Consider the following 222,500-nt stretch of genomic DNA (forward strand, 5'->3'; position numbering starts at 1 on the left):
CGGGGGGGGCGTGGCGCGTGAGGGCCTCCCCCCCCCCCCCCCCCCGCCCCCCCCCCCCCCCCCGCGGGGGCCGCCCGCCCCCCCCCCCCCCCCCCCGCGCCCCCCCCCGCTTCTCCGTTCCGGAAGGAGTTCCGGCGGATCTCAGGTGCGCTGTCTGTTGCCCCGCAGCGAGGCCCACAGCATGTCGCCGACGCCGACGACCACCACAGCGCCGATGAGCTGGAGCACATGGCGCGTCCAGTCGATGCCCTTGGTGTCGTTGACCCCGATCCAGGTGGCGACAGCATTTCCGAGGACGCTGCCGATCATGCCGAAGATGACCGTCAGCCAGAGCGGGATCTGCTGCTTGCCCGGCAGGATCGCCTTGGCGATCAGTCCGAGCACCAGGCCCACGATGATTGCCCACAACCAGCCCATGCTGCCTCCTTGAGCGACGCCGTGTCGCGCATGTCCCGCCCAGTCTCGGCGCTGCGGCGGCGCACCGCACCTCGGGCGGGTCCGTGCGGGCGAGAGCCGGTATGTACGCAATTGGCGTGCCCCGGTCTCGTACGCGGTGGAGGCCGGGCGTAGCGTAGGTGCGGCCGGTCCGGGTCCGGGGAAGGTTGGTGGGGACGTGGTGCGCAAACAGGGTGGTGCGGAGGTCTTCCGGATCACGGGGGCCCGGCAGGGGCTCGCCGATGACGTGCGCGGCAGACAGCGCCGCTATGTGATCTCGATGTCCGTGCGCACGGTGTCGGTGGTGGCCGCCGCGGTCCTGTGGAACGTGGAGCGGCACATCGCGTTCGTGGCGCTCGGTCTCGGGGTGCTGCTGCCGTACGTGGCCGTCGTCATCGCCAACGCGGGCCGCGAGACGAGCCCGGCGCTGCCGTCCACGTTCGTCCTGCCGCCCCAGTCGCACCCGGCGCTGGAATCCGGTGCGGCGGTGCCCTCACCGCAGTCCGGACGTGGTTTCCGGTCTTCGGATGGGCCGGAGCACGACTGAGCCCACGGCGGGCCCAAGCTCAAGAAAAGCTCAGATCAATCATGAAGTTCCGGTGCACCGCGGCAGGGTGTGCGTGACATACTTTGTAGGCGCTCCGCATCCCCCGTCGGAGCGACGGACCGACGCCGGGCAGCTCCCCCCGTGGCTGCCCGGCGTCGCCATTCCCGCCTCCGGGCGCGCGTCCGGCACCCTCTAGGGTTGAGTCCGTGAACTCCCCGGAATCCGCCGAGAATCCCGCCCCCGTGTGTTCGGCCAAGGGCTGCCGGGCCGACGCCGTCTGGGTGCTGGCCTGGAACAACCCGAAGCTGCACACGCCGGAGCGCCGCAAGACGTGGCTGGCCTGCGAGGAGCACCGGGAGCACCTGTCCTCGTTCCTCGGGGTGCGGGGCTTCCTCAAGGACGTGGTGACGCTGACCGAGTGGGAGTCGCGCCCGACGTCCCCGTGACCGGGCGGGGTCAGCCGCCGATCGCGGACATCGGGCGGTCGGGCTGGAGGAAGCTCGGGTCGTCAAGACCGGATCCGGCCTTCTTGCCCCACATCGCCTGTTCCCAGAGGCGGGCGATCTCCTCGTCGGGTGCCTCCGAACGCAGCGCCCCGCGCAGGTCGGTCTCCTCGCGGGCGAAGAGGCAGGTGCGGACCTGTCCGTCGGCGGTGAGCCGGGTGCGGTCGCAGGCCCGGCAGAAGGGGCGGGTGACGGAGGCGACGACACCGACCCGGTGCGGTCCGCCGTCGACGGTCCAGCGCTCGGCGGGGGCGGAACCGCGCTCGCCGTCCTCCTCGGCGGTGAGGTCGAAGCGGGTGCGCAGCGAGGCGAGGATGTCGCCCGCGGTGATCATGCCGTCGCGCTTCCAGCCGTGCTGGGCGTCCAGCGGCATCTGCTCGATGAAGCGGAGCTCGTACCCGTGCTCGACGGCCCAGGCGAGCAGGTCGGGGGCCTCGTCGTCGTTGAGCCCCGGCATCAGGACGGTGTTGACCTTGACGGGGGTGAGTCCGGCCTCGTGGGCCGCTTCCAGGCCGGTCAGCACGTCGTGGTGGCGGTCGCGGCGGGTGAGGGTCTTGAACACCTCGGGCCGCAGGGTGTCGAGCGAGACGTTGACCCGGTCGAGGCCGGCGTCCTTGAGGGCGGCGGCGGTCCGCTTGAGCCCGATGCCGTTGGTGGTGAGGGACATCCTCGGGCGGGGGTCCAGCTCGGCGCACCGCTGGACGATGGAGACGAGGCCGGGGCGCAGCAGCGGTTCGCCGCCGGTGAAGCGGACCTCGGTGACGCCGAGCCGGGTGACGGCGATGCGGACGAGCCGGACGATCTCGTCGTCGGTGAGCAGGTCGGGCTTGCCCAGCCACTGCAGGCCCTCCTCGGGCATGCAGTAGGTGCAGCGCAGGTTGCACCGGTCGGTGAGCGAGACGCGCAGGTCGGTGGCGACCCGGTCGTAGGTGTCGATGAGCATGGTGGGCCCCCTCCCCCGGTGACTTCCCGGTCGCGGTATCTGACTCTTTCGAGCCTACGCGAGACCGGTGGCGGCGGAGGGGCCCGTTTGGCACGAGGTGCGGCGAGGCCGCGTCGTAGGACCCTACGACGCGGCCTCGTACGGGCATGGGATCAGTGGGCTCCGATGCCGGTGAGGGACTTGACCTCCAGCTCGGCGTACTTGCCCTTGTCCGGCTCCTCCTTGGACAGGAGCGAGCCGATCCAGCCGAGCAGGAAGCCGAGCGGGATGGAGATGAGGCCGGGGTTCTCCAGCGGGAACCAGGCGAAGTCGACGCCCTTGAACATCGAGGACTTCGCGTTGCCGGAGACGACCGGCGAGAACAGCACCAGGATCACGGAGGAGGCCAGGCCGCCGTAGATCGACCACAGCGCGCCCCGGGTGGTGAAGCGCTTCCAGAAGAGGCTGTAGAGGATCGTCGGCAGGTTGGCGGAGGCGGCGACGGCGAAGGCGAGGGCGACGAGCCCGGCGACGTTCATGTCGCGGGCGAAGACGCCGAGGACGATCGCGGCCGCGCCGATGAAGACGGTGGACCAGCGGGCGGCCTTCATCTCCTCCTGCTCGGTGGCCTGCCCCTTGCGGATGACGTTGGCGTAGATGTCGTGCGCGAAGGAGGACGAGGAGGCGAGGGTCAGTCCGGCGACGACGGCGAGGATGGTGGCGAAGGCGACGGCGGAGATGACGGCGAGCATGATCGCGCCGCCGGTGGTGCCGACGCCGCCGAGGTATTCGGCGAGCTGCGGGGCGGCGGTGTTGCCGGGGGCCGCGATGTTCTTCGGGCCGATCAGCGCGGCGGCGCCGAAGCCCAGGGCGATGGTCATCAGGTAGAAGGCGCCGATGATGCCGATGGCCCAGTTGACGGACTTACGGGCGGCCTTGGCGGTGGGCACCGTGTAGAAGCGGATCAGGATGTGCGGGAGCCCGGCGGTGCCGAGGACGAGGGCGATGCCGAGGGAGAGGAAGTCCAGCTTCGAGGTGCCGGTGGCGCCGTACTTCAGTCCGGGCTCCAGGAACGCGGAGCCGTGGCCGCTCTTCTCGGCGGCGGTGCCCAGCAGGTCGGAGACGTTGAAGTCGAACTTCCACAGCACCATGAGGGTCATCAGGAGGGCGCCGGCGATGAGCAGGACGGCCTTGACCATCTGGACCCAGGTGGTGCCCTTCATGCCGCCGATGGTGACGTAGACGATCATCAGTACGCCGACCAGCGCAACGATGAGGATCTTTCCGCCGTCGCTGCTGATGCCGAGGAGCAGGGTGACCAGTGCCCCGGCGCCCGCCATCTGTGCCAGCAGATAGAAGATCGACACGATGATGGTGGAGACGCCCGCCGCGGTGCGCACCGGGCGCTGGCGCATCCGGTAGGCGAGGACGTCACCCATGGTGTAGCGGCCCGAGTTGCGCAGGGGTTCGGCGACGAGCAGGAGCGCCACCAGCCAGGCGACGAGGAAGCCGATGGAGTAGAGGAAGCCGTCGTAGCCGAAGAGGGCGATGGCGCCGGCGATGCCGAGGAAGGACGCGGCGGACATGTAGTCGCCGGAGACCGCGAGTCCGTTCTGGAAGGCGGTGAACTGCCGCCCGCCCGCGTAGAAGTCGGAGGCGCTGCGGGTCTGGCGGCCGGCCCAGACGGTGATGCCGAGGGTGGCGGCGACGAAGACCGCGAACAGCGTGATGATGAGCGGCCGGTGCTCGCTGGTGGACGAGGCGGCGAGGGTCACGGCGGTGTGGGAGTGGTACGCGGCGCTCATGCGTCGGCCTCCATACGGGACTTGATGGCCTCGGCCTTCGGGTCGAGCTTCGCGTTGGCGTGGCGCGAGTACAACCAGGCGATGAGGAAGGTGGTGACGAACTGGGCGAGGCCGAAGACGAAGGCCACGTTGATGTTGCTGAAGACCTTGGTGCCCATGAAGCCGCCCGCGTAATTGGAGAGCAGCACGTACAGCAGGTACCAGAGGACGAAGGCGACGGTCAGCGGGAAGGCGAACGAGCGGTGGGCGCGGCGCAGTTCGCCGAACTCCGCGCTGCCTTGCTCCGCGAGGAACGCCTCGGTCGTGGGCTGGGCAGGGCTCTTCTCCGTACCGCCCTCGGGCGGCGGTGCATCGGTAGCCACGGATTCTCCTCGCGACGCGGGTGCGGTGGTGGGGACGGTCGGTTGCACTGGGGACCTCGTGTTCGGGGGGTGGTGGTGCGCTTCCCCTGACAACGGCACGCAACGCGCGGCGAAGCGGTTCACTTGGGTTCGCCGCTTCTCTCCGTCACCCCTTCGGGGGGTCCGATGTGCACGTGTTCACGCGAATCGATTGATGTGCCGGGATGATCGGCGCTAGCTTCACTGGTCATGTACGCGACCGGACACGCCTCGTGTCCGGTCGGCTGACACGGATGAAGTGGAGACCCCATGGCTCATCTGGGATCCGGACGGACGCGCGCACTGACGCTGCCCGTCGGATTGGCCCTCACCGCCTCGCTCGGCTTCCTGCCGGCGGGGGTCGCCTCCGCCGCCCCGGCGGGGCACGGTGCCCCCGCCGCGGCGGTACCGGCGGACGGACCCGAACTGTCGTACGTGGTCAACACCCAGGGCGGTCCGGGGACCGTCAAGCAGGTGCGCAAGGCGATAGAACGGGCCGGCGGCACGGTGGTGATCGCCTACGACCGGATCGGCGTCATCGTCGTCCACTCGAAGAACCCGGACTTCGCGAAGACGGTCCGCAAGGTCAGGGGCGTCCAGTCGGCGGGCGCCACCCGCACCAACCCGATCGTCCCCCAGGCCACCAAGGACATCGGGGTCGAGCAGCCCCTGACGGCCGCGCAGGAGAAGGCCGCGGCGGCGAAGGCGACCGCGGACCAGGACCCGATGGAGCCCTTGCAGTGGGACCTGCCGGCCATCAAGGCGGACAAGGCCCACCAGAAGTCGCTGGGCAGCTCCCGGGTGACGGTCGCGGTCATCGACACCGGGGTGGACGACACCCACCCGGACCTCGCGCCCAACTTCGACCGCGCGGCCTCCGCGAACTGCGTGTCGGGCGCCCCGGACACCACGGAGGGCGCCTGGCGTCCGAACCCCGGCGAGAGCGACCACGGCACCCATGTCGCCGGCACCATCGCGGCGGCCAAGAACGGCATCGGTGTGACGGGCGTGGCGCCGGGCGTGAAGGTGTCCGGCATCAAGGTCGCCAACCCGGACGGCTTCTTCTACACCGAGTCCGTCGTCTGCGGCTTCGTCTGGGCCGCCGACCACGGGGTGGACGTCACCAACAACAGCTATTACACCGACCCGTGGATGTACAACTGCAAGAACGACCCGGACCAGGGCGCCCTGGTTGAGGCCGTGTACCGGGCCACCCGGTACGCCGAGCTGAGGGGCGCGGTCAACGTCGCGGCCGCCGGGAACTCCGCCGAGGACCTGGCGGCGGACTCCATCGAGGACACGACCAGCCCGAACGACACCACCCCGGGCGGCCGGACCGTCGACCCGCGCCAGTGCCTGGACATCCCCACGATGCTCCCGGGCGTCGTCACCGTTTCGGCGACGGGTGCGAAGGGCCTGAAGGCGTCGTACTCGAACTACGGGAACGGGGTCATCGACGTGGCCGCGCCCGGCGGGGACTCGACGATCTACCAGACGCCCGAGCCCCCGGCGACGAGCGGCCTCATCCTCTCGACGCTGCCGGGCGGCAAGTACGGCTACAAGGCCGGTACGTCGATGGCGTCCCCGCACGTCGCCGGCGTCGTGGCCCTGATCAAGTCGAAGCACCCGTACGCCCCGCCCGCCGCGGTCAAGGCGCTGCTGACCCTGGAGGCGGACGCGAAGGCGTGCGACGCGCCGTACGACATCGACGGTGACGGCACGGCCGACGCGGTCTGCGAGGGCGGCAAGAACCGCAACGGCTTCTACGGGGCCGGTGTGGTCGACGCGCTGGATGCCGTGCGCTGGTGACACCGGGGTCCGGGGGCCGGTGCGTCACGGCCCCCGGACCGCCGGATCACGGGTGATTCACGGCGTGATCAGGACCTTGAGCGCCGTGCGCCCGTCCATCGCCTTGTAGCCGGCCGGTACGCCGTCGAGCCCGACGGACAGGTCGAAGACGGGCGAGGGGTCGATGGTGCCGTCCAGCACGTCGGGCAGCAGCTCCGGGATGTACGTGCGCACGGGGGCGACCCCGCCGCGCAGCGCGATGTTCCGGTTGAACATGTCGCCGAGGTCGAGCCCGGTGCCGCTGCCGTGCGGGACGCCGACGTAGCCGATCGCCCCGCCGTCCCGGGTGATGCCGACGGCGGTGCGCATCGACTGCTCGGTGCCCACGGCCTCGATCACGGAGTGGGCGCCCTCGCCGCCGAGCAGCTCCCGTACGGCCGCGACCGCCGCGTCGCCGCGCTCGGCGACGACGTCGGTGGCGCCGAAGTCCCGGGCGATGTCCGTGCGCGCCGCGTGCCGGCCGAGCGCGATGATCCGCTCCGCGCCGAGCCGCTTGGCGGCCATCACTCCGCACAGCCCGACGGCCCCGTCCCCGACGACGGCGACGGTCGAGCCGGCCCGTACGCCCGCGCCGACCGCCGCGTGGTGGCCGGTGCCGAGCACGTCGGAGAGGGCCAGCAGGCCGGTGAGCAGCCGGTCGTCGGAGGCCGCGGCGGCGGGCAGCGCGACCAGGGTGCCGTCGGCGAAGGGGACGCGGACGGCCTCGCCCTGCCCGCCGTCGGAGCCCACGGAGCCCCAGAAGCCGCCCTGCGGGCAGGAGGTGGTCAGGCCCTCGGCGCAGTACGCGCAGGTGCCGTCGGACCAGACGAACGGGGCGACGACCAGGTCCCCGGCGGAGAACCCGCGCACCTCGGACCCGGCCTCCTCGACTATCCCGAGGAACTCGTGGCCGATGCGCTGGCCCGGCTGCCGCGCGGACTCACCCCGGTAGGCCCACAGGTCGCTGCCGCAGATACAGGCCCGCAGGACCCTCAGCACCACGTCGGTGGGCTGCTGGATCACGGGGTCGGGCACCTCCTCCACGCGGATGTCGTGGGGGGCGTGGATAACGGTGGCGCGCATGCGTGGGGGTCCTTGCTGATCTCAGATGCTGATACTCCTTTCACGGTACGCCCCCGGGCCGGCTTCCTCCCGGACAGGGCCTAGCGCACCCAGGGTGAGCAGGAGCTGCGCGGCGACATAGGTGAGCATCACCCAGAAGCCGGAGGCCGGGAGCTGCGGCCAGTCCGCGATGCCGGTGGCGATGAGCGCGTCGGAGAGCAGGAAGAGGGCCCCGCCGGTCGCCGCGTACCGGCCGAGGACGCCGGAGCGGTACGCCATGGCGGTCAGCAGCAGGCTGTACCCGGCCATCGGGATCCGCAGCCCGGCCGGCAGCCCGTCCCAGAGCAGGACGAGGAACACGGTGAGCACGACGGCGTACACGAGCGCCGGAAGCAGCGCCCCGCGCGCCCGGCCGAACAGCACCAGGTAGCAGACGTGCCCGGCGGCGAACCCGGCCATCCCGACGAGGAACGCCAGGTCGGAGTCGATCAGCAGGAACACATCGCCGGCCCAGCCGCACAGCAGCGCCGCGATCAGCAGCCTCGGCCCGCGCCGGGCGAGGGCGTACCCGGCGAGCAGCGGCATCAGGAGCGGCTTGGCGCCGAGGTGGAGCCACTCGGGGCCGGTGAGTACGCCGACGAGGTCGGCGGCGCACGCGACGAGGAAGGCGACGAGCAGGGGCCGGGCGTACCGCTCACTCATGCGGTGCCCTCCGGGGCGGGCGCGGCGACGGGGGCGGGGGCGGTGGCTGGGGCGGTACGGGCCTGGGCCGGCTGCCAGCCCGGGCCGCGGAAGACGCGCCCGGCCCGCTCGCCCCAGCCGCTCGCCGCGCGGACGTCGCGGGCGATGGCGGCGTACTCGTGGGTGGCGACGCGCAGCGGGTTGTACGTGTGGATGTTCTTGGTGAGTCCGTAGACCGGCCGCTCCGTCTCCTGGGCGAACGAGCCGAACCAGCGGTCCCACACGATGAGGATGCCGCCGAAGTTGCGGTCGAGGTAGCCGCCCTGCGAGGCGTGGTGCACCCGGTGGTGCGAGGGCGTGTTGAGCGCGTACTCGAAGGGCCGGGGCAGCCTGTCGATCCGCTCGGTGTGCACCCAGAACTGGTAGACGAGGTTGGCCGACGAGCAGAACGCGAGCGCCGCCGGGTGCACCCCGCACGCGATGAGCGGCAGATAGAACGGCCAGGAGGTCAGCGAGGTCCAGGGCTGGCGCAGCGCGGTGGAGAGGTTGAACTTCTCGCTGGAGTGGTGGACGACGTGGCAGGCCCACAGGATGCGGATGACGTGGTGGCCCCGGTGCGACCAGTAGTAGAAGAAGTCCTGCGCGAGCAGCATCAGCGGGACCGTCCACCACAGGACCGGGACGCGCAGCGGCGTCAGCTCGTACACCGCGGTGTAGAGGGCGACGATGGGCACTTTCCACATCAGGTCGAAGACCAGGCTGCCCAGCCCCATGGTGATGCTGGTGGCGGCGTCCTTCGCCTCGTACCCGGCGGCGTCCTCGTCGGGATGGAAGTGGTGCAGCGCCATCTCCAGGACGGTGAGCAGGACGAAGGCCGGTATGGACCAGAGCACTACGTCGGGCAGGTTCGTCGGCATGCCTGCACGGTAGGGCCGGGTCCGGCCGGGGGCCAGATGTTGTTACCAACAAGTATGGGAGACCTGCGGTCAGCGGTCTTTGGTGACTTCCGACAGGGAGTGGTGGGAGGCCGGGGCCCTAAACCCCCGCCGCCCCCAGCAAATGCCCCGCCACGTACGTCACCGCCATGGCCACCGCTCCCCCGCACATATTGCGGAGCACCGCCCGCCCCGGGGCCGCCGCGCCCAGGCGGGCGCTCCACCAGCCCGTCACGGCCAGCACCGCGAGGACGGAGAGCACGGTCACCGGGACGCGGGCGGGGGCCGGGGGCAGCACGATCGCGAGCAACGGCAGCAGGGCGCCGACGGTGAACGCGAGGAAGCTGGCGCCCGCCGCGTGCCAGGGGTTGGTGAGGTCGTCCGGGTCGATGCCGAGCTCCACCTCCGCATGGGCGCGGAGCGCATCGCGCTCGGTGAGCTGGACGGCCGCCTCCCGGGCCACCTCGCGGCTCAGCCCCTTGCCCTGCAACAGGCCCGTCAGCTCCGCGAGTTCCGCCTCCGGGGTCTCCTGGAGCTCCCGCTTCTCCGTGGCCAGCGCGGCCTTCTCCGAATCGCGCTGGGTGGACACCGAGACGTACTCCCCGGCCGCCATCGACAGCGACCCGGCGAGCAGCCCGGCCAGCCCGGCGGTCAGCAGGGCGCCCCGGTCGTCGGTGGCACCGGCGACACCGACGACGAGCCCGGCGGTGGACACCACACCGTCATTCGCCCCGAGCACGGCGGCCCGGAGCCAGTTGAGCCGGGTGCCGAGCCCGGCACCGTGCGGTTCGTCGTGCTCCGGCGCTCGCGTCATCCCGGGATGGTCTCACCTCGCGCCGCCACCGGGCACGCACGCGCACCGAATAGGGGACTGTCCGAGTCGGCCCGTATTCTCTGTGACCATGCTCGACGACCCGCAGACCGCAGCACCGTGGCCGGCCGCCTACCCGCAGGGGTACGCGGTCGTCGACGTGGAGACCACCGGGCTCGCCCGGGACGACCGGATAGTGTCCGCTGCCGTCTACCGCCTGGACGCGCGAGGCGACGTCGAGGACCACTGGTACACGCTGGTCAATCCGGAGCGCGATCCGGGTCCGGTCTGGATCCACGGGCTGACGAGCGACGTGCTGGAGGGGGCGCCGCTGTTCCCGGAGATCGCCGCCGAGCTGTCCGAACGGCTCGCGGACCGGGTGCTCGTGGCGCACAACGCCGCGTTCGACTGGTCGATGCTGGCGCGGGAGTACGCGCGCGCCTCGGTCACCGCCCCGGTGCGGCAGCGGCTGTGCACCATCGCGCTGGCCAAGGAGCTCCGGCTGCCGCTGGCCAACCACAAGCTGGCGTCCCTCGCGGAGCACTTCGGCGTGGTCCAGCAGCACGCGCACCACGCGCTGGACGACGCGCGGGTGCTGGCCGAGGCGTTCCGCCCGAGCCTGCACGCGGCGGCGCGGGACGGGGTGCGGCTGCCGCTGTTGGAATGCCGGCCGCTGACCGAGTGGTCGCAGTCGCCGGTGGCCCCGCGGTCCGGCTCCTCGTCCTCGTACGGGGGACACGGCACCTGGCGCGCCTCGCGGAAGCGTCCGGCGTGCCCGTATCCGAATCCGGGGCGGTACGAGAAGGACAAACCGCTCAAGCAGGGCATGCGGGTGGCGTTCTCCGGGGACACCTCGGTCGACCGCGAACTGCTGGAGGACCGCGCGGTGGAGGCGGGGCTGCACGTGGCGACCAGCGTCTCCCGGCTGACCAGCCTGCTCGTCACCAACGACCCGGACTCGGCGACGTCGAAGACGGTGAAGGCGAAGGCGTACGGCACCCCGGTCCTGGACGAGAGCGCCTTCACGCACCTGCTGCGCGATGTCGCCCCGGCCGTCGCGAAGGTGCCGGCGCCCACGCCGTCATCGGAGTGAACCGGGGGCGACTCGCCGTCCGCCGTCCGCCCGGCGCCGCCCCCGCGTCCCACCCTGTGGCGCATGGCACGTTGTGAGGTCTGCGGAAACGACTACGGGATGTCCTTCGAGGTGCACGCGCAGGGCGCGGTGCACGTCTTCGACTGCTTCGCCTGCGCCATCCACCGCATGGCGCCCATCTGCGAGCACTGCCGGGTCCAGGTCATCGGCCAGGGGGTCGAGGTCGACGGGCACTGGTTCTGCGGCGGGCACTGCGCCCGCGCGGAGGGGAAGGTGGGCATCGTGGACCGCGTCTGAGGACACGGGGCGGCCACCCCTTCGGCCACCCCGTGCGCGAGACACCCCACGGCCGGTTGTACCGTCGTGGGGTGTACCGCTTCCTGATGACCCGGCAGTGGCTGATCCTCGCCCTCCTCTCGCTCGTCCTCATCCCCACGATGATCGAGCTGGGTTTCTGGCAGCTGCACCGGCACGAGCACAAGGTCGCGCAGAACGCCCTGATCTCGCGCAATCTGAAGGCGGACCCGGTCGCCGTGTCCGCGCTGACCTCCCCCGGCCACACCGTTCCGCGCGCGGACTACTGGCGCGCCGTGAAGGCCACCGGGACCTTTGACGAGAAGCACGAGGTCGTCGTCCGCCGCAGGACGGCCACCGACGGCTCCATCGGCGTCCATGTGCTGGTCCCGTTCGACCTCAAGGGCGGCGGCACGGTCCTGATCAACCGGGGCTGGGTCCCCTCCGCCGACGACCAGCACGCCTTCCCCGACGTACCGGCCGCCCCGAAGGGCGAGGTGACCGTCACCGGGCGGCTCAAGGCCGACGAGACGACCGGCGCGAGCGGCATCAAGGACATCTCGGACCTTCCGGACCGTCAGGTGATGCTGATCAACAGCGCCCAGCAGGCCCGGCTGCTCGACCGCCCGGTGCTCGGCGGCTACATCGAGCTGACCTCCCCGGCACCGAAGAACGGCTCGCCCGAACCGATCGAGGCCCCCGACGACAGCTCCATCGGCCCGCACATGGCGTACGCCGTGCAGTGGTGGCTCTTCGCCGCCGGGGTCCCGGTGGGCTTCGTGGTCCTGGCCCGGCGCGAGAAGCGCGACCGCGTCGCCGCCGCCGAGGCGGCCTCCGCTGCCGCCGAGGACGCCGCACCGGAGCCGGAGCCCGAGCCCGCCCAGGGGTGACACCCGCCTCTCCTGGCACACAGTCCGCTTAATGGGCGCCGGGTTCGGGAAGACGCCTGAACGTGACCCCACGCATCGAGGACTACGCCCTCATCGGCGATCTCCAGACCGCGGCCCTGGTCGGCAAAAACGGTTCTGTCGACTGGTTGTGCCTGCCCCGCTTCGACTCGGGCGCCTGCTTCGCCGCCCTGCTCGGCGACGAGGACAACGGTCACTGGCGGATCGCACCCAAGGGCGCGGACACCTGCACCCGGCGCGGCTACGCGGGCGACTCCCTCGTCCTGGAGACGTACTGGGAGACGCGCACCGGCACCGTCAAGGTCATCGACTTCATGCCGCAGCGCGACAAGGAGCCGGACGTGATGCGGATCGTCGAGGGGGTCAGCGGCACCGTCGAGATGGCGTCCGTGATCCGGCTGCGCTTCGACTTCGGGTCCATCGTGCCCTGGATGCGCCGCTCGGACGGTCACCGGGTCGCGGTCGCCGGGCCGGACTCCGCCTGGCTGCGCAGCGAACCGCAGGTCAAGACGTGGGGCCAGCAGTTCTCCACGTGTTCCTCCTTCACCGTGTCCGAGGGCGAGAAGGTGGCCTTCGTGCTGACCTGGCACCCCTCGCACTCGCCCCGTCCCAAGCTCGTCGACCCGTACCAGGCGCTGGAGAACTCCCTGACCGACTGGGCCGAGTGGTCCGCCCGCTGCAAATACGAGGGGCCGTACCGGGACGCCGTGATCCGCTCGCTGATCACCCTCAAGGCGCTCACCTTCGGCCCGACCGGCGGCATCGTGGCGGCCCCGACCACCTCGCTCCCGGAGGAGATCGGCGGCGTACGGAACTGGGACTACCGCTTCTGCTGGCTGCGGGACTCCACGCTCACCCTCGGCGCGCTGATCTCGGCCGGCTATCTGGAGGAGGCCGCCGCCTGGCGCGACTGGCTGCTGCGCGCGGTCGCCGGGGACCCGGCGGACCTCCAGATCATGTACGGGCTGGCCGGCGAGCGCAGACTCCCCGAGTCCGAGCTGCCGTGGCTGCGCGGCTACGAGAACTCCGCCCCGGTCCGGATCGGCAACGCGGCGGTGCGCCAGCGCCAGCTGGACGTGTACGGGGAGGTCATCGATTCGCTCCGGCTGGCCCGGGACGCGGGTCTTGACGACAAGCCGCACGCCTGGAGCCTCCAGCTCAGCCTGCTCGGGTTCCTGGAGTCCACCTGGCGCGAACCGGACGAGGGCCTGTGGGAGATCCGGGGGCAGCGGCGCCACTTCGTGCACTCCAAGGTGATGGCCTGGGTCGCGGCCGACCGGGCGGTGCGAAGCCTGGAGGACGACCCCTCGCTGGCCGGGGACGCCGACCGCTGGCGGGCCATGCGGGACGCCGTGCACCGGGAGGTGTGCGAGAAGGGCTACGACCCGGTGCGCAACACCTTCACCCAGTCATACGGCTCCCGTGAGCTGGACGCGGCGACGCTCCTGATCGCCCGGACCGGCTTCCTGCCCCCGGACGACCCCCGGGTGATCGGCACGGTGGACGCGGTGCGCGAGGAACTGGGCAGCGGCGGCCTGGTGCGCCGCTACAGCACGGACGGCGGCTCGATCGACGGGCTGCCGGGCGGCGAGGGCGCGTTCCTGGCCTGCTCGTTCTGGCTGGCGGACGCGCTGCGGATGACCGGCCGCACCGAGGAGGCCACCAAGCTCTTCGAGCGGCTGCTCGCCCTGCGCAACGACGTGGGCCTGCTGGCCGAGGAGTACGACACGGTGGCCGGGCGCCAGCTCGGCAACTTCCCGCAGGCGTTCAGCCACATCGGCCTGGTCGGCACGGCGGTCGCGCTGGCCGAGGCGCAGCCCGCCGAAGCACGGGCCGCCGAGGACGACGCCGGGGGCGGCACGGCAGGATAGGGCCATGGATCTTGGACTGAAGGACCGTGTGTACATCGTCACCGGAGCGACGCGAGGGCTCGGCTACGCCACCGCGCGGGCCCTGGTGGCGGACGGCGCGAAGGTGATCATCACCGGCCGGGACGAGCAGCGCGCCCAGCAGGCCGCCGCCGACCTGGGCCCGGACGCCGTCGGTCTGGCCGCCGACAACGCCGACCCGGCGGCGGCCGAACGACTGGTGGAGGCCGCCCGGGAGGGCCTGGGCAGGCTCGACGGCATCCTCATCAGCGTCGGCGGTCCGCCGCCGGGCGGCATCGCGGACAACACCGACGAGCAGTGGCAGACGGCCTTCGAGTCCGTCTTCCTGGGGGCGGTACGGCTGGCCAGGGCGGCCGCCGCGGCGCTCGGCGAGGGCGGGGTCGTCGGCTTCGTGCTCTCCGGCTCCGTGCACGAGCCGATCCCCGGGCTGACCATCTCGAACGGGCTGCGCCCCGGCCTGGCCGGCGTCGCCAAGTCGATGGCCGACGAGCTCGGCCCGCGCGGCATCCGGGTCGTGGGCCTGCTGCCGGCCCGGATCGACACGGACCGGGTGCGGGAGCTGGACGCGCTGTCGGGCGACGCGGAGAAGGCGCGTACCGCCAACGAGGCGAACATCCCGCTGCGCCGCTACGGCACCCCGGAGGAGTTCGGCCGCACGGCCGCGTTCCTGCTCTCCCCCGCCGCCTCGTATCTGACGGGCATCATGGTGCCGGTCGACGGCGGCCACCGGCACGGCTTCTGAGCCGCACACGGTGATACGGCGGTGGCGCGGGTCCCGCGCCACCGCACCGCCCGTCAGCTCACCCGCGCGGCCCGGTGCTTGACGGCCTTGAGCCGGACCTCGGCGGGCAGCCGGGCCAGCCCCGCGGAGTCCCGGGCGTGGGCCAGCGCCTCGTCGCTCAGCCTCCCCAGTGCCTCGTCGGGCGCGGCGTGCGGCTCCATCAGCAGCCGGACCCGGGCGGCCGGGGTGGAGCGCTTGCCGGTCAGGGTGACCTGGGCGCGGGCGACCCCGTCCAGGGCGCCCGCCTCCTCGGCGAGCACCCCCTCCAGGGCGCGGCCGCGCAGCAGGGCGCCCTCGCCGTCGCCGCTCTCCACCAGCACCTCGTTGAGGCGGGCGCGGCGGAACTGGGCCAGCAGCCACCACAGGGCCAGGACCACGAGGACGGCGAGGACCGCGATGACCGTCGGCCACCACCAGCCCTCGCCGCGCCAGCGGTCCCGGTCCGCCTCGCTGAGCAGCACGTCGTTCTTGCCGTACCAGGGCCACCAGGAGGGCACGGAGAGGCCCGCCGCCGCGGCGAGCACCCCGCCGCCCACGCAGAGCAGCACCAGTCCGGCCAGGCCAAGCAGTACCCGGTTGACGGTCCTGAGCACGCCGCTCACCCCTTCTTCGCCGGCCGGCGGACGTGGACCGACAGGCTCGGCGGCCTGGCGAGTCCGAGTTCCCGGATGCCTGTGGAGAGCACGGTGTCCAGGTCGGCCCGTACGTCGTCCAGTTCCCGGAAGTGCGAGACGGCCCGCACTCCCACTTTGCGCCGGCCCATGCGGACCCGGACCGACTGGACGCCGGCCACCTCGACGGCCCGGTCGCGCAGCACCATGGCCGCCGCCGTCCGGTCGAGCCCGGCGCGCACATCGGTGTGTTCGCGGCGCATCGGCAGCAGGTCGCGCAGCCCGGGGGTGAGCGCGAGGAGCAGCAGCCAGAGCCCGAGGGCGGCCGCGACGGACGCGCCGGTCAGCACCCAGACGTCGTCCAGCTTCCGCGTCGCGAGTTCGTCCGCCAGGGAGCGGCGCCATTGCATCGCGGGGTGTCCGGCGCGGACCGCCGACACGTCGTAGAGGAGCAGGCCGCTCGCGCCGAGGACCACCGCGGCGACGATGCCTGCGGGGATGCGGCGGGCGGACCAGAAGCGCCCCGCGCGGCCCTCGGGCCGTTCCTTGTCGGGCACGGGGTCGTAGGCCGCGGAGGAGGCCGACTGGTCGAGCGCGAGGACACTGCCGTGTTCCACCGCCCCGGCCTCGGGCGCTCGCCGCGTGCCGTCGTCCGGGTCGTGGGGCTCGGTCATCGAATCCTCCCCTGTGCCGCCAGGCTCGCTCCGGTGGGATGCAGGCGTTCGACCTGGACGGCCACTTCGGGCACCTCCATCCCCGCCAACGCCTTTACCCGCTCGGCGACCCGCCGACGCACGGCACCGCACTGGTGGCCGATGTCCGTGGGATATCCCAGCTCCAGGCTCACCCGTACGCGGGCGGTGTCGCGGTGCACGGTGACCGTGGCACGCGGCGACGCCGCCTCCTTCGGGGCGGCGTCGACCGCTTCCTTGGCCGCCTGCGCGGCGATCTTCGCGACCACCCGGTCGGCGATCCGCGTCTCTCCCCGCTCCCCGGCCGCGACCGGGCCGCTCGCCCCCGACACCGCCGTCACCGCCGTCGGTCGCCGCGCTCGCGACTGCGGAAGAAGTCGCCGGGTTCCAGGTCGCCGTCGACGAAGCGGCCGGCGATGAAGCCGACCGCTCCGAGGGCGGCCACCAGCACAAAGGCTCCGAACCCGCCGAAGTATCCGGCGAAACCGAGCGCCATGCCGGCCAGCAGACCGGCCACAGCCATGCTCATCGTGTGCTCCTCAACCGCTCGGGGACGCCGGGACTACTGGACGCGGGACTCTGACTCGTCGTCATCGTCGTCCTCGTCGGGCAGCTTCACGTCGCTGACCGCGATGTTCACCTCGACCACTTCCAGGCCCGTCATGCGCTCGACGGCCGCGACGACGTTCTCCCGTACATCGCGGGCGACGTCGGAGATGGACACGCCGTAGTCCACGACGATCTCCAGGTCCAGCGCGGTCTGGGTCTCGCCGACCTCAGCCTTGACGCCGCGGGTGACGGACTTGGAGCCGCCGGGGACCCGGTCGCGGACCGCGCCGAACGTGCGGGACAGGCCGCTGCCCATCGCGTGCACCCCGACGACGTCGCGTGCGGCCATTCCGGCGATCTTCTCGACCACGCCGTCCGCGATGGTCGTACGGCCGCGGGTGCCGGGGTCGCCTCCGCCGCGCTTGGTGAGGCTGCTGCCGCCCGAGGCGTTGCTGTCGGAGTTCTCGGGCCGGTTCCGCTGTGGAGTCTCGGTCATCGCCGCTCTTCCCTTCGGGACAGATTTGACTACTTTGCACACATTAAGGGCGCTTGCCCCGACTCGCGCCGTGGATACGGCAGTCTGGTGGCCATGACGACGGCTGACGGCCCGCACAGGGCCCACGCGTGGACGGCTGCGGTACGGCAACGGCTCTCGCTGGGCCGGCTGCTCCCTCTGGGCGGTCCGGCGGACGGTGCCTGGATCGCGGAGCGGGCGGCGGTCGCGGTGCTGCGCCGGGCGGTGGCGGGCCCGGAGCCCGGCGCGGTCCTCGGTGCGCTGCGGATCGCCGTGGCCGACCCGGACGCGGCCCCCGCCGCACAGGTGCCCCCGCCCCCGAGCGCGCTGCCGCCGGGTCCTCTACGAATCGAGGCGACGATGACCGCGACGGCCGACCGGCCCCTGCCCGCAGCCGCCGACGCGTTGCGCGCGGCCCTTCTGTCGGCCGCCGCGCGCCGGCTCGGCCTGGTGGTCTCCGAGGTGGACCTGCGGGTGACGGGGCTGCTCGACGGCTCGCCCGAACGGGTGGAGCCGGAGCCGGAGGAGGTGCGCCCGGTGGAGGCGGAGAACGTGGCGGGCCGGGCCGCCGCCTCGGTGGCCGGCGTTGCGGCGCTGACCGGGGTGCTGGGCCCGCCGGTGCGGACGGGCGAGGACCATGTGCGCGTCGAGCTGGCGACGGAGAGCGGTCACCGCGCGCTGGACGTGGCCCGGGCGGTGCGGGAGGCGGTGACGGAGGCGGCCGAGGGGCGGCCCCCGGTCGCGGTGCTGGTCACGGCGGTCGCGGAGGAAAGGCCCTGACCCCGGTACGGGTGCGGGCCGGAGGACGCGTCGCGGATCCGGCCCGCCCGTACGTCAGCCGAGGGCGCTCGCCAGGTCGCGGAGGCGGCGGCCCTGCGCGGCCCGTTCGGCGGCGCGCTGCTCCTCGTACGTACGCGAGACGGCACCGCTCAGCAGGGCCTTGGTCTCGATGACGGCGTCGCGCGGGGCGGCCAGCAGGGCGCCGGCCAGGTCGCGCGCCGCGCCTTCGAGCTCGGTCGCGGGCACGACGAGGTTGGCCAGGCCGGTGCGCTCCGCCTCCTCGGCGTGGACGTAGCGGCCGGTGGCGCAGATCTCCAGCGCGCGGGCGTACCCGACGAGGTGCACCAGGGGGTGCGTGCCGGTGAGGTCGGGCACCAGGCCGAGGCTGGTCTCGCGCATGGCGAACTGGACGTCCTCGGCGACGATGCGCAGGTCACAGGCGAGGGCGAGCTGGAAGCCCGCACCGATGGCGTGGCCCTGGACGGCCGCGATCGACACGATGTCGTTGCGGCGCCACCAGGTGAACGCCTCCTGGTACTCGGCGATCAGCGCGTCGAGCTCGGCCTCCGGGCCGCGCCCCATGTCGAGGAACGACGGCTCGCCGTCGAAGCCCTCGGGGGTGAACGCCTGGCGGTCGAGCCCGGCGGAGAACGACACGCCGTCGGCGCGCAGCACGACGACCCGCACACTGCCGGGCAGGGCCCGTCCGGCCTCGGTCAACGCCCGCCACAGAGCGGGAGACTGGGCGTTGCGCTTCGCCGGATTGGTGAGGGTCACCGTGGCAACCGCGTCGTCGATGGTAAGTCGTACGCCGTCCTGGTCGAGCACGGAGTCGAGCGAGGTCATACGGGGCCTCCGGTTCGGGTGCAGTCAGCACATGAAGCTAAGTGACTGAACAGTAACCACCGGATCGGCCCTGCGGCCGACCGGGTGGGCGCACCCGGACCAGGGAACTCCCGGGGCCGTCCCTGGACGTGCCCCGATCCGCGACCGGCCGTCAGGCCGTCGCGGCCTTCTTGCCTCGTGTGGCGCCGCCGCGTCCGCGGAGCGTCACGCCGGATTCGCTGAGCATCCGGTGGACGAATCCGTAGGAGCGGCCCGTTTCCTCGGCCAGCGCCCGGATGCTCGCACCGGAGTCGTACTTCTTCTTCAGGTCTGCCGCGAGCTTGTCACGCGCGGCGCCGGTCACCCGGCTGCCCTTCTTCAGAGTCTCGGCCACCCGTGCCTCCTCATGGGAAGTGCGCTCTGGACTCTCATGATCACCCCTCGGACGCTTCCTGGCCACCCATTCGGCAAGGTCTCTGCGACCGGATTCGCGCCCCGGGAGTGCGCCGGTGCGACCGGAATGCCTCATTCCAACAGGTCGCGGGAGGCGTCGGGCGGGCGCCCGGGAAGGAACGTCCAGGTCAGAGCCCGCACGGGCAGGGGGGCGTAAATGGGTGCGCCCGACAGCTATCTGTCGGGCGCCGCGCCGAGGTATGAGACGTACTCACACAGATGACGGATCTCGGGTAGGCCGAATGATCCAGTCCGGGGGGGTCAGGCCAGTGCGACCAGGTCCCGGTAGTCCGCGCCCCACAGGTCCTCGATGCCGTCCGGGAGCAGGATGATCCGCTCCGGCTGAAGGGCCTCGACCGCGCCCTCGTCGTGCGTGACGAGGACGACCGCGCCCTTGTACGTGCGCAGCGCGCCGAGGATCTCCTCGCGGCTGGCCGGGTCCAGGTTGTTGGTGGGCTCGTCGAGCAGGAGCACGTTGGCGGAGGAGACGACCAGGGTCGCCAGGGCCAGACGGGTCTTCTCGCCGCCGGAGAGCACCCCGGCCGGCTTGTCCACGTCGTCCCCGGAGAACAGGAACGAGCCGAGCGTCTTGCGGACGGCGACGAGGTCCAGGTCGGGCGCGGCGGAGCGCATGTTCTCCAGGACCGTGCGGTCCGGGTCCAGGGTCTCGTGCTCCTGCGCGTAGTAGCCCAGCTTGAGGCCGTGGCCCTCCACGACCTGACCGGTGTCGGGCTGCTCGGCGCCGCCGAGAAGCCGCAGCAGCGTGGTCTTGCCGGCGCCGTTGAGGCCGAGGATGACGACGCGGGAGCCCTTGTCGATGGCCAGGTCGACGTCGGTGAAGATCTCCAGCGAGCCGTAGGACTTGGAGAGCCCTTCCGCCATCAGGGGCGTCTTGCCGCAGGGCGAGGGGTCGGGGAAGCGCAGCTTGGCGACCTTGTCGGCGACCCGGACCTCGTCCAGGCCGGACAGCAGCCGGTCGGCGCGCTTGGCCATGTTCTGCGCGGCGACCGTCTTGGTCGCCTTGGCGCGCATCTTGTCCGCCTGCGCGTTGAGGGCGGCGGCCTTCTTCTCGGCGTTCTGGCGCTCGCGCTTGCGGCGCTTCTCGTCGGCCTCGCGCTGCTGCTGGTAGAGCTTCCAGCCCATGTTGTAGACGTCGATCTGGGAGCGGTTGGCGTCCAGGTAGAAGACCTTGTTGACGACGGTCTCGACCAGCTCGACGTCGTGGGAGATCACGACGAAGCCGCCGCGGTAGGTCTTGAGGTAGTCGCGCAGCCAGACGATCGAGTCCGCGTCGAGGTGGTTGGTCGGCTCGTCCAGGAGCAGCGTGTCGGCGTCCGAGAAGAGGATGCGGGCCAGCTCGACGCGGCGGCGCTGACCGCCGGAGAGGGTGTGCAGCGGCTGGCCGAGCACCCGGTCGGGCAGGCTGAGCGCGGCGGCGATGGTGGCGGCCTCGGCCTCGGCGGCGTAACCGCCCTTGGTGAGGAACTCCGTCTCCAGGCGCTCGTACTTCTTCATCGCCTTCTCGCGGGTGGCGCCCTTGCCGTTCGCCATCCGGTCCTCGTTCTCCCGCATCCTGCGCAGGATCTCGTCCAGGCCGCGGGCGGACAGGACCCGGTCCCTGGCCAGGACGTCGAGGTCGCCGGTGCGGGGGTCCTGCGGGAGGTAGCCCACCTCGCCGGAGCGGGTGATGGTCCCGGCGGCGGGGACGCCCTCGCCCGCGAGGCACTTGGTGAGGGTGGTCTTGCCCGCTCCGTTGCGGCCGACGAGGCCGATGCGGTCGCCCTTGGCGATGCGGAAGCTGGCGGATTCGATGAGCAGACGGGCGCCGGCGCGCAGCTCGATGCCGGAGGCGGTGATCACGGGGAGGTACTCCAGGGCGGAAGGAAGGGCGGAGGAACGACGGGTGGTGACGGATCGACGCCGCTACTCACGCACACGCACAAGGAGAACAGCCATGGAAACCAGTCTACTGGCGGTGTCCACCGACTTTTCCGCGTGCTCCCGTGCCGGGGCGCCCGCACGGGCGCAGGGCGTGAACAGGGCATTACGGGGCGTATGACCGGATACTCGGCGGAGGGACCGTGATCCGTGGCGGAGGGTGTGCGATGCAGTTCGACGACGACGCCGGTCTGGACACGTCGGAGGTCAAGGACGTACGCGGCAGCCGCGTCCCGGGCGGCCGGGCCACCGTGGGTGGGGGCATCGCCGGGGTGATCGCGCTGATCCTGGGGCTGCTCTTCGGGGTGGGCCCCGATCAGCTCGGGCTCTCGTCGGGCGACTCACCGACGGCGACCGCGTCCTCGGCGGGGCAGGTGGCGAGCGAGTGCCGGACCGGGCGGGACGCGAACACGAAGGACGACTGCCGGATCGTCGCGGTGGTCAACAGCGTGCAGGACTACTGGGACCAGGAGTTCACCCGGCGCGACGCGCGGTACGCGACGGCGCGGACCGTCCTGTTCACCGACCGGGTCGGCACGGCCTGCGGCTCCGCGACCTCGGCCGTGGGACCGTTCTACTGCCCCGGCGACCGGCAGGTCTACCTCGACCTGGGGTTCTTCGGCGAGCTGCGGACGAAGTTCGGGTCGAGCGGCGGGCCGTTCGCGCAGGCGTACGTCGTCGCCCACGAGTACGGGCACCACGTCCAGAACCAGATGGGGACGCTGGGCCGGGCCCAGGACGGGCGGACCGGCGAGAACAGCAACGCGGTCCGGGTGGAGCTCCAGGCGGACTGCTACGCGGGGGTCTGGGCGCACCACGCGACGACCACGCCGGACGAGTCGACCGGGCGGCCGCTGATCACCGAGGTCACCCGGGCGGACATCCGGGACGGCCTGGACGCGGCGGCGTCGGTCGGGGACGACCGGATCCAGGAGCGGTTCCAGGGGCGGGTCACGCCCGAGTCCTGGACGCACGGGTCCGCGGCGCAGCGGCAGGAGTGGTTCACCACGGGGTTCCGGAGCGGGGACATGGGGGATTGCGACACGTTCCGCTGAGGCGCTGTCCGGTGAGATGTCGTCCGGTGGGACGTTGTCGGCGGGCGGTGCGAGACTGAGACGTAGATCACACAAGTCGTACGAAGGGGCTGAGCGCGATGGCGGAGACGGGTGTGGCGACGGTGTACCCGACGCTCCTCTACGACGACGCGAAGGGCGCGATCCGGTTGCTGACGGAGGGGCTGGGGTTCGTCGCGGAGGCGGTGTACGAGGGGGACGACGGGTCGGTGGTGCATGCGGAGCTGTCGTGCGGGAACGGCAGGGTGATGCTGGGGTCGCGGGGGCGGGAGGGGGTGTTCGCCCGGGCGATGGCGGGGGCGGGGCCTGCGGGGGTGTATGTGGTGGTGGGGGATGTGGATGCGCATTATGCGCGGGCGGTTGAGTACGGGGTGGAGGTTTTGATGCCGCCCACGGATCAGTCGTACGGGTCGCGGGACTACATGGCGCGGGATGGGGAGGGGAACGTGTGGAGCTTCGGCACGTATGCGCCGGGGGCGGCGGGCTGAGGCGGGGGGCCTGCGGCGGGCCTGTTCCCCTACCCGCCCCTTCCCGAAACCGGGGCTCCGCCCCGGACCCCGCGCCTCAAACGCCGGCGAGGCTGAATTGCGCGCTGCGGTGGGTTTCGCGGCAGCGCCCCCGCGTTACGAGCCGCCCGTGTGGACCTGGAAAGCCGCCTTGCGGACTGCCTTGGCCAGGGCCGGGTCCGGGTGGGCCGCGGCCAGGGCCACCAGGACCTGGACCGTGCGGGGGTGGCCGACGGCGCGGACCTCGTCCAGGAGGGCCGGGACCGTGCCCTGGACCGCCGAGTCCAGGTGGCGGACCAGGAGGCCCGTCTCACCGTGGTCGGCGACGGCCGCCGCCGTGTCGACCCAGAGCCACGTGGCCTCCTCGCGGCTGAGGACCTCCTGAGCGTCCTCGGGGTCCCTGCCGTCGTACTCGGCGAGCCACAGCAGCGCGTACGGGCGCAGCGACGGGGCGGTCAGGACGGCCCGGACCTCGGGCTCCGCGGGGGCGCCGACCACGCGCAGGGCCTCGAAGGCCAGGCCGCGCAGCAACGCGTCCTCGCCCCGGGCGACGTCGAGCAGTTCGGCGACGGCGCTGCCGACGGGGCGGGCGGCCAGCCAGGCGCGGTATTCGGCGCGGGCGGGGCCGGGGGTGAGGCGGGCGCAGCCGAGGAGCATGTCGGCGGCGGCCTGCTCGATGTTGCCTGCGGGACTCTGCGCGGCGACGCAGATCTGTTCCAGCTTGACCCAGACCGCCCAGTTGCCGAGCGGCGTCAGCGTGGCCTGGCCCGCGCCGAGGGTGAGCGCCCCGACGTCGGCCAGGCCCTCCAGGGCCCAGTCGAGCAGCCGGGCGACGAGCGCCGGGGGGTGGGCGGTGGGGGCCGGTTCGGCGGGGGCGGGCAGCGGCTCGGGGCCGTACGGCACCTCGCAGCGCTCCTCGTGGAGCTCCGCGACGCGCTGGCCGAGGAGGTCGAGGAGGGCGGGCACGGTGACCGGGCCGGCCGAGAGCTGGAGCAGCGAGAGGACCTGGGGCACGGCCTCGACGGCCTCGGCGACGGCGGTGGACTCGACGCCCCGGGGCGCGGGGTGGACGAGCGACCAGGCGTCGAAGAGGGCGACCCAGCCGCGCAGCACCGCGGAGTCGTCCCGGTCCCAGGCGCGCAGCCGCCAGCCGGGCCGTGCGGTGTCGCCGTGGAGTTCGACCAGTCCGGCGAGCCGGGCCCGGTCCCAGCCGGAGCGCACCTGCTCCGGAGAGATGTCCAGCGCGGCGGCGGCGTGTTCGAGGGCGGCCGGCGGTGTGGTGCCGGGGGCCGCCCCGTCGGCCGCCCAGCGGGCGATGCGTACGGCGTCGGCGAGGGCCGTCCGGGCCTGGCGGGCCAGCTCCGCCCGGGGTGGGGTGCCCTCGGGCGGGCGCGGCGCGGGCCTGGTGCGCCGTGTGGTCACGGCCCTTCGGGCGGTGGTGAGGGGTCGCGGGCGGACAAGACGCAGCCTGGAGTCGCGCGGGGTACGGGACGTCACGGGAGCAGTCTTGCCCCTGACGGCCCGAAAGCCCAAACGGAACCCGGGTCACCGGCGTTGACGGGGCCGCGCACCGCCCGGGACCAATCGGCCGAACCGGCGCATCACCTCACATCAGGGGCGTGAGGAAGCGGCGCACGGTCTCTTCGTAGTGGGCCGGGTCGGCGTTCCACATCGCCGCATGCGGAGCGCGGTCCACGGTGTGCAGCGAGACCGTGTCGGGGCGGGTCGCGGCAAGCCGGCGGGAGTGCACCCAGGGCGCCAGCGTGTCGTCGGGGCCGTGGAAGATCAGCGTCGGGACGTGCAGGGTCGCCGGCAGCGAAGTCTCCAGGAGCCCCGTGCCGTGCAGTCCGGTCTGCCCCTGCGCGGCGCGGACGGCCAGCGGCAGCAGCGCGGCGGGGACCCCGCGTGCGGCGGCCAGGCCGCGCAGGGTGTCGTTCCAGTCCAGGACGGGCGAGTCGAGGACGAGGCCGGAGATCCGGTCGCGGAGCGCGGAGCCCACGCAGGCGTGCAGCGCCATGGACGCGCCGGTGGACCAGCCGTACAGGATGACCTGCTCGGCGCCGTTGCGGACGGCGAAGCGGATCGCGGCGTCCAGGTCGCGCCACTCGGACTCGCCGAGGTGGCCGAGGCCGTCCGGGGAGCGGGGGGCGCCCGGGTCGCCCCGGTAGGCGAGGTCGAGCACGGGGAACTGCTGGTCGTGCAGGAAGGGGACGAGGTTCAGCGGGTGCTCGCGGGTGGCGCCGATGCCGTGGACGGTGATGACCCAGGTGGGGCGGGGCGCCGGGACGTACCAGGCGGGCAGTTCGCCCAGCTCGCCCGGGATCCGCACCTCGCGGAAGGCCAGGCCGAGCGCGCTGCCGGGGTCGCCGCTGTACACCTGGGGCGTGAGGCGGACCTTGTCGCCGGGGGCGAGGATGCCGTGGTCGACGCGTTCCAGCCGGCGCACGACGGTGTCGGCGGCCTGGTGGGCCCGGTCGATCACGGGGCCGACGACGGCGAGGACGTCCTTGCCGGTCAGCCCGTACGTGCCGGGGCGCAGCGAGGTGAGGGACCGGGTCAGGGTGACCTGTCCGGCGGCCGTGGCGTGGACGGTGAGTTCGCGGTCGGCGGGGAGCGGTCGGCCGGGCGGCGTCCTGAGGGCGACGTCGCCGGCGAACCGGCCGGCCGCGACCGCTGCCGCGCCGGCGCCGATGAGTGTGGTGACGGCCGCTGCCGTCGCGGTAACCGGGCGCACACCCTCAGTGTCGGGGTCCGGGCGCCGCGATGCCAGTGGGCAGGGCCGTCCGGTGCGGCGTCAGCGCTGCCCGTATCCCTTCAGCGCCTCCAGGACCTCGCCGAGCTGGTCGCCCGACAGCAGGGCCGGGGTGCGGCCGGGTACGGCGCTCGCGGTGAGCCAGACGTGGCAGAGCCATTCGAGCTGGGCGGTGCGGTCGTACGCCTGGTCGAGGGTGGCGCCGTAGGTGACGGTGCCGTGGTTGGCGAGCAGGCAGCCGGTGCGGTCGCGGAGGGCGGTGAGCATGTTCGCGGCGAGTTCGGGGGTGCCGTAGCGGGCGTAGGGGGCGACCCGGACCGTGCCGCCGAGCATGGCGGCGGCGTAGTGGACCGGGGGGACCTCGGTGACGAGGGTGGAGACGGCCGTGGCGTGGACCGCGTGGGTGTGCACGACGGCCCTCGCGTCGGTGTTCCGGTAGACGGCGAGGTGCAGGGGAAGTTCGCTGGTGGGGGCCAGTGTCCCGTAGGTCTGGTTGCCTTCCGGATCGACGCCGGTCAGGTCCTCGGGGCGCAGCCGGTCGTACGGCACTCCGCTGGGCGTGACCAGCACCGTGTCGCCGACCCGCAGCGAGACGTTTCCGGAGGTTCCGACGACCAGTCCCTCGGCCGCCGTGCGGCGCGCCGCGGCGACGACCGCCTCCCATCCCCGGGCGATCGCGTCGTGCCGTCCGTCACTCATCCGAAGATCCTTTCCGGGCCCCGCCCGGCCACCGTCGCGGGGGTCACCGCAACGCCCTTCTCAGTTCATCTTCCGTTCACTCAAGTTGCCTACGTTCCACGTGCCAATGACGTCGAACGATTGCCTGGGTAAATGGAACACATCACGCTGCTGCTCGCGATAGTGATCGTGACAGCTCTAGTGTTCGATTTCACGAACGGTTTCCACGACACCGCCAACGCGATGGCCACGACCATCTCGACCGGCGCACTCAAACCCAAGACGGCGGTCGCGATGTCCGCCGTTCTCAATCTGGTCGGCGCGTTCCTGTCCGTGGAGGTCGCCAAGACGATCTCCGGCGGGATCGTCAACGAGGACGGCCTCAGAACCGAGGTCATCTTCGCGGCGCTCGTCGGCGCCATCCTGTGGAATCTTCTGACCTGGCTGGTCGGGCTCCCGTCCAGCTCCTCCCACGCACTGTTCGGCGGCCTCATCGGCGCCGCGGTGATGTCCGCCGGCTGGTCGTCGGTCAACGGCGGCACCGTCGTCACCAAGGTGCTGCTGCCCGCCGTCGCCGCCCCGATCGTGGCCGGCGCGGCCGCGCTCCTGGCCACCAGGCTCACGTACCGGATCGGCGGGAAGATCCGTAACGACGCCCAGGAGAAGGCCACCGCCAAGGGCTACCGGGCCGGCCAGATCGCCTCGGCCGGGCTCGTCTCGCTCGCCCACGGCACCAACGACGCGCAGAAGACGATGGGCATCATCACCCTGGCCCTGGTCACCGGTGGGGTCCTCTCCCCCGGCTCCAACCCGCCGGTCTGGGTCATCGTCAGCGCCGGCCTGGCCATCGCGCTCGGCACGTACCTCGGCGGCTGGCGCATCATCCGCACCATGGGCAGCGGCCTGACCGAGCTGAAGCCCCCGCAGGGCTTCGCCGCCCAGACCAGCGCGGCCACCGTCATCCTGGCCTCCTCGCACCTCGGCTTCTCCCTCTCCACCACGCAGTCCTGCTCCGGGGCCGTGATGGGCGCGGGCCTCGGCCGTAAGGGGGGTGTGGTCCGCTGGTCCACCGCCACCCGGATGTTCGTCGCCTGGGGCCTGACCCTGCCGGCGGCCGGTCTGGTCGGTGCGGGCGCCGAGTTCCTGACGAAACAGGGCACCTGGGGCGTCGTGGTCGTCGCGGCCCTCCTGATCGCCGGCTCCGGGGCGATCTGGGTGCTCTCGCGCCGCAAGCCCGTCGGCCACGGCGATGTCGCACCCGGCACCGAGGACACGGCCCCGGCCGAGCCCGCCGGTGTCGTCACCCAGGCCATCGCGGCCGTGAGCCCGCCGCCCACCGTGGCGCACGACCTCGCCGCCACCATCCCGGCGCCCGCCGCACCCGTCGCCGCCGATCCGGCCCGACCCGCCACGGTCTGACAGACCCCGGTACTCCGGTAAGGACACCCCGTATGAACATCGACTGGGCAGCTCTGGGCACCGTCTTCGGCGTCTCCCTCGTCGCCACCGTCGCCCTGGTGGGCCTCTTCACGCTCGGCATCGTCGGCCTCTCCAAGCAGCCGGAAACGGCCGCGCAGGGCGGTCCGGCGGGCTCCTCGCTCCTGTTGGCGCGCGCCGGGGCGTACGTCTGCTTCGGGCTGTGCGCGGCGGCGGTCGCGTACGGCATCTATCTCATCGTCGCCTGACGCGACACCCGCTCCATCGGGCCGGACGCACCTCGTGCGCGTCCGGCCCGATGTGCGTCCGCCCCCACCCTGCCGTCGCAGGTCAACGGCGAGTTGACGGGCGTTCGCGGGGCGTGGTGGACTGCCGGAGCCATTACGGCGACAGCAGAGGAAGCCGGTGCGAATCCGGCGCGGTCCCGCCACTGTCACCGGGGAGCGGTCCCCCACCGCACGTCACGGCCCGCGCGAGCGGGCTGGAAGACCGGGGGAATCCGCCGATCCGGAAGCCAGGAGACTCTTGTCGCCGTCACGTCGAACCAGGGCGCGGACCCTGAGTGAGGACATATCGCCATGCCCGGCTGCCGTGCGCCCCTCTCCCCACAGCCTCTGTCGGCGGACTCCGGTACGGCCGGCTGAACCGTGCGTGCCGATCGCATCTACGCGTACGGCGCCACCGCCGGCCTGATCGGCGACCTGCTGCTCGGTGACCCCCGCAGGGGCCACCCGGTCGCCGCCTTCGGGCGGGCCGCCGCGGCCGTCGAGGACCGGCTCTGGCGCGACCACCGCGGCCGGGGCGCCCTGCACACCCTGATCTGCGCCGGGGGCGCCGCCGCGGGCGCCGCGCTCGCCGCCCGCGCCCTGCGCCGCCACCCCGCCGCTTCCGTGGCCCTGACCGCCGCCGCCACCTGGTCCGTCGTCGGCGGTACGTCGCTGGGGCGCGAGGCCCGGGCCATCGGCGGGGCGCTCGACGCGGGGGACATCGAGCTGGCCCGGGAGCGGCTGCCGCACCTGTGCGGGCGCGACCCGCAGGCGCTGGACGGCCCCGGGATCGCGCGCGCCGTGGTGGAGTCCGTCGCCGAGAACACCTCGGACGCGGTGGTCGGCGCCCTCGTCTGGGGCGCCCTCGCCGGGGTCCCCGGGCTCGTCGGATTCCGCGCCGCCAACACGCTCGACGCGATGGTCGGCCACAAGTCGCCGCGCCATCTGCGGTACGGCTGGGCCTCGGCCCGGTTCGACGACCTCGCGGGCTGGCCCGGCGCCCGGCTCACCGCCCTGCTCGCCGTGGCCTCCGGCGGCCGCCCCCGCGAGGCCGTTCGGGCCTGGCGGGCGGACGCCGCGACCCACCCGAGCCCCAACGCGGGGCCCGTGGAGGCCGCGTTCGCCGGGGCGCTCGGCGTACGGCTGGGCGGGACCCTCGCCTACGGCGGCCGCGTCGAGCACCGGCCCGTGCTCAACGGGGAGGCCGGGCGCGCGGTGGAGACCGGGGACATCGAGCGCGCGGTGCGGCTCTCGCGCCGGGTGGGCGTGCTCGCCCTCGGCGTCAGCGTGGCCGCCCGGCTGGGCGCGGGGGCGGTCGCGCGCCGGGCCCGCAGACCTCGTACACCTGGACGGAGAACGATATGAGCGGCGGACTGCTGGTCGCCGGGACCACATCGGACGCGGGCAAGAGCGTCGTCACGGCGGGCATCTGCCGCTGGCTGGTGCGCCGGGGCGTGAAGGTCGCCCCGTTCAAGGCGCAGAACATGTCGCTGAACTCCTTCGTCACCCGCGAGGGCGCCGAGATCGGCCGGGCCCAGGCGATGCAGGCCCAGGCCGCCCGCGTGGAGCCGACCGCCCTGATGAACCCGGTGCTGCTCAAGCCCGGCGGCGACCGCTCCAGCCAGGTCGTCCTGATGGGGCGGCCGGTCGGCGAGATGAGCGCCCGCGGTTACCACGGCGGGCGGCAGGAACAGCTGCTGTCCACCGTCACGGACTGCCTGGAGCAGCTGCGGAGCACGTACGACGCGGTGATCTGCGAGGGCGCGGGCTCGCCCGCCGAGATCAACCTGCGCCGCACGGACATCGTGAACATGGGCATCGCCCGCGCGGCCCGCTTCCCGGTCGTGGTGGTCGGGGACATCGACCGGGGCGGGGTCTTCGCCTCGTTCTTCGGCACGACGGCGCTGCTCGCTCCGGAGGACCAGGAGCTGATCGCGGGATATCTGGTCAACAAGTTCCGGGGCGACGTCTCGCTGCTTGAGCCGGGGCTCGACATGCTGCGGGACCTGACGGGCCGTCCCACGTACGGAGTGCTGCCCTTCGCGCACGGGCTCGGCATCGACGAGGAGGACGGGCTGCGGGTGTCGCTGCGCGGCACCGTACGCGAGTCGACGGTCGCCCCGCCGCACGGCGAGGACGTCCTGCGCGTCGCCGTGTGCGCGATCCCGCTGATGTCGAACTTCACCGATGTGGACGCGCTGGCCGCCGAACCGGGCGTCGTCGTCCGCTTCGTGGACCGGCCCGAGGAGCTGGCCGACGCCGACCTCGTCATCGTGCCGGGCACCCGGGGCACCGTGAAGGCGCTCGCCTGGCTGCGTGAACGCGGCCTCGCCGAGGCGCTGCGGCGGCGCGCCGCCGAGGGGCGGCCGGTGCTCGGGATCTGCGGCGGCTACCAGATCCTCGGCGAGCACATCGAGGACGACGTCGAGTCGCGCGCCGGGCAGGTCGACGCGCTCGGGCTGCTGCCGGTGCGCGTCCGCTTCGACCGCGAGAAGACCCTCGCCCGGCCGACCGGCGAGGCGCTCGGTGAGCCCGTCGAGGGGTACGAGATCCATCACGGCGTCGCCGATGTGCGCGGCGGTGAACCGTTCCTGACGGACGGCCGCGGCACCCCGCTGGACGGCTGCCGGTCCGGGGCCGTCTGGGGCACGCACTGGCACGGTTCGCTGGAGAGCGACGCCTTCCGCCGCCGGTTCCTGGCCGAGATCGCCCGGCTCACCGGCCGCCGCTTCGTGCCCGCGCCCGACACCTGCTTCGCCGGTCTGCGCGAGGAACAGCTCGACCGCCTCGGCGACCTGATCGAGGAACACGCGGACACCGACGCGCTCTGGCGGCTCATCGAGTCGGGCGCGCCGACCGGTCTGCCGTTCATCCCGCCGGGAGCGCCCGCCATCCCCGTCAAGGAGGCCCTGTGAGTACGCCCTACCCCTTCACCGCCATCGTCGGCCAGGACGACCTGCGGCTCGGGCTGCTGCTCAACGCGGTCAGCCCGGCCGTGGGCGGGGTCCTGGTCCGTGGCGAGAAGGGCACCGCCAAGTCGACCGCCGTACGCGCGCTGGCCGCGCTGATGCCGGAGGTCGCCGTCGTTCCGGGGTGCCGCTTCTCGTGCGACCCCGGCGCGCCCGACCCGGCGTGTCCGGACGGCCCGCACGAGGACGCGGCCGGCGTGTCGCGGGCGGCGCGGACCGTGGAGCTGCCGGTCGGCGCCTCCGAGGACCGGCTCGTCGGGGCGCTCGACATCGAACGGGCCCTCGCGGAGGGCGTGAAGGCCTTCGAACCGGGCCTGCTCGCGGACGCGCACCGCGGAATCCTGTACGTGGACGAGGTCAACCTCCTCCACGACCATCTGGTGGACCTGCTGCTCGACGCGGCGGCCATGGGTGCCTCGTACGTGGAACGCGAGGGCGTCTCCGTACGGCATGCGGCGCGGTTCCTGCTCGTCGGGACGATGAACCCCGAAGAGGGCGAGCTGCGGCCCCAGTTGCTCGACCGGTTCGGGCTGACCGTCGAGGTCGCGGCGTCCCGGGAGACGGACCAGCGGGTGGAGGTCGTGCGGCGGCGGCTCGCTTACGAGGACGATCCGGCGGGCTTCGCGGCGCGCTGGGCCTCCGAGGAAGCGGAGTTGCGGGACCGGATCACGGCCGCCCGTGCGCTGCTGCCCGACGTGGTGCTCGGCGACAAGGCGTTGCGGCAGATCGCGGCGACCTGCGCGGCCTTCGAGGTCGACGGGATGCGCGCGGACATCGTCATGGCCAGGACCGCGACCGCGCTGGCCGCGTGGGCGGGGCGCACCGACGTACTCGCCGAGGACGTCCGGCAGGCGGCGCTGCTCGCGCTCCCCCACCGGAGGCGGCGCAACCCCTTCGACGCGCCGGGGCTCGACGAGGACAAGCTGGACGACACGCTGGAGCAGAACGGCGGCGGGGACGACGAGCCGGAGCCGGACGGGCCCGGTGACGGCGGTGGCGGCGGAGATGGCGGCGGGCTCCCGCCGCAGGGGGACGGGCCCGACACGCCGCCCCGCACCGAGGACGCCGCCGACGACACGCCCGGGGCGCCCGTGCCGGGCCAGGGCGGTGAGCAGCAGCCCGTACGGGCCGGGGAGCCGTTCCGTACGAAGATGCTCAGCGTGCCCGGTCTCGGCGAGGGCGCGGCGGGGCGGCGGTCCCGGGCGCGCACCGAGCACGGGCGGACGACCGGTTCGCGACGGCCCGAGGGCGCGCTGACCAAGCTGCATCTGGCCGCGACGGTCCTGGCCGCCGCCCCGCACCAGCGGGCACGGGGCCGGTCCGGGCGGGGGCTCGTGGTGCGGCGGGACGATCTGCGGCAGGCGACGCGGGAGGGGCGCGAGGGGAATCTCGTGCTGTTCGTCGTGGACGCCTCCGGGTCGATGGCCGCCCGGCAGCGCATGGGCGCCGTGAAGGGCGCGGTGCTGTCCCTGCTGATGGACGCGTATCAGCGGCGCGACAAGGTCGGGCTGGTCACCTTCCGGGGCCGGGACGCGGAGGTGGCGCTGCCGCCGACCTCGTCGGTGGACGCGGCTGCGGCCCGCCTTGAGTCGCTGCCGACGGGCGGGCGGACCCCGGTGGCCGCCGGGCTGCTGAAGGCGCACGACGTGCTGCGGGTGGAGCGGCTGCGCGACCCGTCCCGGCGGCCCCTGCTGGTCGTGGTGACGGACGGACGGGCGACCGGCGGGCCGGACCCGGTGGCGCTGGCCGCGCGCGCGGCCCGGCTGCACGCGGCCGAGGGCATCGCGTCGGTCGTCGTGGACTGCGAGACGGGCCCGGTACGGCTGGGGCTCGCGGCGAACCTCGCCGCCGACCTGGGCGGCACCGCCGTCACTCTGGACGAGCTGCGCGCCGAATCGATCGCCGGGCTGGTCAAGGACGTCCGGGGCGCGGGCCTCGGGCACACCGACAGGAGGGTCGCGTAATGCCGCAGGGACAGCCGGAGAGCGTGCCGGACGACGGACTCACCACCCGGCAGCGGCGCAACCGGCCGCTGCTGATGGTGCACACCGGCATCGGCAAGGGGAAGTCGACGGCGGCCTTCGGGCTCGCGCTGCGCGCCTGGAACCAGGGGTGGCCCATCGGGGTCTTCCAGTTCGTCAAGTCGGCGAAGTGGAAGGTCGGCGAGGAGAACGCGCTGAAGGTCCTCGGCGCGAGCGGCGAGGGCGGGTCCGTCGCCTGGCACAAGATGGGCGAGGGCTGGTCCTGGGTCCAGCGCGACGACCAGACGGACAACGAGGCGAAGGCCCGGGAGGGCTGGGAGCAGGTCAAGCGCGACCTGGCCGCCGAGACGTACCGGCTGTACGTGCTGGACGAGTTCGCCTATCCGCTGCACTGGGGGTGGATCGACACCGACGAGGTCGTCTCCGTCCTGCGCGACCGCCCCGGTACGCAGCACGTGGTGATCACCGGCCGCAACGCGCCCGCCGCGCTGCTGGACGCGGCGGACCTGGTGACGGACATGTCGAAGGTCAAGCACCCGATGGACGCCGGGCAGAAGGGCCAGAGGGGCATCGAGTGGTGAACATCCCCCGCCTGGTCATCGCCGCGCCCTCGTCCGGGAGCGGCAAGACCACCGTCGCGACGGGGCTGATGGCCGCGTTCGCCGCGCGGGGGCTCGCCGTGTCCGGGCACAAGGTGGGCCCCGACTACATCGACCCCGGCTTCCACACGCTGGCGACGGGGCGGCCGGGCCGCAACCTCGACGCGTACATGTGCGGGCCCGAGCTGATCGCGCCGCTGTTCGCGCACGGGGCGCGGGGGTGCGGGCTGGCCGTGGTCGAGGGCGTGATGGGGCTGTACGACGGGGCCTCGGGCCTCGGTGAGCTGGCGTCCACCGCGCATGTGGCGAAGCTGCTGCGGGCGCCGGTGGTGCTCGTCGTGGACGCGTCGTCGCAGTCGCGGTCGGTGGCGGCGCTGGTGCACGGGTTCGCGTCCTGGGACGCGGAGGTGCGGATCGGTGGGGTGATCCTCAACAAGGTGGGGTCCGACCGGCACGAGGCGTTGTTGCGGGAGGCGTTGGAGGAGTCGGGGGTGCCGGTGCTGGGGGTGTTGCGGCGGGTGGAGGGGGTTGCTGTGCCGTCGCGGCATCTGGGGTTGGTGCCGGTGGCTGAGCGGGGGGCCGATGCGGTGGCCGCTGTCGCGGCGATGGCTGGGCAGGTGGCTGCGGGGTGCGATCTGGAGGGGTTGTTGGCGTTGGCGCGGTCTGCGCCTGCGGTGCCGGGTGGGGCGGTGTGGGATGCGGGGGGTGCTGTCGCGGGGGGTGTTCCCCTACCCATCCCCAAGCTCTCAACTTCGTTCGAGCAGGGGAGACCCCACTCTTCCCGTAACCGGGGCTCTGCCCCGGACCCCGCTCCTCAAGCGCCGGAGGGGCTTGGTAGTACGTCGGCGGGGCTGAGTGGAGCAGCGAAGGGGCTGGATTCGCGTAGGCCTCTCGTTGCCGTTGCCGGTGGGGCCGCCTTTACGTTCTCGTATGCCGAGAACACCGAGTTGCTCGCCGCTGCCGGGGCTGATGTCGTTTCCTTTGATCCTCTGCGGGACGAGGCTCTGCCGCTCGGGACTCGGGGCGTCGTCATCGGGGGTGGGTTTCCCGAGGTGTACGCCCCCGAGTTGTCGGCCAACGAAGCGTTGCGGAAGGCCGTCGCGGAGTTGGCGTTCTCCGGGGCGCCGGTGGCTGCCGAGTGTGCCGGGTTGTTGTATCTGGGGCGGTCGTTGGACGGGCTGCCGATGTGTGGGGTGCTCGACGCCGATGCGCGGATGACCAAGCGGCTGACGCTCGGGTACCGGGACGCCGTGGCGCTCACCGACAACGTGCTGGCGCCCGCCGGGGCGCGGATGCGGGGGCACGAGTTCCACCGGACCGTCATCGAGCCGGGGGCGGGCGACGAGCCCGCCTGGGGCATGCACCGGCCCGAGCGGCGCGTCGAGGGGTTCGTCCGGGGCAACGTACACGCGAGTTATCTGCACACCCACTGGGCCGCCTCGCCCGGGACGGCCGCGCGGTTCGTCGAGCGGTGCCGGGGGTGAACGCGGGGCCGGGGTCACTGGGCGAGGCCCACCACCAGCCAGATGAAGCAGACGCCGGCCACCGTGCACAGCAGCGTGGAGCGGGCCGGGTGGTCGTGGTGGGCCTCGGGCAGGATCTCGGCGGCGGCGAGGTAGAGGAGCGCGCCGCCGAAGAAGCCGAGATAGCAGCCGAGCAGTTCCTCCGGCAGGGTGAACAGCAGCGTCGTCGCCGCCCCGACGACGGGCGCCGCCGCGTCCGCGAAGAGCATCGTGAGGGCCTTGCGGCGGGCGTTCCCGTACAGGCTGGTGATCGTGTACGTGTTGAAGCCGTCCGCGAAGTCGTGCGTGATCACGGCGAGCGCGACGGCCGCCCCCATCCCGCCGCCGACCTGGAAGGCCGCGCCGAGCGCGACGCCGTCCATCAGGCTGTGGCCGACCATCGCGGACGCCGCCGTCAGCCCGACCTGCGGGACCCGCTCCTCGGCCGCCCCGTGGGCCGCCTGGCGCACCGCGAGCAGCCGCTCCACGAGGTGGGCGACGAGGAAGCCGCCGACGAACAGCAGCAGCGCCGCCGGGACGCCGAAGACCAGGCCGCCCGCCGCCTCCACCGCCTCGGGCAGCAGGTCCAGGCCGACGACGCCGAGCATCAGCCCGCCGGCCAGGCCGAGGACCAGGTGGCGGCGGTCGCTGACGCGCTGGGCGACCCAGCCGCCCGCCAGGGTCATCAGGAACGCGCCGAGCGCGACGAACACCGCCATGGCCTCTTGCTAGCCGATGCACCCCGCTCCGCGCATCTCGGCGCGCTCGTCGTCGGCGTCGGCGCGTCCCGGGGTGTCTCCGCCGACGAGGTCACCGGGCTGGTCCTGGAGGTGCTGCGGGAGGCGGGGCTCACGGGGATCGCCGAGTTGGTCACCGTCACGGCGAAGGCCCGGGAGCCGGGGCTGCTGGCCGCCGCCGCCCGGCTCGGGGTCCCGCTGCGCGCCTACCCGGCGGCCGTGCTCGCCCTGGTCCCCGTCCCGCACCCCTCCGGGGCGGCGCTCGCCGCCCTCGGCACCCCCTCGGTGGCCGAGGCCGCCGCCCTCGCCGGCGGCGGTCAACTCCTCGTACCCAAAAGGAAGTCGCGGCCGCGCGACGGGCACCCGTCGATGGCCACCTGCGCGGTCGTGCGCCGGCCGGTCGGGACCGTTGCGTGAAACGTCTGGACCGTTGCGTGAAAGAGGGTGCGGGGCGCATAGTCATCCTGCCGGAGTCCACCCAGGCCACGGCGCACTCCCCCACACCACACCCCCACCACGGCGGTCATGCACACTCCCACTGAGAGTCCCGACGCGACAGGCGCGGGCACCCACGATCTGCGTCACCACGGAGACGCGGAAGTACGCGGACGGGGCCGGGATCTGACCGATCTCGCCGTCAACGTACGGGCCGGCACCCCACCGGCCTGGCTGAAGGAGCGCATAGCCGGCTCCCTGGGCATGCTCGCCGCGTACCCGGACGGCCGCGAGGCCCGCGAGGCCGTCGCCGCGCGGCACGAACTGTCCCCTGAGCGCGTCCTGTTGACCGCCGGCGCGGCGGAGGCGTTCGTCCTCATCGCCCGCGCGCTGCCCGCCCGGCGGCCGTATGTGGTGCACCCCCAGTTCACCGAGCCGGAGGCGGCGCTGCGCGCGGCCGGGCACGAGGTGGGGCGGGTGCTGCTGCGGGCCGAGGACGACTTCCGGCTCGACCCGGCGGACGTGCCCGACGACGCGGATCTGGTGGTCGTCGGCAACCCGACCAACCCCACGTCCGTCCTCCATCCCGCCGCCGTCCTCGAACGCCTCGCGCGTCCCGGGCGGACCCTGGTGGTGGACGAGGCGTTCATGGACGCGGTGCCGGGCGAGCGCGAGGCCCTGATCGGGCGTACGGACATCCCCGGGCTCGTCGTCCTGCGCAGCCTCACCAAGACCTGGGGGCTCGCCGGGCTGCGCATCGGTTACGCGGCGGCCGACCCGGAGACGATCCGCACCCTGGAGGAGGCGCAGCCGCTGTGGCCCGTGTCGTCGCCCGCGCTGGCGGCGGCGGAGGCGTGCGTGGAGCCGCGCGCGCTGGCGGAGGCCGCCGGGGCGGCGGACCGGATCGTGGTGGACCGGGCGCATCTGGTGGCCGGGCTGCGGGAGTTCTCCGAGGTCCGGGTGGTGGAGCCGGCCGAGGGGCCGTTCGTGCTGATTCGGCTCGACGGGGCCGCCGAGATAAGGGAGCGGCTGCGGATGCTGGGGTTCGCGGCGCGGCGAGGAGATACGTTTCCTGGGCTCGGGGACGGCTGGCTGCGGCTGGCGGTACGCGACCGGACGACGACCAACCGCTTCCTCCAGGCGCTGGACCTGGCGCTCCAGGCGCTGACGGTGGCGGGGCGGTAGCGAAGGGCGCTCCGGGTGGTGGGCGGTGCTCCAACAGGTGAGCGGTGCTCCCCCCTCGGAGCACCGCTCACCCTCCCCTCCCCCGGGGTTCCTCCCCTCGGGCCGTCAGCCTCGGGCGCGGCGCCGGGTCAGGACCATGGCGCCCGCGCCGGCCGCCAGCAGCAGCGCCGCGCCGCCCGCGATGTACGGGGTGCTGGAGCTGCTGCCCGTCTCGGCCAGGTCCGCGTCGGTGGCGGCCGGGGCCTGGTCCGTACCGGTCTGGGTCTTCACGTCGCCGCCGCCCCCGGTGGAGCCGGCCTTGTCGCCGCCGCCCGTGGAGCCGCCGTTCCCGGAGCCGCCGTTCCCGGAGCCGCCGTCGGTCGAACCGCCCCCGGTCGCGCCGCCGTTGTCGTTGCCCCCGTTGTCGTTGCCGCCGTTCTCGTTCCCGCCGTTCTCGTTGCCCCCGTTGTCGCCGCCGCCGTTGTGGCCACCCCCGTTGTGGCCGCCCCCGTTGTCGCCGCCGCCCGTGTGGCCGCCGTGGCCCTTCGGGGTTTCGCAGGTGGCCTCGGCGAGCGTGACCTCACCCTTGACGTCCGCGACGTTCAGGTGGCCCGGGTTGACCGAGACCTTCAGCTGGAGCGCCACCGCCGCGGCCGTGCGCGAGGTGGTCTCCGTCTTCGACAGGTCGAGCGTCACCTCGCCGACCTGCGGCACCGCCACCCGCGTGGTGCCGCCGGCCGTGAGCGTGACGCGCTTGCCGAGCACCGACACGTGCCCGAGCACATTGGACTCGGCGACCGGCCGGCTGCCCACCTCGCAGACCGCCTTCGAGGTGACCTTCTCCACCTCGATCAGGGGGAACACCGAAAGCCCCGGCAGGCTCACCCGCGCCTTGGCGAGGTTGCTGTAGCCGGCGGCCCTGCGCTTGTCGGCGGTGGCCTTCGCGGTGGCCACGTCCGCCTTGAGGACGCTGAACGGCTTTCCGCGGTCCACCCCGTCGAGCCGCACGCTGAGCGCGGTCTCCTCGGCGGTGCGCGGTGCCCGCACCTCGTTGAGGGTGACCTTCAACGGCACGTCGACCGTCTTGTTGAGGAGGGAGACGTCGAGTGCGGTACGGAGCACGACCGCGCTCGCCTTCCCGCCGCCGGCCGTATCGGTCGTCGCGGGGGCGGCATGGGCCGGGATCGCGACCAGGGCGGCGACGGGCGCGGCGGCGACCGCCAGCGCGGCGAGGCGGAAGGTGTTGCTGTTCAAGATGGTGGAACCCCCACAGGAGACATGGAGCCACCGGCGCGCCGTCCAATGGGGGACATCGCGGGCACCGGTGGCCTCGACTCCGTGAATCTTTACGCACAGAGGGTGAACTGGCGGACAGCTGAGGCCAGTTCACTCCAAAGGGGGGTTTCCGCGCCTGTATTCGAATATTCCGGCACGTGCGTTCCTCGGGTTCACCCGTTTCACTGAGCGCGGGGGCGTTTCGGACACACGAGGGCGGCCCGTAACGTCGGCTCTCCGTATGCGCGGAGAAGGTTCAACGAGCGGGCCGCCCTCCGGTCACTGCTGGTCAACGCGGTGTGTCAGCCGATCACGCGCCCGTTCAGGACGACCCGGCGCGGCCCGGCCAGCACCCGCACGTCCGCCCTCGGGTCCTCGTCGTACACCACGAGGTCGGCCGGCGCCCCCTCCTCCAGGCCGGGCCTGCCGAGCCAGGCCCTCGCCCCCCAGGTCGTCGCGGACAGCGCCTCCAGAGCCGGGATGCCCGCCTTGACGAGCTCCGCGACCTCGTCGGCCACCAGACCGTGCGCGAGGACCCCGCCCGCGTCGGTGCCGACGAAGACCGGCACCCCCGCGTCGTAGGCGGCGCGGACGGTGTCGTAACGGCGTTCGTGGAGCCGGCGCATATGGGCGGACCAGCGCGGGAACTTCGCCTCGCCGCTCTGCGCGAGCGAGGGGAAGGTGGCGATGTTGACCAGCGTGGGGACGATCGCCACACCGCGCTCCGCGAAGAGCGGGATGGTGTCCTCGGTGAGGCCCGTGGCGTGCTCGACGCAGTCGATCCCGGCCTCCACCAGGTCGCGCAGCGAGTCCTCCGCGAAGCAGTGCGCGGTGACGCGGGCGCCCAGCCGGTGCGCCTCCGCGATGGCCGCCCCGACCGCCTCGCGCGGCCAGAGCGCCGTCAGGTCGCCCACCTCGCGGTCGATCCAGTCGCCGACGAGCTTCACCCAGCCGTCGCCCCGGCGCGCCTCCTGGGCCACGTAGGCGACGAGCTCGTCGGGCTCGATCTCCCAGGCGTAGTTACGGGTGTAGCGGCGGGGCCGGGCGATGTGGCGGCCGGCCCGGATGATCTTCGGGAGGTCCTCGCGGTCGTCGATCCACCGGGTGTCGGCGGGCGAACCCGCGTCGCGCAGGAGCAGCGCCCCGGCCTCCCGGTCGTCCAGGGCCTGCTTCTCGCTGGTCGCGGCGTCCACCGCGCCGTGGTGGTCGAGTCCGACGTGGCAGTGGGCGTCGACCAGGCCGGGCAGGGCCCAGCCGGTGACGGTGACGGCGTCGTCCGTGCCGGGCGGCCGCTCGTAGGTGATCCGGCCGCCGACCGCCCAGAGCTCGTCCCTGACCTCCTCGGGTCCGACGAGCACCCGCCCCTTCACATGCAGCACCCGCGATGCCTCGTGATCACTCATGCACAGCACTGTACGAGGGGGCCCACCGCGTGCGACATGCCCTGTCCCGGCCCGTCCGAAGGGTGCTGGGTACTCTCGGAGGCGCCCGGTCAGCAGGCCGGAGCCCGCCGACCGAAACCGAAGAGAGCACCGCCGTGACGCACCCCTTCCTCGACCTCGCTCCGCTGACCGCCGCGCATTTCGCGGCGATCGAGCGGCGGGTGGCCGGTCTGCTGGCCACCGAGCAGGACGTCGTCATCATGCAGGGCGAGGCGCTGCTGCCCCTGGAGGGCTGTATCCGGGGCGGCGCCCGGCCCGGTTCGACGGCACTGAACGTGGTGACCGGCCCCTACGGGCAGACCTTCGGGAACTGGCTGCGCGACTGCGGGGCCGAGGTCGTCGACCTGGCGGTGCCGTTCCACACGGCCGTCACCGCGGACCAGGTCGCCGAGGCGCTGGCCGCGCACCCGGAGATCGACTTCGTCTCGCTGGTCCACGCCGAGGCGGCGACCGGGAACACCAATCCGGTCGCGGAGATCGGCGAGGTGGTGCGGGCGCACGGCGCGCTGTTCATGCTGGACGCGGTCGCCTCGGTGGGCGCCGAGCCGCTGCTGCCGGACGCCTGGGGCGTCGACCTGTGCGTGATCGGGGCGCAGAAGGCGATGGGCGGGCCCGCCGGTGTCTCGGCGGTGTCGGTGAGCGCGCGGGCCTGGGAGCGCATCGCGGCCAACCCGCTGGCGCCGCGCCGGTCCTACCTGTCGCTCCTCGACTGGAAGGAGCGCTGGATCGACGGCGGCCGCAAGGCGCTGCTGCACGCCCCGGCCCAGCTGGAGATGCTGGCCCTGGAAGCGTGTGTGGAGCGGATCGAGGCGGAGGGCCTCGACGCGGTCATGGCCCGGCACGCGGCGGCCGCGGCGGCCACCCGGGCCGGTGCGGTGGCGCTGGGCGGCGGCCTGACCCCGTACGTCCATGAGGCGCGGGACGCGGCGCCGGTGGCGACGACGCTCCGCACGCCCGAGGGCGTGGACGCGTCCGAGCTGGTCGCGCGGGCGCTCGCGGGAGAGCCCTCGCTGCCGCTGATCGCGGGCGGGGGCGCGCTGGCCAAGGAGATGATCCGGGTCAATCACTACGGGGTGGATGCGACGCGGGGCGCGGTGCTCTCCTCGCTCGCGGCTCTGGGGTCGGCGCTGGCCGGGGCCGGCCGGCAGGTCGATCTGGAGGCTGCCCGGAAGGCCGTTGCGGAAACCTGGCCCAGCGCATAAAAGCGCATCCGATAAACAATGCGGGGAGCTGTCTGAGTCAGAACAGCTCCCCGCATTCTTATGCCCGCTTCTCCCAGGGCTAAACACCCCAGTTATCAAGCTGTTTTCGGACCCCGTTTCGGTTGTGTGTGGAGAGAGTTATGGGCTTGTGACCGACTCCACACAGCCGAAGATTTGCCCGATAAATACCGGACAGAACGCCAGAAAATGAAACGGACTCGCGCCGGTGCGCGCACCCGCCTGATAACACAGATGCCTGCCCCACCCAACCCTTTGCGTCGATGCAATTCAACGACTTGCTAGGTAAATTCAAATGCCATGACCGCCGCACCAGCAGATTTTGCAAGTGCCCGAAGCGAATTCCTTACGATCGACACGCCACGAGTGGAGGACGGGGCCGCGATCTGGCGCATCGCCCGCGACTCCGAGGTCCTGGACCTCAACTCCTCGTACAGCTACCTGCTGTGGTGTCGTGACTTCGCGGCGACCTCCGTGGTCGCCCGTGACGAGACCGGCGCCCCGGTCGCCTTCGTGACGGGGTACATCAGGCCTGACCGTCCCGAGACGCTCGTCGTCTGGCAGGTGGCCGTCGACCACGGCCACCGCGGTACGGGCCTGGCGGCCAAGCTGCTGGACTCCCTGACCGCGCGGGTCGCCGCCGAACAGGGCCTGGCCTCGGTCGAGACGACCGTCACCCCGGACAACACCGCGTCGGACCGCCTGTTCACCTCCTACGCGCAGCGCCACGACGTGGCCCTGGAGCGCGAGGTGCTCTTCGACGGCGGACTGTTCCCCGAAGGCACCCATCTGCCGGAAGTGCTGTACCGCATCGGCCCGTTCCACGCCTGAGCGCGCACTCCCACCCACCGCAGCATCCTTCAACGCCGCCCGTCACACCCCCTCACGCAGGAGATCCGCTGTGACCATCACCCCGCCCGCCCTCAGTGTCTTCGAGACCCTGGAATCCGAGGTCCGGAGCTACTGCCGCGGCTGGCCCGCCGTGTTCGACCGCGCCCAGGGCGCCCGGCTGACCGACGAGGACGGCCACTCCTACCTGGACTTCTTCGCCGGCGCCGGCTCGCTCAACTACGGCCACAACAACCCGGTGCTCAAGCGCGCGCTGATCGACTACATCGAACGCGACGGCATCACGCACGGCCTCGACATGGCGACCACCGCCAAACGCGCCTTCCTGGAGACCTTCCAGAACGTCGTGCTGCGCCCTCGCGACCTTCCGTACAAGGTGATGTTCCCCGGTCCGACGGGCACCAACGCCGTCGAGTCGGCGCTGAAGCTCGCCCGTAAGGTCAAGGGCCGCGAGTCCGTCGTCTCGTTCACCAACGCCTTCCACGGCATGTCGCTCGGCTCGCTGGCCGTGACCGGCAACGCGTTCAAGCGGGCCGGTGCCGGCATCCCGCTGGTGCACGGCACGCCGATGCCGTTCGACAACTACTTCGACGGCCAGGTCCCCGACTTCCTCTGGTTCGAACGGCTCCTGGAGGACCAGGGCTCCGGGCTCAACCACCCGGCCGCCGTGATCGTGGAGACCGTCCAGGGCGAGGGCGGCATCAATGTCGCCCGCGCCGAGTGGCTGCGCGCGCTCCAGGACCTGTGCCACCGCCGGGACATGCTGCTGATCGTCGACGACATCCAGATGGGCTGCGGCCGGACCGGCGGCTTCTTCTCCTTCGAGGAGGCCGGCATCACGCCGGACATCGTGACGCTGTCGAAGTCCATCAGCGGCTACGGACTGCCCATGTCGCTCTGCCTGTTCAAGCCGGAGCTGGACGTCTGGGAGCCCGGCGAGCACAACGGCACCTTCCGCGGCAACAACCCCGCGTTCGTCACCGCCGCCGCCGCGCTGGACGCCTACTGGGCCGACGGTCAGATGGAGAAGCAGACGCTGGCCCGGGGCGAGCAGGTCGAGCAGACGATGCTGGCCATCTGCGGCGAGCACGACAGCGCCAGCTTCCGGGGCCGCGGCCTGGTCTGGGGCCTGGAGTTCGAGGACCCGGCGCGCGCCTCCGCGGTCTGCGCCCGCGCGTTCCAGCTGGGGCTGCTCCTGGAGACCTCCGGCCCGCAGAGCGAGGTCGTGAAGCTGCTTCCGCCGCTCACCATCACGCCCGAGGAGCTGGACGAGGGCCTGCGCACGCTGGCCCGTGCCGTCCGGGAGACCGCCTGACGGCCCGGACCGCACACCTCACCTTCGTAGAGAGAAAGGCACCGAACCACCGTGATCGTCCGATCGTTCGCCGATGTCGAGAACACCGACCGGCATATCAAGGCCGCCTCCGGCACCTGGGAGAGCAAGCGCATCGTGCTCGCCGAGGAGAAGGTCGGCTTCTCGCTCCACGAAACCACGATGTACGCGGGTACCGAGACGTCGATGTGGTACGCGAACCACATCGAGGCGGTCCTGTGCGTCGAGGGCGAGGCAGAGCTGACCAACGACGAGACCGGTGAGAAGCACTGGATCACGCCGGGGACGATGTACCTGCTCAACGGCCACGAGCGCCACACGATGCGGCCCAAGACCGACTTCCGCTGCGTCTGCGTCTTCAACCCGCCGGTCACCGGACGGGAGGAGCACGACGAGAACGGTGTCTATCCACTGCTGACCGAGGAGGGCTGAACCCCATGACCACCGACGTACGCACCGATCTGTACCCCTCGCGCGGCGCCGCCGAGATGACCACTCCCCGCCAGGACCCGGTCATCTGGTCCGCGCCGGGCGCACCGGGTCCGATCAGCGCCAAGGAGCTCCAGGGCTACGAGCACGACGGCTTCCTGCCCGTCGAGCAGCTGATCACCCCGGACGAGGTAGCCGGCTACCACGCCGAGCTGGAACGGCTGATCGCCGACCCGGCCGTCCGCGCCGACGAGCGCTCCATCATCGAACCGAAGTCGCAGTCCGTACGGTCGGTCTTCGAGGTCCACCGGATCAGCGAGGTCTTCGCCCGGCTGGTCGCCGACGAGCGGGTGGTGGGCCGGGCCCGCCAGATCCTCGGTTCGGACGTCTACGTCCACCAGTCGCGGATCAACGTCAAGCCCGGTTTCGGGGCTTCGGGGTTCTACTGGCACTCGGACTTCGAGACCTGGCACGCGGAGGACGGTCTGCCGAACATGCGGACGGTGTCCGTGTCGATCGCGCTGACCGAGAACCACGACACCAACGGCGGGCTGATGATCATGCCCGGCTCGCACAAGTCGTTCCTCGGCTGCTCGGGTGAGACGCCGAAGGACAACTACAAGAAGTCGCTCCAGATGCAGGACGCGGGCACCCCGTCCGACGAGGCGCTGACGAAGATGGCCGACCGGCACGGCATCAGGCTCTTCACGGGCAAGCCCGGTTCGGCGACCTGGTTCGACTGCAACGCGATGCACGGCTCGGGCGACAACATCACGCCGTACGCACGCAGCAATGTGTTCATCGTGTTCAACAGCGTGGAGAACGCCGCGCAGGAGCCGTTCGCGGCGCCGATCCGCCGCCCGGAGTTCATCGGGGCGCGCGACTTCACCCCGGTGAAGTAGGTCCCGGCAGGGCCTTGGAGGGGGTGGTACGGATTCCCGTGCCACCCCCTCCGGCATATCTCGGTGGACCGGGGCGGGGCCGGCGGCAACAGTGGGCGCATGACATCCCACGTACAGCACATCACCATCGACTGCGCCGACGCCTACGCGCTGGGCACCTTCTGGTCGGCCGTGCTCGGCGCCCCGCTCTCCGACGACGACCACCCCGGCGACCCCGAGGCCCTGGTCGAAGCGCCGGGCGCCGCCCTCCTGTTCGTCACCGTGCCCGACAAGAAGCAGACCAAGAACCGCGTCCATCTGGATATCAAGCCCGAGGACCGCGGCCGGGACGAGGAGGTCGAACGGCTGCTGGCCCTCGGCGCGACCCTGGTCGCCGACCACCGCAAGCCGAATGGGCGGGGCTGGGCGACCCTGGCCGATCCGGAGGGCAACGAGTTCTGCGTGGAGTGCGGCGCGGCCGAGCGGGCGGCGCTCACCGGTACGCGGCTGCCGGTCACCGCGGACGATGTGACCGAGGCGGTCCGCCTGACGGTCGACACGCTCGCCGCCGCCGCGTCCGCCGACTGGCGCGTCCCGGCCGGGACGCTGACGTGGGAGTGCTGGGAGACCGCGGAGCACCTGAGCGACGACCTCTTCTCGTACGCCGTCCAACTCGGCCCCCGCGCACCCTCGGTGGAGACCCACGCGCCCTACCACTACGCCCCCCGGCACGAGGGCGGCCCGTGGAACGCGATTTTCGCGGACCCGGAGGCGGGTGCGGCGGGGCTGCTCCAGACCGTGGAGGCGAGCGGTGCGCTGCTGGCCGCGATGGTCCGTACGGCGTCCCCGGCCACCCGCTCGTACCACGCGTACGGGGTCTCCGACCCGGAGGGCTTCGCGGCCATGGGCGTCGTGGAGACCCTGGTGCACGCCCATGACATCGCCTCGGGCCTGGGCGTCTCCTGGCAGCCGCCCGCCGCCCTGTGCGACCGGGCGCTGGCCCGGCTCTTCCCCGGGGCGCCGGACGACAAGGACCGGTGGGCCGTGCTGCTCTGGTCCACCGGTCGCGCCGAACTGCCCGGCCGGGAGCGCGTGACGTCCTGGAAGTGGCGGAGCGCCCCGCTGGAGGGCTAGGAGGCCAGCACGTCGAGCGCGCGGTCCACGTCCGCCTCGGTGTTGTAGAGGTGGAAGGACGCGCGCAGGTTGCCGGCCCGGCCGGCGACCAGCACCCCGGCCCGCTGGAGCTCCGGTGCCCGGTCGCCGAGGCCGGGCACCGCGACGACGACGGTGTCCGCCTCCACGGGCTCGTGCCCGAGGGCCGTCACCCCGGCGCGGAAGCGGTCGGCCAGCGCGATGGCGTGGTCGTGCAGCGCCTCGACGCCGATCCCGTGGAGCAGGGCGAGGGAGTGCTCGGCGCCGTGGTACGCGAGGTAGACGGGCGGCTCGTCGTAGCGGTGGGCGTCGGCGGCGAGCTTGGTGACCGGTCCGTACACGCTGCCCCAGGGGTCCTCGGAGGCGGCCATCCCCACGTCGACCGGCTTCACGTCCTCCTGCGCCTCCTCGGTGACGGTGAGGAACGACGTACCACGCGGGCAGAGCAGGTACTTGAAGCCGCCGGTGACCGTGTAGTCGTAGGCCCCCGCGTCGAGCGGCAGCCAGCCCGCGGACTGGGTGGCGTCCAGCAGGGTGCGGGCGCCGTGGGCGGCCGCGGCGGCCCGGACCGCGTCCAGGTCGGCGCGCCGGCCGTCCGCCGACTGCACCGAGGAGAAGGCGACGAGCGCGGTGGACGGGCGCACGGCTCCGGCCAGCCCGTCCAGCGGCACGTACCGCATGTCGAGGTCGCCGCGGATCGCGAAGGGGCTGACGACCGAGCTGAACTCGCCCTCGGGGACGAGCACTTCGGCCCCCGGGGGCAGCGAGGCCGCGATCAGCCCGACGTGGGCGACGACCGAGCTGCCGACGGCGACCCGGTCGGCCCCGACGCCGACGAGCCGCGCGAAGCCGTCCCGGGCGCGGTCCACCGCCGCGAAGTCCCCCGAACCGTTGCGGCGGCCGGAGGCGCCCTCCTCGGCGAGGGCCTTCACCGCGTCGACGGTGCGGCGGGGCAGCAGCCCGCAGGTGGAGGTGTTGAGGTAGGTGGTCTCGGGCGCGAACTCGGCGGCGACGGCACGGCTGAGCGGAGAGATCGTCATGTGGTTCAGCGTGAACCTTCGCCGATCTGGGGTCAATTGACAAAAATTCACGGCCGCCCCCAAGAGATGCTTATGCGTCGGGGCCCGCGCGGGCCGCCGCGCGGGCCGCCGGGAACGGCCCGCGCGAGGGGTCAGGCGTTCCGCGCCGCCGCTCCGGGGACCTCGCAGGCCCCGTCCGCGTCGCAGGCCGCCGCGTCGCCGGCGGCGGTCACCGGGCGGTCCTGCCACGCCTGTTCCAGCGCCTGGGCGAAGACCTCGGCGGGCTGGCCGCCGGAGATGCCGTAGCGCCGGTCGAACACGAAGAACGGCACCGCGTTGGCGCCCAGCTCGGCCGCCTCCCGCTCGTCGGCGCGCACCTCGTCGGCGTACGCCTTCGGGTCGGCAAGCACCGCGCGCGCCTCCTCGGCGTCGAGTCCCGCCTCGACGGCCAGGTCCAGCAGGACGGAGTCGTCGAAGACGGACCGCTCCTCGGCGAAGTTGGCCCGGTAGGCGAGGGCCAGCAGCTCGTCCTGGCGGCCGCGGACCTTGGCCAGGTGCAGCAGGCGGTGGATGTCGAAGGTGCTGCCGTGGTCGCGGCCCTCGGCGCGGTAGCCGAGCCCTTCGGCCTGGGCGTTGGCCGCGACGTTGGCCTCCATCGCGCGGACCTCGTCGGGGCTGCGCCCGTACTTCCGCGCCAGCATGTCGGCGACCAGCTCGATGTCGTCCTTGGCACGGCCGGGGTCGAGCTCGAAGGAGCGGTGCACCACCTCGACGTCGTCGCGGTGGGCGAAGCCCGCGAGACCCTTCTCGAAACGGGCTTTTCCGACATAACACCAGGGGCAGGCGATGTCGCTCCAGATCTCGACGCGCATGACTCTTCTTCTCTCCGGACTGATCGACGGCTGCGGCAGGGCGCGGAGGCACCCTCCGCTCCCCGCCCAACGCGTGGCGGGCCCGTGCCATTCCCGGGCCCGTGCCCGTGTGGTCAGCCTCTCCCGGGCGCTTCCGACACCGCTTCCGGCACCGCTTCCGGCACCGCGAGGCGCAGCACCAGATGGTCGCCGTGCCGGGGCGTCTCCGGGTCGGCGGCCCAGCCACTCGCGGAGTAGAACGCCTGGGCGCGCTGGTTGGGCTCGAAGACCTCCAGCCGGGCCCGCGTCACGCCGCGCCGCTGCCAGTCGGCGATACACGCGAGGTGCAGGGCACTGCCGACGCCCTCGCGCCAGTGGGCCGGGGAGACGTGGAGCTGGGTGAGGTACGTCCAGCCGTCGCGCACGGAGTGGGCGGCGATGCCGACGAGGGCGCCGTCCTGCTCGGCGACGAGCACGGTGGCGTCCTCCCGGTCCACCGCGCGGGCCCAGCCGTCCCGGGCCCGGCCGACCTCGGCCGGGCCCGCGTACTCCTCCTCGGCGAGATGCCCGCTGTAGTAGGTGGCCCTGGCCTCGGAGTGCAGGGCGACTATCGCGTCGAGGTCGTCCTGCGTCGCTGTACGGATCATGGTGGGGAGGACGTACGGGCCGGGGCGCCGGTTCCGCCGCCCCGGCCCGGTCCGGACGAAAGGCGTCAGCTGCCGTCGCGGAGGTCCGCCGGGCTCTCCCCCCGGAAGGCGATCCGGTCGAAGGCCACCTCGCAGCCCTCGCCCGTGGGCGACTGGGCGAGGAAGCCGACGGAGGCGGTGGCCGCCTGCTCCGGGGTGCCGAGGGTGAAGACGCGGACGAAGGTCCACTTCTCGCCGTCGGCCGAGGCGTGGAAGGCGAAGGCGTGTCCCGTACGGCTCAGGCGCAGCCAGTGGGTGTCGCCGTCCACGACGGAGGAGTTGACGTCGTCCGAGTGGCCCCGGGTGACCACCGTGCAGACGGTCGGGCGCTCCGGGGACAGCTCCAGGCAGAGCTTGGCCCATTCCCGGTCGCCGACATGGAGGTAGAGCACGCCCGCGTCGAAGGCGGCGGCGAAGCCCACCTTCACCCGGGCGACGAGCTGGAAGTCGCCCGCCGGGGCGGCGCCGAGCAGCCGGGGCGCGTCGCTCGCCGGTTCCAGGCTGTCGCCGCCCGGCGGCACGAAGCGGTCCTGGCGGGCACCGGCGCGGCCGGTGAGCGCGCCGCTCTCGTACGTCCAGCCGCCCTCGGGGCCGTACGGCCGGAGCGCGAAGGGGAGTTCGGGGAGGTTCATGCGGGTCGTCCGTCCACGCGGCGGGGCAGGCCCAGCGGGTTGTCCTCGCGCAGCTCCGGCGGGAGGAGCGCTTCGGGGGTGGTCTGGTAGCTGACCGGGCGCAGCCAGCGCTCGATGGCGGTGGCGCCGACCGAGGTGGAGGTGGAGGTGGTGGCCGGGTAGGGGCCGCCGTGGTGCTGGGCCGGGGCGACGGCGACGCCGGTCGGCCAGCCGTTGACGAGGACCCGTCCGGCGAGCGGGGTGAGGGCGGCGAGGAGGTCCGCCGCACCGCCCCCGGCCTCCTCGGTGGCGAGGTGGAGGGTGGCGGTGAGGTTGCCGGGGAGGCGGGTGAGGACGGCGGTGATCTCGTCCTCGGAGGCGTAGCGGGCGACGACGGCGACCGGGCCGAAGCACTCCTCCAGGAGCGCGTCGTGCGGGCCCTCGGCGGTGAGCGGGCCGGCCGGGACGGTCAGGAAGCCGGCCGCGACGGTGTGCTCGCCGCCCGCGCCGGGGGTGACGGGCGCCTCGACCCCGGGGAGCGCGGCGCGCTCGGTGACCCCGGAGAGGAAGGCGTCGCGCATGCGGTGGTCGAGGAGGACCCCGGCCTCGGTGTCGCTGACGGCCTCGGTGAGCGCCTTGAGGAGGCGGTCGCCGCCCTCGCCCTCGGGGACCAGGACGAATCCGGGCTTGGTGCAGAACTGGCCCGCGCCCATGGTCATCGAGCCGGCCAGGCCCGCGCCGATCTCCTCGCCGCGCTCGGCGGCCGCGGCCTCCGTGACGACGACGGGGTTGAGGGAGCCCAGCTCGCCGTGGAAGGGGATGGGCGCGGGGCGGGCGGCGGCCGCGTCGAACAGGGCGCGCCCGCCGCGCACCGAGCCGGTGAAGCCGGCGGCGGCGACGAGGGGGTGCCGGACGAGGGCGACGCCCGCGTCGAAGCCGTGGACCAGGGTGACGACGTCCTCGGGCAGCCCGGTACGCGCGGCGGCCCGGCGCAGGACCGAGGCGCAGAGCTCGGAGGTCGCCGGGTGGTCCGGGTGGGCCTTGACGACGACGGGGCAGCCGGCCGCGAGGGCGCTGGCGGTGTCGCCGCCGGGCACGGAGAAGGCGAGCGGGAAGTTGCTGGCCGCGTAGACCGCGACGACGCCCAGCGGGATCTTGTAGCGGCGCAGGTCGGGCCAGGGCGGGGTGCGGGTGGCGTCCGCGTGGTCGATGTGGATGTCGAGGAAGGCGCCCTCGTCGACGACCTCCGCGAAGGCCCGCAGCTGGGCCGCGGTGCGCGCGAGTTCGCCGGTCAGCCGGGCCGGGCCGAGGGCGGTCTCGGCGTCGGCGGCCTCGATGACGTGGTCCCCGGCCTCGGTGAGCAGTTCGGCGGCCGTACGCAGGAACGCGGCGCGCTTCGTGCGGTCGGCGAGGGAGCCGCGTACCGCGTGGGCGGCGCGGACCGCGCGGTCGACCTCCTCCGCTGTGGCCTCCACCGCAACCTGCTCGCGCGGGTTCCCGGTGCGGGGGTCGACGCTCCAGACTGGTGCTGCTGCCACCGTGTTTCCTTCCGCTCCACTGCCGCACATCAGAAGTCGTCCGGTATAAGCTGTTCGGTATTCTGAACAGCGTTCCTGAACGTGAATGTGAAGCGACTCTATTTCCGGGCGTTCGGTGTTGGCAAGAAGTCGCAGGGTTTCGTCGGCGGGGTGAAAGGGGTCAGGGCGATGTCGGTTCCCGAGTCGGGTGGGGCGCAGGTCAAGTCCGCGGTACGGACGGTCGAGCTGCTGGAGTACTTCGCGGGACGGCCCGGCATGCACTCGCTCGCCGCGGTCCAGGAGGCCGTCGGCTACCCGAAGTCCAGCCTCTACATGCTGCTGCGCACCCTGGTGGAGCTGGGCTGGGTGGAGACCGACGCGACCGGCACGCGGTACGGGATCGGCGTACGGGCCCTGCTGGTCGGCACCTCGTACATCGACGGCGACGAGGTCGTCGCCGCGGCCCGCCCCACGCTCGACCGGCTCTCCGACGACACCACGGAGACCATCCACCTGGCCCGGCTCGACGGCACCAACGTGGTCTACCTCGCCACCCGCCAGTCCCAGCACTATCTGCGCCCCTTCACCCGGGTCGGCCGCCGGCTGCCCGCGCACTCCACCTCGCTCGGCAAGGCGCTGCTGGCCACCTACAGCGACGAGCAGGTCCGCAAGATGCTGCCCGAGACGCTTCCCGCGCTCACCGAACACACCCTGACGGACCGGGAGAAGCTCATCGAGGAGCTGCACCAGATCCGCGAGCAGGGGTACGCGGTGGACCGCGAGGAGAACACGCTGGGGCTGCGCTGCTTCGGCGTCGCCGTCCCGTACCGCACCCCGGCCCGGGACGCCATCAGCTGCTCGGTGCCGGTCGCCCGGCTGACGCCCGCGCACGAACAGACCGTCAAGGACGCGCTGTTCGACGCGCGGGACCGGCTGACGCTCGCCACCCGCAGGCTCTGACGCCCCAGGGCTTTCAGAGGCCCCGGTCCGTCTCCCCCGCGCGGCGGAGGCGGATCGTCTCCGGGCAGGAGGTGCGGGGGCGCGCCGCCCGGCAGCGTGGAGGCCATGACCACCGCCTCAGCCCGCACCGCGCTGCGCACCGTCGCCATCGTCTCCTGCCTGCCCTACATGACGCTCAAGACCGCCTGGGTGGCGGGCAGCCGCGTCGGGATCCCGGACGGCAGCGCGCTGCTGGACCACCGCGCCCTGATGGCCGTCGCCAACGGCGGTTCGGTGCTGATGGACGGCGCGGTGGTGGTCCTGGCGCTGCTGCTCACCCGGCCCTGGGGGCTGCGGGTGCCCGCCTGGCTGCTGGTGCTGCCGGTGTGGACGGCGACCGGGCTGCTGCTGCCGATCATGACCGGGTATCCGGCGCAGCTGCTGGTCCGGGCGCTGGGCGGGAGCACCGACGGCGCGGACGCCGCGGGCCGGCCGTTCCTGCGCGAATGGGTCTTCGGTGTCGTCTACGGCGGCTTCATCCTCCAGGGCCTGTCCCTGGGCGCCCTGTTCGTGCTGTACGCCCGTGACCGCTGGGGCCACCTCTGGCGGGGCACGCTGGGCGAGCTGCCCGCGAGCCCGACCGCGCCCGCGCTGCGGGCCGCCACCGTCGCCGCGTCGCTGCTGGCCCTGGCGCCCGGCACCGCGCATCTGCTCTGGGCGGCGGGCTCGACGGCCGGGCTCACCCCGGACCGGGTGGCCGGGCGGGACAGCGGCTTCCATGTGCTGGAGGCGGTGTACGTGCTGTGGATCGCGGTCGCCGTGGCCGGGGTCCTGCTGCTCGCCTTCCGCCGGTCCGCGCTGCCGCTGCCGGTGCCGCTCGCGCTGGCGTGGGGCGGGTCGGGGGCGACGGCCTGCTGGGGCGGCTGGCTCTGCCTGGCCGCGCTGGGCTCGGCCGGGGAGGGCGCGGAAAGCGCCACGCCCGGCATGGTGCTCACCTACGCTGTGCAGATGCTGGTCGGAACGCTGGTGGTGACCCTCGGCGCGTACTTCCTCGCGGAGCGCGCGGCCGGGACGCGGGGCGCCCCGGCATGACCCCGCTGATAGTCCGGCCGGCGGGCCGTCGCGCCCGGCTGCGCTGGCTGCACCTGATCATCGGCGGTGCCCTGCTGATGCCCTACTTCCTGGTCGGCACGGTGGTCGTCGGCCTGTACGCGCCCGGCACCAACGTCTTCACCTCGCTCCCCGCCCAACTCGCCGCCTTCGGTTGCGCCCTGCCGATGGCCGCCGTCACCGCGCTGCTGCCCACCGCCCGGCCGCTCTCGGTGGCCGCCGCCCGCGCCCTCTGCGGCCTTGCCCCGGACCGGCCGCTCGCGGACGGGCCCGCCGCCTCCCGCCAGGCGCGGGTGCGCTCGGCCGCCTGGTTCACGCTGCACGTGGGGCTCGGCGGGATCGTCAGCGGGATGACGCTGGCGCTCGTCCCGTTCGCGGTCTGCGTGATGGCGCTGCCGTTCGTCCCGGCCCTCCACGCATCCGCCGCCCTGGACGCCCGCCCGGCCCTGGACCACACCTGGGTCCTGGCCGTCGCGCCCCCGGCCGGGGCGGCCATGCTCCTGGCACTCGCGGGGTGCGCGGCGGCGGCCGGGGCGCTGCTCGCGGACCGGGCGCCCGTGCTGCTCGGCCCGACCCCGGACGACCGGCTGGCCGCCGCCGAGCGCCGGGCCGCCGAGCTGGCCGTGCGCAACCGGCTCGCCCGGGAGCTGCACGACTCGGTGGGCCACGCGCTGAGCGCCGTCACCCTCCAGGCGGGGGCCGCCCGCCGGGTCCTGGACAGCGACCCCGGGTTCGTCCGGGAGGCGCTCGCCGCGATCGAGGAGACCACGCGGCGCACGGTCGGCGAACTCGACGCGGTCCTCGGCCTGTTGCGGCAGGACGGCGACGGGGCCGGCGGGGCCGACGCGCTCGCGGGCCCCGGGCTCGACGCGCTCGGCGGGCTGCTCGCCCGGTGCGGGGTGCCCGTGCGCTACGAGGCCGAGGGCGACCCGGGCGCGGTGCCCGGCCCCGTCTCGGCCGAGGCGTACCGGATCGTGCAGGAGGGCCTGAGCAACGCGCTGCGGCACGGCGTCCCCGGCTCGCCGGTCCGGCTGCGCATCGGCGTCGGCCCCCGCGAGCTGGCCATCGTCCTGGACAGCGCGCTCTCCCCGCGTCCCCCGGTCGCCCGCCCCGGCGGCGGACGCGGCCTGACCGGTGTCGCGGAGCGCGCCCTGCTGCTCGGCGGCGCCACCGAGGCCGGACCCCGCGACGACGGCGTGTGGCGGCTGGCCGCCCGCCTCCCCCTGCATGCCCCCGCCAAGGAGCCCCGATGAGCACGCCGGTCCGGATCGTCCTCGCCGACGACGAACGCATGGTGCGCACCGCACTGCGGGCCATCCTGGACGCCGAGGACGGCCTGGAGGTCGTCGGCGAGGCGGCCACCGGCGCCGAGGCGGTCTCCGTGGTGCGGGCGCTGCGGCCCGACGTGGTGCTGATGGATGTGCGGATGCCCGAGACGGACGGCATCCGGGCCACCGAGCAGATCCTCGCCACGCTGGACCCGGCCCCGCGCGTCCTGGTCGTCACCACCTTCGAGCACGACGCCTATGTGTACGAGGCGCTGCGCGCCGGGGCGGCGGGTTTCCTGCTGAAGCGGGCGGCGGCCGAGGAGCTGGTGCAGGCGGTCCGGCTGGTGGCGTGCGGCGACTCGCTGCTCTTTCCGGCCGCCGTGCGGCAGCTCGCCGCCGCATACGGGACGCCCGCGCCGGCCCCCGCCCCGCCGTGGGCCGCTCGGCTCACCGAGCGGGAGGCGCAGGTGCTGCGGCTGATCGCGGCGGGGCTGACGAACGCGGAGATCGCGGACCGGCTGGCGGTGGGCGCGGCGACGGCCAAGACGCATGTGGCGGCGGTCCTCGCGAAGACCGGGGCCCGGGACCGTACGCAGGCCGTCATCACGGCGTACGAGTCGGGGTTCATCACGCCGGGCTGAGCCCCGTACAGCCGTGAACGCCGTGGTCACCGTATGAGGAAACGGTGAGAAGCGGCACAACCGGGAACGACCCGCCGGACCCCGCTCGTCCCCCATGCGGGATGAACAAGACGATCAGGCGCGCCTCGGTCTTCTGCCTGCTGCTGGTCCTCGCCCTCCTCGGGCGGGCGACCTGGGTGCAGGCGTACCAGGCCAAGGCGCTCGCAGACGACGACCACAACCGGCGGAAGACCATCGCGCAGTACGCGCAGCCGCTGGGGAACATCATCGTGGCCGGTTCGCCGGTCACGGGCTCGAAGCGGACGGAGGGCAGCGATCTCGCGTACAAGCGCACCTACCGGCAGGGCGACCTCTACTCGTCCGTGACCGGCTACAGCTCGCAGGCGTACGGCTCGACGCAGCTCGAAGGGATCTACAGCCATGTGCTGGACGGCACCGACGACCGGCTGAAGAGCCCGCTGGGCGCGATCACCGGGAAGCGGTCCGCGCCCGGTGACGTGGTGACGACGATCGACCCGGACGTCCAGAAGGCGGCGAGCGACGCGCTCGGCGACGAGAAGGGCGCGGCCGTGGCGATCGACCCGAGGAGCGGGCAGATCCTGGGCATGGTCTCCTCCCCGTCGTACGACCCTTCGGACATCAGCGGCACGAACGACGGCGACACCTGGTCGAAGCTGCTCACCGACAAGGACAAGCCGCTCGTCAACCGGGCGATGCGGCAGCCGCTCGCGCCCGGCTCGACGTTCAAGCTGGTCGTGGCGTCGGCCGCGCTGGAGAACGGGCTGTACGACTCCGTGGACGAGCCGACGAAGAGCCCCGTCCCGTACACCCTGCCGGGCACCAGCACCCCGCTGCGGAACGAGAGCGCGTCCGCCCCCTGCGAGAACGCCTCGCTGCGCGTCGCCCTCCAGTACTCGTGCAACAACGTCTTCGGCAAGGTCGCCGCCGACCTGGGCCAGGACAAGGTGCGGGCGATGGCGGAGAAGTTCGGCTTCAACGACGAGAAGCTGGACGTGCCGGTGCGGGCGTCCGAGAGCGTGTATCCGAAGGACATGGACAAGCCGCAGACCGCGCTGTCGGGCATCGGCCAGTTCGAGGTGACCGCGACCCCGCTCCAGATGGCGATGGTCTCCGCCGCCCTGGCCAACGGCGGTGAGCTGGCCGCCCCGCACATGGTGTCGAAGGTGACCGACGGGGACGGCGGCACGCTGGAGGACTTCGCGGACGGCGACACGAAGCGGATCGTCTCCGAGGACACCGCGAAGCAGCTGCGCAGCGCCATGGTGACCGTGGTGGAGAAGGGCACCGGCACCAACGCCCGGATCGCCGGGGCCGAGGTCGGCGGCAAGACGGGCACCGCCGAGAACGGCGTGGACAACAGCAACACCCCGTACGCCTGGTTCACCTCGTACGCCAAGTCCGGCGGCCAGGAGGTCGCGGTGGCCGTGATCGTGGAGGACTCCGGTTCGACCGCGTCCGAGGTCAGCGGCAACGGGCTGGCGGCGCCGGTCGCCAGGAAGATGATGGAGGCGGCGCTGCGGCGGTAGGGCCTGTCCGACTGTCGAAGCGCTTGCGGTACGCTCACGCCCCGGCGGGGGCGTACCGGGCGGGCCGGGCGTGCGAGCGCAGGGGACGAGGTAGCCGTGGGCACATCAGTCGACGATGCCGCCGCCGAGTTCCATGCGTTCTTCGAGGCGCATTACGCGGAACTGGCCCGCCTCGCCCATCTGCTGACCGGTGAGGCGGACGCCGCCGACGATCTCGCGGCGGACGCCCTGCTCGCGCTCTGGCACCGCTGGGACCGGGTCCGCGAGGCCGGGAACCCCGTGGCGTACGCGCGGGGTGTCGTCGCCAATCTGGCCAGGACGCGCATCCGCAGCGCGGTCCGTGAGCGGCGCAGGATCGCGCTGTTCTGGGCGCCGCGCGGCGGCGGGGAGGACGGGGCGGCCGAGGGGCCCGATGTGCCGGCGGTGGTGGACGTGCGGGAGGCGCTGCGCAGGCTGCCGTTCCGCAAGCGGGCCTGTGTGGTGCTGCGGCACGCCTTCGACCTCTCGGAGCGGGACACCTCGCTGGTGCTGGGGATCTCGGTGGGTACGGTGAAGAGCCAGACCTCGCGCGCCGTCGCCGAACTCCAGCGGCTGCTGGGGCCCGAGACGCCCGCCGCGCGGGTCCGGCTCGCCGTCGCGGCGCAGCGCAGCGGAGGAGACCGGTGAACGACGACGAGCTGTCCGGGCGGCTGCGGGAGGCCGCCGAGGCCCACCGCCCCGACCGGGCCCGGATGCTGGCCCGGATCGAGCGCGGGATGGCCGGCGACCGCCCGGCACCCCGGTCCGTGCGCCCGCCGCGCGCGGTCCGCCCGTGGCTGCGGGTGGCCGGGGCGACGGCGGCGGTCTGCGGGGTGCTGGCGGCCGGAGCGTTCGCGGTCACCTCGGCGGCCGACGACGACCGGGCACGCGGCGGGCAGGTGGCCTCGGCGCCCTCCGCCACCGCGACGGCTCCGCACTCCCCCGCCGCGAAGGCCCCCGGCGGGCTGCGGCCCGAGGACGGACCGCTGTGGACCGGCGGCGTGGTCGACCCGCACAGCAACGCGTACTGGGCGCAGAGCAACGTCACCCTGCGGACCACCGAACCGCTGTCCGCGCTCACCGTGGAGCTGCGGGTCGCCCAGACCGGCGGGGTGAACAGCACCGGCTCCTGGCGCTCCCTGCCCGAGCCGGACTTCACCGTGTCGGTGGACGAGAACGGCGGCTTCCTGGTCTACCGGTGGACGCTGCGCGCGGGCCGGACCGTCCCGGCCGGCACGCACACCTTCGCCGGGCAGTACAACCACGCCGAGGGCGACCGGGACGCCACCGACGACTCCGTGACCGCCCACGCGGTCCGCGCCTCGGGCGGGAAGGCGGCGGTGGGCGACCACTTCGGGCGGTCCCGTTAGGGCTTCCAGTCGCCGAACCAGGCGGCAGGGGTGTGCTCCCGCGCCTCGTCCCTGGTGAGCTGGGGACGGTTGGCCGGGACCGTGACCCGCGCGCCGGGGCCCGTGTTGCGGTACTCCGCGAACCGCTGGTCCTGCCACGGGAAGCCGGCCGACATGGTGCCGTACGGCTCGTCGGTGTCGATGCCCGCGCCGAGGTGGCTGTCGCGGACGGTGAGCATGGGGTGCGCGGTGAGGTCGGAGGAGGGCACCCAGGGGCGGGCCAGCTTGAAGTACCCGTCGGGGGCGGTGCTGGTGACCCGGGAGCGCAGGACCAGGAAGCCGTGCGGGTCGGCGCCCGCGGTGCTCGGCGCGAAGACGAAGCCGTGGGGCGGTCCTGGCAGGTCGGTACGGGCCAGGGTGCGGAAGTGGCAGCGGTCCAGCACCGCCGACGCCCGGCCGAAGACGAAGTCGACGTCCCCCTCCACGTAGCAGTCGCGGTAGTACTGCCGGGCGAAGTCGGTGAGGGACGCGGAGTCCGCGTACAGGGTGTCCTGGTGGCCGAGGAAGCGGCAGCCGTGGAACGCCGAGCGGTCGCCGGTCACCTTGAGGGCGACGGCCTGGGTGCCGGTGTAGTCGGGGTGGTCGGCGCGCAGCCAGTCGTTGGCGAAGGTGAGGTCGCGGGCGGTGAGTCCGGCGGGCCGGGCGGTGACCGTGGCGGACCCGCTCGTGCCGTACGTGCCCGAACCGTCCGGGCGCGGGGTGCCGTTGGCGTTGGCGTACACGATCACCGTGTCGCGCGGGTCGCCGCTCGCGCCGACGAGGGTGAGGCCGGCCCGGTCGGCGGGGATGTCGACGGTCTCCCGGTAGGTGCCGGGTGCGATGACCAGGGTGCGCCCGGTGCCGGTGGCGGCGTCCACGGCGGCCTGGACGGTCGTGTGGTCGCCCCGGCCGCGCGCGTCGACGTACAGGGTCGCGCGGTCGCGGCGGCGGGCGGGCGAGCCGTACGGGCCGAACGGGCGGGCGTGCGCGGCGGCGGGCAAGGCGGTGCCGAGCGCCAGGGCGGAGGAGGCGAGGAGGGTCAGGGCGGTGCGTCGGGTGGGCATGGGTGCTCCTTTGCGGGGGCGGCCTCCGCCGGCGCCGCGCGGGGCGCCGGCGGAGGAAGGGGCGGCTGGTCAGGCGCCGGGCAGTCGGCCCGTGCCCGCGCCGAGGCCCACGACGAGCGGCACCAGAAGCGGGTGGTCGACCCGGTTGCGCAGGGTCGGGGTCCAGCCGGCGCCCGTGGTCAGCTGCTCCTCGGGTACGCCCGCGTTGTGGACGGCGATCAGGTCGGTGCGGCGGCCGTTGACCCAGTTGTCGGCGGCCGTCAGCGAGGACTCCGACCACTTCTTGAGGATCTTCGCCTGGTCGAACTCGCCGCTGAGCGTGAACGCGTTGTGCTCGGCGACGAGATGGGACTCGGCGCCGATCCCGTACGAGTAGCCGTAGACACTGCCCTTCGTGGCGACGAAGTGGTTGTTGTACGAGTCGACCTGGCCGAAGCGGACGCGGGGCGCGCGCTCGTTGACGTCCTTGAACAGGTTGTGGTGCAGGGTGACGCGGAGCTTGCCCCGGTCGGTGGCCCCGGCGCCGTCGCTGTTGCCGAGGAGCATCGTCTTGTCGTGGTCCTTGAGGACGTTCCAGGAGGCGGTGACCAGGTCGGCGCCCTTGACGATGTCGAAGAGCCCGTCGTGCTGCTGGTACAGCTCGTCGAAGTAGCGGGGCTGGTCGGCGTCCGGGCGGTCGCCGTCGCTGAAGGTGTTGTGGTCGACCCAGACGTGGTCGGAGCCGTAGACGACGAGGTTGTCGTACTCGGAGTTCCAGTGGCCGGTGTCGCCGTCGGTCGGGTCCCACTGCGGGAAGCAGTCGTAGGTGTCCTCGAAGGCGATGTTGCGCACGATGACGTTGGAGACGTTCTGGATCTGGATCGAGGCGCCGACGACCGTGGCGTCCCGGCCGACGCCGATCAGCGTGGTGTTGGAGGGGACGTAGACGTTGACGGCGGCCTTCTGGAGCTTGGCGGAGGCGAGCCGGGCGTCCTCCATCGGCCCCGAGGGGACCTCCTCGCGGCCCCAGGTGTCGGGGTCGTAGGCGGCGAGGTACTTGTCCAGGGTGTAGCCGTCCGTCTGGTACGCCTCGCAGCCGATCGGGTTGCCCTCGGCGTCGGCGTTGCCGTGCACGGTCCCGGCGATCCGGACGATCTTCGGGGCGTCGCCCGCGTCCTCGAAGGCGGCGATGAGTTCGGCGCGGTTGTGCACGGTGTAGACGTGGTCGGGCGTGGCGGCGGCGCCGCCGGTGGTGGAGCCCTCGGCGGAGGCCCAGCCGTCGCCCTTCGCGAGGACGGCGCGCTCGACGCCCTTCTTGCCGTGGGGCTGCGGGGCGGCCTGGGCGGGGACGCTCAGGGCGAGGGCCAGCGAGGCGCAGCCCATCGCGACGGCGATGGCGCGGGCACGGTTTCTGCGTGTGGACATGACAAATCCTCGGTTCTGGTGCGGGACCTGTGGAAGGGGTAGGTAGGAAGGGGGGTGGCGCGGGCGTCAGGGGGCCGGCGGCCAGCTGATCCACGTCTCGGGTACAGGTGCGCCGAGCCGGCGCAGTTCACGCGGGGCGAGCACCCGCGCGTCGAGCAGGGCTCGGGCCGTCATGCGGGCGACCTCGACGGCACCGGCGGGCCGGAAGTGGGTGTTGTCCTGTCGCCCGTCGGGGTAGTTGGGGGACTCCCCGGGCGCCAGCCAGTTGAAGTACGCCTCGGTGCCGTCGGGGCCGAGCTCCTGCCAGCGTTCGAGGGTGCGGGCCTGCAGGTCGAGCAGGGGTACCCGCTCCTCGGCGGCCAGGGCGCGCATCGCGGCCGGGTAGTCGCCGTGGGTGGGCTTGGCGGTGCCGTCCTCGGCGAACCTGCGGCGCTCGACCGGGGTGAGCAGCACGGGCCGGGCGCGCCGGGCGCGGGCCTCGGCGATGTACCGGCGCAGGCAGTCCTGGTAGGTCGTGTACGGGTCGGTGCCGCGCGCCGGGTCGTCCGTCTTCTCGTCGTTGTGACCGAACTGGATCAGCAGGAGGTCGCCCGGGCGGACGCCGGGCAGCAGGGCGGCGAGCAGTCCCTCGTCGATGAAGCTCTTGGAACTGCGGCCGTTCATGGCGTGGTTGGCCACGGTCAGCCCGGGCCCGAGGAAGAACGGCAGGGCCATGCCCCAGCCGGTCTCGGGTGCGGCGTCGGCGTACTTCTGCGCGGCCGTCGAGTCGCCCGCGATGTGCACGGTGCGGGTACGGGGACGGGCGCCGTGCGCCGTCGCGGGGGTGGCGGCGAGGGCCACGGGCAGTGCGGCGAGGGCGGCCGCGGTCTGCCGGCGGGTGAGTGACACGGGTGGTACTGCCTCTCTCTCGGGTGGGTACGCAGGAGGGCAGGGGCGGCGGGGCGGGGCGGGCCGTCCGTACGACGGTCCCGCGCCCGGCCCCGCTGCGGGGTCGGATCAGCCCTTGCTCCGCTCCTTCCACTCCTTCTGGGCTGCGTTGAGCTCGTCGGCCATCTTGTCCAGGAACGCCTTGGCCGTGACCTTGCCGAGCAGCAGCTTCTGGAACTCCGGCTCGTTGTCGGCCTTGCTGATGTTGTTCCAGTCGGGCAGGTAGTACGGCAGCTGCACGATCTTGGTGGAGCCGTCGGTGAGGGCCTTCGCGGCCAGCTCGGTCGGCGCGGCCTCGCTGATCCACGGGTCCTTGGCGGCCTCGGTGTTGGCCGGGATGGCGCCGGCGGACTCGTTCCACTTGCTGTTCGACTCGTGCGAGGCGGCGAACTCGATGAACTTCCAGGCGGCCGTCTTGTTCTTGCTCGCCTTGAACAGGCCGAGCCCGTCGACCGGGTTGGAGACCTGGACGCGGGTGCCGCCGTCGCCGACCGGGTTGGGGATGCCGGCGAACTTGTCCTTGCCGAGGGCCTTCAGGTGGTCCTGGTAGGAGCCGAGGTTGTGGCTCAGCATGCCGATGGTGCCGGTGTCGAACTGGGCGACCATCTTGGTGAAGTCGTTGTTGACGTCGGCGGACGGCGTCGTCTTCTTGTAGAGGGCGGCGTACTTCTCCAGCGCCGCCACGTTCTTGGGGTCGTTGAGGGTGGTCTTGTCGCCGTTCCAGAACTCCGTGATGCCCGACTGCCCGTACGCCGCGTCGACGGCCTGGGCGATGGAGCCGGCGCCGCCGCGGATGGTGTAGCCGAACTTGTTGTTCTTGGCGTCGGTCAGCTTCCCGGCGGCCTCGTAGAACGTGGCCCAGGTGGTGGGCGCTTCGAGCCCGGCCGCCTTGAAGAGGTCGGTGCGGTACCAGAGCGCGCCGTTGTTCGCGGAGGTCGGCACGGTGTACATCTCGTCGCCCCGGCCGGCCGCGTCCTTGACGCTCTCGACCATGCCCTCGACGAGCTTGCCGTTGAGCGAGGAGTCCTTGATGCGGTCGCCCAGCGGTTCCAGGGCCTCCTGCGAGACCATGTTGGCCAGGTAGGCGGTGCCGACACCGCCGACGTCCGGCACCCCGCCGCCCGCGATGGCGGTGTCGTACTTGGACTGCACGTCGGCGATCGGGATCGGCACGTACTTGACCTTGATGTCCGGGTACTTCTTCTCGAAGTCCTGGATGATCTCCTTCCAGACGGCGGTGCGCGGACCGCCGTTGTTGTCCCAGAAGGTGATCTCGCCCTTGCCACTGCCCTCGTCGCCGCTGCCGCTGCCGTCGTCGCCGCACGCGGTCGCCGTCAGGGCGAGCACCGCCGCGAGCGAGACGGCGGCCGCGGCGCGCCCCCGCTGCGTCTTCGAGATGTTCATGATCGGCTCTTCTCTCTCGGTTCTCTCGGTTCGTACGCGTGCATGGGGGGTTCCGGTGGCCGGTGACCCGGCCGGCGGTTACGCGGTGACGTGGAAGCCGGTGAAGCGGGCGGTCCCGGTCGGCCCCGTCCCGGGCGGCGCGGTGGCGAACAGGCCGAGCAGCGCGCCGACCCAGCGCCACGGGGTGGCGGCGAAGACCTGTCCGGAGGGCCGGAACCCCGTCCCGTCCCCGGTGTCGGCCAGGAAGCGGCACCGGGCCCCCGCCGCCACCTCGATCCGCAGCCGCGCCGTCCCCGAGGGCGCCGGCCTGGCGTGCCCGGCGTCGCGCTCGGCGGTGGCGGTCGCCTCGGCGAACCGGTGCACCAGCCGCACCCCGCCGTCCGCCCGCCGTTCGAGGCCGATCCAGGAGTAGGCGTCCCCGAGCACGGCGAACCCCGCCCGCGCCCCGGGCGCCCCGCTGTCGAGGGCGAGGCCCACCTCGGCGGTGAACGTCTCGGCGGGCAGCCGCTGGACCAGTACGTGGGGCAGGAGCCGCAGGTCGTGCGCGTGATCCGCCGGTACGCAGCTCAGCCGCAGCCCGTCCCCCGCGTGCTCGACGGTCCAGCCGGGGCGCGGGTTCGCCGTCCACTGCCACTGCCTGCCGTGGCGGCCGCCCGGGAAACGGTCGTCGCAGGCCGGGGCCTCGACGGGCTGGGCGGGCAGGGCGGGCTTGCGGTGCGTGGCGACGGGTTCGCCGGCGTCGCCGATGACCGGCCAGCCGTCACCGTCCCAGCGCATCGGCTGGAGGTGCACCACGCGCCCGTACGCCCCGCGCTCCTGGAAGTGCAGGAACCAGTCCTCACCGGCCGGGGTGTCCACCCAGGCGCCCTGGTGCGGTCCGTTGACGCTCGTCCGGCCCTGAGCGAGGACGACGCGCTCCTCGTAAGGACCGAAGAAGTCGCGGGAGCGGAACGCGCCCTGCCAGCCCGTCGCGACGCCGCCCGCCGGGGCCAGGATCCAGAACTCGCCGTTCCGGCGGTGCAGCTTGGGGCCCTCCAGGGTGAACCAGCCGGGCAGCGTGTCGGCGTCGATCAGGGTCTTGCCCTCGTCCAGGAGTTCCCGCCCGTCGGGGCTCATCCGGTGTCCGGTGAGCCGGTTCCTGATCCCGGAGCGGGACTTGGCCCAGGCGTGCACGAGGTACGCCTCGCCGGTCTCCTCGTCCCACAGCGGGCACGGGTCGATCAGCCCGCGCCCGGCCTTCACCAGGTGCGGCGCGGTCCACGGGCCCCGGACGTCCTCGGCGCTGATCTGCTGGATGCCGTGGTCGGGGTCGCCCCAGAAGATCCAGAACCGTCCGGCGTGGTGCCGCAGCGCGGGCGCCCACACCCCGCAGTCGTGGCGGGGCACCGCGAATTCGGCGGCGGGTTCCAGGCGGTCCAGGGCGTGCCCGGTCAGCGTCCAGTTGACGAGGTCGCGGGAGTGCAGCAGCGGCAGCCCGGGGGCGCGGCCGAAGCTGGAGGCGGTGAGGTAGAAGTCGTCGCCGACGCGGATCACGTCGGGGTCGGACCAGTCGGCGTTGAGGACCGGGTTGCGGTAGGTGCCGTCGCCGACGTCGGCGGTCCAGGGGGGCCGGGGGCTCACGCGGTCACCGCCCGGCGGACGAGGGCGGCGGCGCCGGCCCGGTCGAGGCGGCCGTCCGCGACGACGGTGACCACGCGGCGTACGACCGTGGCCCCCGCGGGCACGGGCAGCCGTTCGGCGGCGGCGAGCGAGGAGCCGACGCCCGGGTACTCGGTGGTGCGCACGAACCACGGGTCGCGGCGGGTCTCCTCGGTCGCCCCGGCGAAGACCAGCGACCAGCCGTCGCCGCAGAGCGCGACCCAGTCGGCGACCCGCCCGTGCACCGCCTCCTCGCCGTCCGCCGCCGGGCCGAACACGGCGGGCGGGGCCGCCTCCTTGGGGGCGCGCCAGAAGAAGCCGCCGTATCCGGCGCCGGGGCGGCCGTTGGTGGCGGGGCTGCCGATCGACAGGCCGGCCGGGCCGGGGTTGGTGAGCGAGAAGGAGAAGTCGAGCGCCCAGGCGGTGTCCGAGAGGGCGACGGCTGCCACCGTGCGGTGCTCGCGCAGCAGTTCGCCGCCCCCGGCCTCCCAGCCGAGCTCCTCCACGAAGCCGTCCGGATCGCACAGCTTCCAGCCGAGGTGGCGCTGCGTGCCGTGGTTGTCGAGCACGGTGGGCCCCTGGCCCCGGACGAAGGTGCGCCCGCCCCAGAAGTTGTGCCCGGACACGTCCGGGACGGCGACGGAGGCGCCCAGGTGGTGGACGTGGTCGGCGGGGTGCTCCTCGGTGACGGGGGTGCCGGCGAGGGTGGTGACGGGGTGGAGGTAGGGGCGGCCCGCGTCGGCGGGAAGGTGGGTGTAGCGGCCGACGGGGCGGCCGGCGCAGCTGAGCAGGGCGGTGGTCGTCATGGGGAGGTCACCTCGCTGAGCGCCCAGGGGGCGCCGAGTTCGGAGAAGAGGGCGAGGGTTTCGGCGCCGGACGCGACCAGGGCGTCGATGCCGCGCACCACCCGGCGGGTGGCCCCGGAGCCGGGCACGGGGGCGGTGTGCCAGGCGTCGGACGGCAGGGGGCGCGGTTCGGGCGCGGTCCGTACGGCCTCCACGACCTCCATGAAGGCGCCGGTGCGCTCCGGCGGTACGAGGAGCGGGGCGCCCTCGGTCAGGTGGGCGACCAGGTTCTCCAGGAGGTCGGTGCGGCCGTGCACGGTTTCCAGGGGGCCGTGTCCGGCCCGCTGGACGAGGACGCGGTCCTGCTTGTACCAGAAGGTGATCCGGCCGCGGTCGCCGTGGACGACGACGTACGGCTCCCCCGCCTGTTCCGCGCAGAGGGTGACGGCGGCGGTGACGGGCGGCCCGGACGCGGTGGTGACGCGTACGCAGGAGGTGTCGTCGGCCTCGATGTCGTGGGCCCGGAAGAGCTCGGTGTCGATGGCGGTGACGTCCTCGGCGGTGGTCCCGGCGAGTTCGAGGGCGGTGGCGACGGCGTGGGCGAGCGGGTTGGTGAGGACGCCGTCGACCACCTCGGTGTCCCCGATCCGGCGCCGCCCGGCCCAGGGCGCCCGCCGGTAGTAGGCGTCGTCGCGGACCCAGGCGCCCGCCGCCGCGTATCCCCGGACGGTGCCGATGGCTCCGGTGGCGACGAGTTCCCGGATGGCGGGGACGGCGTGCGAGCCGAAGGACTGGAAGCCCACCTGGCAGGCGGTGCCCGCGTCGCGCACCCCGGCGAGGATGCGGTCGAAGTCGGCGCGGGTGGCGGCGGGCGGCTTCTCCAGGAGGAGGTGGACGCCACGCCCGGCGGCGGTCAGGGCGAGGGCGGTGTGGGTCTGGATGGGGGTGCAGATCACCGCGGCGCGGGCCCCGGTGGAGTCCAGGAGGGCGCCGAAGTCGGCGGACTGCTCGGGGGGTTCGTCCGCGAAGGCGTCGAGCTCGGTGGCGTCGAGCGGGGTGAGCTCGCAGATGCCGGCGAGGCGGACGAGGCCCTGGTGCTGGAGGCGGCGGATGTTGGCGAGGTGCCATCGGCCGTGGCCCCGGGCGCCCGCGAGGACGATCGGGACGGGGGTGGCGACGGGGAGCAGCGAGGTCATGTGCGTCACCCCTTCACGGCGCCGGCGCTGAAGCCGGTGATCAGCCACTTCTGGATGAAGGCGAAGACGATCACCACGGGCACCGCGGCGATCACCCCGCCCGCGGCGAGCGCGCCCAGGTCGACGCTGTCCGCGCCGATGAGGGTGTTCAGGCCGACCGGGATCGTCTGCTTGTCCTGCTCGCTGAGGAACATCAGGGCGAACAGGAAGTGGTTCCAGCTGTGCACGAAGGCGAAGGAGCCGACGGCGATCAGCCCGGGGCGCAGCAGCGGCAGCACGACCGCGCAGAAGGCCCGGAAGCGCGAGCAGCCGTCCACCCAGGCGGCCTCCTCCAGCGACGGGGGCACGTTCTTGATGAATCCGCTGATCAGGATGATGGAGAGCGGCAGTTGGAAGACCGTCTCGGCGATGACCACGCTCCCCAGGGAGTTGATCATCTGGAGGTTCTTGAAGATCTCGAAGAGCGGGACGAGCATCAGCGCGCCGGGGATGAACTGCGAGCAGAGCAGCGCCAGCATGAAGCCGTTCTTGATTTTGAAGTCGAACCGGGCGAGTGCGTAGCCGCCGGCCAGTGCGACGAGGGTCGTGGCGATCAGGGTGCAGACGCCGACGATCATGCTGTTCTGGAAGAAGACGGCGAAGCTGCGCTCGTTCCAGACCTTGGAGAAGTGCTCCCCGGTCATCGGCCACGGCACCAGCGAGGTGGAGCCCGCGGGCCGTACGGCGAAGAGGAACATCCAGTAGAACGGGACGAGCGTGAAGACCAGGTAGATGCCCAGGGGTACGTAGATCTGCCAGCGCGGTACGTCGTCGAAGGCGCGTTCGCGTCCTGACCTGCGGCGGGGCGCGGCGGGCGGCGGGCCCTCGGGGGCGGTCGGCCGTGCGGCACGGGTGCCGTTCTTCTCGGCGAGTGCGGCAGTCACTTGTGGTCGCCTCCGAACTTGCTCAGGCGCAGATAGACGATCGAGCAGAAGAGGAGGATCACGAAGGCGACGGTGGTGAGCGCGGAGGCGTAGCCGAAGTCGTGGCCCTCGATGCCGGTGTTGGCGACGTAGAGCGGCAGGGTGGTGGTCTCGCCGGCCGGTCCGCCGCCGGTGAGCGTGTAGAGCAGGTCGACGTTGTTGAACTCCCAGACCCCGCGCAGCAGCGTGGACAGGATGATCGCGTCCCGCAGGTGGGGCAGGGTGATGTGGAAGAACTGCCGCAGCCGTCCGGCGCCGTCCACGGCGGCCGCCTCGTACAGCTCCTTGGACACCGACTGGAGGTCGGCGAGGATGAGGATGGCGAAGAAGGGGACCCCGCGCCAGAGTTCGGCGACGGTCGCGGCCCAGAAGACGGTGCCGGTGTCGGAGAGCACCGAGGTGCCGTAGTCGCCGATCCCGGCGTCCGCGAGGTAGCGGCTGAAGCCGGTCGAGGAGTTGTAGAGCAGGATCCAGATGGTGCTGGTCAGCACCCCGGAGACGGCCCACGGCGAGAAGACCATGGCGCGGGAGATGCCCCGGCCGATGAAGGTCTGGTTGACGATCAGGGCCAGCGCGAGCCCCAGCGTGAGCTGGAGCGCGACCTGCACGATCACCCACTGGGCGCTGAAGCCGAGGGTCGTCCAGAACTGGTCGTCCTCGGTGAAGATCCGGGTGAAGTTGTCCAGGCCCGCGAAGCCGTTCCGCCACGGCTTGGTGACGTTGTAGTTCTGCAGGCTGTAGTAGAAGACGCTGACCACCGGATAGGCGATGAAGCCGAGCATCAGCAGCCCCGCGGGGGCGATCAGCAGATACGGCAGCCGGCGGGGGCTCGCGGAGCGGCGCCGGGGCACCTTGGGCGGTGTGGCCGCGGCGGAGGCTTGGGCCATGACACGTCTCCGTTCTCTCTGTACGGGGGTGCGGGTGGTGCGGCGTTCCTTCGTGCGGTGGTACGCGGCGGAGCCGGTGGTGCGTGTAGTACGCAAGCGCTTCCCGCATGCTGTTCGAGATACCGAACAAGGGGGCGCCGGAATTTCCGAGGGGCCGTTCAGCCGGCGTACGGGTCGGGCACTTCTCCCGGCCGGGCCAGGAAGGCGAAGTCGCAGCCGGTGTCGGCCTGGGTGATCTGGTCCTGGTAGAGCGCCTGGTAGCCGCGCTCGTAGCGGACCGGCGGCGGGGTCCACTCGGCGCGGCGGCGCGCCAGTTCCTCGTCGGGCACGTCGAGGTTCAGCAGCCGCGCCCCGACGTCCAGGGTGACGAGGTCCCCGGTGCGGACGAGGGCGAGAGGCCCGCCGACGTACGACTCGGGCGCGATGTGCAGCACGCACGCCCCGTAACTGGTGCCGCTCATCCGGGCGTCGGAGAGCCGGACCATGTCCCGTACACCCTGCTTGAGCAGGTAGTCGGGGATCGGGAGCATGCCGTACTCGGGCATCCCGGGACCGCCCTTGGGGCCCGCGTTGCGCAGCACCAGCACGTGGTCGGGGGTGAGCGCGAGCGCCGGGTCGTTGATGGTGCGCTGCATCTCCCGGTAGTCCTCGAAGACGACCGCGGGTCCGGTGTGGCGCAGCAGGTGCGGTTCGGCGGCGATGTGCTTGATGACGGCGCCGTCCGGGCAGAGGTTGCCGCGCAGCACCGCCACGCCGCCCTCGTCGGCGAGAGGGTTGGAGCGCTCCCGTATGACGTCGTCGTTGTGCACGAGCGCGCCGTCGAGCTGTGCGCGCAGGGTGTCGTGGGCGACCGTGGGGCGGTCCAGGTGCAGGACGTCGGTCAGCCGGGCCAGGAAGCCGGGGAGCCCGCCGGCGAAGTGGAAGTCCTCCATCAGGTACTTCCCGCCGGGGCGCAGATTGGCGAGGACCGGGACGGTGCGGGCGATGCGGTCGAAGTCGTCCAGGGTGAGCTTGATCCCGGAGCGGCCGGCCATCGCGATGAGGTGGATGACGGCGTTGGTGGACCCGCCGAGCGCGAGGACGGTCGCGACGGCGTCCTCGTACGCCTCGGCCGTGAGGATCTGCGACAGCTTCCGCTGCTGCCACACCAGTTCGACGATCCGCAGCCCGGAGGCGGCGGCCATCCGGTCGTGGCCGGAGTCGACGGCGGGGATGGAGGAGGCGCCGGGGACGGTGACGCCGAGGGCTTCGGCGGCGGCGGTGAGGGTGGAGGCGGTGCCCATGGTCATGCAGTGGCCGGGCGAGCGGGCGAGGCCGTTCTCCAGCTCGCCCATCTCGCAGTCGCCGATGAGCCCGGCGCGCTTGTCGTCCCAGTACTTCCACATGTCGGTGCCGGAGCCCAGGACCTCGTTGCGCCAGTGCCCCGGCAGCATCGGCCCGGCCGGTACGAAGACGGCCGGCAGGTCCACGGACGCGGCGCCCATCAGCAGCGCCGGGGTGGACTTGTCGCAGCCGCCGAGCAGCACCGCCCCGTCGACCGGGTAGGAGCGCAGCAGCTCCTCGGTCTCCATCGCCAGCATGTTCCGGTACAGCATCGGGGTCGGCTTCTGGAAGGTCTCCGAGAGCGTGGAGACCGGGAACTCCAGCGGGAAGCCGCCCGCCTGCCAGACCCCGCGCTTCACGGCCTGCGCCCGGTCGCGCAGGTGGACGTGGCAGGGGTTGATGTCCGACCAGGTGTTGAGGATCGCCACGACCGGCTTGTCCAGGTGCTCCTCGGGGAGGTAGCCGAGCTGGCGGGTGCGGGCGCGGTGGCTGAACGAGCGGAGCCCGTCGGTGCCGTACCACTGGTGGCTGCGCAGTTCCTCGGGCGCGATGCGGGCGGTCATATGGACCACCCGGCGATCTGGTCGGCGACCTCGGCGCGCTGCGCCTCGGGCAGCACCCGGCTGGGCGGGCGCACCGCGCGGTCGCACAGCCCGAGGGCGGCCAGGGCCTCCTTGACGACGGTCACGTTGTTGGCGGACTGCCGGTCCGCGCGCAGCTCCTCGAAGCGGCGGATCTGCTCCCAGACCTTCATGGCCCCCGGGTGGTCGCCGGCCCGCAGCGCCTCCAGCATGGCCAGCGAGACGCCGGGCGCCACGTTGACGAGCCCGGAGGTGAAGCCGGTGGCGCCCGCGGAGAAGTAGGCCGGGGCGTACAGCTCGGCGAGCCCGGCGACCCAGACGAAGCGGTCGAGACCGGCGTCGCGGGCGAAGGCGGCGAAGCGGGCCGCGTCCGGCACCGCGTACTTGACGCCGATGACGTTGGGGCAGCTGTCGGCGAGCACGGCCAGGCACTCCCCGTCGAGGTGCGGGTTGCGGATGTAGGGCACGACCCCGAGCCCGGGCACGGCCTCGGCGATGGCCCGGTGGTAGTCGATCCAGCCGTCCTGCGAGACGTACGGGTGGACGGGCTGGTGGACCATCACCATCTCGGCCCCGGCGTCCCGGGCGTGCTCGGCGGCGGCGACGGCGGTCGGCACGTCGTGCCCGACGCCGACCAGGACCGTGGCCCGGCCGCCGGCCTCCTCGACGGTCAGCTCGGTGACGGTGCGCCGCTCCTCGGGGGTGAGCGCGTAGAACTCCCCGGTGTTGCCGTTCGGGGTGACGATGCGCACGCCGCCGTCGAGCAGTCTCCGCAGCAGGGCGCGGTGCGCCGTCGTGTCGATGGACCCGTCCCCGGCGAACGGGGTCACCGGGATCGCCACGACATCTGCGAGGGCCGCCTTCAGCGGGGTGAGGTCCATGCGGACTGGCCTTTCTTCGGTGTTCCGGTTCACGCCGTGCCGCCCCCGTCCTCGTCGTCGGGGAAGGCGCGGCGGACGAACGACGCGATGTGGTCGTGCAGGGCCCCGGCCGCCGCGTCCGCGTCGTCGGCGAGCGCGAGCCGCAGGATCTCCCGGTGCTCGGCCGCCTCCCGCTCCCAGGACGGGATCGCCGACCAGGCGACCGTGGAGACCAGCGCCGCCTGGTCGCGGACCTCGTCCAGCATCCGGGCGAGCAGCGGGTTGCCGCAGGGCAGGTAGAGCGCCCGGTGGAAGTCCCGGTTGGCGAGCGACCTGTCCGCCTTGTCGCCCGCCGAGTCCGCCCGCTCCAGGGCCTCCTGCGCCGCGTCGAGCGACGCCTTGCGGGTGATCGAGCGGCGCAGCGCCTCCGGTTCGAGCAGCAGCCGTACGTCGTAGACCTCGCGGGCCATGGCCGCGTCGACCAGCCGGACGGTGGCGCCCTTGTACTGGCTCATGACGACGAGTCCGGTGCCGGCGAGGGTCTTCAGCGCCTCGCGGACGGGGGTCTTGGAGACCCCGAACTGCGCGGCGAGCTCGGTCTCCACGAGCGCCTGCCCCGGCCTCAGTTGTGCCGTGAGGATCGCGTGCTTGATCGCCTCCAGCACGTACTGGGTGCGGGACGGAATCGGGGTGGGCGCAAAGGTCATGGGTGAAGGGCTCTCACATCTCGCGTATCGCGTCTCATATATGACGTACGGAGTACGACGCGATGAAGCTAGGGCCGCCGCGAATGTTTCGTCAACGCTTCTGACGAAAGAACTTCGCCGGACCGGGACATGTGCCGTACACGGATTCCGGTTCCCCGCAGGGGAGTTCCAGGGGGTAGGGCATCTGCCCGATGCCGCGCCCGGGCCTCAGCCGCCAGCCTGACCGCAGGACGAACGCGCAGGTCGGAAAGGTGCGGTGGGTGTGATGGCGGTGGGTCGGGTGCTGCGGAACCGGACGGCGGGGGTGTTCCTCGCGGCGGTCGTGGTCTCAGGATTCGGCAGTTCGGCGATGCGGCTGGCGGCCGGGATCTGGGTCAAGTCGCTGACGGGCTCGGACGCGCTGGCGGCGCTCGCGCTGTTCGCGGTCTGGCTGCCGGTCCTGTTCGGCCCGCTGCTCGGCGCGGTGGCGGACCGCCTGCCGCGCAAGCCGCTGCTCGTGGGCACGAACGTCGTCCTGGCGGCCATGATGGCCATGCTCGCGGCGGTGGGCGCGGAGGGCCGTGTCCGGCTGCTGTTCGCGGTGTTCGTGCTGTACGGGTGCCTCTCGGTGCTGATGGACTCGGCGGAGTCGGCCGTGGTGGCGGGAGCGGTCCCGGCCGAGCTGCTGGGCGACTTCAACGGCCTGCGGATGATGGCGAACGAGAGCATGAAACTGGTCGCCCCGCTGACCGGCGCCGGGCTCTACGCCCGCTTCGGGGGCGACGCGGTGGCGCTCCTGGACGCGGTCTGCTTCGCCCTGGCGGCCGGTCTCTACGCGCTGCTGCGGATACGGCGGACGGCCCGGGCCGCACCGATGGGACCGGGCGGCTGGTCGGCCGGACTGCGGCAGCTGTGGGGGTCGCCGGTGCTGCGCCCCCTGGTCCTCGCCGCCTCGGCCACGATGCTGTGCGCCGGGCTCAACGGGGCGACGCTGTACGCCGTCGTGGACGACGTCCTCGGCCACTCCCCCGCGTACGCGGGTGTGCTGTCGGTCGCCCAGGGGCTCGGGTCCGTCGCGGTCGGGCTGTGCGCGGGCGCGCTGATGCGCCGGCTGCCGGAGCGGGTGTTCGCGGCGGCCGGGATCGCGGTGTTCGGGGTCGCGGTGGCGCTGCGGGCCGTACCGTCCGACGCGACGGCGCTCGCCGCGTGCGCGCTGATCGGGGTGGGCCTGCCGTGCGTGCTGATCGTCGCGCTGACGGCGGTGCAGCGGGAGACCCCGGACGCGGTCCTGGGCCGGACGGCCGCGACCGCCGACACGCTGATCATGTCGCCGAACGCGGTGGCGCTGGGGATCGGCGCGGGGCTGGTGGCGCGGGTGGACGTCCAGGTGCTGCTGCCGCTGGTGGGCGCGGGGGCGGTCCTGACGGCGGGGCTGCTGTTGGCGGTGGGCCGCCGGGAGCGGGTGGCTCCCGGCGGCCCGGCGGTCTCGGCCTCAGCCGAGGCGTGAGAGCGCCCCCGCGACCGTTGCCAGGTCCGGGTCCGACGCCAGGCCCGCGTGGTACAGGCGGAGTTGGTTCGCGCCGAGCGAGGCGGCGTGCGCGGCGTCCCGTTCCAGCGTGTCCGGGCTGCCGCCCATGCCGCGCACCACGGTGAGGTTGGCGGCGACGACCGCGTCGCCCGCCCGCCCGGCGAACGGCCCGAGCACCGCATCCCGCGCCGCGTCCGCCCCGGTGCACGGCAGCACCACGCCGTCCGCCACGGACAGGATGTGCCCGGGGTCGACGCCCGCGTTGGCCCCGCAGCGGTACGGGGCGGGGTCGGCGTGCAGCAGCACCTGGAACCCGGGCGCGGCCGCGGCCCGCACCGCGCCGGTCACCGCTTCCTGGAGGCTCCGGGCCACCTCGGTGCGCCACCGCAGCGTCGCCTCCGCGAGGTCGGCGCCGAGCAGCTTTCCCACGGCTGCCCAGCCCGCGTCCGGCGATCCGGACCCGGACCAGACCGGTGCCAGCGCGTGGCGCACGGCCGCGCGCAGCTCCTCGGGATCGAGGCCCTGTCCCGCGTAACCGGCCCGGCAGACCGCGCAGAAGCAGAGCGACATCAGGTACTGCGCCGCGTCGCCGAGCCCGACACCCGCCACCTTGTCGTGGGCGTGGAGGTGGGCGAAGCCGTACCAGCCGCACGACTCCAGCTCGGTGCCCCGCGCCCCGCCGCGCACCGCCGCCTCCGCCGCCAGGTCCACCAGGTAGGCGCGGACCTCGGGGCGTGCGATGCAGGGCGCCCACGGATAGCGGTCCCCGTAGGCGTTGACCACCGAGGTGTCCGGATGCTCGGCGCCCAGGCGGGAGCTGTGCGCGAGGACCACCCAGCTGTGCACGTCGAGCCCGGCGCCGGCCAGCGCGTCGGCGGCCTCGGCGAAGGGGTCGTCGGACGCGCTCCACGTCTGCCGGTACGGGCGCAGCGCCCGGCCCGCCCAGCGGCCCTCGTCCGGTGGGTACTGGACCGCCGCGTACTCGGCCGTGACGATGCGGTGGCCGGGGTGGCGGGGGGTCAGCGCCCGGGTCGAGTGGTAGGCGGCGGCGAGCGTCACCTGCTGGACGCCGAGGTCCGCGATGCGGGCGGGGGCGTCCGGGTCGCCGACGACGTCCCAGGGGTAGAGGAAGGCGGACGTCCTCATCCGCGCCCCTCCAGCAGGGCGCGGCCGGCGGCGATGATCTCCGTCAGCTCCTTGATGTGGGCGGCGGGCGGTTCGGTGAGCGGGCTGCGCACCGGACCGACGTCCAGGCCGTGCATCCGTACGCCTGCCTTGACCAGCGAGACGGCGTAACCCCGGCCTTGGGCCCGGAGTTCGACGAGCGGCCGGTAGAAGGAGTCGAGCAGCGCGTTGACCAGGGCGTCGTCGCCGGAGTCCAGGGCGCGGTAGAAGGCGAGCGCGATGTCCGGGGCGAAGGCGAAGACGGCCGAGGAGTAGAGCGTGACGCCGATGCCCCGGTAGGCGAGGCCGGTGAGTTCGGCGGTGGGCAGCCCGTTGAAGTAGAGGAAGTCCCGCCCGGGCAGCCCGGTGCGCACCGCGCTCACGATGCGCTGCATGAGGTCCAGGTCCCCGTAGCCGTCCTTCAGGCCGATGATCCCGGGGGTCTGTGCCAGGGCGAGCACGGTCTCCGGGGTGAAGACGGCGTTGTCGCGCTGGTAGACGATGGTCTCCAGGCCGGTCGCCCCGGCCAGCGCCGTGTAGTGGGCCAGCAGGCCTTCCTGGTCCGCGTGGACCAGGTACGGGGGCATGGCGAGCAGCCCGTCCGCACCGGCATCCTCGGCGAGCCGGGCGAACTGGACGGCCAGCGCCGTGCCGTACCCGGCGCCCGCGACGACCGGCACCTGCCCGGCGGTCTCCTCCACCGCGGCGGCGACGACGCTCCGGAACTCCTCCGGGGTCAGGGCGTGGAACTCCCCGGTGCCGCAGCACGCGAAGACGGCCGCCGCGCCCGCGTCGATGCCCTGGCGGACGTGCGTCCGGAAGACGTCCAGGTCGACGGCGCCGGTCGCGTCGTACGCGGTGACGGGGAAGAAGAGCGGCCCGGCAACGGCGGTGAGCCGGGCGGCAAGCGGGTCTGAGCTCACGGGCGCCTCCTGAGGCGTGCGCATCTCTGATTAGTGTCCATATTTATGAACGATGCCTAAGCTAGGCCCGGCGGGGCTCCGGGGTCAAGGCGACGACGCCCCGGTCCGGGCCCACCCTCCACCGGTTCCCTTGACGCCCACAGACCCCCCGCATACCTTGTCCACGCATGTGAACCTGATCCAAGAGGAGACCCCGCATGCCCGCCGAAAAGCCCCGCACCGTCCTGCTCACCGGCGCCGCCGGCGGCCTCGGCACGCTGATGCGCGAGCTGCTGCCCGCCCACGGCTACACGCTGCGCCTGTTCGACATGGTGCCGATCGAGGGCGAGCCGGACGCGGTCACCGCCGACCTCGGCGACCGGGAGGCGCTGCGCGCGGCCGTGACCGGGGTCGACGCGATCATCCACCTCGCGGGCATCTCCCTGGAAGCCTCCTTCGACAAGATCCTCAGGGCGAACATCGAGGGCACGTACAACCTGTACGAGGCCGCGCGGGAGGCCGGCGTCCGGCGCGTCGTGTTCGCCTCGTCCAACCACGCGGTGGGCTTCACCCCGCGCCCGCTCCCCGGCGATCCGCTGATCCCGGTGGAGACCCCGCGCCGCCCCGACACCTTCTACGGCCTCTCCAAGTCGTTCGGCGAGGACCTCGCCCAGCTGTACTGGGACCTGCACGGCGTCGAGACGGTCTCCGTCCGCATCGGCTCCTGCTTCCCGGAGCCGACGTCCGTACGGATGCTCTCGGTGTGGATGAGCCCGGCGGACGGGGCCCGGCTCTTCGACGCCGCGCTCACCGCCAGGAGCGTCGGGCACACCGTCGTGTACGGGTCCTCGGACAACACCCGGCTGTGGTGGGACCTCACCTCGGCCCGCGCGCTCGGCTACGAGCCGCAGGACGACTCGGAGCCGTACGCCGCGAAGCTCGTCGCGGAACACGGCGAACTGGACCCGGCCAACCCGGACCACGCCCACCTCGGCGGCCACTTCTGCACCAACCCGCCGGTCTGGCCGCACTGAGCGGGGCCCGGAACGGGGCGTTCCACCGTACGGGCGAAGCTGCCGAAAGGTAAGGGAACGGCAAAGCCGGGTCGTTCGTTCATCCGGACATGACCGCTATGACACCCGGCTCGAACCTCCCGCTCACCGCCCTCCGCGTGGCGGTGGACGTCGCCGCGCCCGTGCGGCTCGACGTCTCGGGCCTGCTGCTCACCGCCGACGGCAAGGTGCGCTCCGACGACGACTTCATCTTCTACAACCAGCCCACCGGCTCCGGCGTGAGCTACCGCTCAGGCGGCGGGAGCGCGCCGGACGCCGTCGTCGTGGACACCGCGTCGGTGCCCGCCGCCATCGAGAAGATCGTCGTCACGGCGAGCCCGGACGAGGCCGGCCGGACCTTCCAGGGCGTCGAGCCGACCGCCACCGTGCGCAACGCGGACGACGGCGCCGTGATCGCGTCCTTCACCCCGCCCCGGCTGGGCGCCGAGACCGCGCTCGTGATCATGGAGGTCTACCGGCGCGGCGGCGCCTGGAAGGTCCGCGCGGTCGGCCAGGGCTATGCGAACGGCCTGGCCGGCATCGCCACGGACTTCGGCGTCACGGTCGAGGAGCCCGCCGCCCCCGCCGCCCCGGCGGTCACCACCCCCGCACCCCCGCCGCCGGTCGCCGCCCCGGCACCGGTCGCCGCCCCCGCTCCCCCGACCGCCCCCGCGGCGCCGCCCGCGCCCGGCCGGATCAACCTGGACAAGGGCCGGGTCAGCCTCCGGAAGAACGAGACGGTCTCGCTGGTCAAGGCGGGGCGCCCGCTGCTCTCCCGGGTCAAGATGGGCCTCGGCTGGGAGCCGGCCTTCCGGGGCAAGGACATCGACCTGGACGCCTCGGTCATCGCGTACGGGCCCCAGCGCAACCACCTGGACAGCTGCTACTTCGGCAAGCTGTCCATCCTGAACGGCGCGATCAAGCACTCCGGGGACAACCTCACCGGTGAGGGCGCGGGGGACGACGAGGTGATCGTCGTCGACCTGGGGCAGATCCCCGCCGAGGCGACCGGTCTGGTGTTCACGGTCAACTCGTTCACGGGTCAGAAGTTCACCGAGGTCGCCAAGGCGTACTGCCGACTGGTGGACGCCGCCACCGACGAGGAGCTGGTCCGCTTCGATCTGACCGGGGCCGAGCCGCAGACCGGCGTGATCATGGCCAAGCTGATCAAACAGTTCTCCGGCGAGTGGGAGATGACCGCGGTGGGCGACTTCGTGAAGTCGCGGACCGTCCGGGGCATGGTCAAACCGGCCGCCCAGGCGCTGTAGGCCCTACAGGGCCCCGGGCATGACTGAGGGGCCGTCCGCGCGGCTGGCGGACGGCCCCTGTGCGGCCTCAGAGCTTGGTGAGCTTGGAGTACGGGCTCATGATGCGGCCCTGGCGGCCCGCGAAGTCGATGAGCACCGCGTCGTTGTCGCCCTCGACGGCGAGGACGCGCCCGAGACCGAACTGGTCGTGCGAGACCCGGTCACCCACGTCGAACAACTCGACCGGTGGGGTCGCCTGGGCCGGGCGGTTGAAGGGACTGGACGGCAGGTGGCGGCGGGAGCCGGCTGACTGTTTCATTAAGTCGAGTATGCGCCCCCGAAGGGCCCGACGCCATGCCCCGCTGTTAACGGTTGGGCTGCCGCTTCCACGGACCGGTGATCGCGACCATGATCCCCGGGGTCTGGATGTTGGCGAACAGGGTCCGCCCGTCCGGCGAGAACGTGACCCCGGTGAACTCGCTGTACTCCGGCTCCTCGGCGCTGCCGATGTTCAGTTCGTTGCGCGCGATCGGGTACGTGCGGCCGCTCTCGGTGGCCCCGAAGAGGTGCTGGACACCCTCGCCGTCCTCGGCGATGACCAGGCCGCCGTACGGCGAGACGGTGATGTTGTCCGGTCCGTCGAACGCGCCGTCCTTCGACGGGTCCGGGTTGACGCCGAGGAGGACCTTCAGGGTCAGCGTGCGGCGCTTCGGGTCGTAGAACCAGACCTGGCCGTCGTGCTGGACGGGGCTCTCGTCACGGGCGAAGGAGGACACGATGTACGCGCCGCCATCGGCCCACCACATGCCCTCCAGCTTGCGGGCGCGGGTGACCGTGCCGTCCGCGAACTGCTTGCGCACCGAGACGGACTTGGCGTCGCGGTCCGGCACGTCCACCCAGTCCACGCCGTACACGGTGCCGGTCTTCGTGGCCCGCGAGAGGTCGTCCACGAACTTGCCCGACTTGTCGAAGCACTTGAACGCCTGGAGCACGCCCGCGTCGTCGGCGAGGGTGCGCAGCTTGCCCCGGCCGTGCCGGAAGCCGTGCGGCGGCACCCAGCGGTAGAGCAGGCCGTTGGGGCCCGCAGCGTCCTCGGTGAGGTAGGCGTGGCCCTGCTTGGGGTCGATGACGACCGCCTCGTGCGCGTACCGGCCGAACGCCTTGATCGGGCGCGGCGAGCGGTTGGCGCGCCGGTCGTACGGGTCGACCTCGAAGACGTAGCCGTGGTCCTTCAGGAGACCGTTCTTGCCGGCCTTGTCCTCGGTCTCCTCGCAGGTGAGCCAGGTGCTCCACGGGGTGGCGCCGCCCGCGCAGTTGGTGGAGGTGCCGGCGATGCCGACCCACTCGGCGGTGCGGCCGTCGCGGCGGGTCTCCACGACGGTGCAGCCGCCGGCCGCGACCGGGTCGTAGACCAGGCCGTCGGTGAGGGGGACGGGGTGCTCCCAGCCCTCCCGGGTGCCGGCCAGCTCGTGGTTGTTGACCAGGAGGGTCACCCCGCGCGGGCCCTCGAAGGCGGCCGTGCCGTCGTGGTTGGACGGCGTGTACTCGCCGCTGTCCAGCCTGGTGACGCCGCAGTGCGTGATGATCCGGTACGAGAATCCGGCGGGCAGCGCGAGTATGCCCTTCGGGTCGGAGCGCAGCGGGCCGTACCCGGGACCGTGGTCATGGCCGTGGTCGTGGCCGTGACCGTCGTGCCCGTGTCCGTGGCCGTGGTCGTCGTGGCCGTGACCGTGGGAGTCCCCGGCGGCGAGGGCGCCGGGCGCGGTGGCCAGCGCGGCGACGGTTCCGGTGAGGGCGATGCCCGCGCCGGTGAGGGCGGACTGTCTGCTGAATTCCCTGCGCGTGAAGGCCATCACGTACTCCTGGTGCTGCGGGGGCGTGCTGTTGACGGCCCTCACCGTTCCGCCCGTTCCCCAACACCAGTTGAACCGGCGACGACTTCGGGGCGACCCGTTCGGTGAACTTCGGCCGCCCCTCACACCGTCGCGGTACGCCCGCTCAGTCGGCCGATCCGGCGCGCGAGCGCGCCTTGAACGCGGCCTTGCGGGCGTCCTTGGCCTGCTTCTTGTCGCTGTGCAGCCGCCCCATCGCCTCCAGGACGTCCGCCGTCGCCGGGTGGTCGACGCGCCACGCCTCCTCGAAGAAGCCGCTGTGCTGGCCGGACAGGCCCTCGACCAGGCCCTGGAGCTCTTCGAGGTCGCCGGCGGCCTCCAGCTGGGCCGCGATCGTGTCGATGGCGAGCCAGAAGATCATCTCTTCCGAGGGCGCCGGGACGCCCTCCGCGCCGCGCTCGGCGAGCCAGACCCGGGCCAGGCCGCCGAGTTCCGGATCGCCCAGGACCGCGCGCACGGCGGGCTCCGCCTCGGCGCCGACCAGGGCGAGCGCCTGCTGGCAGTGCAGCCGGCGCAGCGGACCCAGCTCGTCGGTGCCCCGTGCCGCGTCCAGGAGTTCGGCGGCGGCGCCGTCCTGACCCCGGCGGGTGAGCCACAGCTGGATCTCGGCGCGCGCGGCGGCCTCCGGGTAATGGGCGACGCCGCCGAGGAGCGCGTCGGCGCCCTTGTCCGCGAGGTCACCGATCGCCGGGGCGTCCACCCCGGCGTCCAGCATGCGGGCGCGGATGCCGTAGAGGCCGAGCGGGGTCAGCCGGACCATGCCGTAGCGGGTGACGTCCTCCTCGTCGCCCGGGGACAGGGCGTCCTCGCCCTCCTCGACGAGCAGCGCCTCGTCCACCGGCTGGTACTCGACGATGCCGATCGGTTCGAGGACCCGGAACTGGTCGTCCAGCCGCATCATCGCGTCCGAGACCTGCTCCAGCACGTCGTCGGTGGGCTCGCCCATGTCGTCGGGGACGATCATCGAGGCGGCGAGCGCGGGCAGCGGCACGGGCGCCCCGTCCGCCCCTTCGCCGACGGTGAGCAGGTAGAGGTTGCCGAGGACCCCGTCCAGGAACTCCGTCTCGGTCTCCGGGTCCCAGTCGAGCGCGTCGAAGTCGACCGAGCCGTCCTCGCCGATGAGGTCCGCGAAGTCGTCGAAGGCGGGCGCGGTGGCGTCGGCGTACGCGGCCTCCAGGCCGTCGAGCCAGATCGCGAGGACGTCCGCCGGTGAACCGCCGGTCAGCAGCGCCAGGTTCTCGCCGGGCGTGACGGTCCCGGCCGGCTCCTCGTCGCCGGCCCCGGGCTCGTCGTCCTCGCCGAAGCCGTCCTCCCCGCCGAAGCCGTCGTCCGGGTCGCCCGTCTCGTCGGCGGGGTCCTCGATGTCGACGAGACCGGTGTCCACGGCGAGCCGCCACGCCTCGCTGGCCTCGGCCGCGCCGTCCTCGTCCGGGGTGAGGCCGAGGAGTTCGGCGGCGGCGGGCAGCTGCGCGTCGACCAGTTCGCCACCGGCGCCGACCCTGGTGTCCGGGCCGGCCCAGCGGGCGAGCCGGGCGGCACGGGCGAGCAGCGGCGCGGCCAGCGCGTCCCGTGCCAGCTCGGCCTCGGTGTGCAGCCGGACCGGCGGCAGGGTCGGGCGCTCTGCGGACATCAGGGGGTCTCCTCGGAACGTACGGGGGTGTCGGTCGCCGGGCCGGATACGGGCCGGGGCTCAGAACGTGTCCCGCGCCGCCCGGCGTGGGGCCGCGTTTCCGGAACACGCCCCAAGCCTAGACGCATTTCGCCGTGCGCCGACCGGAATGCGGGCAGGGACCCACGTGCCCGGGACCGCCCCGCTCCATGCCGGGGTGCCCGTGCCAGAATCCGGGGCGTGCATCTGCGTATCGCCACCCGCTCCGACCTGCCCGCCGTGCTCGCGCTGCTCGCCGACGAGGACGCGGTGACCGACCCCGCCTCGATCGTCGTGGGCGAGGCGTACGAGAAGGCGTTCGCCGACATCACGGCCGACGCGCGCAACGAGATCCTGGTGCTGGAGGCGGACGGGGCGGTGGTGGGCTGTCTTCAGGCCACGTACATCCCCGGGCTCGGCAAGGGCGGCGCCGAGCGGGCGCTGATCGAGGCGGTGCGGGTCAGGGCGGACCGCCGGGGCGGCGGCCTCGGACGACGGCTGATGGAGCTCGCGGTCGAGCGGGCCCGGCTGCGCGGCTGCGCGCTGGTGCAGCTCACCAGCAACCGGAGCCGGACGGACGCGCACCGCTTCTACACCTCGCTGGGGTTCACCGCGAGCCACGAGGGTTTCAAGCTCTTCCTCTGAGCGCACCCTGAGCCCTCGGGACGCCCGGAAGTCCCGACCCCGGGCGATGCTTGAGCGTTGCTTCACCTTCACCCGCAGCAGATCTAAGTGGACCTTCACGGTCCGGCGGGCCGAGACTGCCGATATGACGCCTTCCGCTTCCGCCCGCCCGCGCCCCTTCGGCCGCGCCCTCTGTGCCATGATCACGCCGTTCACCGCCGACGGCGCCCTCGACCGGGAGGCCGCGGCCGCGCACGCCGCGGCGCTGGTCGCGGGCGGCTGCGACGGGCTGGTGCTGAGCGGCACGACCGGTGAGTCCCCGACCACCTCCGATGCCGAGAAGGCGGAGCTGGTGCGCGCGGTGCGCGAGGCGGTCGGCCCGGGCGTGCCGCTGGTGGCGGGCGTCGGCACCGCGGACACCCGGCACACGATCGAGCTGGCGCACCAGGCGGAACGGGCGGGCGCGGACGGGCTCCTGGTGGTGACCCCGTACTACAGCAGGCCCCCGCAGGCGGCCGTGGAGGCGCACTTCCGGCGGATCGCGGACGCGGTGGGCCTGCCGGTGATGCTGTACGACATCCCCGGTCGCACCGGCACCCGCATCGAGCCGGAGACGATGCTCGGGCTCGCGGAGCACCCGCGCATCGTGGCCGTGAAGGACTGCTCGCAGGACCTGCTGACGGCGACCCGGGTGATCGCGGCCGGCGGCCTCGCGTACTACTCGGGCTGCGAGGAGCTGAATCTGCCGTTGTACGCGGTGGGCGGCGCCGGGTACGTGAGCACGGTCGCCAATGTGGTGCCGGGCCGGATGCGGGCGGTGCTGGACGCGTTCGACGCCGGGGACACCGCCGGGGCCGCCCGGCTCAACGCGCGGCTCGCCCCGCTGACCGCGCTGATGATGGCGTCCGGGCTGCCGGGCACGGTGACCGCGAAGGCGCTGCTGGCGGCGGGCCCGGTGCGCGAACCGCTGCAGCCCGCCGGGCGCGAGGCGTCCGACGGGCTGCGTGCGGCGTACGAGGAACTCCTCGTCCCTGCTTAGTCGTTGCTGTGCAGGACGTCGTTGAGGCCGTCCCAGACCGCGTTGTTCGGGCGGGCCTCGACGGCTCCGGTGACCGAGTTGCGGCGGAAGAGGATGTTCGAGGCGCCGGAGAGCTCGCGGGCCTTGACCACCTGGCCGTCCGGCATGGTGACCCGGGTGCCGGCGGTGACGTACAGACCGGCCTCGACGACGCACTCGTCGCCGAGCGCGATGCCGACCCCGGCCTCCGCGCCGACCAGGCAGCGCTCGCCGATCACGATGCGCTCCTTGCCGCCGCCGGAGAGCGTGCCCATCGTGGAGGCGCCGCCGCCGATGTCCGAGCCGTCACCGATGACGACGCCGGCGGAGATGCGGCCCTCGACCATGGACGTGCCGAGCGTGCCGGCGTTGAAGTTGACGAAGCCCTCGTGCATCACGGTCGTGCCGGAGGCGAGGTGCGCGCCGAGCCGCACCCGGTCGGCGTCGGCGATCCGCACGCCCTTGGGCGCCACGTAGTCCGTCATGCGCGGGAACTTGTCCACGGAGGTGACCTGGAGGTGCAGGCCCTCGGCGCGGGCGTTGAGCCGCACCTTCTCCAGGTCGTCCACGGCGACCGGGCCGAGCGAGGTCCAGGCGACGTTGGCGAGGTGGCCGAAGATGCCGTCCAGGTTCTGCCCGTGCGGCTGGACCAGGCGGTGCGAGAGCAGGTGCAGACGCAGGTAGACGTCGTGCGCGTCGAGCGGCTTGTCGTCCAGCGAGCCGATGACCGTGCGCACGGCGACGACCTCGACCCCGCGGCGGGCGTCCACGCCGATGGCCTTGGCGGCGCCCTCGCCGAGCAGGTTCACGGCCTGGTCCGGGCCGAGCCGCTCGGTTCCGGCAGGGCCGGGCTCGGCGGTGAGCTCGGGGGCGGGGAACCAGGTGTCGAGGACGGAACCGTCGCCGGCGATGGTGGCGAGGCCGGCGGCGACGGCGCCGGTGGTACGGGTGGAAGTCGTGTCGGTCATGACCAGAAACCTAACCGGACCGGGGCCGCGCGGGCGAACCGGTCTCAGCGTCCGGGCGACGCGCCACCGGGACCGGCGCGGGAGACGCGGGCAGCCGCCGGGCCGCGAGCACCGCGCACCCCGCCAGGCAGGCCAGGACCGCGCAGGCCGGCCAGAGCAGCCCGGGCGCGGCGGCGTACAGGGCGCCGCCCAGGGCCGGGGCCAGGACCTGGCCGCTGATCGAGGCGCCCGCGTACAGGCTCTGGAAGCGGCCCTGCGCGTGGGCGGGCGCCTGATCGGCGACGTAGGCCGTGGCGGGGGTTTTGTAGAGGATCTCGCCGAGGGTGAGGGAGACCATCATCAGGACGGCGTATCCGGCCCCGGCGCCCGGGATCAGCAGCGCGTACCCGGCCGCGACCAGCAGCAGTCCGGCGCCGATGATGCCCAGCGGGGCGCGGGCGCGCAGGGCGTGGGCGGCGGGCAGTTCCAGGCAGAGGATCACCCCGCCGTTCACGGCGATGAGCCAGCCGTAGAACGCGGTGCCGTGGCCGTGGTCCGCGAGGAAGACGGGCAGGGTGGAGTACTGCTGGCGGTAGACGACGTCCACGCAGACGATCGCGGCGAGCAGGACCGGCACGGCGGGCCTGGTCAGCAGTTCGCGCCACAGCCCCGGCGCGCCGGGCGGCGGGGGCGCGGGGCGGGAGTGCGCGGTGCCCCGGGCCGGGAGGATGCGGGCCGCGTAGCAGGCGAAGAGCAGGGTGCCCAGGCCGTCGATGAGGAAGAGCCAGTCGTACGAGAAGCGGGCGGCGATCAGCGCTCCGGCGGGCGGTCCGATCGTGAAGCCGCCGTTGGAGGCGAAGCGGGTCAGGGCGAAGCTCTGGCGCCGGCCGCCCTCCGGGACCGAGACGGCCACCAGCGCGGAGTTCGCGGCGCGCACGACGCCGCTCGCGTACTGGGCGAGCGGCAGCGCGGCGTACAGCGCGGCGAGCGGCAGCAGCGGCAGGGCGACGAGCACCGCACCGCTCACGCAGGAGCCGAGGAGCAGCATCCGGCGGTGTCCGTAGTGGTCGCCGAACCAGCCCCCGGTGAAGTTCCCCGCGACCAGACCGATGCCGCCGATGCCGGTGAGCAGCCCGGCCTGGGCGACGGAGAGCCCGCGCGGGCCCGTCAGATAGACGAAGAGGTAGACGAAGGTGAAGCTCACCACCGCGTTGAAGAACGCCCCGACGGCCAGCAGCCGCACCGTGTGCGGCACCCCTCTCAGCATCCCCATCCGAACACCCCTCCCGAACGGAACCCGAGCGAGTTCCTTTTGGGAACTGACTATGGCAGCATGGATTCCGCAGGTCAACGCGGCCCGATGGAGTTGAATGGCAGCCCCGGACCACCGAGGAGGCCCCATGCCCCAGCGCATCAGCCAGGCCGACGCCGACTGCGCCATCGCGCAGGCGCTCGACGTGGTCGGCGACTGGTGGACCCTGCTGATCGTGCGGGACACCGCGCGCGGCGTGCACCGGTTCGACGCCCTCCAGCGCGAACTGGGCGTCTCCCGCAAGGTCCTGACCGAACGGCTGCGGCTCCTGGTCGACGCGGGGGTGCTCTCCCGCGAGCCGTACCAGGAGCGGCCGGTGCGGTACGCGTACCGACTGACCCCGCGCGGCCGCGCCCTGCTGCCGGTACTGATCGCGCTCCAGGACTGGGGCGACGCCTGGGTGATGGGAGACGGGGAGACGATGGCGACCACGGAGGAGTCCTCACGGGAGGCCGCACGCGTGCACGCGCTGCGCGGGACGCGCGTGCCGGAGCTGACCCTGCCCGGGGCGGACGGCGACCGCCGGGACCCGGTGGCAGACACCCCGTACACCGTCCTGTACCTCTTCCCCGGCGCCTACGCCCGCCAGGAGTCCTATCCCCCGGGCTGGTCCGGCATCCCCGGCGCCCGCGGCTGCACGCTCGAATCGTGCACCTACCGCGACCGGCTGGCCGACTTCACGGCGGCGGGCGCGAGCGTGCGCGGCGTCTCCACGCAACGCCCCGACGAACAGGCGGCCTTCGCCGAGGCGGAGCAGCTGCGCTTCCCGCTCCTGTCCGACGCCGACCTGGAACTGACCGCCGCCCTGCGCCTGCCGACGTTCCGCGCCGGCGGAATCGTCCGCGCCAAACGGCTGACCCTGGTGGTGGACCGGGACCGCACGGTCCGCGAGGTGCTGTACCCGGTCACCGACATCGAGGCCGGCGTGCGGGCGGCCCTGGCGGCGGTGTCGCGGTCCTGACGGGTCTTCAGCCCGCGACCCGGCCCAGCATCTCGCGGGCGTACGCCTCGTCGTACGCGCCGCCCGTGAGCAGCACCTGGATGCAGATGCCGTCCATCAGGGCGACCAGGGCGCGCGCGGTGGCCGGGTCGGTGCGCGGGCGGAGCAGGGCGGTCACGCCGTCGGTCCACTCGGCGGCGACCGGGCGCAGCGCGGGCCTGCGCACGGCGGCGAGATACAGCTCGTACTCCAGCTCGGCCCGGCCGCGCCCGCCCGCGAAGAACTCCCCGAGCAGCCGGGCGAGTTCGGCGGCGAGTTCGGCCCCCGGGTCGGCGAGGGCGGGGCTCGCGCGCAGGACGGCGGCGAAGTTCTCGTTGGTCCGGCGCAGGGCGGCGATCAGCAGTTCGTCGAGCGAGGCGAAGTGGTACGTGGTCGAGCCCAGCGGCACATCGGCCTCGGCGGCGACGGAGCGGTGGCTCAGCCCGGCGATCCCCCGTTCGCCGACCACCCGGATCGCCGCGTCGATGATCCGGTCGCGCCGCTCGGGGTCGTACCGCCGTGCCATCAGTGCGCCCCGCCCAGGTTGAGCACCACCACACCGGCGATGACCAGCAGGACGCCGAGCGCCTTGAGCGGACTCGCGGACTCCCCGAGAAAGAACATCCCGATGAGCGCCACGGCCGCGGTGCCGACGCCCGCCCAGATCGCGTAGGCGGTGCCGACGGACAGGGTCTTGAGGGTCTGCGCCAGCAGGGAGAAGGCCAGCAGATAGCCGGCGACGGTGATCAGGGAGGGCCAGAGCCGGGTGAATCCCTCGCTGTATTTCATGGCGGTCGTCCCCGCCACCTCCGCCGCGATGGCCGCGGCGAGCAGTCCGTATCCCATGTGTACAAGTGTACGCAACGCCTTGCCGCTACCGTGGTCCGTTCAGTACGTGATCGAACAGACGGGCGGGAGCAGCGGTGGCGCAGGACGCAGGGTGGGGCGGCTGGGGTGGCGGTGGCTGGGCGCCGCCGAAGCCGGGGGTCATACCCCTGGGGCCGTTGAAGCTCGGGGACATATTCAACGGCGCCTTCTCGACGCTGGGCCGCTACTGGAAACAGCTCCTCGCGGTGGGCGCGACGCTGTACGGCGGGGCGCTGGTCGTGCTGGGCGCGGCGGTCGCCGTCGCCTACGGGGCGGTCTCGGACCATCTGGACCGGCTGTTCGACCTGGACGAGGGCGAGAGCGCCGCCTCGGGGGACGTGGTCCCGGTGGTCGTCGCGTTCGGCGTGGTCGTGCTGCTCGGCATGCTCGCGATGGTGGTCGCCTCGGCCGTGGTCTACGCGGCGGTGCCGGCGGTCCTCCAGGACGCGGTGCTGGGCCGGCCGACGACGTTCTCCGCGGTCTGGCGGCGGGCCTGGGCGCGGACGCCCGCGGTGATCGGCACGCTTCTGCTGACCGGGCTGATCACCATGGTGCCGATGGTGCTGGCGGTGGGCGCGCTCACCGCGGGCATCATCGCCGCGGTCGCCACGGACGGCGGCGGGAGCGCGGTGACGCTGATCGTCGTGGGCGCGGTCTGCTTCCTCGCCTTCGTCCCGCTGGTCCTCTGGATCTGGGTGCGGTTCTCGCTCGCCCCCGCGACGGCCGTCTTCGAGAACCAGGGCCCCGTGGCCTCGCTCCGCCGCTCGGCCCTGCTGGTGCGCGGCGACTGGTGGCGGATCTTCGGCATGATGCTCCTCTCGGGCATCATCGCCTCCGCGGTGAGCTACATCATCCAGCTGCCGTTCAACTTCCTCGGCATGTTCACCGGCGCACTGGGCTCCACCGCCGTGGACGAGAACACGCACCCGGCCGCGATCATCACCGCCCTGGGCGGCTACGTGGTCCTCGCGGTGCTCGGCCAGCTCGTGGGCCAGCTGGTCGTCGCCGTGTTCCCGCCGCTGATCACGGGACTGCTGTACGTGGACCGGCGCATCCGCACCGAGAACCTGGCCCCGGTCCTCGCCGAGGCCGCCTCCGTACCACCGCCGTACGCGCCCTAGTCGGTCAGCGTCTTCTTCGGGCGCAGTACGCAGAACTCGTTGCCCTCGGGGTCGGCCAGCACCACCCACGTCACGTCCGACGGCTGGCCGACCTCGATGCGCCGGGCGCCGAGCCCGGTCAGCCGCTCGACCTCGGCGGCCTGGTCGTCCGGCGAGAGGTCGATGTGCAGCCGGTTCTTGACCGCCTTGTCCTCGGGCACGGGCAGGAAGCAGATACCGGGCAGCGCGGTCTCGTCGGCCCCGATGACGATCTCGTCCTCGTCCTCGTAGAGCACCCGCCAGTCCAGGGCGGCACACCAGAAGCGCGCCTGGGCAGGCAGATCGTGGGCGTCGACGGCGAGCTGATAGAAGCGAAGGGCCATGGGCGACAGTCTGCCCGGCGGCCCGTGCGTCCACAACGCCGAAACGGCCCCGGCGGGAAGCCGGGGCCGTTTCGGGTGGTACGCGGACTCAGACGTTGAAGCCCAGCGCGCGCAGCTGCTCGCGGCCGTCGTCCGTGATCTTGTCGGGGCCCCACGGCGGCATCCAGACCCAGTTGATCCGGAGCTCGTTGACGATGCCGTCCGTCGCGGACTTCGCCTGGTCCTCGATGACATCGGTCAGTGGACAGGCCGCGGACGTCAGGGTCATGTCGAGGGTGGCGATGTTGGCGTCGTCGATGTGGATGCCGTAGATCAGCCCCAGGTTGACGACGTCGATGCCCAGCTCGGGGTCGACCACGTCGTACAGCGCTTCGCGGACCTCCTCCTCGGAGGCCGGCTTGGTCGTCACGGTCTCGTTGTCGCTCATGCGGTCTTCCCTTCGGACAGCGCCTGCGCCGTCGCGTCCTTCCACGCCATCCAGCTCAGCAGCGCGCATTTCACCCGGGCCGGGTACTTGGAGACACCGGCGAACGCGACCGCGTCCTCCAGCACCTCTTCCATCGCGTCGTCGGGCTCCAGCTGCCCCTTCGACTGCATCAGTTCCAGGAACGCGGCCTGGATCTTCTGCGCCTCTCCCAGCTCCTTGCCGACCAGCAGCTCGTTCAGCACGGAGGCGCTGGCCTGGCTGATGGAGCAGCCCTGGCCCTCGTAACTCACGTCGGCGATGGTCTCGCCGTCGTACCGCACCCGCAGCGTGATCTCGTCACCACACGTCGGATTGACGTGGTGCACCTCGGCGTCGCCGTCCCGCAGACCGCGCCCGTGGGGGTGCTTGTAGTGGTCCAGGATCACTTCCTGGTACATGGAATCCAGCTTCACGAGTTCAATCCCCAGCCGCGTCTAGGCGAAAAAATTCCGGACGTGTTCCAGGCCGTCCACCAGGGCGTCGACCTCGGCGGGCGTGGAGTACAGATAGAACGACGCTCGCGTCGTCGCAGGAATTCCGTACCGCAGGCAGACCGGGCGGGCGCAGTGGTGGCCGACCCGGACCGCGATGCCCTGTTCGTCCAGCACCTGCCCCACGTCGTGCGGATGGATGTCGCCGAGCGTGAAGGAGATCGTCGCGCCGCGGTCCTCCGCGGTGGCCGGGCCGATGATCCGCAGGTCCGGCACCTCCAGGAGCCGCTTCACCGCGTATGCGGTGATGGCCTGCTCATGGCGGTGGATGTTCTCCATGCCGATCGAGGAGAGGTAGTCCACGGCCGCGCCGAGGCCGACGGCCTGGGCGATCGGGGGCGTACCGGCCTCGAACTTGTGCGGCGCGGGGGCGTAGGTCGAGGAGTGCATCGACACGGTCTCGATCATCTCGCCGCCGCCCAGGAACGGCGGCAGGTCCTCCAGGAGCTCCTGCCGTCCCCAGAGCACGCCGATGCCGGTCGGGCCGACCATCTTGTGACCGGTGAAGGCCACGAAGTCGGCCTGGAGCGCCTGCACGTCGAGCACCATGTGCGGGGCCGCCTGGGAGGCGTCGACGCAGACGAGCGCACCGACCTCCTGGGCGCGGCGGACGATCTGCTCGACCGGGTTGTGCGTGCCCATGATGTTCGAGACCAGCGTGAAGGAGACGATCTTCGTCTTCTCGGTGATGATCTCGTCGATGTTGGACAGGTCGAGCCGGCCGTCGTCGGTGATGCCGAACCACTTCAGCTTCGCGCCCGTGCGCTGCGAGAGCAGCTGCCAGGGAACGATGTTGGAGTGGTGCTCCATCTCCGTGGTGACGATCTCGGTCTCGTGGTCGACCCGGTAGGGCTCGTCGGCCCAGCCGAGCATGTTGGCCACCAGGTTCAGCGACTCGGAGGCGTTCTTCGTGAAGATGACCTCGTTGCGGCTGGGCGCGTTGATGAAGGCGGCGACCTTGTCACGGGCGCCCTCGTACAGCGCCGTGGCCTCCTCCGCGATCGTGTACACGCCCCGGTGCACATTGGCGTTGTGGCGCTCGTAGTACTCGTTGAGGGCGTCGAGGACCTGGCGCGGCTTCTGCGAGGTCGCCGCGCTGTCCAGGTACACGATCTTCTTGCCGTCGTGGACCGTGCGGTCCAGGAGGGGGAAGTCCTTGCGGATCGCCTCGGTGTCGAGGAGGCCCGGCAGATATGTCACGCGGCAGCGCCACCCTTCACGTAGGCCTCGTAGCCCTCGTTCTCCAGCTTGTCGGCGAGCTCGGCGCCGCCGGACTCGGCGATCCGGCCGTTGGCGAACACGTGCACGAAGTCGGGCTTGATGTACCGGAGGATCCGGGTGTAGTGCGTGATCAGCAGGGTGCCGACCTCGCCGCTCTCGCGGACCCGGTTGACGCCCTCGGAGACGATGCGCAGGGCGTCGACGTCCAGACCGGAGTCGGTCTCGTCCAGGATGGCGACCTTCGGCTTGAGGAGCTCCAGCTGAAGGATCTCGTGGCGCTTCTTCTCACCGCCGGAGAAGCCCTCGTTGACGTTGCGCTCGGCGAAGGCCGGGTCCATCTGGAGGCCGGACATCGTCTCCTTGACCTCCTTCACCCAGGTACGCAGCTTGGGGGCCTCGCCGCGGATGGCGGTGGCGGAGGTACGCAGGAAGTTGGAGACCGAGACACCGGGGATCTCGACCGGGTACTGCATGGCGAGGAACAGGCCGGCGCGGGCCCGCTCGTCCACGGACATCTCCAGGACGTCCTCGCCGTCCAGGGTCACCGTGCCGCTGGTGATCGTGTACTTGGGGTGGCCTGCGAGGGAGTACGCGAGGGTGGACTTGCCGGACCCGTTGGGGCCCATGATGGCGTGGGTCTCGCCCTGCTTCACGGTCAGGTCGACGCCCTTGAGGATCTCCTTCGTGGCGTTGTCGGCCTCGACGGAAACGTGCAGGTCGCGGATTTCAAGCGTTGCCATGGGTGACTCAGGACTCCTGGGTGACGGAGACGAGCACATCGTCCCCTTCGATCTTGACGGGGTATACGGGGACGGGGCGCGTCGCGGGAAGGCCGGACGGCTTGCCGGTGCGCAGGTCGAAGCTCGATCCGTGCAGCCAGCACTCGATCGAACAGTCCTCGACCTCGCCCTCGGACAGCGAGACGTTCGCGTGCGAGCAGATGTCGTTGATCGCGAACACCTCGCCCTCGGTGCGGACGACGGAGACCGGCGTGCCGTCGAGCTCCACCCGCTTGGGGGTGTCGTCCTCCAACTCGCTCAGCGCACAGGCTTTGACGAAGGCCATCAGACCGACGCCTCCAGCTCGGCCTCGATCTTGTCGAGCAGCCGGGCCTCCACGTCCGGCAGACCGATCTGCTGGACCAGCTCGGCGAAGAAGCCGCGCACGACGAGGCGGCGGGCCTCCTCGGCCGGGATGCCGCGGGACTGGAGGTAGAACAGCTGCTCGTCGTCGAAGCGGCCGGTCGCGGAGGCGTGGCCGGCACCGACGATCTCGCCGGTCTCGATCTCCAGGTTCGGCACGGAGTCGACCCGCGCGCCGTCCGTGAGGACCAGGTTGCGGTTCATCTCGTAGGTGTCGGTGCCCTCGGCGGCGGCCTGGATGAGCACGTCGCCGATCCACACCGCGTGCGCCTCGTCGCCCTGGAGCGCGCCCTTGTAGGCCACGTTGGACTTGCAGTGCGGAGTGTTGTGGTCGACCAGGAGGCGGTGCTCCTGGTGCTGGCCCTTGTCGGTGAAGTACAGGCCGAACAGCTCGGCCTCGCCGCCGGTGCCCGCGTACGCGATCCGGGGGTGCAGCCGGACCACGTCGCCGCCGAAGGTGACGACGACGGACTTGAACGAGGCGTCCCGGCCGACCAGCGCGTTGTGCTGGCCGACGTGGACCGCGCGCTCGTCCCAGTCCTGCACGGAGACGACGGTCAGCTTGGCGCCGTCGCCCAGGACGTAGTCCACGTTGGCGGCGAGCACCGCGTCACCGGTGTGGTCGATGACGACGACGGCCTCGGCGAAGGCCCCCAGCTCCACGACCTGGTGGCCGTAGGCGACACCGCCCTCGCCGTGCACGGCGATCCGGATCGGCTCGGTCAGCACGGCCTCCTTGGGGACCGTGACGACGTGGGCCTGCTCGAAGGACGAGTACGCCTGCGCGGCCACCCGGTCGACCGGCTTGCCGGCCCTGCCCAGCCGGGCGTCGTCGCGGCCGACGGTCTCGACCACGACGCCCTCGGGGGCCTCGACGGCGACCTTCACACCGCTGCCGGTGGCGACGGCGGTGCCGTCGTGCAGCCCGCGCAGCCGCTCCAGCGGGGTGAACCGCCACTCCTCCTCGCGGCCGTGCGGGACGGGGAAGTCCGCGACGTCGAAGGACGGGGGTGCGCTCATGCGCGTGGCGACGGTCGACTCCGCGGCCACCGCGATGGAACCGGCGGTGGTGGACCCCGCGGGGATGTTCTGAGCCTCAGCCATGGCTGTTGTAGTGCTCGCTTTCTCAGTCAAGGACTTCAGGACGTGTTCGGCGGCGTACTAGCCGACCGAACCCTCCATCTGCAGCTCGATCAGCCGGTTGAGCTCCAGGGCGTACTCCATCGGGAGCTCCTTGGCGATCGGCTCGACGAAGCCGCGCACGATCATCGCCATGGCCTCGAACTCGGTCATGCCGCGGCTCATCAGGTAGAAGAGCTGGTCCTCGGAGACCTTGGAGACGGTCGCCTCGTGGCCCATCGACACGTCGTCCTCGCGGACGTCGACGTACGGGTAGGTGTCGGAGCGGGAGATCGTGTCCACGAGCAGCGCGTCGCACAGCACGTTGGACTTCGCGCCCGGCGCGCCCTCGCCGATCTCGATCAGACCGCGGTAGGAGGTGCGGCCGCCGCCTCGCGCCACCGACTTGGAGACGATGTTGGAGGAGGTGTTCGGGGCCATGTGGACCATCTTGGCGCCGGCGTCCTGGTGCTGGCCCTCGCCCGCGAAGGCGATGGACAGGGTCTCGCCCTTGGCGTGCTCGCCCATCAGGTAGACCGCCGGGTACTTCATGGTGACCTTGGAGCCGATGTTGCCGTCGACCCACTCCATGGTCGCGCCCTCGTAGGCCACGGCGCGCTTGGTGACCAGGTTGTAGACGTTGTTCGACCAGTTCTGGATCGTCGTGTAGCGGCAGCGGCCGCCCTTCTTCACGATGATCTCGACGACCGCGGAGTGCAGCGAGTCGGAGGAGTAGATCGGGGCCGTGCAGCCCTCGACGTAGTGGACGTAGGCGTCCTCGTCCACGATGATCAGCGTGCGCTCGAACTGGCCCATGTTCTCCGTGTTGATACGGAAGTAGGCCTGGAGCGGGATGTCCACGTGGACACCCTTGGGCACGTAGATGAAGGAGCCGCCGGACCACACGGCCGTGTTCAGCGACGCGAACTTGTTGTCGCCGACCGGGATGACGGTGCCGAAGTACTCCTTGAAGAGCTCCTCGTGCTCCTTCAGCGCGGTGTCGGTGTCGACGAAGATGACGCCCTGCTCCTCCAGGTCCTCACGGATCTGGTGGTAGACGACCTCGGACTCGTACTGCGCGGCGACACCGGCGACGAGGCGCTGCTTCTCCGCCTCCGGGATGCCGAGCTTGTCGTACGTGTTCTTGATGTCCTCGGGCAGGTCGTCCCAGGAGGCCGCCTGCTTCTCCGTCGAGCGGACGAAGTACTTGATGTTGTCGAAGTCGATGCCCGACAGGTCCGAGCCCCAGTTCGGCATGGGCTTCTTGCCGAAGAGCTTGAGGCCCTTGAGCCGCAGCTTCAGCATCCACTCGGGCTCGTTCTTCTTCTCCGAGATGTCGCGGACGACGGCCTCGGAGAGGCCGCGCTTGGCCGCCGCGCCTGCCGCGTCGGAGTCGGCCCAGCCGAATTCGTACGTGCCCAGGCCATCGAGCTCAGGGTGGGCAGTCTCCGTGGGGAGCGTCATGCGGGGTTCCTCCCGGCCGTGCTTGCAGATGCTGAATCGGTGGTCTGTGGGGTGGGGTGTCCGCTGCGCGGAATGTACGTCGTGCACACCCCGTCGCCGTGGGCGATGGTGGCCAGACGCTGCACATGGGTCCCCAGGAGGCTGGAGAAGATCTCCGTCTCCGCCTCGCACAGCTGCGGGTACTGCTCGGCGACGTGTGCGACCGGGCAGTGGTGCTGGCACAGCTGCTCACCCTGCTGCGGGCCCGGCGCGCTGCGCGCCGTAGCAGCGTACCCGTCGGCGGACAGCGCCTTGGCCAGCGCCTCCGTACGGGCTTCGGGGTCCGCGGCCTCGATCGCCGCGCGGTATGCCGCCGACTGCTCGGCGGTCCTGGCCCGGGCGAACGCCATGACCGCTTCGTCGCCCGCGGTCTCGGCGATCCAGCGCAGGGCGTCCGCGGCGAGCGTGTCGTAGGACTGGTCGAAGGCGTCCCGGCCGCAGTCGGTGAGGGCGAAGACCTTGGCCGGACGGCCCCGGGTCCGCGCTCCGTAGACCCGCTGCTCGCGGGCCTCCACGACGCCGTCGCAGGTGAGCGCGTCGAGATGGCGTCGGACGGCGGCCTGGGTGAGCCCCAGCCGCTTCGCCAGCTCCGCGACGGTGGACGGGCCGTGGTCCAGGATGGACCGCGCGACGCGGTTGCGCGTCGAGCGCTCACCGGTCGCGAGTTCCTCCTGAGGAGCCTCGCCCGTGTATTTCACAACGCCATTGTTGCGTAATTCCTCCGGCCGTGACAACCACGGTCCGAAACGATCAACGGTGCTTTCCATCACTTAGGGTTACCTAATCAAGCCCCGGGGCGGGGCGTTCCCGGGCCGCTGCCTACACTCGTTTGCCATGAACAGCGAGCCCCGCCCGGCCGTCCGGATCAGCGGCCTGGTGAAGCGGTACGGCGACAAGACCGCGGTGGACGGCCTCGACCTGAAAATCCCGGCCGGCGCGGTCACGGCCGTGCTCGGCCCCAACGGCGCCGGCAAGACCACCACCATCGAGACCTGCGAGGGCTACCGCCGCCCCGACGGCGGAACGGTCCGGGTCCTCGGCCTCGACCCCGTCGCCGACGCCGCGCGGCTGCGCCCCCGGATCGGCGTGATGCTCCAGTCGGGCGGGATCTACTCCGGCGCCCGCGCCGACGAGATGCTCCGCCACATGGCCAAGCTGCACGCCCACCCGCTCGACGTCGACGCCCTGATCGAGCGCCTCGGCCTCGGCTCCTGCGGCCGCACCACCTACCGCAGGCTCTCCGGCGGCCAGCAGCAGCGACTCGCCCTCGCCATGGCGGTCGTCGGCCGGCCCGAGCTGGTCTTCCTGGACGAACCCACCGCCGGGCTCGACCCGCAGGCCCGCCGCTCCACCTGGGACCTCGTCCGGGAGCTGCGCGCCGACGGCGTGAGCGTGGTGCTCACCACCCATTTCATGGACGAGGCGGAGGAGCTGGCCGACGAGGTCGCCGTCATCGACGCCGGCCGGATCGTCGCCCAGGGCTCCCCCGAGGCGCTGTGCCGGGGCGGCGCCGAGAACACCCTGCGCTTCACCGGCCGCCCCGGGCTCGACCTCGGCTCGCTGCTCAAGGCGCTGCCCGACGGCACGCAGGCGGACGAGCTGAGCTCCGGCACGTACCGCATCACGGGCGACATCGACCCGCATCTGCTGGCCACCGTCACCTCCTGGTGCGCGCAGCACGGCGTGATGCCCTCCGGCATCTCCGTCGAGCGCCACACCCTGGAGGACGTCTTCCTCGAACTGACCGGCAAGGAGCTGCGCGCATGAGCGCCGGTACGTACACCCCCCGGCCGGGCGCCGCCCCGCTGCCGCGCATGATCGCCGCGCAGACCGCGCTGGAGACCCGGATGCTGCTGCGCAACGGCGAGCAGCTGCTGCTGACCGTGGTCATCCCCACGCTGCTCCTCGTGCTGTTCAGCTCCGTGGACATCGTGGACACCGGCGCGGGCGAGCCGGTCGACTTCCTGACGCCCGGCGTGCTGGCACTGGCCGTGATGTCGACCGCCTTCACCGGCCAGGCCATCGCCACCGGTTTCGAGCGGCGCTACGGGGTGCTCAAGCGGCTCGGCGCGTCGCCGCTGCCCCGCTGGGCGCTGATGACCGCGAAGACCCTGTCCGTACTGGTCACCGAGGTCCTTCAAGTGGTCCTGCTGACGGTGATCGCCTTCGCGCTGGGCTGGTCGCCGCACGGCAACCCCCTCGCCGTGCTGCTGCTCCTGGTGCTGGGGACCGCCGCCTTCTCCGGGCTCGGGCTGCTGATGGCCGGGACGCTGAAGGCGGAGGCGACGCTGGCCGCGGCCAACCTGGTCTTCCTGCTGCTCCTGGTGGGCGGCGGGGTCATCGTGCCGATGGAGAAGTTCCCGGACGCGGTGCAGTCGGTGCTGGGCCTCCTGCCGATCGCGGCCCTCTCGGACGGGCTGCGGGACGTCCTCCAGCACGGGGCCGGGATGCCGTGGGGCGACCTGGGCATCCTCGCGGTCTGGACGGTGCTGGGGCTCGGCGCGGCGGCCCGTTTCTTCCGCTGGGAGTGAGCCCTCGGAGGCGTCTGGGAGTGAGCCCTCAACCGCGCTCCGTCGCCGTTACGCGTAACTCGTCCCCCTCGTGAAAGCTTGCACAAGCGGCGTCCTACCATGGTGCGCGTGCCCAAGCTGACCCGAGCCGAAGTCGCTCAAGCCCTGCGCAACCCGCTGCTCTACATCGCCGAGCGCTGGACGCCCGAGCCCCGGACGGTGCGCCGCGCGGCCATGACCGCGATCGTGATGGCCGTCGTCATCGTCGTGACCGGCGGCGCCGTCCGGCTGACCGGCTCCGGCCTCGGCTGCCCGACCTGGCCCAAGTGCACCGACGAGAGCCTGACGGCGACGAGCGCGATGGGCTTCCACGGCGCCATCGAGTTCGGCAACCGCATGCTCACGTACGTGTTGTGCGCGGCCGTCGGCTGGGCGATCATCGCGGCCCGCTCCGCGAAGCCCTGGCGGCGCAGCGTCACCCGGCTGGGCTGGGTCCAGTTCTGGATCGTGATGGGCAACGCGGTGCTCGGCGGCATCGTGGTGCTCGTCGGGCTGAACCCGTACACCGTCGCGGCGCACTTCCTGCTGTCCACCGCGCTGCTCACGGTCGCCCTGACGACCTGGCAGCGGATCCGTGAGGGCGACGAGGCGCCGCGCCCGCTGGTCGGCAAGGCGGTCGCGCAGCTGGCCTGGTTGCTGGCCGTCGCGGCGGGCCTGCTGATCGCCGTGGGCACGGTGGTCACGGGCGCCGGGCGGCACGCGGGCGACTCCAGCGACGTCCACCGCATCCCGATCGACTGGAAGACGGTCGCCCAACTGCACGCGGACCTGGCCTGGGTCGTCGTGGCGCTGACCGTCGCGCTCTGGTTCGTCCTGAAGGCCGTGGACGCGCCCATCGGCCCGCTGCACCGGACCCGCGAGCTGTTCCTGATCCTGATGGGCCAGGGCGTCATCGGCTATGTGCAGTACTTCACGGACACGCCGGAGGTCCTGGTCGGCGTGCACATGTTCGGCTCGTGCCTGGTGTGGATCGGGGTCGTACGCGTCATGCTGTCGCTGCGGGAGCGGCCGGTGGCCGTCGCCGGGGTGCCGGCACCGGCGGCCGAGCAGGCGGAGCCCGCCGCGGCCGGCTGACCCCCGGCCGCCCGGCGGTCACCCGCCCCGCGCCCACTCCGCCGCGTCCGCGTCCAGCAGCGCCTTCAGCCGGTCCGGGCCGGGCAGCGGTCCGTGGTCGCCGGTGACCCGCAATGCGGCACCCGCGGTGAGGTGGCCCAGCCGCAGCGCCCGTACGGGTTCCTCACCGCGCAGCAGTCCGGCGAGGAACCCGGCGGCGAACGCGTCACCGGCGCCCACCGGCTCGACGACCTCGACGCGCGGTGCGGGCACCGTGTGGACCCGGTCGCCGTCGAACGCGGTGGCGGCGACGCCGCCGTCCTTGACGACGAGGACCCGTGGCTCGGGCAGCAGGGCGCGTACGGCGGCCGCGTCGCCCAGGTGCCCGCCCCACAGGGCCTGGGCCTCGTCCAGGCCGACGAACGTAATGTCCGCCCGCCGCGCGAAGCCGAGCAGCACCGTCGCGGCCGTGTCCGGCGGCCACAGGGCGGCCCGGTGGTTGACGTCGAAACTGACGGGACACGGCCGTTCGTCCGCCGGGGGTTCCAGCAGCGCGGCGACCAGGTCGTGGCAGCTCGTGGAGAGGGCCGGGGTGATCCCGCTGAGGTGGACGAGCCCGGCGGTGCGCACGGCCTCGTCGTCCAGCAGCCCCGGGGTCAGGGCCGAGGCGGCGGAGCCTCGGCGGTAGTAGTGCACCCGGGTGCCGTCGGTGCCGGGGTCCTTGACGAGGAGGCCGGTCGGGCGGTGCGGGTCGGTGCGCACCCCGCTGACGTCGACGCCGGACGCGGCGACCTCGGCACGGATCCGGCGGCCGAACGGGTCGTCCCCGAGCGCGGAGACCCAGCGGGCGGGGACGCCGTGGTCGGCGAGGTACACCGCCACGTTCGACTCCGCGCCGGCGATCCGTACGCCGAGTGCGCCGGCCCCCTCCAGCGGGGCGACCGGGTCGGGGACCAGTGCGGCCATGGTCTCGCCGATGCAGGTGACCGGGGGCCGGGCGATCGCGGTCATGCGGCACTCCCCTGCCGGTAGGCGGCGGCCGGCGGGCCCGGCACCTCGACGCGCACGGCGAACACCGCGCCGTCCAGCGGCCCGGGCGCGGCCAGTCCGTGCCGAGCGCTGGTGATGTACAGGGTGTCGCCGTCGAGGCAGAGCCCGGCGGGCTGCGACGCGGGGAGCCGGATCTGCCCGTCGGGCGTTCCGTCGGAGCGGTAGCGGTGGACGGTGCCGGTGCCCCAGACCGCGGTCCACAGGGCACCCTCGTCGTCGACCGTCATCCCGTCCGGGCTGCCCGCACCGAACGAGGCGAAGGTGTCCGGTGCTCCCGGCAGACCGCTGTCCGGGTCCACCGGATAGCGGCGGATGACGCCCTTCGCGCTGTCGGCGAGGTACATCACGGTGCCGTCGGCCGTGAACGCCGGGCCGTTGGGCACCGTGAGGCCGTCCAGCACCCGGGTCACCGTGCCGTCGTGGCCGGTCCGGTACAGCGACCCCGCGCCCTCGACCGCGTCGTACGCCATGCTGCCCGCCCAGAACCGGCCGCCCGGGTCGGCGGTGGCGTCGTTCATCCGCATCGCCGCGGCGGCCCCGTCCTCGGGGCGGGCCAGCCACTCGGTGCGGCCGTCCGGGGCGATCAGGCAGATGCCCGTCCCGGCGGCCGCGATCCAGTGGCCGGGGCGGCCGTGGACCGGGGCGACCGCGCCCAGGGGGATGTCGAGCCGGGCCAGTTCGGTGAGCGGGGCCGTGGCGTCGGCGGGGCCGGACAGCAGCCGCCCGGCGAGTATGTCGACGAGGACGACGCGGCCGTCGACCGCGCGGATGCCCTCGCCGAGCCCGAGCCGGTCCGCCCACCGCACGGCCGGTGCGCCGCCGGTCATCGCCCGGTGTCCGCGGCGAGGCGTACGGCGTCGAGGAAGGTGCGGGTACGGGCGCGCAGCGCGTCGGTGCTGCCGCCGTCGGCGGCGTCGCCGATCAGCGGGGAGCCCACGCCCACGGCGGTCGCGCCCAGGGCGAGGTAGCCGCGGGCCGCCTCGGCGTCCACTCCCCCGACCGGTACGAACGGCAGGTCGGGGAACGGCCCCCGCAGCGCCCGCAGATAGCCGGGGCCGCCGGCCTGCGCGGCGGGGAAGAGCTTGTACGCGTCGGCGCCGAGCCGCCGCGCGGCGACGATGTCGCTCGGGGTCATCACCCCGGCCAGCACGGGCAGCCCGAGCCGCTTCGCCTCGGTGACGCCTTCGCAGACGGCCGGGGTGACGACGAAGTCGGCCCCCGCCTCGTGCACCGCCGCCGCGTCCTCGGCGGTCAGGACGGTGCCGGCGCCGAGGGGCGCCGCCGGTCCGAGCGCGGCGCGGGCCCGGCGGATGACGCCGAGCGCGTCCTTGCCGCTGAGGGAGACCTCGATGAGCACAAGCCCCTCTTCGGCCAGGGTGAGTACGGTCCTGAGCGCGGCGTCCGCGTCGTCGCCGCGCACGATGGCGACGATCCGGTGGGTGCGCAGCTCGGTCAGCAGCTCCACGGTGCGGGTTCCTTCCTATCGGTTCTGTACGTCCGGTGCGGTGTCCGCGGTCACGGTCAGGCGCCAGCGGACCTGGCCGCCGGCCGGGACCACGGCCGCGTCGCCCTCGCCGGCGGCCTCCAGGCCGAAGACCCGGCCGAGCATCGGTTCGACCCCGACCGAGCGGTACGGGTCCTGGGCGGGAAAGCCGCCGAGGTTGCGCCACACGGCGACGGACACCGGCTGGCCCTCGGCCTCGACGGCGAACCGCAGCACGGCCGCCCCGTCGTGGACGGTCACCTGCCGCGTGTCGACGACGGCGCCGACGGCCGTCCCGTCGTCCGGGCCGAGCCGGTCGAGGCCGGCGGGCCAGGAGCAGGGGGTCCAGCCCGCGCCGCCGTCCGGATAGCGGCGGACCGGGGTGCCGTCCGGGATGCCGATCCGGGCCCCCGGTGCGAGGTCGAGCAGGGCGTGGGCAGCCCAGAGGAAACGGTAGCCGGGCTCGGCCGTGAGCCGGTAGTCGGCCACCGCCCGGCCCCCGTCGGCCCGTATCCGCCGGTCGATCCGGAAGTCGGGGCAGTCGGCGGACTCGGTGCCGTCGGCTTCCCGGCGCCAGGGCCGGGCCCAGGCGACGCCGTGGTCGGGGGTGCCGCGCACGGTCGGCACGCACTCCTCCAGGCCCCCGGCGTCGGCGAAGGGGTCGCCGGGACGGACCCCGGCGCGACGCGGCTCGGGACGCTGCCAGAGCCACTCGCGTCCGGCGGCGTACAGGGAGGTCCACCGGCCGCCGTGGGCCGGGTCCGTCTCGATCCGCGGGGCGTCCATGGCGCTCACCACTCGGCGAAGGAGCCGTCGTCGTGCCGCCACACCGGGTTGCGCCAGGCGTGTCCGGCGCGGTCGGCCGCGCGGACGGCGTCCTCGTCGACGGTGATGCCGAGCCCCGGCAGGACGCCGCGCCGGGCGTGCCCGTCCTCGAAGCGGAAGGGTTCCGTGTCCACGACGTAGCTGAGCAGGTCGGCGTCCTTGTTGTAGTGGATGCCCCGGCTCTGTTCCTGGATGAGGAAGTTCGGGGTGGCGAAGGCGATCTGGAGGCTGGCGGCCAGCGCGATCGGGCCGAGCGGGCAGTGCGGGGCGAGTTGCACGCCGTAGGTCTCGGCGAGCGAGCCGATGCGGTGGACCTCGGAGATGCCTCCGGCGTGCGAGAGGTCCGGCTGGGCGACCGCGATCCCGGCCGTCAGCGCGGGCAGGAAGTCGGCGCGCCCGTAGAGCCGTTCGCCGGTGGCGATGGGGACGGAGGTGGCGTCGACGAGGGCGGGCAGCAGGTGGCCCTGCTCGGGCAGGAGGGGTTCCTCCACGAAGAGCGGGTGCAGCGGCTCGATGGCCCGCAGGACCCGGCGGGCCCCGGCCGGTCCGAACCGGCCGTGCATGTCGATCGCGACGTCGCGGCCGGGTCCGAGCGCCTCGCGGGCGGCGGCGACCCGTTCGACGACGGCGGCGGTCTCGGCGGGCGTGGACAGGGGGGAGGTGCGGCCCGCCGCGTTCATCTTGACGGCCGTGAAGCCCGCCTCGACCTGGGCGGTGATCTCCTCGGTGAGCCGGGCGGGCTCGTCGCCGCCGACCCAGGCGTAGACCCGGACCCGGTCGCGCACCGGGCCGCCGAGCAGGGCGTGCACGGGGGCGCCGTACGTCTTCCCCGCGATGTCCCACAGGGCCTGGTCGATTCCGGCGACGGCGCTGGAGAGGACCGGGCCGCCCCGGTAGAAGCCGCCCTTGCTGAGGACCTGCCAGTGGTCCTGGACGCGCAGCGGGTCCTGTCCGACCAGGTATTCGGCGAGGACGTCGACGGCGGCCCGGACCACTTCGGCACGGCCCTCGACCACGGGTTCGCCCCAGCCGACGACGCCCTCGTCGGTCTCGATCCGGCAGAACAGCCAGCGCGGCGGTACGAGGAAGGTCTCGATACGCGTGATCTTCACCGGTCCGCGCTCCCCTCGTCGCCGGCCGCTCCGGTGCCGTGCACCCGGTCCAGGTCGCGCACGGCCTGGTCGAGCAGGGCCCGCATGGCGTGTTCGGCGGCGTCCGGGTCCTGGTCGCGCACGGCGTCCAGGACGGCCCGGTGGCTCGGCACGGGGTCCTCGCCGTGCTGGGAGCTGTGCACGATCTCGTCGCGGTGGGCGAGGCCGGACTCGATGACCATCTCCATGCGCTCCAGCAGTTCGTTGTGGGTGGCGGCGAGGAGTGCGCGGTGGAACGAGAGGTCGGCCTCGACCGCGTGGGCCGCGCCGCCCTCCCGCTCGCCCATCGCGTTGAGCGCGGCCTCCAGGGTGACCAGGTCCTCCTCGGTGCGGCGTGCGGCGGCGAGCCGGACGGCGGCCGGCTCGATGATGCCGCGGACCTCGCCGAGGTTGCGCAGCAGTGCCAGGTCGGTGCCGGTGTCGGTGCCTCCGGCGAACTGCCAGCGCAGGACGTCCGCGTCGAGCAGATTCCAGTCCGCGCGGGCCCTGACGAAGGTGCCGCGCTTCTGGCGTGCGTCGACGATCCCCTTGGCCGCGAGGACCTTCAGGGACTCGCGCAGGGCGGTCAGGCTGACGTCGAGCTCGCCCTGGAGCGCCACGAGGTCGAGCGTCGCCCCTTCGGGGATCTCGCCGCTCAGGACCCGGCGCGCGAGAGTCTCCACGGTCTGGCCGTGCACTCCGCGGCGCGCGTATGGCGTCATGTAGGTGCCTTTCTGCTGTGCTGTGCGAGGGAGGGCGGGGCGCCCGGTCAGGCCGAGGACTTGACGACGGACCAGCCGCCGTCGACGAGCAGGCTCGACCCGGTGATGTAGGACGCTTCGTCGGCGGCGAGGAAGGCGATGGCGGCCGCCGCCTCGCCGGGGGTGCCGAAGCGGCCGGCGGCGGTCTCGGCGATGCTCCGGCGGCGGTCCTCCTCCCCCACCCGGTCCCAGGCCGCGGTCAGGATGGGTCCGGGCAGCACGGCGTTGACCCGTACCTCGGGCCCGTACTCCACCGCGAGCTGTCCGCACAGGGAGAGCAGCGCCCCCTTGGACGCCGCGTAGGCGGGGTGTCCGGGGATGCCCTTGTGGGCGTGGACCGAGGAGGTCAGCACGGCGGCGCCCCGCTGGGCGCGCAGGTCGGGCAGGACCGCGCGGAAGCCGAGGAAGGTGCCGGTCAGGTTCACCGCGAGCTGCCGTTCCCAGGAGGCGACGGTCATCGCGTGGGCGGGGGTGACGTCGACCGTGTAGGCGTTGCTCACCAGGACGCCGACGGGTCCGAAGGTGTGCGCGGCGTCCACGGCCCGCTGCCAGTCGGCCTCGTCCGAGACGTCCGTGGGTACGAAGAGGGCCCGGCCCCCTTCGGCGCGGATGCCGGCGGCGACGCGCTCGCCGAGGTCCGGTGCGATGTCCGCGAGGACCACCGCGGCGCCTTCGGCGGCGAGGCGTTCCGCGGTGGCCGCGCCGATGCCCGAGGCGGCTCCGGTGACCACGGCCACCTTGTCGGCGAAGCGGGGCGTGACGTTCATGGGGCGGTTCGGCTCCTCGGGTTTCGTGCGTCTTCTCGGCGACTCTAGTGACGGTGCGTCGGCCGGGCGGTCTACTGCCGGATCAGGATGGTGAGTTCGGCGTCGTGGCGTGCGGTCCAGGCGAAGGGCAGTCCGTAGTGCAGCAGATGGGCGCCGCTGTGGACGGCCCCGGTCTCCCGGTCCGCGTACCGGGCGGCCGGGTCCAGACCGCGCAGGCGCAGCCGGGCGGGGCGGCCCGGGACGAGCGGGGCCCCGTCCAGGCGGCCGGTGTTCCAGGCGGTGACAGCGATCCGGGTGCCGTCGCCCTCCGTGTACTGGATCCCGCAGGTGGCGTCGGCCGGCGTGCCGAGGAGGCGGACCTCGCCGTGGTGGAGGAGGTCGCGGATCTCCTTGTACCGGTTCACCCAGACGGCCGCCTCGGCGCGCTGCTCGGCGGTCCAGGTGCGGATGTCGGCGCCGATGCCCAGGACCCCGGACATGGCGGTGACGAAGCGGAAGGCCAGGGAGCGGGGGCGGGCGTCGAAGACGCCGGGTGCGTCGGTGACCCAGGAGCTCATGGTGTGCGGGGCGTGTGCGTGCAGATAGCCGAACTGGATGGCGAGGCGGTCCAGCGGGGCGGTGTTGTCGCTGGGCCACATGACGTCGGTGCGGGCGAGGGTGGCGTGTTCGACGCGGCCGCCGCCGCCGGCGCAGCCCTCGACGGTGACGTGCGGGTGGTGCTCGCGCAGGTGGTCGAGGACGCGCAGGTATCCGGCGACGTGCTCGGCGTCCAGGTCCGGTGCGGTGGAGCCTGCTCCGGGGCGGCCGCGTTCGGTGGGCGGGCGGTTCATGTCCCACTTGAGGTAGCTGATGGCGTGGTCGCCGAGCAGTCGGTCGAAGGTGGCGATGACGAAGTCCTGGACGTCCTCGCGGCCGAGGTCGAGGAGCAGTTGCTCGCGCACCAGCGTGGCGGGGCGGCCGTCGATCCGGTAGACCCACTCGGGGTGTTCGGCGTAGAGCGCGGACGCCGGGCTGACCGCCTCGGGTTCGACCCAGAGGCCGAAGTCCATTCCGGTGGCGCGGATCTCCTCGATGAAGCGGTCGAAGCCCTCGGGGAAGTTCGCCGGGTCGGGGTGCCAGTCGCCCAGTCCGCCCTTCTCGTCGTGGCGTCCGGTGAACCAGCCGTCGTCGACGACGAACAGTTCGGCGCCCAGGCCGGCGGCGATCCGGGCGAGTTCGAGCTGCGCGGGGGCGTCGACGTCGAAGCCGGTCGCCTCCCAGGAGTTGTAGAGGACCTTGCGGGTCCGGTCCATCCGGCCGCCGCTCAGCCGTCGTTCGTAGCGGTGCCAGACCCGGGCCAGTCCGTCGAGGCCGTCCGGGCTGAACGCGCAGGCCAGCCGGGGGGTGACGAGGGTGTCCCCGGGGGCGAGCCGGACGGCGCCCTCGTGCGGCACCCGCCCGGCCGCGATCCGTACCGCGCCGCCGGGTTCGGCGTCGGCGGTCAGGTGCCAGTTGCCGGACCATTCGAGCGCGAGGCCGTACGTCGGGGTGTCGTGGCCGTCCGGGGCGGCGGCGTCCTGGACGGCGAGCCAGGGCGCGTAGGCGTGGCCGGCGACGCCCTGTGCGGAGGCCATCTCGAAGCGGCCCCGGGTGAGTTCGAGCTGCGTACGGGTGAACTCCTGGCACCACTGTCCGGTGAGGTAGGTGAGCCGGGCGGCGTCGGTGACGGGGACGGTGACGGCTGCGGAGTCGATGCGTTCCAGCCGCAGTTCCTCGTCACCGGTGCAGCTCAGCTCGGTCCAGCGCAGGATCACGTCGGTGCCGGGCACGGTCTCGTAGCAGAGGACCGCGCGCAGCCCCTGGAGCTCGTCGGTGAAGGCGAGCCGCAGGGCCCGGTCGCCCTCGGCGGTGGCGGAGTCGAAGGCCCACCAGGTGCCGCGGTCCCGGCCGGGGCGGCCGACGACGAGTTCGGCGCCGGTGAAGGGGCGCATCCCGTAGGGCAGGTACTCGGCGGGGGCGGCGTCGGCGGGGGTGATGAAGTGGGTGCGGTGCGGGTGCGCGAAGGGCGACTCGCCGGTCTCGACGCCGTGCGGGCCCCAGGCGGCGAGCTCGGCCCACCGCCCCTCGCCGGCGATGCGCACTACGTAGGCGGTGTTCTCGGTGCGCAGCGTCCACCGGTCGTGCGGGGTCACTTGACTGCTCCCAGGTTGAGGCCGGCCACGAAGTGGCGCTGGAACTTGAGGAAGACGAGGACGGTCGGGGCCGCGGCGATGACGGAGCCCGCCGCGATGACGTTCCACATGGAGACGTACTGGCCCTGGAGTCCGATGAGGGACGCGGTGATGGGCATCCTGGTGTCGGTGCGCAGCACGGTGATGGCCCAGAGCAGGTCGTTGAAGATCCAGGTGAACGACAGGGCGCTGAGCGCGGCCATGGCGGGCTTGGCGAGCGGCAGGATGATCCGCGTGTAGATCTGCCAGGGCCCGGCGCCGTCGATGACGGCGGCCTGCTGGATCTCCGGCGGGATGGACCGCATGAAGCCGTGCAGTACGAAGACGTAGAAGCCGATGCCGAAGCCGACCTGGACGCCGATGAGGGCGTACAGCGAGTCGTACAGGCCCAGCAGTTCGCTGAGTTTGGAGACCGGGACCAGCAGGATCTGCGGGGGCAGCAGGTTGCCGCCGAGCATCAGCAGCAGGAGGGTGCGGCGCAGCGGTACGTCGTAACGGCTGAGCGCGAACGCGGCCGTCGAGGCGAGCAGCAGCGACAGCAGGACCGAGGGGACGGTGACCAGCAGGCTGTTGATCAGGGCGCGCTGCTGGCCGCCGTCCACCCATGCCTGCCGGAAGCCGTCCAGGGTGAAGGAGTGCGGCAGGCTGCCGACTCCGTGGGCGGCGACGTCGTCGAAGGACCGGACGCTGGTGACGAGGACCAGCGCGATGGGCAGCAGCCAGAGCACCGCGAGCAGTCCGGCACCCGCGTGGAAGCCGGCGGTGCCCCAGATACGTCGCCGTCCGGCACCGGTGCGCGGGGTGGACGGGTGGGTGGCGGTCATGCGTCGGCCTCCCGGAAGGCTCGGACGAGGTAGGACGCGATCACACCGAAGGCGAGCAGGAAGATCACGACCGCGAGGGCGGAGCCGTAGCCGAGTCGCAGCGACTGGAAGGCGGTGGAGTACATGTAGGTGCTGAGCAGTTCCGACGAGTGGTACGGGCCGCCGCGGGTGAGCGCCCACACGACGTCGAAGGAGCGCAGCGAGTCGATGACGATCACCGACAGGACGACGGCGTTGACGCTGCTGAGCTGCGGGAGCGTGATGTGGCGGAACTGCTGCAGGCGGGTGGCGCCGTCCACCTTCGCGGCCTCGTAGAGCACCGGGTCGATGCCCTTGAGGCCGGCGAGGTACAGCACCATCACGTAGCCGATCTGGCGCCACAGCGCGGGCACGATCACGGCGTACAGGGCGGTTTTCTGGTCGGCGAGCCAGGCGTGGGTGAGGCCGGAGAGCCCGACCGCTTCGAGGGTCTTGTTGATCAGTCCGTCGGGCTGGTACATCGCTTGCCAGACCAGCGCGGTGGCCACCAGTGAGAAGACCACCGGCAGGAAGAGCGCGGCCCGGTAGAAGCCGACGCCGCGGCGTTCCTGCTGAAGGAGCAGGGCCGCGCCGAGGCCGAGGGCGGCGGAGAGGCCGCCGAAGAGCAGCAGCCACAGGACGGTGTCCAGGGCGGCGGTCCGGAAGACGGCGTCACCGGCCATCTCACGGAAGTTGCCGAGTCCGATGAACTCCGGGGCGGAGACCCCGTCCCACTTGGTGAAGGCGAGGTAGAAGCCCTGGAGCGCCGGCCAGAACACCCAGAAGCCCTCGGCGAGCAGCGGTACGAGGACGAAGGCGAGGACGACGGGCGGGACCCGGGTGGCCCGCTTGCGGGCGGGGGGCCGGTGCCCGGTGTGCTGCCGGGTCTCCTTCCGGGGTGCGGTGAGTACCGCCATGTCACTGGCTCCAGATCTTCTGCGCGTCCCGCTGCCAAGTGGTGAGGATCGAACCGATGTCCTTGGGCTTGGCCAGGAAGTGGGTGAGGGCGGTGTCGGCGGTGGGCGAGAGGGCGTCGCTGGAGTCGCGGTTGAAGAACTGGGTGATGTCCGCGGCGCTCTCGATCAGCTTGCGGCCCTTGACGACCAGCGGGGTCCCGCTGTCCTTCGCGTCCGGGTGGGTGGGCAGCGAGGTGCCGGAGGAGCCCTGGAGGTAGATCTCCTGGGCCTCGGCGGTGGCGAGGTAGCGCAGGAGTTCCTTGGTCTCGTCCTTGCGGCCGGTCCGGGCGCTGGCGAAGTAGCCGTCGGTCGGGGCCTCTTCGGCGAGCGGGACCTTGGGGTCGATGACCGGGAAGCGGAAGAAGTCGACGTCGTCGAGCTGCTCCTTGGGCGTGGCGTCGGCGAAGAAGGTGCCGATGAGCATCATGCCGGTGCGGCCCTGGAGCAGGGCGGTCGTCGCGTCCTGGAAGGGCAGCGCGGTCGCGTTGGGGTCGAAGTAGGGCAGTGCCTCGCTCCACCGGTCGAAGACCTTGCGGACCTCGGGGTCGTCGAAGCGGTGCTTTCCGGCGAGCAGGTCGCGGTGGTACGCCGCGCCGTTGATCCGGATGTTGAGGTAGTCGAACCAGGAGGAGGCGACCCAGGGGGTGCCGCCGCCGGCGCCGAGGCCGATGGGGGCGACGCCCTTGCCCTTGAGCGTGTCGCACAGGCCGAGGAACTCGTCCCAGGTCTTGGGCTCCTTCACGCCCCACTTGGCGAAGTGGGACTTCCGGTAGAAGACCCCCCACCAGTAGTAGCTGGTCGGGACGAAGACCTTCTTCCCGGCCGAGTCGGTGCAGAGCTTCTTCTGCGCGTCGGAGTAGCCGGCCAGTTCGGGCCCCTGCCAGAGGTCGCTGACGTCGAGGAGCAGGTCCTTGCGGGCGTACGACTCCGCGACCGATCCGGGGTACCAGGTGTAGAGGTCCGGCGGGTTGGCCGAGGTGAGGTAGGTCGGCAGCTGGGTGCGGAAGGTCTCCGAGGCGACGGTGTTGAGCGAGGCCCTGGCGCCGCCCTTCTTGTTGAAGGCGTCGACGACCTCCTTCATCGCCGACTTCGCCTGCGGTGCGGAGAGGTTGGACTGCAGGGTGACCGCACCCCCCGAGCTCCCCTTCCCGCCGCTGGACGAGGAGGCGACGCAGCCGCTTGTCAACGCGGCGGCGCCGAGGGAAGCGGCGCCGGCGAGGAAGGCACGGCGGCTGTTTGCTGTGGTGTTCATGGGACTCCCTGTGCGCCCGCGGAATGGGGCCCGGCCCCCTGACGGCCGGGCCCTTGTTCGGCTGGTACAGCCTGACGGGACGGGTGAGTCACCGTCAAGATTAATTACTAATTTATTTATTCTTCTGCGGTCTACGGCCTTCGATCAGGCCGCGGCCACGCTCAGACCGAGCCCTGCCGGACGAGCCCGCCGACACCGCGGAAGGCCGTCAGGATCCCGCCGCCCGGCCCTGCCACGGCGGCGAGTTCCCCGTCGAAGGCCCCGCTGGCGAAGCGCTTCTCCTGGGTCCAGTCGCCCCAGCCGGCGGCACCGGAGTACGTGCGCTGCCAGAGGGTGTAGTCGCCGGCGCGGATGTAGAGCCGGACCTGTCCCCCGGTGGCGACGAGTGTGGGGCTGCCGCTCACGGTGCCGCCCAGCGAGGACCAGTCCGACCAGCGCCCGGACGTGTCCCGCACGCGCGTACGCACCGAGTCGTCGGCGGCCCGAACGGCCAGATGGACCCGCCCGGCCGCGTCGGTGACGGCCGAGGGGCGCCCGTACAGCGCCGTCCCCGCGGGCGCGTCGTTCGCCGCCCAGCCGGTCGCCGCGCCACGGCTGTGGATCCGCCCGTCCGTGCCCCTGGCGTACAGGGTCCAGCGTCCCGCCGCGTCGTACGCGGCGGACGGGGTGTCGGCGAGCGTGCCGCCGAGCTTCTGCCACCGGCCCCAGCGGCCGTCCGCGTAGGCGATCCGGTAGGCCGCGTCGTCCGTGCCGCGGGCGAAGACGTCGATCCGGCCGTGCCCGGCGGCGTAGGCGGCGGGCTCCCCCACGATCCCGCCGCGCGTCGGGCCGCCGAGGCCGGTGGCCCGGCCCGTCCAGTGCCCGTCGCGCCCTTCGCGCAGTCGGAGCGATCCGTCGGCGCCCCGGGTGAAGACGCTCAGCCGGTCACCGTCCCGCACCAGTGCGGGGCTCGCGTCGGACCGGGTGTCCAGCGAGGTGCCCGGTGCCTCGTCCCGGCCGCTCAGCGCGAGGAAGGCGGTGCCGTGCGCGGGCACCTCGACGGTGTACGAACCGGTGTGCGTGCCGCGGCTCTTCCTGGCCCGCAGGTCCCGTACGCCGACCGGGCCGCCCAGTCCGGCGTCGGCGAAGCTCACGGTGCGCTCGGCCGCTTGGCCGGAGCGGTTGAGGAGCACCACCGCCCGCTTGCCGGTGCCCTGGAGCACCTTGCTGTAGACGTCCCCGGTGGCGTCGGAGGCGACGCGCACGCCCTGGATCGCCAGGGGGTCCTGGTCGACCGCGATGATCTCCGGGTTGCGCAGGGTGTCGGTCATCTCCCGGGACAGGGTGCGCGGGTCCGAGCCGATGACCAGCGGAGAGCCCATCTCGGCCCACATCACCAGTTGCGTGGTGGACTCCTCCGGCGTCAGCTCGTACGAGCCGTCCGCCAGCTTGCGCGTCGGGATCAGGTAGTCGGGGTCGTTGTAGTGGCCCGGCGCCTGCGCCTCCGGGTGCTGGGCGTTGGCGTCCAGGCTGCGCAGGATGTTGGGCCACTGGCCGGCGGTCGGGGTGCCCCAGGCGATATCGGTCCCGGTCCGCCAGGAGTCGCCCGTGACCGGGCCGTAGACGTAGGCGTTGTGGGCGTCCTGCGCGGGGGTGTGCGGCAGGCCCCAGTCGTCGGTCAGCGGGTTGCAGAGATTGAGCAGCATGCGCCGGCCGGACTTGGCGACGGCGTCGCTGAACTCCTTGAACGCGGGCCCCGGATCGATCTTCTCGGTGATCCCGCAGAGGAAGTCGACCTTGATCGCGTCGACCTTCCAGCCGGCGAACTGCGCGGCGTCCTCGCGGTAGTGGCCGCGGCTGCCGAGCCCGCAGCTCTTGCCGCCGTCGTAGGTACCGGCATCGGTGTAGATGCCGGCCCGCAGCCCCCGCTCGTGCAGATAGTCCACCAGGGCGGGGATGCCGGAGGGGAACCGACCGGGGTGGGCTACCAGCCGCCCCCGGCCGTCCCGCGGATCGTCGGCCCGCCATCCGCCGTCCAGCCAGACGATGTCGTAGCCGCTGTCCCGCAGGCCGCTGCTGACCAGATGGTCGGCGACCGCCTTGACCTGACTCTCGGTGGGGGCGCCCAGGCCGTAGTAGGTGTTCCAGCCCATGTACGGCGTCGGCGCGAGGCCGCTGTCGTAGAAGGGCGGGGCGGCCGGACCGGGCCGAGGACCGGCGTGTGCGGCCGTCGCCGAGACGGCGACCAGTACGGCCGCGCCCAGTACGGCCGCGGCGCGCCGGGCAGGCGTCATCCTTGCACCTTGCGAAATCACTGATTCTCCCAGCGGTCGGGGATGTCCGGCGCCCGGCCTCCGGAGATCACGGGGCGGCGCCACGCACAGGACTGTGCGGGCTCCCCCATCTCCCCGTCAAGATTAATTACTAATTAAGTGAAAGTTGGCGGACGGGAGTTCGGTGCGGCCGGGAACGGGAACAGCACGGCGGAGGCCGGCCGGACATCTGTCCGGCCGGCCTCCGCCGTGCTGTTCGCCGCGTTCGCGCCGCCGCTCTCAGGCCGCGTTGGACGGGCCGCCGACCTGGATACCGGCCATCCGGGTCCACTCGTACGGGCCCGTGCGCACCTTCGCCGCGAACTCGCCGTCGAAGGACTCGTGGAGCGTGATCCCGGACTTCCGCGCGGCGCTCTCGGCGACCTCGTACGAGGGGGCGACCAGATCGCCCCAGTCGCCGTCCTCGCCCACCAGGACGATGCGGGCGCCCATCTGCCCGAGGTAGGCGACCTGCCCCTCGGCACCGCCGTGCGCCTTCGCGAAGGCGCCGATCTGCTTGGCCAGCCGGGCCGCCCTGCGCTCCGCGCGCGCCGCCCGCCTGCCGTCCACCTGCTGGGTCTCAGCCTCTGCCGTCTCTGCCATGGACAGGATGCTACCGGCGGGTAGATCAACCGGCGACGGGCGGGGAGCGTGGCTTGTGCCACGCTCCCCGCCCGTCGGACGGAGCTGAGCTTCTACCGGAGGAAGGGGTCCACCGCCACGGCCACGAAGAGCAGCGACACATAGGTGATGGACCAGTGGAACAGCCGCATCTCCTTGAGCTTCGCGCCTGTCACCCCGGCCTTGGCCCGGCTGAGCAGCCCGTGCGCCTCCCAGAGCCAGAAGCCGCCGGTGAGCAGCGCCACGGCCGTGTAGAACCAGCCGGTGTAGCCCAGCGGGGTGAGGAGCAGCGAGACGGCGACCATCACCCAGCTGTAGGCGACGATCTGGCGGGCGACCACCCGGTTGGATGCGATGACCGGGAGCATGGGGACGCCGACGCGGGCGTAGTCGTCCTTGACCTTCATGGAGAGCGGCCAGTAGTGCGGCGGCGTCCAGAAGAAGATGACGGCGAAGAGGATCACCGCGGCCCAGGACATCTCGTTGGTCACGGCGGACCAGCCGATGAGGACCGGCATGCAGCCCGCGATGCCGCCCCAGACGATGTTCTGCGAGGTACGGCGCTTCAGCAGCATCGTGTAGATCACGACGTAGAAGAGCAGGGCGCCCAGCGACAGCGCCGCGGACAGCCAGTTGACCAGCAGCCCGAACCAGACCGTCGAGACCACCGCGAGGCCGATGCCGAAGGCCAGGCACTCGCGCGGGCTCACCATGCCGGTGACCAGCGGGCGCTGCGACGTACGGTCCATCAGCGCGTCGATGTCGCGGTCGATGTACATGTTCAGTGCATTGGCACCGCCGGCGGACAGATAGCCGCCGATGGTGGTAGTGAGCACGAGCCACAGGTCGGGTACACCCTGAGCGGCCAGGAACATCACCGGAACAGTGGTGATCAGCAACAGCTCGATGATCCGAGGCTTGGTCAGTGCCACGAATGCCTTGACACGGGCCCCGAATGGGCGTTGGCCCCCTGGGCTCGGAGTCAAGGCGACCCCTGCGGGTCGGGACTCGACGGCCGTCACGCACACCCCTGACAGAGAAATCCCAGCAAGCTCCGGGCGTGAGAGCCCGGTGAAGACTTGCGCGAACCCGACCACTGTAGACGTTGGGGACAGGCCGCCCTTCGCGGGGGTGGGGTCGTGTTGATGTGGCGCGGACGGCCACCTCGGCCCGGCCGCGAGCCGTCTCGTACGCACGAGTGACGCACTGGTGTCGCAGGGTTCGCGCCAGCCGCTTCCGGGGCCCCCGCAACCGCGCCCGGGGCCGCTCTTCGGAGCGCCCAGGAGTGGGTCTCCGCGCTCATCGGAGAAGCCCATCGGTGAGCCCTTCCGCTCATACGGGAGGCGGATTCCGCAGGCCGCCCGCACCCTGGTAGGAGCCGGAAAACACGGGTACGGACGGGGGTAGGCTCGACAGCATCCGGTGCGGTCGAAGTCACCGGTCTACAACAGTTGGAGAGGAGCCCTGACTCAGGGTGAGCACCAAGCCGACCACCACAGACCTCCAGTGGACCGAATTGGACCAGCGGGCCGTGGACACCGTCCGCGTCCTCGCCGCGGACGCCGTACAGAAAGTCGGAAACGGCCACCCGGGCACGGCGATGAGCCTGGCTCCCGCCGCGTACACCATCTTCCAGAAGGTGATGCGGCACGACCCGGCGGACGCGGACTGGACCGGCCGCGACCGGTTCGTGCTCTCGGCGGGGCACAGCAGCCTGACCCTGTACATCCAGCTCTACCTGGCCGGCTACGGCCTGGAGCTGGCGGACCTGGAGTCGTTCCGCACCTGGGGCTCGAAGACCCCGGGCCACCCGGAGTACGGCCACACCACCGGGGTCGAGACGACGACCGGCCCGCTGGGCCAGGGTGTCGCCAACGCCGTGGGCATGGCCATGGCCGCCCGCTACGAGCGCGGTCTGTTCGACCCGGAGGCGGCCCCCGGCACCTCCCCGTTCGACCACATGGTGTGGGTCGTCGCCGGTGACGGCTGCCTCCAGGAGGGCATCTCGGCCGAGGCGTCCTCGCTGGCCGGCCACCAGAAGCTGGGCAACCTGGTCCTGCTGTGGGACGACAACCACATCTCCATCGAGGGCGACACGGAGACCGCGGTCTCCGAGGACACCGTCAAGCGCTACGAGGCGTACGGCTGGCACGTCCAGCGCGTCGACCAGCTGCCCAGCGGCGACCTGGACCCCGAGGGCCTCTACCACGCGCTGCTGGCCGCCAAGGCCGAGACCGAGCGCCCCTCGTTCATCGCGGCCCGCTCGATCATCGCCTGGCCCGCCCCGCACGCCCAGAACACCGAGGCGTCGCACGGCTCGGCGCTCGGCGACGACGAGGTCGCCGCGACCAAGAAGGTGCTCGGCTTCGACCCGGAGAAGTCCTTCGACGTCGCCGACGAGGTCATCGCGCACACCCGCCGCGCCCTGGACCGGGGCCGCGAGGCGAAGGCCGAGTGGCAGAAGGGCTTCGACGCCTGGCGCGCCGCCAACCCGGAGCGCGCCGCCGACTTCGACCGGATCGCCGCGGGCGAACTGCCCAAGGGCTGGGAGGACAGCCTGCCGGTCTTCGAGACGGGCAAGGGCGTCGCCACCCGCGCCGCGTCCGGCAAGGTGCTCCAGGCGCTCGGCGGGATCATCCCCGAGCTGTGGGGCGGCTCCGCCGACCTGGCCGGTTCGAACAACACCACGATCGACAAGACGTCGTCGTTCCTCCCCGCGGGCAACCCGCTGCCGGAGGCCGACCCGTACGGCCGCACGATCCACTTCGGCATCCGCGAGCACGCGATGGCCGCCGCGATGAACGGCATCGCGCTGCACGGCAACACCCGCATCTACGGCGGCACCTTCCTGGTGTTCTCCGACTACATGCGCAACGCCGTGCGCCTGTCCGCGCTGATGCACCTGCCGGTGACCTACGTGTGGACGCACGACTCGATCGGCCTCGGCGAGGACGGCCCGACCCACCAGCCGGTGGAGCACCTGGCCTCGCTGCGCGCCATCCCGGGCCTCAACGTCGTGCGCCCGGCCGACGCCAACGAGACCGCCATCGCCTGGCGCGAGATCCTGCGCCGCTACACCAAGGTGTTCGGCGAGGGCGCCCCGCACGGCCTGGCGCTGACCCGCCAGGGCGTGCCGACGTACGAGGCGAACGAGGACGCCGCCAAGGGCGGCTACGTGCTCTTCGAGGCCGAGGGCGGCAAGCCCCAGGTCGTGCTGATCGGTACGGGCTCCGAGGTCCAGCTCGCCGTCGAGGCGCGCGAGGAGCTCCAGGCGGCCGGAATTCCGACCCGCGTGGTCTCGATGCCGTGTGTCGAGTGGTTCGAGGAGCAGGAACAGGGTTACAAGGACTCCGTCCTGCCGCCTTCGGTGAAGGCGCGCGTGGCCGTCGAGGCGGGCATCGGCCTGACCTGGTACCGGTACGTCGGCGACGCCGGCCGGATCGTCTCGCTGGAGCACTTCGGCGCTTCGGCGGACGCCAAGGTCCTGTTCCGGGAGTTCGGCTTCACCGGCGAGAACGTCGCCGCCGCCGCCCGGGAATCCCTCGCCGCCGCCACGCGCTGACGCCGGTATACGACTAGTAGGAGATGCATTTCTCATGACAGACGCACTCAAGCGCCTCTCCGACGAGGGCGTGGCGATCTGGCTCGACGACCTCTCGCGCAAGCGGATCACCTCGGGCAACCTGGCCGAGCTGATCGACCAGAGCCACGTCGTGGGGGTCACGACCAACCCCTCGATCTTCCAGAAGGCCATCTCGCAGGGCGACGGTTACGACCAGCAGCTCGCCGACCTCGCGGCCCGCAAGGTGACCGTCGAGGAGGCGATCCGCATGATCACCACCGCGGACGTCCGCGACGCGGCCGACATCCTCCGCCCGGTCTTCGACGCGACGGACGGCCAGGACGGCCGGGTCTCCATCGAGGTCGACCCGCGCCTGGCGCACGACACGACGGCCACGGTCGCCGAGGCGAAGCAGCTGGCCTGGCTGGTGGACCGCCCGAACACGCTGATCAAGATCCCGGCGACCAAGGCGGGCCTGCCCGCGATCACCGAGACGATCGGCCGGGGCATCAGCGTCAACGTCACGCTGATCTTCTCGCTGGAGCGCTACCGCGCGGTCATGGAGGCCTACCTGGCGGGCCTGGAGAAGGCGAAGGCCGCGGGCCTGGACCTCTCCAAGATCCACTCGGTTGCCTCGTTCTTCGTGTCCCGCGTGGACACCGAGATCGACAAGCGCCTGGACGCCGTCGGCGGCGACGAGGCGAAGGCCGCGAAGGGCAAGTCCGCCCTGGCCAACGCCCGGCTCGCCTACGAGGCGTACGAGGAGGTCTTCGCCGGTGAGCGCTGGGCCGCCCTGGACAAGGCGCACGCCAACAAGCAGCGTCCGCTGTGGGCCTCGACCGGCGTGAAGGACCCGGCCCTCAAGGACACCCTGTACGTGGTGGACCTCGTCGCGCCGAACACGGTCAACACCATGCCGGAGGCGACTCTGGACGCGGTGGCGGACCACGGCGAGGTCACCGGCGACACCGTCACCGGTGCGTACGACCAGGCTCGCGCCGACCTCGACGCGATCAAGAAGCTCGGCGTCGACTACGACGACGTCGTGCAGGTGCTGGAGGACGAGGGCGTCGAGAAGTTCGAGACGTCCTGGAACGACCTGCTCAAGTCGACCGAGGCGGAGCTTCAGCGCCTCGCTCCCTCGAAGGGCTGACCACTTTGTCTGGTGTTCCCGGAGCCAACCCGCTCCGTGACGCCCAGGACCGACGGCTCCCGCGCATCGCGGGGCCGTCGGGCCTGGTCATCTTTGGCGTCACGGGCGATTTGTCCCGTAAAAAGCTGATGCCCGCCGTGTACGACCTGGCCAACCGCGGCCTGCTGCCGCCGGGCTTCTCACTCATCGGTTTCGCGCGCCGCGACTGGGAGGACGAGGACTTCGCCCAGGTCGTCCACGACGCCGTCAAGGAGCATTCCCGTACGCCCTTCCGCGAAGAGGTCTGGCAGCAGCTCAGCCAGGGCATGCGCTTCGTGCAGGGCAACTTCGACGACGACGTGGCCTTCGAGACCCTGAGGGCCACGATCGAGGAGCTGGACAAGGCGCAGGGCACGGGCGGCAACTTCGCCTTCTACCTGTCCGTCCCGCCGAAGTTCTTCCCCAAGGTCGTCCAGCAGCTCAAGAAGCACGGGCTGGCCGACCAGAAGGAAGGCAGCTGGCGCCGCGCCGTCATCGAGAAGCCGTTCGGCCACGACCTGAAGAGCGCGCAGGAGCTCAACCAGCTCGTGCACGACGTCTTCCCGCCGAACGAGGTCTTCCGGATCGACCACTACCTCGGCAAGGAGACCGTCCAGAACATCCTGGCGCTCCGCTTCGCCAACACGATGTGGGAGCCGATCTGGAACCGGTCGTACGTCGACCACATCCAGATCACGATGGCCGAGGACATCGGGATCGGCGGCCGGGCCGGCTACTACGACGGCATCGGCGCCGCCCGCGACGTCATCCAGAACCACCTGCTGCAGCTGCTCGCGCTGACCGCGATGGAGGAGCCCGGCTCCTTCCACCCGAAGGCCCTGGTCGCCGAGAAGCTCAAGGTGCTCACGGCGGTGGAGCTGCCCGAGGACCTGGGCAAGCACACCGTGCGCGGCCAGTACACGCACGCCTGGCAGGGCGGCGAGGAGGCCGTCGGCTATCTGGAGGAGGACGGCATCGACCCCAAGTCGAAGACCGACACCTTCGCCGCGATCAAGCTGACGATCAACAACCGCCGCTGGGCGGGCGTCCCCTTCTACCTGCGCACCGGGAAGCGGCTCGGCCGCCGGGTCACGGAGATCGCGGTCGTCTTCAAGCGCGCCCCGTACCTGCCCTTCGAGTCCGGCGCGACGGAGGAGCTGGGCGGCAACGCCCTGGTCATCCGGGTGCAGCCGGACGAGGGCGTCACCGTGCGGTTCGGCTCCAAGGTGCCCGGCACCTCGATGGAGGTCCGGGACGTCACGATGGACTTCGCGTACGGCGAGTCCTTCACGGAGTCCAGCCCGGAGGCGTACGAGCGGCTCATCCTCGACGTGCTGCTCGGCGACGCCAACCTCTTCCCGCGCCACCAGGAGGTCGAGCTCTCCTGGAACATCCTCGACCCGATCGAGGAGTACTGGGACAAGCACGGCAAGCCCGCCCAGTACCCGGCCGGCACCTGGGGTCCGGCCGAGGCGGACGAGATGCTCGCACGCGACGGACGGAGCTGGCGCCGGCCATGAAGATCGATCTCACGGAAACCACGTCCAGCAAGATCAACCAGGCGCTCATCTCGGCGCGGCGCGCGGTCGGCGCCCCGGCGATCGGGATGGTCCTCACCCTCGTCATCGTCACCGACGAGGAGAACGCCTACGACGCGCTGAAGGCGGCCAGCGACTCCTCGCGGGAGCACCCCTCGCGGATCATCGCCGTCATCAAGCGGCTCAGCCGTTCGCCGCGCACCCGCCGCGACGCACGGCTCGACGCCGAGATCCGGGTCGGTTCCGACTCGGGCTCCGGCGAGACCGTGGTGCTCCGGCTCCACGGCGAGCTGGCCAACCACGCCCAGTCGGTCGTCCTGCCGCTGCTGCTTCCGGACGCCCCGGTGGTGCTGTGGTGGCCGCAGGACTCCCCCGCCGACCCGGCGAAGGACGCGCTCGGCGCGCTGGCCCAGCGCCGAATCACCGACACCTACTCGGCCGTGCACCCGCTCGACGAGCTGGCGGTGCGCGCCGACACGTACCGGCCCGGTGACACGGACCTGGCGTGGACGCGCATCACGCCGTGGCGTTCGATGCTGGCCGCCGCGCTCGACCAGCAGCCGGAGGAGGTCGTCTCGGCCACGGTCGAGGGCGAGTCGGACAACCCGAGCTGCGAGCTGCTCGCCATGTGGCTCGCGGACCGGCTCGGCGTGCCGGTGGAGCGCACCACCTCGGGCGGCCCCGGTCTGACGGCCGTCCGGATGGTGACCAAGAAGGGCGACATCGTCCTGGACCGGGCCGACGGCTCGCTCGCCACGCTCTGCATGGTGGGCCAGCCGGATCGCGCGGTGGCGCTCAAGCGGCGCGAGACGGCGGAGCTCCTCGCGGAGGAGCTGCGGCGGCTCGACCCGGACAACATCTACGAGTCGACCGTGAAGTTCGGCGTGGACCGCCTCCGGAAGGCGGGCCCGGGCGAGTCGGCCAAGGCACCCGCCCCGGCCTCCGACAAGGCCCCCGCCGCGAAGAAGGCCGCCCCGGCGAAGAAGGCGGCGGCGAAGTGACGGGAGTCCCGCAGCTCGTCGTGCACCGCGACAAGGAGCTGATGGCGCAGGCCGCCGCGGCCCGGCTGATCACGAAGATCGTGGACGCCCAGGCCGCGCGCGGCGACGCCTCGGTGGTGCTCACCGGCGGGCGCAACGGCAACGGCCTGCTGGCCGCGCTCGCCGCCGCGCCCGCCCGGGACGCGGTCGACTGGTCGCGGCTCGACCTGTGGTGGGGCGACGAGCGGTTCCTGCCGGAGGGCGACCCGGAGCGCAATGTCACGCAGGCCCGCGAGGCCCTGCTGGACGCCGTGCCCCTGGACCCCTCGCGGGTGCACGTCATGCCGGCCTCGGACGGCCCCTACGGCCCGGACGCCGACGCCGCGGCCGCCGGGTACGCGGCCGAGCTGGCGGCCGCCTCGGCGCCGCAGGACCACGGCCCGGTGCCGGAGTTCGACGTGCTGATGCTGGGCGTCGGCCCGGACACGCACGTCGCCTCGCTCTTCCCGGAACTGCCCGGGGTGCGCGAGACCGAGCGCACCGTCGTCGGTGTGCACGGTGCGCCCAAGCCGCCGCCGGTCCGGGTCTCGCTGACGCTGCCCGCCATCCGGGCGGCGCGCGAGGTGTGGCTGCTGGCCGCGGGCGAGGACAAGGCGGAGGCGGTCGCCATCGCCCTGTCCGGGGCCGGTGAGATCCAGGCGCCGGCGGCCGGTGCGTACGGCCGTGCCCGGACGCTGTGGCTGCTCGACGCGGCGGCGGCCTCCCGCCTCCCGCGCGCCCTGTACCCCCCGGCTTCCGCCTGACCGCCCGTCAGCGGGGTTGCCCACGGGCCCGGTTCGTCCTTCGGGGCGGGCCGGGCCCGGCGCGTTTTCCGGGGCGGCACGTGAAAGGCTCGGCCCCATGCGTATCGGAACCGTGGTGATGGGCGCGTCGGACGTGGCGCGCGCGGCGGCCTTCTGGAAGGCGGCCCTGGGTTACGTGGAGCGGGAGCCGGCCACGGAGGACTGGGTGGTCCTGGTCCCCGCCGAGGGGCCGGGCGTCGGGCTCTCGCTGGGCCGCAGCGACGCCCCGGTGCAGGAGGTCCCCCGGGTCCACCTCGACCTGTACACGGAGGAGCAGGACGCCGAGGTGGCCCGGCTGCTCGCGCTGGGCGCGGCGGAGGTCGACTGGGCGCTGTATCCGGAGGACCCGGACTTCGTGGTGCTGGCGGACCCGGAGGGCAACCGCTTCTGCGTCATCGACACGACGCACGGCTGAGGGGGCCCCGCGCGAGCTGCGGGGCCCCCTCACGCGGGACTCAGCGCCCGCGCAGCTCGCGGTAGGTCGAGACGAGCGCGGCGGTCGAGCTGTCCAGCTGCTCGCCGCCCTTGCCCTCGGTCAGGACGGGCTCGATCTTCTTGGCGAGGACCTTGCCGAGCTCGACGCCCCACTGGTCGAAGGAGTCGATGTTCCAGATGGCGCCCTGGACGAAGACCTTGTGCTCGTACAGGGCGATCAGCTGGCCGAGCACGGACGGCGTGAGCCGGTCGGCGAGGATCGTCGTCGTGGGGTGGTTGCCCCGGAACGTCTTGTGCGCCACCAGCTCCTCGGGGACGCCCTCGGCGCGCACCTCGTCCGGCGTCTTGCCGAAGGCCAGGGCCTGGGTCTGCGCGAAGAAGTTGGCCATCAGCAGGTCGTGCTGGGCGACCAGCCCGGGCAGCAGGTCCTCGACCGGCTGCGCGAAGCCGATGAAGTCGGCCGGGATCACCTTCGTACCCTGGTGGATCAGCTGGTAGTAGGCGTGCTGGCCGTTGGTGCCGGGGGTGCCCCAGACGACCGGTCCGGTCTGCCAGTCGACGGGGTTGCCGTCGCGGTCCACGGACTTGCCGTTGGACTCCATGTCCAGCTGCTGGAGGTACGCGGTGAACTTGGACAGGTAGTGGCTGTAGGGCAGCACCGCGTGCGACTGGGCGTCGAAGAACGCGCCGTACCAGACGCCCAGCAGGCCGAGCAGCAGCGGCGCGTTCTCCTCGGCGGGGGCGGTGCGGAAGTGCTCGTCCACGAGGTGGAAGCCGTCGAGCATCTCGCGGAACCGGTCCGGGCCGATGGCGATCATCAGCGAGAGGCCGATGGCGGAGTCGTACGAGTAGCGGCCGCCGACCCAGTCCCAGAACTCGAACATGTTGGCCGTGTCGATGCCGAAGTCCGCGACCTTCTCCGCGTTGGTGGAGAGCGCCACGAAGTGCTTGGCGACGGCCTCCTGACCGGCCCTCAGTCCGGTGAGCAGCCAGTCACGGGCGGAGGTGGCGTTGGTGATCGTCTCGATCGTGGTGAAGGTCTTCGAGGCGATGATGAAGAGCGTCTCGGCCGGGTCGAGGTCGCGCACGGCCTCGTGCAGGTCGGCGCCGTCCACGTTGGAGACGAAGCGGAAGGTGAGCGAGCGGTCCGTGAAGGAGCGCAGCACCTCGTACGCCATGGCGGGGCCCAGGTCCGAGCCGCCGATGCCGATGTTGACGATGTTCTTGATGGGCTTGCCGGTGTGACCGGTCCACTCCCCCGACCTGACCCGGTCGGAGAAGGCCGCCATCTTGTCGAGCACCGCGTGCACGGCCGGCACCACGTTCTCGCCGTCGACCTCGATGACGGCCTCGCGCGGGGCGCGCAGGGCGGTGTGCAGGACGGCCCGGTCCTCGGTGGTGTTGATCTTGTCTCCGCGGAACATGGCGTCACGCAGCCCGAACACATCGGTGGCCGCGGCGAGTTCGCGCAGGAGCGTCAGCGTCTCGTCGGTGACGAGGTGCTTGGAGTAGTCGAGGTGCAGGTCACCGACCCGGAGGGTGTACCCGGTGCCGCGCTCCGGGTCGTCCGCGAACAGCTGGCGCAGATGGCTCGACCCGAGCTGCTCACGGTGCTTTCCCAGCGCCGCCCATTCCGGCGTCTGGTTGAGCCTGGTACGGCTTGTTGCGTTCATCCCGGACATCAGCCCACTTCTCTCGTAACCGCAGTTCCCCGCTGCCCCTCCAACCTAATTGATCAGGCGGCCGGACGCGGCAGCGGCGGGCTGCGGCACGGCGGAAGCACTCCGGCCGGACCCCGAGGGGGGCCGGCCGGTGAACGTCTCTAGATCTCGCCGCGCAGTTTCGCCAGGGCCTCGGCGAGGATGGCCTCGCCGTCGGCGTCGCTGCGGCGCTCGCGTACGTACGCGAGGTGCGTCTTGTACGGCTCGGTGCGCGGCGGGTCGGGCGGGCTCTCCGGGTCCTGGCCGGCCGGGAAACCGCAGCGCGGGCAGTCCCAGGTGTCCGGTACCTGCGCGTCATGGGCGAAGCTGGGCTGCGTCTCGTGCCCGTTCGAGCACCAGAAGGAGATGCGGAGCCGTGGCGCGGACTCGCCGCGCTCGGCCTCCCCCATCGGCCCCGCCCCGACCCGGCTTCCTCGGATCGCGTTGCCACTTGCCACGGTCGTAACTCCCTGCGTGATGGTGCTCGAAGATGCCCCAGTCTACGTAAGGCCCAACGCGCGTCCAGTGAAAGGAGTTACACGGTCACCGGGAATCGCGTACGACGGGTCAGTTGTCCAGCTTGATGAGCAGACCAAGCACCACGATGCACGCGAACCAGCCCAGACCGACCACCACGGTGATGCGGTCGAGGTTGCGCTCGGCGACCGAGGAGCCGCCGACGGAGGACTGCATGCCGCCACCGAACATGTCGGAGAGACCGCCGCCCTTGCCCTTGTGCATCAGCACCAGCAGCATCAGCAGCAGGCTGAAGACGATCAGGGCGATCTCGAACCCCAGAATCACGGCTGGTCCCTACTTTCCGGAAATACCGACTGCTTGTGCGAACAACGGGGGCCGGGAGGCTGCCCTCCCCGGCCCCCGCAAGGGTACGACGGATCCGCGCTACCGCATACTCACTGGTCGCGGAAGCGGACGATCTTGACGAACTCGTCCGCGTCGAGCGCCGCGCCGCCGATCAGGGCGCCGTCGACGTCGGGCTGGGCCATGATCGCGGCCACGTTGCCGGACTTCACCGAGCCGCCGTACTGGATGCGGACCGCGTCGGCCAGCTCCTGCGAGTACAGCTCGGCCAGGCGGACGCGGATCGCACCGCAGACCTCCTGGGCGTCCTCCGGGGTGGCGACCTCGCCGGTGCCGATGGCCCAGACCGGCTCGTAGGCGATCACGATGGACTCGGCCTGCTCGGCCGGGATGTCCTTCAGGGCGCCGTCGAGCTGCGCGAGGGTGTACGCGACCTGGTCGCCGGCCTTGCGGATGTCCAGGCCCTCGCCGACGCAGAGGATCGGGGTCAGCCCGTGCTTGTACGCGGCCTTCACCTTGGCGTTGCAGACCTCGTCGGTCTCCGCGTGGTACTGGCGGCGCTCGCTGTGGCCGACGGCGACGAAGGTGCACTTCAGCTTGGCGAGCATGGGGCCGGAGATCTCACCGGTGTACGCGCCGGAGTCCTGCGCCGAGATGTCCTGGGCGCCGTACTTGATCTTCAGCTTGTCGCCGTCGACCAGCGTCTGCACGGAGCGCAGGTCGGTGAAGGGCGGCAGGACGGCGACCTCGACGGCGTCGTAGTCCTTGTCGGCCAGGGCGAAGGCGAGCTTCTGGACGTGGGCGATGGCCTCAAGGTGGTTGAGGTTCATCTTCCAGTTGCCCGCCATCAGCGGGGTGCGAGTGGTCATGAAAGGTCAGTCCTCCAGAGCGGCGAGGCCGGGAAGCGTCTTGCCCTCGAGGTATTCGAGGCTGGCGCCGCCACCGGTCGAGATGTGTCCGAACGCGTTCTCGTCGAAGCCCAGGATGCGGACCGCGGCGGCGGAGTCGCCACCGCCGACCACGCTGAAGCCCGAGGAGTCGACGAGGGCCTGGGCGACGGCCCGGGTGCCCTCGGCGAAGTCGGGGTGCTCGAAGACGCCCATCGGGCCGTTCCAGAAGACGGTGGCCGCGTCGGCGAGCTTCGATGCGTAGAGCTTGTTGGTCTCCGGACCGTTGTCCAGGCCCATCTGCCCGGCCGGCATGGCGTCGGCGGCGACGGTCTCCGGGTGGGCCGGGGCCTTGGTCTTCAGGTCCGGGAAGGAGGGGGCGACGACGACGTCGACGGGGAGCACGAACTCCACGCCCTTGTCCTCGGCGCGCCGCAGGTACTCCTGGACCGCCGGGATCTGGTCCTCCTGGAGCAGCGAGCTGCCGACCTCGTGGCCCTGGGCCTTGAGGAAGGTGTACGCCATGCCGCCGCCGATGAGGATGCGGTCGGCCCGCTCCAGGAGGTGGTCGATGACGCCGAGCTTGTCGGAGACCTTGGCGCCGCCGAGGACCACCGCGTAGGGGCGCTGGACGTCGTCGGTGAGCTTCTTCAGGACGCCGACCTCGGTGGCGATGAGGTCGCCGGCCGCGTGCGGGAGGCGGGCCGGGAGGTCGAAGACCGAGGCGTGCTTGCGGTGGACGGCGCCGAAGCCGTCGCCCACGTACAGGTCGGCCAGCTCGGCGAGCTGGTCCGCGAAGGCACCGCGCTCGGCGTCGTCCTTGGAGGTCTCGCCGGGGTTGAAGCGGAGGTTCTCGATGACCGCGACCTGGCCGTCGGTGAGCGCGGCGACGGTGGCGCGGGCGGACTCGCCGACCGTGTCGGTCGCGAACGCCACGTCGGCGCCGAGCAGTTCGCCGAGCCGGGTGGCGGCGGGGGCCAGCGAGAACGCCGGGTCCGGGGCGCCCTTGGGGCGGCCGAGGTGCGAGGCGACGACGACCCGGGCGCCGGCCTCGGCCAGCTTGCGGACGGTCGGGGTGACGGCGCGGATGCGGCCGTCGTCGGTGATGGTGGTGCCGCTCAGCGGCACGTTGAGGTCGGCGCGGACGAATACCCGCTTACCGGCGACCCCTTCGGCGAGAAGTGCGTCGATCGTCTTCATCTGTCTGGACTCCTTGGAGGACGAGTGAGCATGCGAGGGGGCTCGAACAGCGCAGCGTCGCGCTGTTCGAGCCCCGTGCTCACATCGAGATGCCTGCCGGTACGGCGGTGCTCAGAGCTGGCCGCCGACGAAGACGGTGAGGTCCACGAGACGGTTCGAGTAGCCCCACTCGTTGTCGTACCAGCCGAGGATCTTCACCGTGTTGCCCTCCTGGACCATCGTCAGGGAGGAGTCGAAGGTGCAGGACGCCGGGTCGCTGACGATGTCCGAGGACACGATCGGGTCCTCGGTGTAGTACAGGATGCCCTTGAGGTCGCCGTCGTCAGCGGCCTTCTTGAACGCGGCGTTGACCTCGTCCTTGGTGACCTCGCGCTGGAGGGTCACGACCAGGTCGGTGGCCGAGCCGGTCGGGACCGGGACGCGCATCGCGATGCCGTCGAGCTTGCCCTTGAGCTGCGGCAGGACCAGAGCGGTCGCCTTGGCGGCACCGGTCGTGGTCGGGATGATGTTCTCGGCGGCGGCGCGGGCGCGGCGCAGGTCCGAGTGCGGGAAGTCCAGGATGCGCTGGTCGTTGGTGTACGCGTGGACCGTCGTCATGAGGCCCTTGACGATGCCGAAGTTCTCGTCCAGAACCTTGGCCATCGGGGCGACACAGTTGGTCGTGCAGGACGCGTTGGAGATGACGTGGTGGTTGGCCGCGTCGTACTTGTCCTGGTTGACGCCCATCACGATGGTGATGTCCTCGTCCTTGGCCGGAGCCGAGATGAGGACCTTCTTCGCGCCACCGGCGATGTGCTTCGCGGCGTCGGCCTTCTTGGTGAAGATGCCGGTCGACTCGATGACGATGTCGACGCCCAGCTCACCCCAGGGGATGTCGGCCGGGTTGCGCTCGGAGAGCACCTTGATGGTGTGGCCGTCGACGGTGATGGTGTCGGCGGTGTGGCTGACCTCGGCCTTCAGACGACCCAGAATGGTGTCGTACTTCAGCAGGTGAGCCGTGGTCGCAGTGTCACCCAGGTCGTTGACAGCCACGATCTCGATGTCCGCACCCTGCTCCAGCAGCGCGCGGAAGTAGTTACGACCGATGCGGCCAAAGCCGTTGATGCCTACGCGGATCGTCACGAACCGATCTCCTCGTTAGGTACGCCGGTTTTCGACGCCGGCGAGTTGTATTGGGATGTCCCCGACCGCCTACGACCCTACCTCTCCGGAGCCGCCGGGGTGACATCGAGCGGGGCCGTAAGAACGCGGTAAGCCCGTACTCCCCAGTAGGAATACGGGCTTCCGCGTGCTGTCCGGCGTTCCGCGCGACGATTACGCAGCGTCAACGGCCGCGTTCCTGCGGGCCGTTCCCCGCGCGGGGCGCGTACGGCCGGTACGGCTCAGCCGACCAGGCCGTCCGCCAGCTCTTCGCTGAGAGTGGATTCCGTGCCGGGGATGCCCAGGTCCTGGGCGCGCTTGTCGGCCATCGCGAGGAGCCGGCGGATGCGGCCCGCGACCGCGTCCTTGGTCAGCGGCGGGTCGGCGAGGGCGCCCAGCTCCTCCAGCGACGCCTGCTTGTGCTCCATGCGCAGCCGCCCGGCGGCCGCCAGGTGCTCCGGGACCTCCTCGCCCAGGATCTCCAGGGCGCGGCCGACCCGGGCACCTGCGGCGACCGCGGCCCGGGCGGAGCGGCGCAGGTTGGCGTCGTCGAAGTTGGCGAGGCGGTTGGCGGTGGCCCGGACCTCGCGGCGCATCCGGCGCTCCTCCCAGGCCAGCACCGATTCATGGGCGCCGAGCCGGGTGAGCAGGGCGCCGATCGCGTCGCCGTCGCGGACGACGACCCGGTCCACGCCGCGCACCTCGCGGGCCTTGGCCGCGATGGAGAGCCGGCGGGCGGCGCCGACCAGGGCGAGCGCGGCCTCCGGGCCGGGGCAGGTCACCTCCAGCGAGGAGGAGCGGCCCGGCTCGGTGAGCGAGCCGTGCGCCAGGAACGCCCCGCGCCAGGCGGCCTCGGCGTCGCAGGTGGCCCCCGAGACCACCTGCGGGGGCAGGCCGCGGATGGGGCGGCCCCGGCCGTCGACGAGCCCGGTCTGGCGCGCCAGCTGGTCGCCGCCGGCCACCACCCGTACGACGTAGCGCGAGCCGCGCCGCAGCCCGCCGGGGGCCATCACGATGAGCTCCGAGCTGTGCCCGAAGATCTCCAGGATGTCCCGCTTGAGCCGGCGCGCCGCCATCGCGGTGTCCAGCTCCGCCTCGATCACGATCCGGCCGCTCACCAGGTGGAGGCCGCCCGCGAACCGGAGAATCGCCGAGACCTCTGCCTTCCTGCAGCAGGTCCGGGTCACGGGAAGCCGGGAGACTTCGTCCTTCACCGCCGGCGTCATCGCCATGGGCCGATCCTTCCATGCATCCGAAAAATACGGTCGTACGCGGCGGCCAACAGCTCCGGATCATGGATCGGAACGCCGTCGGGTGAGGCCACGGGCGCCAGCTCGACCGCGGCACCGAGCCGTTTGGCTGCGTCGGCGAGGGAATCGCGGTCGGGCACGGCGGCCTCGTCGGCCAGCACCACGTCCAGGGCGAGTTTAGGGGCGTGTCGTCCCAAAACCTCCAAATGACGCTGCGGTGAGAAGCCTTCTGTTTCACCGGGCTGCGGTGCGAGGTTCAACGAAAGCACCTTGCGGGCCTTCGTCTCGATCAATGCGTCCAGCAGTTCGGGGACCAGCAGGTGCGGGATGACCGAGGAGAACCAGGAGCCCGGGCCCAGGACCACCCAGTCCGCGTCCCGGACGGCGGCGACCGCCTCGGGGACGGCCGGCGGGTCGGCCGGGACCAGGTGCACGGACTGCACCTCGCCCGGGGTGAGGGCCACGGTGGCCTGGCCGCGCACGGTGTCCACGTCCTCGGGGCGGTCCGGGTCGTGGCCCTTGACGAGGGCCTGGAGCTCCAGCGGCACGGCGGACATGGGCAGCACCCGGCCGTGCGCGCCGAGCAGCTTGCCGACCAGGTCCAGGGCCTGGACGTGGTCGCCCAGCTGCTCCCAGAGGGCGACGATCAGCAGATTGCCGACCGCGTGCTCGTGCAAGTCGCCCTTGGACTGGAAGCGGTGCTGGATGACCTGGGCCCAGGTCTGGCCCCACTCGTCGTCGCCGCACAGGGCGGCCAGCGCCTTGCGCAGGTCGCCGGGGGGCAGGACGCCCAGCTCCTCGCGCAGCCGCCCGCTGGAGCCCCCGTCGTCGGCGACGGTGACCACGGCGGTCAGATCGCCGGTGATCCGGCGCAGCGCGGTGAGGGAGGCGGACAGGCCCATGCCGCCGCCGAGGGCGACGACCTTGGGCTGGGCGCCGCGCTTGCGCACGGAGAGCGTGGGCGCCGCTCCCCGCAGCCGGCGCAGGCGCAGATTGCGACTGGTCACTCGCGCCCCATGTCCCTGTGTACGAGCACGGTCTCGATCCCCTCCGTGGCGAGCCGGGCCGCCAGCTTCTCGGACATCGCCACCGAGCGGTGCTTGCCGCCCGTGCAGCCCACCGCGATGGTCACATAGCGCTTGCCCTCGCGGCGGTACCCCGCGGCGACGAGCTGGAGCAGTTCGGTGTACTGGTTGAGGAACTCCTTGGCGCCGGGCTGGTCGAAGACGTACGCCGACACCTCCTCGTTGAGCCCGGTGAAGGGGCGCAGCTCCGGGACCCAGTGCGGGTTGGGAAGGAAGCGGCAGTCGACCACCAGGTCGGCGTCGACCGGCAGGCCGTACTTAAAGCCGAAGGACATCACCGTGGCGCGCAGCTCCGGCTCCTCGTCGCCGGCGAACTGGGCGTCCATCTTGGCGCGCAGCTCGTGGACGTTGAGGCTGGAGGTGTCGATCACCAGGTCGGCGTCGCCGCGCAGCTCGCGCAGCAGGTCGCGCTCGGCGGCGATGCCGTCCACGATGCGGCCGTCGCCCTGGAGAGGGTGGGGGCGGCGGACCGACTCGAAGCGGCGGACCAGCGCGTCGTCGGAGGACTCCAGGAAGACCACCCGGCGGGTGACGCCCTTGGCGTCCAGGTCGGCGAGGGATTCGCGCAGGTTGTCGAAGAAGCGGCGGCCCCGCACGTCGACCACGACGGCGATCCGGGCCACATTGCCCTGGGAGCGGGCGCCGAGCTCCACCATGGTGGGGATCAGCGCGGGCGGCAGGTTGTCCACGACGAACCAGCCGAGGTCCTCCAGACACTTGGCCGCGGTGCTGCGTCCGGCGCCGGACATGCCGGAGATGATCACCAGCTCCGGGATGGCCGCGGCGGCGTCGCCCGTCTCGGTCGGGGTGCCCGTACTCACGTGTGCTGCTCCGTCTGCTCGGTCCGTGCGGTCGTGCCCGTGTTCATGTTCGTGCTCGGTCATGTCGTGCTGCCCCCGTCGTCCTCTTCCATGATCTCTCCTGTGGCCGTGTTCACGGCGGGTGCGGCCGGGGCGGCCGCCGCGAGGGCGACGGCCACGGACTCCGCTGTCCTGCGGCCTATCCCGGGAACCTCGCAGATCTCTTCGATTGTCGCCTGCCGCAGCTTCTTGACGGAGCCGAAATGCTTGATCAGGGCCTGTTTCCGGGTGTCCCCGAGGCCGGGGACGGCGTCCAGCGGGCTGGAGCGGATGCGCTTGGCCCGCTTGGCGCGCTGGTAGGTGATGGCGAAGCGGTGCGCCTCGTCGCGGACGCGCTGGAGGAGATACAGGCCCTCGCTGGAGCGGGGCAGGACCACCGGGTCGTCGTCATCGGGCAGCCAGACCTCTTCGAGACGCTTGGCGAGGCCACAGACCGCGATGTCGTCGATGCCCAGCTCGTCCAGGGCCCGCTTGGCGGCGGCGACCTGCGGCTGCCCGCCGTCCACGACGAGGAGCTGGGGCGGGTACGCGAACCGCTTGGGGCGGCCGTCGTCCTCGCGGGACTCCTCGGCGGCCGGGGCGTCCCGGTCGCCGTCGCCCGGGACCGCCGGGACGGGGCCGGTGGGTGCCGGGGTCTCCTCCCACTCCCCCGTGCGCTCCTTCTCCTGGAGGTAGCGGCGGAAGCGGCGGCTGATCACCTCGTGCATCGAGCGGACGTCGTCCTGGCCCTCGAAGCCCTTGATCTGGAAGCGGCGGTACTCCCCCTTGCGGGCGAGACCGTCCTCGAAGACCACCATGGACGCGACGACGTCGTCGCCCTGGAGGTGGGAGATGTCGAAGCACTCGATGCGCAGCGGTGCGGTGTCCAGGCCGAGGGCCTCGGCGATCTCCTCCAGGGCCCGGGAGCGGGTGGTGAGGTCGGAGGCCCGCTTGGTCTTGTGGAGTCCGAGCGCCTGCTGTGCGTTGCGCTGGACGGTGACCATCAGGTCCTTCTTGTCGCCGCGCTGCGGGATGCGCAGGCTGACCTGGGAGCCGCGCCGGTCCGCGAGCCACTGGGAGACCGCCGCCGGGTCCTCGGGCAGGGCCGGGACCAGGACCTCCTTGGGGACGGCGTCGCCGCTCTCCTCCCCGTACAGCTGCTGGAGGGCGTGCTCCACGAGGCCGGAGGTGTCGACGTTCTCCACTTTGTCGGTGACCCAGCCGCGCTGGCCGCGGACCCGGCCGCCCCGGACGTGGAAGATCTGGAGGGCGGCCTCCAGCTCGTCCTCGGCGACCGCGATGAGGTCGGCGTCGGTGGCGTCGGCGAGGACGACGGCGCTCTTCTCCATCGCGCGCTTCAGCGCCTCGACGTCGTCGCGCAGCCGCGCGGCCCGCTCGTACTCCATCTCCTCGGCGGCCGCCATCATGTCCTTCTCCAGGCGGCGGATGTACGTGCCGGTGCGGCCGGCCATGAAGTCGCAGAAGTCGTCCGCCAGTTCGCGGTGCTCCTCGGGGGTGACGCGGCCGACGCAGGGGGCCGAGCACTTGCCGATGTACCCGAGGAGACAGGGGCGTCCGGTGCGCGCGGCGTTCTTGAAGACCCCGGCGGAGCAGGTGCGGACGGGGAAGACGCGGAGCATCAGGTCGACCGTCTCGCGGATCGCCCAGGCGTGCCCGTACGGACCGAAGTAGCGCACGCCCTTCTTCTTGGCGCCGCGCATCACCTGGACGCGGGGGAACTCCTCGTTGAGCGTGACCGCCAGGTAGGGATAGCTCTTGTCGTCGCGGTACTTGACGTTGAACCGGGGGTCGAACTCCTTGATCCAGGAGTACTCCAGCTGGAGCGCCTCGACCTCGGTGGCGACGACCGTCCACTCCACGGAGGCGGCCGTGGTGACCATCGTGCGCGTACGCGGGTGGAGGCCGGAGAGGTCCTGGAAGTAGTTGGCCAGGCGCTGGCGCAGGCTCTTGGCCTTCCCGACGTAGATCACCCGGCGGTGCTCGTCGCGGAATTTGTAGACCCCCGGGGAGTCGGGGATCTGTCCCGGCTTGGGGCGGTAGCTGGAGGGGTCTGCCATGCTCCCCACCCTACTTGCGGCCAGTGACAGCGCGGGGTGCGCGGATGGCGCCGCGCTCCGGGGCAGGGGTGGGGAGCACCTGCCCCGGAGCGCGGGGTCGTGGGGCCGGGCGGGTCACCCGGTCCGGCGGCGGTTCCTGAGGCGCAGGGCCGTCACGCCGCACAGGGCGAGCACGGCGACGGCGCCTCCGGCGGCCGCCATGGAGCCCGCGGTCAGGGCGGTCCCGGTGGTGGAGGCGGCGGCGGCGATGGCGGGGCCGGCGCCCTTCTCGCCGGAGTCCTGCGTGCCTCCGCTCTTCGCCCCCGGCCCGTAACCGCCGGCCTCGCCCTTGCGGGCGTACGCGGAGCCGGGGAGCTTGTCCGCGTAGGCGGCGTGGACCCGGGTGCGGTAGGCGGAGAGCGTCGTCCCCTGCTTGCCGACCGCCCGGACGGCGTCCTGGTCGAGCGGGACGACCCGGTCGCCCTTCTGCACGTACCAGGCGTCGATCTGGGGCTCGTGGAAGACGATGCCGCCGGGCAGCTTGCGGGCGCCCGCCTCGCTGTAGCGCGCCTCGTCGTCGCCGGTGGCGATGTTCACCACCCGCATCGCGCCGTCCTTGCCGGGTTCCGGCAGCGTCCAGAGCGACGCCTTCTGCCCGTCCGAGGAGACGGCGGTGCTGGCCAGGTAGTCGAGGGAGGCGACGGGGGCGCCCGGCTCGCCCGCGACGAACCCGGCGGACAGGGTGCGCACCGGCACGGCCTCGCCCTGGATGCGGGGTGCCGCGGCCTTCTCGGTGACGGCGCCCTCGCGGGCGAAGAACCGGGACAGGGTGTTCAGGGTGGTGGCGTCGGTGGCCGCCTCGTGGGCCGCGGCCAGGGCGGCGGGACCGGCCTGGGGGCCGTCGGCGGCGGCCGCCTGCGGGGCGGCGGTGAGGAGGGCGGCGCCGGCGAGGACACCGGCGGCGGCCAGGGCGGCGGCGAGGGGGCGGCGGGAACCGATGGTGGTCATGGCGTCACGCCCCGATCCGGTAGAGCGAGTGGGTCCAGGAGAACTCGCTGTTGTTCACGTACCAGGAGTGCGAGGCCCAGTTGTACCGGTTGCTGGAGGGCCAGGGGTCGCCCCAGTAGACGAGGCTGTTGGCGTCGTCGTAGCCGTACAGGACGTGCATGTGGCCACCGCCCGACGACCACTGGATGCGGGTCTCGACCGGGCGTCCGGCGGCTATCTCACTCTGCACGGTGGAGTAGCGCAGCCAGCCGCTGACGTACGAGCCGGGGCTGATGCCCGCCCAGTACAGGGCGTTCTGCACGTTGTCGAGGGCGGCCTGCGAGTTGGGGCACTCGTAGCCCTGGGCGCGGTTGAAGGCGGCGTTGCAGAACTGGTTCTGGCTGTAGTCGCGGCCGTACCAGGTGGCGATGGTGTTGCCGGACGCGGCCCAGCACCAGTTGGTCTTCTGCTGGGCCTGCATCGTGATGTTCAGCCGCTTGGTGGCGGCGAGGGCGGCCGTCGGGGCGGACGCGGTCCGAACCTGGGCGGTGGCGGTGGCGCCGGCGATGCGGGGGTGGTCGGCGGCGGTGGCGGTCGCCGTGGGGACGGCGAGCAGCAGGGCGGCCAGTACGGCTGTCACCGACAGCCGGGCCGGCCTGGTTGCTGGGTTGCGCATGGCGTTCCTCCCGGGGCGGGGGGTGGGGGTTGTGAGGAGCGCGTCCGGACGCTGTGGAGGAGCATCAACCGTTGTCGGGGACGGGTCAACACGCTTGAATGCGGGTGAACACCGCGGTGTGAACGCCCGGGGCCGAGGTGTGAACGCACGCCCCGGCCACCTGCGGACCGGCACCCGCCGGCGCGGCCCCGGGCCCGGCCGGCGTGAACGTTCACCTGGAGGACCCATGCGGCACACCGAGGCCGAACTGGCGCAGGTGCTGCACACCGGACCGTTCCACCTGGCCCTGCGCACCGCGCTGTCGGTGCGCGGGCTGCCGCTCCAGCGGGTCCGGCACCATCTGGCGCACCGGGGGATCAAGCTCGGCGTGACCAGCCTGAGTTACTGGCAGCAGGGCGCCCGCCGCCCGCAGCGCCCGGAGTCGCTGCGCGCCGTGCGGGCCCTGGAGGAGGTCCTCGCCCTGCCGGCGCACTCGCTGCTCGGTCTCCTGGACGCCGAGGAGCCCCGCCCGGACACCGAGCGCCCGCCCGCGCGCACGTACCGCTCGCTGGTGGAGACGTCCGGGGCCGTGGAGCGGCTGCTCGCGGACCTGGAGTCACCCGCGGACGGCGGGCTGCACACGGTGGGCCATCAGGAGCGGGTACGGATCGGGCCGGGGCGCCGGATGCAGCAGCGGACCTCCCAGCATGTGGTGCGCGCCCACCGGGACGGCATCGACCGCTATCTCGCGGTGTACGTGGGCGATCCGGGCTGCGATCCGGCGCGGGTCGAGGTGGGTGCCCGGGAGAACTGCCGGACGGGCCGGGTCCGCTGGGACCGGGAGACGGGGGTGCTGATCGCCGAGCTGCTGTTCGACACCCGGCTGCGGGCGGGCGACACGTACCTCTTCGGCTACGGCTTCGAGGACGGCACGGGCGGGCCCTGCGGCGAGTACATGCGCGGCTTCACCTTCGGCGGCGGGCAGTACGTGCTCCAGGTCGGCTTCGCCGAGGAGGCGCTGCCGGTACGGTGCCGGAGCTTCGCCCAGGCGTCGGCGAGCGCGCCCCGCGGAGCGCGGGCGGAGCTCACGCTGACCGGCCGGCACCGGACCGTGCATCTGGTGGAGCAGGGGGTGCGGCCGGGGCTGGTCGGGATCGACTGGGACTGGGAGTAGGCGGGGAGTGCCGCCCGGGTCAGGCGTCGGGGCCCGCGATCAGCTTTCCGCCCTCGACGCGGACCGGGACGGCGGGCAGCGGCACGGTCGCCGGGCCGTGCACGGCCTTGCCGGTCGTCGTGTCGAAGCGGCTGCCGTGGCAGGGGCAGTGGCCCTCGTTCTTCTCGACCTTGTCCAGCAGGCAGCCGGCGTGGGTGCACTGGGCGCTGAAGCCCTTGAACTCCCCCTTGGCCGGGCAGGTCACGATGACGCGCTGCTCGCGGTAGAGCTTGGACTCGCCGACAGGGATCTCGTCGGGCGCGCCGAGCTCGACGGGGGCGGTGGGGGTCGGCGTCTGGGCGTGGCCGAGCTTCGAGTCGGTCGAGCAGGCGGCGGCTCCCAGCCCGGCGACGCCCGCGAGAGCGGCGCCCTTCAGCACGGTGCGGCGGGCGGCGGGCTGGCCGGACATGCGGTCTCCACGGGTCGGGGCGGTCAGATCGGGAAACCGTGCCGGAGCTGCCAGGGGCGGCCGCGGCATCGGTGACGTAACCGACGATACCGGCGGAGACGGGCGCCTCCGCGCGGGGGCCGGTCGTGGCGATCGTGGCCGGCCGGCCGGCCGGCGGGGCGGCCGGGAACGCGGCGAGGCGGCGGCCCCCACGGGTGGGGGCCGCCGCCTCGTACGGTGTGCCGCCGGCGTCAGGCCTTGCGGGCCCGGGCCGTCTTCTTGGCGGCCGTCTTCTTCGCCGTCGCCGTCTTGGCCGTGGCCGTCTTGGTGGCCGAGGCCGACTTCGCGGCGGCCGTCTTCTTCACGGCCTTCCTGCCCGCCGGCTTGCGCGCGGCCGGCACGGCCGCCTCGCTGACCCGGTCGGCGTCCAGGATGTCCTGGAGGAACTTCCCGGTGTGGCTGGCCGGGGCGCCCGCCACGTACTCCGGGGTGCCCTCGGCGATGACCAAGCCGCCGCCGCTGCCGCCCTCGGGGCCCATGTCCACGACCCAGTCGGCGGTCTTGATGACGTCGAGGTTGTGCTCGATGACGATCACCGAGTTCCCCTTGTCGACCAGGCCGGAGAGCACCTTGATCAGCTTGGAGATGTCCTCGAAGTGCAGACCGGTGGTCGGCTCGTCCAGGACGTAGACCGTGCGGCCGGTGGAGCGCTTCTGGAGCTCGCTGGCGAGCTTGACCCGCTGGGCCTCACCGCCGGAGAGCGTCGGCGCGGACTGGCCGAGCCGTACGTATCCGAGGCCGACCTCGTTGAGCGTGCGCAGGTGGCGGGCGATCGTGGGGACGGCCTCGAAGAACTCCAGGCCCTCCTCGATCGGCATGTCCAGCACCTCGGCGATGGACTTGCCCTTGTAGTGGACCTCCAGCGTCTCCCGGTTGTATCGCGCACCGTGGCAGACCTCGCACGGGACGTACACATCGGGCAGGAAGTTCATCTCGATCTTGATCGTGCCGTCGCCGGAGCAGTTCTCGCAGCGGCCGCCCTTGACGTTGAAGGAGAACCGGCCCGGCAGATAGCCGCGGACCTTGGCCTCCATCGTCTCCGCGAACAGCTTGCGGACGTGGTCGAAGACGCCGGTGTACGTGGCCGGGTTGGACCGGGGCGTACGGCCGATGGGCGACTGGTCGACGTGGACCACCTTGTCGACCAGGTCGTCGCCGTCGACCCGGGTGTGCCGGCCGGGCACCGACTTGGCGCCGTTCAGCTCGCGGGCCAGGTGGGTGTAGAGGATGTCGTTGACCAGCGTCGACTTGCCGGAGCCCGAGACGCCGGTGACGGCGGTCAGCACGCCGAGCGGGAAGGAGACGTCGATGTCCCGGAGGTTGTTCTCCCGGGCGCCGTGCACCGTGAGCAGCCGCGAGGGGTCCACGGGCCGCCGCACGTCGGGCACGGGGATGGACCGCTTGCCCGTGAGGTACTGACCGGTGACGGACTTGTCGTTGGCCAGCAGCTCCTTGAGCGAGCCGGAGTGGACGACCTTGCCGCCGTGCTCTCCGGCGCCGGGGCCGATGTCCACGACCCAGTCGGCGACCTTGATGGTGTCCTCGTCGTGCTCCACGACGATGAGCGTGTTGCCCATGTCGCGGAGGCGGACCAGGGTCTCGATCAGCCGGTGGTTGTCGCGCTGGTGCAGTCCGATGGAGGGCTCGTCCAGCACGTAGAGCACGCCGACGAGGCCGGAGCCGATCTGCGTGGCGAGCCGGATGCGCTGGGCCTCGCCGCCGGACAGGGTGCCGGCCGCGCGGTTCAGCGAGAGGTAGTCCAGGCCGACGTCGACCAGGAACTTCAGCCGCTCGTTGACCTCCTTGAGGACGCGCTCGGCGATCTTCTTGTCGCGGGCGTTCAGCTTGAGGCGGCCGAGGAATTCGGCGCACTCGCTGATGGACATCGCGGAGACCTCGGCGATGGACTTCTCCATCACCGTGACCGCGAGGACGATCGGCTTGAGCCGGGTGCCCTCACAGGTCGGGCAGGGGACCTCGCGCATGTACCCCTCGAAGCGCTCCCGGCTGGAGTCGCTCTCGGCCTCGGAGTGCCGCCGCTTGACGAACTGGACGGCGCCCTCGAAGGAGGGGGTGGTGTAGGCGCGCTCGCGCCCGTACCGGTTGCGGTAGCGGACCTCGGTCTGGATCTTGTGGCCGTGCAGCAGGGCCTTCTTGGCGCGCTGCGGCAGCCCGGCCCAGGGGATGTCCGTACGGAAGCCGAGGGCTTCGGCCAGGGCATTGATCTGGCGGCCGAAGTACTCCTTGGTGTGGCCGTGGGACCAGGGGTGGATGGCGCCCTCGTCCAGGGACTTCTCCTCGTCCGGGACGATCAGCTCCGGGTCGACCTCCATGCGCGTACCGATGCCGGTGCAGTCGGGGCAGGCGCCGAACGGGGAGTTGAAGGAGAAGGAGCGCGGCTCCAGCTCCTCGAAGGAGAGGTCGTCGTACGGGCAGTAGAGGTGCTCCGAGTACATCCGCTCGCGCTCGGGGTCGTCCTCGGGGAGGTCCACGAAGTCGAGCACGACCATGCCGCCGGAGAGGCCGAGCGCGGTCTCGACGGAGTCCGTCAGCCGGCGCTTGGCGCTGTCCTTCACGGTGAGGCGGTCGATGACCACCTCGATGGTGTGCTTCTCCTGCTTCTTGAGCGTGGGCGGCTCGGAGAGCTGGACGGTCGCGCCGTCCACCCGGGCGCGGCTGTAGCCCTTGGTCTGGAGGTCGGAGAACAGGTCGACGAACTCGCCCTTGCGCTCGCGCACCAGCGGCGAGAGCACCTGGAAGCGGCTGCCCTCGGGCAGGCCGAGGACCTTGTCCACGATGGCCTGCGGCGACTGGCGCGAGATCGGGCGGTGGCACTCGGGGCAGTGCGGCTTGCCGATCCTGGCGAAGAGCAGCCGGAGGTAGTCGTAGACCTCCGTGATGGTGCCGACCGTCGAGCGCGGGTTGCGCGAGGTCGACTTCTGGTCGATGGAGACGGCGGGCGACAGACCCTCGATGAAGTCGACGTCCGGCTTGTCCATCTGGCCGAGGAACTGCCGGGCGTACGAGGAGAGCGACTCCACGTAGCGCCGCTGGCCCTCGGCGAAGATCGTGTCGAAGGCGAGCGACGACTTGCCCGACCCGGAGAGCCCGGTGAAGACGATGAGGGAGTCGCGGGGGAGGTCGAGCGAGACGTTCTTGAGGTTGTGCTCGCGAGCGCCACGAACGATGAGACGGTCGGCCACGCCGGTCCGCACCTTTCTGGAGAGAAGCGGGGGAACTGAGCCCCTGGCCCAGGTTATGGGTGGCGCCACAGCGGTGTACGAAGCTTTCGACTTCGAGCGTATAGCACGCACATTCGAATTGCGGACGGCTGAGAACTCCTTCACCCGAACGAGTGGCCGAGGCTAGGCTCGGCCCCATGACTGATCATGCGCACGACCTGGCAGCACTCCGGGAAGCGACGGATCGGCTGCTCGGAGCCACCGGAAAACTGGACGACGCGGCACTGTCCGAGCCGTCACGGCTGCCGGGCTGGAGCCGCGGTCATGTCATCGCGCACCTCTCCCGTAACGCCGACGGGCTCGCAAATGTTCTCCGTGGGCTGCCGATGTACGCAGACAGCGAAACCCGAGACCGCGACATCGAGCGGGACGCCGCCCGGTCCCAGGAGCAGCAGCTGGCCGACCTGACGGCGAGCGCGGCCCGTTTCGTGGAGGCGGCGGCCGAGCCCGCGGACTGGTCGCGCACGGTGACCCTGCGCAACGGTGTGACGGACTCGGCCGCGCGCGTGCCCTTTCGGCGCCGCGGCGAGGTGGAGCTGCACCACGTCGACCTGGGCGTCGGCTACGAGCTGGAGGACCTGCCGGAGGAGTTCACCGCGCGGGAGATCGACTTCCTGGCCGAGCGGTTCGGCAGGCATCCGGAGGTCGTGTCGACGGCGATCGTCGACGACACCGGGCGGGTGTGGACGACGGGCGGCGGCGCGGAGGGCGGGCCGGTCGCGGTTCGGGGCACGGCGCCCGAGCTGCTCGGCTGGCTCAGCGGGCGGCGCGACGGCTCGGCGCTGACGGTCGACGGCGGAACGCTTCCGGCGCTGCCCCCGCTATAGGCTCGCCGCCCCCGCTATAGGCTGAGGAACATGACGTACAGCGGAGCGGTCAGGGTCGGCGGGCCCGCCGATGTGCACGAACTGACGGATCTGATGATCTCGAAGGTCGCCGTCGGCCCGATGGACAACAACGCCTATCTGCTGCGCTGCCGGGCCACCGGCGAGCAGCTGCTGATCGACGCGGCCGACGAGGCCGGGACGCTGCTGCGGTTGATCGGTGACGACTCGATCCTCTCCGTCGTCACCACCCACCGGCACCGCGACCACTGGCGGGCCCTGGCCGAGGTCGTCGCCGCGACCGGGGCGCGCACCTTCGCGGGCCGGTTCGACGCCGAGGGCATCGAGGTGCCGACGGAGGTCCTGGTCGAGGACGGCGACACGATCCGGGTGGGCGAGGTGGCGCTCACCGCCCGCCATCTGACCGGGCACACCCCGGGGTCGATCTCGCTCCTGTACGACGACCCGCACGGGGCGCCGCACCTGTTCACCGGGGACTGCCTCTTCCCCGGCGGCGTCGGCAACACGCACAAGGACCCCGAGGCGTTCGCGAGGCTGCTGCACGACGTGGAGACCAAGCTCTTCGCGCCGCTGCCGGACGAGACCTGGGTCTACCCGGGCCACGGGCGCGACACCACGCTGGGCGACGAACGGCCCCACCTGCCCGAGTGGCGCGCCCGGGGCTGGTGAGGCGGGGCCGTCCGTCCTCGTAGAGGCCCTAGACGCGGTCGCCGGTCTTCGCCTCGCGGGCCTCGGCCTCGGCCTTCTTCTTGTTGGCCATGAGGCTGGTGATCGTGGTGATGATCAGCACACCGCAGATGACGCCGAGCGAGACCGGGATGGAGATCTCGGGGACGTGCACCCCGGACTCGTGCAGCGCGTGCAGCACCAGCTTGATCCCGATGAACCCGAGGATCACCGACAGCCCGTAGCTGAGGTGGACCAGCTTCTCCAGCAGACCGCCGATCAGGAAGTACAGCTGGCGCAGGCCCATCAGAGCGAACGCGTTGGCGGTGAAGACGATGTACGGGTCCTGGGTGAGGCCGAAGATCGCGGGGATGGAGTCCAGCGCGAACAGCACGTCCGTGGTGCCGATGGCGAGCATGACGACCATCAGCGGGGTCAGGACGCGCTTGCCGTTGTTGCGGATGAAGAGCTTCGTGCCGTGGTACCGGTCGGCGACGCCGAAGCGGTGCTCGATGCTCTTGAGGAGGCGATTCTCCTCGAACTCCTCGTCCTCGTCGTCCGCCCGCGCCTCCTGGATGAGCTTCCAGGCGGTGTAGATCAGGAACGCGCCGAAGATGTAGAAGATCCACGAGAAGTTGGCGATGACGGCGGCGCCCGCGGCGATGAAGACCGCCCGCAGCACCAGCGCGATCAGCACACCGATCAGCAGCACCCGCTGCTGGAGGTGGGAGGGCACCGAGAACTTCGCCATGATCAGCACGAAGACGAAGAGGTTGTCGACGCTGAGCGACTTCTCGGTGATGTAGCCGGCGAAGAACTCGCCCGATGCCTGGGTCTCGCCGAAGACGAGCAGCCCGAGGCCGAAGAGGGCGGCCAGCACGATCCAGACGATCGTCCAGATCCCGGCTTCCTTGGTCGACACGTCATGGGGCTTGCGCCCGATGAAGAAGTCGACGGCGATGAGGGCGCACAGACCAAAGATGGTCAGCGCCCAGAGGGTCCATGAAACGTCCACTGCGCCTCCGGCAGTTCGCTACGGGCTACTGATCAGCGTCGTCGCTGCCGGAGGTCTCTTCCACCCGGGCGCGCGGGCTGCGCACCGGGGCCGGCGCCCCGGGACCGGTCACAGTCCGTACTGACGGGAACGCCGCGTATGGGAGTACTCCCCTCCGCTCCATGAACGGTACAGGAAATACCAAGGAAAGGTAAAGAGAAGCCTAAAGGATCTCCAAAATGCCAGGTCAGGGACTTTTACCGGGAGCTTTACGGGGGCTGCTCCGGCCGTACGGGGGCGGGCGGCGGCTCAGCGGGACCCGGTGCGGCGGGCCTGGGCCACCCGCTCCAGCACCTGGTCCAGGACCGCGCTCCCCGGCGGCGTCCTGGGCGGCTCGTACGTCCACGCATGACCGACCCAGGGGTCGGCCAGATGGTCGTCGGCGACCGGGGTGACCCGCAGCAGCGAGCGCCACAGCGGGTCCAGGATCGGGCCGTACTCGGACGCCTCCTCGCGGTCCGCGACCATCATCAGGTGGACGCCCACCGAGGGCCCCTCGTCGGCGAGGTAGCGCAGCTGGGTCACCGCCCGGTCGTCGAAGCCGTGCGGGAAGTCGTTGACGATCAGCAGCTGCTCGGCCGGGTCCAGGTCCGGCGGCAGCGAGTCGGCGGCACCGGCCCGGATCGCCATCTGCACCAGGTCGACCCGGCGGGTGAGGTGGGCGAGGACCGAGGAGACGCCCTGCGCCCCGGCGGCGGGCGGCGAGGGCAGCACCCCGGAGCGGACCAGCGGGGCGAGCGCGCCCGCGGCCGATCCGGCCGGGTCGATGACGTGGACCGTGAACTCGTTCGGCGGGTAGACCGCGAGCAGCCGGGCCGCGTGCAGCACGGCGGTCTCCATCGCGAGCCTGCGCAGCTGGTCCGGGCCGGTCAGCGCTGCGGCCTCGGAGGCGGTGCGCCCGCTGTCGATCCACATGCCGCGCTCCATCGGCAGCCGGACGAGGAGCGGGATGCGCAGGTCGGCGCGCTCCGGAAGGTGGAGGTCGCCGATGCGCAGCGCCATGGGGATCTCCATAGGCACCCGGTAGCCGTGCCAGACGGGGTTGTCCCAGCCCGCGTACGGGGCGGGGAGCGCGGGCTCCACGACGGCGGACTCGGCGTCGAGCTGGGCGAGGTCGCGGTCCAGGGCCTCGCGGGCGCGGGCGGTCAGCTCGTCGCGCTTGGCGCGGGCCTCCTCGCGGGCCCGGTCGCCGGCGCCCCCGATCCGGCTGCGCGGGTCGGACAGGGTGCGCTCCAGCTCCTGGTCCATCCGGGACTCGGCGAAGTCGACGGCGCTGCGGTAGGCGGCGACGGCGCGGGCCAGGTCCTCGAACATGCCCCACACCTGGTTGTACAGGCGCTCGTCCATGGACCAGCCGGTGGCGTCCCCGGCGACGGGCTGCGCGGGCTGCCCCGGCTGGGCGGGCGGCGCGGCCGGGGGCGGCGGCGGGGGCGCGGTGGACTGGCGGCGCGGGTGCGCGTAGTTGATCGGGCCGCCCGGGGCGGCCGGCTCCGCCAGGGGCTCGGGCTGCGGGGGTGTGGCGGGCTGAGGCGTGGCGGGCGGGGGCGGCGGGACGGGCGGCTGTCCGTGGCCCGGGGCGGGGGCCGGGGTGGGCGCATGCCTGACCCGGTCGCCCTCCGGGGTGCGGGGCGGCGGCGGGGCCACCGAGCGGGCGAGGCCCCGGGCGACGGCCTCCTGGATGGTCCCGGCCAGCTCGGCGGCCCGGTCCACGCCCTGGTCGGCGAGCATGGCGGCGAGGCCGCCCGCGTATCCCTGGCCGACCGCGCGGACCTTCCAGGCGCCCTGGCGGCGGTACAGCTCCAGGGCGGCGACCGCGGACTCGCTGTCCAGGCCGGTCAGCGTGAAGGTGGCGATCTCGGTGCCGTCGAGGGCGGTGACCGCGACGAACGGCGAGGCGACGGCGCCGAAGCGGGTCGGGCCGCCGGCGTCGAGCGGGAGGGCCAGCAGCACCGTGACCCGGTGGACCCCGTCGGGCAGGGCGTCGAGGTCGACGGCGAGGCGGTGGTCGGCGGCGGCCTGCCGGGAGACTTCCAGGCCGTGCAGCTGCGGCGATCCGGGGTGGGCGATCCACTCGACGCCGGCCACCCTGCCGTTCTCGTCACCGAGCGTGGCACCGGCCACGACGGGCGCCCCGGCCGATATCCGGATCTCCAGACGGGTCTGGGGCAAGGTGTGGTTCTGCCCCCGGACCAGCTCGGCCGTCATTGCCCTGTCCCCTCGACGTATTACCGCTGGTGTTGGTGAAGTATGCGGGCAGCTCCCGGTGGCCGATGCCGCCGGGAGCTGCGCGTACCGCGATGCGGACCTCTCGGTCCGGTGTGCCGTCCTACAGGTGCGGCAGGATCGCCGGCATGAGGTCCTGGAAGGTGCGGCCGTTGGCCGGGGTGCCGATGGCGGTCATCTTCCAGGCGTTGCCCGCGCGGTGCACCTTCGCCATGATCTGCGCGGTGTACTGCCCGCCGCCGTCCAGCGTGTAGCGGGCGAGCTCCTGGCCGTTGGTCTCGTCCACGATGCGGCAGAAGGCGTTCTGCACCTCCTGGAACGTCTGGCCGGTGAAGGAGTTCACCGTGAAGACGATCTGGTCGATGTGGACCGGCACCCGCTGGAGGTCCACGAGGATCGCCTCGTCGTCGCCGCCGGAACCGGCGCCGCCCACGAGGTTGTCCCCGGTGTGCCGGACCGAGCCGTCGTCGCTGGTGAGGTGCCGGAAGAACACGACGTCGACCGGCTGCTTGTCGGCGAACAGGACGGCCGACGCGTCCAGGTCGATCTCCCGGGTGCGCGAGCCGAACAGACCGCGGCGCGGTGCCGCCTGCCAGCCGAGCCCCATCCGTACCGCGGTCAGGGTCCCCCCGTCGCTCTTCTGCAGGCTGATGGCCTGACCCTTGGTCATGTTGACCGTCACGCGCTGTCCCCTCTCCGCATTCCCCGCAACCGTCCTTGTGCGGTTTCCCCGCACCCTACGCAGTGGTGTCACCCGCGCGGAGGGCCTGGGCCGTTTTGTGTCGGTCCTGCAACATGCGGCCCGAACCGCCCGTCCGGGGCCGCCGGTCAGGCCAGACCGGCTTCGCGCATCTGGCGCAGCTCCTTCTTCAGCTCGCCCACCTCGTCGCGCAGCCGGGCGGCGACCTCGAACTGGAGGTCGGCCGCGGCAGCGCGCATCCGGTCCGTCATCTCCTCGATGATCCCGGCCAGTTCGGTCGCCGGGCGGTCGGTGACCGCCGCAGCGTCCCGGCCGGACCTGCCTCCCTTGCCGGCCTTCGCGGACTTCCCGGCCGTCGCCGCCTTGCCGTCGCCCGGGACGGCGTGCTTGCCGAGGGCGGGCACGGGGGCCTTGCCCTCCTTCCCCTGGCGGTAGCCGGTGCCGAGCAGTTGCTCGGTGTCGATCTCCTCGCGGGCGATGGTGGCGACGATGTCGTTGATCTTCTTGCGCAGCGGCTGGGGGTCGATGCCGCGCTCGGTGTTGTACGCGATCTGCTTCTCGCGGCGGCGGTTGGTCTCGTCGATGGCCTGCGCCATGGCCGGGGTGACCTTGTCCGCGTACATATGGACCTGGCCCGAGACGTTGCGCGCCGCGCGGCCGATGGTCTGGATCAGCGAGGTGCCCGAGCGCAGGAAGCCCTGCTTGTCGGCGTCGAGGATGGCCACGAGCGACACCTCGGGCAGGTCGAGGCCCTCGCGCAGGAGGTTGATCCCGACCAGGACGTCGTACTCGCCGGAGCGCAGCTCGCGCAGCAGCTCGATGCGGCGCAGCGTGTCGACGTCGCTGTGGAGATAGCGGACCTGGATGCCGAGCTCCAGGAAGTAGTCGGTGAGGTCCTCCGCCATCTTCTTGGTGAGGGTGGTGACCAGGACCCGTTCGTCGCGCTCGGCGCGCAACCGGATCTCGTGCACCAGGTCGTCGATCTGGCCCTCGGTGGGCTTGACGACGACCTCGGGGTCGACCAGGCCGGTCGGGCGGATGATCTGCTCCACGAAGCCGTCGCCTCGGGACAGCTCGTAGTTGCCCGGGGTGGCGGAGAGGTAGACCGTCTGGTTGATCCGCTGGAGGAACTCCTCCCACTTCAGCGGGCGGTTGTCCAGGGCGGACGGCAGCCGGAAGCCGTGGTCGACCAGGGTCCGCTTGCGGGAGGCGTCGCCCTCGTACATGGCGCCGATCTGCGGGACCGTGACGTGCGACTCGTCCAGGACCAGGAGGAAGTCCTCCGGGAAGTAGTCGAGGAGGGTGTTGGGGGCGGTGCCGGGGGAACGGCCGTCGAAGTGCATCGAGTAGTTCTCGACGCCGGAGCAGGTGCCGATCTGGCGGAGCATCTCGATGTCGTACGTCGTACGCATGCGGAGCCGCTGGGCCTCCAGCATCTTGCCCTGCTTCTCCAGCTCGGCGAGGCGCTCCTCCAGCTCCCGCTCGATGCCGCTGACGGCCTTCTCCATGCGCTCGGGTCCCGCCACGTAGTGGGTGGCGGGGAAGACGTGGACGGACCGGTCCTCGCTGATGACCTCGCCGGTCAGCGGGTGCAGCGTGGACAGGGCCTCGATCTCGTCGCCGAACATCTCGATGCGGACGGCGAGCTCCTCGTAGACCGGGAAGATCTCGATGGTGTCGCCGCGCACCCGGAAGGTGCCCCGGGTGAAGGCCAGGTCGTTGCGTGTGTACTGGATCTCCACGAAGCGGCGCAGCAGCTGGTCGCGGTCGATCTCCTCGCCCACCTTGAGCTGGACCATGCGGTCCACGTACTCCTGCGGCGTGCCGAGGCCGTAGATGCAGGAGACGGAGGCGACCACGACGACGTCGCGCCGGGTGAGCAGCGAGTTGGTCGCGGAGTGGCGCAGCCGCTCGACCTCCTCGTTGATCGAGGAGTCCTTCTCGATGTAGGTGTCCGACTGCGGGACGTACGCCTCGGGCTGGTAGTAGTCGTAGTACGAGACGAAGTACTCGACGGCGTTGTTGGGCAGGAGCTCGCGGAACTCGTTGGCCAGCTGCGCGGCGAGCGTCTTGTTGGGCGCCATGACCAGCGTGGGGCGCTGGAGCTTCTCGATCATCCACGCGGTGGTCGCGGATTTGCCGGTGCCGGTCGCGCCGAGGAGCACGACGTCCTTCTCACCTGCGCGGACGCGCTTCTCCAGCTCGGCGATGGCCGTGGGCTGGTCGCCGCTGGGCTGGTAGGGGCTGATGACCTCGAAAGGCGCCACCGTACGTTCGATCTTCGAGACTGGCCGCATGCAACCACCGTACGACCCGCCACTGACAACGGCCCCGGTTCACCAGTCGACGGGCTCCACGGCGTCGCGCGGGCGGGAGTGGAAGGAGGCCGGGTCGGCGTAGGTACCGAAGCGCGGGACCTGGCGCTGGGCCGGGATGCCGGGGGTCCGCACGGCGCGCGGGTCGTCCCAGTCGGGCGTGCCCATGACCACCAGCGGGTCGAACATGACCACGACGGCGGCCAGCAGCAGGAAGCAGGCGGGACCGAGCAGCATGGGCACCAGGAGCGAGCCCGCGCTGTCGCCGGGGGTGTGGGCGGCGGTCGACGCGGAGGGGTGCAGATGGACCCGGAGCGCCGCCATGCCGGTGTAGTGCATGCCGCTGACGGCGACGCCCATCACGACGCTCGCGCCGAGGCTGGGCAGGAAGCCGTGGATGGAGACGGCGGCCCACAGCGCGGCGGTCGAGGCGACGACGGCGATGACCACGGAGAGCGACACGGTGACCGTGTCGTACTCGAACTGCCCATCAAGCCGCATTCCGGCCATGCCGAGGTAATGCATGGAGGCCACGCCGAGCCCGGTGATCGTGCCTCCCGTCACCAGGGCCATGCGGGTGGCGCCCCGGTACCCGACCAGGAAGATCCCGATGCCGACCATGACGATCGCGACGGCGAGGCTGGCGAAGGTGATCGGTTTGTCGTAGCCGATCGGCACCTCTTCGACGGAGAAGCCCGTCATCGCGATGAAGTGCATGGTCCAGATGCCCGAACCTATGGAGGTCGCCCCGAGAGCGAGCCAGCCGGCCCGGAAGGAACGCTCGGTACGCAGTGACCGGGTGGTGCAGCGCAGGCCCAGCGCCGCACCGAGGCACGCCATCAGGAACGCCGCGGCGGGGGTCACCGCCCCATAGCTGAAGCCGTCGATTGTGCCCTGCATCCTCGTACGCCCTTCGCAGCAGCAAGCCCGGGTCAGGACGATCCCAGGGCCCGTCGTCCGGGCGCAAGGCCCGGCAGACACAACAGAAGTGCCGCATCTTATCGACCGGGCCGACAGCGGGTGACGCGGTCCCTTCACACAGTGGCCATCCTGCGCCTGTCCCGTGTTCGGAGCCGGCTGGGACGCTCGGGCCGTCCGCAACTCTGACGCAAGGAGTTCACGTGTACGCAGGCACCGCTACCGCTGCCGCCTCCGTCGTCGCCGCCGCCGTCATGGGCGCCGGCACGTTGCTGATGCCGAATCCGGGCACCCCGGGCGCGGACACCCCGCTGACCCGGCACCCGGTCCAGCAGGTCGCCCCGGTCCGCCGGGCCGCCGACGCCGCGGCGGGCCGTCCGCGCGTCTACGCCCACCGGGGCGCATCGGCGTACGCCCCCGAGAACACGCTCCCGGCCGTGGACAAGGCGGACGCGCTGGGCTTCGACTGGGTGGAGAACGACGTCCAGCTCACCAGGGACGGGGTGGTGGTCGTCCTGCACGACACCGACCTCAGGCGGACGACGAACGCTGAGGAGCTGTTCCCGGACCGCGCGCCCTGGGCGGTCAAGGACTTCACGGCCGCCGAGATCTCCCGGCTGGACGCGGGCGGCTGGTTCGGCGCGCGGTACGCCGGTACCCGGGTGCCGACCCTGCACCAGTATCTGAAGCGGCTCGGCCGCAACGGCCAGAACCTCCTGCTGGAGATCAAGAGCCCGGAGAGCTATCCGGGGATCGAGCGGGCGACCCTCCGGGTGCTGGGCGAGGAGGGCTGGCTGGACACGAGCCACGTCCGGAGCCGCCTGGTGATCCAGAGCTTCGGTGCCGACAGCGTGCGTACGGTGCACTCGCTGCGCCCGGACGTCGTCACCGGCTTCCTCGGCGCCCCGGCCGTCTCCGAGCTGCCCGCGTACGCCGCGTTCGCGGACCAGATCAACCCCTCGTACACGGGCCTGTCGGGCGGGTACGTGACGGCGGTGCACGCCCTGAAGGGCCCGCACGGCAAGGCGCTCCAGGTGAACGCCTGGACGGTGAACGACGCGGCGGCCGCGCGCCGGGTCGAGTCCATGGGGGTGGACGGGATCATCACGAACACCCCCGACGTGGTGCGCGCGGCCACCCGGGGCTGAGTCCGCCGGGGCCCGTTGTCAGTGGGCCGCCGTACGGTGGTGGCATGGACAGCAACGGGGTCGTCGAGTGGGCCGTGGTCGAGAGCGACATCGGTCCTTTGATGCTGGCCGCGACGGAGACCGGACTGGTCGGCGTGGTCTTCCACGCCCGCCCGGAGATACGGGAGAGGGCGCTGGACCGGCTGCGCGGCCGGCTCGGCGCGGAGCCGGTGGAAGCCCCCGGCTCCGCGCGGCTGGCCGAGCCGATACGCCAGCTCACGGCGTACTTCGCGGGGACGCTGCGGGAGTTCTCGCTCGACCTGGACTGGTCGCTGACCGCCGGCTTCAACCGCCAGGTGCTCCAGGAGCTGGCGCGGGGCGTGCCGTACGGGGCGGTCGCCGGTTACGGGGAGCTGGCCGAGCGGGTCGGACAGCCGGGCGCGGCCCAGGCGGTCGGCGCGGCGATGGGGTCCAATCCTCTTCCCCTGGTGGTGCCGTGCCACCGGGTGGTGGAGAGCGACGGCGGGATAGGAGGCTTCGGCGGCGGTCTGGAGACCAAGCGGCGGCTGCTGGCGCTGGAAGGGGTGCTGCCGGAGCCGCTGTTCTGAGCGGTGCCGTCAGGCGGGGCCCGCGTCCGGCCGGTGCGCCACCATCACCGGCTGGAAGAAGCCCGTCGCCTCCGGCTCGTGCCAGGCGGGCTCCGTCAGACCGGCCCGCCGGGCGAATCCGGTGAGCTGGTCCTGCCCGAGCGCCCAGTACGAGGTGCGGCGGGTGCGCACGTCCCAGCCCCGGTCGCCCTCCGCCGCGGGGTGCAGCTGGAAGTGCTCCAGGTCGTAGCGCTCGCCGTCCGGGCGCCAGTGCCACAGCTGGAAGGTGACGACCCGGCCGCCGGTCTCCTCCCTGACCTGCGGCGGCGTGGACGCGGGCCGTTCGCGGCGCAGCCGGTCGTACGGCCGGGTGGAGACCAGGAGTACGCCGCCGGGGCGGAGCACCCTGCGCATCTCGCCGAGCGCGGCCTCCACTGCTTCGGGGGTGAGCAGGTGCGGCAGCGAGTTGTCGGCGCACACGACGACGTCGAAGGAGCGGTCGTCGAAGGGCAGCCGCGTCATGTCGGCGGACGTCGTGCGCAGGTCCAGGCCGCGCGCGGCCGCCTCCTTCGCGGCGCGGGCCGCGGCGGCGGGGCTCAGGTCGCTGCCGGTGACCCGGTGTCCGAGCGCGGCGAGACCGAGGGCCTGGGTGCCGATGCCGCAGGCGCAGTCCAGCACGTCGTACGCGGCGCCTTCGCCGAGCGCGGTGGCGATCAGGCCCGACAGCGCGGCGGCCTGGCGCTCGATGCTCGCCTGCCAGTCGGCGTACATGAGGTCGTAGTCGGCGGCGAGGTCGTCGTAGAAGTCACGTACGGCGGAGGCGGGTTGACCGGTCGCGGAGGGCATGGGGCGACCCTAACCCCCTCGTGCGCGGCCACCGACGGACGGTTTCGCGCCACCCGGCGGGCCGGGCCGGACCCGCTCACGTTTGAGCCCCGCCCGCCCGCGACAGGGATGTGGACATGTCACTCAACGCGCCCCTCGACGCCACCCCCTACGCGCCGGTCCTCTCCGCCGAGGTGCGGGCCGCCCTCGCCGCGCACCGGCCGGTCGTCGCCCTGGAGTCGACGATCATCGCCCACGGCCTCCCCCGCCCCCGCAATCTGCGGGTCGCCGGGGAGCTGGAAGGGCTCGTGCGGTCCGCCGGGGCCGTGCCCGCCACGGTGGCGGTGCTGGACGGGCGGGCCAGGGTCGGGCTGGACAAGGCCGAGCTGGAACGGGTGGCCGAGGACCCGGGGATGCGGAAGCTGGGCCACCGCGACCTCGCCCCGGCGCTGGCGTCCGGGGCGAGCGGGGCGACGACCGTGTCCGCGACCGCGTTCCTGGCGGCCCGGGCCGGGCTGCGGGTCTTCGCGACCGGCGGGCTCGGCGGGGTGCACCGGGGCTGGACCGAGACGCAGGACGAGTCGGCGGACCTGCGGCTGCTGGCGCGGACGGGGATCACCGTGGTCTGCGCGGGCGTGAAGTCGATCCTGGACGTCCCGGCCACGCTCCAACGGCTTGAGACCCTGGGCGTCGGGGTGCTCGGCTACGGCACGGACACGTTCCCCGGCTTCTACCTGAGCAGTTCGGGCGAGCCGGTCGACTGGACGGTGAACGCGCCCGAGGAGGTCGCCGAGGTGATGCGCGCCCAGGACGCGCTGGGCGGCCCGGAGGCGGCGCTGATCGTGGCCAATCCCGTACCGGAGGACGAACAGCTGGACCCCGGGCTGCACGACCGGGTGCTCGCCGAGGCGCTGGCGGCCTGCCGGGAGCGGGGGGTCACGGGGCAGGCGGTCACGCCGTTCCTGCTGGACCATCTGGTGCGGCACACCGGGGGCGCCTCGCTGGAGGCCAACCTCGCCGCGGTCCGGGGCAATGTGGCGCTCGCCGCCCGCATCGCCACCGCCTGGACGGCGCGGTGAGCGGCGGCCTCCTCGTCGTCGGGGACGTGGTCACCGATGTGGTGGCCCGGCACGGCTCGGCGCTGGCCCACGGCACGGACACGGCCGCCGTGATCCGCACCCGGGCGGGCGGCGCGGGGGCCAACGTGGCCTGCTGGGCGGCGCGCGGGGGCTGCCGGGACGTGCGGCTGCTGGCCCGGGTGGGCGCCGACTCCGCGGACTGGCACCGGGACCTGCTGCGGCGGGCGGGGGTGCGCGGGCTGCTCACGGTGGACGAGGAGGCGCCGACCGCGACCGTCGTCGCGCTGGTGGACGCCGCCGCCGAGCGCACCTTCCTCACCGACAGCGGCGCGGTCCTGCGGCTCGCCCCCGAGGACTGGTCGCCCGCGCTGCTCGACGGGGTCGCCCACCTCCATCTGTCGGGCTATCTGCTGTTCGCCGCGACGAGCCGGGCGACGGCCCTGCTCGCCCTGCGGGAGGCCGTACGGCGCAACGTTCCGGTGAGCGTGGACCCCGCGTCGGCGGGCTTCCTGGCCGGTCTCGGCGTCGACCGGTTCCTCGCGCTGACCGAGGGGGCGGATCTGCTGCTGCCCAACGCGGACGAGGCGCGGCTGCTCACGGGCCTGCCGGACCCGGCGGACGCGGCCGCGAAGTTGAGCATGCCCGCGCGCCGGGTGGTCGTGACGCTCGGCGAGGGCGGGGCGCTGCTCGCCACCGGGGGCGCGGTGACCGGGCGGGTCCCGGCGGAGCCGGTCGGGCGGGCCGTGGACTCGACCGGGGCGGGCGACGCGTTCACCGGGGGCTTCCTCGCGGCGCGGCTGGCGGGCGCGGACGACGCGGCGGCGGCTGCGGCGGGGTGCCGGGCGGGGGCGGAGGCCGTCGCGACGGTGGGCGGGCGGCCGCCGCTGCCGGGTGAGTAGCGGGACTCGAACCCGCGTTCCTCACCGCAAGCCTCACCGCACCCCCGACCGCCGCCTCACCGCACCCCGGACCCCACGCTCACCGCAGCCCCGTCCACGCCGGGTGCCCCGGATCGTCCGCGCGCACCACCGCGTCCGCGCTGTCGGCGGGTGCCACCTCGTCCTCGTAACGCTCGAAGGCGGGCAGGGTCCACAGCTCGTCCTCCGCCGTGCGCCGCCGCAGCGCGCCCGGCGAAAGGCGCAGGTGGACGGTGAGGTCGAAGGGGAACCAGTGCCCGAGCAGCAGCGGGCCGTGCAGGATCAGCACCCCGCCCTCCGGCAGCCGCTGGTACGGGCTGCGGGTGGCCCGGTCCGTCGCCGGGTCCCACAGGTCGGGCAGCACCCGGCCGCTGCCGTCCGGTTCCAGGGGGCCGAACACCTCGCGCCACAGGGCACCGGTGTCGAACCAGCTGCCGAAGTACGAGTCCGGGTCCTGCTTCCCGTACTCGTACCGCAGGCTCGCAGGACGCAGGAATCCGGCGGTGGAGACGGGGAGCACGGCGCGGCCCCGGAGCCGCAGCGCCTCGGCGACGGATGCGGCCAGGTCGTCGGGGCGGGCGGCCGGGGCGCCGTCGACGGCGATCTTCAGCCAGGGCCCGCCGTCGGCCGGGTCCAGCGCGTCGGCGTGCGCGGCGAGCGCGTCCGTCAGCCGGTCGCGGGTGATCGCTTCGAATCGCACCGGTCCATCATCGCGCGTCCCGCCCGGTGGCCGGATGCCGGAATGCCGGGGCCGGAATCCGCCGCGAGGGTTACGGTCGTGGCCATGGATCTTGAATTCGCTCGTGAGTTCGCGGCGCGCTGGCAGGACGACTGGAACTCCCACGACCTGGAACGCATCCTGACGCACTATCACGAGGACGTGACCTTCAGCTCCCCGATGATCGCGCGCTTCACCGGCGCCCCCTCCGGGACCGTGCGCGGCAAGGACGCCCTGCGGGCGTACTGGAAGCGCGGGCTCGAACTCATCCCGGACCTGGAGTTCGAGGTGATGGACGTCCGGGCGAGCGTCGACACGCTGGTGATCGACTACCGCAACCAGATCGGCGGCCGGGTGTACGAGGTGCTGACCCTCCGCGACGGGCTGGTGATCGCCGGGCTCGGCGCGTACGGGGAGACACTCGCCCGCTGACCTCGGCGGGCGGTGCCCCCGGAACCGGAAGGTGTCATTTCCCCGGCCGGCACTCCACCGCGTCGGCGTCGTCGGAGAGTTCGCTGCCCTCGGGCAGCAGATAGGTCACCCAGAGGACCACGGGCTCGGTGCCCAGGTTGCGCCCGATGTGGCGGTGCTTCTTCCCCGACGGCTCGATGAACGACGTGCCCGCCGGGGACACCTCCACCGAGCAGTCGTCCAGGGTGCGGGTGAGCGTGCCCGACTTGACGACGGCGATCAGCTGGCCGCTGTGGGTGTGCCAGCCGGTGGAGCCGCCCGGCTCGATGGTGATCGTGCGGAAGGTGACGTCCGCCCGGCCCTTCGGCGCCTTCACCTTCAGCTTGCCCACCGAGGTGCCCTTGGCCACGACGGTCGCGGTCACCCCGCTGCCGGGCGTGGCACCGGCCGCCGTCGGCACGAACGCGAGCGCGGCCACGCACCCCGCGACGACGAACCCCCTGCCCAGCCGGCTCTGCCGCACCCGCTGTACGCCGTTCCCCATGGCTCTCTCCCGTCTCGGGTGTCACGGACATCTCAAATGCCCGGACGCTACCCGGAAGAGGACCGTTGGAATCACGCCACCGGCATCCGGCCCAGCCCGGCCGGCTCTCAGGCGCCGCGCAGCTCATCGGCCAGCGCGCCGTCCCCGTACACCTCGATCCGGCCGTCCCCGACCGCCTCCGCGAACGTCGGCCCGCCGCGCCCGAGCGCGAGGCACAGCTCCGCGTCGAGGACGATGCGCGCGTCGGCGTCGGCGGCGGGCCCGTCCCCGTACACCGGCACACCGGCCGCCACCTCGCCCGTACGGATGTGGAACTCGCCCTCGTCCAGCCGGACATCGAGCACGCCCGTGGCCGCTCCCCTCAGCGCGCTCAGCAGCGGGAGCGCGAACCAGTGCGCCCGGACCGCGTCCGTGGGCCGCCGCTCGGTCAGCGCGGGGGCGCCCCACTCGGCGAGCGCGGCGAGGACCGGCAGCAGTCCGTGGCCGCGAGCGGTGAGCTCGTACACCGTGGCGGCGGCCGGGGGCGGGAGCTTGCGGCGGGTGACGAGGCCGCCCTGCTCCATGTCCTTGAGCCGGGAGGCCAGGACGTCGGTGCTGACGCCGGGCAGGTCGGCGTGGAGATCGGTGTAGCGCCGGGGGCCGGCCAACAGTTCACGGACGATCAGCAACGTCCACCGGTCGCCGACCGCGTCCAGGGCGCGGGCGCCGGCGCAGAACTGGTCGTAACTCCGGCGGCGGGCCGGGCGGGTGGCCGGCTGTGTCTGACGTGGCATGCGACGCAGTCTAGACATGTTGTTGGACTTTCCAAGCCCAAGCTTGGTAAAACCAAGTATCGCAATCGGGTCGGGGAGGCACCGCATGGAATTCCGCCAGTCCAGCAAGCTCAACGAGGTCTGTTACGAGATCCGGGGCCCCGTCATCGAGCACGCCAACGCCCTGGAGGAGGCGGGCCACAGCGTGCTCCGGCTCAACACGGGCAACCCGGCCCTCTTCGGCTTCGAGGCGCCGGAGGAGATCGTCCAGGACATGATCCGGATGCTCCCCCAGGCCCACGGCTACACGGACTCGCGCGGCATCCTGTCCGCCCGGCGCGCCGTGGTCCAGCGCTACCAGGCGATGGGCCTGACCGAGGTCGGCGTGGACGACGTCTTCCTCGGCAACGGGGTCTCCGAGCTCATCTCGATGGCCGTCCAGGGGCTCCTGGAGGACGGCGACGAGGTGCTGATCCCGTCCCCGGACTACCCGCTGTGGACGGCGGTCACGACGCTGGCCGGCGGGAAGGCCGTGCACTACACCTGCGACGAGGCCTCCGACTGGAACCCGGACGTCGCCGACATGGCCTCGAAGATCACCGACCGCACCCGGGCCGTCGTGATCATCAACCCCAACAACCCGACCGGTGCCGTCTATCCGCGCGAGGTCCTCACGGACATCCTCGACCTGGCCCGCAGGCACGGTCTGATGGTGTTCGCGGACGAGATCTACGACCAGATCCTGTACGACGACGCCGAGCACCACAGTGTGGCGGTGCTCGCCCCGGACCTGGTCTGCCTCACCTTCAGCGGGCTCTCGAAGACGTACCGGGTGGCCGGATTCCGCTCCGGCTGGATGGTGGTGTCGGGCCCGAAGCAGCACGCCCGCAGCTACCTGGAGGGGCTGACGATGCTCGCCTCGATGCGGCTGTGCCCCAACGCCCCCGCCCAGTACGCCATTCAGGCCGCGCTCGGCGGCCGGCAGTCGATCCGGGACCTGGTGGTGCCCGGGGGCAGGCTGTACGAGCAGCGCGACCGGGCCTGGCAGAAGCTGAACGAGATCCCGGGCGTCTCCTGCGTGAAGCCGAAGGGCGCGCTGTACGCCTTCCCGCGCATCGACCCGCAGGTGCACCCGATCGTGGACGACGAGAAGTTCGTCCTGGACCTGCTGCTGCGCGAGAAGATCCAGGTCGTCCAGGGCACCGGCTTCAACTACCCGCGCCCCGACCACTTCCGCATCCTGACCCTGCCGCACGCGGACGACCTCGACGCCGCGATCAGCCGGATCGGGCGGTTCCTGGCGGGGTACCGGCAGTGAGTCCGCGCCCCGAATGAGGAGCGGACCCGGGGGCGTAGCCGGCCCCCGGGCCCTGTGATTGCCGCCTGCTGTCGCACACCGGCACGTTTAAGGTCCCGTATCAGTTTTATGTCGTCGCGTCCTGCCTTTAGACGACCGCGGACCGAAGCTCCACGGGCCGGAGTCGAACCGGCATCTCGACGCACACGGGCACGGGCCCGGTCGATCCGGCGATAGGCGGCGCATGCTGAGCCTGGAGCGAGAGTCTGAGATTGATCACGGTCTGCCTCTGCCAGTTGGGCCACCCCGGCCCGTATCCGCGCTGAGCGCGGAAGTGCCGGGGGGAGGACTCGAACCTCCACCGGAACCGCTTCGTCACGACAAACTTCAGTTTCAGCTTTGCGCTCCTCGCGCACCCCGACGGCTTCGACCGCCGCCGGGGAATCCATGGTCGGTCACCCGAAGAGGTAACCGAAGACGGCGTCACCCACCCTCTGGTCCGTGACGTCCACGCCGTTGGCCTCCTCGCGGGCGAACTTGACGGCCTGCTGGAGCTTCTCGACCCGGTCGAGCAGTTCGTTGACCCGGCGCGCGGGCAGCGCCCCGGAGAACTTCACGGTCGTCCAGTAGCCGATCGGCACGTCCTCGTAGTACACCTCGACCTGCGCCGCGTGCTTCTCGGTGGCCTCCGCCTTGACGTGGTTGCGGGGCACCTTCTTGGTGCGCAGGGTGCGGACCGGCTCGGTCTTCCAGGCGTCGGTGGACGGGTCCTGGGTCCACGCCTCGGCGGCGTCGAGCACAGGCAGCTTGCGGACGAAGGTGTTGAGGTCGATGAGCTGCTTCTCCAGGAAGAGCAGGTAGGACACCGGTACGTCACTCACCAGGACCCGGCCGTCGACGGTCACATCGGCGCGGGCCGCGCAGTTCGCCCAGTCCTTCGTGGCGGTCACGTCGAAGAGGCGGGTGAGCGTCTTCGCGGTCTCCCGCAGCACGTCCTCGGCCTTGACCTGCACCAGCGTCGACTCGGGCGGCAACTGCTCGCCCTCCTCGTCCTTCGGCTGGTAGGTCCGGGAGATCCCGGCCAGGAGTCCGGCCTTCTGGAGGCCGTGATGCGCCGCCGTCAGGTCCTGGTGTGCCTTGGACTTGACGCCCTTCTCCACTGCGATGATCTGATTGAGTTTCGCCACGTCGAGGAAACTAGCAGCGCCAACAGCGCCTGGGCCAAAGGTTTTCCGGTGGTCCGGTGCACATCCGCGCGCCGGTGTGCGCCCGCCCGATCGGGTGGGGTGTACGGGTCGGGGCCCCCGGTCGTGTCATGCGCCGGTTGTACGGGGCCGGGCCAGCACCCGGGCCGCCGCGTGCGCGCCCGCCACGGCGGCCGGGAGGAGCACCAGTCCGGCCGCCGCCTCACGGGCGCCGCCGACCGGGACGCCCGCCGCCCGCAGCCGGCGCAGCGCCCAGAGCGAGTACGGGATGACGACGGTCGGCGAGGTGGCCACGCCCGGGGTGTAGCCGCCGTACGCCGCCGACTGCGCGAGGTGCACCACGCCGTGCAGCCCGAATCCGGCCAGGACCGTACGGAAGAAGGGGCTGCGCCCGTCCGTGCGCGCCCCGTCGGCGGCGGCCGTCGCGATGAGCACGCCCATCAGGCCGATGGCCGTGTTCACCTCGCGCTGCGAGAGGTCCGCCCGGTCCCACACCCGGTCGGGCACCCACGGCAGCCGCTTCCTGAGCCTCGGGCGGGCGGTCCGCAACCAGCCCGCCATGGTGGCGATCTCCTCCAGGTCGTTGGCCGCCCAGGCGGCCAGCAGCCCCCAGGTCACCGCTCCGGAAACCCTGTCGTGGTGCTTCATGGCATCCCCCTGCGTGTCGTGTGCCGACGGTCGGCCGCAGCCTATAATGCAACGCAACGTTGCGTTGCACTTTTCTCCGGAGCCGCCATGTCCGCCCCTTCCCCGCTCCCCCGCCCCGAGAAGGGCCCCCGCGCCGCCGAGGCGATCTTCGACGCCACGCTGCGGCTGCTCGCCGAGCGCGGGTACGCGGGGCTCACCATCGAGGCCGTCGCCCAGGAGGCGGGGGTCAACAAGACGACGATCTACCGCTGGTGGCCGTCGAAGGCGGCGCTGCTGCGGGCGGCGCTGCTCCGGGCCCGGGTGCTGGACATCGACATCCCCGACACCGGTTCGCTGCGCGGGGACCTGATCGCGCTCACCGAGCAGGTGGCCGCGCTGGTCACCGGCGTACGGACGCGGGCAATCGTGCGGGCCCTGGCCTCGGGGACCGGGCTGGCCGACGACGAGCTCGCCGCGCTGGCCCGGGACTTCTTCGCGGACCGGTTCGCGCGTGAGCAGCCGGTGTTCGCCCGGGCCGCCGCACGCGGCGAGCTGCCTCCGGGGGCCGACCCGAAACTGCTGCTCGACCTGATCGCGGGGGCCGTGTGGGTGCGGGCGGTGCTCAGGAACGAGCCCGTGCCGTCCGGGTTCGCCGTCGCTGTGGTCGACGGGGTGCTGCGCGGGCGGGCCGACTGAACGGGGGGCGGTCGCCTCAGGTGCCGGTGAGCTCCAGGAGGGCGCCGACCGGGTCGTGGTCCGGGGCGGCGCGCGGCCACCACTCGTCCTGGCCCGGGTCCGACTCGTAGCCGTACCAGCGGCCGTCGCGGCCGAAGCGGAGCTGGAGGGCGCCGCCGGGGTGCGTGAGGTGGTTGCGCCAGGGCTGGAAGCGGGGGAAGCCGGCGGCGGCGAGGGCCGGGCGGGCGCGGTCGAACGGGCCGGCCGGGGGGTCCCACGGGGTCTCCAGGACCGCGAGACCCTCGGCCCCGCCCTGCCGCCAGGCGGCCACGGCGCGGGCCAGGTCCGTGGTGTTGCGGCCGGTGGCGGAGGCCAGCTCCCGGTAGAGGGCGCGGGTGGTCGCGGTGAGCCCGGCGGTGGGTCCGGCGGCGGCGAGACGGACGGCGTCCTGCCAGGTGGTGAGCCCGGCGAGCGGGTCGTGGCCGGTGGTCAGCAGGGCGTGGGCGCGGGCCGCCGCGTCGGTGGCGAGCTGGTCCAGGGCGAGCGGGTCCCGGGCGCCGGGGAGGACGGGGTAGGCGGGCGGGCGGCCCGGGTGCGGGTCGGCGGGGAAGGGCGCGGGCAGCGGGGGCAGGAAGCGGCCGGCCAGCGCCTCTTCGGCGGGGACGGACGGGGTGTCGGGGGCGGGGGGCCGCTCCCGGGCGGAGTGCGCGGCGTTGCGCCGGGCCAGCTCCTCCAGGAGTTCTCGCTCGCCCCGGCCGCGCAGCAGGAGCAGGACGAACGGGTCGGTGTCCAGCAGGAGGGCCAGCTGATAGCTGAGGGCCGCGACGTGCTTGCAGGGCCTGCCCCGGTCGGGGCAGGTGCAGGCGGGGCCGAGGTCGCCCGGGGCGGGCAGCAGGGTCATGCCGGCGTCGGTCGCCGTGTCGGCCAGGGAGTGCGGCATCTCCTTGGCGAGGAGCGCGGCGAGGTGGCCGGGGCGGGCGGCGACCGCGTCGAGCAGGGTGTCCCAGTCGGGGTCGGTGAAGGTGCGCAGCCGCAGCTCCGCGCGGTACGGGCGGGGGCGGCTGCCGTGCACATAGGCGACGACGTGCCCCGGTGTCACGGTGATCGCGGCGACGTGGCCGCCGTCCGCGTACTCCCGGCCCCGGGCGAGGCGGGGGCCGTCCATCGAGAGGGATTCGAGCGCCGCGACCCAGGCCCGGCCCCACCAGCTCTCCGCGAACGGCTCGCCCTCCCCGGACGTGCGCGCCGGCACCGCCTCGAAGGTGCGCCGCAGGTCGTCGGGGCCGGGTCGGGAGCGGGCTCCGGGGCGGGCGGCGAGCGGTCCGGTGGTGGGGCGGGGTGCGCCGGGCCGGCGGGGAGCGGGGCTCATGACGGCCTCCGGAGGGAGACGAGGTCGGCCAGGTCGCGGTCGCTCAGCTCGGTGAGCGCGCTCTCGCCGCTGCCGAGGACCGCGTCGGCCAGCGCCCGCTTGGCGAGCAGCATCTCGCCGATCCGGTCCTCCACCGTGCCCTCGGCGATCAGCCGGTGCACCTGGACCGGCTGGGTCTGGCCGATGCGGTAGGCCCGGTCCGTGGCCTGTTCCTCGACCGCCGGGTTCCACCAGCGGTCGTAGTGGATGACATGGGCGGCCCGGGTGAGGTTGAGGCCGGTGCCGGCCGCCTTGAGGGAGAGCAGGAAGACCGGGACCTCACCGGACTGGAAGCGGTCCACCATCCGTTCCCGCTCGGGCACCGGGGTGCCGCCGTGCAGGAGCTGGGAGGGGATCGCGCGGGCGGTCAGGTGGGCGGAGAGCAGCCGGGCCATTGTCACGTACTGCGTGAAGACCAGTACGGAGCCGTCCTCGGCGAGGATCGTGTCGAGCAGTTCGTCCAGGAGGGCGAGCTTGCCGGAGCGCCCGGTGAGCCGGGCGGCGTCCTCCTTCAGATACTGCGCCGGGTGGTTGCAGATCTGCTTGAGCGAGGCCAGCAGCTTCATGATCAGGCCGCGCCGGGCGATGCCCTCGGACGCCTCGATGTACGCCATGGTCTCGCGCACCGTGGCCTCGTACAGCGTGGCCTGCTCGCGGGTGAGGAAGACGGGGTGGTCGGTCTCCGTCTTGGGCGGCAGCTCGGGCGCGATCCCGGGGTCGGACTTCTTGCGGCGCAGCAGGAAGGGCCGGACCAGCCGGGACAGCCGCTCGACCGCCTCGTCGTTGCCGAGGCCGGCCGCCGTGCCGGTGTTCTCCACGATCCGGGCGTGGCGGGCCCGGAACGCCTTGAGCGGGCCGAGCAGTCCGGGCGTGGTCCAGTCGAGCAGCGCCCACAGCTCGGAGAGGTTGTTCTCGACGGGGGTGCCGGTGAGGGCGACGCGCGCCGGGGACGGGATGGTGCGCAGGGCCTTCGCGGTGGAGGAGTGGGGGTTCTTGACGTGCTGCGCCTCGTCGGCGACGACCAGCCCCCAGCCGTGGGCGGCCAGCTCGGCGGCGCTGGAGCGCATCGTGCCGTACGTGGTGAGGACGAAGCCCCGGTCGGCCTCGGCGAGGGTGCGGCCGGTGCCGTGGAACCGGCGCACGGGGACGCCGGGGGCGAAGCGGTTGATCTCGCGGTGCCAGTTGCCCAGCAGGGAGGCGGGGCAGATGACCAGCGTGGGCGCGGGGTGGTCGCGGTGGAGGTGGAGGGCGATCAGGGTGATCGTCTTGCCGAGCCCCATGTCGTCGGCGAGGCAGCCGCCGAGGCCGAGGGAGGTCATCCGGTCCAGCCAGGCCAGGCCGCGCAGCTGGTAGTCCCGGAGCGTGGCGTGGAGTCCGGGCGGCGGGGCGAGCGCGGTGTCCTCGGTGAGGAGGCGGGTGCGCAGCTCGGCGAGCGCTCCGGCGGGCACCGCCTCGACCTGCTCGCCGTCCACCTCGGCGCTGCCGGTCAGGGCGACGGCCAGGGCGTCCACCGGGTCGAGCAGGCCCAGCTCCCGTTTGCGGGCCTTGCGGACGAGCGCGGGGTCCACGACGACCCACTGGTCCCGCAGCCGCACCACGGGGCGGTGGGCCTCGGCGAGCACGTCCATCTCGGCCTCGGTGAGCCGCTCGTCGCCGAGCGAGAGCTGCCAGTTGAACGCGAAGAGCTGCTCGGCGTCGAAGAACGCGGTGCCGTCCGTGGCCGTGCCGGGCGCGGGCCTGACCACGGCGGCGGCGGTCAGGGTACGGGCCAGCTCCCGGGGCCAGTGGACGCTCACCCCGGCGGCCGCGAGCCGGCTCCCGGCGACGCCGAGCAGCTCGTACAGCTCGTCCTCGCCGAGGGCCAGCACATCGGGGACCGGCTGGTCCAGGAGCCGTTCGAGCGGGGCCCAGACGCGGGCCGCGCGGCGCAGGGCCAGCGCGGTGTCGACCCGGGCCCGGGGCCCGAACGGCTCGCCCGCCTCACCGGCCCACAGGGCGGCGGCGTCGACCACGTAGGTGGGGTCGGCGAGGCTGTGCACCTGGGTGACGGCGGCCGCGGCGTGCCGGGCGGTCTCGTCGGTCGCCGCGTCGGGACCGGTCGTGTCGAAGAGTTCGTACGCGGAGAGGTCCAGGCGGAGCGACACCCGGACCCCGGCGTCCAGGCCCGAGGCGACCTCGACGGCCCATTCCCGGGCGCCGGGCAGGTGCTGGGGCTCGGCCGCCGCGAAGGGGGCGCCCACGGCGAACGCGGCGGCGGGCGTCCGGGGCAGTGTGTCGGCGACGGCGTCGAGGAAGGCGCCGATCAGCGCCTCGGGGTCGGGCAGCCGGGGCGGGCTCCGGTCGGGGAGCGGAACGGCGTACCCCTCCCAGGGCAGGGCGGCGGCCACCGCGCGCAGGTGGGCGACGTCCCCGGCGTCGCGCGGGCCGGCCCGCCAGGCGTCCTGGTCGTCGGCGGTCAGCCCGGGGAGCATGCGGCCGCCGGCCACCAGGTGCAGCGCGTGCAGGGCGGCGGCGCCCCAGGCGCGGGTCGCCGGGTGGGCGGAGCGGAGGTGGCGGGCGCGGGCGAGCAGGGGCAGGGCGTCGGCGACGGTGAGCAGGAGCGCGGGCACAGTCTGCGGGCGGACCTCGCCCTCGGTGCCGTACGGCCGGACGACCGTGATCTCCTCGGTCCGGGCGCCTTCGGTCTCGGGGAGCGGAGCGTCGAGCGGGTCCCAGAAGGCGACGCGGCCCCGGCGCGGCGGCGTACCGGGCAGGAAGACGGCGGCGCAGCGCGGCAGCCGGCTGTCGTCCGCTTCCTGCGGCGGCGGTGCGGTGCCCATCGGTCCCTCCCCTCGCGTGCTTCGTCCCTGGTCAGCACGGATCGCCCGTACCGGTCCCTCTGCTCGGCGAGTCTAGGCGGGAGGTCTGACAACGCCCCGGCCGCCGCCGTTCCCGCAGCTCGTACGGGGCGGACGGCGGCCGGGCAGCGACCGCGCGGAGCGGTGTCAGTGGTGGGCGTACGGCTTCGAGGCGGCGTCCGGACGCGGGGTCGGCGCCCCCGGGCCCGAGGACGGCGCACCGTCCGCGACGGGCGCACCGGAGTCCGGAGGCCGCGCACCGTCCGCGACGGACGCACCGGGGTCGCCGGACGCCCGCCCCGCCTGCGCACCGGCGTCCGGCGCCTGCGCGACCTCGGGGGCGGGCGCCCCCGGCGCCCCCTGCTGGGCCCGTTCCAGGAACCGCAGCAGCTCCACCGGGAACGGCAGGACCAGCGTGGAGTTCTTCTCGGCCGCCACGGCCACCACGGTCTGGAGCAGTCGCAGCTGGAGCGCCGCGGGCTGGGTGGACATCTCGGAGGCCGCCTCGGCCAGCTTCTTGGACGCCTGGAGCTCCGCGTCCGCGTTGATGACCCGGGCGCGCCGCTCACGGTCGGCCTCGGCCTGGCGGGCCATGGAGCGTTTCATGGTCTCCGGTAGCGACACGTCCTTGATCTCGACCCGGTCGATCTGGACGCCCCAGCCGACCGCGGGGCTGTCGATCATCAGCTCCAGGCCCTGGTTCAGCTTCTCGCGGTTGGAGAGGAGGTCGTCCAGATCGCTCTTGCCGATGATGGAACGCAGGGACGTCTGCGCCATCTGCGACACGGCGAAGCGGTAGTCCTCGACCTCTACGACGGCGCTCGTCGGGTCGACCACCTTGAAGTAGATGACGGCGTCCACCCGGACCGTGACGTTGTCCCGGGTGATCCCGTCCTGGGCCGGCACGGGCATGGTCACGATCTGCATGTTGACCTTGCGCAGCCGGTCGACGCCGGGCAGCACCATCGTGAACCCCGGCGGACGCACCTCGTCGCGGAGCCGGCCCAGTCTGAGGACCACGCCCCGTTCGTACTGCCTGACGACCCTGGCGGCCGCCGCCGTGTAGAGGGCGCCCGCGAGCGCCACCACGACCAACGCGATCAAGAGGTCCTGGACCATGACGGCCCCCTGCCAGCCGGGACAACCCGACAATCGGCACCGCACGCATTCGTGCGCTATTACCACGGTATGCCCGGTTTCGCTCCGGGTCGAACCCCTGCGGGTACGCCGGGCGCGGTCGCGCTCCCCCGCCCGGCCGCTTCCCGGATGCCGGGGCCCGGGGAAGCGGGCAGGGTGAGCGGCACCGGCACGTACACCCGCGGTGTGCGTGGTGACGAGACAGACGAGGATCCGCCCATGCCCGTGATCGACCGCCGACGCCGCCGGCTCGGCATCGCCGCCCAGGCCGTGTTCCTGACCCTCACCGTCGCAGGCTGTTCGGGCCTCGGCCGGACCGCGGTCGGCCCGGTCATCTACACCACCGAGCGGGACGCGGTGGTCGAGGTGAACAGCCCCTCGGTCAAGGGCTGCCACCGGCTCGCCCCGGCCGGCGCGAAGGAGGTGGCCAACGAGACCCTGGTCGACATCGTGCTGTACCGGACGCCCAACTGCACCGGCCCGGGCACCACGTACCTCGCGACCACCTTCTCGGACGTCAACGCGCCGAACGCGCGCCCGTGGCGCAGCTTCAGCACCATCCACTGACCGCCCGGGCGGCCGCTACACGGGCACGGCCCGCACCCAGATGCCGTCGTCCGTGAGATAGCGGTCCACCTTCAGCCCGGCCGCGCCCAGGTGCCCAACGACGCGGGCATGACGACGTCGAAGTCCTCATCGCCGAGGTCCAGGGTCTCGATCGGGGAGCACACCGCTCATACCCACCGAAAGACCGTACGGCCACGAGCGTTCCCGTCCTCATACCGAGCGGCGCGCCACCAGGGCCGCGCTCAGGTGCTGGAGGTCGGCCGGGCGGGCCGGGGAGAGGCCGGTGAGGCGGTCGATGCGGCGGATGCGGTAGTCGACGGTGTTGGGGTGGACGTGCAGCGCCGCGGCGGCGGCCCGGCGGTCGAGGCCGTGTCCGAGGTACGTCTCCAGCGTGTGCAGCAGCTCCGGCTTGGCGTCCAGCGGGCTCAGCAGCCCGGCGAGCCCGCGCAGCGCCTCGCTGGGCCGGCTCAGCTGGTACTCCAGGAGCACGTCGGACAGCCGGTAGAGGCCGGGGGCCCGGCCGGTGCGGGCGACCAGGTCCACGATCTCGGCGTTACGGGCCACCGCCGCCGGCACCCCGTCCGGTGCGGCGGTCTCGGCGGCGGCCGTGACGGGGACCCCCGCCGCCCGGGTCGCCTCGGTGATCAGGTCGCGCAGCCCGCCGGGCCCGTCCCACGGCGGCGGCTCCGCGACGGGCAGTAGCACCGTGCCGCCGGACGCGTCCAGGGCGGTCAGCGCGGGCGTCCCGGCGAACCGGTCGAGGGCCGTCCGGATGCGCCGTATCTTGCGCCGGGCGGCCACGCCCGCGCCCGCCCCGGAGCCGGACGCCGAACCGGGGCCGGACACGGAACCGGGCCCCTGGGGCAGGCCCGCCCCCGCCTCGTCCGGGTGCGGGGCCAGCGCGAGGGCCATCGTCAGATAGCGGGCGGCCGGGCGCAGGCCGGTGCGGCGGGTGAAGCCGTCCAGGTCCTCACCGGTCAGCAGCGCGGCCATCAGGGCGTGTCGGCCGCCGTGCTCCTGGCTGTCCAGGATCTGCCGGGCCTCCAGATAGGCGCCGCTCACGGCGGAGGTCAGCTGCTGCTGGAGGACGAGGATGCGGTCCATGATCTCCAGCACGGCGGGCAGGTCCCCGGGCCCGGCGTCCTGCGCGGTCTCCTCCCAGCACATCGCGACGCCGACCTGGTAGGCGGTGAGGATGGCGTCCAGCGGGACGCCCTCCTCGGCGCGCTGGGCCGCCGAGTCGCACTGCTGGGCGAGTTCGCCGTCGGTGGCGGCCCTGCGGTGTTCGAGGACGTCCGCGAAGAGCCGCAGATTGTGCTGGACGATGTCCGCGATATCGCCCGCGATCTCCTCGTGCGGCAGCTCCGCGTAGACCGGGAGGTCACTGAGAAGACGGGCGACCACCCGGGTGGTCAGGGCGGGGACGCGGGCCCTCAGCCGTACCGCCACCGGACGTCCGGCGATGGCCAACGGCCGCTGTCCGGCGGCCCGTTCATTGTCACGCGTCACAAAAGCCCCCGGCGAAGTCTGCGTTACCCACCAGTTAAACGACGGCGTTCGAGTCTGCATGATGACCGGCGACACCCGCCATGCCCCCACTCATAGCGCACCGGAGGTCGTCGTGAACTCGTCCAGGAACAAGACGTTCTGTCGTACTGTCAGAGGAGCCGCCACCGCCGCGGCCCTGGCCTCCCTGGCCATCGGCGCCACCGCCTCCGGCGCCTGGGCGGCGAGCGCCGACGACCCCGTGCAGTACGTGGCGCTCGGCGACTCGATGGCCTCCGGGCCGCTCATCCCGGGCATCACGGGACCGCTGGCCTGCGGCCGTTCCACGCACAACTACGCGCACGAGCTGGCGGCGAGCATCGGCGCCTCGCTGCGCGACGTCACGTGCAGCGGGGCCCAGTCCAAGCACATGACGGAGAAGCAGTCCCTGTCGCTGCTCGACGTGCCGATGGGCTCGGTGGCGCCCCAGTTCGACGCGCTGCGCGCCGACACCGACCTGGTGACCCTCACCATCGGCGGCAACGACGCCGGGCTCGTCGGCATCGCGCAGGACTGCATGCAGCTCGACCCGACCGCGACCCCGTGCCGGGACAAGCTGACCGAGGGCGGGGTCGACCAGGTGGCGCAGCGGATCGACGCGTTCGCGCCGCGCCTCGGAGCCGTACTGGACGGAATCCACCAGCGCTCGCCGCAGGCCAGGGTCCTGGTGACGGGGTACGGGCTCTACATCAAGCCGGGCGGCTGCTGGCCGTTGCAGCCCGTGCTGCCGGTCGACGCCGACTTCCTCCAGGGCAGCGTCGACCGGATGAACGCGGTGATCGCCGAGCAGAGCGCCGCGCACGGCGCCGAGTACATCGACGTCGCCACGCCGAGCAAGGGGCACGACGCCTGCCAGGCCCCGTCCGACAAGTGGGTCGAGGGGTACGTGCCGACCGCTTCGGCCGCCCCGCTGCACCCGAACCAGCGGGGCGAGGCCGCCTACGCGCGCATCATCGGCGCCCACCTCCAGGGGAGCTGAGCCGGGCGGCAGCGGGTACTCGACGGACCGCTCGTGGTGGCGCTCGGCGCCGCCGCGCTCCTCGCCCCACCCGCCCACGCGGCCCCGGCGGACCCCTCCCCGGCGCGGCGCTGCGACCCGCCGGCACCCGCCGAGTGCCTGCTGCCGTTCCCCAACGACTGGTACACCCGGCCGGACCCGCGCACCGACACGGGCCGCCGGGTGGCCTGGCCTCGGCCCGCAACTTCCGGGACATCGGCGGCTACCGCACCACGGACGGGCACTGGGTGCGCCCGGGCCTGGTCTACCGCTCCAACAAGCTGAGCGGTCTCACCGACGCCGACCAGCAGCGGCTGGTCTCCCAGAAGCTCACGCTCGACGTCGACCTGCGCAACGCCCAGGAGCGCCACGACGACCCGGACCGGCTGCCCGCCGGGGTGCGCTACCAGGTCGCGGACGTCGTCTCGCTCGCCCACGGCATCCGCTTCCACGACTCCGCCCTGATGACCCTCGCGGAGGCCGTCGCCGCCGGGCTCTTCTCCGGCTCCTCGGACCTCGGCCAGTCCATCGGCTACCCGTTCATGGTCAACTTCGTGGGCGCGGACCACGCCTTCCGCGACCTCGTCACGGCCGTCGCCACGAACACCTCCGGCGCCACGGTCTTCCACTGCAGCGCGGGCAAGGACCGCACCGGCTGGGGCACGGCCGTCCTGCTCACCCTGCTCGGCGTCCCCCGGGCCACGGTCGAGGCGGACTTCCTGGCCAGCAACCAGTACACCGGCGACCCGAAGGCCGTGGAGCTGAGCTGGCTGCGCGCCGCGTACGCCGAGGTGGACCAGATCTACGGCGACTTCGACACGTACGTACGGGAAGGGCTGAAGCTCGACGCGGCGACGGTGGCGGCGCTGCGGGCGAAGCTGCTGACCGACTGACCGCGCACCCCGTGGCCGGCGCTCAGCAGCCCGGGTAGCGGTCCGGCGGCCACTCGACGGCGTGCTCGAACTCCAGGCACAGGTCGTCGGCCACCTCGGCGATCACCCCGCGTCCCTCCGTCCGCACCAGCCAGTGCGGAGGGAGGCGGGTGTCGCCGTGGCGGGCGCCCAGGAGGTTGCCGCAGACCGCGCCGGTGGAGTCGCTGTCGCCGGAATGGTTGACGGAGAGCAGCAGGGCCTCGGCGACCTGGCCGGGCCCCGGCAGGACGAGGGCGCAGTACACCGCGATGGCCAGGGCCTCTTCCGCCACCCAGCCCTGCCCCAGGGACTCCACCTTCTCGGCGCTCGGCCCGCCCTGCGCCGCCAGGTCGACGGCCGCGCGCAGGGCGGCGGTCGTCTCCTCGTGGCCCCGGTGCCGGGCGAGCAGTTCCATCCCCCGCAGCACGGCACCGGGCAGCGACTCGCCCTCCAGGAGGTACCCGACGATCGCCGCGAGCGCCCCGGCCGCGTGGGCGCCCGTGGGGTGGCCGTGGGTGATCTGCGCGCACCGGGCGGCGAGCCCGAAGCCGACGGCCGGGTCCTCGCCGGTCAGGCCGAAGGGCGCGGACCGCATGACCGTGCCGCAGCCCTTGGAGCCGGTGTTGACCGGGCCGGGCTCACCGATCGGGCCCCTCGGGTCGGGGATGTGGCCGGCGGCGAGGCCGGTCAGGCAGGCGTTCCCGGGGGCGCGCCGGGCGTACAGCCAGGGCTGCTGCCTGAGCCATCCGTTGCGCACGGGGTGCTCGGCCGGGGCGGCAGGCGGCGCGGGGTAGTTCTGCGTCTCCAGCCACCGCCGGTACGCGTTCCCGACGATGCCCGTCTCGGCGCCGCCGATGCCCTTGGCCATGGCGCGGGAGTGCGCCCGGATCAGCCCCTCGGCGGTGAACAGCGTCATCTGGGTGTCGTCCGTGATCCGGCCGACGACCCCCTCGTCGTCCGGTGTCATGCCGCGTACGCCCTGCTCGCCGTGCGCACGCCGGATGCCCGCGAGCGACAGGAATTCGACCGGGTTGCCCAGGGCGTCCCCGATCGCCCCGCCCAGCAGACAGCCGCGCACCCTCGCCCTGCGGACGGAGAGGTCCGCCCCCGTCTTCGCACCGATCACCGTCGGCCCCCGCCCTCTCGCACCGTTGTGCCGCACCTGACCGGACGTGGGTCCATGCTGGTAGGGAGGCGATGCCATGCGTACCGGCAATGAACCGACGACCGCCCGCAGTCCTCTGCGGATGCGGCTCTGGCTGAGTCTATGGGGCCTGGCCTGGGCCGTCTTCGGGGTGACGGCCTTCGCCGTGAACGGCCGCACCGGCTGGGCGGCGGTCTGCGGGGTGCTGCTCGCGCTGGTCCTGGTGGACCTGTGCGTGGTCGTGCACCGGCTGCGCCAGGGCGCGCACTACCAGCCGGGCCGCTCCGTCCCCCCGTACGACCCCGACCACGGCCCACGCGGCGGCAAGGGCCCGCCGCCGGGCACGCCCTAGTCCTCGAAGCGGGCGGCCCGCAGATACTCCGGCTTCGGGTCGAGCGCGGCCGCCAGCCGGAAGTGGCGGGTGGCGCGCTCGGGGTGGCCGGAGCGCTCGAAGGTGCGGGCGAGGGCGAAGTGCGCGAAGGCGTTGTCCGGTTCGCGCTCCAGCACCAGCTCGAATTCCAGCTCGGCGGGGCGCAGCTGCGCCGCCGCGAAGAAGGCGCGGGCACGCAGCAGCCGGGCGGCGGTGTTCTCGGGGTGGGCGGCGATCACCGAGTCGAGCAGCCGCACGGCGCCCCGGGGATCGCGCGCGGCGAGCAGCTGCTCGGCCGCGCGGAAGTCGATGACGTCGGTTTCCGGGGTCCTCTCGGGCACGGTGGCATCCTTCCCTGGTCCGTCCCGGGGTGAACACGGGGGCGGCTACGGGTATTCCGGTACGACCCCGTGGCGCGGCCCCGGCTCAGCCCTTCGCCGCCGCCCGGCGGGTCAGCTCCGCCCAGACCTCGCGGACCCGGGCCGCCAGCTCCTCGACCGGTCCGTCGTTGTCGATGACCAGGTCGGCGATCGCGCGCCGCTGTTCGCGGGTGGCCTGGGCGGCCATCCGGGCGCGGGCGTCCTCCTCGGTCATGCCGCGCAGCCGGACGAGCCGGTCGAGCTGGGTCTCCGGGGCGGCGTCGACCACGACGACCAGGTCGTAGAGGGGGGCGAGGCCGTTCTCGGTGAGGAGCGGGACGTCGTGGACGACCACGGAGTCCGGTCCGGCGGCCTTCTCCAGTTCGGCGGAGCGGTCGCGGACCAGGGGGTGGACGATCGCGTTGAGCGCGGCGAGGCGGTCCGGGTCGGCGAAGACGATCGCGCCGAGCGCGGGCCGGTCCAGGGTGCCGTCCGGGGACAGGATGCCGGGGCCGAACTCCTCGGCCACGGCGGCGAGTCCGGGGGTGCCTGGCTCGACCACCTCACGGGCGATGCGGTCCGAGTCGATGAGAACGGCACCGTGGCCGACGAGCAGCCGGGACACTTCGCTCTTACCGGCTCCGATGCCCCCGGTCAGGCCCACTTTCAGCATGCCGGGCAGCCTAATGCCCGCTGCCCGTGACCCCCGGCGTCGGGGTCACGGGCAGCGGGCACGGGAACGGGGCGGCGCTCAGATGTCGCCCTCGCGCTCGGCGAGGAACTTCTCGAATTCGAGGCCGATCTCGTCCGCCGACGGCAGGTCCGCCGGTTCTGCGACCAGATTGCCCCGGGTCTCCGCGCCCGCGACCGCGTCGTACTGGTGCTCAAGGCCCTCGACCAGCGAGACCAGTTCCTCGTCGCCCTGGCCGATCTGGCGGTCGATCTCCGTCTGGGTGCGGTGCGCCTCGGTGCGCAGGGCGTGCGCGACGGACGGCAGGACCAGGCCGGTCGCGGCCGTGATCGCCTCCAGTGCGGTGAGCGCCGCGTCCGGGTAGGCGGAGCGGGCGACGTAGTGCGGCACATGGGCGGCGACGCCGAGCACGTCGTGGCCCGCCTCCATCAGCCGGTACTCGACCAGGGCCTCGGCGGAGCCGGGGACCTGCGCCTCCTCGAAGGGGCTGCGGTGGCCGGGCGTGAGGTCGGTGCGGTTGCCGTGCGGGGTGATGCCGACGGGTCGGGTGTGCGGGACGCCCATCGGGATGCCGTGGAAGTTGACCGCGAGGCGGACGCCCAGGCGCTCGACCACCTCCTCGACGGCGGCGGCGAACCTCTCCCACTCCACGTCGGGCTCGGGCCCGGACAGCAGCAGGAACGGGGCGCCCGTGGCGTCCTGGACGACGCGGACCTCCAGGACGGGTGTCTCGTACGCCGCCCAGCGGTCACGCTTGAACGTCAGCAGCGGACGCCGGGCGCGGTAGTCGATCAGGCGGTCGTGGTCGAAGCGGGCCACGACCTGGTGCGGCAGCGATTCGAGCAGGCCGTCAACGATCTGCTCGCCCGTCTCACCCGCGTCGATGTAGCCCTCGAAGTGGTAGAGCATGACCAGGCCGGCCGACTCCTGGGCGAGCGCCATGTCGACCACAGCCAGGCCCTTCGGCTCCCATTCGTACAAACTCTGCGGATCAGGCACGGTTACCGCTCCTCCTTGTGTTCCTGGAGAAGAACGCTCAGGGGGGCATGGTCATTCCCTGTCCACGCCCCCCTTCGTACGGTGTTTACCCAAGAACCCGCGTGTGCAGTGCTGTGACGGCCTTGCGGGCGGAGGTGAACGCGCCGTGCTGCCAGGCGTCGGCGTAGCTCAGGTAGTCCCCCGCGAAGTACACCCGGCCGGCGGGCCGGTTGAGGGGTGCGAAGACGGGGGCGTCCGGACCGCCCGCCAGGGAGTGCCAGGACGCCTCCAAGTACGGGGTCTGGCGCCAGTGGTGGGAGAACGACGTGGCGAGTTCCGTACGGTATTTCTCACCGTGGATCTTCACGCCCTGCGCGACCGCACGGGCCTCCCGCTCGCGCGGGGAGAGCGCGGCGTACGCGTCCGCGTTGGCGCCGGTGTTGTAGTAGCCGATGATCGTCCCGCGGCGGCCCTGGTGGCCGTAGGACGGGTACCAGATGTGCGCGAGGTCCATGTCGGTCTCGGTGATGCCGCCGTAGATCCGGTGGTCGCTCTCCCACCAGCGGCTGCGGTATTCGAGACCGATCTTCCCGGCCGAGGAGGACTTGCACGCCTCCAGGGCGGTCTGGACGGCCGGGCCCAGGTTGTGGGAGGTCTTGGCCAGGATGTTGGGCGGCAGGGCGGCGACGCAGTAGTCCGCCTCGATGCGGTGGGTCCGGCCGGACCGCGTGTAGGTGATGGTGACGCCGTGGGAGGTGTCGGTGATGTCCGTGACGGCGGCCCCGGTCCGGATCCGCCGTTCGCCGATGGCCCGGGTGAGGGCGGCGGGTATCCGGTCCATGCCGCCGACCGGCTGGAACATCAGCATGGCCTGGTCGTACTCGAACTCGAAGGCGAAGTAGCGTCCGACCCCGCTGGCGAAGACCTCGGAGGCGGAGGGGGCGGGCCCGAGCAGTTCACCGGGGGTGCCGGCGGCGGCCGGATCGACGCGGTAGCCCCGGCGGGGGCTGCCGGTGTAGTCGAGCGTGTCGCCGATGTCCCCGAAGTCCTTGAGGAACTCCAGCAGCCGCTCCTGGTCGTCGGCCGTGATCTGCCGGTCGAGCGCGCCCTTGTCGGTGGCCTTGGAGAGCAGCTCCGCGACATAGCCGTACACATCGGCCTTGGCGGTGCGGTAGCGCACCGGCGCCTTCATGCCCGCCTTCTCGTTGAAGATATAGGCGTTGGCGTTGACGTTGGTGAAGACCTCGATGGGTACGCCGAGCTCTCGGCAGTAGTCGAGGGTGACCATCCACTGCGGTATCCGGCCGGGCCCGGCGTTCATGTACTGCCCGTCGGAGAAGCGGGCGGTCTGCTTCACTCCGTGGATATCGGTGGTGGAGTCCCCGCCGCGCACGGTGAAGTTGCGGCCGCCGGTACGGTCCCGGGCCTCCAGGACCGTACAGTCGTAGCCCGCCTTGCCCAGTTCGTAGGCGGTGGCGAGGCCGGCGATGCCGCCGCCCACGACGACCACCTTGGCGGCGGCCCTGCCCTTGAGGTGGAAGTCGCCCGCGCTGGGCGCGCGGTAGGCGGGTTCACGTCCTTCGGCCTGTGCGGTGGGGGCGAGTCCGAGCGCCCCCATGGTGGCGAACATGGCCCCGGCCCCGCCGGCGATCCCGACGTTGTGCAGGAAGGTGCGGCGGCTCGTGCCCGGTGTCGCGGGCGGTTGGTGCGAAGCGTGCGTCATGTCCCGGCTCCCCTTCTGATCTTGAGGTTGCCGGGATCCTGGCAAGGGCGTGTTACATGCCGTCAGCTATTCGTGTATCCCGCACGTTTCTCTGTGTTACGCCGGCGCGCGGACACACGTGAGGCCCGCTCCCCGAAGGGAGCGGGCCTCACGGTCACTTACCTACCGCAGCCGATGACCGGCCGGAGGGACAGAGCGTCAGCTCTGGCCGCCCGCCAGCTTCTCGCGGAGCGCGGCGAGGGCCTCGTCCGACGCCAGGGCGCCGGAGTTGTCCGCGGACTCCGAGGAGTAGGAGCCGCCGCCACTGCCGCCCGAGGCGGCCGGGGCGTTGCCGGCGGGGGCGGCAGCGCCCTCGGCGGCAGCGGCCTCGTCGGCCTCGCGGGACTTGATGACCTGGGCCTGGTGCTGCTCGAAGCGCTGCTGCGCCTCGGCGTACTGGGTCTCCCAGACCTCGCGCTGAGCCTCGAAGCCCTCGAGCCAGTCGTTGGTCTCGGGGTCGAAGCCCTCGGGGTAGATGTAGTTGCCCTGGTCGTCGTAGGACGCGGCCATGCCGTACAGGGTCGGGTCGAACTCGACCGAGGCCGGGTCGCCGCCGAACGCCTCGTTGGCCTGCTTCAGCGAGAGGCTGATGCGACGGCGCTCGAGGTCGATGTCGATGACCTTGACGAAGATCTCGTCGTTGACCTGGACGACCTGCTCCGGGATCTCCACGTGGCGCTCGGCCAGCTCGGAGATGTGGACCAGGCCCTCGATGCCCTCGTCCACGCGGACGAACGCACCGAACGGAACGAGCTTGGTGACCTTACCGGGGACGACCTGCCCGATCTGGTGCGTACGGGCGAACTGCTGCCACGGGTCTTCCTGCGTCGCCTTGAGCGACAGCGAGACGCGCTCGCGGTCCATGTCGACGTCGAGGACCTCGACGGTGACCTCCTGGCCGACCTCGACAACCTCGGAGGGGTGGTCGATGTGCTTCCAGGACAGCTCGGAGACGTGCACCAGACCGTCGACGCCACCCAGGTCCACGAAGGCACCGAAGTTGACGATCGAGGAGACGACGCCGGAGCGGACCTGACCCTTCTGGAGGGTCGTGAGGAACGTCTGGCGGACCTCGGACTGGGTCTGCTCGAGCCAGGCACGGCGGGACAGGACCACGTTGTTGCGGTTCTTGTCCAGCTCGATGATCTTGGCCTCGAGCTCCTTGCCCACGTACGGCTGGAGGTCGCGGACACGACGCATCTCGACGAGCGACGCCGGCAGGAAGCCACGGAGGCCGATGTCGAGGATGAGACCACCCTTGACGACCTCGATGACGGTACCGGTGACGATGCCGTCCTCTTCCTTGATCTTCTCGATGGTGCCCCAGGCACGCTCGTACTGAGCGCGCTTCTTCGAGAGGATCAGGCGGCCTTCCTTGTCCTCCTTCTGGAGAACCAGGGCCTCGATCTCGTCACCGACCTTGACGACCTCGTTCGGGTCGACGTCGTGCTTGATCGAGAGCTCGCGGCTCGGGATGACGCCTTCGGTCTTGTAACCGATGTCGAGGAGAACCTCGTCCCGGTCAACCTTGACGATGACACCGTCAACGATGTCGCCGTCGTTGAAGTACTTGATCGTCTCGTCGATCGCCGCGAGGAACGCGTCCGCGTCGCCGATGTCGTTGACCGCAACCTGCGGAGTGGTGGCGGTGGTCTCGGTGCTGCTCGTCATGTGGGAAAGGGCTCCGGTACGGACAGTGAGTCGTAGGTACTGCTACGCCGAAAGCCCGTATCGCCTCTGCCTAAGCCGGACAGCCCGGGAAGCGCCAATTCCGTGACCGGAAGGCGCCTCGTGAACCGAGGGGACTAGCAACAGATGCGAGCGCGGCCTGCTAGGTCTGAGGAGCGCAGGCTCGCAGCGCAACTTGTAGCATACGGGGGCAGCAGGGCACGGTCAATGCGCGAAGGCGGACACCACGGACCGACCGCCTCATATCCGGCACAACTCGGGTTCACCGAGGCCAGATCGTGTCCGGCAACGTCCGGACACACCGGTGCAGCGCCACCCAGGCCCCCTTGGTACGTACCTCGTACGACGGGGTGAAGGCAAACTACAACGACGGACACGATGAGCCAAGAGATGTACGCCGCCGAACCCGAGGCGACCCGCCGCAGCGCCGGGACCGCCGAGAGCAGCCGGGCCAGCCGGGGCTGGTGGGACCGCAACGCCGACGAGTACCAGAGCGACCACGGCGCCTTCCTCGGCGACGACCGCTTCGTCTGGGGCCCCGAGGGTCTGGACGAGGAGACGGCCGGGCTCCTGGGCCCCGCCGCCGCACTGAAGGGGCTCGACGTCCTGGAGATCGGCGCCGGCGCGGCGCAGTGCTCCCGCTGGCTGGCCGCGCGGGGCGCCCGCCCCGTCGCCCTGGACCTCTCGCACCGCCAGCTCCAGCACGCCCTGCGCATCGGCGAGGACGTCCCGCTGGTCGAGGCGGACGCCGGGCGGCTGCCGTTCCGCACCGCCTCCTTCGACCTGGCCTGCTCCGCCTACGGCGCGGTGCCCTTCGTCGCCGACCCGGTCCAGGTCTTCCGCGAGGTCCACCGGGTGCTGCGCCCCGGCGGCCGCTGGGTCTTCTCCGTGACGCACCCCATGCGCTGGGCCTTCCCCGACGAGCCGGGCCCCGAGGGCCTGTCGGTGGCCGCCTCCTACTTCGACCGCACCCCTTACGTGGAGCAGGACGAGCAAGGGAACGCGGTCTACGTCGAGCACCACCGCACGCTGGGCGACCGGGTCCGGGACGTGGTCGCGGGCGGCTTCCGGCTGGTGGACCTGGTCGAGCCGGAGTGGCCCGCCTGGAACGACCAGGAGTGGGGCGGCTGGTCCCCGCTGCGCGGCAATCTGATCCCGGGGACCGCGATCTTCGTCTGCGTACGGGACTGAGCCGGCGGCCGGTGCGGGGCGCGGGCCGCTCCCGTACGAGACTGGGGGCGTGATCCGCACCGACGCCCTCGACCGGCTGCCCGTCCGCACCGCCGTCCCCGCCCTCCGGCAGGCGCTGGACGGCCACGGGACCGCGGTGCTCTGCGCACCTCCCGGCACCGGCAAGACCACCCTCGTCCCGCTCGCCCTGGCCGGGCTGACCGGCGCGGGCCCGGCGCGCCGGGTCGTCGTCGCCGAGCCGCGCCGGATCGCCGCCCGCGCGGCGGCCCGGCGGATGGCGTGGCTGCTGGGCGAGCGGGCCGGGGAGCGGGTCGGGTTCACCGTGCGCGGCGAGCGGGTGGTGGGCCCGGACACCGTGGTGGAGGTCGTCACCACCGGCGTGCTGCTCCAGCGGTTGCAGCGTGACCAGGAGCTGGCCGGGATCGACGCGGTGATCATCGACGAGTGCCACGAGCGCCATCTCGACGCGGACACGGTGGCGGCGTTCCTGCTGGACGTGCGCGCGGCGCTCCGCCCGGACCTGCGCCTGGTCGCGGCGTCCGCGACGACGGACGCGGAGGGCTGGGCGCGGCTGCTCGGGGATGCCCCGGTGGTCGAGGCGCAGGGCGTGTCGCACCCGGTGGAGGTGGTGTGGGCCCCGCCGTCCGTACCGGTGCGGCCGCCGCACGGGATGCGGGTCGATCCGGCGCTGCTGGGCCATGTCGCCTCCGTGGTGCGGCGGGCCCTCGCCGAGCGGGACGGCGACGTGCTGTGCTTCCTGCCCGGCGTCGGCGAGATCGGCCGGGTGGCCGGGCAGCTCGCGGGCGTGGCGGCCGAGGTGCTCCAGGTGCACGGGCGGGCCCCGGCGGCCGTGCAGGACGCGGTGCTCGCCGGGTCCTCGGAAGGGCGCCGGGTGGTCCTGGCGACCTCGGTGGCCGAGTCCTCGCTGACGGTCCCCGGGGTGCGGACGGTGGTCGACTCGGGGCTCGCCCGGGAACCGCGCACCGATCACGCCCGGGGGCTGAGCGCGCTGACGACCGTACGCGCCTCGCAGGCGTCGGGCCGGCAGCGCGCGGGGCGGGCGGGGCGCGAGGCCCCGGGCACGGTGTACCGCTGCTGGGACCAGGCGGAGGACGGCCGGCTCGCCCGGTTCCCCTCGCCGGAGATCAGGGTGGCCGATCTGACGGCGTTCGCCCTCCAGGCGGCCTGCTGGGGCGACCCGGACGCCTCGGGGCTCGCGCTGCTGGACGCGCCGCCGGAGGGGGCGATGGCCGCCGCGCGCGAGGTCCTCGGGGCGGTCGGCGCGGTGGGGCCGGACGGCCGGGTCACCGAGCGGGGCGTGCGGATGTCCCGGCTCGGGCTGCACCCCCGGCTGGCCCGGGCGCTGCTGGACGGGGCGGCCGAGGTGGGCGGGCGCCGGGCCGCCGAGGTGGTGGCGCTGCTGAGCGAGGAACCGCCCCGCGCGTACGGGGACGATCTGGCGGCCGCGCTGCGCACCGCGCGCCGGGGCCAGGACGCCTACGCGGGCCGCTGGCGCCAGGAGGTGCGGCGCCTGTCGTCCGCGCTCAAGGGCGACGGCGGCGGGCGGTCCGTCGCGGACGACGCGGCGGTGGGGCTGGTCGCGGCCCTGGCGTTCCCGGAGCGGGTGGCGCGGGCGCGGGGCGGCGGGGCGTTCCTGATGGCGTCGGGCACCGGTGCGGAGCCGGGCGAGGGCTCCGGGCTGCGCGGTGCCGCCTGGCTGGCCGTGGCGGTCGCGGACCGGCCGGCGCACGCGGCGTCCGCCCGGGTGCGCCTGGCGGCCGTCGTCGATGAGGACACCGCGCTCCTGGCGGCGGGGCCGCTGCGGTTCGCGGGCGAGGAGGTCCGCTGGGACGGCCGGGACGTGGTCGCGCGCCGGGTGGAGCGGCTGGGGGCGGTCGAGCTGGCCGCGCGCCCGCTGAAGCAGCCCGATCCGGCACTGGTCCGGGACGCGCTGGTGGAGGGGTTGCGGCGGGAGGGCCCGGGGCTGCTGCGGTGGAGCCGGGACGCGGGGCAGCTGCGGGAGCGGCTGGCCTTTCTGCACCGGGTGATGGGTGAGCCGTGGCCGGATGTGTCGGACGGGGCGCTGCTCGCGGACCCCGGGGCCTGGCTGGAGCCCGAGCTGTCCCGGGCGCGGCGCCGCTCCGGCCTGGCCGCGATCGACGCGGGGCAGGCGCTGCGCCGGCTGCTGCCGTGGGCGACGGGCGAGGCGGTCCGGCTGGACGAGCTGGCGCCGGAGCGGATCGAGGTGCCGAGCGGTTCGCGGATCCGGGTGGAGTACGGCGGGGACCAGCCGGTGCTCGCGGTGAAGCTCCAGGAGCTGTTCGGCCTCCAGGAGACCCCGAAGGTGGCGGGCGTGCCGGTCCTGGTGCACCTGCTCTCCCCCGCCGGGCGACCGGCGGCGGTGACGGCGGACCTGGCGTCGTTCTGGCGCGACGGCTACAAGGCGGTCCGGGCGGAGCTGCGCGGCCGCTACCCGAAGCACCCGTGGCCGGAGGACCCGACGACGGTGGAGGCGACCCGCTTCACGAAGGCGCGGCTGAAACGGGATTGAGCACGCCACAGCCCCTCCGCCGGGCGGAGGGGCTGTGGCGCGGCGTCAGGAGGCGGCGGTGGCCGTGCGCTCCTCGACCGTCAGGTCGATGGTGACCGTGGCGCCGCCCTCGGTGGTGAGGCGCAGCTTGTACGTACCGGCCGGGCCGTCCGCGTAGAACTTCGGGAGCTTCAGGCTGCCGTCGGCCGCCGTGGTGAGCTCGATGCTGCGGACGGGGTTGCCGTCGTCGTCCGTGCAGTACGGGCCCTTGTCGTTGACGGCCGGGTCGTCGCCGTCGGTGATCATGGTGGCGGTGACGGCGACCTTGCCCGCGGCCTTGCCCTTGTAGGTGGCGGCGACGGTGATGTCGTCGAAGGTCTCCCCGGCGACAGCCGTCAGCTCGGTGGTGCCGGTCCTGGTGAGGGCGTCGGCCTGGCGGGCGGTGACGGTCACCTTGAAGGTGGTGGCGACCGAGGTGCCGTCCACGGTGGCCCGCACGGTGAAGTCGCCGGTCTTCTCGCCCGCGCGGAGCAGCGGCGAGGACGCCTTGCCGTCGGCGCCGGTGGCGAGGGTGACCGCCTTGAATCCGCCGACGAACGCGGTGTCGGTGTCGCCGACGACGGTGAAGGTGACCTTCGCCTTGGCCACCGCCTTGCCGAGGCCGTCGTGCGCCCGCACCTTGACCGTTCCGCCGAACTGCTCGCCGGCGGTGGCGGTCAGCGTGCCGGTGCCGTCGTTCTGAAGCGCCGCCACCTGCTGGGACGGGGTGGGCGCCGGGGTCGGGGTGTGCGTCGGGGGCTTCGGCTTCGAGGGCTCGGGGCTGGGCTCGGACGGCTTCGGGGGCTTGGTGGACGGGCCCGGCTCCGGGGTCTCGGACGGCGAGGGCGTCGGGGACGGGGACGGGGTGCTCGACGGGCCGCCGTCCGGCCGGCCGGGGCCCGGATTCCGGCTGGTGGGGCCGGTCGGGAGGGCGCCGCTGCCGTCGGGGACCTCGTGCGTGCCGCGGTTGTAGTACGTGAACCAGGAGCGGACCGTACGCAGGTACACGTCGGAGTGGTTGTAGCTCAGGACCGCCCGGTCCAGGTCGGTGGCGGTCGACAGGTCGCGGTCGCCGGCGCAGAGGTAGCGTCCGGCGGCGAGCGCGGCGTCGTAGACGTTGTTGGGGTCCTTGCGGCCGTCGCCGTTGCCGTCCTGGCCCCAGGTCGCCCAGGTGGACGGGATGAACTGCATCGGGCCGACGGCCCGGTCGTGCGTCCGGTCCCCGTCGTAGGCGCCGTTGTCGGTGTCCTTGATCAGGGCGAAGCCGTTGCCGTCGAGGGCGGGGCCGAGGATCGGGGAGAGCGTGGTGCCCTGCGCGTCGACCCGGCCGCCGCGGGCCTGCCCGGACTCGACCTTGCCGATCGCGGCGAGCAGCTGCCACGGCAGCCGGCAGCCCGGGTCCGTGCCGGAGACGGTCGTCTGCGCCTTCTTGTACGCCGCGAGGACGGAGGCGGGTATGCCGGACTCGGCGGGGCCGGTCACCGGCAGGTTGGCCGAACCGCCGGGCTTGTCCGGGGTGTTCAGCGGCGGCAGGTCCGTGTAGTACGGCGAGTCGCCGGAGACGCCGCCGTTGCCGCCCTGTTCGGTGGGTGTCGCCGCACCGGCGGAGGAGTGGTCGCTGTCCGCCGCGACCAGCGGGGACCCCGGAGCCTGGGAGGCGGAGAGCGCCGCCACGGCGACGGCGGCCACGGCGGTGGTGGCCGCTCCTCTGTACAGTCGGCGACCGAATTGCGCTGCCATGAAGTGTGGGCCCTCCCCCTCGTCACTGTCGGCGCTCCCCTGCGCCTGGACTCAGGCGACCCTACGGCAAGTCCTCCGGCGCGCACACGGCGGGCGGGCCGGTTCTTACCGCTTTCTCACCTTCCTGAACACAAGTTGTCCACGTGCGGACATTCCCGTGACGGACCTTCCTGCCCCACGGGCCACCCCCTGCCTGCCCCTCCGGGTCACTCATACTGCCCGCATGCCCTTCACACTCAGCCATGCCGCCGCCGTGCTCCCGGGGATCCGGCGCGACGGCACGGGCCGTGGTCCGCTGCTCGCCTCGGCTCTGGTCGCGGGGTCGTTCGCGCCCGACCTGACGTACTTCGCGGATTCTGTGATTCCGGGCGCCATGGAGTTCGGCGAGGTGACCCACGCGGTGAGGGGTGTCGTCACCGTGGACATCCTGATCACCGCGCTGGCGCTCGGCCTCTGGCTGCTGCTGCGCGACCCGCTGGTGGCGCTGCTGCCGGAGCGGTGGCGGGGTCGGGTGCACGCCTGGCTGCGGGGCGGCGGGGCCCCGACGGGCCCCGGGCGGTGGGGACTTGGCGCGCGGGACGCCGGGTGGTTCGTGGTGTCGGCGGTGATCGGGTCCGCCACCCATGTCGTGTGGGACGCCTTCACCCATCACGACCGGTGGGGCGTACGGCTGGTGCCCGGGCTCGACGGCAGCGTGGCCGGGTACCCCGTCTTCACGCTCGTCCAGTACGGCACCTCGGCCCCGGCCCTGCTGCTGCTCGCCTGGTTCACGGTGTCGGGGCTGCGGCGGACCGGGGCCCAGCCGGTGCCCGCCTCCCTGCCGGTCCTGAGCGCTCGGGTCCGGGGCTGGGCGCTCGCCTCGATCGGGCTGTGCGCCGTGCTGGGCACCGCCCACCGGTGCGCCCGCTGGTACGCGTACTACGGGCACATCGACACACCGCTGGACATCATCCCGACCGCCTGCTTCGGCGCGGGCGCGGGCCTCGCGGCGGGGCTCCTGCTGTACGCGGCGGCGGTGCGGCCAGGGCCTTTCGTTTGGATCAGGCCGGATCAGGGAGCGGGGCCTGGTGCGTGCAGCTGCAAGGCGGAGGATTGAGGCAACGCGGAGCGTTGGTGATTGACGACAACGCCGCAGATGCGCGTGCCAGGCCCCGCGAGCCCGGCATGATCCAAACGAAAGGCCCTAGCGCCGGCGCGGCGGGAGGCGGAGCCGGCCGGGGCCCCCGCGGACCCCGGCCACCCACGGTCAGTGGGCCGCTGACTCCCAGTCGCCGCCGACGCCGACCGACACGTCCAGCGGGGCGCGCAGCTGCACCGCCGCGGACATCTCGTGGCGCAGGATGCGCTCGACCTGCTCCCGCTCGCCCGCGGCGATCTCCAGCACGATTTCGTCGTGGACCTGGAGCAGCATCCGGGACTTCAGCTCCGCCTCGGTCAGCGCCCGGTCGACCTGGAGCATGGCGACCTTGACGATGTCGGCGGCGGTGCCCTGGATCGGGGCGTTGAGCGCCATCCGCTCGGCGGTCTCGCGGCGCTGGCGGTTGTCGCTGTTCAGGTCGGGGAGATAGCGGCGGCGGCCGAAGATCGTCTCCGTGTACCCGGTGGCCCGGGCCTCCTCGACCACGCGGCGCAGATAGTCCCGGACCCCGCCGAACCGCTCGAAGTAGGTGTCCATCAGGCCCCGGGCCTCGCCCGCCTCGATGTTCAGCTGCTGGGAGAGGCCGAAGGCGGACAGCCCGTACGCCAGGCCGTAACTCATGGCCTTGATCTTGCGCCGCATCTCCGGATCGACCGCCGTCTTCTCGACGCCGAAGACCTGCGAGGCCACCGTGGTGTGCAGGTCCTCGCCGGAGGTGAACGCCTCGATCAGGCCCGCGTCCTCGGAGAGGTGGGCCATCACGCGCAGTTCGATCTGGCTGTAGTCGGCCGTCATCAGCGTCTCGAAGCCCTCGCCGACGACGAAACCGCGGCGGATCGCCCGGCCCTCGTCCGTGCGGACGGGGATGTTCTGCAGGTTCGGGTCGGTGGAGGAGAGACGGCCGGTCGCCGCCACCGTCTGGTTGAACGTGGTGTGGATACGGCCGTCCGCCGCGATCGTCTTCACCAGGCCCTCGACCGTGACCCGCAGCTTCGCCTGCTCCCGGTGGCGCAGCATGAGGACCGGCAGCTCGTGCTCGGTCTGGCCGGCCAGCCAGGCCAGCGCGTCCGCGTCCGTCGTGTAACCGGTCTTGGTCTTCTTGGTCTTCGGCAGGCCCAGCTCGCCGAACAGGACCTCCTGGAGCTGCTTGGGCGAACCGAGGTTGAACTCCCGGCCCACCGACGCGTGCGCCTCCTTCACCGCCTGCTGGACGGCCCCGGCGAACTGCTGCTCCATGCCCTCCAGATGGGCCCGGTCCGCCGCGATGCCGTGCCGCTCCAGGCGGGCGAGCAGGATCGACGTCGGGAGCTCCATGTCGTGCAGCAGCTCGGCCGCGCCGACCTCCTTCAGCCGCGCCGTGAACGCGTCACCGAGGTCCAGGACCGCGCGGGCCTGCGCCATCAGGGCGTCGGCCTCCGCCCGGTCGTCGGCGCCGAACGCCAGCTGACCGTCGGCCGCCGCGGCCGGGGCCAGCTCGCGGCCCAGGTACTCCACGGCCAGCGCGTCCAGCGCGAAGGAGCGGCGGCCGGGCTTCACCAGATACGCGGCGAGGGCGGTGTCCATCGCGACGCCTTCGAGGCGCCAGCCGTGCTCCGGGAAGACCCGCATCGCGCTCTTCGCGTTGTGCATGACCTTGGGCCGGGCCGGGTCCGCGACCCAGGCGGCGAACGCCTGCTCGTCGGCCTCGTCCAGCTGCGCCGGGTCCAGCCAGGCGGCGGAGCCGTCGGCGGCGGCGAGGGCGATCTCGGTGACCGTGCCGACGCCGAGCGCCCAGGTGTCGACCGTCATGACGCCGAGCGGCTGCGCGCCGTGCTCCGCCAGCCAGGGCCCCACCTCGCCGGTGGCGAGCACGGCCCCGTCCAGCTCGATCCCGGCGGCGGGCGCGGGCGGCTCGGCCTCCGCGGCGCCCGGGTCCACCGCGAGCAGCCGCTCGCGCAGGCTCGGGTTGCGGATCTCCAGTATGTCGAGGATGCCGGTGACCGCCGTGCGGTCGTAGGGGGCGCGCTCCAGCCCCTCCGGGGTCTTCGGCAGCTCCACGTCGCGGACCATCTCGGTCAGCACGCGGTTCATCTTCACCGCGTCCAGGTGGTCGCGGAGGTTCTGCCCGGCGACGCCCTTCACCTCGTCGGCCCGCGCGATCAGCTCGTCGAACGAACCGAACTGGTTGATCCACTTCGCGGCGGTCTTCTCACCGACCTTGGGGATGCTCGGAAGGTTGTCCGACGGGTCACCGCGCAGCGCCGCGAAGTCCGGATACTGCCGGGGGGTGAGGCCGTACTTCTCCACGACCTTCTCCGGGGTGAACCGGGTCAGCTCGGAGACTCCCTTGGTGGGGTACAGCACGGTCACGTTGTCCGTGATCAGCTGGAACGAATCGCGGTCGCCGGTGACGATCAGGACCTCGAAGCCGGCCGCCTCGGCCTGCGTGGCCAGCGTCGCGATGACGTCGTCCGCCTCGAAGCCGTCCACCGCGAACCGGTCCGCGTGCATCGCGTCCAGCAGCTCGCCGATCAGCTCGACCTGGCCCTTGAACTCGTCGGGGGTCTTCGACCGGTTCGCCTTGTACTCGGGGAACTCCTGCGCCCGCCACGTCTTGCGGGACACGTCGAACGCCACCGCGAAATGCGTCGGCGCCTCGTCGCGCAGCGTGTTCGCGAGCATCGACATGAAGCCGTACACCGCGTTCGTCGGCTGGCCCGCCGCCGTCGTGAAATTCTCCGCGGGCAGCGCAAAGAACGCCCGGTACGCCAGGGAGTGCCCGTCCATGAGGAGCAGGCGCGGTCGGTTGTCTGCCGTCTTCTTCGATGCCGTCTCAGCCACACCCCGATCCTGCCACGGACCACTGACAATCCGGACCGGCCACCGCCCGCGACGCCTCACCGGGCACCCGACCCGGCCCCCGTGCCAGGATCGGGAGAGAAGGAAACACACACGGCGGACCCACGAGCACACCTCCGGGGGCCCGCAGCCGGCTCGAAGGGGAGCACCATGGCCAGCAAGCCGCCCGCAGGAGACCCCGTCCAGGACGCCCCCCGGGTCGGACCGGCCCAGCACTCCGCCGCCGGACTGCCCGCCGTCGCCCAGAGCCTGCGCGTCGCCCAGCAGCAGATGGGCCTGCGCCGCACCGCTCAGACCCTCCTCAAGGTCAACCAGAAGGACGGCTTCGACTGCCCCGGCTGCGCCTGGCCCGAGGGCGACAAGCGGCACACCGCCGAGTTCTGCGAGAACGGCGTCAAGGCCGTCGCCGAGGAGGCCACGCTGCGCCGGGTCACCCCGGACTTCTTCGCCGAGCACCCCGTCTCCGACCTCGCCGGGCGCAGCGGATACTGGCTCGGCCAGCAGGGCCGTATCACCCAGCCCGTCTACCTGCCCGAGGGCGCCGACCGCTACGAGGCCATCACCTGGGAGCGGGCCTTCGACATCATGGCCGAGGAGCTGGGCGCCCTCGCCTCCCCCGACGAGGCCGTCTTCTACACCTCCGGGCGCACCAGCAACGAGGCCGCGTTCCTCCTCCAGCTCTTCGCCCGCGAGTTCGGCACCAACAACCTGCCGGACTGCTCCAACATGTGCCACGAGTCCTCGGGCTCCGCGCTCACCGAGACGATCGGCGTCGGCAAGGGCTCGGTCTCCCTGGAGGACCTGCACCACGCCGACCTGATCATCATCGCCGGGCAGAACCCCGGCACCAACCACCCCCGGATGCTCTCCGCCCTGGAGCAGGCCAAGGCCGCCGGCGCGAAGATCATCTCGGTGAACCCGCTGCCCGAGGCCGGCCTCGAACGCTTCAAGAACCCGCAGACCCCGCAGGGCATGCTCAAGGGCACCGCGCTCAACGACCTCTTCCTCCAGATCCGGATCGGCGGCGACCAGGCCCTCTTCCGCCTCCTGAACAAGCTGATCCTGGAGACCGAGGGCGCCGTCGACCAGACGTTCGTCGCCGAACACACCCATGGCTACGAGGAGTTCGCCGCCGCCGCGGCCGAGGCGGACTGGGACACGACGCTCGCCGCGACCGGGCTCGACCGCGCCGCCGTCGAAGAGGCCCTGGCGATGGTCCTGGCCTCGGAGCGCACCGTCGTCTGCTGGGCCATGGGCCTCACCCAGCACAAGCACTCCGTGCCGACCATCCGCGAGGTCGTCAACTTCCTCCTGCTGCGCGGCAACATCGGCCGCCCCGGCGCCGGGGTCTGCCCCGTGCGCGGCCACTCCAATGTCCAGGGCGACCGCACCATGGGCATCTTCGAACGGCCCGCGCCCGCCTTCCTCGACGCCCTCGACAAGGAGTTCCGGATCACCTCACCGCGCCACCACGGCTACGACGTGGTCCGCGCGATCCGCGCCCTGCGCGACGGTGAGGCCAAGGTCTTCTTCGCGATGGGCGGCAACTTCGTCGCCGCCACCCCCGACACCGACGTCACCGAGGCCGCCATGCGCAACGCGCGCCTCACCGTCCACGTCTCCACCAAGCTCAACCGCTCCCACGCCGTCACCGGCGCCCGCGCGCTGATCCTGCCCACCCTCGGCCGCACCGACAAGGACGTCCAGGCGGGCGGCAAGCAGTTCGTCACCGTCGAGGACTCCATGAGCAAGGTGCACGCCTCGCGCGGCAACCTCACCCCCGCGAGCCCCCACCTGCTCTCCGAGCCCGCCATCGTCGCCCGCCTCGCCCGCGCCGCACTCGGGCCCGAATCCGCCACGCCCTGGGAGGAGTTCGAGAAGGACTACGCGACGATCCGGGACCGCATCTCCCGGGTCGTCCCCGGCTTCGAGAACTTCAACGCACGCATCGCCCACCCCGGCGGCTTCACCCTCCCGCACGGCCCCCGCGACTCCCGCCGCTTCCCCACCGCCACCGGGAAGGCCAACTTCACCGCCGCGCCGGTCGAGTTCCCCGCGCTGCCCGAGGGCCGGCTGCTGCTCCAGACCCTGCGCTCCCACGACCAGTACAACACCACGATCTACGGCCTGGACGACCGCTACCGGGGCATCAAGGGAGGCCGCCGCGTCGTCCTCGTACACCCCGAGGACGCGGCGGCCCTCGGGCTCGCCGACGGGTCCTACACCGACCTCGTCAGCGAGTGGAAGGACGGGGTGGAGCGGCGCGCCCCCGGCTTCCGCGTCGTCCACTACCCGACCGCCAGGGGCTGCGCCGCCGCGTACTACCCGGAGACCAATGTGCTGGTCCCCCTCGACTCCACCGCCGACACCAGCAACACCCCCGCCTCCAAATCCGTCGTGGTGCGCTTCGAGCCGGCGGGCTAAGCGCTCGCTCAGGCGTCTGATATGAACGACGCGTACGAGCACCGCACCGAGACGAAAGGCGGACCCATGGGCGAGCAGACCACACCCACGTTCCCCCAGGAGATCATCGACGAGTACGCCGCGCTCGGCGTCGACCTGCCCGCCCTCTTCTCCGCCGGCCACCTCGGCGAGCGCATGGGCGTCCGCATCCTCGAAGCCTCCGCCGAGCGCGTCGTCGGCACCATGCCGGTCGAGGGCAACACCCAGCCCTACGGGCTCCTGCACGGCGGCGCCTCCGCCGTCCTCGCCGAGACCCTGGGCTCCGTCGGATCGATGCTGCACGGCGGCCCGTCCAAGTTCGCCGTGGGCGTCGACCTGAACTGCACCCATCACCGAGGGGTACGGAGCGGCCTCGTCACCGGCACCGCCACCCCCGTACACCGGGGGCGCACCACCGCCACGTACGAGATCGCCATCACCGACGAGCAGGGCAAGCGGGTCTGCACCGCACGCCTCACCTGCCTGCTGCGCGAAGCCCCCGCACCCGAAGCCGCCTGACCCCGCACCACCGCACCACCCACCCTGCCCGGCCGTCACCCAAAACGGCCGGGCAGCGGCATATCCGGGCACAACCACCGCCACGATCACGGAAATTGACCGGCGCACGGCGTCAACCCCCTTGACCCGGCGCTCCGTTCCATGGCCCACTCGTCTGCCACACCTCACCCGCCCCCACCACCACACCCCGTCGCCGCACCCCCGCCACCGTCACGCAGCGTAATCAACGCCCGAGGTGAAGCGCTCCGCCGCGACATGATCAGCCCGGCCCCGCAGCCGCCGGGCCCTTCGGCGCGCCCCCGCGCCCCCGCACCGGACCCCCGCCGGGCGACAGCAGCAAGATCACCTCAAGCCCCTTAGCAGAGCTGCACGTTCTCACATTGCGGTCGCTTCACGGTCCGGTAAAAAGCTGGACATGTCCACCCAGCCACCTCAAGCCTTGCTCAAGGGCATAACAAGACAGTCACATCCTTGGCCGGTACCACTCCCGACCCCCACCGCTGCCCTTAGAGTCACGGCCAGTCACCGCGCCGCCGGGCGCGTCTGCAAGCACGGCCCTGTACCAACCCAGTACGGCCCGGCGAACGACACGGCACCTCAAGCGAGGAGGCCGCGCCAGGGAAAGGACCTTTCGTGCGACACCGTTCTTTGCTCATCCTCACCACAGTGCTCACCACCGGTGCACTGACACTCACCGCCTGCGGGTCGCGCGACGACGACAACAAGAGCGACGGCAACAGCGGCAGCGGCAACACGACCGTCGTCATCGGCGTCGACGCGCCGCTCACCGGTGACCTCTCCGCCCTCGGCCTCGGCATCAAGAACTCCGCCGACCTCGCCGCCAAGACGGCGAACAAGGACAAGACGGTCCCCGGCATCACCTTCGAGGTCCAGCCCCTCGACGACCAGGCCCAGCCCTCCGTCGGCCAGCAGAACGCCACGAAGTTCATCGACAACAAGAAGGTCGTCGGTGTCGTCGGCCCGCTGAACTCCGGCGTCGCCCAGTCGATGCAGAAGCCGCTCAACGACGCCGGCCTCACCCAGGTCTCCCCCGCCAACACCGGCACCGAGCTGACCCAGGGCGACAACTGGAAGACCGGCGACAAGAAGCGCCCCTTCAAGACCTACTTCCGCACCGCCACCACGGACCAGATCCAGGGCGCCTTCGCCGCGAAGTACCTGTACAACGACGCGAAGATCAAGCAGGTCTACCTCATCGACGACCAGAAGCCCTACGGCGCCGGTCTCGCCGCCTCCTTCAAGGCCACCTTCACCGACCTCGGCGGCAAGATCGTCGGCGCCGACCACGTCAACCCCGACGACCGCGACTTCAACGCCGTCGTCACCAAGGTCAAGAAGTCCGGCGCCAAGGCCGTCTACTACGGCGGTGAGTACCCCGCCGGCGCCCCCCTGAGCCAGCAGCTCAAGGACAGCGTCAAGCTCCCGCTCATGGGCGGCGACGGCATGTACAGCGCCGACTTCATCAAGCTCAACAAGAAGGCCCAGGGCGACATCGCCACCTCCGTCGGCAAGCCCGTCGAGGAGCTCGACTCCGCCAAGAAGTTCATCGCGGACTACAAGACCGCCGGCTACAAGGACGCCTACGAGGCCTACGGGGGCGGCACCTACGACGCCACCTGGGCCATCATCGAGGCCGTCAAGCTCGCCGTCTCCGAGAACGACGGCAAGCTCCCCGACGACGCCCGCGCCAAGGTGCTCGACGCCATGAGCAAGGTCAAGTTCGACGGCGTGACCGGCCCGGTCTCCTTCGACGAGTTCGGCGACACCACCAACACCATGATGACCGCCTACCAGGTCGACGGTGGCAAGTGGGTCTCCAAGCTCAGCGAGGCCTACAAGCCGTAACTCCCGGGCACGCCCCGACCGACCCCAGACCGCGCGGGAGCGCTACGAGCACTCCCGCGCGGTGCCATATCCGAACCACTCCACGGAGGCCCTGCGGTGCACGAACTGCCGCAACAGCTGGCCAATGGACTCATCCTCGGCGCGATGTACGGACTCATCGCGATCGGCTACACGATGGTCTACGGAATCATCCAGCTCATCAACTTCGCCCACGGCGAGATCTTCATGATCGGAGGCTTCGGAGCTCTCACCGTGTACCTCTGGATGCCGGCCGGCTCCAACCTCCTCGCTATCGTCCCCCTCATGATCATCGGCGGCGTCATATGCTCCGTCGCCGTCAGCGTCGCCGCCGAACGCTTCGCGTACCGGCCCCTGCGCAACGCCCCCCGGCTCGCCCCGCTGATCACCGCGATCGGGCTCTCCCTCGCCCTCCAGCAGGCCATCTGGAAGTGGTACCCGGACGCCACCAAGGACCACCCCTTCCCGCAGTTCAAGGGCGACGCCTTCGAGCTCTTCGGCGCCCACGTCCAGCGCGGTGACCTCTTCGTCCTCATCTCCGCCCCCGTCTGCATGATCGCCCTCGGCCTCTTCGTCTCCAAGACCCGCGCCGGCCGCGGCATGCAGGCCACCTCGCAGGACCCCGACACCGCCAAGCTCATGGGCATCAACACCGACCGCATCATCGTCATGGCCTTCGCCATCGGTGCCGCGTTCGCCGCCGTCGCCGCCGTCGCCTACGGGCTCAAGAACGGCCAGATCGGCTTCCGCATGGGCTTCCTCATGGGCCTCAAGGCGTTCACCGCCGCCGTACTCGGCGGCATCGGCAACATCTACGGCGCCATGCTCGGCGGCGTCGTCCTCGGCGTCGCCGAATCCCTCGCCACCGGCTACATGAGCGACGTCCCCGGCATGGAACTCTTCGGCGGCGGCGCCTGGAAGGACGTGTGGGCCTTCGCCCTCCTCATCATCGTCCTGCTGCTGCGGCCCCAGGGCCTGCTCGGCGAACGCGTCGCGGACAGGGCGTGATACGGATGACCACCGCACTCCTCCCGCTCCCCGCGCCCGCCGCCCGCATCGCCACCCTCGCCGGCGCCGCGGCCGCCCTCGCCGGCACGCTCCTCCCCTGGACCTGGACCTCCGAATTCCCCGGCGACCTCACCGTCACCGGCTACCCCGGCGGCCTCCAGGTCCTCACCCTCACCGGCGCGATCCTCACCCTGCTCTTCGCCCTCACCAACTACGGCATCCCCGGACTGCGCTGGCTCTCCCCCGCCGGCACCCACAGCCCCGTCCGCCTCCTGGCGCTCGCCACCTTCGGCACCACCGGGTACGCCATGGGCGCCATCTCCTACGAGCTCGGCGGCGTCGTCAACCTCGAACCGGGAGCCTGGGTCAGCGGCATCGGCGCACTCGTCGCCGTCATCGCCTCCCTCGCCCTCCCCTACGACGTCCCGCTCTCCGCCGACGGCCCCGCGCCGAACGCCTGGCAGCGCTTCCGCAACAGCCTCGCCGCCCCCTCGGCACCCCGCGCCAAGGCCCTCCCGGGCTGGGCCGAGATCATCATCATCGCCGTCGCCTTCGGCCTCGGGCTCTACGTCTTCACCTACGGGATCGACATCCCCACCGAGGACTCCGAACAGTTCATCGGCTTCCTCATCACCGCGGGCTTCGCCGTCACCGCACTCAACCGCGCCGGACTCATCGCCCGGCTCACCGCGCTGACCACCAAGCACCGCAACGTCACCCTCGCGGCCGCCCTCGTCGCGGCCCTCTGCTTCCCCTTCACCCAGGACACCGCGGAGTACGCCCTCATCGGCGTCAACATCCTCATCTTCGCCACCGTCGCCCTGGGCCTCAACGTCGTCGTCGGCCTCGCCGGCCTCCTCGACCTCGGCTACGTCGCCTTCCTCGGCGTCGGCGCCTACACCGCCGCCCTGGTCTCCGGCGCGCCCCTCTCCGCGATCGGCGTCAAGTTCCCGTTCTGGGCCGCCGTCCTCACCGGAGCGGTCGTCTCGATGATCTTCGGCGTCCTCATCGGCGCCCCGACCCTGCGGCTGCGCGGCGACTACCTCGCCATCGTCACGCTCGGCTTCGGAGAGATCTTCCGCGTCACCGTCAACGCCCTCAACGGCAACAGCGGCCCCGACCTCACCAACGGCTCCCAGGGCATCCCCAGCATCCCCGACCTCAACCTGTTCGGGATCGACTTCGCCCTCAGCCACGACGTCGGACCCTTCACCCTCAGCAGGCCGGCCAACTACTACCTGCTGATGCTCGTCTTCACCGCCGTCGTCGTCCTGGTCTTCCGCCGCTCCGGGGAATCCCGCATCGGCCGCGCCTGGGTCGCCATCCGCGAGGACGAGACCGCCGCCACCGCCATGGGCATCAACGCCTTCCGGCTCAAACTGCTCGCCTTCGCCCTCGGCGCCACGCTGGCCGGCCTCGCCGGCACCGTACAGGCACACGTCAACTACACCGTGACGCCCGAGCAGTACCAGTTCGCCGGCTCCGTGCCGCCCAACTCCGCGTTCCTCCTCGCCGCCGTCATCCTCGGCGGCATGGGAACCCTCAGCGGACCCTTCGTCGGCGCCGCGCTGCTCTACCTCATCCCGGCGAAGCTCCAGTTCATGCAGGACTACCAGCTGTTCCTCTTCGGCATCGCGCTCGTCCTCCTGATGCGCTTCCGGCCCGAAGGCCTGGTCGCCGACCGCAGGAAGCAGCTCGAATTCCACGAGACCGACCAGCTCGACGTGCCCACACCCCGGAAGTCCGACGAGACGGACGCCGGCATCGCCAAGGCGGGGGCGTAACACCATGACCACCAAGACAGAGACCGCCACCGGGACGACCGTCCTGGACGCCAGCGGGGTCACCATGCGCTTCGGCGGCCTCACCGCCGTCCGCGACGTCGACCTCCAGGTCAACAGCGGCGAGATCGTCGGCCTCATCGGCCCCAACGGCGCCGGCAAGACCACCTTCTTCAACTGCCTCACCGGCCTGTACGTCCCCACCGAGGGCAAGGTCAGCTACAAGGGCACCGTCCTGCCGCCCAAGCCCCACCTCGTCACCAAGGCCGGCATCGCCCGCACCTTCCAGAACATCCGGCTCTTCGCCAACATGACCGTCCTGGAGAACGTCCTCGTCGGACGCCACACCCGGACCAAGGAAGGCCTCTGGTCGGCGCTCCTCCACCTTCCCGGCTACCACGCCGCGGAAACCGCCAGCCGCGCACGCGCGATGGAACTCCTGGAGTTCATCGGCCTCCAGGACAAGGCCGACCACCTCGCGCGCAACCTCCCCTACGGAGACCAGCGCAAGCTGGAAATCGCCCGCGCGCTCGCCAGCGACCCCGGACTCCTCCTCCTGGACGAGCCCACCGCCGGCATGAACCCGCAGGAGACCCGCGTCACCGAAGAGCTCATCTTCGCGATCCGGGACCAGGGCATCGCCGTCCTCGTCATCGAGCACGACATGCGCTTCATCTTCAACCTCTGCGACCGCGTCGCCTGCCTCGTCCAGGGCGAGAAGCTCGTCGAGGGCACCGCCTCCGAGGTCCAGAGCGACGAACGCGTCATCGCCGCCTACCTCGGCACCCCCTTCGAAGGCGCCCCCGGCGCCGACGAGGTCGCCGAGGTCGAGAAGGCCGAGGCGAGCGCCACCACCACGAGCACGGAAGAGGAGGACAACCGATGACCGCACTGCTGGAGGTCGAGGACCTCCGCGTCGCCTACGGCAAGATCGAAGCCGTCAAGGGCATCTCGTTCACCGTCGAGGCCGGCCAGGTGGTCACCCTCATCGGCACCAACGGCGCCGGCAAGACCACCACCCTGCGCACCCTCTCCGGGCTGCTCAAACCCCTCGCCGGACGCATCCTCTTCGAGGGCAAACCGCTCACCAACATCCCCGCGCACAAGATCGTCTCCCTGGGCCTCGCCCACTCCCCCGAGGGCCGCCACATCTTCCCCCGGCTGACGATCACGGAGAACCTGCTCCTCGGTGCGTACCTCCGCAACGACAAGGCGGGCATCGAGAAGGACGTCCAGCGCGCCTACGAGCTCTTCCCCATCCTCGGGGAACGCCGAAAGCAGGCCGCCGGGACGCTCTCCGGCGGCGAGCAGCAGATGCTCGCCATGGGCAGGGCGATGATGTCCCAGCCCAAGCTGCTCATGCTCGACGAGCCCTCCATGGGCCTCTCGCCGATCATGATGCAGAAGATCATGGAGACCATCGTCGAACTCCGCGCCTCCGGCACGACGATCCTCCTGGTCGAGCAGAACGCCCAGGCCGCGCTGTCGCTGGCGGACCAGGGCCACGTCATGGAGATCGGCAAGATCGTCCTCTCCGGCACCGGGGCGGACCTCCTCCACGACGAGTCCGTCCGCAAGGCGTACCTGGGCGAGGACTGAGCGCTCACGCGTACGAGAAAGGCCCGCGCCTCCGTGGCGCGGGCCTTTCCTGTGCTTTACGGGGTTACTCGGCGGCCTTCTTCTTCTCCTCGGCGTCCTCGATCAGGGCCTCGGCGAGCTGCTGCATCGACAGCCGGCGGTCCATGGACGTCTTCTGGATCCACCGGAACGCCTCCGGCTCGGACAGCCCGTAGTCCGTCTGAAGGATGCTCTTCGCCCGGTCCACCAGCTTCCGCGTCTCCAGCCGCTGGGCGAGGTCGGCGACCTCGTTCTCCAGGGCCTTCAGCTCGGAGAACCGCGAGACGGCCATCTCGATCGCCGGGACGACGTCGCTCTTGCTGAACGGCTTCACGAGGTACGCCATCGCCCCGGCGTCCCGGGCCCGCTCCACGAGGTCGCGCTGCGAGAAGGCGGTGAGCATGAGGACCGGGGCGATGGACTCCTCGGCGATCTTCTCGGCGGCGGAGATCCCGTCGAGCACGGGCATCTTCACATCGAGGATGACCAGGTCCGGCTTGTGCTCCCGAGCCAGCTCGACGGCCTGCTGCCCGTCCCCGGCCTCCCCGACGACGGAGTACCCCTCCTCTTCGAGCATCTCCTTGAGGTCGAGGCGGATGAGTGCCTCGTCCTCGGCGATGACGACACGGGTCGTCAGCGGCGGAACGTGCGACTTGTCGTCATCGGCGACGGGCTGGGGCGACTCGGGGGTGGTCACGGGGGCTCCTTGTTCCAGGACAGGACTGCTGCCTCTGAGCCTACCTAGCTACGCCGCAGCAACGGGACCCGGTACACTGCTGCACAGCTCCCACCTTGCCCGGTTGGAGGAACTGGTCATACTCGCGGTGCTCAAACCACCGTGCCTTCGGGCATGTGGGTTCGAATCCCACACCGGGCACACCGAAGCGGATGTTCACGTTCTCGTGAACATCCGCTTTTTGCTGCGTGCGGCGGGTTCGGGGCGCTCATCGTGTTCCCATGAACGTGTACGAAACGGAATTGCGACAGAGGGCCCTCGGCCTTCTCCGCAGCGGCGCCCGCAATGCGGACGTCGCACGAGAGCTGAACGTCCCCGCCGGAACGATCGGCTCGTGGCTGTACGCAGATCGCAGGCAGCGCGGAATCCCGTTTAAGCAGCCCGCCGACTGCCCCTGGTGCACGGGCGGGGAATTCGATCACCTCGCCTACGCATACCTGCTCGGGCTCTACCTCGGAGACGGCTGCATCAGCCAGGGCAGGCGAGGCGTGTACGCACTCCGCGTCGCCTGCGCCGACGCATGGCCCGGAATCATGGACGCTTGCGGCGAGGCCATGCAGATCATTCGACCGAGCAACAAGGTGTTCCGCGTGCAGCGACAAGGCTGCCAATACGTGACGTGTCTCAGCAAGCACTGGCCGTGCTTCTTCCCTCAGCACGGCCCCGGCAAGAAGCACGACCGTGAAATCGCTCTGGCCGAGTGGCAACAGGAGATCGTGGACGCCCACCCGTGGGACTTCATCCGCGGCCTGATCCACTCCGATGGCTGCCGCATCACCAACTGGGCCACCCGCCTCGTCCGTGGCGAACGGCGGCGCTACGAGTACCCGCGCTACTTCTTCACCAACCTGTCGGCCGACATTCTGAGGCTCTATACCGACACGCTCGACCGGGTCGGCGTCGAGTGGAAAGACACCAAGGGCAAGAACATCTCCGTCGCCCGACGGGCGTCCGTCGCTCTCATGGACGCTCACGTCGGGCCGAAATACTGAGCCGCCCCGCTACTTCGGGCTGTCGTCCTCGCCGATGTGGTGCACGCGCACCAGATTCGTGGAGCCCGCGACACCCGGCGGGGAGCCCGCCGTGATGACCACGACGTCGCCCTTCTGGCAGCGGCCGATCTTGAGGAGTTCCTCGTCCACCTGGGCGACCATCGCATCCGTGGAGTCCACGTGCGGACCCAGGAACGTTTCGACGCCCCACGTCAGGTTGAGCTGGGAGCGCGTGGCCGGGTCCGGGGTGAAGGCCAGGAGCGGGATCGGGGAGCGGTAACGCGACAACCGCTTCACCGTGTCGCCGCTCTGCGTGAAGGCCACCAGGAACTTCGCACCGAGGAAGTCGCCCATCTCCGCCGCCGCGCGGGCCACCGCGCCGCCCTGGGTGCGGGGCTTGTTCCGGTCCGTCAGCGGCGGGAGGCCCTTCGCGAGGATGTCCTCCTCGGCCGCCTCCACGATGCGGGCCATCGTGCGGACCGTCTCGATCGCGTACTTGCCGACGCTCGTCTCGCCGGAGAGCATCACCGCGTCCGTGCCGTCGATGATCGCGTTGGCGACGTCGGACGCCTCGGCGCGGGTGGGCCGGGAGTTGTCGATCATCGAGTCGAGCATCTGCGTCGCGACGATGACCGGCTTCGCGTTGCGCTTGGCGAGCTTGATCGCGCGCTTCTGGACGATCGGGACCTGCTCCAGCGGCATTTCGACGCCCAAGTCGCCGCGGGCGACCATGATCCCGTCGAAGGCGGCCACGATGTCCTCGATGTTCTCGACGGCCTGCGGCTTCTCGACCTTGGCGATGACCGGGAGGCGGCGGCCCTCCTCGTCCATGACGCGGTGGACGTCCTCGATGTCGCGGCCGCTGCGGACGAAGGAGAGGGCGATGATGTCGGCGCCCGCGCGAATCGCCCAGCGCAGGTCCTCGATGTCCTTCTCGGAGAGCGCGGGGACGGAGACGGCGACACCGGGGAGGTTGAGGCCCTTGTGGTCGGAGACCATGCCGCCCTCGACCACGGTGGTGCGAACGCGGGGGCCGTCGACCTCGGTGACCTCCAGGGTGACGCGGCCGTCGTCGATCAGGATGCGCTCACCGGGGGTGACGTCGGAGGCGAGCCCGTCGTACGTCGTGCCGCAGCCGTTGCGGTCGCCGTCCATCGGCTCGACGGTGATGGTGAAGTCGTCGCCGCGTTCAAGGAGTACGGGTCCTTCACGGAAGCGTCCGAGGCGGATCTTCGGGCCTTGAAGGTCGGCGAGGACGCCCACGCTGCGGTGCGCCTCGTCGGACGCTTTGCGCACGCGGTGGTACCGCTCTTCGTGTTCGGCGTAACTGCCGTGGCTGAGGTTGAGGCGGGCGATGTCCATTCCCGCCTCGACCAAGGCCTTGATCTGGTCGTATGAGTCGGTTGCGGGTCCCAGGGTGCAAACGATTTTGGCTCGGCGCATGGTTCGAGCCTAGACCTTACCTATGGGTAGGTAATTGGCTCTGTATGACTGTCCAACCACCTTTGCATGAAGGGTTATTGACAAGTGTTGAATTGTGCGGCGGCGCGCTCGGATGAGCACGCGCCGGTGTCCCCGTAGGCGGTGATTCAGAGTTTCGGCGGGGTCATGGTGAAGCGGGCGTTCACCTGCGCGTACACGGTCTGCCGCTGGGGTTCGAGGTCGACGGGGGGCGGGGGCGGGGCGCCCGCTCCGGCGGGCGCGGCCGGCATCGCGCCGCCGTAGCCGCCGGTGCGGGCGTACGCGACCGGGGCGGCGTTCTCCGCGCCTATGTCGGCGAGTTCGACCAGGGCGGCGAGGTCGGCACCCAGGGCTCCGGCGTATTCGCGGGCGCGCTGGACGGCCTCGCGGACGGCCTGGCGGCGGGCCTCGCCGTGCGCGGGCGAGGTGGGGCGCAGGGCCCACCAGGGTCCGTTGACGTGGGTCATGTCGAGGTCGCCGACGCGGGTGACGAACTCGCCGAGTGCGGTGAAGTCGTTGAGGACGGCGGTGATGTAGACGCGTCCGTGGTAGGCGCGGATCTTCTCGTCGCGGCCGCGCTGGACGAGTTCGGGGTGGATGGAGAGCGCGCCGGTCTCGATCTTCTCGACGGCGTCCCCGTAAGTGCGGGCGAGTTCGAGGACGGTGGCGTTGCGGCGGGTGAGGTCTTCGAGGGCGGCGCGGCGGTCCTTGCCGCGGGCGGTGACGGTGATGGAGAGGCGGGCGATCTCGGGGTCGACTTCCAGGCGGGCTTCGCCGCGGACGGCGAGGCGGGGCTGGTCGGGGGTGCCGAAGGGCTGCGCGGGCTCGGTCATGGGTCCACTGTGGCATCCGAGTGTGACAGTCGGGGTGTTCGCGGCCGGACGCCGTCCTGTCGATGTGTGGTCATGGAACGGAAACCTGCCGGGGGTGTTGCCGGAGGTGGTGCCTGGGTGATTATCTACGCGCGTTGTTGGACGGCGTACGACAGAACTTCGCACCAAGTGAACCGAAATGTGGGAGACGAGATGCCGCTGAACCGAAGGACGTTCCTGGGGACATCGGCCGCGGCCGGCGCGAGCGCGGTGGTGGTGGGCGGCGTCGCGTCGCCCGCCGAGGCGCACGGGCGCGGGCACGGTCATGGTCACGGGCGTCCGCAGAAGCGGTACTCGTTCACCGTGATGGGGACGACGGATCTGCACGGGAACGTCTTCAACTGGGACTACTTCACGGACGCCGAGTTCGATGACAAGGACCACAACGACGTCGGTCTGGCGAAGATCTCGACGCTGGTGGAGCAGGTGCGGCGGGAGAAGGGCCGTCACAACACCCTGATGATCGACGCGGGTGACACGATCCAGGGTACGCAGCTCTCGTACTACTACGCGAAGATCGACCCGATCACGGCGAAGCGCGGTCCGGTGCACCCGATGGCGCAGGCGATGAACGCGATCGGCTATGACGCGGCGGCGCTGGGGAACCACGAGTTCAATTACGGGATTCCGGTGCTGCGGAAGTTCGAGGAGCAGTGCGACTTCCCGCTGCTGGGGGCGAACGCGCTGGACGCGAAGACGCTGCGGCCGGCGTTCGCGCCGTATGTGATCAAGAAGCTGCGGACGCCGCACGGCCGGGATGTGAAGGTGGCGGTTCTGGGGCTGACGAACCCGGGGATCGCGATCTGGGACAAGGCGAACGTGAGCGGGAAGATGGTGTTCCCGGGGCTTGAGGAGCAGGCGGCGAAGTATGTGCCGCGGCTGCGTTCGATGGGCGCGGATGTGGTGATCGTGTCGGCGCACTCGGGGAACAGCGGGACGTCGTCGTACGGGGACCAGATTCCGTATGTGGAGAACGCGGCGGGTCTGGTGGCGGAGCAGGTGCCGGGGATCGACGCGATCCTGGTGGGTCACGCGCATCTGGAGATTCCCGAGTACTTCGTGGAGAACAAGGAGACGGGGAAGAAGGTCGTGCTCTCGGAGCCGCTGAAGTGGGGGCAGCGGCTGACGCTGTTCGACTTCGAGGTGGTGTGGGAGAAGGGCCGCTGGGTGGTGGAGAAGGCCGGTTCGCGGGTGCTGAACTCGAACACGGCGGCCGAGGACCGGAAGATCACGAAGCTGCTGGCGGACGAGCACAAGAAGGTCGTGGCGTACGTCAACCAGGTGATCGGTACGGCGGCTTCGGAGATGACCACGGCGGAGGCGGCGTGGAAGGACGAGCCGATCATCGATCTGATCAACGTCGTTCAGGCGGAGACGGTGAAGGCGGCGCTGGCGGGTGGTGAGTACGCGGAGCTTCCGGTGCTGTCGCAGGCGTCGTGCTTCTCGCGTACGGCGCGGATTCCGGCCGGGAACGTGACGATCAAGGACGCGGCGGGTCTGTATCCGTTCGAGAACACGTTGGAGGCGCGTCTGGTGACGGGTGCGCAGATTCTGGAGTACCTGGAGTTCTCGGCGAAGTACTACGTGCAGACGGCGGCGGGTGCTCCGGTGGATCCGGAGAAGCTGACGAATGCGGACAGCACGCCGGACTACAACTACGACGCGGTGTCGGGTCTGACGTACGAGATCGACATCGCGAAGCCGGTGGGTTCGCGGATCGTGAATCTGTCGTTCGCGGGGAAGCCGCTTGATCCGAAGGCGCAGTTCGTGCTGGCGGTGAACAACTACCGGGCGAGCGGTGGCGGCAATTTCCCGCATGTTCCGGCGGCGAAGCAGCTGTGGGCGAATTCGGAGGAGATCCGGAACACGATCATCGCCTGGGTGCAGGCGAAGGGTTCGGTGGATCCGGCGGAGTTCGCTTCGGTGGACTGGAAGCTGACGCGGGACGGTGTGCCGGTGTTCTAGGGGTGCCGGTACGGGTGTGACGGCGGCCCCCTCTCCTTCCGCGGGTGCGGTGGGAGAGGGGGCCGCTGTGGTGTGTGTCAGCGGGTGCCGAGGAGGGTGCGCCAGGTGTTGGGGCCGATGACGCCGTCGGCGGAGAGGTGGTACTTCTTCTGGAAGGAGAGGGTCGCGGACTTGGTCGCGGGGCCGAAGCTGCCGTCGACGGCGAGGCTGTAGCCGTAGATCTTGAGCTGGTTCTGGGCTGCCTTGACGGCGTTGCCCTTGGTGCCGTACTTGACGACGACGATGAGCTTGGACCAGGTGTTGGGGCCGATGACGCCGTCGGCGGAGAGGCCGTGGGCCTTCTGGAAGCGGATGACGGCGGCGCGGGTGGCGGGGCCGAAGCTGCTGTCGGCGGCGATGCTGTAGCCGCGTGCGATGAGGAGTTGCTGGGCGGAGCGGACGTCGGTGCCCTTGGAGCCGCTCTTGAGGACGGGCCAGGCGGCGCTGGGGGTGGAGGGGGTGCTGCTGCCTCCGCCGCTGCTGCTTCCGCTGAGCTTGAGGGGGCGGTAGGGGTCGTAGTTGTCCTTGCCTATTCCGTAGCTGAGGGTGCGGTGGGTGGTGCCGTGGGAGCCGCGCTGTTCGTAGGCCCAGTAGGAGCTGTGTGAGGAGTTGGCCCACTTCTCGAAGATGACGACGTGGCGGAAGTCGCCGTCGCTGGTGCTGGCGTCGATGAGCAGGTCGCCCTTTTTCAGCTGGCTGGTGCTGCTGAGGTGCTTGGTGACGCCGCTGGCGGAGCTGGCGAGGCCGACGGTGTTGAGGCCGGGCTTGCCGAGTGCGAGTGCCATGGAGACGAACCCGGAGCAGTCCTGGCGGTAGCCGTCCTTCCAGACGCGCTGCATGCTGTAGGGGACCTGGTGGCCGCCGTTGGCGGTGAGCCAGGTGCGGGCCCGGTTGATCATGGTGTCGGGCGAGATCGTGCCGGAGGCCATGGAGGCTATTTGGTCGGCCTGGGTGACCAGGTCGCTGTCGGCCTCGGGTTCGGGGCCGTAGTCCGTGTCTCTGGCGGCGGCGACGGTTTTCTGGTCGGTGGTGTCGTCGGTGAGCGACGGTACGACGACGACGGCGGCGGCGATTCCCGCGGCGACGAAGCCGGCGAGGGCGATCTGTGTGCGGCGCGTGATTGACATGGTGTCCCCCGATGCGAGTCCAGGTGCGGCACACGGGTTCGACGGCGCCGGCTGGTGCGGGGTGCTGTCGTTCCTGGTGTGCCGCCTGAGGTGGCTGACGGGGCACCACGATGGCAAGTGCGGGGGCGTTGGCCCAGCGTTGTGCGAAAGCCGCATCCGCTAGTGACGTGACCTCAACAATGTCGGCGATTGGTGGGCGGCTTGTCTCGGGGGCCGGGTGGGTCAGTTGTTGCGGGTGAGGGGGACGAGGGTGGGTTGTTGGGTGGGGATGGCGGGTTGGGTGAGGCCGAAGGTGGTGAAGGCGGTGCGCTGTGGGAGGGGGTACGGGGTGGTGCCGGTGAGGTCGTTGAGGATGGTGGCGCTGCGCCAGGCGGCGAGGCCTAGGTCGGGGGCGCCGACGCCGTGGGTGTGGCGTTCGGCGTTCTGTACGTAGATGTGGCCGGTGACGGCGGGGCCGAGGTCGAGGCGGTGGTGGGCGTCGACGCGGGGGCGGCCGGCTGTGTCGCGGCGGAGGTGGGGTGCGAGGTGGTGGAGGAGGGTGTCGAGGGGGCGTTCGCGGTAGCCGGTGGCGAGGACGACGGCGTCGGTGGTGAGGCGGGTGCGGGTGGACTGCTGGGTGTGTTCGAGGTGGAGTTCGACGCGGGTGTTGGCGACGCGTCCGGCGGTGCGGACGGTGACGCCGGGGGTGAGGGTGGCGTCGGGCCAGCCGCCGTGGAGGGTGCGGCGGTAGAGCTCGTCGTGGATGGCGGCGATGGTGTCGTGGTCGATGCCCTTGTGGAGTTGCCACTGCTGGGGGACGAGGGTGTCGCGGACGGTTTCGGGGAGGTTGTGGAAGTAGCGGGTGTAGTCGGGGGTGAAGTGTTCGAGGCCGAGTTTGGAGTACTCCATGGGCGCGAAGGCGGGGGTGCGGGCGAGCCAGTGGAGCCCTTCGTTTCCGGTGGGGCGGGCGCGGAGGAGGTCGAGGAAGATCTCGGCGCCGGACTGGCCGGAGCCGATGACGGTGATGTGGCGGGCCGTCAGGAGGCGGTCGCGGTGGTGGAGGTAGTCGGCGGAGTGGATGACGGGGGCGGTGCCGGTGTCGGTGAGGGGTTTGAGGGCGTCGGGGATGTGGGGTTCGGTGCCGATGCCGAGGGCGATGTGGCGGGTGTGGGTGCGGCCGAGTGATTCGGCTTCGCCGTGGGCGTCGAGCTGGGTGTGGTCGATGTCGAAGCGGGCGGTCTGGGGGTCCCAGCGGATGGCGTCGACCTGGTGGCCGAAGTGGAGGCCGGGGAGCCGGGTGCTGACCCAGCGGCAGTAGGCGTCGTATTCGGCGCGGTGGATGTGGAAGCGCTCGGCGAAGTAGAAGGGGTAGAGGCGGTTCTGGGCGCGTTGGTAGTTGAGGAAGCTCCAGGGGCTGGTGGGGTCGGCGAGGGTGACGAGGTCGGCGAGGAAGGGGACTTGGAGGGTGGCGCCTTCGATGAGGAGTCCGGGGTGCCAGTGGAAGGCGGGGCGCTGTTCGTAGAAGGCGGTGGTGAGGGGGGTGGGGAGGCCGTGGGCGAGGGCGGCGAGGGAGAGGTTGAAGGGGCCGATGCCGATGCCGACGAGGTCGTGGGTGCGGAGGGGGTCGGGGGTGGCCGGGGCGGCGGTCATCGGAGGGTGCTGCCTTCCTTGAGTTCGGCGGTGAGCCGGGTGACGAGGGCGAGGAGGCGGTGGAGGTCGTCGGGGGTGGTGTGGGGGTTGAGCAGGGTGGCCTTGAGCCAGAGGCGGCCGTGGGTGTGGGTGCGGCCGAGTACGGCGTGGCCGCGGGTGAGGAGGGTGCGGCGGACGGTGGCGACGGTGTGGTCGTCGGCGTCGGTGGGGCGGAAGAGGACGGTGCTGATGGTGGGGCGGTCGTGGAGTTCGAGGGCGGGGGTGGCGTCGACGAGGTCGGCGAGGGTGTGCGCGGCGGCGCAGGTGCGGTCCACGAGGTCGGCGAGTCCGGTGCGGCCGAGGGCGCGGAGGGTGACGGCGATCTTGAGTACGTCGGGGCGGCGGGTGGTGCGCAGGGAGCGGCCGAGGAGGTCGGGTAGGCCGGCTTCGGTGTCGTCGTCGGCGTTGAGGTAGGGGGCCTGGTGGTGGAGGGCGTGGAGGTGGTGGCGGTCGGGGACGGCGAGGATGCCGGCGGACGCGGGCTGCCAGCCGAGTTTGTGGAGGTCGAGGGTGACGCTGTCGGCGCGGTCGAGTCCGTCGAGGCGGTGGCGGTGGGCGGGGCTGAGGAGGAGGGGCCCGCCGTAGGCGGCGTCGATGTGGAGTTCGGCGCCGTGGCGGGCGCAGAGGTCGGCGATCTCGGCGAGGGGGTCGATCTGGCCGGTGTCGGTGGTGCCGGCGGTGGCGGTGACGAGGAGGGGGCCCTGCGTGTGGTGGCGGGCGAGGGTCTCGTGGAGTGCGGGGACGTCGATGGTGCCGTTCGGGGCGGGCACGGTGAGGGGTTCGGGGAGGCCGAGGAGCCAGGCGGCGCGGGTGATGCTGTGGTGGGCGTTGGCGCCGGTGATGGTCTGGACGGGGCCGTGGCGCTCGCGGGCGAGGAGGAGGCCGAGTTGGTTGGCCTCGGTGCCGCCGGTGGTGACGAGGGCGTCGGGTGCGGGGTGGTGGGGGTAGACCTCGGCGGCGAGCGCGGCGGTGGTGTCGGCTTCGAGGGTGGAGGCGGCGGGGGCCTGGTCCCAGGAGTCCATGGAGGGGTTGAGGGCGGAGGCGGCGAGGTCGGCGGCTGCGGCGAGGGCGAGGGGCGGGGTGTGGAGGTGGGCGGCGCAGAGGGGGTCGGCGGGGTCGGCGGCGCCTTCGGTGAGGGCTTGGACGAGGGTGGCGAGGGCGTGGTGGGCGCCGGTGCCCCGGTCCGGGATGAGGGGGGTGAGGGCGGTGCGGGTGCGCGGGGTGACGGTGTCGGGTCCGCCTGCGGGGAGGGGGCCGTCGCGGCGTCGGGCGCCTTCGGCGAGGGCGGTGAGGACGGTGTCGAGGAGGGGGCGCAGGGCGTCGGGTCCGGTGGTGGACCCGGCGAGGGGCGGTACGGGCATGGGGCGGGTGGTCCTTCGGGCGCGCGGGGACGGGGTGGAGACATGGGTGTGCGTGCCAGCTTGTCCGGGTTTCGGGTGGCGCGGCCGGGGACCGGGGGATCTGAACTCGAAAGGGTGGCGGGGCGCGGATGGGGGCGCGGTGCCGGGGGCCGGGGTGGTATGGGCGTGCCCGGCGCGCTCCTCGTGGTGAGGGGCGGGCCGGGCACGGGTGGGGTCAGTTGGCGTTGCGTACGTTCAGGGCGCGGCGCAGGTCGTCGATCTGGTCGATGAGCTTGCGGCGGAGTGCGGGGATGAGGGCCGGGTCGTCCAGGGCCTCTTCGCCGGCGCGGAGGCTGTCGGCGTCGACGGCGTGGGCGGGGAAGGCGTAGCGCCCGGCGGCTTCGGCGATGGCGGGGCCCCGGCGGGCGGCGAGCTGGGCGGCCTCGGGATAGAAGCGGGGCACGTATGCGCGTACGAGGTCGGTCTGTTCGGGCTGCCAGAAGCCCTGGGCGGTGGCGGAGAAGAGGTAGTTGGAGAGGCTGTCGTCGTGGAACATCGCGTCCCAGGCGGCGGCCTTGGCCTCGGGGGTGGGCAGGGCGGCGCGGCAGCGGGCGGCGCCTTCCTGGCCGGTGGCGCTGGGGTCGTCCTCCAGGGCCGCGTCGATGGCGGTCTCGTCGGTGGCGCCGAGGACGGCGAGGCGGGTGAGGATGCGCCAGCGCAGTTCGGGGTCGAGTTCGGGTCCGCCGGGGACGGTGTCGTCGGCGAGCCAGCCCTGGATGGTGTCGGGCTGGGTGGCGGCGTCGATGAGGTGGCGTACGGCGGTGAGGCGCAGGCCGGGGTGGGTGCCGTCCTCGGTGCGGCGGATGAGGTCGCGGCAGAGGGAGGTGATCGTGGCGAGGGCGGCGGGCCGGTCCTCGGGGGCGGTGTAGCGGCCGGCGACCTGGGTGTCCGCGAAGGCCAGGACGCCTTGGAGGAGGGCGAGGTCGGTCTCGTACGGGAGGTGGGCGCGGGCGGCTTCGAGGTAGGTGCTGGGGGCGAGTTCGCCGTCCCGGACCATGTCGCGGGCGGAGTTCCAGACGACGGCGCGGGTGAGGGCGTCGGGGATGCCGGAGAGGCTGTCCAGGACGGTGTTCCAGGAGTGCGGGTCGAGCCGGATCTTGGCGTAGGTGAGGTCTTCGTCGTTGAGGACGACGAGGGCGGGGCGGCGGCCGGGGCGGGTGGCGGGGGCTTCCTCGGGGATGCCGGCGTCGAAGCGTTCGCGCAGGACGAGGGGGGTGGGCCCGTGCTGGGTGTCGAGGCTGTGGTCGTACACGCCGACGCTGATGCGGTGGGGGCGGGTGCCCCGGTGGTCGACGGTGAGCGACCAGGTGGTGTCGGTCTCGGTGGTGTGCGCGGCGAGGGTGTCGACGCCGGTGGTACGGAGCCACTGGTCGGCCCAGGCGTGGACGTCCCGGTCGGTGGCCGAGGCGAGGTTGTCGATGAAGTCGGCGAGGGTGGCGTTGCCGAACTTGTGGCGGGCGAAGTGGGTGTTGATGCCCGCGAGGAAGTCCTTCTCGCCGAGCCAGGCGACGAGCTGGCGCAGGGCGGAGGCGCCCTTGGCGTAGGAGATGCCGTCGAAGTTGAGGAGCGCGGAGGCGGTGTCGGGGACGTCGGCCGGGTCGGGGGCGACGGGGTGGGTGGAGGGGCGCTGGTCGGCGTCGTATCCCCAGCCCTTGCGGGCGACGCCGAAGTCGACCCAGGTGTCGGTGAACCGTGTTGCTTCGGCGAGGGTCTGGTAGCCCATGTACTCGGCGAAGGACTCGTTGAGCCAGATGTCGTCCCACCAGGCGAGGGTGACGAGGTCGCCGAACCACATGTGGGCCATCTCGTGGGCGATGACCATGCCGCGGGTCTGGCGTTCGGTGTCGGTGACGGCGGAGCGGTAGATGAACTCGTCGCGGAAGGTGACGAGTCCGGGGTTCTCCATGGCGCCGGCGTTGAACTCGGGGACGAATGCCTGGTCGTACGAGTCGAAGGGGTACGGCTCGGTGAACTTCTCCTGGAACCGGTCGAAGCAGGCTCGGGTGATGTCGAGGATCTCGTCGGCGTCGGCGTCGAGGTGGGGGGCGAGGGAGCGGCGGCAGTGGATGCCGAAGGGCAGTCCTGCGTGCTCGGTGGTCACGGAGTGCCAGGGGCCGGCGGCGACGGCGACGAGGTAGGTGGAGAGCGGCGGGGTGGGGGCGATGGTCCAGCGGCCGTCGCCGGTGTGCTCGGTGACGCCGTTGCCGAGGACGGTCCAGCCTTCGGGGGCGGTGACGGTGAGGGCGAAGACCGACTTGAGGTCGGGCTGGTCGAAGGCGGCGAAGACGCGCTGGACGTCCTCCATGAAGAGCTGGGTGTAGACGTATGTCTCGTTGTCGCTGGGGTCGGTGAAGCGGTGCATGCCCTCGCCGGTGCGGGAGTAGCGCATCGCGGCGTCGACGCGGATCTCGTGCGGTCCTTCGGTGAGGCCGGTGAGGGGGTACCGGTTCTCGGTGAGGTCCGCGGGGTCCAGCGGCTGCCCGTCGAGGCTGATCGAGCGCAGGGTGGCGGGCTTGAGCTCGATGAAGGTGTCACCGGCCGTACGGGCGGTGAACTCGATCACGGTACGGGAGTCGAAGGTCTCCTCCCCCGCGGTGAGATCGAGTTCGATGGTGTATCGCTGAACGTCGAGGATCTGGGCTCGGGCCTGCGCTTCATCGCGCGTCAGTACGGACATGGGGACATGCTGCCGTATCGGCTGTGCGGCGCGCAGGCGGGTTCCGCTGGGGGCGGACGGCCGTGCGGGATCCTTTGAGGGCTAAGATTCTTACCCCATTGTGTACCTGCGCGGAGGTGTGGCCGGGATGGCGGAGCGGGCGGACGCGGTGGCGTCGATCGTGGCGGACTGGCGGCGGGAGCGGCCGGAGCTGGATACGGCTCCGCTGGAGGTCTTCGGCCGGCTGCACCGGGCGTTCCTGCGGTACAGCGCGGCGATCTCGCGGCCCGTGGAACGCAGGGGTCTGTCGATGGCCGGCTTCGACGTGCTGACGGCGTTGCGCAGGGCGGGGGCGCCGTTCCGGCGCACGGCGGGCGAGCTGGCGGATTCGGGGCTGATCAGCTCGGCGGGCGTGACGCTGCGGATAGACCGGCTGGAGAAGGACGGGCTGATCCGGCGGGAGCGGGATCCGCAGGACCGGCGGGTGGTGCACTCGCGGCTGACGGACGAGGGGTTGTCGCTGATCGACGCGCTGTTCTCGGAGCATCTGGAGAACGAGCGGCGGATGCTGGCGGGGCTGTCGGAGGCGGAGTGCGTGGAGCTTGCGCGGTTGCTGGGGAAGCTGGAGCGGTCGGTGCTTTCCGCGGAGGGCGGTGCGTAGGCTCTCCGCGGGGGCGCCGGGATCCCGGCGCGGGGATGTCCTCAATCGCCGGACGGGCTTGATTTTGGGCGCCGCCACACGGCGCGGGGATGTCCTCAATCGCCGGACGGGCTTGATTTTGGGCGCCGTCGCCCCGTGTGGAGGAGGTGTCCTCAATCGCCGGACGGGCTTGATGTGGCCGGCGATTGAGGACACTGGTCAGGCCGTCGTCGCCTGGGACTCCGCTTCCGTGCGGTACATGCGGCGGACGCGGACCACGCCCAGGTCGTGCTGGTAGAGGTTCTCCGCCTGGTCGGCGTCGGAACGCAGGTCCTCCAGCATCACGCGGTCCTGTTCGAGGACCTCCCAGTGGCGCTCCTCCAAGAGCGTCTTGTACAGGAACCGCCAGGTGTCCCGCTCCCAGCCGGTGACCTTGCGGTAGCGCCAGAAGAAGACGGCGCAGCGGTCCTCGTCGATGGGGGTGGCCATGCCGACGATGCCGAAGGGTCCGCCTGGGCCCGCGGTCGGCGGGTAGGGGATGGTGAGGTCGACCCAGTCGACGCCGGTGCGGCAGAGCTCGACCCAGTCGAAGTTGACGCCACTCTGGTCGGTCTTCTCGAAGAAGAAGCCGCGTTCGGTCTCGCGGATGCGGAAGCGGGCGGTGGTCTGGCCCTCGGCCATGCTGTGCGAGTCGCGGTGGAGGAACGAGCCGTGCATGGGGTCGAGCAGGTTCTCGACGGCGTAGCGCCAGTTGACGTTCCACTCGGCGTAGCAGAGGAACGCCGAGGTGCCGGGGTCGGTGAGGGGTTCGGGCAGGGTGAGCGGGACGGGCTCGGCGTGGGCGTGGTCGCCGAAGTAGGCGAGGACCGCGCCGCCGGTCTCGATGAGGTGGGGGGCGGCGACGAGCTGCTTGCCCTCCAGATTGCAGCCGGGGAGGCCGGGGACGGCGGCCACGGTGCCGGTGCCGTCGACCTGGACGCCGTGGTACCAGCAGGCGATGCGGTCGCCGAGGTGTTTGCCGAGGGAGAGGCGGGCGCCGCGGTGGGGGCAGCGGTCCTCCAGCATGTGGAGGGTGCCGTCGGCGCGGCGGAAGAGGAGCCACTCCTCGCCGAGGAGGGTGAGCCGTTTCATGCCGCCCTCGGGCACGAAGTCCGAGGGGCAGACGGCGTACCACAGGTTGCGGACGCCGGTGGCGAAGAGGCGGTCGGCGGTGCGGTCGCCGGGGCGGGCGACCTCGGAGGGGCGGGTGCCCGGCTCTACGGGGGTGGTGGTCATGGCTGTCTCACGCTCCCAGTCGGCGCATCTCGGCGCGGAAGGTGTCCTCGGTCCAGGGGCTGCCGTCGGGGGCGGGCAGGTCGCGGGCGTTGAGTCCGGCGACGAGTCCGGGCAGGTCGTGGGCGCCGCCGCCGAAGACCTCCTCGATCACGGCGGCGAGCTTCTTCTCGTACGGGGTGGGCTCGGCGGTGCGGGCCTGGTGCGGGTCGAGGTACTGCGGGCCGGTCATGTCGGCTCCCTTCGGGCGGTTCAGAGGTCGAGTACGAGGCGGGGGGTGCGGGAGCGGGAGACGCAGAGCATCATCGAGGCGCCGGCCTCGCGTTCGCCCTCGCTGAGGAGGAAGTCGCGGTGGTCGGGGGTGCCTTCGAGGACCTTGGTCTCGCAGGTGCCGCAGATGCCGTCGCGGCAGGAGGAGGCGACGGGGATGCCGGCGTTCTCCAGGGCGTCGAGCGCGGAGGTGCCGGGGGCGACCTCGACGGTGCGGCCGGTGCGGGAGCAGACGAGGTCGAAGCCGGTGTCCTCGCCGTCGCGGGGTGCGGCGGCGGGTGCGGCGAAGCGTTCGGTACGGGCGTCGGGGCAGCGTTCCTCGACGGCGGCGAGCAGGGGTTCGGGGCCGCAGCAGTAGACCTGGGTGCCGGGTGCGAGGCCGGCGAGCAGAGTGTCGAGGTCGGGGTGGCCCTGTTCGTCCTGGGGGATGAAATCGACGCTGCCGCCGGGCTGTCCGGCCAGGGCGGCGAGTTCGGCGGTGAAGGCCATGGAGGCGCGGGTGCGGCCGCCGTGGACGAGCCGCCAGGGGGTGCCGGTGCGGGCGGCCTCGCGGGCCATGGCCAGGAGCGGGGTGATGCCGATGCCGCCGGCGACGAAGAGGTAGCCGGGGGCGTCGGGGTCGAGCGCGAAGTGGTTGCGGGGGCCCTGGACGTGGACGGTCCGGCCGGGGCGGAGCTCGCTGTGGATATGGGCGGAGCCGCCCCGGGAGGCGGGTTCGCGCAGGACGCCGATGCGCCAGCGGGCGGTGTCGGCGGGGTCGGAGCACAGCGAGTACTGGCGGACGTGGCCGCCGGTGTGGACGTCGATGTGGGCGCCGGGCCGCCAGGCGGGGAGGGGCTTGCCGTCGGGGTGGGTGAGTTCGATGCTCAGGACTCCGTCGGCCTCCCATGTCATGCGGTGGACGAGCAGGTCGAGCCGGGGCTCCTCGGCGGGTGTCATGACGGGTCGCCTCCTTCTGCGGGGGTGCCGGCGGCGGCGGGGAGTTTGACGGGCGGGGTGAACGGGGTGTTCATCGGGCCGAGCGCGGTGAGGTCGATCTCCACGAGGGTGGGGCCCGGGGTCGCGACGGCCTCCTTGATGACGGGCCCGGCGTCGGCCTCGGCGGCGATCCGGGCGTACGGGAGGCCGACGGCGGCGGCGAGCTGTGCGAAGTCGGGGGTGGTGAGGTCGACCCCGGAGCGGCGGGGGAAGTGGTCGTCCTGCATGTTGCGCAGGACGCCGTAGCCGCCGTCGTTGAAGACGAGGAGGGTGAGGTCGGGCTTCTCCTGGGCGAGGGTGAGGAGTTCGCCGAGGTGGACGGCGAGGCCGCCGTCGCCGGCGATGACGACGGTGGGGGTGCCGGGGCGGCCGAGTGCGGCGCCGATGCCCATGGCGAGCCCCTGGCCGATGCCGCCGCCGCGCGGGAAGACGTTGGTGGCGGGTTCGGTGATCTCCAGGAGCCGGTTTCCCCAGGTGGAGGAGGGGATGGTGACGTCCCGGGCGATGACGGACCCGGGCGGGCAGGCGTCGCGTATCGCGTCGTTGATCGCGGCCTGGGGGCCGATGGCGTGGCGCTGCGCGGCGCGGGCGGCGGTACGGGCCTCGCGTACGCGGCCGGGCCAGCCCGTCTCCGTACTCCCGCTGGTGACACGGCCGAGGAGGGCGGCGAGGACGGCGGAGGCGTCGCCGTGGAGGGCGACGGTCGCCGGGTAGACGCGGCCCGGGGCGGCCGGGTCCAGGTCGATCTGGAGGTGCGTGGCGGGGAGTCGGAGGCCGTAGTCGGCGGTCTCGTTGGAGCGGAAGTGGGTGCCGATGGTGAGCAGGACGTCGGCCTCGGCGAGCAGGGCGCGGCCGGCCGGGGCAGTGGCGTAGTTGCCGAGGACCCGCTCGTCGGACTCGGGGACGGCGCCGCGCCCGGAGTTGGAGGTGACGAGCCCGGCGTCGAGGGCGTCGAGGAGGGCGGCGACCTCGGGGCGGGCGGTGTTGGCGCCGCCGCCGGCCCAGAGGAGGGGGCGGCGGGCGGCGGACAGCAGGGCGGCCGCCTCGTCCAGGAGCGCCGCGTCGGGCAGGGCGGGGGTGGCGGGCGCGGGGACGGGCGTGCCGGTGAGCCGCTGGGGGGCGAACTGGAGGTCGATGGGCCACTCGACGCTGACCGGGCCGTGCGGGGCGGTCAGGGCGCGGGCGGCCGCCTCGCGCAGCAGGTCGCCGGCGCTCTCGGCGTCGGTGACGGTGACGGCGTGCGCGGAGACCGCGCGGAGCATGCCGAGCTGGTCCTTGGTCTCGTGGATGAAGCCGCGCCCGGAGCCGAGGTACGCGCTGTCGATCTGCCCGGTGACGTGCAGGACGGGTGTGCCGGAGCTGAGGGACTCGATGAGGGAGCCGGCCGCGTTGCCCGCCCCCGTACCGGTGCTGGTGAGGGCGCAGCCGAGTCGGCCGGTGGCGCGGGCGTAGCCGTCCGCGGCGTTGACCGCGGCGGCCTCGTGGCGGACGGGGACGAAGCGCAGATCGCGGTCGACGGCTTCGACGAGCGGCAGGTTGTGCACGCTGACGATGCCGAACACCGTGTCGACGCCCAGTCCTCGTAGCGTCTCGACGAGCAGGTCGCCGCCGTTGGGTCGGGTCATGTCGGGTGCTCCTGGGGGGTTGGGGGATGGCTTAGGCGACCGCGCGGTTCACGCCACCGCACACGTCGACGGTGGTGCCGGTGATGTACGAGGCGCGGGGCGAGAGGAGGGCGGTGACGGCGTACGCGACTTCGTCGGCGTTGCCGAGGCGGCCGAGGGCGATGCCCCGGTCGGCGGCCAGTTCCGCCTGCCAGGCGGGGTAGTCCAGCGGGGAGCCGGAGGCGGCGTACCGGCGTTCCCACTGCCCGGTGTCGATGAGGCCGAGGCAGACGGAGTTGACGCGGATGCCGTCGGGGGCCAGTTCCTTGGACAGCGAGGTGGAGAGGTTGAGGATGCCGGCGCGGGCGGCGCTGGTGGTCATCAGCCGGGTCTCGGGCTGTTTGGCGAGGACCGCGTTGATGTTGACGACGGAGGCGGCGCGGGGGGCGCGGGGGGCGCCGGAGGCGCGGAGGTGGGGCAGGGCGGCGTTCAGCGGGTTGAGGACGCCGAAGAACTTGAGCTCCAGTTCCTCGCGCCAGTCGGCGGCGGTGGTCTCGGCGAAGGGTTTCATCCGGGAGGCGCCGGCGTTGTTGACGAGGCCGTCGAGACCGCCGAAGTGGTCGGCGGCGGCGTCGGTGAAGGCGCGTACGGCGGCCTCGTCGGTGACGTCGCAGGGGGCGTGGTACAGCGTGTCGGGCCCGGCGAGGCCGTCGAGGGCGGCGGCGAGGGCGTCGGGGCGGCGGCCGCAGGTGGCGACGCGGGCGCCCTCCGCGAGGAGCGCGCGGACCGTGGCGAGGCCGACGCCGGAGCTGCCGCCGGTGACGAGTATGCGGTGGCCTTCCAGGTGGAGGTCCATGGGTGCGGCTCCTTGCGGGTGGGTGCGGGCGGTGGGGGGTGACCTCAATCGCCGGACGGGCTTGAACTGCCTTGTCCTCAATCGCCGGACGGGCTTGAAGGTGGCGGACGGGCTTTGAGGTGGCGGACGGGCCTGGGTGCGCCGGGTGGGCCTGGATTCGCGGGCCGGAGCGGCCGGGGAAATCAAGCCCGTCCGGCGATTGAGGACACACCGCCGGACAGGGGTCACTGCATCGTGAAGCCGCCGTTCACGGCGAACGTCTGGCCGGTGATGTAGCCGGACTCCTCGCCGATGAGGAAGGCGATGAGGCCGACCAGGTCGGACGGTTGCTGGGGGCGGGAGATCGCCCGGTTCAGCCGGTACAGCTCGTGGCGTTCGGCGGGGATGTCCACGGCGGACTCCCCCTCCGTGAGGCCGGGCGCCACCGCGTTGACCGTGATGCCGAAGTCGCCCGTCTCGCGGGCCATCGCCCGGGTCAGGGAGATCACGGCGCCCTTGGACGCGATGTAGTGGGCGAGCCGGGGCGAACCGTAGAGCGCGGCGTCCGACGCGAGGTTGACGATGCGTCCGGCGCCGTGGGCCCGCATGAGCGGGAGGAGGGCGCGGGCGACGAGCCAGGGCCCGCGCGCGTTGACCGTCATGATGCGGTCCCACGCCTCGACGTCGATCTCGTGGAACGGCTTGCCGCCCACCGCGTTGGCCAGTCCGGCGTTGTTGACCAGCCCGTACAGCCGGCTGCCGTCACCGGCGAGGGTGTCGGCGAGGGCGGCGACGGAGTCCGGGTCGGCGACGTCGAGCGGGTGGTAGTCCGCGGTGATGCCGTCGGCACGCAGCTTCCCGGCCGCCTGCCGGCCGGTGGCCTCGTCCAGTTCGGCGATGACGACGCGGTGTCCGTCGCCGCCGATCCGGCGGGCCGCGGCCAGTCCGAGGCCGCGGCCGGCGCCGGTGACGACGACCGTGCGGGGGGTGTCGTCGGCGGCCATCAGTCGCGGGTGACGCCGTGCATCGGCGAGTGCTCGGGGTAGGTCGGCACCTGCGGCTTCCGCGTGCCGATGATGACGCAGAACAGGGCGTCGGTGTCGCCCTCGTTCTTGAGGGAGCGGGCCACTCCGGCGGGGACGACGATCATGTCCCGGTAGCCGAGGGTGCGGTACTCGGTCTCGTCGGCGCCCCGGTGGACGCCGACCCTGACCTGCCCCTCCAGGACGAAGAACGCCTCCTCCACGTCGTGGTGGGTGTGCTCGGGGCCCTCGGCGCCCGGCGGGAGCAGCATGTTGGAGAGGGTGAAGCCGCCCGAGGGCAGGATGCGGTTGTCGCCCTCGTGGTTGCCGGTGGCGCCGGAGCCGACGTACCGGATCTGGGCGCGGCGGTACTGGGCGCCGGCCTTCTCCTGGAAGGAGAGGGTGTTCCAGTCGGGTTCGCGGGAGTCCTTGGTGGCGATCAGGGAGTCGGTGAACTTCGCGAGGTCGCCGTTGTTCTCGTACGGGGTCTTGTCGATGGGCACGGGATGCTCCTGTGTTCGGTCGGGGCGGGTGGGGGCGTCGTTACGCGGGTACGCGGGCGACGACGTGGAGGTGGGCGCGGACCCAGGCGTTGAATGCCTCGGGGCGTTCCTGGTTGGCGAGGTGCCCGGCGCCGGAGAGGGTGACGTAGACGGATTTCTCCAGGCCCCCGGCGATGGCCTGGGACTCGGCGGTGCCGGTGACCGTGTCCTGTTCGCCGCAGAGCACGAGGGCCGGTGCGGTGATGGCGGCCAGGTCGTCGGTGAGGTCGGCGTCCGCCATGGCCTCGGCGGCGTATCCGTAGCCGGGGCCGCGGACGGACGCGGCCATGGTGGCGACGACGCGGGCGACGAGTTCGGGCGGCGCGCCGTCCGAGACGAGCCGGGGCCCTCGGGCGGCGGCGAACGCCTCGGGCCCTTCGGCGGCGAGCTGGGCCGCCCGGGCGCGCATGGCCTTCGCCCTGTCCGGGTCGGTGCCGGAGCCCCGGCTGGAGTCGGCGACGATCAGGGAGGCGACGAGGTCCGGGTGTCGGGTGGCGAGGCGCAGGGCGATGACGCCGCCCCAGGAGACGCCGAGGACGTGGGCGGGGCCGCCGCGTTCCCGGATGAGGGCGGCGGCGGTGTCCGCGTAGCCGTCGAGGCCGGGGGCGTGGTCGGGGTCGGCGGAGTCCGCGTAGCCGGGGGCGTCCCAGGCGACGACCCGTACCTGGTCGGCGAGGCCGTCGAGCTGGGGGGCGAAGGCGGCGGAGGAGGAGCCGATGCCGTGCAGGCAGAGCAGGAGCGGGGCGTCGGGGTCGCCGGCTTCGCGGGTGTGGATCGCGCCGGTCACAGGATCTGCCCCGCCCGTCCGACGACGGCGCCGAGGCTGCGGAGCACGGCGTGCGGGACGACCTGGCTGGTGGCGGGGTTGGCGGCGTCGGGGCGGTGGGCGACCTCGAAGCGGTAGCTGCCGTGCGGGCCCGCCGCCTCGATGACGTGCCGGGTGAGGGTGGCGTCCGGGTCGGCGACGACGACGACCTCGACCAGGTCCGGGTCGCCGGTGGCGAGGGCGACCGAGGCGGCGACGTTGGTCGACTTGGGGAACTTCACCGGGACGTCCCGGGCGGTGCCGCGCATGACCTCGACGGGTTCGGTGGCGGTGCGCAGCCGGGCCGTCAGCTCCTCGTCCATCCAGGGCTGGTGGAGGGTGGCGGGGAGCTTGGTGGTGGTGAGGGTGACGGAGCTGAGGGGGCCGAGTCCGCGCACGGCCTGGAGGAGGTCGAGGCCGCCGACGGCGCCCCCGGTGAAGTAGACGCGGCCGGGTCCGGCGGCGCGCAGGCGTGCGGTGAGTTCGGGGTCGACGAGGGCTCCGGTGGAGGCGATGAGCAGGTCGGCGCCGCTGGTGAGGACGCGCTCGGCCCATTCCCGTACGACGGCCTGGCCGGCGGCCTCGACCACGAGGTCGCAGACGGCGAGGGCGTCCTCGAAGGAGAGCTGGGGCGCGGGGGCGTCCACGAGGGGCCGGTTGTCGATGACGCAGGTGAGTTCGGCTCCGGGGACGCGCCCCTCGGCGAGGGCGGTGCCGACGACGCGTCCGATGGCGCCCCAGCCGACGAGGGCGACGCGGCGCACGGTGGGGCCGGGGCGGGCGGGGGTGTCCGGGCGGGGGTTGAGGACGGTGGTCACGCGGTCACCTCTTCCGGTGTGGTGGCGAGGGGTCCGGGGTCGGGGGTGCCGGCCATGTGGCGGCGGATTCCGGGGGACGGGGGTCCGGCGGTGCCCCAGAGGTCGGAGAGGTCGGGGGTGCGGCGCCAGACCTTGGCGATCCAGGCGTCCTCCACGATCTGGGCGACCTCGGAGGTGTATTCGCAGACGAGTCCGGCCGGGTCGGTGAAGTAGGAGAAGGTGTTGTTGCCGGGGCCGTGCCGGCCGGGCCCCCACTGCGGGGTGATGCCGTGGTGGCGGAGCCGGCCGAGGCCGCGCATGAAGTGGTCGACGGACGGCATCTCGTACGCGACGTGGTTGAGGGATGCCCACTCGGCCTGGTTGAAGGCGATGCAGTGGTGGTCGGCGTTGCAGCGCAGGAAGGCCATCTGGTGCTCGGACCAGTCGGAGACCCGCAGCCCGAGCACGGAGGTGTAGAAGGCGACGGCCGCGTCGATGTCCGTGGTGTTGAGGACGGTGTGGGTGACGCCGACGGGGACGGCGCCGTCCCGGCCGCGCGGGGTGACGGCGTGGGTCTGGGCGCTGAGTTCGATCAGCCGGCCCTCGGGGTCGGTGAAGCGGAGTCCGTAGCCGCCGCCGACCTGGTCGAGGGGGCCGGGTCCGGCGACGGGGACGATGCCACGGGCGAGGAGGCGGCGGGCGGCCTCGTCGATCTCGGCGGGGGTGGCGACGGCGAAGCTGATGCGGCCGAGGCCGTTGCGCTCGGCGCGGGTGAGGTGCAGGACGTGGTGCTCCTCGCCGGTGCCGCGCAGCCAGGTGGCGTCGGTGTCGCGCTCGACGGGTTCCAGGCCCCAGACCTCGGCGTAGAAGTCGGCGGACTCGGTGAGGGCGGGCGTGTGGAGTTCGACGGAGCGCAGGGCGCGGAGCCGGGCTATCGGCCGGTCGTGGGGGTGGTCGTGGGGCATGGGGTCCTCCCGCTCGGGTGGGTGGGGCGCGTGCGGTGTCAGTGGGCGGCGGCCCAGGGCAGCGGGGTGGTGTCGGTGGCCCAGTAGAGGGACTTCTGCCGCTGGTAGCCGCGGATGAGGTCGCGGCCCTTCTCGGTGCCGATGCCGCTGTCCTTCAGCCCGCCGAACGGGGTGGAGATGCTGAACTGCTTGTACGTGTTGATCCAGACGGTGCCCGCGTCGATGCGGCGGGCGAGGCGCCAGGCGCGGGCGTGGTCGCGGGTCCAGATGCCGCAGGCCAGCCCGTACACGCTGTCGTTGGCCTGGGCGACGAGGTCGTCCTCGTCCTCGAAGGGCAGGGCGACCAGGACCGGTCCGAAGATCTCCTCCCGGCAGACCCTGGCGGTGTTCGGCAGGCCGTCCAGGACGGTGGGCAGGTAGTAGGCGCCGTCCCGGTAGCGCTCGCCCTCGGGCGCCGCTCCCCCGCACCGGACGGTGGCGCCCTCCGCGCGGGCCAGGTCGACATGGGCGGCGACGCTGTCGCGGTGGCGGTGGTGGACCAGCGGGGCGACCTGGGTGTCCGGGTCGGTGCCGGGGCCGACGCGCAGCTTCTCCGTACGGGCGACGAGCTCGCCGAGGAACTCCTCGTAGCGGGAGCGGTGCACGAAGAGACGGGAACCGGCGATGCAGCTCTGGCCGCTGGACGAGAAGATCCCGTACATCACGCCGGCGAGGGCCTGTTCGAGGTCGGCGTCCTCCAGCACGATCGTCGGGGACTTGCCGCCGAGTTCGAGCGAGACCGGCATCAGCTTGTCGGCGGCCGCGTGGGCGAGGGTGCGGCCGGTCTCCGTACCGCCGGTGAAGGTGACCTTGCCGACGGCGGGGTGGCGGACGATCGCGTCGCCGATGACGCTGCCCCGGCCCGGCAGGACGGAGAGCAGGGCGGTCGGCAGTCCGGCCTCGGTGAGGGCCTGGTGGACCAGGCGGCCGAGCGCGAGGGCGACCAGCGGGGTCCACTCGGCGGGCTTGAGGAGGACGGCGTTGCCGGCGGCGAGGGCGGGGGCGAGCTTCTGGGCGTCGCTGGCGATCGGCGAGTTCCAGGGGGTGATCGCGCCGACGACGCCGATGGGTTCGTGGACGCTCATCGTGAGGTACGGGCCGCGGGCCGGGGTGAGTGCGTCCTCGGCGGTCTCCAGGGCGGCGGCGGTGTAGCGGAAGGTGCCGGCGGCGCTGAGCACGAGGGCCCGGGTCTCGGTGCGGCACTTGCCGGTGTCGGCGGTCTGGAGGGCGGAGAGCCGGTCGGCAGCCTGCTCGATCAGGTCGGCGACGCGGTGCAGCAGCCGGGCCCGGAGGTGGGCGGGCAGCTCGCGCCAGGCGGGGTCCCGGGCCGCCCGGGTGGCTGCGGCGGCGGCCTCCTCGACGTCGTCGAGGGACGCGGCGTGCACGGTGGCGATGACCTGGCCGGTGGCCGGGTCGGTGGTCTCGATGGGGGCGCCACGGCCCTGGCGCCACTGTCCTGCGACCAACACCTCGTCGGCAAGCATCGGTTGGCCTCCTGCGGTCGTGATCGGTTCGCGGTCCGGCCGGAGCCGGGTACCTCAGGGCTAAAAAGCTAAGCACTTAAGTAATTGCCCGCAAGCCCCCCTGGACAAAAAGCCCGGTCAAAAAGTCTTTTGCTCCCCGGCCCTTGACGGCCGCCACCCCCGGACCGATAGAACTTAAGCCCTAAGAAGCTAGGTGCTTACAGAGGTTCGTGGGCGATGTCACCGCCTCACGGGCACCGCGTACCGCTCCCCCACCCGTACGCTCGGCCCACCGCATCCTCTGCGAACACGTACACCTGGCTCCCCCAACCGCTCCGGGCCCCCCGCGGAGCAGGAGGAACCCTGGATGAGCACCGACATCTCACAGGACGCCGCGCCGGGCCCCTCGCCCGCCGGCACCACCCGCACCGCCATCGCGGCCCGGTTCGAGCGGCTGCCGCCCTCCCGCTGGCATGTCACCGTCCGCCTGATCGTGGGCGTGGTCACCTTCTTCGAGGCGTTCGACCAGCTGCTCATCGCCTACGCGCTGCCCGAGCTGCGGGACGAGTGGCACCTGAGCACCGGTGACGCCACGGCCGTCCTGACCGTCGGCTCGGTCGGGATGCTCGTCGGCGCCCTGCTCTCGGGGCGGCTGGCCGACCGCTACGGCCGGGTGAAGGTCATCGCGTACTGCGTCGCCGTGTCGGGCCTGGTGAGCCTGGCCCTCACCGCCTGCACCTCGCTCACCCCGTTCCTGGCACTCCGGTTCGTGCAGGGGCTCGCGATCGGCGGCGAGGTGCCGGTGGCGGCGGCGTTCATCAGCGAGATCACGCGCAGCTTCAAGCGGGGCCGCTTCGTCCTGCTGTACGAGCTGGTCTTCCCGGCGGGCCTCACCGTCGGCGCGCTGGTCGCCGCCTGGGTCGTCCCGGCGGCGGGCTGGCGCACGATGTTCGCGGTCGCCGCCGTCCCCGGCCTGCTGGCCTTCCTCGTGCAGCGGCGCGTCCCGGAGTCCCCGCGCTGGCTCGCGGACCGGGGGCGGCTCGCGGAGGCGGAAGCGGTGATGGCCGGGATCGAGGCGAAGGTGGCGGCCGCGACGGGCCGGCCGCTTCCGGCGCCGGGCGCCGCGAGCACCCCGGAGAAGGCGCCGGCCGCCGCGGCCACCGACGCGGAGCGGGCGGCGACCGGCCTGCGCGGCCTGTTCACCGGCCGCTACCGGCGCCGCACGCTGGTCGTCGGCGCGATCTGGTTCACCGGCTACTTCGTGAACTACGGCGTGACGTCCTGGCTGCCGAGCATCTACAAGGACGAGTACGGCCTCGGCCTCTCCGACGCCCTCCTCTACTCCACGGTGACCTCGGTCGCCGGTCTGCTCGGCTGTCTGATCGTCGCGCTCACGGTGGACGTCCTGGGCCGCCGCAAGGTCTTCGCGATCTGCCTCGGCGCCTCGGCGGCCCTGCTGCTCACCCTGGCCGCGCTGGGCGCCGGCTCCCCGGTCCAGGTGCTGATCTGGACCTCGCTGTCGGCGGTGGGCTTCTTCGGCTCCAACATCTGCCTGTACCTGTACACGCCGGAGCTGTACCCGACCCGGATGCGGGCGCTCGGGTGCAGCGTCGGCGGCGCGGTCAACCGCCTGGGCGTGATCCTCGGCCCGATCTTGGTCGGCGTCGTCTACGCGGCGAACGACAGCGTCGTCGCGGTCTTCGTGATGCTCGCCGCGGTGGCGGTGCTCGGCGCGGTGGTCGCCGGCACCCTGGCGGAGGAGACGGCGAACCGGCCCCTGGAGGAGATCTCGCCCTGACGGACGGGCGTGGGCGCGCGGAGGCGGCCGGGGAGACTAACGCCCCCCGGTCGCCTCCGTGCCGTTCGCGGACTCCTCCGCGATGCGTTCGTGGTGGCGGATGACCTCCGCGACGATGAAGTTGAGCAGCTTCTCGGCGAACGCCGGGTCGAGGTGGGCGCTCTCCGCGAGCTCGCGGAGACGGGTGATCTGGCGGGCCTCGCGGGCCGGGTCGGCCGGGGGGAGCTGGTGGGCGGCCTTGAGGTGGCCGACCTGCTGGGTGCACTTGAAGCGTTCGGCCAGCATGTGGACGACGGCGGCGTCGATGTTGTCGATGCTCTGGCGCAGCCGGTCGAGTTCGACGCGTACGGAGGCGTCGATGTCGTTCGTGGTCATGGGCAGCGAGCTTACGGGGCTACGAGGAGATCGTCGGCGGGTGTTCGGGGTCCGGGACGCGGTCGCTCCAGCCGCCCGGGACCGTACGCCCCTGCTGTTCGCGGAAGCGGACCGGGGCGATGCCGACGCGCCGCGCGAAGAGACGGGAGAAGTAGGCCGGGTCGTCGTAGCCGACGCGGCGGGCGACGGCCGCGACCGGCAGGTCGCTCGTGGCGAGGAGCTCCTTCGCGCGCCCGAGCCGGATGGTGAGGAGGTAGTCCTTCGGGCTGCACCCCGCGCCCCGGCGCACCGCCGTCCGCAGCTCGGCGGAGGTCATCCCGTGCCGGGCGGCGTGCTCGGCGACGGACAGCGGCTGGAAGGCGTCCCGGGCGAGCGCCTGGAGCACCGGGTCCCCGTCGGGGCCGACGTCGGCGCGGGCCCGGCGCAGGGCGACGAGGAGTTCGTGCACGGCGGCCCCGGTCTCCACCTCCAGGAGCGGGTTGCCGCGCCGGGCGGCCCGGACCATCCGGCCGATCGCGGCGCGCGGGGCCGCGGTGTCGGCGAGGGGCACCAGGGGGCGGTCGGGTTCGATGTAGCCGAGCTCGGTGTACGTGGCGGTGGCGGGCCCGGTGAAGTCGACGAAGCTCTCGTCCCAGCCGGTCGCGGGGTCGGCGCCGTAGTGGTGCGGGGTGCCCGGGGTCAGCCAGATGAGGCTGGGCGCGGTGACCGGGACCCGCCGCCCGTCCGGCCCGGCGAACCAGCCGCTGCCCGAGTGGACGACGACGGCCACATGGTGGTCCAGGGTGCGCGGCCCGACGGTCGGCAGGGTGCCGTGCTGGAGTCCGACGCCGAGGCAGACGAGGCCGAGGCGGTGGTGGAGCGGGCTGGGCGTGAAGAAGCGCATCCAGGTGTGGTACATGGGCTCCCTCTCGCCCGATCCGGGCAACTCGCGTCCAAACAGCCAAGATCTTTGTCCATGGACCGGCCGCACGCCAGGGCTGAGGCTGGACCGAGACATTCCGCGCATCAGGAGAACGGGCACCATGGCTGACTTCACCGTCGGGGACGACGGCTTCCGGATCGACGGGAAGCCCGTACGGCTGCTGTCCGGGGCCCTGCACTACTTCCGGGTGCACGAGGGCCAGTGGGACCACCGGCTCGCGATGCTGCGCGCGATGGGCCTGAACTGCGTGGAGACGTACGTCCCGTGGAATCTCCACGAGCCCCGGCCCGGCCGCTTCCGGGACACCGGGGCGCTGGGCCGCTTCCTGGACGCGGCGCACCGGGCCGGTCTGTGGGCGATCGTGCGCCCGGGCCCGTACATCTGCGCGGAGTGGGAGAACGGCGGACTGCCCGCCTGGGTGACCGGCCGGTTCGGGCGCCGGGTGCGGACCCGCGACGAGGGGTATCTCGACGCGGTCGGGGCCTGGTTCGCCGAGCTGCTGCCGCAGGTCGCGGAGCGGCAGATCGACCGCGGCGGCCCGGTGATCATGGTGCAGGCCGAGAACGAGTACGGGAGTTACGGCACCGACGCCGTCTATCTCCGCCGGGTGACCGAGCTGCTGCGCGCGTACGGGGTGGACGTGCCGCTGTTCACCTCGGACGGGCCGGAGGACCACATGCTCACCGGCGGCTCGGTGCCCGGTCTGCTCGCCACCGCCAACTTCGGTTCGGACGCCCGTGAGGCGTTCCGGGTGCTGCGCCGCCACCAGGCGTCGGGTCCGCTGATGTGCATGGAGTTCTGGTGCGGCTGGTTCGAGCACTGGGGCGCACCGCCGGTCGTACGCGATCCGGCGCAGGCGGCCGGTGCGCTGGCGGAGATCCTGGAGTGCGGGGCGTCGGTGAACGTCTACATGGCGCACGGCGGCACCAACTTCGCCGGCTGGGCGGGCGCGAACCGTTCCGGGCCGCTCCAGGATCAGGAGCTGCTGCCGACCGTGACGTCGTACGACTACGACGCGCCGGTGGACGAGTACGGCCGGGCCACCGAGAAGTTCCGGCTGTTCCGGAAGGTCCTCGCCGGGTACGCGGACGGGCCGCTGCCCCCGCTCCCGCCGGAGCCCGTCGGGCTCGCCGCCCCGGTCCGGGCGGAGCTGACCGAGTGGGCGCCGCTGCACACGGTGCTGGAGGCGCTGGGCGACGAGGAGGCGGCGGAGTCCGGGGTGCCGCCGACGTTCGAGGAGCTGGGGGTTGACCGCGGCCTGGTCCGCTACCGGGTCGCCGTGCCCGGTCCGCGCCGGCCGTACCCGCTCGATGTCTCGGGGCTGCGGGACCGGGCGGTGGTGTACGTGGACGGGGTGCGCCGGGGTGTCCTGAGCGAAGGGGCCTCCGCCCTGGAGGAGCCGGTGGCGGGGCCCGCCGAGGTGGAGCTGTGGGTGGAGTCGCTGGGCCGGGTCAATTACGGGCCGCGCCTGGGCGAGCCGAAGGGCATCACCGGGGGCGTGCTCCACGAGCGCCAGTATCTGCACGGGGTACGGGCGCGGGCGCTGCGGCTTGACGCGTTCGATGAGCCGGGCGCGGTGGCGGGCGTGCCGTTCGCGCCGGTCGACGGGGAGGGCGGGACGGGCCTGTACCGGGGCACGTTCGAGACGGCGGCCGGGGCGGACCACGCGGGGCTCGAACTCCCGGGCTGGACGCGGGGGTTCGTCTGGGTGAACGGCTTCTGCCTGGGCCGGTACTGGTCGGCGGGCCCGCAGCACACGCTGTACGTGCCGGGGCCGGTGCTGCGGGACGGGGTCAACGAGGTGTGGGTGCTGGAGACGGAGGGCGCGGGCGCGCCGTTCGTCCGGCTGGGCCCGGGGCTGCCGGTCCGTACCGGCGGCTGACAACCCCGGGGCGCGCTTCCGGGTCTACATTGGTGAGGAGTCGGGCCCGGAGCGAGGAGCGGGGGTACGGACGTGCCGGACAGCCCCCGCCGCAGCCCGGTCGCGCACGGGTTCCCGCATCTGGACACGGTCCGCTCGGCGATCACCGCGCTGTACCGGAGGCTGTCGGCCGACGGGATCCAGCGGTTCGCGACGAGCCTCGCCCCGGTCGACGCCGCGTTCGCCGACGCGGACGATCTGCACCTGGGCGCGCAGCGGGTGGCGCGGGCGATGGTGCACCACTACCGGCTGCCGGACGCCCGGGTGATCGTGGCGTTCCGGTCGATGGAGCACGCGGGCAGCGTCGAACTCGCGGCGGGGCCGGAGTACTTCGTGGAGCTGAACGACCGCTTCCGCACCCATCGCCGGGACACCGGGGCGGCCCTCTCGCACGAGGTCGCGCATGTGCTGCTGCACCGGCTGGGCCTGGAGTTCCCCGGCACCCGCGACAACGAGATCCTGACCGACACGGCGGCGGCGTACCTGGGCGCGGGGTGGCTGCTCCTCGACGCGTTCCGCGAGGACGCGACGTCCAGCCAGAAGCTGGGGTACCTGACGCCGGAGGAGTTCGGGTACGTGCTGGCCAAGCGGGCGCTGGTGTTCGGCGAGGACCCCTCGCCGTGGTTCACCAGTCCGCAGGCGTACACCGCGTACGAGGAGGGGCGGTCGCGGGCGCTGCGCGATGCGGGGCAGCCGCCGCTGACGGCCGCGGGGTGGGCGGGGCGCCGGCGGTACGCGCGGGACCGGCGGGCCGCGTCCGGGGGGCCCGAGGGGTCGTACGCCTTCGAGGCGGGCGGGGACGGGTTGCGCGTGGCGTTCCCGTGCCCGGTCTGCCATCAGCGGAACCGGGTCCCGGTGCGGGGGCGGGTACGGGTGCGGTGCGCGCTGTGTCGCGCGGTGCTGGATTGCACGACGTGACCGGTCAATCGCCGGAGGAAATCAAGCCCCTCCGGCGATTGAGGAGCGGGGGTCCGGGGGCAGCGCCCCCGGGGT

At 72.4% G+C, this 222,500-nt stretch carries 204 protein-coding genes, 2 tRNA genes, 3 pseudogenes and 1 riboswitch; of the genes and pseudogenes, 79 read left to right on the forward strand and 130 right to left on the reverse strand.

Annotation, left to right across the window (positions count from 1 at the left end; genetic code table 11):
* Positions 1-141: 141 nt before the first annotated feature.
* Positions 142-417 (reverse strand): GlsB/YeaQ/YmgE family stress response membrane protein, encoded by a 276-nt coding sequence (locus tag ACIQZN_RS15755; RefSeq protein ID WP_073968422.1) that lies wholly within the window; start codon positions 415-417, stop codon positions 142-144.
* 196 nt (positions 418-613) lie between these two features.
* Between ACIQZN_RS15755 and ACIQZN_RS15760 the strand changes: the two genes are divergently transcribed.
* Positions 614-982: a DUF3099 domain-containing protein gene (locus ACIQZN_RS15760; protein WP_403993125.1), complete on the forward strand. Its 369-nt coding sequence runs from the start codon at positions 614-616 to the stop codon at positions 980-982.
* Positions 983-1,188: 206 nt separating this feature from the next.
* Entirely contained in the window at positions 1,189-1,428 is a 240-nt protein-coding gene (locus ACIQZN_RS15765; RefSeq protein WP_403993128.1) for a hypothetical protein, read from the forward strand.
* Positions 1,429-1,438: 10 nt separating this feature from the next.
* On the opposite strand, the gene moaA is transcribed toward ACIQZN_RS15765, so the two are convergent.
* The 3 genes from moaA to ACIQZN_RS15780 all read right to left on the reverse strand — a co-directional run bounded on the left by moaA (position 1,439) and on the right by ACIQZN_RS15780 (position 4,574).
* The gene (gene moaA / locus ACIQZN_RS15770) at positions 1,439-2,428 is read right to left on the reverse strand and encodes a GTP 3',8-cyclase MoaA (RefSeq protein ID WP_403993131.1); all 990 of its coding nucleotides are present in this window, start codon (positions 2,426-2,428) and stop codon (positions 1,439-1,441) included.
* A gap of 152 nt (positions 2,429-2,580) precedes the next feature.
* Positions 2,581-4,212, reverse strand: coding sequence for a cation acetate symporter (locus ACIQZN_RS15775; protein ID WP_403993134.1), 1,632 nt, complete (start codon positions 4,210-4,212; stop codon positions 2,581-2,583).
* Positions 4,209-4,574, reverse strand: a complete 366-nt coding sequence (locus tag ACIQZN_RS15780) for a DUF485 domain-containing protein (RefSeq protein WP_403993137.1) — start codon at positions 4,572-4,574, stop codon at positions 4,209-4,211. The genes ACIQZN_RS15775 and ACIQZN_RS15780 overlap by 4 nt, the downstream gene beginning before the upstream one ends.
* A 288-nt stretch (positions 4,575-4,862) precedes the next feature.
* Here ACIQZN_RS15780 and ACIQZN_RS15785 point away from each other — a divergent pair, with 288 nt between their 5' ends.
* Positions 4,863-6,401 carry a S8 family peptidase gene (locus ACIQZN_RS15785; protein ID WP_403993140.1) on the forward strand — a complete coding sequence of 513 codons (1,539 nt, stop codon included), beginning with the start codon at positions 4,863-4,865 and terminating at the stop codon, positions 6,399-6,401.
* A 57-nt stretch (positions 6,402-6,458) separates the two neighbouring features.
* On the opposite strand, the gene ACIQZN_RS15790 is transcribed toward ACIQZN_RS15785, so the two are convergent.
* The 4 genes from ACIQZN_RS15790 to ACIQZN_RS15805 form a co-directional block, all read right to left on the reverse strand.
* Positions 6,459-7,502, reverse strand: a complete 1,044-nt coding sequence (locus ACIQZN_RS15790) for a zinc-dependent alcohol dehydrogenase family protein (protein ID WP_403993143.1) — start codon at positions 7,500-7,502, stop codon at positions 6,459-6,461.
* Positions 7,503-7,523: 21 nt separating this feature from the next.
* A complete protein-coding gene (locus tag ACIQZN_RS15795) occupies positions 7,524-8,183 on the reverse strand; it encodes a lysoplasmalogenase (RefSeq protein ID WP_403993146.1) in 660 nt (219 codons plus the stop codon).
* On the reverse strand, positions 8,180-9,079 hold the full coding sequence (locus tag ACIQZN_RS15800) for a sterol desaturase family protein (protein WP_403993149.1): 900 nt from the start codon (positions 9,077-9,079) through the stop codon (positions 8,180-8,182). The genes ACIQZN_RS15795 and ACIQZN_RS15800 overlap by 4 nt, the downstream gene beginning before the upstream one ends.
* 118 nt (positions 9,080-9,197) lie before the next feature.
* Positions 9,198-9,911 (reverse strand): VIT family protein, encoded by a 714-nt coding sequence (locus tag ACIQZN_RS15805; protein ID WP_403993152.1) that lies wholly within the window; start codon positions 9,909-9,911, stop codon positions 9,198-9,200.
* Between the two features lie 82 nt (positions 9,912-9,993).
* Between ACIQZN_RS15805 and ACIQZN_RS15810 the strand changes: the two genes are divergently transcribed.
* From ACIQZN_RS15810 to ACIQZN_RS15830, 5 genes are all read left to right on the forward strand, one after another.
* Positions 9,994-11,001, forward strand: coding sequence for a DEDDh family exonuclease (locus ACIQZN_RS15810; protein ID WP_330311494.1), 1,008 nt, complete (start codon positions 9,994-9,996; stop codon positions 10,999-11,001).
* 63 nt (positions 11,002-11,064) lie between these two features.
* A complete protein-coding gene (locus ACIQZN_RS15815) occupies positions 11,065-11,298 on the forward strand; it encodes a hypothetical protein (protein ID WP_026171732.1) in 234 nt (77 codons plus the stop codon).
* 71 nt (positions 11,299-11,369) lie between these two features.
* Positions 11,370-12,185 carry an SURF1 family protein gene (locus tag ACIQZN_RS15820; RefSeq protein WP_403993155.1) on the forward strand — a complete coding sequence of 272 codons (816 nt, stop codon included), beginning with the start codon at positions 11,370-11,372 and terminating at the stop codon, positions 12,183-12,185.
* A 62-nt stretch (positions 12,186-12,247) separates the two neighbouring features.
* Positions 12,248-14,074: a glycoside hydrolase family 15 protein gene (locus tag ACIQZN_RS15825; protein ID WP_403993158.1), complete on the forward strand. Its 1,827-nt coding sequence runs from the start codon at positions 12,248-12,250 to the stop codon at positions 14,072-14,074.
* 4 nt (positions 14,075-14,078) lie between these two features.
* On the forward strand, positions 14,079-14,834 hold the full coding sequence (locus ACIQZN_RS15830) for an SDR family oxidoreductase (RefSeq protein ID WP_403993161.1): 756 nt from the start codon (positions 14,079-14,081) through the stop codon (positions 14,832-14,834).
* Positions 14,835-14,887: 53 nt separating this feature from the next.
* On the opposite strand, the gene amaP is transcribed toward ACIQZN_RS15830, so the two are convergent.
* Genes amaP through ACIQZN_RS15855 form a run of 5 tightly spaced genes read right to left on the reverse strand, consistent with a single transcriptional unit; the run spans position 14,888 to position 17,221 of the window.
* On the reverse strand, positions 14,888-15,475 hold the full coding sequence (gene amaP / locus ACIQZN_RS15835; RefSeq protein ID WP_403993164.1) for an alkaline shock response membrane anchor protein AmaP: 588 nt from the start codon (positions 15,473-15,475) through the stop codon (positions 14,888-14,890).
* Complete coding sequence (locus ACIQZN_RS15840) at positions 15,472-16,158, reverse strand: DUF6286 domain-containing protein (protein WP_403993167.1); 687 nt, start codon at positions 16,156-16,158, stop codon at positions 15,472-15,474. Before ACIQZN_RS15840 ends, amaP begins: the two co-directional genes overlap by 4 nt.
* Complete coding sequence (locus tag ACIQZN_RS15845; protein WP_073968402.1) at positions 16,155-16,517, reverse strand: Asp23/Gls24 family envelope stress response protein; 363 nt, start codon at positions 16,515-16,517, stop codon at positions 16,155-16,157. The genes ACIQZN_RS15840 and ACIQZN_RS15845 overlap by 4 nt, the downstream gene beginning before the upstream one ends.
* The gene (locus ACIQZN_RS15850; RefSeq protein ID WP_403993170.1) at positions 16,514-16,705 is read right to left on the reverse strand and encodes a hypothetical protein; all 192 of its coding nucleotides are present in this window, start codon (positions 16,703-16,705) and stop codon (positions 16,514-16,516) included. The genes ACIQZN_RS15845 and ACIQZN_RS15850 overlap by 4 nt, the downstream gene beginning before the upstream one ends.
* A 33-nt stretch (positions 16,706-16,738) precedes the next feature.
* On the reverse strand, positions 16,739-17,221 hold the full coding sequence (locus tag ACIQZN_RS15855) for an Asp23/Gls24 family envelope stress response protein (RefSeq protein ID WP_073968401.1): 483 nt from the start codon (positions 17,219-17,221) through the stop codon (positions 16,739-16,741).
* Between the two features lie 93 nt (positions 17,222-17,314).
* Between ACIQZN_RS15855 and ACIQZN_RS15860 the strand changes: the two genes are divergently transcribed.
* A complete protein-coding gene (locus ACIQZN_RS15860) occupies positions 17,315-18,019 on the forward strand; it encodes a hypothetical protein (RefSeq protein ID WP_403993172.1) in 705 nt (234 codons plus the stop codon).
* A gap of 54 nt (positions 18,020-18,073) precedes the next feature.
* On the opposite strand, the gene ACIQZN_RS15865 is transcribed toward ACIQZN_RS15860, so the two are convergent.
* From ACIQZN_RS15865 to ACIQZN_RS15875, 3 genes are all read right to left on the reverse strand, one after another.
* The gene (locus ACIQZN_RS15865) at positions 18,074-18,865 is read right to left on the reverse strand and encodes an enoyl-CoA hydratase/isomerase family protein (RefSeq protein WP_403993175.1); all 792 of its coding nucleotides are present in this window, start codon (positions 18,863-18,865) and stop codon (positions 18,074-18,076) included.
* Between the two features lie 151 nt (positions 18,866-19,016).
* Positions 19,017-19,238, reverse strand: a complete 222-nt coding sequence (locus tag ACIQZN_RS15870; protein WP_018518904.1) for a helix-turn-helix domain-containing protein — start codon at positions 19,236-19,238, stop codon at positions 19,017-19,019.
* Positions 19,239-19,558: 320 nt separating this feature from the next.
* Complete coding sequence (locus ACIQZN_RS15875; protein ID WP_403993178.1) at positions 19,559-21,157, reverse strand: ABC-F family ATP-binding cassette domain-containing protein; 1,599 nt, start codon at positions 21,155-21,157, stop codon at positions 19,559-19,561.
* A gap of 245 nt (positions 21,158-21,402) precedes the next feature.
* Between ACIQZN_RS15875 and ACIQZN_RS15880 the strand changes: the two genes are divergently transcribed.
* Positions 21,403-22,290 carry a neutral zinc metallopeptidase gene (locus ACIQZN_RS15880; RefSeq protein ID WP_403993181.1) on the forward strand — a complete coding sequence of 296 codons (888 nt, stop codon included), beginning with the start codon at positions 21,403-21,405 and terminating at the stop codon, positions 22,288-22,290.
* 98 nt (positions 22,291-22,388) lie between these two features.
* Entirely contained in the window at positions 22,389-22,796 is a 408-nt protein-coding gene (locus tag ACIQZN_RS15885; protein WP_403993184.1) for a VOC family protein, read from the forward strand.
* Positions 22,797-22,931: 135 nt separating this feature from the next.
* Here ACIQZN_RS15885 and ACIQZN_RS15890 read toward each other — a convergent pair whose 3' ends face one another.
* From ACIQZN_RS15890 to ACIQZN_RS15900, 3 genes are all read right to left on the reverse strand, one after another.
* Positions 22,932-24,236, reverse strand: a complete 1,305-nt coding sequence (locus ACIQZN_RS15890) for a hypothetical protein (RefSeq protein ID WP_403993187.1) — start codon at positions 24,234-24,236, stop codon at positions 22,932-22,934.
* Between the two features lie 184 nt (positions 24,237-24,420).
* Complete coding sequence (locus ACIQZN_RS15895; protein ID WP_403993190.1) at positions 24,421-25,548, reverse strand: alpha/beta hydrolase; 1,128 nt, start codon at positions 25,546-25,548, stop codon at positions 24,421-24,423.
* 60 nt (positions 25,549-25,608) lie between these two features.
* Positions 25,609-26,265 (reverse strand): class II aldolase/adducin family protein, encoded by a 657-nt coding sequence (locus tag ACIQZN_RS15900; protein WP_403993193.1) that lies wholly within the window; start codon positions 26,263-26,265, stop codon positions 25,609-25,611.
* Between the two features lie 132 nt (positions 26,266-26,397).
* Here ACIQZN_RS15900 and ACIQZN_RS15905 point away from each other — a divergent pair, with 132 nt between their 5' ends.
* The 7 genes from ACIQZN_RS15905 to ACIQZN_RS15935 all read left to right on the forward strand — a co-directional run bounded on the left by ACIQZN_RS15905 (position 26,398) and on the right by ACIQZN_RS15935 (position 34,981).
* A complete protein-coding gene (locus ACIQZN_RS15905; RefSeq protein WP_403993196.1) occupies positions 26,398-27,663 on the forward strand; it encodes an anion permease in 1,266 nt (421 codons plus the stop codon).
* A 32-nt stretch (positions 27,664-27,695) separates the two neighbouring features.
* The gene (locus tag ACIQZN_RS15910; protein ID WP_403993199.1) at positions 27,696-27,929 is read left to right on the forward strand and encodes a hypothetical protein; all 234 of its coding nucleotides are present in this window, start codon (positions 27,696-27,698) and stop codon (positions 27,927-27,929) included.
* Between the two features lie 146 nt (positions 27,930-28,075).
* Positions 28,076-28,206: riboswitch (cobalamin riboswitch) on the forward strand.
* 122 nt (positions 28,207-28,328) lie between these two features.
* Positions 28,329-29,312, forward strand: coding sequence for a cobalamin biosynthesis protein (locus ACIQZN_RS15915; RefSeq protein ID WP_403993202.1), 984 nt, complete (start codon positions 28,329-28,331; stop codon positions 29,310-29,312).
* Positions 29,309-30,862, forward strand: a complete 1,554-nt coding sequence (locus tag ACIQZN_RS15920; RefSeq protein WP_403993205.1) for a cobyric acid synthase — start codon at positions 29,309-29,311, stop codon at positions 30,860-30,862. Before ACIQZN_RS15915 ends, ACIQZN_RS15920 begins: the two co-directional genes overlap by 4 nt.
* Positions 30,859-32,880 (forward strand): putative cobaltochelatase, encoded by a 2,022-nt coding sequence (locus ACIQZN_RS15925; protein WP_403993209.1) that lies wholly within the window; start codon positions 30,859-30,861, stop codon positions 32,878-32,880. The genes ACIQZN_RS15920 and ACIQZN_RS15925 overlap by 4 nt, the downstream gene beginning before the upstream one ends.
* Positions 32,880-33,479 (forward strand): cob(I)yrinic acid a,c-diamide adenosyltransferase, encoded by a 600-nt coding sequence (gene cobO, locus ACIQZN_RS15930; protein ID WP_018104683.1) that lies wholly within the window; start codon positions 32,880-32,882, stop codon positions 33,477-33,479. The genes ACIQZN_RS15925 and cobO overlap by 1 nt, the downstream gene beginning before the upstream one ends.
* Positions 33,476-34,981 (forward strand): cobyrinate a,c-diamide synthase, encoded by a 1,506-nt coding sequence (locus ACIQZN_RS15935; protein ID WP_403993726.1) that lies wholly within the window; start codon positions 33,476-33,478, stop codon positions 34,979-34,981. Before cobO ends, ACIQZN_RS15935 begins: the two co-directional genes overlap by 4 nt.
* A 14-nt stretch (positions 34,982-34,995) precedes the next feature.
* Here the strand turns inward: ACIQZN_RS15935 and ACIQZN_RS15940 are convergent, their stop codons facing one another.
* Positions 34,996-35,718: a ZIP family metal transporter gene (locus tag ACIQZN_RS15940; RefSeq protein WP_164634389.1), complete on the reverse strand. Its 723-nt coding sequence runs from the start codon at positions 35,716-35,718 to the stop codon at positions 34,996-34,998.
* Between the two features lie 42 nt (positions 35,719-35,760).
* On the opposite strand from ACIQZN_RS15940, the pseudogene cobC reads away from it, so the two are divergent.
* A pseudogene (gene cobC, locus ACIQZN_RS15945) lies at positions 35,761-37,356 on the forward strand (Rv2231c family pyridoxal phosphate-dependent protein CobC); the annotation flags it as partial.
* Positions 37,357-37,461: 105 nt separating this feature from the next.
* On the opposite strand, the gene ACIQZN_RS15950 reads toward cobC, so the two are convergent.
* Positions 37,462-38,589, reverse strand: coding sequence for an SCO1860 family LAETG-anchored protein (locus ACIQZN_RS15950; RefSeq protein WP_403993213.1), 1,128 nt, complete (start codon positions 38,587-38,589; stop codon positions 37,462-37,464).
* Positions 38,590-38,912: 323 nt separating this feature from the next.
* Positions 38,913-40,013, reverse strand: coding sequence for an amidohydrolase family protein (locus tag ACIQZN_RS15955; protein WP_403993216.1), 1,101 nt, complete (start codon positions 40,011-40,013; stop codon positions 38,913-38,915).
* Between the two features lie 134 nt (positions 40,014-40,147).
* On the opposite strand from ACIQZN_RS15955, the gene ACIQZN_RS15960 reads away from it, so the two are divergent.
* The 6 genes from ACIQZN_RS15960 (at position 40,148) to ACIQZN_RS15985 (ending at position 45,898) form a co-directional block, all read left to right on the forward strand.
* A complete protein-coding gene (locus ACIQZN_RS15960; RefSeq protein WP_403993218.1) occupies positions 40,148-41,254 on the forward strand; it encodes a pyridoxal-phosphate-dependent aminotransferase family protein in 1,107 nt (368 codons plus the stop codon).
* A 318-nt stretch (positions 41,255-41,572) separates the two neighbouring features.
* Positions 41,573-42,103: a diaminobutyrate acetyltransferase gene (ectA, locus tag ACIQZN_RS15965; RefSeq protein WP_202534490.1), complete on the forward strand. Its 531-nt coding sequence runs from the start codon at positions 41,573-41,575 to the stop codon at positions 42,101-42,103.
* Between the two features lie 70 nt (positions 42,104-42,173).
* A complete protein-coding gene (gene ectB / locus ACIQZN_RS15970) occupies positions 42,174-43,436 on the forward strand; it encodes a diaminobutyrate--2-oxoglutarate transaminase (RefSeq protein ID WP_403993221.1) in 1,263 nt (420 codons plus the stop codon).
* A 51-nt stretch (positions 43,437-43,487) separates the two neighbouring features.
* Positions 43,488-43,886, forward strand: coding sequence for an ectoine synthase (locus ACIQZN_RS15975; protein ID WP_391261465.1), 399 nt, complete (start codon positions 43,488-43,490; stop codon positions 43,884-43,886).
* Positions 43,887-43,891: 5 nt separating this feature from the next.
* Positions 43,892-44,785, forward strand: a complete 894-nt coding sequence (thpD, locus tag ACIQZN_RS15980) for an ectoine hydroxylase (RefSeq protein WP_403993225.1) — start codon at positions 43,892-43,894, stop codon at positions 44,783-44,785.
* A 99-nt stretch (positions 44,786-44,884) separates the two neighbouring features.
* The gene (locus ACIQZN_RS15985; protein ID WP_403993228.1) at positions 44,885-45,898 is read left to right on the forward strand and encodes a VOC family protein; all 1,014 of its coding nucleotides are present in this window, start codon (positions 44,885-44,887) and stop codon (positions 45,896-45,898) included.
* Here ACIQZN_RS15985 and ACIQZN_RS15990 read toward each other — a convergent pair.
* The 5 genes from ACIQZN_RS15990 to ACIQZN_RS16010 all read right to left on the reverse strand — a co-directional run bounded on the left by ACIQZN_RS15990 (position 45,895) and on the right by ACIQZN_RS16010 (position 50,621).
* Complete coding sequence (locus ACIQZN_RS15990; RefSeq protein ID WP_403993231.1) at positions 45,895-46,956, reverse strand: aminotransferase class V-fold PLP-dependent enzyme; 1,062 nt, start codon at positions 46,954-46,956, stop codon at positions 45,895-45,897. The two genes, ACIQZN_RS15985 and ACIQZN_RS15990, sit on opposite strands and share 4 nt — an antisense overlap.
* Before the next feature lie 131 nt (positions 46,957-47,087).
* Positions 47,088-47,807, reverse strand: a complete 720-nt coding sequence (locus tag ACIQZN_RS15995) for a DsbA family oxidoreductase (RefSeq protein WP_403993234.1) — start codon at positions 47,805-47,807, stop codon at positions 47,088-47,090.
* 113 nt (positions 47,808-47,920) lie between these two features.
* On the reverse strand, positions 47,921-48,433 hold the full coding sequence (locus ACIQZN_RS16000) for a GNAT family N-acetyltransferase (RefSeq protein WP_403993237.1): 513 nt from the start codon (positions 48,431-48,433) through the stop codon (positions 47,921-47,923).
* A gap of 65 nt (positions 48,434-48,498) precedes the next feature.
* Positions 48,499-49,104: a DUF1349 domain-containing protein gene (locus ACIQZN_RS16005; RefSeq protein WP_403993240.1), complete on the reverse strand. Its 606-nt coding sequence runs from the start codon at positions 49,102-49,104 to the stop codon at positions 48,499-48,501.
* The gene (locus tag ACIQZN_RS16010) at positions 49,101-50,621 is read right to left on the reverse strand and encodes an aldehyde dehydrogenase (NADP(+)) (protein ID WP_403993243.1); all 1,521 of its coding nucleotides are present in this window, start codon (positions 50,619-50,621) and stop codon (positions 49,101-49,103) included. Before ACIQZN_RS16010 ends, ACIQZN_RS16005 begins: the two co-directional genes overlap by 4 nt.
* A gap of 168 nt (positions 50,622-50,789) precedes the next feature.
* Here ACIQZN_RS16010 and ACIQZN_RS16015 point away from each other — a divergent pair, with 168 nt between their 5' ends.
* The 7 genes from ACIQZN_RS16015 (at position 50,790) to ACIQZN_RS16045 (ending at position 57,493) form a co-directional block, all read left to right on the forward strand.
* Positions 50,790-51,560 (forward strand): IclR family transcriptional regulator, encoded by a 771-nt coding sequence (locus ACIQZN_RS16015; protein ID WP_161207045.1) that lies wholly within the window; start codon positions 50,790-50,792, stop codon positions 51,558-51,560.
* Between the two features lie 105 nt (positions 51,561-51,665).
* On the forward strand, positions 51,666-52,631 hold the full coding sequence (locus tag ACIQZN_RS16020) for a hypothetical protein (protein WP_403993246.1): 966 nt from the start codon (positions 51,666-51,668) through the stop codon (positions 52,629-52,631).
* Complete coding sequence (locus ACIQZN_RS16025) at positions 52,628-53,902, forward strand: sensor histidine kinase (protein ID WP_403993249.1); 1,275 nt, start codon at positions 52,628-52,630, stop codon at positions 53,900-53,902. The genes ACIQZN_RS16020 and ACIQZN_RS16025 overlap by 4 nt, the downstream gene beginning before the upstream one ends.
* Positions 53,899-54,558: a response regulator transcription factor gene (locus ACIQZN_RS16030; protein ID WP_073864730.1), complete on the forward strand. Its 660-nt coding sequence runs from the start codon at positions 53,899-53,901 to the stop codon at positions 54,556-54,558. The genes ACIQZN_RS16025 and ACIQZN_RS16030 overlap by 4 nt, the downstream gene beginning before the upstream one ends.
* 101 nt (positions 54,559-54,659) lie before the next feature.
* Complete coding sequence (locus ACIQZN_RS16035) at positions 54,660-56,105, forward strand: peptidoglycan D,D-transpeptidase FtsI family protein (protein ID WP_403993252.1); 1,446 nt, start codon at positions 54,660-54,662, stop codon at positions 56,103-56,105.
* A gap of 96 nt (positions 56,106-56,201) precedes the next feature.
* Positions 56,202-56,771 carry a SigE family RNA polymerase sigma factor gene (locus ACIQZN_RS16040; RefSeq protein WP_403993255.1) on the forward strand — a complete coding sequence of 190 codons (570 nt, stop codon included), beginning with the start codon at positions 56,202-56,204 and terminating at the stop codon, positions 56,769-56,771.
* Positions 56,768-57,493: a hypothetical protein gene (locus tag ACIQZN_RS16045; RefSeq protein ID WP_403993258.1), complete on the forward strand. Its 726-nt coding sequence runs from the start codon at positions 56,768-56,770 to the stop codon at positions 57,491-57,493. The genes ACIQZN_RS16040 and ACIQZN_RS16045 overlap by 4 nt, the downstream gene beginning before the upstream one ends.
* Here the strand turns inward: ACIQZN_RS16045 and ACIQZN_RS16050 are convergent.
* From ACIQZN_RS16050 to ACIQZN_RS16105, 12 genes are all read right to left on the reverse strand, one after another.
* Positions 57,490-58,575: a pectinesterase family protein gene (locus ACIQZN_RS16050; protein ID WP_403993261.1), complete on the reverse strand. Its 1,086-nt coding sequence runs from the start codon at positions 58,573-58,575 to the stop codon at positions 57,490-57,492. The genes ACIQZN_RS16045 and ACIQZN_RS16050 overlap by 4 nt on opposite strands.
* Positions 58,576-58,644: 69 nt before the next feature.
* Positions 58,645-59,979: a polysaccharide lyase family 1 protein gene (locus ACIQZN_RS16055; RefSeq protein WP_403993264.1), complete on the reverse strand. Its 1,335-nt coding sequence runs from the start codon at positions 59,977-59,979 to the stop codon at positions 58,645-58,647.
* Positions 59,980-60,045: 66 nt separating this feature from the next.
* On the reverse strand, positions 60,046-60,867 hold the full coding sequence (locus tag ACIQZN_RS16060; RefSeq protein ID WP_403993266.1) for a rhamnogalacturonan acetylesterase: 822 nt from the start codon (positions 60,865-60,867) through the stop codon (positions 60,046-60,048).
* A gap of 108 nt (positions 60,868-60,975) precedes the next feature.
* Complete coding sequence (locus tag ACIQZN_RS16065; RefSeq protein WP_403993269.1) at positions 60,976-62,310, reverse strand: ABC transporter substrate-binding protein; 1,335 nt, start codon at positions 62,308-62,310, stop codon at positions 60,976-60,978.
* 78 nt (positions 62,311-62,388) lie between these two features.
* The gene (locus tag ACIQZN_RS16070) at positions 62,389-63,930 is read right to left on the reverse strand and encodes a family 43 glycosylhydrolase (RefSeq protein ID WP_403993272.1); all 1,542 of its coding nucleotides are present in this window, start codon (positions 63,928-63,930) and stop codon (positions 62,389-62,391) included.
* Positions 63,927-64,754: a PmoA family protein gene (locus tag ACIQZN_RS16075; RefSeq protein WP_403993275.1), complete on the reverse strand. Its 828-nt coding sequence runs from the start codon at positions 64,752-64,754 to the stop codon at positions 63,927-63,929. The genes ACIQZN_RS16070 and ACIQZN_RS16075 overlap by 4 nt, the downstream gene beginning before the upstream one ends.
* Positions 64,751-65,929 carry a Gfo/Idh/MocA family protein gene (locus ACIQZN_RS16080; RefSeq protein ID WP_403993278.1) on the reverse strand — a complete coding sequence of 393 codons (1,179 nt, stop codon included), beginning with the start codon at positions 65,927-65,929 and terminating at the stop codon, positions 64,751-64,753. The genes ACIQZN_RS16075 and ACIQZN_RS16080 overlap by 4 nt, the downstream gene beginning before the upstream one ends.
* Before the next feature lie 5 nt (positions 65,930-65,934).
* Positions 65,935-66,852: a carbohydrate ABC transporter permease gene (locus ACIQZN_RS16085; RefSeq protein ID WP_403993281.1), complete on the reverse strand. Its 918-nt coding sequence runs from the start codon at positions 66,850-66,852 to the stop codon at positions 65,935-65,937.
* Positions 66,849-67,778, reverse strand: a complete 930-nt coding sequence (locus ACIQZN_RS16090; RefSeq protein WP_018104650.1) for a carbohydrate ABC transporter permease — start codon at positions 67,776-67,778, stop codon at positions 66,849-66,851. Before ACIQZN_RS16090 ends, ACIQZN_RS16085 begins: the two co-directional genes overlap by 4 nt.
* 158 nt (positions 67,779-67,936) lie before the next feature.
* Positions 67,937-69,664 (reverse strand): L-arabinonate dehydratase, encoded by a 1,728-nt coding sequence (gene araD / locus ACIQZN_RS16095; RefSeq protein WP_403993285.1) that lies wholly within the window; start codon positions 69,662-69,664, stop codon positions 67,937-67,939.
* A complete protein-coding gene (locus ACIQZN_RS16100) occupies positions 69,661-70,563 on the reverse strand; it encodes a dihydrodipicolinate synthase family protein (RefSeq protein ID WP_403993288.1) in 903 nt (300 codons plus the stop codon). The genes araD and ACIQZN_RS16100 overlap by 4 nt, the downstream gene beginning before the upstream one ends.
* 29 nt (positions 70,564-70,592) lie before the next feature.
* Positions 70,593-71,249: a GntR family transcriptional regulator gene (locus tag ACIQZN_RS16105; protein WP_073968359.1), complete on the reverse strand. Its 657-nt coding sequence runs from the start codon at positions 71,247-71,249 to the stop codon at positions 70,593-70,595.
* 265 nt (positions 71,250-71,514) lie between these two features.
* On the opposite strand from ACIQZN_RS16105, the gene ACIQZN_RS16110 reads away from it, so the two are divergent.
* Positions 71,515-72,735: an MFS transporter gene (locus tag ACIQZN_RS16110; protein ID WP_403993291.1), complete on the forward strand. Its 1,221-nt coding sequence runs from the start codon at positions 71,515-71,517 to the stop codon at positions 72,733-72,735.
* Here the strand turns inward: ACIQZN_RS16110 and ACIQZN_RS16115 are convergent.
* Entirely contained in the window at positions 72,721-73,902 is a 1,182-nt protein-coding gene (locus ACIQZN_RS16115; protein ID WP_403993294.1) for a hypothetical protein, read from the reverse strand. The genes ACIQZN_RS16110 and ACIQZN_RS16115 overlap by 15 nt on opposite strands.
* Positions 73,899-74,843 (reverse strand): 5-dehydro-4-deoxyglucarate dehydratase, encoded by a 945-nt coding sequence (locus ACIQZN_RS16120; RefSeq protein ID WP_403993297.1) that lies wholly within the window; start codon positions 74,841-74,843, stop codon positions 73,899-73,901. The genes ACIQZN_RS16115 and ACIQZN_RS16120 overlap by 4 nt, the downstream gene beginning before the upstream one ends.
* A gap of 197 nt (positions 74,844-75,040) precedes the next feature.
* Here ACIQZN_RS16120 and ACIQZN_RS16125 point away from each other — a divergent pair, with 197 nt between their 5' ends.
* Both ACIQZN_RS16125 and ACIQZN_RS16130 read left to right on the forward strand, forming a co-directional pair.
* A complete protein-coding gene (locus ACIQZN_RS16125) occupies positions 75,041-75,856 on the forward strand; it encodes an NAD-dependent epimerase/dehydratase family protein (protein WP_403993300.1) in 816 nt (271 codons plus the stop codon).
* A 98-nt stretch (positions 75,857-75,954) separates the two neighbouring features.
* Positions 75,955-77,142 carry a TerD family protein gene (locus ACIQZN_RS16130; RefSeq protein WP_403993729.1) on the forward strand — a complete coding sequence of 396 codons (1,188 nt, stop codon included), beginning with the start codon at positions 75,955-75,957 and terminating at the stop codon, positions 77,140-77,142.
* Between the two features lie 67 nt (positions 77,143-77,209).
* Here the strand turns inward: ACIQZN_RS16130 and ACIQZN_RS16135 are convergent, their stop codons facing one another.
* From ACIQZN_RS16135 to ACIQZN_RS16145, 3 genes are all read right to left on the reverse strand, one after another.
* Entirely contained in the window at positions 77,210-77,440 is a 231-nt protein-coding gene (locus ACIQZN_RS16135; RefSeq protein ID WP_073968352.1) for a CarD family transcriptional regulator, read from the reverse strand.
* A 46-nt stretch (positions 77,441-77,486) separates the two neighbouring features.
* On the reverse strand, positions 77,487-78,974 hold the full coding sequence (locus tag ACIQZN_RS16140) for an alkaline phosphatase PhoX (RefSeq protein ID WP_403993304.1): 1,488 nt from the start codon (positions 78,972-78,974) through the stop codon (positions 77,487-77,489).
* A 145-nt stretch (positions 78,975-79,119) separates the two neighbouring features.
* Positions 79,120-80,643, reverse strand: coding sequence for a hypothetical protein (locus ACIQZN_RS16145; RefSeq protein WP_403993307.1), 1,524 nt, complete (start codon positions 80,641-80,643; stop codon positions 79,120-79,122).
* A 219-nt stretch (positions 80,644-80,862) separates the two neighbouring features.
* Here ACIQZN_RS16145 and ACIQZN_RS16150 point away from each other — a divergent pair, with 219 nt between their 5' ends.
* Both ACIQZN_RS16150 and dapA read left to right on the forward strand, forming a co-directional pair.
* Entirely contained in the window at positions 80,863-81,306 is a 444-nt protein-coding gene (locus ACIQZN_RS16150; protein WP_403993310.1) for a GNAT family N-acetyltransferase, read from the forward strand.
* 124 nt (positions 81,307-81,430) lie between these two features.
* Positions 81,431-82,324, forward strand: a complete 894-nt coding sequence (gene dapA, locus ACIQZN_RS16155) for a 4-hydroxy-tetrahydrodipicolinate synthase (protein ID WP_403993313.1) — start codon at positions 81,431-81,433, stop codon at positions 82,322-82,324.
* On the opposite strand, the gene dapD is transcribed toward dapA, so the two are convergent.
* Together dapD and ACIQZN_RS16165 are read right to left on the reverse strand one after the other, a co-directional pair.
* Positions 82,321-83,310, reverse strand: coding sequence for a 2,3,4,5-tetrahydropyridine-2,6-dicarboxylate N-succinyltransferase (dapD, locus tag ACIQZN_RS16160; protein WP_073968347.1), 990 nt, complete (start codon positions 83,308-83,310; stop codon positions 82,321-82,323). The two genes, dapA and dapD, sit on opposite strands and share 4 nt — an antisense overlap.
* 10 nt (positions 83,311-83,320) lie before the next feature.
* Positions 83,321-84,562, reverse strand: a complete 1,242-nt coding sequence (locus ACIQZN_RS16165; protein ID WP_403993317.1) for an MFS transporter — start codon at positions 84,560-84,562, stop codon at positions 83,321-83,323.
* A 127-nt stretch (positions 84,563-84,689) separates the two neighbouring features.
* Between ACIQZN_RS16165 and ACIQZN_RS16170 the strand changes: the two genes are divergently transcribed.
* On the forward strand, positions 84,690-85,562 hold the full coding sequence (locus ACIQZN_RS16170) for a winged helix-turn-helix transcriptional regulator (RefSeq protein WP_403993320.1): 873 nt from the start codon (positions 84,690-84,692) through the stop codon (positions 85,560-85,562).
* 7 nt (positions 85,563-85,569) lie between these two features.
* Here the strand turns inward: ACIQZN_RS16170 and ACIQZN_RS16175 are convergent, their stop codons facing one another.
* Complete coding sequence (locus ACIQZN_RS16175; protein ID WP_403993323.1) at positions 85,570-86,106, reverse strand: TetR/AcrR family transcriptional regulator; 537 nt, start codon at positions 86,104-86,106, stop codon at positions 85,570-85,572.
* Entirely contained in the window at positions 86,106-86,426 is a 321-nt protein-coding gene (locus ACIQZN_RS16180) for a multidrug efflux SMR transporter (protein WP_073968343.1), read from the reverse strand. Before ACIQZN_RS16180 ends, ACIQZN_RS16175 begins: the two co-directional genes overlap by 1 nt.
* A 77-nt stretch (positions 86,427-86,503) precedes the next feature.
* Here ACIQZN_RS16180 and ACIQZN_RS16185 point away from each other — a divergent pair, with 77 nt between their 5' ends.
* Entirely contained in the window at positions 86,504-87,568 is a 1,065-nt protein-coding gene (locus ACIQZN_RS16185) for a hypothetical protein (RefSeq protein WP_403993326.1), read from the forward strand.
* Here the strand turns inward: ACIQZN_RS16185 and ACIQZN_RS16190 are convergent.
* The 9 genes from ACIQZN_RS16190 to ACIQZN_RS16230 form a co-directional block, all read right to left on the reverse strand.
* Positions 87,565-87,930 (reverse strand): VOC family protein, encoded by a 366-nt coding sequence (locus ACIQZN_RS16190; RefSeq protein WP_391261357.1) that lies wholly within the window; start codon positions 87,928-87,930, stop codon positions 87,565-87,567. The two genes, ACIQZN_RS16185 and ACIQZN_RS16190, sit on opposite strands and share 4 nt — an antisense overlap.
* An 88-nt stretch (positions 87,931-88,018) precedes the next feature.
* On the reverse strand, positions 88,019-88,357 hold the full coding sequence (locus ACIQZN_RS16195; protein WP_018104628.1) for a metal-sulfur cluster assembly factor: 339 nt from the start codon (positions 88,355-88,357) through the stop codon (positions 88,019-88,021).
* Positions 88,354-88,809: a Fe-S cluster assembly sulfur transfer protein SufU gene (sufU, locus tag ACIQZN_RS16200; protein ID WP_073968341.1), complete on the reverse strand. Its 456-nt coding sequence runs from the start codon at positions 88,807-88,809 to the stop codon at positions 88,354-88,356. The genes ACIQZN_RS16195 and sufU overlap by 4 nt, the downstream gene beginning before the upstream one ends.
* 21 nt (positions 88,810-88,830) lie before the next feature.
* Positions 88,831-90,087: a cysteine desulfurase gene (locus ACIQZN_RS16205; protein WP_403993331.1), complete on the reverse strand. Its 1,257-nt coding sequence runs from the start codon at positions 90,085-90,087 to the stop codon at positions 88,831-88,833.
* Positions 90,084-90,848, reverse strand: coding sequence for a Fe-S cluster assembly ATPase SufC (sufC, locus tag ACIQZN_RS16210; protein WP_403993334.1), 765 nt, complete (start codon positions 90,846-90,848; stop codon positions 90,084-90,086). The genes ACIQZN_RS16205 and sufC overlap by 4 nt, the downstream gene beginning before the upstream one ends.
* 7 nt (positions 90,849-90,855) lie before the next feature.
* A complete protein-coding gene (locus tag ACIQZN_RS16215) occupies positions 90,856-91,173 on the reverse strand; it encodes a bifunctional 3-phenylpropionate/cinnamic acid dioxygenase ferredoxin subunit (protein WP_018555702.1) in 318 nt (105 codons plus the stop codon).
* Positions 91,173-92,354 carry a Fe-S cluster assembly protein SufD gene (gene sufD / locus ACIQZN_RS16220; protein ID WP_403993337.1) on the reverse strand — a complete coding sequence of 394 codons (1,182 nt, stop codon included), beginning with the start codon at positions 92,352-92,354 and terminating at the stop codon, positions 91,173-91,175. The genes ACIQZN_RS16215 and sufD overlap by 1 nt, the downstream gene beginning before the upstream one ends.
* 57 nt (positions 92,355-92,411) lie before the next feature.
* Entirely contained in the window at positions 92,412-93,833 is a 1,422-nt protein-coding gene (gene sufB, locus ACIQZN_RS16225; protein ID WP_093709363.1) for a Fe-S cluster assembly protein SufB, read from the reverse strand.
* A complete protein-coding gene (locus ACIQZN_RS16230) occupies positions 93,830-94,570 on the reverse strand; it encodes a helix-turn-helix transcriptional regulator (protein ID WP_403993340.1) in 741 nt (246 codons plus the stop codon). The genes sufB and ACIQZN_RS16230 overlap by 4 nt, the downstream gene beginning before the upstream one ends.
* Positions 94,571-94,706: 136 nt before the next feature.
* On the opposite strand from ACIQZN_RS16230, the gene ACIQZN_RS16235 reads away from it, so the two are divergent.
* The 3 genes from ACIQZN_RS16235 (at position 94,707) to ACIQZN_RS16245 (ending at position 97,516) form a co-directional block, all read left to right on the forward strand.
* Positions 94,707-95,639 (forward strand): ABC transporter ATP-binding protein, encoded by a 933-nt coding sequence (locus ACIQZN_RS16235; RefSeq protein ID WP_403993343.1) that lies wholly within the window; start codon positions 94,707-94,709, stop codon positions 95,637-95,639.
* A complete protein-coding gene (locus tag ACIQZN_RS16240; protein ID WP_403993346.1) occupies positions 95,636-96,403 on the forward strand; it encodes an ABC transporter permease in 768 nt (255 codons plus the stop codon). The genes ACIQZN_RS16235 and ACIQZN_RS16240 overlap by 4 nt, the downstream gene beginning before the upstream one ends.
* A gap of 99 nt (positions 96,404-96,502) precedes the next feature.
* Complete coding sequence (locus tag ACIQZN_RS16245; protein WP_403993349.1) at positions 96,503-97,516, forward strand: heme A synthase; 1,014 nt, start codon at positions 96,503-96,505, stop codon at positions 97,514-97,516.
* Between the two features lie 18 nt (positions 97,517-97,534).
* On the opposite strand, the gene ACIQZN_RS16250 is transcribed toward ACIQZN_RS16245, so the two are convergent.
* From ACIQZN_RS16250 to ACIQZN_RS16315, 14 genes are all read right to left on the reverse strand, one after another.
* Positions 97,535-98,506, reverse strand: coding sequence for a sugar kinase (locus ACIQZN_RS16250; protein WP_403993352.1), 972 nt, complete (start codon positions 98,504-98,506; stop codon positions 97,535-97,537).
* The gene (locus tag ACIQZN_RS16255; RefSeq protein WP_403993355.1) at positions 98,503-99,372 is read right to left on the reverse strand and encodes an SMP-30/gluconolactonase/LRE family protein; all 870 of its coding nucleotides are present in this window, start codon (positions 99,370-99,372) and stop codon (positions 98,503-98,505) included. The genes ACIQZN_RS16250 and ACIQZN_RS16255 overlap by 4 nt, the downstream gene beginning before the upstream one ends.
* Positions 99,369-100,010 carry a bifunctional 4-hydroxy-2-oxoglutarate aldolase/2-dehydro-3-deoxy-phosphogluconate aldolase gene (locus ACIQZN_RS16260; RefSeq protein WP_403993358.1) on the reverse strand — a complete coding sequence of 214 codons (642 nt, stop codon included), beginning with the start codon at positions 100,008-100,010 and terminating at the stop codon, positions 99,369-99,371. The genes ACIQZN_RS16255 and ACIQZN_RS16260 overlap by 4 nt, the downstream gene beginning before the upstream one ends.
* Positions 100,011-100,025: 15 nt before the next feature.
* On the reverse strand, positions 100,026-100,814 hold the full coding sequence (locus ACIQZN_RS16265) for a hypothetical protein (RefSeq protein ID WP_403993361.1): 789 nt from the start codon (positions 100,812-100,814) through the stop codon (positions 100,026-100,028).
* 5 nt (positions 100,815-100,819) lie between these two features.
* Entirely contained in the window at positions 100,820-101,965 is a 1,146-nt protein-coding gene (gene dgoD / locus ACIQZN_RS16270; protein ID WP_403993364.1) for a galactonate dehydratase, read from the reverse strand.
* On the reverse strand, positions 101,962-102,705 hold the full coding sequence (locus ACIQZN_RS16275; RefSeq protein ID WP_403993367.1) for a FadR/GntR family transcriptional regulator: 744 nt from the start codon (positions 102,703-102,705) through the stop codon (positions 101,962-101,964). The genes dgoD and ACIQZN_RS16275 overlap by 4 nt, the downstream gene beginning before the upstream one ends.
* 47 nt (positions 102,706-102,752) lie before the next feature.
* Entirely contained in the window at positions 102,753-103,511 is a 759-nt protein-coding gene (locus ACIQZN_RS16280; RefSeq protein ID WP_403993370.1) for an SDR family NAD(P)-dependent oxidoreductase, read from the reverse strand.
* A 71-nt stretch (positions 103,512-103,582) separates the two neighbouring features.
* The gene (locus tag ACIQZN_RS16285; protein WP_403993373.1) at positions 103,583-105,682 is read right to left on the reverse strand and encodes an alpha-galactosidase; all 2,100 of its coding nucleotides are present in this window, start codon (positions 105,680-105,682) and stop codon (positions 103,583-103,585) included.
* Complete coding sequence (locus ACIQZN_RS16290; protein ID WP_403993376.1) at positions 105,679-106,545, reverse strand: carbohydrate ABC transporter permease; 867 nt, start codon at positions 106,543-106,545, stop codon at positions 105,679-105,681. The genes ACIQZN_RS16285 and ACIQZN_RS16290 overlap by 4 nt, the downstream gene beginning before the upstream one ends.
* Positions 106,542-107,480: a carbohydrate ABC transporter permease gene (locus tag ACIQZN_RS16295; protein ID WP_403993379.1), complete on the reverse strand. Its 939-nt coding sequence runs from the start codon at positions 107,478-107,480 to the stop codon at positions 106,542-106,544. Before ACIQZN_RS16295 ends, ACIQZN_RS16290 begins: the two co-directional genes overlap by 4 nt.
* Before the next feature lies 1 nt (position 107,481).
* Positions 107,482-108,771 carry an ABC transporter substrate-binding protein gene (locus ACIQZN_RS16300; protein WP_403993382.1) on the reverse strand — a complete coding sequence of 430 codons (1,290 nt, stop codon included), beginning with the start codon at positions 108,769-108,771 and terminating at the stop codon, positions 107,482-107,484.
* 161 nt (positions 108,772-108,932) lie between these two features.
* Positions 108,933-111,044, reverse strand: coding sequence for a glycoside hydrolase family 27 protein (locus tag ACIQZN_RS16305; protein WP_403993385.1), 2,112 nt, complete (start codon positions 111,042-111,044; stop codon positions 108,933-108,935).
* Between the two features lie 258 nt (positions 111,045-111,302).
* Complete coding sequence (locus tag ACIQZN_RS16310) at positions 111,303-111,665, reverse strand: hypothetical protein (protein ID WP_403993388.1); 363 nt, start codon at positions 111,663-111,665, stop codon at positions 111,303-111,305.
* Between the two features lie 92 nt (positions 111,666-111,757).
* On the reverse strand, positions 111,758-112,711 hold the full coding sequence (locus ACIQZN_RS16315; RefSeq protein ID WP_403993390.1) for a heme o synthase: 954 nt from the start codon (positions 112,709-112,711) through the stop codon (positions 111,758-111,760).
* A 446-nt stretch (positions 112,712-113,157) separates the two neighbouring features.
* Here ACIQZN_RS16315 and tkt point away from each other — a divergent pair, with 446 nt between their 5' ends.
* From tkt to ACIQZN_RS16345, 6 genes are all read left to right on the forward strand, one after another.
* The gene (gene tkt / locus ACIQZN_RS16320) at positions 113,158-115,245 is read left to right on the forward strand and encodes a transketolase (protein WP_403993393.1); all 2,088 of its coding nucleotides are present in this window, start codon (positions 113,158-113,160) and stop codon (positions 115,243-115,245) included.
* Between the two features lie 34 nt (positions 115,246-115,279).
* On the forward strand, positions 115,280-116,398 hold the full coding sequence (gene tal, locus ACIQZN_RS16325) for a transaldolase (protein ID WP_403993396.1): 1,119 nt from the start codon (positions 115,280-115,282) through the stop codon (positions 116,396-116,398).
* Between the two features lie 5 nt (positions 116,399-116,403).
* Positions 116,404-117,936 (forward strand): glucose-6-phosphate dehydrogenase, encoded by a 1,533-nt coding sequence (gene zwf / locus ACIQZN_RS16330; RefSeq protein ID WP_403993399.1) that lies wholly within the window; start codon positions 116,404-116,406, stop codon positions 117,934-117,936.
* Positions 117,933-118,955 (forward strand): glucose-6-phosphate dehydrogenase assembly protein OpcA, encoded by a 1,023-nt coding sequence (opcA, locus tag ACIQZN_RS16335; protein ID WP_403993402.1) that lies wholly within the window; start codon positions 117,933-117,935, stop codon positions 118,953-118,955. The genes zwf and opcA overlap by 4 nt, the downstream gene beginning before the upstream one ends.
* Positions 118,952-119,737, forward strand: a complete 786-nt coding sequence (gene pgl / locus ACIQZN_RS16340; RefSeq protein WP_018104611.1) for a 6-phosphogluconolactonase — start codon at positions 118,952-118,954, stop codon at positions 119,735-119,737. Before opcA ends, pgl begins: the two co-directional genes overlap by 4 nt.
* A 97-nt stretch (positions 119,738-119,834) precedes the next feature.
* Positions 119,835-120,191, forward strand: coding sequence for a VOC family protein (locus ACIQZN_RS16345; RefSeq protein ID WP_403993405.1), 357 nt, complete (start codon positions 119,835-119,837; stop codon positions 120,189-120,191).
* Positions 120,192-120,231: 40 nt separating this feature from the next.
* Here ACIQZN_RS16345 and pgi read toward each other — a convergent pair whose 3' ends face one another.
* The 12 genes from pgi to ACIQZN_RS16405 form a co-directional block, all read right to left on the reverse strand.
* Positions 120,232-121,884 (reverse strand): glucose-6-phosphate isomerase, encoded by a 1,653-nt coding sequence (gene pgi, locus ACIQZN_RS16350; protein WP_403993408.1) that lies wholly within the window; start codon positions 121,882-121,884, stop codon positions 120,232-120,234.
* A 149-nt stretch (positions 121,885-122,033) separates the two neighbouring features.
* Positions 122,034-122,369 carry an RNA polymerase-binding protein RbpA gene (locus ACIQZN_RS16355; protein ID WP_073864697.1) on the reverse strand — a complete coding sequence of 112 codons (336 nt, stop codon included), beginning with the start codon at positions 122,367-122,369 and terminating at the stop codon, positions 122,034-122,036.
* Between the two features lie 109 nt (positions 122,370-122,478).
* Complete coding sequence (gene secG / locus ACIQZN_RS16360; protein ID WP_018104607.1) at positions 122,479-122,715, reverse strand: preprotein translocase subunit SecG; 237 nt, start codon at positions 122,713-122,715, stop codon at positions 122,479-122,481.
* A gap of 110 nt (positions 122,716-122,825) precedes the next feature.
* Positions 122,826-123,602, reverse strand: a complete 777-nt coding sequence (tpiA, locus tag ACIQZN_RS16365; protein WP_403993411.1) for a triose-phosphate isomerase — start codon at positions 123,600-123,602, stop codon at positions 122,826-122,828.
* 6 nt (positions 123,603-123,608) lie between these two features.
* Entirely contained in the window at positions 123,609-124,820 is a 1,212-nt protein-coding gene (locus tag ACIQZN_RS16370) for a phosphoglycerate kinase (RefSeq protein ID WP_403993414.1), read from the reverse strand.
* Between the two features lie 111 nt (positions 124,821-124,931).
* Positions 124,932-125,942: a type I glyceraldehyde-3-phosphate dehydrogenase gene (gene gap / locus ACIQZN_RS16375; protein ID WP_018104604.1), complete on the reverse strand. Its 1,011-nt coding sequence runs from the start codon at positions 125,940-125,942 to the stop codon at positions 124,932-124,934.
* 260 nt (positions 125,943-126,202) lie between these two features.
* Positions 126,203-127,192 carry a DNA-binding protein WhiA gene (gene whiA / locus ACIQZN_RS16380; RefSeq protein WP_018104603.1) on the reverse strand — a complete coding sequence of 330 codons (990 nt, stop codon included), beginning with the start codon at positions 127,190-127,192 and terminating at the stop codon, positions 126,203-126,205.
* On the reverse strand, positions 127,183-128,217 hold the full coding sequence (gene yvcK / locus ACIQZN_RS16385) for a uridine diphosphate-N-acetylglucosamine-binding protein YvcK (protein ID WP_403993418.1): 1,035 nt from the start codon (positions 128,215-128,217) through the stop codon (positions 127,183-127,185). The genes whiA and yvcK overlap by 10 nt, the downstream gene beginning before the upstream one ends.
* Complete coding sequence (gene rapZ / locus ACIQZN_RS16390; RefSeq protein WP_403993421.1) at positions 128,214-129,179, reverse strand: RNase adapter RapZ; 966 nt, start codon at positions 129,177-129,179, stop codon at positions 128,214-128,216. The genes yvcK and rapZ overlap by 4 nt, the downstream gene beginning before the upstream one ends.
* A complete protein-coding gene (uvrC, locus tag ACIQZN_RS16395; RefSeq protein WP_403993424.1) occupies positions 129,176-131,212 on the reverse strand; it encodes an excinuclease ABC subunit UvrC in 2,037 nt (678 codons plus the stop codon). Before uvrC ends, rapZ begins: the two co-directional genes overlap by 4 nt.
* 114 nt (positions 131,213-131,326) lie before the next feature.
* Positions 131,327-132,199, reverse strand: coding sequence for a hypothetical protein (locus tag ACIQZN_RS16400; protein ID WP_403993427.1), 873 nt, complete (start codon positions 132,197-132,199; stop codon positions 131,327-131,329).
* A 4-nt stretch (positions 132,200-132,203) separates the two neighbouring features.
* Positions 132,204-132,854: a papain-like cysteine protease family protein gene (locus ACIQZN_RS16405; protein WP_403993430.1), complete on the reverse strand. Its 651-nt coding sequence runs from the start codon at positions 132,852-132,854 to the stop codon at positions 132,204-132,206.
* 226 nt (positions 132,855-133,080) lie between these two features.
* On the opposite strand from ACIQZN_RS16405, the gene ACIQZN_RS16410 reads away from it, so the two are divergent.
* Positions 133,081-134,007 carry a hypothetical protein gene (locus ACIQZN_RS16410; protein ID WP_403993433.1) on the forward strand — a complete coding sequence of 309 codons (927 nt, stop codon included), beginning with the start codon at positions 133,081-133,083 and terminating at the stop codon, positions 134,005-134,007.
* Between the two features lie 19 nt (positions 134,008-134,026).
* Here ACIQZN_RS16410 and ACIQZN_RS16415 read toward each other — a convergent pair whose 3' ends face one another.
* Both ACIQZN_RS16415 and uvrA read right to left on the reverse strand, forming a co-directional pair.
* The gene (locus ACIQZN_RS16415; RefSeq protein WP_403993436.1) at positions 134,027-134,455 is read right to left on the reverse strand and encodes a Rieske (2Fe-2S) protein; all 429 of its coding nucleotides are present in this window, start codon (positions 134,453-134,455) and stop codon (positions 134,027-134,029) included.
* Between the two features lie 230 nt (positions 134,456-134,685).
* On the reverse strand, positions 134,686-137,697 hold the full coding sequence (gene uvrA / locus ACIQZN_RS16420) for an excinuclease ABC subunit UvrA (RefSeq protein ID WP_403993439.1): 3,012 nt from the start codon (positions 137,695-137,697) through the stop codon (positions 134,686-134,688).
* A 176-nt stretch (positions 137,698-137,873) separates the two neighbouring features.
* On the opposite strand from uvrA, the gene ACIQZN_RS16425 reads away from it, so the two are divergent.
* Together ACIQZN_RS16425 and ACIQZN_RS16430 are read left to right on the forward strand one after the other, a co-directional pair.
* Positions 137,874-138,563: a maleylpyruvate isomerase family mycothiol-dependent enzyme gene (locus tag ACIQZN_RS16425; RefSeq protein WP_403993442.1), complete on the forward strand. Its 690-nt coding sequence runs from the start codon at positions 137,874-137,876 to the stop codon at positions 138,561-138,563.
* A gap of 30 nt (positions 138,564-138,593) precedes the next feature.
* Entirely contained in the window at positions 138,594-139,250 is a 657-nt protein-coding gene (locus tag ACIQZN_RS16430) for an MBL fold metallo-hydrolase (protein WP_403993445.1), read from the forward strand.
* Positions 139,251-139,278: 28 nt separating this feature from the next.
* On the opposite strand, the gene ACIQZN_RS16435 is transcribed toward ACIQZN_RS16430, so the two are convergent.
* From ACIQZN_RS16435 to ACIQZN_RS16455, 5 genes are all read right to left on the reverse strand, one after another.
* Positions 139,279-140,262, reverse strand: coding sequence for a TerC family protein (locus tag ACIQZN_RS16435; RefSeq protein ID WP_403993448.1), 984 nt, complete (start codon positions 140,260-140,262; stop codon positions 139,279-139,281).
* A gap of 288 nt (positions 140,263-140,550) precedes the next feature.
* The gene (locus ACIQZN_RS16440) at positions 140,551-142,506 is read right to left on the reverse strand and encodes a TerD family protein (protein ID WP_403993451.1); all 1,956 of its coding nucleotides are present in this window, start codon (positions 142,504-142,506) and stop codon (positions 140,551-140,553) included.
* A gap of 121 nt (positions 142,507-142,627) precedes the next feature.
* The gene (locus tag ACIQZN_RS16445) at positions 142,628-143,206 is read right to left on the reverse strand and encodes a TerD family protein (protein WP_026171720.1); all 579 of its coding nucleotides are present in this window, start codon (positions 143,204-143,206) and stop codon (positions 142,628-142,630) included.
* 146 nt (positions 143,207-143,352) lie between these two features.
* On the reverse strand, positions 143,353-145,521 hold the full coding sequence (gene uvrB / locus ACIQZN_RS16450; RefSeq protein WP_403993454.1) for an excinuclease ABC subunit UvrB: 2,169 nt from the start codon (positions 145,519-145,521) through the stop codon (positions 143,353-143,355).
* Positions 145,522-145,560: 39 nt separating this feature from the next.
* Positions 145,561-146,439: an MHYT domain-containing protein gene (locus tag ACIQZN_RS16455; RefSeq protein WP_403993457.1), complete on the reverse strand. Its 879-nt coding sequence runs from the start codon at positions 146,437-146,439 to the stop codon at positions 145,561-145,563.
* A gap of 221 nt (positions 146,440-146,660) precedes the next feature.
* Here ACIQZN_RS16455 and ACIQZN_RS16460 point away from each other — a divergent pair, with 221 nt between their 5' ends.
* Together ACIQZN_RS16460 and ACIQZN_RS16465 are read left to right on the forward strand one after the other, a co-directional pair.
* Positions 146,661-147,605, forward strand: coding sequence for a glycerophosphodiester phosphodiesterase (locus tag ACIQZN_RS16460; RefSeq protein ID WP_403993460.1), 945 nt, complete (start codon positions 146,661-146,663; stop codon positions 147,603-147,605).
* A gap of 44 nt (positions 147,606-147,649) precedes the next feature.
* Positions 147,650-148,192, forward strand: coding sequence for a methylated-DNA--[protein]-cysteine S-methyltransferase (locus tag ACIQZN_RS16465; protein WP_403993463.1), 543 nt, complete (start codon positions 147,650-147,652; stop codon positions 148,190-148,192).
* 9 nt (positions 148,193-148,201) lie between these two features.
* On the opposite strand, the gene ACIQZN_RS16470 is transcribed toward ACIQZN_RS16465, so the two are convergent.
* The gene (locus ACIQZN_RS16470; protein WP_403993466.1) at positions 148,202-149,017 is read right to left on the reverse strand and encodes a class I SAM-dependent methyltransferase; all 816 of its coding nucleotides are present in this window, start codon (positions 149,015-149,017) and stop codon (positions 148,202-148,204) included.
* Positions 149,018-149,133: 116 nt separating this feature from the next.
* Here ACIQZN_RS16470 and ACIQZN_RS16475 point away from each other — a divergent pair, with 116 nt between their 5' ends.
* Both ACIQZN_RS16475 and ACIQZN_RS16480 read left to right on the forward strand, forming a co-directional pair.
* A complete protein-coding gene (locus tag ACIQZN_RS16475; protein WP_403993469.1) occupies positions 149,134-150,075 on the forward strand; it encodes a pseudouridine-5'-phosphate glycosidase in 942 nt (313 codons plus the stop codon).
* Entirely contained in the window at positions 150,072-150,974 is a 903-nt protein-coding gene (locus ACIQZN_RS16480) for a carbohydrate kinase family protein (protein ID WP_403993472.1), read from the forward strand. The genes ACIQZN_RS16475 and ACIQZN_RS16480 overlap by 4 nt, the downstream gene beginning before the upstream one ends.
* A gap of 79 nt (positions 150,975-151,053) precedes the next feature.
* Here ACIQZN_RS16480 and ACIQZN_RS16485 read toward each other — a convergent pair whose 3' ends face one another.
* Positions 151,054-151,692, reverse strand: a complete 639-nt coding sequence (locus tag ACIQZN_RS16485) for a uridine kinase (RefSeq protein ID WP_403993475.1) — start codon at positions 151,690-151,692, stop codon at positions 151,054-151,056.
* A gap of 84 nt (positions 151,693-151,776) precedes the next feature.
* Between ACIQZN_RS16485 and ACIQZN_RS16490 the strand changes: the two genes are divergently transcribed.
* Positions 151,777-152,142: a nuclear transport factor 2 family protein gene (locus tag ACIQZN_RS16490; RefSeq protein WP_403993478.1), complete on the forward strand. Its 366-nt coding sequence runs from the start codon at positions 151,777-151,779 to the stop codon at positions 152,140-152,142.
* Positions 152,143-152,176: 34 nt separating this feature from the next.
* Here the strand turns inward: ACIQZN_RS16490 and ACIQZN_RS16495 are convergent, their stop codons facing one another.
* Together ACIQZN_RS16495 and ACIQZN_RS16500 are read right to left on the reverse strand one after the other, a co-directional pair.
* On the reverse strand, positions 152,177-152,665 hold the full coding sequence (locus ACIQZN_RS16495) for a cupin domain-containing protein (protein WP_403993481.1): 489 nt from the start codon (positions 152,663-152,665) through the stop codon (positions 152,177-152,179).
* A 107-nt stretch (positions 152,666-152,772) separates the two neighbouring features.
* Positions 152,773-153,438 (reverse strand): winged helix-turn-helix transcriptional regulator, encoded by a 666-nt coding sequence (locus ACIQZN_RS16500; protein ID WP_403993484.1) that lies wholly within the window; start codon positions 153,436-153,438, stop codon positions 152,773-152,775.
* An 85-nt stretch (positions 153,439-153,523) separates the two neighbouring features.
* Between ACIQZN_RS16500 and ACIQZN_RS16505 the strand changes: the two genes are divergently transcribed.
* On the forward strand, positions 153,524-154,735 hold the full coding sequence (locus ACIQZN_RS16505; RefSeq protein WP_403993487.1) for a pyridoxal phosphate-dependent aminotransferase: 1,212 nt from the start codon (positions 153,524-153,526) through the stop codon (positions 154,733-154,735).
* Positions 154,736-155,049: 314 nt separating this feature from the next.
* Here ACIQZN_RS16505 and ACIQZN_RS16510 read toward each other — a convergent pair.
* The 3 genes from ACIQZN_RS16510 to ACIQZN_RS16520 all read right to left on the reverse strand — a co-directional run bounded on the left by ACIQZN_RS16510 (position 155,050) and on the right by ACIQZN_RS16520 (position 156,567).
* Positions 155,050-155,136 (reverse strand) — tRNA-OTHER (locus ACIQZN_RS16510).
* Positions 155,137-155,169: 33 nt separating this feature from the next.
* Positions 155,170-155,901, reverse strand: coding sequence for a hypothetical protein (locus ACIQZN_RS16515; RefSeq protein ID WP_403993490.1), 732 nt, complete (start codon positions 155,899-155,901; stop codon positions 155,170-155,172).
* 126 nt (positions 155,902-156,027) lie between these two features.
* Positions 156,028-156,567 carry an HXXEE domain-containing protein gene (locus ACIQZN_RS16520; RefSeq protein ID WP_403993493.1) on the reverse strand — a complete coding sequence of 180 codons (540 nt, stop codon included), beginning with the start codon at positions 156,565-156,567 and terminating at the stop codon, positions 156,028-156,030.
* An 87-nt stretch (positions 156,568-156,654) separates the two neighbouring features.
* Between ACIQZN_RS16520 and ACIQZN_RS16525 the strand changes: the two genes are divergently transcribed.
* Positions 156,655-157,242 carry a TetR/AcrR family transcriptional regulator gene (locus tag ACIQZN_RS16525; RefSeq protein ID WP_403993496.1) on the forward strand — a complete coding sequence of 196 codons (588 nt, stop codon included), beginning with the start codon at positions 156,655-156,657 and terminating at the stop codon, positions 157,240-157,242.
* A gap of 16 nt (positions 157,243-157,258) precedes the next feature.
* Here ACIQZN_RS16525 and ACIQZN_RS16530 read toward each other — a convergent pair whose 3' ends face one another.
* From ACIQZN_RS16530 to ACIQZN_RS16540, 3 genes are all read right to left on the reverse strand, one after another.
* Positions 157,259-158,590 carry an SWIM zinc finger family protein gene (locus ACIQZN_RS16530; protein ID WP_403993499.1) on the reverse strand — a complete coding sequence of 444 codons (1,332 nt, stop codon included), beginning with the start codon at positions 158,588-158,590 and terminating at the stop codon, positions 157,259-157,261.
* Entirely contained in the window at positions 158,587-161,448 is a 2,862-nt protein-coding gene (locus tag ACIQZN_RS16535) for an SNF2-related protein (RefSeq protein ID WP_403993502.1), read from the reverse strand. The genes ACIQZN_RS16530 and ACIQZN_RS16535 overlap by 4 nt, the downstream gene beginning before the upstream one ends.
* A gap of 165 nt (positions 161,449-161,613) precedes the next feature.
* Complete coding sequence (locus ACIQZN_RS16540) at positions 161,614-162,585, reverse strand: SPFH domain-containing protein (protein WP_403993505.1); 972 nt, start codon at positions 162,583-162,585, stop codon at positions 161,614-161,616.
* 237 nt (positions 162,586-162,822) lie between these two features.
* On the opposite strand from ACIQZN_RS16540, the gene ACIQZN_RS16545 reads away from it, so the two are divergent.
* The gene (locus ACIQZN_RS16545; RefSeq protein WP_403993508.1) at positions 162,823-163,170 is read left to right on the forward strand and encodes a hypothetical protein; all 348 of its coding nucleotides are present in this window, start codon (positions 162,823-162,825) and stop codon (positions 163,168-163,170) included.
* A 15-nt stretch (positions 163,171-163,185) separates the two neighbouring features.
* On the opposite strand, the pseudogene ACIQZN_RS16550 reads toward ACIQZN_RS16545, so the two are convergent.
* A pseudogene (locus ACIQZN_RS16550) lies at positions 163,186-163,266 on the reverse strand (SAM-dependent methyltransferase); the annotation flags it as partial.
* A gap of 114 nt (positions 163,267-163,380) precedes the next feature.
* On the reverse strand, positions 163,381-164,640 hold the full coding sequence (locus tag ACIQZN_RS16555; protein WP_403993732.1) for a PucR family transcriptional regulator: 1,260 nt from the start codon (positions 164,638-164,640) through the stop codon (positions 163,381-163,383).
* A gap of 151 nt (positions 164,641-164,791) precedes the next feature.
* On the opposite strand from ACIQZN_RS16555, the gene ACIQZN_RS16560 reads away from it, so the two are divergent.
* Both ACIQZN_RS16560 and ACIQZN_RS16565 read left to right on the forward strand, forming a co-directional pair.
* Complete coding sequence (locus ACIQZN_RS16560) at positions 164,792-165,694, forward strand: SGNH/GDSL hydrolase family protein (protein ID WP_403993511.1); 903 nt, start codon at positions 164,792-164,794, stop codon at positions 165,692-165,694.
* Between the two features lie 155 nt (positions 165,695-165,849).
* Positions 165,850-166,605 (forward strand): annotated as a pseudogene (locus tag ACIQZN_RS16565) (tyrosine-protein phosphatase); the annotation flags it as partial.
* A gap of 22 nt (positions 166,606-166,627) precedes the next feature.
* Here ACIQZN_RS16565 and ACIQZN_RS16570 read toward each other — a convergent pair.
* A complete protein-coding gene (locus ACIQZN_RS16570; protein ID WP_403993735.1) occupies positions 166,628-167,746 on the reverse strand; it encodes an ADP-ribosylglycohydrolase family protein in 1,119 nt (372 codons plus the stop codon).
* Between the two features lie 79 nt (positions 167,747-167,825).
* On the opposite strand from ACIQZN_RS16570, the gene ACIQZN_RS16575 reads away from it, so the two are divergent.
* Complete coding sequence (locus ACIQZN_RS16575; RefSeq protein ID WP_403993514.1) at positions 167,826-168,119, forward strand: DUF6343 family protein; 294 nt, start codon at positions 167,826-167,828, stop codon at positions 168,117-168,119.
* Here the strand turns inward: ACIQZN_RS16575 and ACIQZN_RS16580 are convergent.
* The 5 genes from ACIQZN_RS16580 to rpsA form a co-directional block, all read right to left on the reverse strand.
* A complete protein-coding gene (locus ACIQZN_RS16580) occupies positions 168,116-168,478 on the reverse strand; it encodes a tetratricopeptide repeat protein (protein ID WP_073968291.1) in 363 nt (120 codons plus the stop codon). The two genes, ACIQZN_RS16575 and ACIQZN_RS16580, sit on opposite strands and share 4 nt — an antisense overlap.
* Before the next feature lie 85 nt (positions 168,479-168,563).
* A complete protein-coding gene (coaE, locus tag ACIQZN_RS16585) occupies positions 168,564-169,169 on the reverse strand; it encodes a dephospho-CoA kinase (RefSeq protein WP_403993517.1) in 606 nt (201 codons plus the stop codon).
* Positions 169,170-169,247: 78 nt separating this feature from the next.
* Entirely contained in the window at positions 169,248-170,186 is a 939-nt protein-coding gene (locus ACIQZN_RS16590) for a PAC2 family protein (protein ID WP_403993520.1), read from the reverse strand.
* A gap of 85 nt (positions 170,187-170,271) precedes the next feature.
* Positions 170,272-171,795 (reverse strand): flavin monoamine oxidase family protein, encoded by a 1,524-nt coding sequence (locus ACIQZN_RS16595; protein WP_403993738.1) that lies wholly within the window; start codon positions 171,793-171,795, stop codon positions 170,272-170,274.
* A 291-nt stretch (positions 171,796-172,086) separates the two neighbouring features.
* Entirely contained in the window at positions 172,087-173,598 is a 1,512-nt protein-coding gene (gene rpsA / locus ACIQZN_RS16600; protein ID WP_018104558.1) for a 30S ribosomal protein S1, read from the reverse strand.
* 408 nt (positions 173,599-174,006) lie between these two features.
* On the opposite strand from rpsA, the gene ACIQZN_RS16605 reads away from it, so the two are divergent.
* The gene (locus ACIQZN_RS16605) at positions 174,007-174,807 is read left to right on the forward strand and encodes a class I SAM-dependent methyltransferase (protein ID WP_403993741.1); all 801 of its coding nucleotides are present in this window, start codon (positions 174,007-174,009) and stop codon (positions 174,805-174,807) included.
* A 49-nt stretch (positions 174,808-174,856) separates the two neighbouring features.
* Positions 174,857-177,358 (forward strand): ATP-dependent helicase HrpB, encoded by a 2,502-nt coding sequence (gene hrpB, locus ACIQZN_RS16610; RefSeq protein ID WP_403993522.1) that lies wholly within the window; start codon positions 174,857-174,859, stop codon positions 177,356-177,358.
* A 45-nt stretch (positions 177,359-177,403) separates the two neighbouring features.
* On the opposite strand, the gene ACIQZN_RS16615 is transcribed toward hrpB, so the two are convergent.
* The gene (locus ACIQZN_RS16615; protein WP_403993525.1) at positions 177,404-179,116 is read right to left on the reverse strand and encodes a lytic murein transglycosylase; all 1,713 of its coding nucleotides are present in this window, start codon (positions 179,114-179,116) and stop codon (positions 177,404-177,406) included.
* A gap of 223 nt (positions 179,117-179,339) precedes the next feature.
* Between ACIQZN_RS16615 and ACIQZN_RS16620 the strand changes: the two genes are divergently transcribed.
* On the forward strand, positions 179,340-180,212 hold the full coding sequence (locus ACIQZN_RS16620; RefSeq protein ID WP_403993528.1) for a DUF4184 family protein: 873 nt from the start codon (positions 179,340-179,342) through the stop codon (positions 180,210-180,212).
* Between the two features lie 150 nt (positions 180,213-180,362).
* Here ACIQZN_RS16620 and polA read toward each other — a convergent pair whose 3' ends face one another.
* On the reverse strand, positions 180,363-183,074 hold the full coding sequence (gene polA, locus ACIQZN_RS16625) for a DNA polymerase I (RefSeq protein WP_403993531.1): 2,712 nt from the start codon (positions 183,072-183,074) through the stop codon (positions 180,363-180,365).
* A 168-nt stretch (positions 183,075-183,242) separates the two neighbouring features.
* On the opposite strand from polA, the gene ACIQZN_RS16630 reads away from it, so the two are divergent.
* The 7 genes from ACIQZN_RS16630 to ACIQZN_RS16660 all read left to right on the forward strand — a co-directional run bounded on the left by ACIQZN_RS16630 (position 183,243) and on the right by ACIQZN_RS16660 (position 192,325).
* The gene (locus ACIQZN_RS16630; RefSeq protein ID WP_403993534.1) at positions 183,243-185,516 is read left to right on the forward strand and encodes an FdhF/YdeP family oxidoreductase; all 2,274 of its coding nucleotides are present in this window, start codon (positions 183,243-183,245) and stop codon (positions 185,514-185,516) included.
* A 66-nt stretch (positions 185,517-185,582) separates the two neighbouring features.
* The gene (locus ACIQZN_RS16635) at positions 185,583-186,053 is read left to right on the forward strand and encodes a hotdog fold thioesterase (RefSeq protein ID WP_391261166.1); all 471 of its coding nucleotides are present in this window, start codon (positions 185,583-185,585) and stop codon (positions 186,051-186,053) included.
* Positions 186,054-186,701: 648 nt separating this feature from the next.
* On the forward strand, positions 186,702-187,919 hold the full coding sequence (locus tag ACIQZN_RS16640) for a branched-chain amino acid ABC transporter substrate-binding protein (protein ID WP_403993744.1): 1,218 nt from the start codon (positions 186,702-186,704) through the stop codon (positions 187,917-187,919).
* Positions 187,920-188,015: 96 nt separating this feature from the next.
* Entirely contained in the window at positions 188,016-188,945 is a 930-nt protein-coding gene (locus ACIQZN_RS16645; protein WP_403993537.1) for a branched-chain amino acid ABC transporter permease, read from the forward strand.
* 5 nt (positions 188,946-188,950) lie between these two features.
* Complete coding sequence (locus ACIQZN_RS16650) at positions 188,951-190,729, forward strand: branched-chain amino acid ABC transporter permease (RefSeq protein ID WP_403993540.1); 1,779 nt, start codon at positions 188,951-188,953, stop codon at positions 190,727-190,729.
* Positions 190,730-190,733: 4 nt separating this feature from the next.
* Positions 190,734-191,612, forward strand: coding sequence for an ABC transporter ATP-binding protein (locus ACIQZN_RS16655; RefSeq protein ID WP_403993543.1), 879 nt, complete (start codon positions 190,734-190,736; stop codon positions 191,610-191,612).
* Positions 191,609-192,325 (forward strand): ABC transporter ATP-binding protein, encoded by a 717-nt coding sequence (locus ACIQZN_RS16660; protein ID WP_403993546.1) that lies wholly within the window; start codon positions 191,609-191,611, stop codon positions 192,323-192,325. Before ACIQZN_RS16655 ends, ACIQZN_RS16660 begins: the two co-directional genes overlap by 4 nt.
* A gap of 64 nt (positions 192,326-192,389) precedes the next feature.
* Here the strand turns inward: ACIQZN_RS16660 and ACIQZN_RS16665 are convergent, their stop codons facing one another.
* Positions 192,390-193,040 (reverse strand): ANTAR domain-containing response regulator, encoded by a 651-nt coding sequence (locus ACIQZN_RS16665; RefSeq protein ID WP_018104545.1) that lies wholly within the window; start codon positions 193,038-193,040, stop codon positions 192,390-192,392.
* A gap of 97 nt (positions 193,041-193,137) precedes the next feature.
* Between ACIQZN_RS16665 and ACIQZN_RS16670 the strand changes: the two genes are divergently transcribed.
* Positions 193,138-193,220: transfer RNA gene (locus ACIQZN_RS16670), tRNA-Leu, on the forward strand.
* A gap of 80 nt (positions 193,221-193,300) precedes the next feature.
* The gene (locus ACIQZN_RS16675; protein WP_403993549.1) at positions 193,301-194,071 is read left to right on the forward strand and encodes a transcriptional regulator; all 771 of its coding nucleotides are present in this window, start codon (positions 193,301-193,303) and stop codon (positions 194,069-194,071) included.
* Positions 194,072-194,080: 9 nt separating this feature from the next.
* Here ACIQZN_RS16675 and pyk read toward each other — a convergent pair whose 3' ends face one another.
* Both pyk and ACIQZN_RS16685 read right to left on the reverse strand, forming a co-directional pair.
* Positions 194,081-195,514, reverse strand: a complete 1,434-nt coding sequence (gene pyk, locus ACIQZN_RS16680; RefSeq protein ID WP_403993552.1) for a pyruvate kinase — start codon at positions 195,512-195,514, stop codon at positions 194,081-194,083.
* 146 nt (positions 195,515-195,660) lie between these two features.
* Positions 195,661-196,365 (reverse strand): SIMPL domain-containing protein, encoded by a 705-nt coding sequence (locus ACIQZN_RS16685; RefSeq protein ID WP_403993555.1) that lies wholly within the window; start codon positions 196,363-196,365, stop codon positions 195,661-195,663.
* Between the two features lie 192 nt (positions 196,366-196,557).
* Here ACIQZN_RS16685 and ACIQZN_RS16690 point away from each other — a divergent pair, with 192 nt between their 5' ends.
* Positions 196,558-198,369 carry a bifunctional metallophosphatase/5'-nucleotidase gene (locus ACIQZN_RS16690; RefSeq protein ID WP_403993558.1) on the forward strand — a complete coding sequence of 604 codons (1,812 nt, stop codon included), beginning with the start codon at positions 196,558-196,560 and terminating at the stop codon, positions 198,367-198,369.
* Positions 198,370-198,446: 77 nt separating this feature from the next.
* On the opposite strand, the gene ACIQZN_RS16695 is transcribed toward ACIQZN_RS16690, so the two are convergent.
* The 4 genes from ACIQZN_RS16695 to pepN all read right to left on the reverse strand — a co-directional run bounded on the left by ACIQZN_RS16695 (position 198,447) and on the right by pepN (position 205,280).
* Positions 198,447-199,535, reverse strand: coding sequence for a peptidoglycan-binding protein (locus ACIQZN_RS16695; RefSeq protein WP_403993561.1), 1,089 nt, complete (start codon positions 199,533-199,535; stop codon positions 198,447-198,449).
* A 222-nt stretch (positions 199,536-199,757) separates the two neighbouring features.
* Positions 199,758-201,164, reverse strand: coding sequence for a lysine N(6)-hydroxylase/L-ornithine N(5)-oxygenase family protein (locus tag ACIQZN_RS16700; protein ID WP_403993564.1), 1,407 nt, complete (start codon positions 201,162-201,164; stop codon positions 199,758-199,760).
* Complete coding sequence (locus tag ACIQZN_RS16705) at positions 201,161-202,564, reverse strand: pyridoxal phosphate-dependent decarboxylase family protein (protein ID WP_403993567.1); 1,404 nt, start codon at positions 202,562-202,564, stop codon at positions 201,161-201,163. Before ACIQZN_RS16705 ends, ACIQZN_RS16700 begins: the two co-directional genes overlap by 4 nt.
* A 214-nt stretch (positions 202,565-202,778) precedes the next feature.
* The gene (pepN, locus tag ACIQZN_RS16710; RefSeq protein WP_403993570.1) at positions 202,779-205,280 is read right to left on the reverse strand and encodes an aminopeptidase N; all 2,502 of its coding nucleotides are present in this window, start codon (positions 205,278-205,280) and stop codon (positions 202,779-202,781) included.
* Between the two features lie 127 nt (positions 205,281-205,407).
* On the opposite strand from pepN, the gene ACIQZN_RS16715 reads away from it, so the two are divergent.
* Complete coding sequence (locus ACIQZN_RS16715) at positions 205,408-205,920, forward strand: MarR family winged helix-turn-helix transcriptional regulator (protein WP_403993573.1); 513 nt, start codon at positions 205,408-205,410, stop codon at positions 205,918-205,920.
* A 198-nt stretch (positions 205,921-206,118) separates the two neighbouring features.
* Here ACIQZN_RS16715 and ACIQZN_RS16720 read toward each other — a convergent pair whose 3' ends face one another.
* The 11 genes from ACIQZN_RS16720 to ACIQZN_RS16770 form a co-directional block, all read right to left on the reverse strand.
* Positions 206,119-207,174, reverse strand: coding sequence for a Rieske 2Fe-2S domain-containing protein (locus ACIQZN_RS16720; RefSeq protein WP_403993576.1), 1,056 nt, complete (start codon positions 207,172-207,174; stop codon positions 206,119-206,121).
* A 7-nt stretch (positions 207,175-207,181) separates the two neighbouring features.
* Positions 207,182-207,403 (reverse strand): recombinase-like helix-turn-helix domain-containing protein, encoded by a 222-nt coding sequence (locus tag ACIQZN_RS16725; RefSeq protein ID WP_018104535.1) that lies wholly within the window; start codon positions 207,401-207,403, stop codon positions 207,182-207,184.
* A gap of 20 nt (positions 207,404-207,423) precedes the next feature.
* Complete coding sequence (locus ACIQZN_RS16730; protein ID WP_403993580.1) at positions 207,424-208,380, reverse strand: PDR/VanB family oxidoreductase; 957 nt, start codon at positions 208,378-208,380, stop codon at positions 207,424-207,426.
* A complete protein-coding gene (locus tag ACIQZN_RS16735; protein WP_403993583.1) occupies positions 208,377-210,044 on the reverse strand; it encodes a thiamine pyrophosphate-binding protein in 1,668 nt (555 codons plus the stop codon). The genes ACIQZN_RS16730 and ACIQZN_RS16735 overlap by 4 nt, the downstream gene beginning before the upstream one ends.
* 31 nt (positions 210,045-210,075) lie before the next feature.
* On the reverse strand, positions 210,076-210,879 hold the full coding sequence (locus tag ACIQZN_RS16740; protein WP_403993586.1) for an SDR family oxidoreductase: 804 nt from the start codon (positions 210,877-210,879) through the stop codon (positions 210,076-210,078).
* Positions 210,880-211,103: 224 nt separating this feature from the next.
* On the reverse strand, positions 211,104-211,862 hold the full coding sequence (locus ACIQZN_RS16745) for an SDR family NAD(P)-dependent oxidoreductase (protein WP_403993589.1): 759 nt from the start codon (positions 211,860-211,862) through the stop codon (positions 211,104-211,106).
* A complete protein-coding gene (locus ACIQZN_RS16750) occupies positions 211,862-212,383 on the reverse strand; it encodes a cupin domain-containing protein (protein ID WP_403993592.1) in 522 nt (173 codons plus the stop codon). The genes ACIQZN_RS16745 and ACIQZN_RS16750 overlap by 1 nt, the downstream gene beginning before the upstream one ends.
* A 40-nt stretch (positions 212,384-212,423) precedes the next feature.
* Positions 212,424-213,209, reverse strand: a complete 786-nt coding sequence (locus ACIQZN_RS16755; RefSeq protein ID WP_403993595.1) for an alpha/beta fold hydrolase — start codon at positions 213,207-213,209, stop codon at positions 212,424-212,426.
* On the reverse strand, positions 213,206-214,045 hold the full coding sequence (locus ACIQZN_RS16760; protein WP_403993598.1) for an aspartate dehydrogenase domain-containing protein: 840 nt from the start codon (positions 214,043-214,045) through the stop codon (positions 213,206-213,208). Before ACIQZN_RS16760 ends, ACIQZN_RS16755 begins: the two co-directional genes overlap by 4 nt.
* Positions 214,042-214,989 carry a VOC family protein gene (locus ACIQZN_RS16765; protein ID WP_403993601.1) on the reverse strand — a complete coding sequence of 316 codons (948 nt, stop codon included), beginning with the start codon at positions 214,987-214,989 and terminating at the stop codon, positions 214,042-214,044. Before ACIQZN_RS16765 ends, ACIQZN_RS16760 begins: the two co-directional genes overlap by 4 nt.
* A gap of 38 nt (positions 214,990-215,027) precedes the next feature.
* Complete coding sequence (locus ACIQZN_RS16770) at positions 215,028-216,512, reverse strand: aldehyde dehydrogenase (protein WP_403993604.1); 1,485 nt, start codon at positions 216,510-216,512, stop codon at positions 215,028-215,030.
* Positions 216,513-216,858: 346 nt separating this feature from the next.
* On the opposite strand from ACIQZN_RS16770, the gene ACIQZN_RS16775 reads away from it, so the two are divergent.
* Complete coding sequence (locus ACIQZN_RS16775; RefSeq protein WP_403993607.1) at positions 216,859-218,289, forward strand: MFS transporter; 1,431 nt, start codon at positions 216,859-216,861, stop codon at positions 218,287-218,289.
* 36 nt (positions 218,290-218,325) lie between these two features.
* Here ACIQZN_RS16775 and ACIQZN_RS16780 read toward each other — a convergent pair whose 3' ends face one another.
* Positions 218,326-218,664 carry a chorismate mutase gene (locus ACIQZN_RS16780; protein WP_018104524.1) on the reverse strand — a complete coding sequence of 113 codons (339 nt, stop codon included), beginning with the start codon at positions 218,662-218,664 and terminating at the stop codon, positions 218,326-218,328.
* A 19-nt stretch (positions 218,665-218,683) separates the two neighbouring features.
* A complete protein-coding gene (locus tag ACIQZN_RS16785) occupies positions 218,684-219,562 on the reverse strand; it encodes an AraC family transcriptional regulator (protein ID WP_073968255.1) in 879 nt (292 codons plus the stop codon).
* A 124-nt stretch (positions 219,563-219,686) separates the two neighbouring features.
* Here ACIQZN_RS16785 and ACIQZN_RS16790 point away from each other — a divergent pair, with 124 nt between their 5' ends.
* Together ACIQZN_RS16790 and ACIQZN_RS16795 are read left to right on the forward strand one after the other, a co-directional pair.
* A complete protein-coding gene (locus ACIQZN_RS16790; RefSeq protein WP_403993611.1) occupies positions 219,687-221,468 on the forward strand; it encodes a glycoside hydrolase family 35 protein in 1,782 nt (593 codons plus the stop codon).
* A 72-nt stretch (positions 221,469-221,540) separates the two neighbouring features.
* On the forward strand, positions 221,541-222,425 hold the full coding sequence (locus ACIQZN_RS16795) for a hypothetical protein (RefSeq protein WP_403993614.1): 885 nt from the start codon (positions 221,541-221,543) through the stop codon (positions 222,423-222,425).
* Positions 222,426-222,500 lie beyond the last annotated feature (75 nt).

The sequence above is a fragment of the Streptomyces sp. NPDC097595 genome (assembly GCF_044761525.1).
Classification (GTDB): domain Bacteria; phylum Actinomycetota; class Actinomycetes; order Streptomycetales; family Streptomycetaceae; genus Streptomyces; species Streptomyces drozdowiczii_A.

Bases quoted from the DNA above. Each gene is read 5' to 3' on its own strand.
- ACIQZN_RS15755 (WP_073968422.1), bottom strand. From the start codon at position 417: ATGGGCTGGTTGTGGGCAATCATCGTGGGCCTGGTGCTCGGACTGATC.
- moaA (WP_403993131.1), bottom strand. From the start codon at position 2,428: ATGCTCATCGACACCTACGACCGGGTCGCCACCGACCTGCGCGTCTCG.
- ACIQZN_RS15775 (WP_403993134.1), bottom strand. From the start codon at position 4,212: ATGAGCGCCGCGTACCACTCCCACACCGCCGTGACCCTCGCCGCCTCG.
- ACIQZN_RS15785 (WP_403993140.1), top strand. From the start codon at position 4,863: ATGGCTCATCTGGGATCCGGACGGACGCGCGCACTGACGCTGCCCGTC.
- ACIQZN_RS15790 (WP_403993143.1), bottom strand. From the start codon at position 7,502: ATGCGCGCCACCGTTATCCACGCCCCCCACGACATCCGCGTGGAGGAG.
- ACIQZN_RS15795 (WP_403993146.1), bottom strand. From the start codon at position 8,183: ATGAGTGAGCGGTACGCCCGGCCCCTGCTCGTCGCCTTCCTCGTCGCG.
- ACIQZN_RS15800 (WP_403993149.1), bottom strand. From the start codon at position 9,079: ATGCCGACGAACCTGCCCGACGTAGTGCTCTGGTCCATACCGGCCTTC.
- ACIQZN_RS15805 (WP_403993152.1), bottom strand. From the start codon at position 9,911: ATGACGCGAGCGCCGGAGCACGACGAACCGCACGGTGCCGGGCTCGGC.
- ACIQZN_RS15815 (WP_026171732.1), top strand. From the start codon at position 11,065: ATGGCACGTTGTGAGGTCTGCGGAAACGACTACGGGATGTCCTTCGAG.
- ACIQZN_RS15830 (WP_403993161.1), top strand. From the start codon at position 14,079: ATGGATCTTGGACTGAAGGACCGTGTGTACATCGTCACCGGAGCGACG.
- ACIQZN_RS15840 (WP_403993167.1), bottom strand. From the start codon at position 16,158: ATGACCGAGCCCCACGACCCGGACGACGGCACGCGGCGAGCGCCCGAG.
- ACIQZN_RS15850 (WP_403993170.1), bottom strand. From the start codon at position 16,705: ATGAGCATGGCTGTGGCCGGTCTGCTGGCCGGCATGGCGCTCGGTTTC.
- ACIQZN_RS15855 (WP_073968401.1), bottom strand. From the start codon at position 17,221: ATGACCGAGACTCCACAGCGGAACCGGCCCGAGAACTCCGACAGCAAC.
- ACIQZN_RS15860 (WP_403993172.1), top strand. From the start codon at position 17,315: ATGACGACGGCTGACGGCCCGCACAGGGCCCACGCGTGGACGGCTGCG.
- ACIQZN_RS15865 (WP_403993175.1), bottom strand. From the start codon at position 18,865: ATGACCTCGCTCGACTCCGTGCTCGACCAGGACGGCGTACGACTTACC.
- ACIQZN_RS15880 (WP_403993181.1), top strand. From the start codon at position 21,403: ATGCAGTTCGACGACGACGCCGGTCTGGACACGTCGGAGGTCAAGGAC.
- ACIQZN_RS15885 (WP_403993184.1), top strand. From the start codon at position 22,389: ATGGCGGAGACGGGTGTGGCGACGGTGTACCCGACGCTCCTCTACGAC.
- ACIQZN_RS15900 (WP_403993193.1), bottom strand. From the start codon at position 26,265: ATGAGTGACGGACGGCACGACGCGATCGCCCGGGGATGGGAGGCGGTC.
- ACIQZN_RS15905 (WP_403993196.1), top strand. From the start codon at position 26,398: ATGGAACACATCACGCTGCTGCTCGCGATAGTGATCGTGACAGCTCTA.
- ACIQZN_RS15910 (WP_403993199.1), top strand. From the start codon at position 27,696: ATGAACATCGACTGGGCAGCTCTGGGCACCGTCTTCGGCGTCTCCCTC.
- ACIQZN_RS15920 (WP_403993205.1), top strand. From the start codon at position 29,309: ATGAGCGGCGGACTGCTGGTCGCCGGGACCACATCGGACGCGGGCAAG.
- cobO (WP_018104683.1), top strand. From the start codon at position 32,880: ATGCCGCAGGGACAGCCGGAGAGCGTGCCGGACGACGGACTCACCACC.
- ACIQZN_RS15940 (WP_164634389.1), bottom strand. From the start codon at position 35,718: ATGGCGGTGTTCGTCGCGCTCGGCGCGTTCCTGATGACCCTGGCGGGC.
- ACIQZN_RS15955 (WP_403993216.1), bottom strand. From the start codon at position 40,013: ATGAGTGATCACGAGGCATCGCGGGTGCTGCATGTGAAGGGGCGGGTG.
- ectA (WP_202534490.1), top strand. From the start codon at position 41,573: ATGACCGCCGCACCAGCAGATTTTGCAAGTGCCCGAAGCGAATTCCTT.
- thpD (WP_403993225.1), top strand. From the start codon at position 43,892: ATGACCACCGACGTACGCACCGATCTGTACCCCTCGCGCGGCGCCGCC.
- ACIQZN_RS15985 (WP_403993228.1), top strand. From the start codon at position 44,885: ATGACATCCCACGTACAGCACATCACCATCGACTGCGCCGACGCCTAC.
- ACIQZN_RS15990 (WP_403993231.1), bottom strand. From the start codon at position 46,956: ATGACGATCTCTCCGCTCAGCCGTGCCGTCGCCGCCGAGTTCGCGCCC.
- ACIQZN_RS15995 (WP_403993234.1), bottom strand. From the start codon at position 47,807: ATGCGCGTCGAGATCTGGAGCGACATCGCCTGCCCCTGGTGTTATGTC.
- ACIQZN_RS16000 (WP_403993237.1), bottom strand. From the start codon at position 48,433: ATGATCCGTACAGCGACGCAGGACGACCTCGACGCGATAGTCGCCCTG.
- ACIQZN_RS16005 (WP_403993240.1), bottom strand. From the start codon at position 49,104: ATGAACCTCCCCGAACTCCCCTTCGCGCTCCGGCCGTACGGCCCCGAG.
- ACIQZN_RS16015 (WP_161207045.1), top strand. From the start codon at position 50,790: ATGTCGGTTCCCGAGTCGGGTGGGGCGCAGGTCAAGTCCGCGGTACGG.
- ACIQZN_RS16020 (WP_403993246.1), top strand. From the start codon at position 51,666: ATGACCACCGCCTCAGCCCGCACCGCGCTGCGCACCGTCGCCATCGTC.
- ACIQZN_RS16025 (WP_403993249.1), top strand. From the start codon at position 52,628: ATGACCCCGCTGATAGTCCGGCCGGCGGGCCGTCGCGCCCGGCTGCGC.
- ACIQZN_RS16030 (WP_073864730.1), top strand. From the start codon at position 53,899: ATGAGCACGCCGGTCCGGATCGTCCTCGCCGACGACGAACGCATGGTG.
- ACIQZN_RS16035 (WP_403993252.1), top strand. From the start codon at position 54,660: ATGAACAAGACGATCAGGCGCGCCTCGGTCTTCTGCCTGCTGCTGGTC.
- ACIQZN_RS16050 (WP_403993261.1), bottom strand. From the start codon at position 58,575: ATGCCCACCCGACGCACCGCCCTGACCCTCCTCGCCTCCTCCGCCCTG.
- ACIQZN_RS16055 (WP_403993264.1), bottom strand. From the start codon at position 59,979: ATGTCCACACGCAGAAACCGTGCCCGCGCCATCGCCGTCGCGATGGGC.
- ACIQZN_RS16065 (WP_403993269.1), bottom strand. From the start codon at position 62,310: ATGAACATCTCGAAGACGCAGCGGGGGCGCGCCGCGGCCGCCGTCTCG.
- ACIQZN_RS16075 (WP_403993275.1), bottom strand. From the start codon at position 64,754: ATGACGACCACCGCCCTGCTCAGCTGCGCCGGCCGCCCCGTCGGCCGC.
- ACIQZN_RS16080 (WP_403993278.1), bottom strand. From the start codon at position 65,929: ATGACCTCGCTGCTCCCCGTCGCCACCCCCGTCCCGATCGTCCTCGCG.
- ACIQZN_RS16090 (WP_018104650.1), bottom strand. From the start codon at position 67,778: ATGGCCCAAGCCTCCGCCGCGGCCACACCGCCCAAGGTGCCCCGGCGC.
- araD (WP_403993285.1), bottom strand. From the start codon at position 69,664: ATGACCGCCCGCATCGCGCCCGAGGAACTGCGCAGCCACCAGTGGTAC.
- ACIQZN_RS16100 (WP_403993288.1), bottom strand. From the start codon at position 70,563: ATGGACCTCACCCCGCTGAAGGCGGCCCTCGCAGATGTCGTGGCGATC.
- ACIQZN_RS16105 (WP_073968359.1), bottom strand. From the start codon at position 71,249: ATGACCTTTGCGCCCACCCCGATTCCGTCCCGCACCCAGTACGTGCTG.
- ACIQZN_RS16110 (WP_403993291.1), top strand. From the start codon at position 71,515: ATGGCGGTGGGTCGGGTGCTGCGGAACCGGACGGCGGGGGTGTTCCTC.
- ACIQZN_RS16115 (WP_403993294.1), bottom strand. From the start codon at position 73,902: ATGAGGACGTCCGCCTTCCTCTACCCCTGGGACGTCGTCGGCGACCCG.
- ACIQZN_RS16125 (WP_403993300.1), top strand. From the start codon at position 75,041: ATGCCCGCCGAAAAGCCCCGCACCGTCCTGCTCACCGGCGCCGCCGGC.
- ACIQZN_RS16130 (WP_403993729.1), top strand. From the start codon at position 75,955: ATGACACCCGGCTCGAACCTCCCGCTCACCGCCCTCCGCGTGGCGGTG.
- ACIQZN_RS16135 (WP_073968352.1), bottom strand. From the start codon at position 77,440: ATGAAACAGTCAGCCGGCTCCCGCCGCCACCTGCCGTCCAGTCCCTTC.
- ACIQZN_RS16140 (WP_403993304.1), bottom strand. From the start codon at position 78,974: ATGGCCTTCACGCGCAGGGAATTCAGCAGACAGTCCGCCCTCACCGGC.
- ACIQZN_RS16145 (WP_403993307.1), bottom strand. From the start codon at position 80,643: ATGTCCGCAGAGCGCCCGACCCTGCCGCCGGTCCGGCTGCACACCGAG.
- dapA (WP_403993313.1), top strand. From the start codon at position 81,431: ATGACGCCTTCCGCTTCCGCCCGCCCGCGCCCCTTCGGCCGCGCCCTC.
- dapD (WP_073968347.1), bottom strand. From the start codon at position 83,310: ATGACCGACACGACTTCCACCCGTACCACCGGCGCCGTCGCCGCCGGC.
- ACIQZN_RS16165 (WP_403993317.1), bottom strand. From the start codon at position 84,562: ATGGGGATGCTGAGAGGGGTGCCGCACACGGTGCGGCTGCTGGCCGTC.
- ACIQZN_RS16170 (WP_403993320.1), top strand. From the start codon at position 84,690: ATGCCCCAGCGCATCAGCCAGGCCGACGCCGACTGCGCCATCGCGCAG.
- ACIQZN_RS16175 (WP_403993323.1), bottom strand. From the start codon at position 86,106: ATGGCACGGCGGTACGACCCCGAGCGGCGCGACCGGATCATCGACGCG.
- ACIQZN_RS16180 (WP_073968343.1), bottom strand. From the start codon at position 86,426: ATGGGATACGGACTGCTCGCCGCGGCCATCGCGGCGGAGGTGGCGGGG.
- ACIQZN_RS16190 (WP_391261357.1), bottom strand. From the start codon at position 87,930: ATGGCCCTTCGCTTCTATCAGCTCGCCGTCGACGCCCACGATCTGCCT.
- ACIQZN_RS16195 (WP_018104628.1), bottom strand. From the start codon at position 88,357: ATGAGCGACAACGAGACCGTGACGACCAAGCCGGCCTCCGAGGAGGAG.
- sufC (WP_403993334.1), bottom strand. From the start codon at position 90,848: ATGGCAACGCTTGAAATCCGCGACCTGCACGTTTCCGTCGAGGCCGAC.
- ACIQZN_RS16215 (WP_018555702.1), bottom strand. From the start codon at position 91,173: ATGGCCTTCGTCAAAGCCTGTGCGCTGAGCGAGTTGGAGGACGACACC.
- sufD (WP_403993337.1), bottom strand. From the start codon at position 92,354: ATGGCTGAGGCTCAGAACATCCCCGCGGGGTCCACCACCGCCGGTTCC.
- sufB (WP_093709363.1), bottom strand. From the start codon at position 93,833: ATGACGCTCCCCACGGAGACTGCCCACCCTGAGCTCGATGGCCTGGGC.
- ACIQZN_RS16235 (WP_403993343.1), top strand. From the start codon at position 94,707: ATGAACAGCGAGCCCCGCCCGGCCGTCCGGATCAGCGGCCTGGTGAAG.
- ACIQZN_RS16240 (WP_403993346.1), top strand. From the start codon at position 95,636: ATGAGCGCCGGTACGTACACCCCCCGGCCGGGCGCCGCCCCGCTGCCG.
- ACIQZN_RS16245 (WP_403993349.1), top strand. From the start codon at position 96,503: ATGGTGCGCGTGCCCAAGCTGACCCGAGCCGAAGTCGCTCAAGCCCTG.
- ACIQZN_RS16250 (WP_403993352.1), bottom strand. From the start codon at position 98,506: ATGACCGCGATCGCCCGGCCCCCGGTCACCTGCATCGGCGAGACCATG.
- ACIQZN_RS16255 (WP_403993355.1), bottom strand. From the start codon at position 99,372: ATGACCGGCGGCGCACCGGCCGTGCGGTGGGCGGACCGGCTCGGGCTC.
- ACIQZN_RS16265 (WP_403993361.1), bottom strand. From the start codon at position 100,814: ATGGACGCCCCGCGGATCGAGACGGACCCGGCCCACGGCGGCCGGTGG.
- ACIQZN_RS16275 (WP_403993367.1), bottom strand. From the start codon at position 102,705: ATGACGCCATACGCGCGCCGCGGAGTGCACGGCCAGACCGTGGAGACT.
- ACIQZN_RS16280 (WP_403993370.1), bottom strand. From the start codon at position 103,511: ATGAACGTCACGCCCCGCTTCGCCGACAAGGTGGCCGTGGTCACCGGA.
- ACIQZN_RS16290 (WP_403993376.1), bottom strand. From the start codon at position 106,545: ATGACCGCCACCCACCCGTCCACCCCGCGCACCGGTGCCGGACGGCGA.
- ACIQZN_RS16295 (WP_403993379.1), bottom strand. From the start codon at position 107,480: ATGGCGGTACTCACCGCACCCCGGAAGGAGACCCGGCAGCACACCGGG.
- ACIQZN_RS16300 (WP_403993382.1), bottom strand. From the start codon at position 108,771: ATGAACACCACAGCAAACAGCCGCCGTGCCTTCCTCGCCGGCGCCGCT.
- ACIQZN_RS16305 (WP_403993385.1), bottom strand. From the start codon at position 111,044: ATGACGCCTGCCCGGCGCGCCGCGGCCGTACTGGGCGCGGCCGTACTG.
- ACIQZN_RS16310 (WP_403993388.1), bottom strand. From the start codon at position 111,665: ATGGCAGAGACGGCAGAGGCTGAGACCCAGCAGGTGGACGGCAGGCGG.
- tal (WP_403993396.1), top strand. From the start codon at position 115,280: ATGACAGACGCACTCAAGCGCCTCTCCGACGAGGGCGTGGCGATCTGG.
- opcA (WP_403993402.1), top strand. From the start codon at position 117,933: ATGAAGATCGATCTCACGGAAACCACGTCCAGCAAGATCAACCAGGCG.
- ACIQZN_RS16345 (WP_403993405.1), top strand. From the start codon at position 119,835: ATGCGTATCGGAACCGTGGTGATGGGCGCGTCGGACGTGGCGCGCGCG.
- pgi (WP_403993408.1), bottom strand. From the start codon at position 121,884: ATGAACGCAACAAGCCGTACCAGGCTCAACCAGACGCCGGAATGGGCG.
- tpiA (WP_403993411.1), bottom strand. From the start codon at position 123,602: ATGACCACTCGCACCCCGCTGATGGCGGGCAACTGGAAGATGAACCTC.
- ACIQZN_RS16370 (WP_403993414.1), bottom strand. From the start codon at position 124,820: ATGAAGACGATCGACGCACTTCTCGCCGAAGGGGTCGCCGGTAAGCGG.
- whiA (WP_018104603.1), bottom strand. From the start codon at position 127,192: ATGGCGATGACGCCGGCGGTGAAGGACGAAGTCTCCCGGCTTCCCGTG.
- rapZ (WP_403993421.1), bottom strand. From the start codon at position 129,179: ATGACCGAGCACGAACATGAACACGGGCACGACCGCACGGACCGAGCA.
- uvrC (WP_403993424.1), bottom strand. From the start codon at position 131,212: ATGGCAGACCCCTCCAGCTACCGCCCCAAGCCGGGACAGATCCCCGAC.
- ACIQZN_RS16400 (WP_403993427.1), bottom strand. From the start codon at position 132,199: ATGACCACCATCGGTTCCCGCCGCCCCCTCGCCGCCGCCCTGGCCGCC.
- ACIQZN_RS16405 (WP_403993430.1), bottom strand. From the start codon at position 132,854: ATGCGCAACCCAGCAACCAGGCCGGCCCGGCTGTCGGTGACAGCCGTA.
- ACIQZN_RS16410 (WP_403993433.1), top strand. From the start codon at position 133,081: ATGCGGCACACCGAGGCCGAACTGGCGCAGGTGCTGCACACCGGACCG.
- ACIQZN_RS16415 (WP_403993436.1), bottom strand. From the start codon at position 134,455: ATGTCCGGCCAGCCCGCCGCCCGCCGCACCGTGCTGAAGGGCGCCGCT.
- ACIQZN_RS16425 (WP_403993442.1), top strand. From the start codon at position 137,874: ATGACTGATCATGCGCACGACCTGGCAGCACTCCGGGAAGCGACGGAT.
- ACIQZN_RS16430 (WP_403993445.1), top strand. From the start codon at position 138,594: ATGACGTACAGCGGAGCGGTCAGGGTCGGCGGGCCCGCCGATGTGCAC.
- ACIQZN_RS16440 (WP_403993451.1), bottom strand. From the start codon at position 142,506: ATGACGGCCGAGCTGGTCCGGGGGCAGAACCACACCTTGCCCCAGACC.
- uvrB (WP_403993454.1), bottom strand. From the start codon at position 145,521: ATGCGGCCAGTCTCGAAGATCGAACGTACGGTGGCGCCTTTCGAGGTC.
- ACIQZN_RS16455 (WP_403993457.1), bottom strand. From the start codon at position 146,439: ATGCAGGGCACAATCGACGGCTTCAGCTATGGGGCGGTGACCCCCGCC.
- ACIQZN_RS16465 (WP_403993463.1), top strand. From the start codon at position 147,650: ATGGACAGCAACGGGGTCGTCGAGTGGGCCGTGGTCGAGAGCGACATC.
- ACIQZN_RS16470 (WP_403993466.1), bottom strand. From the start codon at position 149,017: ATGCCCTCCGCGACCGGTCAACCCGCCTCCGCCGTACGTGACTTCTAC.
- ACIQZN_RS16475 (WP_403993469.1), top strand. From the start codon at position 149,134: ATGTCACTCAACGCGCCCCTCGACGCCACCCCCTACGCGCCGGTCCTC.
- ACIQZN_RS16490 (WP_403993478.1), top strand. From the start codon at position 151,777: ATGGATCTTGAATTCGCTCGTGAGTTCGCGGCGCGCTGGCAGGACGAC.
- ACIQZN_RS16495 (WP_403993481.1), bottom strand. From the start codon at position 152,665: ATGGGGAACGGCGTACAGCGGGTGCGGCAGAGCCGGCTGGGCAGGGGG.
- ACIQZN_RS16500 (WP_403993484.1), bottom strand. From the start codon at position 153,438: ATGCCACGTCAGACACAGCCGGCCACCCGCCCGGCCCGCCGCCGGAGT.
- ACIQZN_RS16505 (WP_403993487.1), top strand. From the start codon at position 153,524: ATGGAATTCCGCCAGTCCAGCAAGCTCAACGAGGTCTGTTACGAGATC.
- ACIQZN_RS16520 (WP_403993493.1), bottom strand. From the start codon at position 156,567: ATGAAGCACCACGACAGGGTTTCCGGAGCGGTGACCTGGGGGCTGCTG.
- ACIQZN_RS16525 (WP_403993496.1), top strand. From the start codon at position 156,655: ATGTCCGCCCCTTCCCCGCTCCCCCGCCCCGAGAAGGGCCCCCGCGCC.
- ACIQZN_RS16530 (WP_403993499.1), bottom strand. From the start codon at position 158,590: ATGAGCCCCGCTCCCCGCCGGCCCGGCGCACCCCGCCCCACCACCGGA.
- ACIQZN_RS16535 (WP_403993502.1), bottom strand. From the start codon at position 161,448: ATGGGCACCGCACCGCCGCCGCAGGAAGCGGACGACAGCCGGCTGCCG.
- ACIQZN_RS16540 (WP_403993505.1), bottom strand. From the start codon at position 162,585: ATGGTCCAGGACCTCTTGATCGCGTTGGTCGTGGTGGCGCTCGCGGGC.
- ACIQZN_RS16545 (WP_403993508.1), top strand. From the start codon at position 162,823: ATGCCCGTGATCGACCGCCGACGCCGCCGGCTCGGCATCGCCGCCCAG.
- ACIQZN_RS16575 (WP_403993514.1), top strand. From the start codon at position 167,826: ATGCGTACCGGCAATGAACCGACGACCGCCCGCAGTCCTCTGCGGATG.
- coaE (WP_403993517.1), bottom strand. From the start codon at position 169,169: ATGCTGAAAGTGGGCCTGACCGGGGGCATCGGAGCCGGTAAGAGCGAA.
- ACIQZN_RS16595 (WP_403993738.1), bottom strand. From the start codon at position 171,795: ATGTTCGCCACCATGGGGGCGCTCGGACTCGCCCCCACCGCACAGGCC.
- rpsA (WP_018104558.1), bottom strand. From the start codon at position 173,598: ATGACGAGCAGCACCGAGACCACCGCCACCACTCCGCAGGTTGCGGTC.
- ACIQZN_RS16605 (WP_403993741.1), top strand. From the start codon at position 174,007: ATGTACGCCGCCGAACCCGAGGCGACCCGCCGCAGCGCCGGGACCGCC.
- ACIQZN_RS16615 (WP_403993525.1), bottom strand. From the start codon at position 179,116: ATGGCAGCGCAATTCGGTCGCCGACTGTACAGAGGAGCGGCCACCACC.
- ACIQZN_RS16620 (WP_403993528.1), top strand. From the start codon at position 179,340: ATGCCCTTCACACTCAGCCATGCCGCCGCCGTGCTCCCGGGGATCCGG.
- ACIQZN_RS16630 (WP_403993534.1), top strand. From the start codon at position 183,243: ATGGCCAGCAAGCCGCCCGCAGGAGACCCCGTCCAGGACGCCCCCCGG.
- ACIQZN_RS16635 (WP_391261166.1), top strand. From the start codon at position 185,583: ATGGGCGAGCAGACCACACCCACGTTCCCCCAGGAGATCATCGACGAG.
- ACIQZN_RS16650 (WP_403993540.1), top strand. From the start codon at position 188,951: ATGACCACCGCACTCCTCCCGCTCCCCGCGCCCGCCGCCCGCATCGCC.
- ACIQZN_RS16655 (WP_403993543.1), top strand. From the start codon at position 190,734: ATGACCACCAAGACAGAGACCGCCACCGGGACGACCGTCCTGGACGCC.
- ACIQZN_RS16660 (WP_403993546.1), top strand. From the start codon at position 191,609: ATGACCGCACTGCTGGAGGTCGAGGACCTCCGCGTCGCCTACGGCAAG.
- ACIQZN_RS16675 (WP_403993549.1), top strand. From the start codon at position 193,301: ATGAACGTGTACGAAACGGAATTGCGACAGAGGGCCCTCGGCCTTCTC.
- pyk (WP_403993552.1), bottom strand. From the start codon at position 195,514: ATGCGCCGAGCCAAAATCGTTTGCACCCTGGGACCCGCAACCGACTCA.
- ACIQZN_RS16685 (WP_403993555.1), bottom strand. From the start codon at position 196,365: ATGACCGAGCCCGCGCAGCCCTTCGGCACCCCCGACCAGCCCCGCCTC.
- ACIQZN_RS16690 (WP_403993558.1), top strand. From the start codon at position 196,558: ATGCCGCTGAACCGAAGGACGTTCCTGGGGACATCGGCCGCGGCCGGC.
- ACIQZN_RS16695 (WP_403993561.1), bottom strand. From the start codon at position 199,535: ATGTCAATCACGCGCCGCACACAGATCGCCCTCGCCGGCTTCGTCGCC.
- ACIQZN_RS16700 (WP_403993564.1), bottom strand. From the start codon at position 201,164: ATGACCGCCGCCCCGGCCACCCCCGACCCCCTCCGCACCCACGACCTC.
- ACIQZN_RS16705 (WP_403993567.1), bottom strand. From the start codon at position 202,564: ATGCCCGTACCGCCCCTCGCCGGGTCCACCACCGGACCCGACGCCCTG.
- pepN (WP_403993570.1), bottom strand. From the start codon at position 205,280: ATGTCCGTACTGACGCGCGATGAAGCGCAGGCCCGAGCCCAGATCCTC.
- ACIQZN_RS16715 (WP_403993573.1), top strand. From the start codon at position 205,408: ATGGCGGAGCGGGCGGACGCGGTGGCGTCGATCGTGGCGGACTGGCGG.
- ACIQZN_RS16720 (WP_403993576.1), bottom strand. From the start codon at position 207,174: ATGACCACCACCCCCGTAGAGCCGGGCACCCGCCCCTCCGAGGTCGCC.
- ACIQZN_RS16725 (WP_018104535.1), bottom strand. From the start codon at position 207,403: ATGACCGGCCCGCAGTACCTCGACCCGCACCAGGCCCGCACCGCCGAG.
- ACIQZN_RS16730 (WP_403993580.1), bottom strand. From the start codon at position 208,380: ATGACACCCGCCGAGGAGCCCCGGCTCGACCTGCTCGTCCACCGCATG.
- ACIQZN_RS16735 (WP_403993583.1), bottom strand. From the start codon at position 210,044: ATGACCCGACCCAACGGCGGCGACCTGCTCGTCGAGACGCTACGAGGA.
- ACIQZN_RS16740 (WP_403993586.1), bottom strand. From the start codon at position 210,879: ATGGACCTCCACCTGGAAGGCCACCGCATACTCGTCACCGGCGGCAGC.
- ACIQZN_RS16745 (WP_403993589.1), bottom strand. From the start codon at position 211,862: ATGGCCGCCGACGACACCCCCCGCACGGTCGTCGTCACCGGCGCCGGC.
- ACIQZN_RS16765 (WP_403993601.1), bottom strand. From the start codon at position 214,989: ATGCCCCACGACCACCCCCACGACCGGCCGATAGCCCGGCTCCGCGCC.
- ACIQZN_RS16770 (WP_403993604.1), bottom strand. From the start codon at position 216,512: ATGCTTGCCGACGAGGTGTTGGTCGCAGGACAGTGGCGCCAGGGCCGT.
- ACIQZN_RS16775 (WP_403993607.1), top strand. From the start codon at position 216,859: ATGAGCACCGACATCTCACAGGACGCCGCGCCGGGCCCCTCGCCCGCC.
- ACIQZN_RS16780 (WP_018104524.1), bottom strand. From the start codon at position 218,664: ATGACCACGAACGACATCGACGCCTCCGTACGCGTCGAACTCGACCGG.
- ACIQZN_RS16785 (WP_073968255.1), bottom strand. From the start codon at position 219,562: ATGTACCACACCTGGATGCGCTTCTTCACGCCCAGCCCGCTCCACCAC.
- ACIQZN_RS16790 (WP_403993611.1), top strand. From the start codon at position 219,687: ATGGCTGACTTCACCGTCGGGGACGACGGCTTCCGGATCGACGGGAAG.